This is a genomic window from Lacrimispora sphenoides (genome assembly GCF_900105215.1).
GTDB lineage: Bacteria > Bacillota > Clostridia > Lachnospirales > Lachnospiraceae > Lacrimispora > Lacrimispora sphenoides_A.
In genome coordinates this window covers 1,440,815-1,671,500 of sequence record NZ_FOIP01000002.1, presented here as the reverse complement: position 1 = coordinate 1,671,500, position 230,686 = coordinate 1,440,815, and the positions used below count along the sequence as shown (strand labels likewise).

General features: G+C 43.4%; 204 protein-coding genes (2 of these 204 cut by a window edge). 184 read left to right on the top strand and 20 right to left on the bottom strand.

Going from position 1 to position 230,686, the window contains the following annotated elements; genetic code table 11:
• The 6 genes in view from BMW45_RS24470 to BMW45_RS24445 are tightly spaced (at most 38 nt apart) and all read left to right on the top strand, a layout consistent with a single transcriptional unit that may run on beyond the window.
• Positions 1 to 125, top strand: the 3' portion of a protein-coding gene (locus tag BMW45_RS24470; protein WP_092250097.1) for an XdhC family protein. The gene continues 907 nt to the left of window position 1, outside the view; the window shows 125 of its 1,032 coding nt (coding positions 908-1,032); the start codon falls outside the window, past its left edge; its stop codon occupies positions 123 to 125.
• Entirely contained in the window at positions 125 to 763 is a 639-nt protein-coding gene (locus BMW45_RS24465; protein ID WP_092250093.1) for a nucleoside-triphosphatase, read from the top strand. Before BMW45_RS24470 ends, BMW45_RS24465 begins: the two co-directional genes overlap by 1 nt.
• The gene (locus tag BMW45_RS24460; RefSeq protein ID WP_092250090.1) at positions 738 to 1,754 is read left to right on the top strand and encodes a FecCD family ABC transporter permease; all 1,017 of its coding nucleotides are present in this window, start codon (positions 738 to 740) and stop codon (positions 1,752 to 1,754) included. Before BMW45_RS24465 ends, BMW45_RS24460 begins: the two co-directional genes overlap by 26 nt.
• Positions 1,755 to 1,766: 12 nt before the next feature.
• Positions 1,767 to 2,540 (top strand): ABC transporter ATP-binding protein, encoded by a 774-nt coding sequence (locus tag BMW45_RS24455; RefSeq protein WP_092250086.1) that lies wholly within the window; start codon positions 1,767 to 1,769, stop codon positions 2,538 to 2,540.
• Positions 2,540 to 3,286 carry a Rossmann-like domain-containing protein gene (locus BMW45_RS24450; protein WP_092250083.1) on the top strand — a complete coding sequence of 249 codons (747 nt, stop codon included), beginning with the start codon at positions 2,540 to 2,542 and terminating at the stop codon, positions 3,284 to 3,286. Before BMW45_RS24455 ends, BMW45_RS24450 begins: the two co-directional genes overlap by 1 nt.
• A gap of 38 nt (positions 3,287 to 3,324) precedes the next feature.
• The gene (locus BMW45_RS24445; RefSeq protein WP_092250080.1) at positions 3,325 to 4,461 is read left to right on the top strand and encodes an ABC transporter substrate-binding protein; all 1,137 of its coding nucleotides are present in this window, start codon (positions 3,325 to 3,327) and stop codon (positions 4,459 to 4,461) included.
• A 67-nt stretch (positions 4,462 to 4,528) separates the two neighbouring features.
• On the opposite strand, the gene BMW45_RS24440 is transcribed toward BMW45_RS24445, so the two are convergent.
• Together BMW45_RS24440 and BMW45_RS24435 are read right to left on the bottom strand one after the other, a co-directional pair.
• Positions 4,529 to 6,841, bottom strand: coding sequence for a hydratase (locus BMW45_RS24440; protein ID WP_092250077.1), 2,313 nt, complete (start codon positions 6,839 to 6,841; stop codon positions 4,529 to 4,531).
• A 3-nt stretch (positions 6,842 to 6,844) separates the two neighbouring features.
• The gene (locus tag BMW45_RS24435; protein ID WP_092250074.1) at positions 6,845 to 8,176 is read right to left on the bottom strand and encodes a citrate synthase; all 1,332 of its coding nucleotides are present in this window, start codon (positions 8,174 to 8,176) and stop codon (positions 6,845 to 6,847) included.
• A 492-nt stretch (positions 8,177 to 8,668) separates the two neighbouring features.
• Here BMW45_RS24435 and BMW45_RS24430 point away from each other — a divergent pair, with 492 nt between their 5' ends.
• The 33 genes from BMW45_RS24430 to pgeF all read left to right on the top strand — a co-directional run bounded on the left by BMW45_RS24430 (position 8,669) and on the right by pgeF (position 40,969).
• The gene (locus BMW45_RS24430) at positions 8,669 to 9,334 is read left to right on the top strand and encodes a ClpP family protease (RefSeq protein WP_465220287.1); all 666 of its coding nucleotides are present in this window, start codon (positions 8,669 to 8,671) and stop codon (positions 9,332 to 9,334) included.
• Positions 9,335 to 9,396: 62 nt separating this feature from the next.
• Complete coding sequence (locus tag BMW45_RS24425; RefSeq protein ID WP_092250071.1) at positions 9,397 to 12,075, top strand: FtsK/SpoIIIE family DNA translocase; 2,679 nt, start codon at positions 9,397 to 9,399, stop codon at positions 12,073 to 12,075.
• A 125-nt stretch (positions 12,076 to 12,200) separates the two neighbouring features.
• Positions 12,201 to 13,871, top strand: coding sequence for a formate--tetrahydrofolate ligase (locus tag BMW45_RS24420; RefSeq protein WP_092250068.1), 1,671 nt, complete (start codon positions 12,201 to 12,203; stop codon positions 13,869 to 13,871).
• A gap of 13 nt (positions 13,872 to 13,884) precedes the next feature.
• The gene (locus BMW45_RS24415) at positions 13,885 to 15,360 is read left to right on the top strand and encodes a UDP-N-acetylmuramoyl-L-alanyl-D-glutamate--2,6-diaminopimelate ligase (protein ID WP_092250065.1); all 1,476 of its coding nucleotides are present in this window, start codon (positions 13,885 to 13,887) and stop codon (positions 15,358 to 15,360) included.
• An 88-nt stretch (positions 15,361 to 15,448) separates the two neighbouring features.
• Positions 15,449 to 16,819 (top strand): UDP-N-acetylmuramoyl-tripeptide--D-alanyl-D-alanine ligase, encoded by a 1,371-nt coding sequence (locus tag BMW45_RS24410; RefSeq protein ID WP_092250061.1) that lies wholly within the window; start codon positions 15,449 to 15,451, stop codon positions 16,817 to 16,819.
• Positions 16,820 to 16,892: 73 nt separating this feature from the next.
• On the top strand, positions 16,893 to 19,121 hold the full coding sequence (gene priA, locus BMW45_RS24405; protein ID WP_092250058.1) for a replication restart helicase PriA: 2,229 nt from the start codon (positions 16,893 to 16,895) through the stop codon (positions 19,119 to 19,121).
• Between the two features lie 18 nt (positions 19,122 to 19,139).
• Complete coding sequence (gene def, locus BMW45_RS24400; protein WP_092250055.1) at positions 19,140 to 19,634, top strand: peptide deformylase; 495 nt, start codon at positions 19,140 to 19,142, stop codon at positions 19,632 to 19,634.
• 2 nt (positions 19,635 to 19,636) lie between these two features.
• Entirely contained in the window at positions 19,637 to 20,626 is a 990-nt protein-coding gene (gene fmt / locus BMW45_RS24395; protein WP_092250052.1) for a methionyl-tRNA formyltransferase, read from the top strand.
• A 2-nt stretch (positions 20,627 to 20,628) separates the two neighbouring features.
• Positions 20,629 to 21,345, top strand: a complete 717-nt coding sequence (locus BMW45_RS24390) for a zinc metallopeptidase (protein WP_029701739.1) — start codon at positions 20,629 to 20,631, stop codon at positions 21,343 to 21,345.
• Positions 21,335 to 22,666, top strand: coding sequence for a 16S rRNA (cytosine(967)-C(5))-methyltransferase RsmB (gene rsmB, locus BMW45_RS24385; protein WP_092250049.1), 1,332 nt, complete (start codon positions 21,335 to 21,337; stop codon positions 22,664 to 22,666). The genes BMW45_RS24390 and rsmB overlap by 11 nt, the downstream gene beginning before the upstream one ends.
• A 79-nt stretch (positions 22,667 to 22,745) precedes the next feature.
• Positions 22,746 to 23,798: a dual-specificity RNA methyltransferase RlmN gene (gene rlmN, locus BMW45_RS24380; RefSeq protein ID WP_092250046.1), complete on the top strand. Its 1,053-nt coding sequence runs from the start codon at positions 22,746 to 22,748 to the stop codon at positions 23,796 to 23,798.
• 106 nt (positions 23,799 to 23,904) lie between these two features.
• The gene (locus BMW45_RS24375; protein WP_092250043.1) at positions 23,905 to 24,651 is read left to right on the top strand and encodes a Stp1/IreP family PP2C-type Ser/Thr phosphatase; all 747 of its coding nucleotides are present in this window, start codon (positions 23,905 to 23,907) and stop codon (positions 24,649 to 24,651) included.
• Complete coding sequence (pknB, locus tag BMW45_RS24370) at positions 24,648 to 26,807, top strand: Stk1 family PASTA domain-containing Ser/Thr kinase (RefSeq protein ID WP_092250041.1); 2,160 nt, start codon at positions 24,648 to 24,650, stop codon at positions 26,805 to 26,807. The genes BMW45_RS24375 and pknB overlap by 4 nt, the downstream gene beginning before the upstream one ends.
• 10 nt (positions 26,808 to 26,817) lie before the next feature.
• Positions 26,818 to 27,696, top strand: coding sequence for a ribosome small subunit-dependent GTPase A (rsgA, locus tag BMW45_RS24365; protein WP_092250038.1), 879 nt, complete (start codon positions 26,818 to 26,820; stop codon positions 27,694 to 27,696).
• 1 nt (position 27,697) lies between these two features.
• The gene (gene rpe / locus BMW45_RS24360) at positions 27,698 to 28,360 is read left to right on the top strand and encodes a ribulose-phosphate 3-epimerase (RefSeq protein WP_092250035.1); all 663 of its coding nucleotides are present in this window, start codon (positions 27,698 to 27,700) and stop codon (positions 28,358 to 28,360) included.
• Between the two features lie 38 nt (positions 28,361 to 28,398).
• Positions 28,399 to 29,019 (top strand): thiamine diphosphokinase, encoded by a 621-nt coding sequence (locus BMW45_RS24355; RefSeq protein WP_092251176.1) that lies wholly within the window; start codon positions 28,399 to 28,401, stop codon positions 29,017 to 29,019.
• 96 nt (positions 29,020 to 29,115) lie between these two features.
• Positions 29,116 to 29,703, top strand: a complete 588-nt coding sequence (locus BMW45_RS24350; RefSeq protein ID WP_092250032.1) for an ECF transporter S component — start codon at positions 29,116 to 29,118, stop codon at positions 29,701 to 29,703.
• A gap of 8 nt (positions 29,704 to 29,711) precedes the next feature.
• Positions 29,712 to 30,548 carry a pyridoxamine kinase gene (locus tag BMW45_RS24345; protein ID WP_025233215.1) on the top strand — a complete coding sequence of 279 codons (837 nt, stop codon included), beginning with the start codon at positions 29,712 to 29,714 and terminating at the stop codon, positions 30,546 to 30,548.
• A 134-nt stretch (positions 30,549 to 30,682) separates the two neighbouring features.
• Positions 30,683 to 31,972: a serine--tRNA ligase gene (gene serS / locus BMW45_RS24340; RefSeq protein ID WP_025233214.1), complete on the top strand. Its 1,290-nt coding sequence runs from the start codon at positions 30,683 to 30,685 to the stop codon at positions 31,970 to 31,972.
• Positions 31,973 to 32,158: 186 nt separating this feature from the next.
• Positions 32,159 to 32,524 carry a VOC family protein gene (locus BMW45_RS24335; RefSeq protein WP_025233213.1) on the top strand — a complete coding sequence of 122 codons (366 nt, stop codon included), beginning with the start codon at positions 32,159 to 32,161 and terminating at the stop codon, positions 32,522 to 32,524.
• Between the two features lie 9 nt (positions 32,525 to 32,533).
• Positions 32,534 to 33,211 carry an alpha/beta fold hydrolase gene (locus BMW45_RS24330; RefSeq protein WP_092250030.1) on the top strand — a complete coding sequence of 226 codons (678 nt, stop codon included), beginning with the start codon at positions 32,534 to 32,536 and terminating at the stop codon, positions 33,209 to 33,211.
• A gap of 87 nt (positions 33,212 to 33,298) precedes the next feature.
• Positions 33,299 to 33,649: a YlxM family DNA-binding protein gene (gene ylxM, locus BMW45_RS24325; RefSeq protein WP_092250027.1), complete on the top strand. Its 351-nt coding sequence runs from the start codon at positions 33,299 to 33,301 to the stop codon at positions 33,647 to 33,649.
• Between the two features lie 11 nt (positions 33,650 to 33,660).
• The gene (gene ffh, locus BMW45_RS24320) at positions 33,661 to 35,010 is read left to right on the top strand and encodes a signal recognition particle protein (protein ID WP_092250024.1); all 1,350 of its coding nucleotides are present in this window, start codon (positions 33,661 to 33,663) and stop codon (positions 35,008 to 35,010) included.
• An 86-nt stretch (positions 35,011 to 35,096) separates the two neighbouring features.
• Entirely contained in the window at positions 35,097 to 35,339 is a 243-nt protein-coding gene (gene rpsP, locus BMW45_RS24315; protein WP_013272775.1) for a 30S ribosomal protein S16, read from the top strand.
• A 15-nt stretch (positions 35,340 to 35,354) separates the two neighbouring features.
• Positions 35,355 to 35,582 (top strand): KH domain-containing protein, encoded by a 228-nt coding sequence (locus BMW45_RS24310; RefSeq protein WP_025233209.1) that lies wholly within the window; start codon positions 35,355 to 35,357, stop codon positions 35,580 to 35,582.
• A gap of 157 nt (positions 35,583 to 35,739) precedes the next feature.
• Complete coding sequence (gene rimM / locus BMW45_RS24305) at positions 35,740 to 36,249, top strand: ribosome maturation factor RimM (RefSeq protein WP_092250021.1); 510 nt, start codon at positions 35,740 to 35,742, stop codon at positions 36,247 to 36,249.
• A gap of 22 nt (positions 36,250 to 36,271) precedes the next feature.
• On the top strand, positions 36,272 to 37,018 hold the full coding sequence (gene trmD, locus BMW45_RS24300; RefSeq protein WP_029701737.1) for a tRNA (guanosine(37)-N1)-methyltransferase TrmD: 747 nt from the start codon (positions 36,272 to 36,274) through the stop codon (positions 37,016 to 37,018).
• A 139-nt stretch (positions 37,019 to 37,157) separates the two neighbouring features.
• On the top strand, positions 37,158 to 37,505 hold the full coding sequence (gene rplS / locus BMW45_RS24295) for a 50S ribosomal protein L19 (protein WP_025233207.1): 348 nt from the start codon (positions 37,158 to 37,160) through the stop codon (positions 37,503 to 37,505).
• Positions 37,506 to 37,613: 108 nt separating this feature from the next.
• On the top strand, positions 37,614 to 38,165 hold the full coding sequence (lepB, locus tag BMW45_RS24290; RefSeq protein WP_092250018.1) for a signal peptidase I: 552 nt from the start codon (positions 37,614 to 37,616) through the stop codon (positions 38,163 to 38,165).
• Positions 38,166 to 38,174: 9 nt separating this feature from the next.
• A complete protein-coding gene (gene ylqF / locus BMW45_RS24285; RefSeq protein ID WP_092250015.1) occupies positions 38,175 to 39,017 on the top strand; it encodes a ribosome biogenesis GTPase YlqF in 843 nt (280 codons plus the stop codon).
• Between the two features lie 81 nt (positions 39,018 to 39,098).
• A complete protein-coding gene (locus BMW45_RS24280; protein WP_092251175.1) occupies positions 39,099 to 39,749 on the top strand; it encodes a ribonuclease HII in 651 nt (216 codons plus the stop codon).
• The gene (locus BMW45_RS24275; protein ID WP_092250012.1) at positions 39,746 to 40,090 is read left to right on the top strand and encodes a YraN family protein; all 345 of its coding nucleotides are present in this window, start codon (positions 39,746 to 39,748) and stop codon (positions 40,088 to 40,090) included. The genes BMW45_RS24280 and BMW45_RS24275 overlap by 4 nt, the downstream gene beginning before the upstream one ends.
• A 12-nt stretch (positions 40,091 to 40,102) precedes the next feature.
• The gene (gene pgeF, locus BMW45_RS24270; protein WP_092250009.1) at positions 40,103 to 40,969 is read left to right on the top strand and encodes a peptidoglycan editing factor PgeF; all 867 of its coding nucleotides are present in this window, start codon (positions 40,103 to 40,105) and stop codon (positions 40,967 to 40,969) included.
• Between the two features lie 131 nt (positions 40,970 to 41,100).
• On the opposite strand, the gene BMW45_RS24265 is transcribed toward pgeF, so the two are convergent.
• Entirely contained in the window at positions 41,101 to 42,279 is a 1,179-nt protein-coding gene (locus BMW45_RS24265; RefSeq protein ID WP_025233201.1) for a ribose-phosphate pyrophosphokinase, read from the bottom strand.
• 201 nt (positions 42,280 to 42,480) lie between these two features.
• Here BMW45_RS24265 and BMW45_RS24260 point away from each other — a divergent pair, with 201 nt between their 5' ends.
• From BMW45_RS24260 to BMW45_RS24125, 29 genes are all read left to right on the top strand, one after another.
• A complete protein-coding gene (locus tag BMW45_RS24260; protein WP_092250006.1) occupies positions 42,481 to 43,854 on the top strand; it encodes a DUF512 domain-containing protein in 1,374 nt (457 codons plus the stop codon).
• A gap of 191 nt (positions 43,855 to 44,045) precedes the next feature.
• A complete protein-coding gene (gene der / locus BMW45_RS24255; protein ID WP_092250003.1) occupies positions 44,046 to 45,371 on the top strand; it encodes a ribosome biogenesis GTPase Der in 1,326 nt (441 codons plus the stop codon).
• A gap of 4 nt (positions 45,372 to 45,375) precedes the next feature.
• Complete coding sequence (gene plsY / locus BMW45_RS24250) at positions 45,376 to 46,017, top strand: glycerol-3-phosphate 1-O-acyltransferase PlsY (RefSeq protein WP_025233198.1); 642 nt, start codon at positions 45,376 to 45,378, stop codon at positions 46,015 to 46,017.
• Positions 46,018 to 46,032: 15 nt separating this feature from the next.
• Positions 46,033 to 47,040, top strand: a complete 1,008-nt coding sequence (locus BMW45_RS24245) for an NAD(P)H-dependent glycerol-3-phosphate dehydrogenase (protein WP_092250000.1) — start codon at positions 46,033 to 46,035, stop codon at positions 47,038 to 47,040.
• A gap of 252 nt (positions 47,041 to 47,292) precedes the next feature.
• Entirely contained in the window at positions 47,293 to 48,510 is a 1,218-nt protein-coding gene (locus BMW45_RS24240) for an ABC transporter substrate-binding protein (protein ID WP_092249997.1), read from the top strand.
• Between the two features lie 100 nt (positions 48,511 to 48,610).
• Entirely contained in the window at positions 48,611 to 49,492 is an 882-nt protein-coding gene (locus BMW45_RS24235; protein WP_025233195.1) for a branched-chain amino acid ABC transporter permease, read from the top strand.
• A gap of 9 nt (positions 49,493 to 49,501) precedes the next feature.
• Positions 49,502 to 50,578, top strand: coding sequence for a branched-chain amino acid ABC transporter permease (locus BMW45_RS24230; RefSeq protein ID WP_092249994.1), 1,077 nt, complete (start codon positions 49,502 to 49,504; stop codon positions 50,576 to 50,578).
• A 2-nt stretch (positions 50,579 to 50,580) separates the two neighbouring features.
• Positions 50,581 to 51,339 carry an ABC transporter ATP-binding protein gene (locus BMW45_RS24225; protein ID WP_025233193.1) on the top strand — a complete coding sequence of 253 codons (759 nt, stop codon included), beginning with the start codon at positions 50,581 to 50,583 and terminating at the stop codon, positions 51,337 to 51,339.
• A gap of 13 nt (positions 51,340 to 51,352) precedes the next feature.
• Entirely contained in the window at positions 51,353 to 52,063 is a 711-nt protein-coding gene (locus BMW45_RS24220) for an ABC transporter ATP-binding protein (protein WP_092249991.1), read from the top strand.
• 192 nt (positions 52,064 to 52,255) lie between these two features.
• Positions 52,256 to 53,731 carry a stage IV sporulation protein A gene (spoIVA, locus tag BMW45_RS24215; protein ID WP_025233191.1) on the top strand — a complete coding sequence of 492 codons (1,476 nt, stop codon included), beginning with the start codon at positions 52,256 to 52,258 and terminating at the stop codon, positions 53,729 to 53,731.
• Positions 53,732 to 53,774: 43 nt separating this feature from the next.
• Positions 53,775 to 55,376: an MBL fold metallo-hydrolase RNA specificity domain-containing protein gene (locus BMW45_RS24210; RefSeq protein WP_025233190.1), complete on the top strand. Its 1,602-nt coding sequence runs from the start codon at positions 53,775 to 53,777 to the stop codon at positions 55,374 to 55,376.
• Positions 55,377 to 55,391: 15 nt separating this feature from the next.
• Positions 55,392 to 55,868, top strand: a complete 477-nt coding sequence (gene rnhA / locus BMW45_RS24205; RefSeq protein WP_025233189.1) for a ribonuclease HI — start codon at positions 55,392 to 55,394, stop codon at positions 55,866 to 55,868.
• A gap of 130 nt (positions 55,869 to 55,998) precedes the next feature.
• Entirely contained in the window at positions 55,999 to 56,862 is an 864-nt protein-coding gene (locus BMW45_RS24200; protein ID WP_092249988.1) for a lysozyme inhibitor LprI family protein, read from the top strand.
• A gap of 132 nt (positions 56,863 to 56,994) precedes the next feature.
• Entirely contained in the window at positions 56,995 to 57,144 is a 150-nt protein-coding gene (locus tag BMW45_RS28145) for a hypothetical protein (protein ID WP_166433184.1), read from the top strand.
• Positions 57,145 to 57,195: 51 nt separating this feature from the next.
• The gene (alaS, locus tag BMW45_RS24195; protein ID WP_242883319.1) at positions 57,196 to 59,802 is read left to right on the top strand and encodes an alanine--tRNA ligase; all 2,607 of its coding nucleotides are present in this window, start codon (positions 57,196 to 57,198) and stop codon (positions 59,800 to 59,802) included.
• Positions 59,803 to 59,940: 138 nt separating this feature from the next.
• A complete protein-coding gene (gene rpsU / locus BMW45_RS24190; protein WP_008975787.1) occupies positions 59,941 to 60,117 on the top strand; it encodes a 30S ribosomal protein S21 in 177 nt (58 codons plus the stop codon).
• A 158-nt stretch (positions 60,118 to 60,275) separates the two neighbouring features.
• Positions 60,276 to 60,542: a YabP/YqfC family sporulation protein gene (locus tag BMW45_RS24185; protein WP_092249982.1), complete on the top strand. Its 267-nt coding sequence runs from the start codon at positions 60,276 to 60,278 to the stop codon at positions 60,540 to 60,542.
• A 24-nt stretch (positions 60,543 to 60,566) separates the two neighbouring features.
• Positions 60,567 to 61,811 (top strand): sporulation protein YqfD, encoded by a 1,245-nt coding sequence (gene yqfD, locus BMW45_RS24180; RefSeq protein ID WP_092249979.1) that lies wholly within the window; start codon positions 60,567 to 60,569, stop codon positions 61,809 to 61,811.
• Positions 61,798 to 62,814 (top strand): PhoH family protein, encoded by a 1,017-nt coding sequence (locus BMW45_RS24175; RefSeq protein ID WP_025233184.1) that lies wholly within the window; start codon positions 61,798 to 61,800, stop codon positions 62,812 to 62,814. Before yqfD ends, BMW45_RS24175 begins: the two co-directional genes overlap by 14 nt.
• On the top strand, positions 62,804 to 63,301 hold the full coding sequence (gene ybeY, locus BMW45_RS24170; protein WP_025233183.1) for an rRNA maturation RNase YbeY: 498 nt from the start codon (positions 62,804 to 62,806) through the stop codon (positions 63,299 to 63,301). The genes BMW45_RS24175 and ybeY overlap by 11 nt, the downstream gene beginning before the upstream one ends.
• Positions 63,298 to 64,449: a DUF3048 domain-containing protein gene (locus BMW45_RS24165; RefSeq protein ID WP_092249976.1), complete on the top strand. Its 1,152-nt coding sequence runs from the start codon at positions 63,298 to 63,300 to the stop codon at positions 64,447 to 64,449. The genes ybeY and BMW45_RS24165 overlap by 4 nt, the downstream gene beginning before the upstream one ends.
• Positions 64,436 to 66,109 (top strand): putative polysaccharide biosynthesis protein, encoded by a 1,674-nt coding sequence (locus tag BMW45_RS24160; protein ID WP_092249973.1) that lies wholly within the window; start codon positions 64,436 to 64,438, stop codon positions 66,107 to 66,109. The genes BMW45_RS24165 and BMW45_RS24160 overlap by 14 nt, the downstream gene beginning before the upstream one ends.
• 54 nt (positions 66,110 to 66,163) lie before the next feature.
• Positions 66,164 to 66,550 carry a hypothetical protein gene (locus BMW45_RS24155; RefSeq protein WP_025233180.1) on the top strand — a complete coding sequence of 129 codons (387 nt, stop codon included), beginning with the start codon at positions 66,164 to 66,166 and terminating at the stop codon, positions 66,548 to 66,550.
• Positions 66,551 to 66,616: 66 nt separating this feature from the next.
• Positions 66,617 to 67,849, top strand: coding sequence for a BaiN/RdsA family NAD(P)/FAD-dependent oxidoreductase (locus BMW45_RS24150; protein ID WP_092249970.1), 1,233 nt, complete (start codon positions 66,617 to 66,619; stop codon positions 67,847 to 67,849).
• Positions 67,850 to 67,857: 8 nt separating this feature from the next.
• A complete protein-coding gene (locus BMW45_RS24145) occupies positions 67,858 to 69,453 on the top strand; it encodes an NAD(P)/FAD-dependent oxidoreductase (protein ID WP_092249967.1) in 1,596 nt (531 codons plus the stop codon).
• A 70-nt stretch (positions 69,454 to 69,523) separates the two neighbouring features.
• Complete coding sequence (gene proB / locus BMW45_RS24140) at positions 69,524 to 70,387, top strand: glutamate 5-kinase (RefSeq protein ID WP_025233177.1); 864 nt, start codon at positions 69,524 to 69,526, stop codon at positions 70,385 to 70,387.
• Between the two features lie 10 nt (positions 70,388 to 70,397).
• Complete coding sequence (locus BMW45_RS24135; protein ID WP_054790714.1) at positions 70,398 to 70,619, top strand: DUF896 domain-containing protein; 222 nt, start codon at positions 70,398 to 70,400, stop codon at positions 70,617 to 70,619.
• Positions 70,597 to 71,178, top strand: a complete 582-nt coding sequence (locus BMW45_RS24130; RefSeq protein ID WP_092249964.1) for a 5-formyltetrahydrofolate cyclo-ligase — start codon at positions 70,597 to 70,599, stop codon at positions 71,176 to 71,178. Before BMW45_RS24135 ends, BMW45_RS24130 begins: the two co-directional genes overlap by 23 nt.
• Before the next feature lie 35 nt (positions 71,179 to 71,213).
• A complete protein-coding gene (locus tag BMW45_RS24125; RefSeq protein WP_092249961.1) occupies positions 71,214 to 72,458 on the top strand; it encodes a glutamate-5-semialdehyde dehydrogenase in 1,245 nt (414 codons plus the stop codon).
• Positions 72,459 to 72,560: 102 nt separating this feature from the next.
• Here the strand turns inward: BMW45_RS24125 and BMW45_RS24120 are convergent, their stop codons facing one another.
• Positions 72,561 to 73,274 carry a GntR family transcriptional regulator gene (locus tag BMW45_RS24120; protein ID WP_092249958.1) on the bottom strand — a complete coding sequence of 238 codons (714 nt, stop codon included), beginning with the start codon at positions 73,272 to 73,274 and terminating at the stop codon, positions 72,561 to 72,563.
• Positions 73,275 to 73,521: 247 nt separating this feature from the next.
• Here BMW45_RS24120 and BMW45_RS24115 point away from each other — a divergent pair, with 247 nt between their 5' ends.
• The 43 genes from BMW45_RS24115 to BMW45_RS23895 all read left to right on the top strand — a co-directional run bounded on the left by BMW45_RS24115 (position 73,522) and on the right by BMW45_RS23895 (position 118,475).
• Positions 73,522 to 74,886, top strand: coding sequence for a sulfatase family protein (locus BMW45_RS24115; RefSeq protein WP_207649147.1), 1,365 nt, complete (start codon positions 73,522 to 73,524; stop codon positions 74,884 to 74,886).
• 13 nt (positions 74,887 to 74,899) lie between these two features.
• A complete protein-coding gene (locus BMW45_RS24110; RefSeq protein ID WP_092249952.1) occupies positions 74,900 to 75,325 on the top strand; it encodes a PTS sugar transporter subunit IIA domain-containing protein in 426 nt (141 codons plus the stop codon).
• 18 nt (positions 75,326 to 75,343) lie between these two features.
• Complete coding sequence (locus BMW45_RS24105; RefSeq protein WP_025233170.1) at positions 75,344 to 76,150, top strand: PTS mannose/fructose/sorbose/N-acetylgalactosamine transporter subunit IIC; 807 nt, start codon at positions 75,344 to 75,346, stop codon at positions 76,148 to 76,150.
• Positions 76,140 to 76,976, top strand: coding sequence for a PTS system mannose/fructose/sorbose family transporter subunit IID (locus tag BMW45_RS24100; protein ID WP_092249950.1), 837 nt, complete (start codon positions 76,140 to 76,142; stop codon positions 76,974 to 76,976). The genes BMW45_RS24105 and BMW45_RS24100 overlap by 11 nt, the downstream gene beginning before the upstream one ends.
• 43 nt (positions 76,977 to 77,019) lie before the next feature.
• Positions 77,020 to 78,459, top strand: coding sequence for a sulfatase-like hydrolase/transferase (locus BMW45_RS24095; protein WP_166433466.1), 1,440 nt, complete (start codon positions 77,020 to 77,022; stop codon positions 78,457 to 78,459).
• A 13-nt stretch (positions 78,460 to 78,472) separates the two neighbouring features.
• On the top strand, positions 78,473 to 80,011 hold the full coding sequence (locus BMW45_RS24090; RefSeq protein ID WP_207649145.1) for a PHP domain-containing protein: 1,539 nt from the start codon (positions 78,473 to 78,475) through the stop codon (positions 80,009 to 80,011).
• Positions 80,012 to 80,028: 17 nt separating this feature from the next.
• Positions 80,029 to 80,514, top strand: coding sequence for a PTS sugar transporter subunit IIB (locus BMW45_RS24085; RefSeq protein ID WP_242883219.1), 486 nt, complete (start codon positions 80,029 to 80,031; stop codon positions 80,512 to 80,514).
• Between the two features lie 165 nt (positions 80,515 to 80,679).
• Positions 80,680 to 81,486: a motility protein A gene (locus BMW45_RS24080; protein WP_025233165.1), complete on the top strand. Its 807-nt coding sequence runs from the start codon at positions 80,680 to 80,682 to the stop codon at positions 81,484 to 81,486.
• 18 nt (positions 81,487 to 81,504) lie between these two features.
• On the top strand, positions 81,505 to 82,200 hold the full coding sequence (locus tag BMW45_RS24075) for an OmpA/MotB family protein (protein ID WP_092249944.1): 696 nt from the start codon (positions 81,505 to 81,507) through the stop codon (positions 82,198 to 82,200).
• 360 nt (positions 82,201 to 82,560) lie between these two features.
• Positions 82,561 to 84,066, top strand: coding sequence for a ribosomal protection-like ABC-F family protein (abc-f, locus tag BMW45_RS24070; RefSeq protein WP_092249941.1), 1,506 nt, complete (start codon positions 82,561 to 82,563; stop codon positions 84,064 to 84,066).
• 272 nt (positions 84,067 to 84,338) lie between these two features.
• Positions 84,339 to 85,787, top strand: a complete 1,449-nt coding sequence (miaB, locus tag BMW45_RS24060; RefSeq protein ID WP_092249935.1) for a tRNA (N6-isopentenyl adenosine(37)-C2)-methylthiotransferase MiaB — start codon at positions 84,339 to 84,341, stop codon at positions 85,785 to 85,787.
• A gap of 26 nt (positions 85,788 to 85,813) precedes the next feature.
• Complete coding sequence (mutS, locus tag BMW45_RS24055; protein WP_092249932.1) at positions 85,814 to 88,468, top strand: DNA mismatch repair protein MutS; 2,655 nt, start codon at positions 85,814 to 85,816, stop codon at positions 88,466 to 88,468.
• Positions 88,469 to 88,537: 69 nt separating this feature from the next.
• Positions 88,538 to 90,457: a DNA mismatch repair endonuclease MutL gene (gene mutL, locus BMW45_RS24050; RefSeq protein ID WP_092249929.1), complete on the top strand. Its 1,920-nt coding sequence runs from the start codon at positions 88,538 to 88,540 to the stop codon at positions 90,455 to 90,457.
• On the top strand, positions 90,454 to 91,419 hold the full coding sequence (miaA, locus tag BMW45_RS24045) for a tRNA (adenosine(37)-N6)-dimethylallyltransferase MiaA (protein ID WP_207649144.1): 966 nt from the start codon (positions 90,454 to 90,456) through the stop codon (positions 91,417 to 91,419). Before mutL ends, miaA begins: the two co-directional genes overlap by 4 nt.
• Positions 91,410 to 92,690, top strand: a complete 1,281-nt coding sequence (locus BMW45_RS24040) for a methionine gamma-lyase family protein (RefSeq protein WP_092249923.1) — start codon at positions 91,410 to 91,412, stop codon at positions 92,688 to 92,690. The genes miaA and BMW45_RS24040 overlap by 10 nt, the downstream gene beginning before the upstream one ends.
• 168 nt (positions 92,691 to 92,858) lie before the next feature.
• Positions 92,859 to 93,110 (top strand): DUF4321 domain-containing protein, encoded by a 252-nt coding sequence (locus BMW45_RS24035; protein ID WP_025233156.1) that lies wholly within the window; start codon positions 92,859 to 92,861, stop codon positions 93,108 to 93,110.
• A gap of 125 nt (positions 93,111 to 93,235) precedes the next feature.
• Entirely contained in the window at positions 93,236 to 93,931 is a 696-nt protein-coding gene (gene radC, locus BMW45_RS24030) for a RadC family protein (protein ID WP_092249920.1), read from the top strand.
• Positions 93,932 to 94,852 carry a rod shape-determining protein MreC gene (gene mreC / locus BMW45_RS24025; RefSeq protein ID WP_092249917.1) on the top strand — a complete coding sequence of 307 codons (921 nt, stop codon included), beginning with the start codon at positions 93,932 to 93,934 and terminating at the stop codon, positions 94,850 to 94,852.
• Between the two features lie 67 nt (positions 94,853 to 94,919).
• A complete protein-coding gene (gene mreD / locus BMW45_RS24020; RefSeq protein ID WP_025233153.1) occupies positions 94,920 to 95,438 on the top strand; it encodes a rod shape-determining protein MreD in 519 nt (172 codons plus the stop codon).
• Positions 95,431 to 98,295: a penicillin-binding transpeptidase domain-containing protein gene (locus BMW45_RS24015; protein ID WP_092249914.1), complete on the top strand. Its 2,865-nt coding sequence runs from the start codon at positions 95,431 to 95,433 to the stop codon at positions 98,293 to 98,295. Before mreD ends, BMW45_RS24015 begins: the two co-directional genes overlap by 8 nt.
• Positions 98,296 to 98,315: 20 nt before the next feature.
• Positions 98,316 to 98,981 carry a septum site-determining protein MinC gene (locus BMW45_RS24010; protein WP_025233151.1) on the top strand — a complete coding sequence of 222 codons (666 nt, stop codon included), beginning with the start codon at positions 98,316 to 98,318 and terminating at the stop codon, positions 98,979 to 98,981.
• A gap of 43 nt (positions 98,982 to 99,024) precedes the next feature.
• Positions 99,025 to 99,816, top strand: coding sequence for a septum site-determining protein MinD (minD, locus tag BMW45_RS24005; protein ID WP_092249911.1), 792 nt, complete (start codon positions 99,025 to 99,027; stop codon positions 99,814 to 99,816).
• A gap of 11 nt (positions 99,817 to 99,827) precedes the next feature.
• Positions 99,828 to 100,106 carry a cell division topological specificity factor MinE gene (gene minE, locus BMW45_RS24000; protein WP_025233149.1) on the top strand — a complete coding sequence of 93 codons (279 nt, stop codon included), beginning with the start codon at positions 99,828 to 99,830 and terminating at the stop codon, positions 100,104 to 100,106.
• Between the two features lie 2 nt (positions 100,107 to 100,108).
• Positions 100,109 to 101,233, top strand: a complete 1,125-nt coding sequence (locus BMW45_RS23995) for an FtsW/RodA/SpoVE family cell cycle protein (RefSeq protein WP_092249908.1) — start codon at positions 100,109 to 100,111, stop codon at positions 101,231 to 101,233.
• Positions 101,234 to 101,250: 17 nt separating this feature from the next.
• Positions 101,251 to 101,646, top strand: coding sequence for a methylglyoxal synthase (gene mgsA / locus BMW45_RS23990; RefSeq protein WP_025233147.1), 396 nt, complete (start codon positions 101,251 to 101,253; stop codon positions 101,644 to 101,646).
• A gap of 14 nt (positions 101,647 to 101,660) precedes the next feature.
• A complete protein-coding gene (locus tag BMW45_RS23985) occupies positions 101,661 to 102,629 on the top strand; it encodes a D-alanyl-D-alanine carboxypeptidase family protein (protein ID WP_092249905.1) in 969 nt (322 codons plus the stop codon).
• Between the two features lie 89 nt (positions 102,630 to 102,718).
• Complete coding sequence (locus tag BMW45_RS23980) at positions 102,719 to 103,138, top strand: hypothetical protein (protein WP_025233145.1); 420 nt, start codon at positions 102,719 to 102,721, stop codon at positions 103,136 to 103,138.
• A gap of 252 nt (positions 103,139 to 103,390) precedes the next feature.
• Entirely contained in the window at positions 103,391 to 104,728 is a 1,338-nt protein-coding gene (locus tag BMW45_RS23975) for a biotin/lipoyl attachment domain-containing protein (RefSeq protein WP_242883317.1), read from the top strand.
• A 12-nt stretch (positions 104,729 to 104,740) separates the two neighbouring features.
• Positions 104,741 to 105,436 carry a YggS family pyridoxal phosphate-dependent enzyme gene (locus BMW45_RS23970; protein WP_092249899.1) on the top strand — a complete coding sequence of 232 codons (696 nt, stop codon included), beginning with the start codon at positions 104,741 to 104,743 and terminating at the stop codon, positions 105,434 to 105,436.
• A gap of 130 nt (positions 105,437 to 105,566) precedes the next feature.
• On the top strand, positions 105,567 to 106,085 hold the full coding sequence (locus BMW45_RS23965) for a cell division protein SepF (protein ID WP_025233142.1): 519 nt from the start codon (positions 105,567 to 105,569) through the stop codon (positions 106,083 to 106,085).
• A 270-nt stretch (positions 106,086 to 106,355) separates the two neighbouring features.
• Positions 106,356 to 107,444: a 3-dehydroquinate synthase gene (gene aroB / locus BMW45_RS23955; RefSeq protein WP_092249893.1), complete on the top strand. Its 1,089-nt coding sequence runs from the start codon at positions 106,356 to 106,358 to the stop codon at positions 107,442 to 107,444.
• A gap of 10 nt (positions 107,445 to 107,454) precedes the next feature.
• Positions 107,455 to 107,973: a signal peptidase II gene (lspA, locus tag BMW45_RS23950; protein ID WP_092249890.1), complete on the top strand. Its 519-nt coding sequence runs from the start codon at positions 107,455 to 107,457 to the stop codon at positions 107,971 to 107,973.
• Positions 107,970 to 108,884, top strand: a complete 915-nt coding sequence (locus BMW45_RS23945; protein ID WP_092249887.1) for an RluA family pseudouridine synthase — start codon at positions 107,970 to 107,972, stop codon at positions 108,882 to 108,884. The genes lspA and BMW45_RS23945 overlap by 4 nt, the downstream gene beginning before the upstream one ends.
• A gap of 114 nt (positions 108,885 to 108,998) precedes the next feature.
• Positions 108,999 to 109,640 (top strand): cytidylate kinase-like family protein, encoded by a 642-nt coding sequence (locus BMW45_RS23940; protein WP_029701730.1) that lies wholly within the window; start codon positions 108,999 to 109,001, stop codon positions 109,638 to 109,640.
• Positions 109,641 to 109,858: 218 nt separating this feature from the next.
• The gene (gene yhfZ / locus BMW45_RS23935; RefSeq protein ID WP_092249884.1) at positions 109,859 to 110,794 is read left to right on the top strand and encodes a GntR family transcriptional regulator YhfZ; all 936 of its coding nucleotides are present in this window, start codon (positions 109,859 to 109,861) and stop codon (positions 110,792 to 110,794) included.
• 60 nt (positions 110,795 to 110,854) lie between these two features.
• On the top strand, positions 110,855 to 111,214 hold the full coding sequence (locus BMW45_RS23930) for a PRD domain-containing protein (protein ID WP_092249881.1): 360 nt from the start codon (positions 110,855 to 110,857) through the stop codon (positions 111,212 to 111,214).
• 64 nt (positions 111,215 to 111,278) lie between these two features.
• Positions 111,279 to 111,650: a DUF2620 domain-containing protein gene (locus BMW45_RS23925; RefSeq protein ID WP_025233135.1), complete on the top strand. Its 372-nt coding sequence runs from the start codon at positions 111,279 to 111,281 to the stop codon at positions 111,648 to 111,650.
• Between the two features lie 2 nt (positions 111,651 to 111,652).
• Positions 111,653 to 112,963 carry a YhfT family protein gene (locus BMW45_RS23920; RefSeq protein ID WP_092249878.1) on the top strand — a complete coding sequence of 437 codons (1,311 nt, stop codon included), beginning with the start codon at positions 111,653 to 111,655 and terminating at the stop codon, positions 112,961 to 112,963.
• Between the two features lie 12 nt (positions 112,964 to 112,975).
• Entirely contained in the window at positions 112,976 to 113,959 is a 984-nt protein-coding gene (locus BMW45_RS23915) for an amidase family protein (protein ID WP_092249875.1), read from the top strand.
• Between the two features lie 169 nt (positions 113,960 to 114,128).
• On the top strand, positions 114,129 to 114,998 hold the full coding sequence (locus tag BMW45_RS23910; protein ID WP_092249872.1) for a phosphotriesterase family protein: 870 nt from the start codon (positions 114,129 to 114,131) through the stop codon (positions 114,996 to 114,998).
• A gap of 13 nt (positions 114,999 to 115,011) precedes the next feature.
• A complete protein-coding gene (locus tag BMW45_RS23905; protein ID WP_092249869.1) occupies positions 115,012 to 116,106 on the top strand; it encodes an aminotransferase class V-fold PLP-dependent enzyme in 1,095 nt (364 codons plus the stop codon).
• Positions 116,107 to 117,264: an alanine racemase gene (locus BMW45_RS23900; protein WP_092249866.1), complete on the top strand. Its 1,158-nt coding sequence runs from the start codon at positions 116,107 to 116,109 to the stop codon at positions 117,262 to 117,264.
• Positions 117,261 to 118,475, top strand: coding sequence for a phosphopentomutase (locus BMW45_RS23895; protein ID WP_092249863.1), 1,215 nt, complete (start codon positions 117,261 to 117,263; stop codon positions 118,473 to 118,475). The genes BMW45_RS23900 and BMW45_RS23895 overlap by 4 nt, the downstream gene beginning before the upstream one ends.
• 111 nt (positions 118,476 to 118,586) lie before the next feature.
• Here the strand turns inward: BMW45_RS23895 and glmS are convergent, their stop codons facing one another.
• Positions 118,587 to 120,404 carry a glutamine--fructose-6-phosphate transaminase (isomerizing) gene (glmS, locus tag BMW45_RS23890; RefSeq protein ID WP_092249860.1) on the bottom strand — a complete coding sequence of 606 codons (1,818 nt, stop codon included), beginning with the start codon at positions 120,402 to 120,404 and terminating at the stop codon, positions 118,587 to 118,589.
• Between the two features lie 470 nt (positions 120,405 to 120,874).
• Here glmS and BMW45_RS23885 point away from each other — a divergent pair, with 470 nt between their 5' ends.
• The 6 genes from BMW45_RS23885 (at position 120,875) to BMW45_RS23860 (ending at position 126,846) form a co-directional block, all read left to right on the top strand.
• Entirely contained in the window at positions 120,875 to 121,975 is a 1,101-nt protein-coding gene (locus BMW45_RS23885) for an ABC transporter ATP-binding protein (protein WP_092249858.1), read from the top strand.
• 11 nt (positions 121,976 to 121,986) lie between these two features.
• Positions 121,987 to 122,853 carry a carbohydrate ABC transporter permease gene (locus tag BMW45_RS23880; RefSeq protein WP_092249856.1) on the top strand — a complete coding sequence of 289 codons (867 nt, stop codon included), beginning with the start codon at positions 121,987 to 121,989 and terminating at the stop codon, positions 122,851 to 122,853.
• Positions 122,853 to 123,761, top strand: a complete 909-nt coding sequence (locus BMW45_RS23875; protein WP_092249853.1) for a carbohydrate ABC transporter permease — start codon at positions 122,853 to 122,855, stop codon at positions 123,759 to 123,761. The genes BMW45_RS23880 and BMW45_RS23875 overlap by 1 nt, the downstream gene beginning before the upstream one ends.
• Before the next feature lie 75 nt (positions 123,762 to 123,836).
• Positions 123,837 to 125,231, top strand: coding sequence for an ABC transporter substrate-binding protein (locus BMW45_RS23870; RefSeq protein WP_092249850.1), 1,395 nt, complete (start codon positions 123,837 to 123,839; stop codon positions 125,229 to 125,231).
• A gap of 21 nt (positions 125,232 to 125,252) precedes the next feature.
• The gene (locus tag BMW45_RS23865; RefSeq protein ID WP_092249847.1) at positions 125,253 to 126,011 is read left to right on the top strand and encodes a glycerophosphodiester phosphodiesterase; all 759 of its coding nucleotides are present in this window, start codon (positions 125,253 to 125,255) and stop codon (positions 126,009 to 126,011) included.
• Positions 125,989 to 126,846, top strand: a complete 858-nt coding sequence (locus BMW45_RS23860) for a Cof-type HAD-IIB family hydrolase (protein WP_092249844.1) — start codon at positions 125,989 to 125,991, stop codon at positions 126,844 to 126,846. Before BMW45_RS23865 ends, BMW45_RS23860 begins: the two co-directional genes overlap by 23 nt.
• Positions 126,847 to 126,971: 125 nt before the next feature.
• On the opposite strand, the gene BMW45_RS29205 is transcribed toward BMW45_RS23860, so the two are convergent.
• Positions 126,972 to 127,106 carry a hypothetical protein gene (locus tag BMW45_RS29205; protein WP_416388668.1) on the bottom strand — a complete coding sequence of 45 codons (135 nt, stop codon included), beginning with the start codon at positions 127,104 to 127,106 and terminating at the stop codon, positions 126,972 to 126,974.
• Between the two features lie 163 nt (positions 127,107 to 127,269).
• Between BMW45_RS29205 and BMW45_RS23855 the strand changes: the two genes are divergently transcribed.
• Positions 127,270 to 128,832, top strand: a complete 1,563-nt coding sequence (locus BMW45_RS23855; protein ID WP_092249841.1) for an LCP family protein — start codon at positions 127,270 to 127,272, stop codon at positions 128,830 to 128,832.
• A 19-nt stretch (positions 128,833 to 128,851) separates the two neighbouring features.
• Positions 128,852 to 129,385 (top strand): dCTP deaminase, encoded by a 534-nt coding sequence (gene dcd / locus BMW45_RS23850; RefSeq protein ID WP_092249838.1) that lies wholly within the window; start codon positions 128,852 to 128,854, stop codon positions 129,383 to 129,385.
• A 59-nt stretch (positions 129,386 to 129,444) separates the two neighbouring features.
• On the opposite strand, the gene BMW45_RS23845 is transcribed toward dcd, so the two are convergent.
• Positions 129,445 to 130,467, bottom strand: coding sequence for an AI-2E family transporter (locus tag BMW45_RS23845; protein WP_092249836.1), 1,023 nt, complete (start codon positions 130,465 to 130,467; stop codon positions 129,445 to 129,447).
• Between the two features lie 257 nt (positions 130,468 to 130,724).
• Between BMW45_RS23845 and BMW45_RS23840 the strand changes: the two genes are divergently transcribed.
• On the top strand, positions 130,725 to 131,969 hold the full coding sequence (locus BMW45_RS23840) for an MFS transporter (RefSeq protein WP_092249833.1): 1,245 nt from the start codon (positions 130,725 to 130,727) through the stop codon (positions 131,967 to 131,969).
• A gap of 98 nt (positions 131,970 to 132,067) precedes the next feature.
• Positions 132,068 to 132,370, top strand: a complete 303-nt coding sequence (locus tag BMW45_RS23835; RefSeq protein WP_092251172.1) for an ArsR/SmtB family transcription factor — start codon at positions 132,068 to 132,070, stop codon at positions 132,368 to 132,370.
• A 183-nt stretch (positions 132,371 to 132,553) separates the two neighbouring features.
• On the opposite strand, the gene eam is transcribed toward BMW45_RS23835, so the two are convergent.
• A complete protein-coding gene (eam, locus tag BMW45_RS23830; protein ID WP_092249830.1) occupies positions 132,554 to 133,816 on the bottom strand; it encodes a glutamate 2,3-aminomutase in 1,263 nt (420 codons plus the stop codon).
• Positions 133,817 to 134,461: 645 nt separating this feature from the next.
• Here eam and BMW45_RS23825 point away from each other — a divergent pair.
• The 12 genes from BMW45_RS23825 to BMW45_RS23770 all read left to right on the top strand — a co-directional run bounded on the left by BMW45_RS23825 (position 134,462) and on the right by BMW45_RS23770 (position 154,770).
• Entirely contained in the window at positions 134,462 to 140,203 is a 5,742-nt protein-coding gene (locus BMW45_RS23825) for a polysaccharide lyase family 8 super-sandwich domain-containing protein (protein WP_092249827.1), read from the top strand.
• 199 nt (positions 140,204 to 140,402) lie between these two features.
• Positions 140,403 to 141,629 carry a Zn-dependent hydrolase gene (locus BMW45_RS23820; protein WP_092249824.1) on the top strand — a complete coding sequence of 409 codons (1,227 nt, stop codon included), beginning with the start codon at positions 140,403 to 140,405 and terminating at the stop codon, positions 141,627 to 141,629.
• 20 nt (positions 141,630 to 141,649) lie between these two features.
• Entirely contained in the window at positions 141,650 to 142,399 is a 750-nt protein-coding gene (locus BMW45_RS23815) for a GNAT family N-acetyltransferase (protein ID WP_092249821.1), read from the top strand.
• Positions 142,400 to 142,475: 76 nt separating this feature from the next.
• Entirely contained in the window at positions 142,476 to 142,835 is a 360-nt protein-coding gene (locus tag BMW45_RS23810) for a molecular chaperone Hsp90 (protein WP_092251171.1), read from the top strand.
• A 300-nt stretch (positions 142,836 to 143,135) separates the two neighbouring features.
• Complete coding sequence (locus tag BMW45_RS23805) at positions 143,136 to 144,071, top strand: ABC transporter permease (RefSeq protein WP_092249818.1); 936 nt, start codon at positions 143,136 to 143,138, stop codon at positions 144,069 to 144,071.
• Positions 144,072 to 144,089: 18 nt separating this feature from the next.
• Entirely contained in the window at positions 144,090 to 144,992 is a 903-nt protein-coding gene (locus BMW45_RS23800) for a carbohydrate ABC transporter permease (protein WP_092249815.1), read from the top strand.
• A 71-nt stretch (positions 144,993 to 145,063) separates the two neighbouring features.
• Positions 145,064 to 146,659, top strand: a complete 1,596-nt coding sequence (locus BMW45_RS23795; RefSeq protein WP_166433465.1) for an extracellular solute-binding protein — start codon at positions 145,064 to 145,066, stop codon at positions 146,657 to 146,659.
• 76 nt (positions 146,660 to 146,735) lie between these two features.
• Entirely contained in the window at positions 146,736 to 147,788 is a 1,053-nt protein-coding gene (locus BMW45_RS23790) for an oligogalacturonate lyase family protein (protein ID WP_092249809.1), read from the top strand.
• A 14-nt stretch (positions 147,789 to 147,802) separates the two neighbouring features.
• The gene (locus BMW45_RS23785) at positions 147,803 to 150,985 is read left to right on the top strand and encodes an alpha-mannosidase (RefSeq protein ID WP_242883218.1); all 3,183 of its coding nucleotides are present in this window, start codon (positions 147,803 to 147,805) and stop codon (positions 150,983 to 150,985) included.
• A 32-nt stretch (positions 150,986 to 151,017) separates the two neighbouring features.
• The gene (locus BMW45_RS23780; RefSeq protein WP_166433464.1) at positions 151,018 to 152,034 is read left to right on the top strand and encodes a glycoside hydrolase family 88/105 protein; all 1,017 of its coding nucleotides are present in this window, start codon (positions 151,018 to 151,020) and stop codon (positions 152,032 to 152,034) included.
• Between the two features lie 4 nt (positions 152,035 to 152,038).
• On the top strand, positions 152,039 to 152,926 hold the full coding sequence (locus tag BMW45_RS23775; RefSeq protein WP_092249804.1) for an AraC family transcriptional regulator: 888 nt from the start codon (positions 152,039 to 152,041) through the stop codon (positions 152,924 to 152,926).
• 44 nt (positions 152,927 to 152,970) lie between these two features.
• Positions 152,971 to 154,770, top strand: coding sequence for a hypothetical protein (locus tag BMW45_RS23770; RefSeq protein WP_092249801.1), 1,800 nt, complete (start codon positions 152,971 to 152,973; stop codon positions 154,768 to 154,770).
• A 141-nt stretch (positions 154,771 to 154,911) separates the two neighbouring features.
• Here BMW45_RS23770 and BMW45_RS23765 read toward each other — a convergent pair whose 3' ends face one another.
• Together BMW45_RS23765 and BMW45_RS23760 are read right to left on the bottom strand one after the other, a co-directional pair.
• The gene (locus BMW45_RS23765; protein WP_166433463.1) at positions 154,912 to 156,408 is read right to left on the bottom strand and encodes a response regulator transcription factor; all 1,497 of its coding nucleotides are present in this window, start codon (positions 156,406 to 156,408) and stop codon (positions 154,912 to 154,914) included.
• Position 156,409: 1 nt separating this feature from the next.
• Positions 156,410 to 158,149, bottom strand: coding sequence for a cache domain-containing sensor histidine kinase (locus BMW45_RS23760; RefSeq protein WP_092249795.1), 1,740 nt, complete (start codon positions 158,147 to 158,149; stop codon positions 156,410 to 156,412).
• A 218-nt stretch (positions 158,150 to 158,367) separates the two neighbouring features.
• On the opposite strand from BMW45_RS23760, the gene BMW45_RS23755 reads away from it, so the two are divergent.
• From BMW45_RS23755 to BMW45_RS23675, 17 genes are all read left to right on the top strand, one after another.
• The gene (locus BMW45_RS23755) at positions 158,368 to 159,651 is read left to right on the top strand and encodes an ABC transporter substrate-binding protein (protein WP_166433462.1); all 1,284 of its coding nucleotides are present in this window, start codon (positions 158,368 to 158,370) and stop codon (positions 159,649 to 159,651) included.
• A 159-nt stretch (positions 159,652 to 159,810) separates the two neighbouring features.
• Positions 159,811 to 161,841 carry a heparinase II/III family protein gene (locus tag BMW45_RS23750; RefSeq protein WP_092249789.1) on the top strand — a complete coding sequence of 677 codons (2,031 nt, stop codon included), beginning with the start codon at positions 159,811 to 159,813 and terminating at the stop codon, positions 161,839 to 161,841.
• 46 nt (positions 161,842 to 161,887) lie between these two features.
• On the top strand, positions 161,888 to 163,006 hold the full coding sequence (locus BMW45_RS23745; protein ID WP_092249786.1) for a glycoside hydrolase family 88 protein: 1,119 nt from the start codon (positions 161,888 to 161,890) through the stop codon (positions 163,004 to 163,006).
• Between the two features lie 127 nt (positions 163,007 to 163,133).
• Positions 163,134 to 164,486: an ABC transporter substrate-binding protein gene (locus BMW45_RS23740; RefSeq protein WP_092249783.1), complete on the top strand. Its 1,353-nt coding sequence runs from the start codon at positions 163,134 to 163,136 to the stop codon at positions 164,484 to 164,486.
• A gap of 89 nt (positions 164,487 to 164,575) precedes the next feature.
• Entirely contained in the window at positions 164,576 to 165,481 is a 906-nt protein-coding gene (locus tag BMW45_RS23735; RefSeq protein WP_092249780.1) for a carbohydrate ABC transporter permease, read from the top strand.
• Positions 165,482 to 165,495: 14 nt separating this feature from the next.
• Positions 165,496 to 166,353, top strand: a complete 858-nt coding sequence (locus BMW45_RS23730) for a carbohydrate ABC transporter permease (protein WP_092249778.1) — start codon at positions 165,496 to 165,498, stop codon at positions 166,351 to 166,353.
• A gap of 16 nt (positions 166,354 to 166,369) precedes the next feature.
• Positions 166,370 to 169,354, top strand: a complete 2,985-nt coding sequence (locus tag BMW45_RS23725) for a glycosyl hydrolase family 95 catalytic domain-containing protein (protein ID WP_092249775.1) — start codon at positions 166,370 to 166,372, stop codon at positions 169,352 to 169,354.
• A gap of 414 nt (positions 169,355 to 169,768) precedes the next feature.
• Complete coding sequence (locus tag BMW45_RS23720) at positions 169,769 to 170,773, top strand: LacI family DNA-binding transcriptional regulator (protein ID WP_242883217.1); 1,005 nt, start codon at positions 169,769 to 169,771, stop codon at positions 170,771 to 170,773.
• Entirely contained in the window at positions 170,763 to 171,602 is an 840-nt protein-coding gene (locus tag BMW45_RS23715; protein ID WP_092249772.1) for a carbohydrate ABC transporter permease, read from the top strand. Before BMW45_RS23720 ends, BMW45_RS23715 begins: the two co-directional genes overlap by 11 nt.
• A 120-nt stretch (positions 171,603 to 171,722) precedes the next feature.
• On the top strand, positions 171,723 to 173,048 hold the full coding sequence (locus BMW45_RS23710; protein ID WP_092249769.1) for an ABC transporter substrate-binding protein: 1,326 nt from the start codon (positions 171,723 to 171,725) through the stop codon (positions 173,046 to 173,048).
• A gap of 284 nt (positions 173,049 to 173,332) precedes the next feature.
• A complete protein-coding gene (locus BMW45_RS23705; RefSeq protein ID WP_242883216.1) occupies positions 173,333 to 173,986 on the top strand; it encodes a carbohydrate ABC transporter permease in 654 nt (217 codons plus the stop codon).
• Positions 173,987 to 174,008: 22 nt separating this feature from the next.
• Positions 174,009 to 175,376, top strand: coding sequence for a family 4 glycosyl hydrolase (locus tag BMW45_RS23700; RefSeq protein ID WP_092249766.1), 1,368 nt, complete (start codon positions 174,009 to 174,011; stop codon positions 175,374 to 175,376).
• A gap of 25 nt (positions 175,377 to 175,401) precedes the next feature.
• Positions 175,402 to 176,289: a carbohydrate kinase family protein gene (locus tag BMW45_RS23695; RefSeq protein ID WP_242883215.1), complete on the top strand. Its 888-nt coding sequence runs from the start codon at positions 175,402 to 175,404 to the stop codon at positions 176,287 to 176,289.
• 539 nt (positions 176,290 to 176,828) lie between these two features.
• Positions 176,829 to 178,361 carry an ABC-F family ATP-binding cassette domain-containing protein gene (locus BMW45_RS23690; RefSeq protein WP_092249760.1) on the top strand — a complete coding sequence of 511 codons (1,533 nt, stop codon included), beginning with the start codon at positions 176,829 to 176,831 and terminating at the stop codon, positions 178,359 to 178,361.
• Positions 178,362 to 178,578: 217 nt separating this feature from the next.
• The gene (locus tag BMW45_RS23685) at positions 178,579 to 179,871 is read left to right on the top strand and encodes a glycoside hydrolase family 125 protein (protein WP_092249757.1); all 1,293 of its coding nucleotides are present in this window, start codon (positions 178,579 to 178,581) and stop codon (positions 179,869 to 179,871) included.
• A gap of 48 nt (positions 179,872 to 179,919) precedes the next feature.
• Positions 179,920 to 181,698 carry a sensor histidine kinase gene (locus tag BMW45_RS23680; RefSeq protein WP_092249754.1) on the top strand — a complete coding sequence of 593 codons (1,779 nt, stop codon included), beginning with the start codon at positions 179,920 to 179,922 and terminating at the stop codon, positions 181,696 to 181,698.
• On the top strand, positions 181,688 to 183,298 hold the full coding sequence (locus tag BMW45_RS23675; protein ID WP_092249751.1) for a response regulator: 1,611 nt from the start codon (positions 181,688 to 181,690) through the stop codon (positions 183,296 to 183,298). Before BMW45_RS23680 ends, BMW45_RS23675 begins: the two co-directional genes overlap by 11 nt.
• 172 nt (positions 183,299 to 183,470) lie before the next feature.
• Here the strand turns inward: BMW45_RS23675 and BMW45_RS23670 are convergent, their stop codons facing one another.
• On the bottom strand, positions 183,471 to 184,379 hold the full coding sequence (locus BMW45_RS23670) for a CehA/McbA family metallohydrolase (RefSeq protein WP_092249748.1): 909 nt from the start codon (positions 184,377 to 184,379) through the stop codon (positions 183,471 to 183,473).
• A 15-nt stretch (positions 184,380 to 184,394) separates the two neighbouring features.
• Entirely contained in the window at positions 184,395 to 184,865 is a 471-nt protein-coding gene (locus BMW45_RS23665) for a DUF6669 family protein (RefSeq protein ID WP_092249745.1), read from the bottom strand.
• A gap of 207 nt (positions 184,866 to 185,072) precedes the next feature.
• Here BMW45_RS23665 and BMW45_RS23660 point away from each other — a divergent pair, with 207 nt between their 5' ends.
• The 26 genes from BMW45_RS23660 to BMW45_RS23535 all read left to right on the top strand — a co-directional run bounded on the left by BMW45_RS23660 (position 185,073) and on the right by BMW45_RS23535 (position 211,458).
• Complete coding sequence (locus BMW45_RS23660; RefSeq protein ID WP_092249742.1) at positions 185,073 to 185,984, top strand: PHP domain-containing protein; 912 nt, start codon at positions 185,073 to 185,075, stop codon at positions 185,982 to 185,984.
• Positions 185,985 to 185,994: 10 nt separating this feature from the next.
• The gene (locus BMW45_RS23655; RefSeq protein WP_166433461.1) at positions 185,995 to 186,774 is read left to right on the top strand and encodes an endonuclease/exonuclease/phosphatase family protein; all 780 of its coding nucleotides are present in this window, start codon (positions 185,995 to 185,997) and stop codon (positions 186,772 to 186,774) included.
• Between the two features lie 30 nt (positions 186,775 to 186,804).
• Positions 186,805 to 187,731, top strand: a complete 927-nt coding sequence (locus tag BMW45_RS23650) for an ABC transporter permease (protein ID WP_092249736.1) — start codon at positions 186,805 to 186,807, stop codon at positions 187,729 to 187,731.
• Between the two features lie 37 nt (positions 187,732 to 187,768).
• A complete protein-coding gene (locus tag BMW45_RS23645; protein WP_092249733.1) occupies positions 187,769 to 189,517 on the top strand; it encodes an extracellular solute-binding protein in 1,749 nt (582 codons plus the stop codon).
• A 107-nt stretch (positions 189,518 to 189,624) separates the two neighbouring features.
• On the top strand, positions 189,625 to 190,524 hold the full coding sequence (locus BMW45_RS23640) for a carbohydrate ABC transporter permease (RefSeq protein WP_092249728.1): 900 nt from the start codon (positions 189,625 to 189,627) through the stop codon (positions 190,522 to 190,524).
• 18 nt (positions 190,525 to 190,542) lie between these two features.
• Complete coding sequence (locus BMW45_RS23635; RefSeq protein ID WP_092249725.1) at positions 190,543 to 191,472, top strand: carbohydrate kinase family protein; 930 nt, start codon at positions 190,543 to 190,545, stop codon at positions 191,470 to 191,472.
• Positions 191,473 to 191,510: 38 nt separating this feature from the next.
• On the top strand, positions 191,511 to 192,875 hold the full coding sequence (locus BMW45_RS23630) for a family 4 glycosyl hydrolase (RefSeq protein WP_092249722.1): 1,365 nt from the start codon (positions 191,511 to 191,513) through the stop codon (positions 192,873 to 192,875).
• Positions 192,865 to 196,032, top strand: a complete 3,168-nt coding sequence (locus tag BMW45_RS23625) for an alpha-mannosidase (protein ID WP_092249719.1) — start codon at positions 192,865 to 192,867, stop codon at positions 196,030 to 196,032. The genes BMW45_RS23630 and BMW45_RS23625 overlap by 11 nt, the downstream gene beginning before the upstream one ends.
• Positions 196,013 to 197,590: a pullulanase X25 domain-containing protein gene (locus BMW45_RS23620; protein ID WP_092249716.1), complete on the top strand. Its 1,578-nt coding sequence runs from the start codon at positions 196,013 to 196,015 to the stop codon at positions 197,588 to 197,590. Before BMW45_RS23625 ends, BMW45_RS23620 begins: the two co-directional genes overlap by 20 nt.
• A gap of 479 nt (positions 197,591 to 198,069) precedes the next feature.
• Positions 198,070 to 198,741: a response regulator transcription factor gene (locus BMW45_RS23615; protein WP_025233083.1), complete on the top strand. Its 672-nt coding sequence runs from the start codon at positions 198,070 to 198,072 to the stop codon at positions 198,739 to 198,741.
• Positions 198,738 to 199,817, top strand: a complete 1,080-nt coding sequence (locus BMW45_RS23610) for a HAMP domain-containing sensor histidine kinase (RefSeq protein ID WP_092249713.1) — start codon at positions 198,738 to 198,740, stop codon at positions 199,815 to 199,817. The genes BMW45_RS23615 and BMW45_RS23610 overlap by 4 nt, the downstream gene beginning before the upstream one ends.
• A gap of 52 nt (positions 199,818 to 199,869) precedes the next feature.
• Positions 199,870 to 200,403 carry a hypothetical protein gene (locus BMW45_RS23605; protein WP_092249710.1) on the top strand — a complete coding sequence of 178 codons (534 nt, stop codon included), beginning with the start codon at positions 199,870 to 199,872 and terminating at the stop codon, positions 200,401 to 200,403.
• 16 nt (positions 200,404 to 200,419) lie between these two features.
• Positions 200,420 to 201,325 carry a cation efflux transmembrane domain-containing protein gene (locus tag BMW45_RS23600; RefSeq protein WP_166433460.1) on the top strand — a complete coding sequence of 302 codons (906 nt, stop codon included), beginning with the start codon at positions 200,420 to 200,422 and terminating at the stop codon, positions 201,323 to 201,325.
• Positions 201,326 to 201,860: 535 nt separating this feature from the next.
• On the top strand, positions 201,861 to 202,229 hold the full coding sequence (locus BMW45_RS23595; protein ID WP_092249704.1) for a hypothetical protein: 369 nt from the start codon (positions 201,861 to 201,863) through the stop codon (positions 202,227 to 202,229).
• Positions 202,230 to 202,436: 207 nt separating this feature from the next.
• Entirely contained in the window at positions 202,437 to 202,703 is a 267-nt protein-coding gene (locus BMW45_RS23590) for a hypothetical protein (protein ID WP_092249700.1), read from the top strand.
• Positions 202,704 to 203,175: 472 nt separating this feature from the next.
• Positions 203,176 to 204,060: a methionyl-tRNA formyltransferase gene (fmt, locus tag BMW45_RS23585; protein ID WP_092249697.1), complete on the top strand. Its 885-nt coding sequence runs from the start codon at positions 203,176 to 203,178 to the stop codon at positions 204,058 to 204,060.
• A gap of 708 nt (positions 204,061 to 204,768) precedes the next feature.
• Positions 204,769 to 204,960, top strand: a complete 192-nt coding sequence (locus BMW45_RS23580) for a YwbE family protein (protein WP_054737711.1) — start codon at positions 204,769 to 204,771, stop codon at positions 204,958 to 204,960.
• Positions 204,961 to 205,141: 181 nt separating this feature from the next.
• On the top strand, positions 205,142 to 205,300 hold the full coding sequence (locus tag BMW45_RS23575) for an AAA family ATPase (RefSeq protein ID WP_092249694.1): 159 nt from the start codon (positions 205,142 to 205,144) through the stop codon (positions 205,298 to 205,300).
• A 6-nt stretch (positions 205,301 to 205,306) separates the two neighbouring features.
• Positions 205,307 to 206,311 carry an aldo/keto reductase gene (locus tag BMW45_RS23570; RefSeq protein WP_092249691.1) on the top strand — a complete coding sequence of 335 codons (1,005 nt, stop codon included), beginning with the start codon at positions 205,307 to 205,309 and terminating at the stop codon, positions 206,309 to 206,311.
• Positions 206,312 to 206,504: 193 nt separating this feature from the next.
• Positions 206,505 to 207,374 (top strand): SDR family oxidoreductase, encoded by an 870-nt coding sequence (locus BMW45_RS23565; protein WP_092249688.1) that lies wholly within the window; start codon positions 206,505 to 206,507, stop codon positions 207,372 to 207,374.
• A gap of 692 nt (positions 207,375 to 208,066) precedes the next feature.
• The gene (locus BMW45_RS23555; protein WP_092249685.1) at positions 208,067 to 208,270 is read left to right on the top strand and encodes a hypothetical protein; all 204 of its coding nucleotides are present in this window, start codon (positions 208,067 to 208,069) and stop codon (positions 208,268 to 208,270) included.
• Positions 208,271 to 208,407: 137 nt separating this feature from the next.
• Entirely contained in the window at positions 208,408 to 209,049 is a 642-nt protein-coding gene (locus tag BMW45_RS23550) for a DJ-1/PfpI family protein (RefSeq protein ID WP_092249682.1), read from the top strand.
• Positions 209,050 to 209,530: 481 nt separating this feature from the next.
• The gene (locus BMW45_RS28140; protein ID WP_166433459.1) at positions 209,531 to 209,701 is read left to right on the top strand and encodes a hypothetical protein; all 171 of its coding nucleotides are present in this window, start codon (positions 209,531 to 209,533) and stop codon (positions 209,699 to 209,701) included.
• A gap of 20 nt (positions 209,702 to 209,721) precedes the next feature.
• Positions 209,722 to 210,171, top strand: a complete 450-nt coding sequence (locus BMW45_RS23545) for a hypothetical protein (RefSeq protein WP_092249680.1) — start codon at positions 209,722 to 209,724, stop codon at positions 210,169 to 210,171.
• A 9-nt stretch (positions 210,172 to 210,180) separates the two neighbouring features.
• Positions 210,181 to 210,627, top strand: a complete 447-nt coding sequence (locus tag BMW45_RS23540; protein ID WP_092249678.1) for a DUF6194 family protein — start codon at positions 210,181 to 210,183, stop codon at positions 210,625 to 210,627.
• 87 nt (positions 210,628 to 210,714) lie between these two features.
• Positions 210,715 to 211,458 (top strand): class I SAM-dependent methyltransferase, encoded by a 744-nt coding sequence (locus tag BMW45_RS23535; protein WP_092249676.1) that lies wholly within the window; start codon positions 210,715 to 210,717, stop codon positions 211,456 to 211,458.
• Positions 211,459 to 211,830: 372 nt separating this feature from the next.
• Here the strand turns inward: BMW45_RS23535 and BMW45_RS23530 are convergent, their stop codons facing one another.
• Positions 211,831 to 212,403: a TetR/AcrR family transcriptional regulator gene (locus BMW45_RS23530; protein ID WP_025233076.1), complete on the bottom strand. Its 573-nt coding sequence runs from the start codon at positions 212,401 to 212,403 to the stop codon at positions 211,831 to 211,833.
• Positions 212,404 to 212,574: 171 nt separating this feature from the next.
• Between BMW45_RS23530 and BMW45_RS23525 the strand changes: the two genes are divergently transcribed.
• From BMW45_RS23525 to BMW45_RS23495, 7 genes are all read left to right on the top strand, one after another.
• Positions 212,575 to 213,651, top strand: a complete 1,077-nt coding sequence (locus BMW45_RS23525; RefSeq protein WP_092249674.1) for an oxidoreductase — start codon at positions 212,575 to 212,577, stop codon at positions 213,649 to 213,651.
• 185 nt (positions 213,652 to 213,836) lie between these two features.
• The gene (locus BMW45_RS23520; protein WP_092249672.1) at positions 213,837 to 215,219 is read left to right on the top strand and encodes an MATE family efflux transporter; all 1,383 of its coding nucleotides are present in this window, start codon (positions 213,837 to 213,839) and stop codon (positions 215,217 to 215,219) included.
• Positions 215,220 to 215,416: 197 nt separating this feature from the next.
• Complete coding sequence (locus BMW45_RS23515; RefSeq protein WP_092249670.1) at positions 215,417 to 216,655, top strand: hypothetical protein; 1,239 nt, start codon at positions 215,417 to 215,419, stop codon at positions 216,653 to 216,655.
• A 12-nt stretch (positions 216,656 to 216,667) separates the two neighbouring features.
• Entirely contained in the window at positions 216,668 to 217,354 is a 687-nt protein-coding gene (locus tag BMW45_RS23510) for a response regulator transcription factor (RefSeq protein WP_092249668.1), read from the top strand.
• 4 nt (positions 217,355 to 217,358) lie between these two features.
• Positions 217,359 to 218,732, top strand: a complete 1,374-nt coding sequence (locus BMW45_RS23505; protein ID WP_092249666.1) for a HAMP domain-containing sensor histidine kinase — start codon at positions 217,359 to 217,361, stop codon at positions 218,730 to 218,732.
• A gap of 217 nt (positions 218,733 to 218,949) precedes the next feature.
• Complete coding sequence (locus BMW45_RS23500; RefSeq protein WP_092249664.1) at positions 218,950 to 219,219, top strand: phospholipase D-like domain-containing protein; 270 nt, start codon at positions 218,950 to 218,952, stop codon at positions 219,217 to 219,219.
• A gap of 927 nt (positions 219,220 to 220,146) precedes the next feature.
• Positions 220,147 to 221,205, top strand: a complete 1,059-nt coding sequence (locus BMW45_RS23495; protein WP_092249662.1) for a tyrosine-type recombinase/integrase — start codon at positions 220,147 to 220,149, stop codon at positions 221,203 to 221,205.
• An 838-nt stretch (positions 221,206 to 222,043) separates the two neighbouring features.
• On the opposite strand, the gene BMW45_RS23490 is transcribed toward BMW45_RS23495, so the two are convergent.
• From BMW45_RS23490 to BMW45_RS23470, 4 genes are all read right to left on the bottom strand, one after another.
• Positions 222,044 to 222,640 carry a 50S ribosomal protein L25 gene (locus BMW45_RS23490; RefSeq protein WP_092249659.1) on the bottom strand — a complete coding sequence of 199 codons (597 nt, stop codon included), beginning with the start codon at positions 222,638 to 222,640 and terminating at the stop codon, positions 222,044 to 222,046.
• A 1,171-nt stretch (positions 222,641 to 223,811) separates the two neighbouring features.
• On the bottom strand, positions 223,812 to 224,360 hold the full coding sequence (locus BMW45_RS23480; protein ID WP_242883315.1) for a hypothetical protein: 549 nt from the start codon (positions 224,358 to 224,360) through the stop codon (positions 223,812 to 223,814).
• Between the two features lie 41 nt (positions 224,361 to 224,401).
• On the bottom strand, positions 224,402 to 224,728 hold the full coding sequence (locus tag BMW45_RS23475; protein WP_092249656.1) for a DUF4274 domain-containing protein: 327 nt from the start codon (positions 224,726 to 224,728) through the stop codon (positions 224,402 to 224,404).
• 106 nt (positions 224,729 to 224,834) lie between these two features.
• A complete protein-coding gene (locus tag BMW45_RS23470; protein WP_092249654.1) occupies positions 224,835 to 226,130 on the bottom strand; it encodes a hypothetical protein in 1,296 nt (431 codons plus the stop codon).
• A 242-nt stretch (positions 226,131 to 226,372) separates the two neighbouring features.
• On the opposite strand from BMW45_RS23470, the gene BMW45_RS23465 reads away from it, so the two are divergent.
• Positions 226,373 to 227,320 carry an alpha/beta hydrolase family protein gene (locus tag BMW45_RS23465; RefSeq protein ID WP_092249651.1) on the top strand — a complete coding sequence of 316 codons (948 nt, stop codon included), beginning with the start codon at positions 226,373 to 226,375 and terminating at the stop codon, positions 227,318 to 227,320.
• Positions 227,321 to 227,384: 64 nt separating this feature from the next.
• On the opposite strand, the gene BMW45_RS23460 is transcribed toward BMW45_RS23465, so the two are convergent.
• The 3 genes from BMW45_RS23460 to BMW45_RS23450 all read right to left on the bottom strand — a co-directional run.
• On the bottom strand, positions 227,385 to 227,963 hold the full coding sequence (locus tag BMW45_RS23460) for a GNAT family N-acetyltransferase (RefSeq protein WP_092249648.1): 579 nt from the start codon (positions 227,961 to 227,963) through the stop codon (positions 227,385 to 227,387).
• A 336-nt stretch (positions 227,964 to 228,299) separates the two neighbouring features.
• A complete protein-coding gene (locus tag BMW45_RS23455; protein ID WP_092249645.1) occupies positions 228,300 to 230,249 on the bottom strand; it encodes a GTP-binding protein in 1,950 nt (649 codons plus the stop codon).
• Between the two features lie 150 nt (positions 230,250 to 230,399).
• On the bottom strand, positions 230,400 to 230,686 hold the 3' portion of the coding sequence (locus tag BMW45_RS23450; protein ID WP_092249642.1) for a LysM peptidoglycan-binding domain-containing protein. It continues 22 nt past the right edge of the window; only the last 287 of its 309 coding nucleotides appear in the window; its start codon lies off the right edge, out of view — the gene reads right to left on this strand; its stop codon occupies positions 230,400 to 230,402.

The window sequence follows — 230,686 nt, the reverse complement described above, 5'->3', positions numbered from 1 at the left end:
AAATCGACAGCTGTCACAGCCCCATCGGCTTAGAAATCTACGCAGAAACACCCGCTGAAATTGCCATCAGCGTGGCAGGAGAATTAATTGCTATAAGGGTCCTGCGGGAAGGGCGAAAAAAATAATGGGGAGATTCTTATTTCTAAAAGGTGATTCCGGAGAAGGAAAGACAACCCTGCTTTTTGAATGCTTAAAGCCTTGGTACCCAAAGGTTGGAGGATTTTATTCCCAACGTTTGCTAAATGAAGATGGGATGACCATGGGATTTCGTATGGTTCCGGCAGAGGAAGAATGGATTCCGGCAACAGCCTATAAAAAAGGAATGACAAATATTTTTATTGAGCGGACTGAACATGGATTTCAAAAAAATCTTCAGTTCTTTAAAACCGATGGGATAAAAATTCTGCGTTCTTCCGCTCATAAAGAACTCTTCCTTTTGGATGAAATAGGAGGGATAGAACTTTTTGTACCGGAATTTATGGAAGAGGTTCTTGGCTGCATTGATAGCCAGGTGCCCTGCATCGGAGTTTTAAAAAGCCATAAAAACCTTGAGGCCATGAGAACCAGAGTTCCCACAGAGCCGGACCCGGACAAGTTTCTTCGGGATTTGGAAGAAAAGCTTGTAAAACGGTCAAGTGGACGAATTCTTACGTTTGAACGCAAAAAAAGAGAATACATTCAGACGGAAATTATGGAATTTTTGAGAGAATGTACGGAAAAGGAAGGAAAGGAAACCCATGGTAGAAAGGGACTGGATCTATAAAAGACGTTTAGGAATCATCGTGCTCTTATTTATTGTCTGTTTTTTTGGCTCCTTTTTGCTTGGACGGTACCCGGTATACCCGGACACGCTCTTAAAGATCCTTCTCTCGTCGATTTTTCCTATAAAATCCACTTGGCCGGCCCAGGCAGAGACGGTTGTTTTCCAGGTCCGCCTGCCAAGAGTTTTTATGGCTGCATTAATTGGGGGAGGATTGTCCTGTGCAGGCGCCGCTTATCAGGGGATCTTTAAAAATCCCATGGTATCACCGGATGTTCTTGGTGCATCTTCTGGTGCGGGATTAGGTGCTGCTCTGGGATTGTTTTTTTCATTCGGTTATAACGGAGTAACAATAAACGCCTTTCTTTTTGGTCTTGGCGCAGTAGGGATTGTCTGCCTTATCAGCAGCCGGGTAAAGTATAATCCTGTGCTGGGACTGGTGTTGTCCGGCATGATGGTGAGCTCTCTTGCTTCCGCAGCGGTCTCTTTTTTAAAACTGGTGGCGGATCCGACCAACACCCTTCCTGTCATTACCTATTGGCTTATGGGAAGCCTGGCATCCATCCGGCAAAAAGACGTTATATTTGCTGCACCATGGATCCTCATAGGAATCCTTCCAATTTACCTTCTTCGGTGGCGGATCAATGTTTTAAGTCTTGGGGAAGATGAAGCGAAGAGCATGGGGATCAATGCTAAGAAGCTCCGTTTTATCATTGTAGTCAGCGCAACTTTAATTACCTCAGCAGCAGTTTCAGTAAGCGGACATATCGGCTGGGTAGGGCTGGTAATCCCGCATTTTGCCAGAATGCTGGTAGGAAGCGACTACCGCAGGCTATTGCCGGCCTCACTGCTTATGGGCGGCAGCTTTCTGCTGATCGTGGATAATTTTGCAAGGCTTTTGGCCACCAGTGAGATCCCCATCGGAATTTTGACTGCATTTATTGGTGCTCCGTTCTTTTTATATCTTATTTTGCGGGAAGGAAACCGGTTATAAAGGAGGGGAAGTATGGAGCTGACAGTAAAAGATCTGGAATTCGGATATCATTGTTTTCCGGTATTAAAGGGGATCAATTTTTCATTCAATAAAGGAGAACTGGTCTGCGTCCTTGGAAAAAACGGTGCAGGCAAGAGCACGCTTTTTCGGTGCATGTTAGGTCTGCTAAAGGGGTATCATGGAGAGATTCTGATCGATGGAACAGAACGCCGGCACTTCTCAGAACGGGAATTGGCCGGAAGGATAGCCTACATACCCCAGAACCATGATACTGCATTCTCTTTTTCGGTTCTGGAAATGGTGTTAATGGGAACGACGGCCTCGCTGCCCCGCTTTGCAAGTCCGGGACAGAAAGAAAAAGAAAGGGCATTGAATGCTCTGAAGCTTTTAAAGATTGCCGGTCTAAAGGACCGTATATTTGGGCAGATCAGCGGCGGCGAACAGCAGCTTGTACTGATTGCAAGAGCCATCGCCCAGGAGGCAAAAATACTGGTTATGGATGAACCATGTTCCAGCTTGGATTATGGCAACCAGATCCGGGTTATGGAGGAATTGCGGACCCTGTCAGAAAAGGGATATTTAATTGTACAATCCACCCATAATCCGGAGCATGTGTTTTATTTTGCCCATAAGGCGCTGGTGATGATGGAGGGAAAGATAGCGGCTTTCGGCGAGCCGGACAAGATCCTTACAAAAGAACTTTTGGAAGGCGTATACCAGGTGCCTATTGAGATCTATGAGGATTTAAAAAGCGGAAAAAAGGTGTGTATGCCTGGGAGAAGGTGATGGATATGTGGGAAATGTATGACCGTCTGATAGATCCAATACCAGATGATGTAAAGATAGAAGATTATTTTGTAGGAATCCAGTGGACTTCAGTGACTGTCTGCGGATATACCGGTGCGGCTGCGACAAATCCGCTTCAGACCATTAGGAGGACTGAAAAAAATATACTGGATATGTCATGGAAGGAAGCGGCTGGGCTGATAAAATCATGGAATTTTACCGAAGCAAGCATCGGTGCGGCAGCGGTAAATGCCTATTATAATCAACCGGACCGGATCAGCAGGCTGGAAAAGGAAGGTGCAATCAGACAGCTGTCAAAGGAAGATGCTTTTGTGGCCTATCGAGAGGATATCAAAGGAAAAAAGGTGGCGACCATCGGACATTTCTGCTTTGCAGAGGAATTTTTAAAAGAAGCAAAATCCTGCGTAATCCTGGAGCGCAATCCAATGGGAGGCGATTATCCGGACAGTGCCTGTGAATATATACTTTCAGACAGAGACTATGTTTTTATCACTGGATTTACACTGGTAAATAAAACCCTTCCAAGACTTTTAGAGCTGTCGCGGAATGCCAAAGTTATATTAGTGGGACCCAGTGTGGCTCTCGCTCCTGATCTTTTTAACTTTGGCGTGTGGGAGTTAGCGGGTACTCTTATTACGGACAAAAAGCTTACAGAGGAATTAGTGAAAAAAGGTGAGCACAAGGCGGTAATCCGTTCCGGATTGCCGGTAAGGCTTTCTAAATAATAAATATTGCCGCAAAAGCGGCGGAATAGGGGGATCATATGAAAAAAATGAGAAAAAGTCTGGTACTGGCTGCATTCCTTGCTGCTGCAGTACTGGCAAATGGCTGCCAAAAAGGAAGCGGTAAGGAGGTTCCTGCCAGTCAGGCAGAGTCAACTGCATCTGCAAAAACAGAAACGCAGGCAGAAACAGAAAAAGCGGGTGAAGCAGGGGCGCGATCAGACGCCAGAGTGTTCACGGATTCAGCAGGAAGGGAAGTTACACTGCCAAAGGAAATAAAAAAGATTGCTCCTTCCGGGCCTTTGGCACAGATCGTGCTTTACACTCTTTGTCCGGATAAGCTGTCAGGACTTGCTTCTGATTTTTCCGAAGGTGCAAAGCAGTACATTGCCGAAAAATATTGGTCACTTCCTAAATTCGGCCAGTTTTATGGGAAGAATGCAAATCTAAACATGGAGGCTCTAATTGCAGAAAGTCCTGATGTAATCATTGATATCGGAGAAGCGAAAAAAAGCGTAAAAGAGGATATGGATGCCCTTCAGGAGCAGCTAAATATGCCAGTCATCTTTATAGAGGCAGATTTAGATACCATGAGTTCTGCTTATGAGAAGCTAGGAGAGCTTACCGGAGATACCGATCAGGCAAAGAAACTGGCGGACGATTGCAATAACATACTGAAAAAGTCTGAAACAGCCAGGGAACAGCTGTCAGAAAAGAAATCGGTTTATTTCGCTGTTGGAGATGATGGACTTCACACCAATGCAGAGGGTTCCATTCATGCCCGGGTTATCGAGCAGATAGGAGCGGAGAATGCAGCTAAAGTTGAAATGGTATCAAGCGGCGGTGGAAGCGAAGTATCCTTTGAACAGCTTCTTCTATGGCAGCCGGATGTAATCATCGCAGATTCTGAAGCCCTGTACCAAACCATAACAACAGATAAGGTATGGGGAGAATTAAATGCTGTAAAAGAGGGGAAGGTTTATCAGATACCTTCCGTTCCATATAGCTTTATGAGCAGTCCGCCTTCAGTGAACCGGATGATCGGGATTTTGTGGCTGGGCAATCTTGTATATCCCGAACAATATAGCGCTGATATAAAACAAGAAGTAAAGGATTTCTATGAACTGTTTTATCATGTGACTCTTGATGATACACAGGCAGAAAAAATCTTAAAATAAAAAACATAACCCCCGGATTGGAATCTGGCTTTTATACCAGTTCCATGTCCGGGGGTATTATTTTATATTACTGCTGTTGGTTTTTGTTTCTATTATAATTAATCAGACATCCAGCTTTTACGATTTCCCGCTCTTCCGGGGTCATATCAGCAATGTGCAGTTCTATCTCATGAATCGGATTTCCTTCTTCGTTTTTCACAACGTAAGCTGGAATGTGGTTCATATCTCCGTCAAGAGCTTTGCGGATTCCAGGTACATAGATAAAATCCCCTACTTCAAAATCCGGCTCTGCCTCAAGCAGGAAGGGAAGCATTCCCCAGTTCATAACATTGGAGCGGTAGCGTTTGGTCGCATACTCTTTTGCAATATTAGCTAAGCCGCCCAGCACTCGCTGGCAGCTGGCTGCCTGTTCACGGGCAGAACCATCACCTGGCTTTACTGCGTAAATCATACTTCCAATCTCTGTTTCCCTTACATTCAGTTCCGGCTGGTTTAAGTAAGCGGCCAGGACCTTAAATGCAGATTCCAGTGACCGGTCAGCCTCTAAGGGACAGGCACCGGCTTTCCTTACCCGCTCCAGCTCATTTACTTTCTTTGAGCGTTCCACGTATTCCGGATCGCGGCGGGACAAGGTAAATTCCGCAAGTCCGAGTGGGTTGGAACGGTAGGAAGAGGTTTCTCCGGAAGGGATCAGTTCATCGGTGGTAGTGACCGGATCCATGATCTTTGAACATACCCGTAATATGATGTTATCCGTTAAGGCACTCATAGCCGGCCAGTCCTTAATATTAGGACCATAAATCAGGGATACCTCAGGCTGAGCTTTTCCGAATCCCTGATACACCCGTCTCTCATAGGAAGATGGATCGAATTCATAGGCAGGAACCTGGTAATCCTCTCCATAGCCTTCCGCAGATGTGAGATAGCCGCCGTTTGCCGCTGTTGCAGCAATGGAGCGGGCATCCATGAGGGCGACACAGGAAATCTGTCCGCTGCCTGGTTTGGAGCCTTCCCGGTTGGGGAAGTTTCTTGTGGTGTGGCGGATGCTTAAGGAGTTGTTGGAAGGTGTATCCCCTGCACCAAAGCATGGGCCGCAGAAGGCCGTCCGGACAGTTGCACCGGCTGCCATCAGTTCCGAGATGGCTCCCTTTTTCACCAGATCCATATAAACTGGCTGGGAGGAGGGGTATACAGATAAATTAAAGATGTCATTACCGCAGTTTTTACCGGTCAGAATATTAGCCGCAGCCATAACGTTGGAGTAATTGCCTCCGGCGCATCCTGCAATCACTCCCTGCTGAACCATCAGCTTTCCGTCCACGATCTTATCTGTTAAGGAAAGGTTTGCTTTGGAACTTCCCACAATGCGCTCTGCTTCTTGTTCCACAGTGCGGAGAATGTCTCCAAGGTTATTATTTAATTCGTCAATCTCATAGGTATTGCTTGGGTGGAAGGGCAGTGCAATCATAGGCTTAATGGTGCTTAAGTCCACATAAACCACTCCGTCGTAATAAGCAACTTCTCCAGGATTCAATTCTTTGTAGGCATCTCCCCGGCCATGAAGGTCCAGATAGGCTTTTGTATCCTCATCGGTTCTCCAGATAGAGGAAAGGCAGGTGGTTTCCGTTGTCATAACATCCACACCGTTCCGATAGTCCGTATCCATAGAAGAAACACCGGGTCCTACGAATTCCATGATTTTGTTCTTTACATAGCCGCTTTTAAAGACCGCCCCGATAATGGCCAGGGCCACATCGTGAGGGCCAACGGATGGAGCAGGGCTTCCGGTAAGATAAATGGCCACAACGCCGGGATAAGCCACATCATAGGTATCACAAAGAAGCTGCTTTACCAGTTCCCCGCCGCCTTCTCCGATGGCCATGGTTCCCAAGGCACCATAGCGGGTATGGCTGTCAGATCCGAGGATCATGCGTCCGCAGCCGGCCATCATTTCCCGCATGTACTGATGGATGACCGCAATATGAGGCGGAACAAAGATCCCGCCGTATTTTTTAGCAGCGGAAAGTCCGAATACGTGATCATCCTCGTTAATGGTACCGCCAACTGCGCATAAAGAGTTATGACAGTTAGTCATAATGTATGGAATAGGAAATTCTTTAAGCCCTGATGCACGGGCAGTCTGGATAATTCCTACAAATGTAATGTCGTGGGAGGCCATGGAGTCAAAACGGAGCTTCAAATGATCCATATGATCCGAAGTGTTGTGATTCTTTAAAATGGAATAGGCGATGGTACCCTTTTTTGCCTCAGCCTGATCTGCAGCTTTTCCTGTAAGGGCAGTAATTTTTTCTGCTTCCTGATCCGGAATCAGTTCCGTTCCATGTACAAGATAAGCTCCGCCGTCATACAATTTTACCATATGCTATCGTTCCTCTCTTTTTTTGTAGGAAATAGTTTCTCCTACGTATTTTGTCGCTGGACGCATGATTCTTCCGTCGTACAGCTTGTTTTCGATATTGTGTGCCAGCCAGCCTGCCATACGGGAGCAGACAAACAAAGGCGTATACATATCTTCCGGTATCTGTAACATATTATAAGCGAAACCACTGTAGAAGTCTACATTGTTTGACAGGGTTTTTCCGTTGCCCGCTAGGCATGCTTTGGCAACCTTTTCAAATTTTGTCAGGAACTCATATTCATCTTCCCTGTTTTTCTGTTTGGCAAGCTTTTCACAGCAGACCTTTAATAAATCCGCCCTTGGATCGGAAACTGTATAAACTGCATGACCAAGTCCGTATACAAGACCGGAATTGTCATAGAAATCTTTTGCGAGGATCTTCTGGATCACTCCCTTCATCTGGGCTTCGGTCGCCTTAAGACCGATTTCCTTTTCAATGGCCTTGATCATTTCACTGCAGCATATATTGGCGCCGCCGTGCTTTGGTCCTTTTAAGGAGCCGATGGAAGCGGAGATGGCAGAATAGATATCGGTTCCTGTGGAAGATATGACTACATTGGTAAAGGTGGAGTTGTTTCCGCCGCCATGGTCTGCGTGGATCATCAGCATCACATCCAGCAGATTCGCTTCCTGCTCAGTAAAGACCCCATCACGACGCAGCATGTAGAGAATATTTTCTGCCATGGAATATTCCGGCTTTGGATAATGTATGATCAGACTGTCCCTTTCATAATAATGAACCTTGCTCTGGTATGCATAGACGGAGAGAGAGGGAAGCTTTGCCATGATGTTGATTCCCTTTAAAAGTGTCTCATAGGGATCTACATTATCTGGCTCCTCATCATAATCGTATAGAGCCAGGATGCTCTGCTGAAGGCTGTTCATCAAATTGCGGGAAGGTGTGCGGAGCATATTCTTTTCTAAAAACTCATCAGGGAGATGGTAGTTCTGGCTAAGGGTGGATGTGAACTCTCTTAATTCCTTCTTTGAGGGGAGATAGCCAAAAAGGAGTAAAAATGAAGTCTCTTCAAAACCGTAACGTTCATTATTCTTTCCGTTTACCAGGTCGCCGATTTCAATACCGCGGTAATATAGCTTACCGGGAACGCTGACCTTTTTTCCGTCTTCGATTTCATAGCCTACTACGTCAGATACGCGGGTCAAGCCAACCCGTACTCCGGTGCCGTCTTCGTTGCGGAGCCCTTTTTTTACATTGTGTTCCTTAAATAAATTGTTTGGAATATCCGTGAAATTAGAGGATTTGCCAAAGGTCTGAGCGATAAAAAAGTTGTTCATGAGACGATCTCTCCTTTTTTTTAGTTTAGCCACAGCCAAAAAGTCAGGTATCTGTTTATAGAAAAGCAGCGCAAAAGGATTACTCCGGCGCTGCCTTCATTGGCAAGAATGTGACTTAATTTATGTTGTTTGGTAGTTTACCATGTGGAAGTATCAAAGTCAATAACTTGTTATAATCACAATTAAAATATTGTAATTGCGTAAGGTTGAAGACTGGCATTGATAGGAAGCATATTTTTATGGTTTTCTCCACATCATATGGAAATACCCCATGAATATTCCATTGCAGCATGTAAAGAGACAGATTCTGCCTGGAACGCGTGGGTTAGAGTGAAAAGTGAAACTACCAAATTAACAGTGAAACAGGAGGTTTTTAAGGTGAGAGAGTATCAGCATAGTAATGGGAATAACGAAGATCCGGAGGAAAGACAGAATCGTCCTGACGGCAATGAGCGCAAGGAAAACCTTGATGAAAAAAAGACAGAAAAGGATATAGAACAAAAAGAGGATGAAAAGCTGGAAGAATATGGCCAGATGACCCTGGATGATAATGCGAACAAGCGGAAAATCCATCTGATCTCCATTATCGGAGAGGTGGAAGGCCATGAGAATTTATCTGGCAATAGCAAAGCTACAAAATACGATCACATCCTCCCGAAACTGGCCGAGATTGAAGATGATGATTCCGTGGAAGGGCTTTTGGTTCTATTAAATACCTCCGGCGGTGACGTGGATGCAGGCCTCGCGATAGCGGAGATGATCGCTTCCTTAAGCATCCCAACAGTATCCCTGGTTCTTGGAGGAAGCCATTCCATAGGAGTTCCCTTAGCAGTCTGCACGGATTATTCCTTTATCGTACCCACTGGAACCATGATGGTTCATCCCGTAAGAATGACTGGAATGGTGATTGGCGCCTCCCAGACTTATGAATATTTTGAAATGATCCAGGACCGGATCTTAAGCTTTGTTTCCACCCACGCAGAGATCGCCTACGACCAGTTAAAACGTCTTATGCTGAATACGGAAATGCTTACCAGAGACTTAGGAACCGTGCTGGTTGGCGAAGAAACGGTAAAAGAAGGACTGATTAATGAAGTGGGCGGTATCAAGGATGCTCTAAAAAAATTATATGAACTGATGGAAACTGCTTCCTGTTAATCGTTGCAATTCTCCCGATTTTTTTGTATACTGTTACCAACGGATAGAAGGGGGTAGTTATTGTGCCTGAGACAACGAAGAAACGTACAACAGCAAAAAAAGGGAAAAACGGGAGAACAAGAAATACCGCCGCCAAAAAAAATGTGATTTTACCGGAACCGGAATTTATCCATTCAGAAGTCGTGATCATTATGTCATTTTTGGCTGCGGCCATTCTGTTTTTTAGCAACTTTCATTTATGCGGCGTGGTCGGGGATTTTCTGCGGAGCTTACAGTTAGGCATATTCGGAAGTGTGGGGTATGTCGCGCCTGTGCTGCTGTTTGCAGGAACAGCATTTTACATCTCCAACCAGGGAAATCCCAGGGCTGCTTTTAAACTGGCGTCTTTTATTCTGGCGCTGGTTTCTTTGTGTGGATTTTTACATCTCCTTTTTGGAGCAAAGGCCGGCGAGGGAATAGGACTTGCCGATATTTATTTTGAGGCTTCCGTAAGCGGAAGAGGAGGCGGCATTATAGGCGGCCTTCTGGCTGGAGGGCTTGCCTCCATAATCGGCGTAGTGGGAGCCTATCTGGTGATAGGAGTCCTTCTTGTCATATCTTTAGTCTGCATTACGGAAAAATCGTTTGTAGATATTGTGAAAAAAGGAAGCGGAAAAGCATACCGCCATGCCAGGGAAAATATGGACATGCACATGGAAGTCCATGCAATGCGCCAGGAAGCCCGCAAACAGCTTTTGGAAGAGAAAAAGCTTCGGGGAGTCAATTTAGAGGCCACGAAGTTAGAAGAAGCCCAGGAAGAAAGCTATGTGGAAGAGCAGGTTGAGGAAGCTCCTGACAATCTTGCAGATGATATTATGATCCAGGCGAAACGGCTGTCTGCCGTTACTGCTGTGGAAGAAGACGAACTCAATCCTGCTGATATTTTCCGGGGCAGTTTTTCACCTGTACTGGAAGATGATGAGGATAGTGTTCCCTTTGCCCCCGATGTGGAAGGGACACCGTTTGCTGAGGCCCTGGAAGAACCTTCCATATATATGAAGAAAGAGATCAAAACCTTAAAGGAATTGGAGTTTGTGGAAGAGGATTTCTATCCTGAGGAAGGGAATGATACCTTTGCCATTCCTGAGGAGCCAAAACAGGTGGTTACCGCTTCCGGCAAGGTAATAGAAACAGATACAGAAGCTCTTCAGAAAAAACTGGAAAAGAAACGGGAAGAGGCAGCAAAGGAAGACGGGGGTAGTGTCAGCCTTGAAATCAAGCAAAAACAGGAGATTGTGAAACAGGAATATAAGTTTCCGCCTCTCTCCCTGCTTAAAAAAGGAAAATCAGCGGTATTTTCCGACCGGGAATACAAAGATACTGCCATCAAGCTTCAGCGGACCCTTCAGAATTTCGGGGTCGGGGTTACTGTTACCAATATAAGCTGCGGACCCTCCGTTACCAGGTATGAACTTCATCCGGAGCAGGGGGTAAAGGTCAGTAAGATCGTAAGCCTGGCAGATGACATTAAATTGAGCCTGGCAGCCGCTGATATTCGAATTGAAGCTCCTATCCCGGGAAAATCGGCGGTGGGTATCGAGGTGCCCAATAAAGAAAATCAAATGGTATACTTACGGGATATTCTGGAGGCAGACGGCTTCCAGAAACATTCCTCTAAAATTGCCTTTGCGGTGGGAAAAGACATCGGCGGCCAGGTGGTTGTCACGGACATTGCAAAGATGCCTCACCTTTTGATCGCCGGAGCCACTGGTTCTGGTAAATCTGTCTGCATCAACACCTTGATAATGAGCATCATTTTTAAGGCGGACCCGGAGGATGTAAAACTGATCATGGTAGACCCAAAGGTGGTGGAATTGAGTGTTTATAATGGAATTCCCCATTTACTGCTCCCTGTGGTCACTGATCCCAAGAAGGCTTCCGGAGCCCTAAACTGGGCGGTGGCGGAGATGACGGACCGTTATAATAAGTTCGCTCAGTATAATGTCAGGGAAATTAAGGGATATAATAAAAAGGTTGAGAGTATAAAAGATATTGAGGATGAAGATAAGCCCAAAAAGATGCCTCAGATCGTCATCATTATCGACGAGCTTGCGGATCTGATGATGGTAGCTCCGGGAGAAGTGGAAGATTCCATCTGTCGTCTGGCTCAGCTTGCCAGAGCTGCGGGTATCCATCTTGTCATCGCCACCCAGCGCCCGTCGGTAAATGTCATAACAGGTCTCATTAAGGCCAATGTTCCATCCCGGGTAGCGTTTGCGGTTTCTTCCGGCGTGGATTCCAGAACCATTATTGATATGAACGGTGCGGAAAAGCTTCTTGGAAAAGGCGATATGCTCTTTTACCCGGCGGGATATCCGAAACCAATGCGTGTTCAGGGCGCCTTTGTATCGGATTCCGAAGTTTCCAAGGTTGTGGATTTCTTAACCGAACAGGGGATGACTGCAGACTACAACCCGGAAGTAGAAAGCATGATCGCTTCTGCGCCTGCAGGAGGAGAGATTAAGGGTGGTGGAAATGACAGGGATGAATATTTTGTTCAGGCCGGTAAATTTATCATTGAAAAGGATAAAGCCTCCATTGGTATGCTTCAGAGAATGTTTAAAATCGGCTTTAACCGGGCTGCCCGTATCATGGACCAGCTTGCAGAAGCCGGAGTAGTAGGAGAAGAGGAAGGCACCAAGCCCCGCAAGGTACTGATGAGCCTGGAGGAATTCGATGAAATACTTTCCCAGGGTTATTAATATGGCTTATCTGAACTTGCAAAGCAAGTGAAGATAAAAGGCGTTGTTTTTCAGCGCCATCCATCCGATTATCGGAAATACCGATAATATAGAACGTGTTATATACATAGAAGGAGGATTGGAGAATGAAAACAGATATTGAAATCGCACAGGAGGCAAAAATGCTTCCTATTAAAGACGTGGCTGCATCCTATGGGATCAGTGAGGATGAGCTGGAGCTTTACGGAAAGTATAAGGCGAAGCTGACTGATGAATTGTGGGAGCGGGTAAAGGATCGTCCGGACGGCAAACTGGTTCTGGTAACCGCCATCAATCCTACTCCGGCAGGAGAAGGGAAAACCACCACTACCGTAGGTCTAGGTCAGGCATTGGGGAAAATGGAAAAAAAGGCGATCATCGCCCTCAGAGAACCTTCCCTTGGACCATGCTTTGGAATTAAGGGCGGCGCGGCAGGCGGCGGATATGCCCAGGTAGTTCCCATGGAAGACTTAAATCTTCATTTTACCGGTGATTTTCATGCCATAACCTCAGCCAATAACCTGCTTGCAGCTCTGTTAGATAATCATATCCATCAGGGGAATGCTTTGGGAATCGATACCCGTCAGATTCTTTGGAAGCGCTGCCTGGACATGAATGACCGTGCCCTAAGAAACGTTGTGGTCGGCCTTGGTTCCAAAGCAGAAGGATTTGTGAGAGAGGATCACTTTGTAATTACGGTTGCATCGGAAATCATGGCTATCCTTTGCCTTTCAAATGATATGGAAGATTTAAAAGATCGGCTGGGAAGAATCATTGTAGCATATAATTATGCTGGAGAGCCTGTGACCGCCTCCCAGTTAAACGCAGTAGGCGCTTTGGCGGCTTTATTAAAGGATGCGTTAAAGCCCAATCTGATCCAGACGCTGGAGCATACCGGTGCCATCATTCACGGCGGGCCCTTTGCAAACATTGCTCATGGCTGCAACAGTGTACGTGCAACAAAGACCGCCTTAAAGCTGGCTGATGTTGTTGTGACAGAGGCAGGGTTCGGTGCGGATCTAGGCGCGGAAAAATTCCTGGACATCAAATGCAGGAAAGCCGGATTAAAGCCTGATGCCATTGTACTGGTGGCAACGGTGAGAGCCTTAAAATACAACGGCGGAGTGCCCAAGGACCAGTTAAAGGAAGAAAACCTTGCTGCCCTTGAAAAAGGGATTGTCAATCTGGAGAAGCACATTGAAAATATGATGAAATACGGCGTCCCGGTCATTGTTACCCTCAATTCCTTTATCACAGACACAGAGGCAGAACATCAGTTTGTAAAACGGTTTTGTGAGGAGAGAGGCTGTGAATTCGCCTTATCCCAGGTGTGGGAAAAAGGAGGAGAGGGCGGCATAGAGCTGGCCGAAAAAGTCCTTTATACCCTGGAAAATAAAGAAAGCAATTTTGCACCCATTTATCCTGATGAAATGGGGCTGGAAAATAAGATTGCCACAATTGCAAAGGAAATCTATGGCGCAGCTGGGGTGACCTATGCTCCTGCAGCTTTAAAAGCCATAAGAAAATTTGAAGAAATGGGATTTGGCAGCCTTCCTGTATGTATGGCAAAGACACAGTATTCTTTATCCGATGACCAGACAAAGCTTGGGAGACCGGAAGGCTTTGACATTAATGTACGGGATGCTTATGTATCTGCCGGAGCCGGATTTGTAGTCATTCTGACCGGAGCCATTATGACAATGCCAGGTCTTCCAAAGAAGCCGGCCGCAGATAATATTGACGTAAATGAAGATGGAGTAATCACCGGATTATTCTGATTTGGAGGTTTTAATGAAGTTTATAGAATGGCTAAAGGACTTAAAATATGAAGTATTGCAGGGTAGCCTGGATGTCGATGCAGAGGATGTCATTTATGACTCCAGAAAGGCTCGAAAGGGTGTTGTATTTGTCTGCATGAAGGGAACGAGAACCGACTCCCATGAATTTATCCCTGAGGTGGTGGACGCCGGGGTTAAGATCCTTGTAGTAGAACAAAAGACAAAGATCCCGGATGGCGTAACTGCCATTCTCGTACATAATGCCAGAGAGGCGCTGGCTTTACTTTCAGCTGCTAGGTTTGGCTATCCGGCGGAAAAGATGGTGACCATTGGAGTGACCGGAACCAAGGGAAAAACCACAACCACGCACATGATCAAGACTGTTCTGGAAGCCTGCGGGAAAAAAGTGGGAATGATCGGAACCACAGGTATTGTCATCGGTCAGGAAGTAACGCCTACGATGAATACAACTCCCGAGTCCTATGAACTTCACCAGGCCTTCAGCCGTATGGTGGAGGCTGGCTGTGAATATATGGTGATGGAGGTTTCCTCCCAGGCCTTTAAGATGCACCGAGTAGACGGGATCTGTTTTGATTACGGACTGTTTACCAACCTTTCTCCTGATCATATCGGGCCGGATGAGCACAAGGATTTTGAGGAATATCTTTTTTACAAATCCCGGATCTTTTGCTGCTCTAAAGTGGGCATCATGAACGGCGATGACGAGCATTGGGATGAAGTGGTAAAGGATGCCTCCTGTAAACTCTATTCTTTCTCCATGGATAAAAATGGAACGGACTTTAAAGCAGAAGACATCCGATACATCGCCCAACCGGAATTTGTGGGACTGGAATTTGACATCAAAGGGACCTGCGAGCTTTCTGTCCGGGTGAATATTCCGGGACGCTTTAACGTTGCCAATGCATTGGCTGCAGTCAGCGTTTTAAGCTTTTTAGGGCTTCCGAAAGAGAATATCTGCCATGGGCTGGAACATTTAAACGTGAACGGGCGTATGGAAATCGTATATGCCTCTGAGAAATGCACGGTAATCGTAGATTATGCTCATAATGCAGTCAGTATGGAAAGCCTGCTTTCAACCCTAAGGGATTACCATCCAACGCGTCTTGTCTGCGTCTTTGGCTGCGGAGGAAACCGTTCCAAGGACCGGCGTATTACCATGGGTGACAGCGCGGGACGTCTGGCAGATTTTACGATTATCACTGCGGATAACTCCAGATACGAAAAAACGGAAGATATCATTGCGGACATTCGCGGAAGTCTTGAAAAGACCGGAGGAAAATTCATAGAAATTCCGGACCGCAGGGAAGCGATCCGCTACAGCATCATACATGCCGAACCGGGTGATATGATTGCCATTATAGGAAAGGGGCATGAGGATTACCAGGAGATGAACGGAGTCCGCCATCATTTTTCAGACCGGGAAGAGGTCTTAAAAGCGGTGGATGCCCAGCTTTTAGAGGAAGTTTAAAAGGAAGGCACAACGATAAATAAAATGCCGGAAGCCGTAGGGAAGTGCGGCTTTCGGCATTTCCACGGTAGATGGAATGGAGGAAGCAATGGTAAATATGACAGTAAAGGAAATACTTTCAGCTACAGGAGGAAGGCTTCTTTGCGGAAACGAGAATACAGTCTTAGAGCACATCAGTATTGATTCCAGATCAATGAAGGGGAATGATCTGTTTGTCCCTATCATTGGAGAAAAGCAAGATGCTCACCGTTTTATCGGGCAGGCCTTTGACAATGGAGCAACAGCGACGCTTACCAGCGAGCATGACGCCATGGACTTGGTGAAACCCTGGATCCGGGTTGAAGATACAAAAGTGGCTCTTCAGGCCATTGGGAGCTATTACAGGGACCGTTTAAAACTTCCTCTTGTTGGAATTACGGGAAGCGTAGGAAAGACCACTACAAGGGAAATGGTCGCTTGCGCCCTGTCTGCCCGTTATTGCGTTTATAAAACCCCAGGAAACCACAACAGTCAGGTGGGGGTACCCATTACCTTATCGGAGATTACAGCCGAGGATGAAATCGGAGTCATTGAACTGGGAATGAGTGAGCCGGGAGAGCTGACCGTCATTGCCAGGATCGCAAAAATCCAGATGGCTGTGATTACCAATATTGGAGTAACCCATATCGAGCAGTTGGGATCCCAAGAAAATATTTACAGGGAAAAAATGACCATCCAAGATGGCCTTATGGATGGTGGAATCCTGTTCTTAAATGGGGATGACCCGCTTTTAAAAACAACAAAGGCAAAAGAAGGCTGTAAGACCATCTATTACGGAACAGGGGAAAATTGTGATTACAGAGCTCTGGATGTCCATTTGGAGGAGGGCTTTCCGGCCTTTACTGCAGTTTTTGGCCAGAAGAAAGTTCCTATACGGCTGGCGGTTATGGGAAGCCATAACGTGTTAAATGCCATGGTGTCTCTTGCAGTAGCTTCTGAGTGCGGCATTCCTATGGAAGAAGCCGCAAAATGCCTTCAGGAATTCACCGGCTTTAAAAACCGTCAGCAGATCTATCATGTGGCAGGTATGACCATCATCGATGATACCTATAACGCCAGCCCGGTTTCCATGAAAGCAGGTCTGGAGGTTTTGGGTTCTATAACAAAGGCGGAACGAAGGATCGCAGTATTGGCTGATATGAAGGAGCTGGGAGAAAAATCCCCAGAATACCATTATGAAATCGGAGAATACATTGCAGAACAACCGGTATATGAGGTGGTGACTTTAGGAGAATTGGCAGGGGAGATTGCCAGAGCGGTGAAGGAACACGCTCCTCATATTACGGTTAAAGAATTTATGGAACCTGAGCTGCTGGTATCTTATTTAAATAAGGAGTTAAAGGAAGGGGACTGCGTGCTGTTTAAGGGCTCCAACAGCATGAATCTCGGCCCTGTGGCAGAGAAATTTTACCGGCCTTGACAGCCTTCAAAAGCTCATGCCGCATAAGGCGTACCTTTATGCCCAAAAAGCATGGGCAGAAAAGAGGAAAACAATGACGGAACGATATGCCCGGATTATTATTGATATTTCCCATGAAAAAGTTGACAGAACCTTTGATTACCGGATTCCGGCCGGGCTTCTTGATGAAGTGGCTGTGGGGTCCCTGGTTTTGATTCCTTTTGGAAAAGGAAATTCCATGCGGAAAGGGTATGTGGTAGGCATTGCCGCCCATGCGGATTATGATCCGGATAAAATTAAGGAAATAGCAGGGATCGTAACTGATGGTGTATCAGCGGAATCCCTGCTCATTTCCCTGGCATGGTGGCTGAAAGAACGGTATGGCTCAACCATGAACCAGGCATTAAAAACGGTACTTCCGGTAAAGCAAAAGGTAAAACCAAAGGAAAAAAAGGTGCTTAAAAGCCTTTTAGATCATTCACAACTTATCAATGCTTTAGAGGAAGCGGAAAAAAAGAAATATAAGGCCAGAGCACGACTCTTTCAGGCGCTTATGGAAAATCCTGTCATCCCATACGAAATTGCAGTCAACCAGATGAACCTTTCTGCTGCCACCTTAAAGCCAGTGATAGAAAAAGGTTACGTAAGCCTTGATCGTGAAGAGGTTTACAGAAATCCTGTTAAAACAGAGGCAAAAGAAAGAAGTAAAGTGGTTTTAAATGAGGAACAGCAGGCCATTGTAGACAGCTTTTGCCTGGATTATTCCCAATCGTTAAGAAAGACCTATCTGATCCATGGCATTACGGGAAGCGGAAAGACGGAAGTATACATGGAACTGATCCATAGAGTCATAGAGGATGGGAAGCAGGTGATCGTTCTCATTCCGGAGATTGCCCTGACCTACCAGACCGTCCTGCGGTTCTACGGAAGATTTGGAAACCGGGTGTCCATCATCAATTCAAGATTGTCAGCAGGGGAACGGTATGATCAGTTTGAACGGGCAAGAAACGGAGATATTGATATTATGATCGGTCCCCGTTCGGCCCTGTTTACTCCCTTTTCACGTCTGGGGCTGATTCTGATAGACGAAGAGCATGAGGGGGCTTACAAAAGTGAGGTATCTCCAAGATACCATGCCAGAGAGGTGGCTGAGAAAAGAGCCTCCATGCAGGGGGCATCTTTGGTTTTAGGGTCAGCGACTCCATCCCTGGAAGCTTATACAAAAGCCCTTCATGAGGAATACCGGCTTTTCCGCCTGACGGAACGGGCCAAAAAAAACAGCCGTCTGGCGGCGGTATCCGTGGTGGATTTAAGGCAGGAGCTAAAAGAAGGCAATAAATCCATTTTCAGCAGGAATTTACAGGCACTGATCGAGGATCGGCTGGAGAAGCGGGAGCAGGCCATGCTGTTTATCAACAGGCGCGGTTATGCAAATTTCGTTTCCTGCCGTTCCTGCGGCGAAGCCATTCGCTGCCCTCACTGTGACGTGACCCTGACTCTTCATAATAACAGCCGTCTTGTCTGTCATTATTGCGGTTATTCCATATCCATGCCAGACCGCTGTCCTGCATGCAGTTCTCCTTACATTGCCAATTTCGGAGTGGGAACCCAGAAGATAGAGCAAATGACAAAAAAGATGTTCCCAGCTGCCAGAGTCCTGCGAATGGATCTGGACACCACTTCCAAAAAGGGAGGACATGAGGAGATACTCACCGCTTTTTCTGAGGGAGAGGCTGACATCCTTATCGGAACTCAGATGATCGTAAAGGGGCATGATTTCCCTAATGTAACTCTGGTAGGGGTGCTGGCGGCAGACCTGTCTTTGAATACCCCGGACTACCGTTCTGCAGAACGGACCTTCCAGCTCTTAACCCAGGCGGCAGGAAGAGCCGGACGGGATTCCAGAAACGGTGACGTGGTCATTCAGACCTATAGTCCAGAGCATTATAGTATTGTAACTGCCGCAAATCAGGATTATGAGGCGTTTTACCAACAGGAAATGGCATATCGGCGCCTGATGAAATACCCTCCGGCAAGCGGTCTTTTAACCGTTCAGTTTTCCTCCAGACAGGAAGACTGTTTAAAAGAAGCAGCGGCTTTAACAGCCGGTTTTATTGACCCCCTTGCGGAACAGGAAGCAGTACAGGTCATCGGCCCGGTAGATGCGAGCGTTTACAAAATTAATGATATCTATAGAAAAATTTTATACTTGAAACAGGAAAAATATGATATACTAATAAAAATCAGGGATCAAATCGATGTTTTTTCAGAAAACCATCGGCAGTTGTTTGATCAGGTGATGATTCAATATGATTTTTCATAAATGAGAGGATAAAAGAAAATGGCAATTAGAAAGATTAGAACCATTGGAGATGAAATTTTAAGAAAGCACTGCAAACCTGTAAAAGAGATTACACCAAGGATTTCCGAGTTGATCGTAGATATGTTTGAAACCATGTATGAATCAAATGGAGTTGGCCTTGCAGCTTCCCAGGTGGGAATTTTAAAACAGATCGTAGTTATAGATGTAGATGATGGCAACCAGTATGTACTTATTAATCCGGACATCGTGGAGACAAGAGGAAGTCAGACCGGGCCGGAAGGCTGCCTTAGCGTTCCCGGAAAATCCGGAACGGTTACCAGGCCCGATTACGTAAGGGTAAAAGCTTTTGATGCTTCCATGGAGTCGTTCGAACTGGAAGGAGAAGGATTTTTAGCTCGTGCAATCTGTCATGAATGCGACCATTTAAACGGCGATTTATACGTAGACAAAGTGGAAGGCGAGCTGGAGGATGTCTCCCTGGATGAGGATGAAGAAGGAGAGGTTGAAGAATAATTATGCGTATCATATTTATGGGAACACCTGATTTTTCCGTTCCCGCTCTTGAGGCTATAAAAGAGGCCGGACATGAGATCCTTGCGGTTGTTACCCAGCCGGATAAACCCAAGGGAAGAGGGAAGGAAGTCCAGATGACTCCGGTAAAGGAGAAGGCGTTGGAATACCAACTCCCTGTTTACCAGCCGGTCAAAGCCAGGGATCCGGAATTTGTCAAAATTCTTTCAGATCTGGCACCGGAGCTGATCTTAGTGATCGCTTTCGGACAGCTCCTGCCAAAGTCCATACTGGATATTCCCAAATATGGTTGTGTGAATATCCACGCTTCTCTGCTCCCTAAGTACCGGGGTGCATCTCCCTTACAATATGCGGTCATTAACGGGGAAAAGGAAAGCGGTGTCACAACCATGATGATGGCTGAGGCTCTGGATACCGGAGATATGCTGGACCAGGAAGCCACTTCTTTGGATGAAAAAGAAACTTTCGGCAGCCTTCATGATAAACTAAGCAGGATGGGAGGCAGGCTTATTTTAAAAACCATAGACAAACTGGAAGATGGAACTGCCATCCGTATCCCCCAGGATGATTCCAAGGCCTGCTATGTGGGCATGATAAAAAAGTCTATGGGAGATATTGACTGGTCTATGGATGCTGTATCCATTGAGCGCCTGATTCGTGGATTAAACCCATGGCCCAGCGCCTATACAGTCTGGAATGGAAAAGTTATGAAACTATGGGAAACAGAAGTAGTGGATAAGGAGTATGAAGGGGCTTATGGCCAGGTGGCAGAGGTTAGCCGGGATTTGCTGGTCATAAAAACCGGAAAAGGCGGCTTATCCATCCGTAAACTTCAGCTGCAAGGGAAAAAGTGCATGGATATTGACGCGTTTCTACGCGGATATCCCATTGCAAAAGGCACCGTTTTGGAGCGGCTTGCAGACATACCTAAAAGCACGGAAAACGTGGGCAAGAAAGAAGAAAGGGGAGTCTGATTATGTATTATGGCGGAATGATGGGATATTATTGGGATCCGACCTGGATCCTGGTCATCATCGGAGCAGTTCTGTCCATGGTGGCATCTGCAAGGGTGAACAGCACATTTAATAAATATTCAAAAGTAAGAAGCATGTCCGGAATGACAGGGGCAGAAGCAGCAAAGCGTCTTTTAAATTCCCAGGGCATTTATGATGTTCAGGTAAGGTCTGTAGGCGGGCAGCTTACGGATCATTATGATCCCAGAACCAAAACTGTTAATCTGTCTGACTCTGTTTATGGTTCCACATCAGTGGCGGCAATCGGTGTCGCAGCACACGAATGCGGACATGTGATGCAGGACAACACAGGTTATATTCCTCTGAAACTCCGGGCAGCCATTGTGCCGGCAGCCAATATTGGCTCCAAGGCAGCACTGCCTCTTATTATTCTTGGGGTAATAATAGGGGGAATGGGTTCTCCCTTAGTGAACATCGGTCTGATCCTGTTTTCTCTGGCGGTAATTTTCCAGCTGATAACCCTGCCTGTGGAATTCAATGCCTCCAGCCGGGCGGTCACTCTTTTGGGCCAGGTAGGAATTTTAGGTGACCAGGAATTAGGTTATACCAGAAAGGTGCTTGGTGCGGCAGCCCTTACCTATGTGGCAGCACTTGCTGCAACCGTACTTCAGCTTTTAAGGCTGGTTATCTTGTTTGGAGGAAGAAGGAATGATGACTAAAGAGACAGACAGCAGGGAAATCTCACTGGATATCCTGTTAGAGATTCTGGAGCGGGGTGGCTACAGCCATATCATCCTGCACCAGGCTCTAAATAAGTATCAGTATCTGGATAAATCGGAACGGGCCTTCATTTCCAGAATCGTAGAGGGGTCTGTAGAATACCTGCTTCAGATCGATTATATCATTGATTCCTTTTCCAATACAAAAGTTTCAAAAATGAAACCGGTAATACGCACTATTTTGCGCATGTCAGTCTATCAGCTTCTTTATATGGACCGTGTTCCCGATTCTGCCGTATGCAACGAAGCAGTGAAACTTGCCGTGAAACGGAAATTTACGGGATTAAAGGGATTTGTCAATGGAGTGCTTAGGAATATTTCCAGAAATAAAGAGGGATTCAACTGGCCCGATGATTCTGTCCGTTATTCTATGCCGGCATGGATCGTATCCATGTGGGAAGAAACCTATGGCAGGGAAACAGCAGTCACCATGATGGAATCCTTTTTAAAAAATAAAAAAACTATCGTCCGCTGCAATTTTGCAAAAGCTTCAAAAGAAGAAATCCTTCAGAGCCTTAAAAAGCAGGGGACAGAAGTAAGTGAGTCCGGAATCTCAGAAGCAGTGCTTTGCATTGAAAAATATGATTATCTGGAAGGTCTGGAAGCATTCCAAAAGGGATATATCCAGGTTCAGGATCTAAGTTCCAGTTTTGTAGGTGAGATCGCTGATCCTCAAAAGGGAGATTACGTCATTGACGTCTGCGGCGCACCGGGAGGAAAGAGCATTCATATAGCAGATAAGCTTGACGGGACGGGTATGGTGGAGGTCCGGGACCTAAGCCTCTTAAAGATAAATATGGTCGAAGAAAATTTGAAACGATGCGGATTTTTAAATATCCGCACAAAAATCCAGGATGCACTTGTGGCTGACCCGGATTCAGTAGAAAAGGCGGATATCGTCATTGCCGATCTGCCTTGTTCCGGACTTGGGATCATTGGACGAAAGCCGGACATCAAATACCGCATGACGCCGGAAGCCCTGGAATCTTTGGCTGTGCTCCAGCGGAATATCCTGTCGGTTGTCCAGGCATATGTAAAACCGGGCGGACGCCTGATTTTCAGTACATGTACCATAAATCGAAAAGAAAATGAAGAAAATGCCCGGTGGTTTCTTGAGCATTTTCCTTTTGACTGCATAAGTCTGGAGGGAAAACTTGGAGAAGGGCTGGATTCAGCCGCCGCAAACCGGGAGTTTATACAGCTTTTGCCGGGAATCCATCCCTGTGACGGATTTTTTATTGCGGCATTTCAAAAAAGGTAGAGCACAGGCATACCTTTACACCCGGTAAAGCGGGGTGGGCCCTGCCCAAAGAGCATGGGCAGAATAGAGGAAATGGATAATGGATAAAATAGATATAAAATCTCTGGATATGGAACACCTGACATCCTATATGGTATCCATTGGAGAAAAGCCCTTCCGTGCAAAACAGCTTTATGAATGGATGCACCAGAAGCTGGCTTCTGATTTTAATGAAATGACAAATCTACCCAATGCACTGAAGGAAAAGCTTGTGCAGCTGACAGAATTTACCTGCCTTACAGTTGTTGAGGAAAAGATTTCGAAAATAGACGAAACAAGAAAATACTTATTTGCCCTTTCCGATGGAAATGTGATTGAAAGTGTTTTGATGAAATACAAGCATGGGAATTCTGTCTGCATTTCATCCCAGGTGGGCTGCCGCATGGGCTGCCGGTTCTGCGCTTCCACGCTTGACGGATTGGAAAGAAATTTAACCCCTTCTGAAATGCTTGATCAGATATGCCGGATCCAGAGAATTACCGGGGAACGGGTTTCCAATGTGGTTGTCATGGGTTCCGGAGAACCTTTAGACAATTATGATAATCTGGTTCAATTCATTCGCCTTCTTACTGATGAAAACGGACTGAATATCAGCCAGCGCAACATAACGGTATCCACCTGCGGCATCGTTCCTGGAATTCTTCGACTGGCGGAAGAGGATCTGCAGATTACCCTGGCATTGTCTCTTCATGCACCAAACGATGAGGTGAGAAAAACCCTGATGCCCGTTGCCAATCGATTCCCTCTAAAGGATGTGCTGGATGCCTGCCAAACGTATTTTGATAAAACCGGGAGAAGGCTTACTTTTGAATACAGCCTGGTGAGCGGTGTCAACGACAATTTAAAGGAAGCATCCGCCCTGTCGGCTCTTTTAAAGGGCCAGCATGGGCATGTAAATTTGATTCCGGTAAATCCTATTAAGGAGCGCAATTACGTACAGTCAGACCGGAAGGCAATAGAAGCCTTTAAAAATCTTCTTGAAAAAAACGGAATAAATGTTACTATAAGAAGAGAAATGGGACGAGATATTAACGGTGCCTGCGGACAGCTGAGGAAAAGCTTTTTAAATCAGGAGACAAATACTCCTCAGTAAACGACAGGGTATTTGACCTTTGAAGCATTCGCCGGATAAAGGAATGCAGGAATTCCCGCATCTGGCACGTTGCTTACAGAAATAAAGAGGAAGTGAGAATGAAACGATGAAGGCTTGCGCTATGACGGACACCGGAAGAGTCCGTACGGCCAATCAGGATTATGTCTATGCCCAGGCAGAGCCTTTGGGCACACTGCCCAATCTTTTTTTAGTTGCAGACGGCATGGGCGGCCATCAGGCCGGAGATTATGCCTCCAGATATATTGCCGAAAGTCTGGTGGCACACTTAAAACAGGCGGATTCGTCTGGTATTGTTCCGCTTCTTCGGGAGGAAATCATGAAGGTCAACGGAATGCTTTATCAGGAATCCATGAAAAGTACAGAGTTAAACGGTATGGGAACCACCTTGGTGACGGCAGTGATCGAAGATACTACCATGTATGTGGCTAATGTTGGAGACAGCCGTCTGTATCTGGTTAATAATAATCGGCTGCAACAGATTACAAAGGACCATTCCTACGTGGAAGAACTGGTGTCTTTAGGCAAATTGGAACGGGGAAGCCGGGATTATCAGGAAAAAAAGAATATTATAACAAGAGCGGTTGGTACAGAGGATAAGCTGGAGGTTGATTTTTTTGAAGTCAGTCTGGAACCTGGAGATTATGTGCTCATGTGTTCCGATGGACTCAGCAATATGGTTGAGGACGCTGAGATAGAAGAAATTATATGCTCAGAACTGGAACTGCAGGAAAAGGCAGAAAAGTTGATTACAATAGCCAATGATAATGGCGGGAAAGACAATATAGCTGTTGTTTTAATTGATCCGCAAATTGGCAGGGAGGTAAGCTTATGATCTTAAGACCGGGGACATTTTTACAGGACAGATATGAAATATTGGATCAGATCGGTTCCGGCGGGATGTCAGATGTATATAAGGCCCTGTGCCATAAATTAAACCGCCCTGTAGCCATAAAAGTCTTAAAAGAAGAATTCAGTTCAGACAGCGGTTTTGTCAGCAAGTTTAAAATGGAGGCCCAGGCGGCTGCACGCCTTTCCCATCCCAACATCGTAAACATCTATGATGTAGTAGATGAAGGGGATCTCCATTACATTGTCATGGAACTGATTGAAGGAATCACGTTAAAAAATTATATTAATAAAAAAGGCTGTCTTGATGTGAAAGAGGCCATCGGTGTTGCAATTTCCGTTGCACAGGGAATCGCAGCTGCTCATGAACAAGGGATCATACATCGGGATATCAAGCCTCAGAATATCATTATAGCCAGGGATGGAAAAGTGAAGGTGGCTGACTTTGGAATCGCACGGGCCGCCTCTTCCCAGACCTTAAGTGCGACCGCAGTGGGCTCTGTCCATTACATATCTCCGGAACAGGCAAGAGGCGGTTACAGCGATGTGAGAAGCGATGTTTATTCCCTGGGAATCACCATGTACGAAATGGTGGCCGGCAGAGTTCCGTTTCAGGGCGATAATACAGTGACTGTTGCCCTGGCCCATTTGGAAGACCCTATCACACCGCCAAGCTATTATAATGAGAACATTCCGGTAGGGATTGAAAATATTATTTTAAAATGTACCGAAAAGAAACCAGAGTACCGCTATGGCAGCATGCAAGAGGTCATATCCGACTTACGGAAGGCACTTGTCAATCCTGACGGAGATTTTGTACAGTACAATTCCCAGGTGGATGATTCCCAGACGGTTATTATAGGAAAACCGGAGCTGGAACAGATTCGTTCCGGCCGGAAGATCCAGGCAGATCCTATTGCCAACCGGAATGGAAACAGAAATCAGGAGCAGCGCACGGAACGCCGTCCGGAAAAAAATGCGGGCGGACAGCCAGGAAACGGCAGAGCCAGAAAACAGGATTCAGAGGATGACATCAATCCTAAAATCGAAAGGCTTCTGACTGCGGCAGGTGTTGTTGTTGCCATTCTCATTGTGATCGTACTGGTCATTGTGTTCTCTAAAGTAGGAGGTTTATTCCGTTCTGGTTCTCCCAAGGAAACCGAATCAACTGCGGAGATTTCTACGGAAGAAACCTTAAGTGATAAAAAAGTAAAAATGACCAGCGTTGTGGGATTGGCTACGGATATTGCAGAGCAGAAGTTAAAGGATAACGGCGGCCTATATATGAAAGTAAGCGATTACGTATTTGATGACAACGTAGACAAAGGGGATATTGTATCCCAGGACCCGACAGAGGGTACGGTAATTGATAAGTATTCTGCTGTCTATGTGGTGGTCAGCAAGGGACCGGAGCACGAAACCATTGATTTAACAACGCTTGGTCTGGAGAAGATGGATGGCGCTACCGCCAAGGCAGCACTGGAGGGCAAAGGTCTGAAAGTCAATGAGGAACAGAAAAACAGCGATACCGTAGCAGCAGGATATGTAATCAGTTACAGCCCTGATAAGGCAAAAGAAGGAGAAACCGTGACTCTGGTTATAAGCAGCGGTCCGGCTCTTGTCAATCCGGTCACTGTTCCGGACATCACCGGCCAGACCCAGGAGGTAGCCGTGGAAATGTTAGCTGACGTGGGACTGGTTCAGGGAACGGTTACGGAAGCAGCTTCTGAGACAGTTGCCCGCGGCAATGTCATCAGTCAGTCCTTAACCGCTGACAGCCAGGTAGAGTCGGGAACTGCTGTGAATTATGTTATCAGCAGCGGAACTGCCCAGCAGGCCAAAGTCAAATATCTGGCTTCCATTGATAAGTCTTATCCACTGCAGAACATTATCGGACCAGGCTCCGGCAGCACCCAGCTTACTTTAAAGATACAGCTGAGGCAGTCGGTGAATGGGAGAGACGAAATCAGAGAGCTAATGGGACCTGTTACCATGGCTGGCGACCAGTTGCTTCCCGTATCATTTAAAAATATAGAAGGCGCTTACGGCGTTAGTGGCGGGAACGTAGAGATCGTAAATGTAGAGACCGGCGATGTGATTAATTCTTATTACATCACATTTATACCGGTACCACAATCGTAAGGAACAATATATGACAGGAAAAATTTTGAAAGGAATTGCAGGCTTTTACTATGTGCACGGCACGGACGAAAACATCTATGAATGCAAAGCAAAGGGTGTTTTCCGCAATATAAACGTGAAACCTTTGGTTGGAGATGATGTGGAATTTTCTGTTCTGGACAGTATAGAACTGAAAGGAAACATCGAACAAATCCTGCCAAGGAAAAACACTCTGGTTCGTCCGGCTGTAGCCAATGTGGATCAGGCGCTGGTGTTGTTTGCCATTACCCATCCGGAACCCAACTTAAATCTGCTGGATCGTTTTCTGGTTATGATGGAAGTTCAGGAGGTTCCTGTAAATATCTGTTTTAATAAAACTGATTTGTCAGGCAGTGAAGAAAAGCAGGCTCTTTTAGAAATTTATGAGGCAGCTGGCTATCCTGTGTATTTTGCCAGTACCTATGATGATCAGGGAATTGAGGAGATCAGAGATCTGGTGCGTGGGAAAACCACGGTTCTGGCAGGACCTTCCGGAGTGGGAAAGTCCTCCTTAACGAACCTTCTTTATCCTCAGGCTGAGATGGAGACCGCAAATATCAGCGAGAAAATCCAGAGAGGAAAGCATACCACCAGGCATTCGGAGATTTTTGGCATCGGACGGGATACGTACCTTATGGATACGCCGGGTTTTAGTTCCATGTACTTGGAAGACTTAGAGTGCAGTCAACTGAAGGATTATTTCCCGGAGTTTGAACCCTATGAGGACGAGTGTCGGTTTCTGGGCTGTGTGCACATAGGTGAAAAAACCTGCGGCATAAAGGATGCGGTAGAAGAAGGAAAAATAAACCGGGGCCGATATGAAAATTACCGGCTTTTATATCAGGATCTAAAAGAGAAAAGGAGATATTAATATGCTTAAACTTGCCCCTTCCATATTAGCGGCAGACTTTAAAATTCTTGGACAGCAGGTAGCTGAAGTGTCGGAGGCAGGAGCCCAGTACATTCATTTAGATGTGATGGATGGTGCATTTGTACCCAGCATTTCATTTGGGATGCCGGTCATCGGAAGCCTGCGGAGCTGTACGGACCGCATATTCGATGTTCACATGATGGTTGAGGAACCTGGAAGATATATCAATGATTTCAAAGAAGCGGGAGCTGATCTCATCTGTGTCCATGCGGAGGCCTGCACCCATTTAGACCGTACCATAAATCAAATCAAGGAAGCTGGCCTAAAGGCCGGAGTGGCCCTTAATCCGGCAACTTCCTTATCAGTCCTGGATTTCATTCTTCCGGAAGTGGACATGGTTTTAATCATGACGGTAAACCCGGGCTTTGGCGGACAAAAGTTCATTCCGTATACCCTGGATAAGGTTAAGGCCTTAAGGCGCATCTGCAGGGAGCGGAATTTAGAGACAGATATCCAGGTTGACGGAGGCGTGACCTGTGAAAATGTTAGAGAACTAATTGAGGCAGGTGCTAATGTATTTGTGGCTGGTTCCGCTGTATTTAAAGGTAATGCGGCAGACAATACAAAAGCATTCTTAAAAATATTTGAGGAATATGAAGGGTGAAAGAAGAAACTACAGGTTTGATCGTTACCGGGGGAACCATGGATTATGGATTTGCCGGCAGATTCTTAGAAAACAGAAAGTTTGATAAAATCATCGCAGTAGACGGGGGACTTGCAGCTCTTTCCAGGCTACAGTTAAAACCGGATGCCATTGTTGGAGATTTTGACACGGTGGCAGAAGATGTCCTGTCCGAATATAAAAACAGTTCAGATAATATCACCTGGGAAATTCATAAACCGGAAAAGGATGAAACCGATACAGAACTTGCCATAAATACTGCCATAGGGCTTGGCTGTTCAAAGCTGGTCCTGCTGGGGGCAACAGGAGGAAGGATGGACCATTTTATCGGTAATCTTCATCTTCTTTATGCCTGCCTGAAAAAGGGTGTGGAAGCAGCCATTGTTGATGAAAAAAACTGGATCACAGTGATTGAAAAGGGAAGATCCTTTCAGGCTGAAACATTATGGGGGAAATATATTTCCTTCCTTCCCCTGTGCAATGAAGTGAAGAAAATCACATTGACCGGCTTCAAATATCCTCTTTATGAAAAGGACATTGACTTAGGAACCAGCCTGTGTATAAGCAATGAGCTGACAGGTGAAGAGGGCTCGATTGAATTCGCGTCCGGAACCCTGATTTGTATCCAATCTCATGACTAAACTGGTATGGTTTAATATATCGAAACTGGATATTTATATCACTCCACTTGCGTGCTAAGATAAAGAACAACAAGAGCAGCAAGGGAGGAATTACCAATGAGTAAAACAGACAACAGGATATATAAAACCGCACTGACAGGACTGTTTGCCGCTATGTCCTATGTAGTATTTACATTCCTGCAATTTAAGATCACACTTCCGGGAGGGGATGCCACTTCCATTCACTTGGGGAATGCGGTCTGCGTTTTGGGAGCACTTCTATTAGGTGGGCTGTACGGCGGCTTAGGCGGCGCTATCGGCATGACCATCGGAGACCTTTTTGATCCGGTTTATGTGGTATATGCGCCAAAGACCTTTCTATTAAAACTGTGCATCGGCCTTATCACCGGATTTCTGGCCCATAGAATCGGAAAGATCAATGAATCCTCTGACAAAAAGCATATACTGACCTGGACCATCACGGCAGTGGCAGGAGGACTATTGTTCAATGTGATCTTTGACCCCCTGGTCGGTTATTTTTACAAGCTTCTGATTCTGGGGAAACCGGCGGCAGATCTGGCACTGGCATGGAACGTTGCATCTACTTCTATTAATGCAATCACCTCCGCCATTGTTTCCGTCCTCATCTACATGCCTCTTAGAAATGCCCTGATCAGGTCCGGTTTATTTACAAAAATTTGTTAGGAGCTCTTATGACATCAGAAAAACATCAGAAAAAAATTGCTGTTATTCAAGATCTGTCGGGATATGGCCGCTGTTCTCTCACAGTGGCTCTTCCTATTCTTTCAGCCTTAAAGGTACAGTGCTGTCCGGTTCCAACTTCCATACTATCGAACCATACCGGATTTTCCACCTACTTTTTTGATGATTATACGGAGAAAATGCCTTTATATATTGAACAGTGGAAGGAACTGGATCTGTCCTTTGACGGGATTTACAGCGGATTTTTAGGTTCCGAGGAACAGATTGAAATTGTTATTGGCATGATTAAGGATTTTAGCACACCGGAAACTAAGGTTTTGGTGGATCCCATTATGGGAGATCACGGAAAAGCCTATCAGACCTATACGGAACGGATGTGCAGCCGCATGAAGGAACTGGTGGGCTATGGTGATATTGTGACCCCCAATCTGACAGAGGCCTGTATCCTGACCGGAAGACAATACCGGCCGTCAGGCTGGAAGCGTTCAGAGCTTCTTGCTATGGCTGCTGAGATATGGGATATGGGACCGGATTCCGTAGTGATCACTGGCGTAAGGGAAGGCAACTATGTGACCAATGTAGTGGCGGAGAAGGACCGGGAACCCCACTTTTTGCGTTCTCTTCATGTCGGCAGTGAACGGCCGGGAACAGGAGATGTATTCTCCAGCATCCTTGCAGCCCAAACCGTGAAAGGGATTCCATTAACAGAAGCAGTGAAAAAAGCGGCCAGTTTTGTAAAGGCCAGTATAATAAAATCCGATGAGCTGCATGTCCCGATAAAAAACGGAGTGTGCTTTGAAGAAATCCTTTCTTTGCTGATTCGGTGATAAGAATAAGACGAAGGATGGGGAATTTTAGGAAAGGGGCTTTTCTTTGCCCTTTTTTTGTAGTATAATCAACGGCAGACTATCATGCGGACAACTTTCGCAGAGAATATTGAGGAAAAACCAGGAGGAATACCATGTTAGATTTAAAGTTTGTAAGAGAAAATCCTGAAATTGTAAAGGAGAATATTAAAAATAAATTCCAGGATAGCAAGCTGCCGTTAGTTGATGAGGTGATTGAACTTGATGAGCAGAACCGTACAGCAAAGCAGGAAGGTGATGCTTTAAGAGCTGAACGCAACAAACTTTCCAAACAGATCGGCGCCTTGATGGGACAGGGAAAAAAGGAAGAAGCAGAGGAAATGAAGAAGAAAGTGACCGATGCTTCCGAACATCTGGCTCAGTTGGAAGAAAAGGAACGTGAGCTGGAAGAAAAAATCAAAAAGATCATGATGACCATTCCGAATATCATTGATCCCAGCGTCCCCATCGGTAAGGATGACAGCGAAAATGTAGAGGTAGAGCGTTACGGCGAGCCTGTTGTTCCTGAGTTTGAGATTCCTTATCACACAGAAATCATGGAAAGCTTTGACGGCATTGACCTTGACAGTGCAAGAAAAGTGGCCGGCAATGGCTTTTATTACCTGATGGGCGATATTGCAAGGCTTCATTCTTCCGTACTTTCCTATGCAAGAGATTTCATGATAAACCGTGGCTTCACCTATTGCATTCCGCCCTTCATGATCCGCAGTGAAGTGGTTACCGGCGTTATGAGCTTTGCAGAGATGGATGCTATGATGTACAAGATCGAAGGAGAGGATTTATATCTGATCGGTACCAGCGAACATTCCATGATTGGAAAATTCATTGATACCATCCTTCCGGAAGAGAAGCTTCCTCAGACCTTAACCAGTTATTCTCCCTGCTTCCGTAAGGAGAAAGGTGCCCATGGCTTGGAAGAACGCGGAGTGTACCGGATCCATCAGTTTGAAAAGCAGGAAATGATCGTTGTCTGCAAGCCGGAAGAAAGCATGGATTGGTATGATAAATTATGGCAGAATACAGTTGACTTATTCCGTTCCCTGGATATCCCGGTAAGAACTCTGGAATGCTGTTCCGGAGATTTGGCGGATTTAAAGGTGAAATCAGTGGATGTGGAGGCCTGGTCCCCAAGACAGAAAAAGTATTTTGAAGTGGGAAGCTGCTCTAATTTAGGCGATGCCCAGGCAAGAAGACTTAAAATCCGTGTTTCTGGAGACGAAGGAAGAAAGTATTTTGCCCATACGTTAAACAACACCGTAGCTGCTCCTCCAAGAATGCTGATCGCTTTCCTGGAGAACAACTTACAGGCAGATGGAACCGTGAAGATTCCGGAAGCTTTACAGCCCTATATGGGAGGCACGAAAGCACTTATGCCGAAAAAATAAGGATTATAATAAGGTCCGGCTTTTTCTGAAAGGCCGGACCTTTTAACATTTCCTGCATAAGTTATTCGGTTGCAGTTGACAAGAGGGATCATACGTATGGTATGATGGATAGGACGAAAGACTGGTGCGTATCCAATAAAAGAGGAAACGCAGCCGATACGAAAAATGAAAAGGAGTGACAGCGGTATGATTACATTTAACCATTTTAATTTTAATGTACTTGATCTGGAAAAGAGCTTAAAATTCTATAAGGATGCACTGGGACTTAACCCTGTGCGTGAAAAAACAGCATCTGACGGTTCCTTTAAACTGATATATTTAGGTGATGGAAAAAGTGATTTTACCCTGGAACTGACTTACTTAACAGAACGAAAAGAGCCTTATAACCTGGGAGAATGTGAATTTCATCTGGCATTCAAAACGGATGAATATGAGAGCTTCTATCAAAAGCATAAGGAAATGGGTGTTATCTGTTATGAAAACCCTGCCATGGGCATTTACTTCATCAGTGATCCTGACGGCTATTGGATCGAGATTGTTCCAACCAGATAAGGAGAAGCCGTGTATATTGAAGTAAATGGAGTCACGTTATATTATGAGGTGTCAGGAAACGGCCCGGCGATCCTTCTTGTCCATGGAAATGGAGAAGATCGTAGTATTTTTAATGAAACAGCGGAGCTTTTAAGAGAAAATTATACCGTTTATGCCCTGGATTCCAGAGATCATGGAAAAAGTTCCAGAGTGAAAACACTGGGGTATGAGGCAATGGCGGAAGACGTGGCTGAATTTGTCAGGAAGCTGAAGCTTGAAAAACCCTGTTACTGTGGATTCAGCGACGGCGGGATCATCGGGATTCTTGCAGCCGTCCGGTATCCGGAGCTTTTTTCAAAGCTGGTGTTATGTGGTGCCAATGCTTATCCTCATGGTTTAAAATGGTACTGGCTTAAACTATTCGCTCTGTTGGAAGCCATAAATCATGATCCAAAGCTTTTAATGATGCTGAAAGAACCCCAGATAACGGTCAAAGAGCTGGAGAGCATTCCTGTTCCGGTCCTTCTTTTGGCAGGTGAACGAGATATGGTCCGTGAATCCCATACCCGATATCTTGCCTCAAAAATTAAAAGAAGCTGCCTTAAGATCCTTCCCGGAGAAGGACATGGCAGTTATATCGTACACAGCAGGAAACTTTATTATTTCATGAAGAAATTTCTTGAACGACCAATTCCGAGAGAAGAATAAATGTCATTCAGTTAAATAAATCAGGGGTGTAAAGAAAAAACACTTGACACCTTATAAAAAATATTGTATGATATCCCAGGTGATGATATGGAGAGGATTGCAAGACAGGTCTTATTATATGATTTCTACGGCGCTCTTTTAACAGAGCATCAGAGGCATATCTACGAAGATGTGGTTTTTTACGACCTTTCTTTAAGTGAGATAGCAGAAGAACAGGGAATCAGCCGTCAGGGTGTCCATGACCTCATTAAACGGTGCAATAGGATCCTGGAAGATTATGAAGAAAAACTTCATCTGGTAAAAAAGTTTGAGCAGACAAAAAAACTGGCCAGAGAGATCCAGAGTTTGACAAAAGAGTTTGCCGGTACGAACGATATGAATCTGATCCATCGCATTGAGGAGATATCGGGTGAAATCATCGAGCTGGAAGCTCATTAGGAGGGCGTTAGATGGCTTTTGAGAGCTTATCCGATAAATTACAGAATGTATTTAAGAGCTTAAGAGGCAAAGGACGTTTGTCCGAAGCCGATGTGAAAACAGCCCTTAAAGAAGTGAAGATGGCTTTACTGGAAGCCGATGTAAGCTTTAAGGTTGTTAAACAGTTTATAAGCGCTGTACAGGAGCGGGCAATTGGACAGGATGTCCAGAATAGTCTGACTCCCGGACAGATGGTAATAAAGATTGTAAATGAAGAACTGGTAAAGCTGATGGGATCTGAGACGACTGAAATTTCGTTAAAGCCTGCCAGCGATATGACCATCATCCTGATGGCAGGTCTTCAGGGTGCCGGTAAAACGACAACCACTGCCAAGATTGCCGGAAAGCTTAAGGCAAAGGGCAGGAAGCCGCTTCTCGTTGCTTGTGACGTTTACCGTCCGGCTGCCATCAAGCAGCTGCAGATCAATGGGGAAAAGCAGGGCGTTCCCGTTTTCTCCATGGGAGAAAACCATAAACCGGCAGATATTGCTAAGGCCGCTGTTGCTTATGCGGCAAAGAATGACCAGAATGTGATCATTCTGGATACGGCAGGCCGTCTTCATATTGATGAAGACATGATGAACGAGCTGATTGAAATTAAAGATGCGGTAGATGTTCATCAGACGATATTAGTAGTAGATGCCATGACAGGACAAGATGCGGTAAATGTAGCAGGAATGTTCAACGACAAAATTGGCATTGACGGCGTTATCATTACCAAGCTGGACGGTGATACCAGGGGCGGTGCAGCCCTCTCGATCCGTGCAGTAACCGGCAAACCGGTTCTTTATGTAGGTATGGGAGAAAAACTTTCCGATTTGGAGCAGTTTTATCCAGACCGTATGGCTTCCAGAATTCTTGGTATGGGCGATATCCTTTCCCTTATTGAAAAGGCCGAATCCCAGGTTGATGAAGAGAAAGCAAAAGAGTTGTCTCAAAAGCTCCGCAAGGCAGAATTTGATTACAATGACTTTCTGGACCAGATGAACCAGGTAAAGAAAATGGGCGGCATGGCAAGTATATTAAGCATGATGCCAGGCATGGGCCAGATGAAGGATATGGATTTTGATGAAAAAGCCATGGACCGGGTGGAAGCGATCATCCTTTCCATGACAAACAAAGAACGGTTGAATCCTGAGCTTATGAAAAATGCTTCCAGAAAGCAGCGTGTAGCAAAGGGTGCGGGCGTGGATATCACAGAAGTAAACCGCATAGTCAAGCAGTTTGATCAGATGAAGAAGATGATGAAACAGCTTCCCGGCATGATGGGCGGCGGAAAGCGTCACGGCGGTTTGTTCGGCAAGATGAAGTTACCGTTTTAGTTTATTCTTTTACGTTAGCAAAGCAGATTTCTGCGTTCGCTATAAATTAGTTTCAGAATCCAAGATTTAAGGAGGTGAATTTCAAAATGGCAGTAAAAATGAGATTAAAAAGAATGGGTCAGAAAAAGGCTCCTTTCTATAGAATTGTAGTTGCAGATTCCAGATCTCCAAGAGATGGCAGATTCATCGAAGAGGTTGGTTACTATGATCCTACCACAGAACCAAGCGTAATCAAGTTTAACGAAGAGAACGCAAAGAAGTGGTTAACTGCAGGTGCTCAGCCAACTGAAGTTGTAAGCAAGCTTTTAAAGATCGCCGGTATCCAGTAGTGAGAGGTGAAGCATATGAAGGAATTAGTAGAAGTAATTGCAAGAGCACTGGTTGATAACCCGGATCAGGTTGTTGTTACTGAAACCGTTAAAGACGATGAGATAATCCTTGAACTTACGGTTGCACCTTCCGACATGGGTAAGGTAATTGGCAAGCAGGGCAGGATCGCTAAAGCTATCCGCTCTGTTGTAAAAGCAGCAGCTTCCAAAGAAGACAAAAAGGTTACTGTAGAAATCCAGTAACCGTAAAAGACCGCCGGCCTGTCGGGACGACGGTCCTTTTGGTATTATTTTCTTTGTGCAAATGCTTAAAATAAGCCGGATAGTAATATCCGGTTTCTTTGATATGGTTCGATGAGCAAAGTGAAGCAGATTTCCTTTGCATAATATGGAGAGACAGATGGATAATTTGTTAAGAGTTGGCGTAATTTCATCCACTCACGGGGTGAGAGGAGAAGTGAAGGTTTATCCAACCACAGACGATGTAAATCGTTTTAAAAGTCTAAAGAATGTAATTCTGGATACAGGCCGGGAGCATATGGATCTGGAAATCCAGGGAGTAAAGTTTTTTAAGAATATGGTGATCCTTAAGTTTAAAGGATATGATTCCATTGATGACATTGAAAAATATAAAGGAAAAGATCTGCTCATAACCAGGGACCAGGCGGTAGAGCTGGGACCGGATGAAAATTTCATTTTTGACTTAATTGGACTTCGCGTAGTCACTGAGGATGGACAAGAGTTTGGAACCCTGACCGATGTGATCAAGACCGGAGCCAATGATGTTTATGAAGTAAAGACGGCAGAAGGGAAGGAAGTCCTGCTTCCGGCAATCAAGGAATGCGTGTTAAATGTGGATTTAACAGAAGGAACTGTTACCGTTCACATCATGGATGGACTTCTGGATTAAGATAGAGGAGTGGAAATAGACAATGAATTATCACATATTAACCCTGTTTCCTGAGATGGTCCTAAACGGCCTCCACACCAGCATTATCGGGAGAGCGGCGGAAAAGGGCCTGCTCTCTATTGAAGCCATAGATATCCGGGAATATTCAACGGACAAGCACCGCCATGTGGATGATTATCCCTATGGAGGCGGAGCCGGAATGGTCATGCAGCCGATGCCTATTTGCGAGGCCTATGATGATTTGTGTGAGAAGATTGGGAAAAAGCCCCGGGTTATCTACATGACTCCCCAGGGGAGGGTTTTTAACCAGAGAATTGCGGAGGAGCTGGCAAAGGAAGAAGACCTTGTTTTCCTATGCGGCCATTATGAAGGAATTGATGAGAGAGCTTTGGAACTTGTTGCCACGGATTATCTTTCCATCGGTGATTATGTGCTGACAGGAGGAGAGCTTCCGGCCATGGTTATGATTGACTGCATTTCCCGGCTGATCCCAGGGGTTTTAAACAACGATACCTCTGCAGAATTTGAATCCTTCCACGACAATCTTCTGGAATATCCCCAGTATACCAGGCCGGAAGAGTATAGGGGACTCCGGGTTCCTGATATCCTTTTATCCGGTCATCATAAAAATATTGATACCTGGAGAAGGGAACAATCCATTAAACGGACCCTGGAACGTAGGCCGGATCTTTTGGCGGATGCCAGCCTGTCTAAAAAAGAAGCAGAATATTTAAAAAAGCTTGAAAATGAGCAGGAAAAACGGGAATAATTTAAGGAAGAAAGGACTTGCAATCCAAGTTTCTTTATGATAAAATGAAAAACGTTGTGATGAAAAGGCGATGGTCCTCTGTTACGGATTTTAAAATGAAGTATTAAGAACATCAAATAATATCAAGGAGGTTCACACAATGAACGAAATTATTAAGAATATTGAAGCAGCACAGTTAAAGCAGGAAGTTCCTCAGTTCAACGTTGGCGATACCGTTAAGGTATACAACAAGATCAAAGAGGGTGCCCGCGAAAGAATCCAGATTTTTGAAGGAACCGTTATTAAAAGACAGAACGGCGGCGCCAGAGAGACATTTACCGTAAGAAAGAATTCTAACGGCATCGGCGTTGAAAAGACCTGGCCATTACATTCCCCTTCTGTAGACAACATTGAAGTTGTAAGAAGAGGTAAAGTAAGAAGAGCAAAACTTTACTACTTAAGAGACAGAGTTGGTAAGGCTGCTAAGGTCAAAGAATCAGTTAAATAATTCCGGATCAGGTGAGGGGGACAATGCAAATTGTCCCTTTCTTGACATGAGTTACTTAATGAAGATAAGCGAAGCGAACTTCCTTATAATAGATGGGGGGTTTCATACATGGATTTTTATCACAGTGAAGATAATAATAAACTCCGGCAAATAGTCAACTGGGTCGTTGATATTGTAGTAGTGATTGCCTTAGCATGGTTTCTGGTCTATGCTTATGGAACACAGATCGTGATTGCAGGGCACTCCATGCTTCCTCTTCTCGCTTCGGATGATGTGGTTTTAATGGACCGGTTGGCTTATGATTTTGGAAACCCGGATCGGTTTGATGTTGTGGTATTTCAAAGAGAAGATCAGAAAATGAATGTAAAGAGGGTCATCGGCCTGCCAGGGGAAACCGTGCATATAAAAAACGATGAAATCTTTGTTGACGGCGAAAAGCTGAAAGAGCCGTCCGGCTCTGGCCGTATTTCACTTTCCGGACTCGCGGAAAAGCCGGTCAAGCTTGGGAGTGATGAATATTTTCTGCTGGGTGATAACAGAGACAGTAGCGAGGACAGCCGTTTTGCAAATATCGGAAATGTAAGCAGAGGCCAGATCCAGGGCAAGGTATGGTTCCGGATGATGCCTTTTATAAAAATGGAACTAATTCGTTCAAAGTAGAGGAATGTTATGAATATACAATGGTATCCAGGTCATATGACCAAAGCCAAAAGAGCTATGAAGGAAGATATCAAATTAATTGATTTGATAATAGAACTGGTGGACGCGAGAGTACCCTTAAGCAGCCGGAATCCTGATATTGATGAATTAGGAGCCGGAAAGGCACGTATCGTTCTGCTTAATAAATCCGATCTTGCGGATGAACGCTGCAACAGTGCCTGGGAGTCATATTTTGAAGCCAAGGGCTGCTACGTTGTCAAGGTGAATTCCAAGAGCGGGGCAGGATTAAAGCAGATTAACGGTGTTGTTCAGGAGGCATGCAAGGAGAAAATAGAACGTGACCGCAGAAGAGGGATTTTAAACCGTCCGGTGAGAGCTATGGTGGTGGGAATTCCCAATGTGGGAAAGTCTACCTTTATCAATTCATTTGCGGGAAAAGCATGCACAAAAACAGGAAACAGACCGGGAGTGACGAAAGGGAATCAGTGGATCAGGCTTAATAAGAGCCTAGAGCTTCTTGATACCCCCGGTATTTTGTGGCCGAAATTTGAGGATCAGCAGGTGGGAATCAGGCTTGCTCTCATTGGATCTGTCAATGATGAGATATTGAATAAGGATGAACTGGCAATGGAGCTCATCCGTTTCCTGACAAAAAAATATCCCAGAGTTCTTTCTGAAAGATATGGAATAGAAACAGAAGATGCCCTGGAGGCATTAATGCAGGTGGCACAGGCCAGGGCCTGTCTTGCAAAAGGCGGTGAACTGGACCTGGTGAAGGCTTCGAATCTTTTAATTGACGATTTCAGAAGCGGAAAGCTGGGTCGTATGACTCTGGAACTTCCTGCGCAATAACCAGAATTTAATGAAAGGGTTTTGCTTTTTGGAAAAAGAGCAGGACCCTGTTTTTCAATCAAAAAATGGGAGCTTAAAGAAATGAGAAAATTAACAGAAGAAAAGCTTCAGGCGGAACAGGAGCGCCTGGAGATAATGAAAGAGTTTGAACGCCAGTATGAGGATCATATCCTGGTCTGCGGAATCGATGAGGCTGGACGCGGACCTCTGGCAGGACCAGTGGTAGCTGGTGCGGTGATTCTGCCCAGGGCTTGCGAAATTCTTTTTTTAAATGATTCAAAAAAACTGTCAGAGAAACGGCGGGAAGCCCTTTTTGAAGAAATCCAGGAAAAAGCCTCCGCTTTTGCAGTTGGAGTGGTCGGAGCAGACCGGATCGATGAAATAAATATCCTGCAGGCTACCTATGAAGCTATGAGGCTTGCCATAGGCAAATTGGGAGTAGAACCGGAAGTTTTATTAAATGATGCAGTTACGATCCCGGGAGTTACCGCTTCCCAGGTTCCTATTGTCAAGGGAGATTCAAAGAGCGTGTCAATTGCCGCTGCAAGCATTATGGCAAAAGTGACCAGGGATCATATGATGGAAGAATATGACAAATTGTTTCCGGAATATGGTTTTGCAAAGCATAAGGGATATGGGACGGCCGTTCATATTAATGCCCTAAAGGAATTTGGTCCCTGTCCCATTCACAGACGCAGCTTTATTAAGAATTTTGTGGGAGGTTGTCTTTGAAGAACAATCGGGAGATTGGAAGTGAGTTTGAAGATGCGGCTGCCGCATATCTGGAAAGTAAAGGATATGTTATATTAGAACGGAATTTTGGAGACCGTAAGGGAGAAATCGATATTATCGCAAAGGATGGAAAGGAACTCGTCTTTATTGAGGTAAAGTACCGGCGGAATCTGGAAAAAGGAGATCCGGCGGAAGCAGTCCATTTTTTGAAGCAGAGGAAAATAAGGGATGCTGCCAAAAGATATTTGTACCGGTGCCATCTGGGGGAGGACATTCCCTGCCGGTTTGATGTGGTGGCAATCCTTGGACAGGAAATCCGGCTGATTAAAGACGCATTTTAAACAAAGGGTGTGATGGAAGATATGTGGAAGCGTAAAGCTATTGATATTGGAATGGATTATAAGACAGTGGAAAAGGTACCTTATTTGTCCTTTCCTATTTTAGAAAGAACTGGGTTAGTGAAGCAGGGATTTTCAACGAAACTGGGAGGCGTGAGCCAGGGAAAGTATGCTACTATGAATTTTACATTTACCCGGGGAGATAATCGGTCCCATGTTATGGAAAACTACCGTAGGATGGGAAAGGCTCTGGGAGTTGATATGGAGCGGATGGTTTTGTCCTATCAGACCCATACAACCAATGTCCGGCTGGTAACGGAAGAGGATGCAGGGAAAGGAATCGTAAAGGAACGGGATTATGAAGATGTGGATGGATTGATCACCAATGTTCCTGGAATTACTCTGGTTACCTTTTATGCAGATTGCGTGCCCCTTTATTTTCTGGATCCAATTCATCAGGCCATAGGGCTTAGCCACTCCGGCTGGAGGGGAACTGTGAAACGCATGGGGGAAGTTACGGTCAAAAAAATGGAGGAAGCCTTTGGAACGAAGGCAGAGGATGTGATCGCCTGCATTGGCCCCAGCATCTGCAAGGAATGTTATGAGGTAGGAGGCGAAGTGGCCCAGGAGTTTATGAAAGGTTTCGATAAGAAGTATTGGAGCGATATATTATCTGAAAAGAAAGATGGAAAATATATGCTGGATCTTTGGCGGGCGAATGAAATTGTACTGCTGGAATCAGGGATAAAGCAGGAAAACATCCAGGTTACGGATATCTGTACCCATTGTAATTCAGATCTTTTATTTTCCCACCGGACGACCGGGAATGAGAGAGGGAATCTGGCGGCATTTTTAGGGATTGTTGAAAAAAACAATGGGTAATGATACGCTTATTTTTTATAATTCATAAGTTCAAAAAAAGTGAGATGCTGCAAAATAGCAGCATCTCACTTTTTTGTTAAAACGAAGAGGAACCTTACACCCTTTTGCGTTTGTAAGGGCAGGGCATATTCTTACGCCCGATACTTTTTTAACAAATTCTGGATCTTCTCTGTAGAAGAAAGGGCAGTACTTATGGGCACATCATGATTTAAAGAATTTACAATTGCCGCAATGTATTTACTGATGTCTGCTTCTACATACCATTCCCTTCCCAGCAAATCCATGGGACGGTAATTTAAATTTGTAGTAACGACGCAGTCTATGTATCCACGACTGTAATATTCGTCAAATTTAGCCAGTCCGTTGGTGAAGAGGCCAAAGGTACAGCAAACGATTACCTTATCTGCTTTCCGCTCTTTTAATTCCTTTGCTGTATCCAGCATGCTCTCCCCGGAGGAGATCATATCGTCTACGATTAACACTGTCTTACCTTCTACGGAGGCACCTAAGAATTCATGGGCGACAATAGGGTTCCGCCCATCAATCACTTTGGAGTAATCCCGTCTCTTATAAAACATACCCATGTCCACGCTTAAGTTGTTTGCAAGGTATACGGCACGGTCCATGGCACCCTCATCCGGACTGATTACCATTAAATGCTCTTTATCAATCTTTAAATCCGGACACTTCCTCAATACTGCCTTGACAAACTGGTAAGTGGGCATGAAATTGTCAAATCCATTTAATGGGATGGCATTTTGGACTCTGGGATCGTGAGCGTCAAAGGTAATGATGTTGCTGACTCCCATGTGAACCAGTTCTTCCAAAGCCATGGCGCAGTCTAAAGATTCCCTTTTGGTTCTCTTATGCTGGCGGCTCTCGTATAAAAACGGCATAATAACACATACCCTATGGGCTGTTGCGCTGCAGGCGCCAATGATTCTTTTTAAATCCTGAAAATGATCATCAGGAGACATGTGGTTGGTATAACCATTGACGGTATAGGTTATGCTGTTATTGGTGACGTCTGCCATCACAAATACGTCCGTGCCCCGGACAGATTCCCTGATAATGCCTTTCGCTTCTCCGCTTCCAAAACGCGGGCATTCGCATTTGAGAAGATAGGAGTCCACATCATATCCGCGATAGTGAAGATCAGCTTTTCGGCGTATCAGCTCCTGGATATCATTTCTGCGGAAACCTACGATGTGGTCGTTTACTTTCCCGGCCAATTCCCGGCAGCTTTCCAGCGCTGCAATCTTTAAGGAAGCAACAGGTAGCTGGTCGTTAAATACATAATCATTTGCCATGACAAAGATTCCTCCATAATAAATCAACAGCCAGTCGTAAGACTGCCTGCTTTTAATCTTACACCCTTTTATACCATTGAATGACAGAATGCGTCAATAGCTTCGGTCGTATTTCCAGGAAAAAAACAAAAAAGGCTTCCTTTACAAAGAGTGACAATCTTGTTATGATATATGGGACAGCTACAGAAAGGTAAAATTAAGATGAGCAAAAGAGGACATATCATAAAAGAAGTTGATTCCGGCTCCATAGCAGATCAGCTGGAACTGGAGCCAGGGGATACGGTCCTGTCCATAGATGGTCATGAACTGGAAGACATTTTTGATTATGAGTATTACATTAACAGCGAGTCCATTCTCATGACCGTGAAAAAGAAAGACGGGGAAGAATGGGAACTGGAAATAGAAAACCAATACGAGGATCTGGGGATTACTTTTGAAAACGGACTCATGAGTGAATACAGATCCTGCCGGAATAAATGCATTTTCTGCTTTATAGACCAGATGCCCCCTGGAATGAGAGAGACCCTGTATTTTAAGGATGACGATTCCAGGCTTTCCTTTTTACAGGGAAACTACGTGACACTGACTAACATGAGCGATCATGACATTGACCGTATCATAAAGTTTAAACTGGCACCGATCAACATTTCCGTTCACACCACCAATCCTGCTTTAAGGTGTGAGATGCTTCACAACCGGTTTGCAGGCCAAGCCCTGGATAAAATCAGGAGGCTGTATGAGGCAGGGATCCCCATGAACGGTCAGATTGTGCTGTGCAAGGGCGTCAATGACGGAAAGGAGCTGGAGAGGACCATAGAGGATTTATCAGAATACCTCCCATATATGGAGAGCGTATCCGCAGTTCCTGTTGGAATGTCAAAATACCGGGATGGCCTTTATCCTTTACAACCCTTTACGACTGAGGATGCAAAAGAGATCGTGGAGATCATCGGACGATGGCAGAAAAAGCTTTATAAAACCCATGGAACCCATTTCATACATGCCAGTGACGAGCTTTATATCCTGGCAGGGCTGCCTTTTCCGGAAGAGAGCCGTTACGACGGATATATTCAGCTGGAAAACGGCGTAGGCATGCTGAGGCTTTTAGATGAGGAGATTAAGGCTGCTCTGGAAACCATGGAAGATGACCATAAGTCTGAAGAGATCTCAATCGCAACAGGCAGGCTTGCTGCCCCTTATATTGAAAGACATGTAAAACTGGTACAGGAAAAATTTCCCGGGCGGATCATTCACGTTTACCCTATTACCAATGTCTTTTTCGGGGAGCAAATCACAGTGGCAGGCCTAATCACCGGCCAGGATTTAATCGGACAGCTTAAGGGACAGGCACTGGGCAGACGGTTGTTGCTTCCGGAATGCATGTTCCGAAGCGGAGAAGAGGTATTTCTTGATGACCTGACCCGTCAGGATGTACAAAATGCTTTACAAGTACAGGTAGATATTGTAAAATCAAGCGGTCAGGATTTTGTACAGGCAGTTCTTATGCCGGTAGAAGAGAATGAAGCTTCTTATGAAGGGTATGAATTAAACAACCTTACGGGCATACCCTCATAACCGGAACATCCGGCAGAAAAGGGGAAATACCCTGCGGGTATCCCTTAATGCACGGAAAACGTGGTCGAGAGGAAGAAACACCATGCGGGCATACCTTTATGTACCAAAAGCATGGGCGGAATAGACAAATACCCTACGGGTATACCTTTATGTCCAAAAAGCATGGACAACAAGAAGAAAGGAAATAACATATGAGTAAACCAGTAGTTGCCATCGTAGGCCGCCCCAATGTGGGAAAGTCTACGTTGTTTAATGTTTTAGCCGGTGATACCATTTCTATTGTAAAGGACACACCAGGCGTTACCAGGGACCGGATCTATGCAGACTGTACCTGGCTGGATATGAATTTTACCCTGATTGATACAGGGGGTATTGAGCCGGACAGCAGCGACATCATCCTGTCCCAGATGAGGGAACAGGCGGAGATCGCCATTGCCACCGCAGATGTCATCATCTTTATCGTGGATGTACGTCAGGGACTTGTGGACTCTGATTCCAAGGTCGCTGACATGCTTCGTAAATCCAAAAAGCCCATCGTTCTTGCTGTCAATAAAGTGGACAGCTTCCAGAAGTTCGGGAATGATGTATATGAGTTCTATAACTTAGGAATCGGGGATCCGGTCCCTGTTTCTGCTGCTTCCAGACTGGGCCTTGGAGAGCTTCTTGATGAGGTGGCAAAGCATTTTGGCACCTTTGATACAGAGGAAGAAGAGGATGACAGGCCGAGAATTGCAATTGTAGGAAAGCCAAACGTCGGCAAATCTTCTATTATAAATCAGCTCCTGGGAGAAAACCGGGTCATTGTTTCCAATATTGCAGGTACTACTAGGGATGCGGTGGATACGGAGATCGTTCATAATGGCACGGAATATGTGTTCATTGATACGGCAGGTCTGAGACGGAAGAGTAAGATCAAAGAGGAACTGGAGCGCTACAGCATCATCCGTACCGTTACGGCAGTTGAACGGGCCGATGTGGTGGTAGTGGTCATTGACGCGGAAGAAGGCGTAACTGAACAGGATGCAAAAATTGCAGGTATTGCCCATGAGCGTGGAAAGGGCATCATTGTTGCGGTCAACAAATGGGATGCCATTGAAAAGAACGATAAGACCATCTATGAATATACAAACAAGATCAAGAATACTTTGTCCTTTATGCCTTATGCAGAATACTTATTTATCTCTGCAAAAACCGGCCAAAGGATGAATAAGCTGTTCGAGGTGATTGATATGGTTCGGGAGAACCAGACTCTTCGGGTTGCCACCGGAGTTCTAAATGAAATCATGTCAGAAGCCGTGGCGCTTCAGCAGCCCCCGTCCGATAAGGGCAAACGATTAAGACTCTATTATATCACCCAGGTTGCTGTAAAGCCTCCGACTTTTGTAATCTTTGTAAACGATAAGGAATTGACTCACTTTTCCTATACCAGGTATTTAGAGAATAAGATCCGGGAAGCATTCGGTTTTAAAGGAACCTCCCTTAAGTTTATATACAGAGAAAGAAGCGGAAAGGAATAATCGTATGGAGCGAATCATCTGTCTTATTGCAGGTTATTTATTCGGACTCATACAGTCCGGTTATTTTTACGGAAAGGCTCATAAAATTGACATCCGCAACCACGGAAGCGGTAATTCCGGCACGACCAACGCCCTAAGGGTTATGGGGCCAAAGGCCGGAGCAGTGGTCTTTTTAGGTGATTTCTTAAAGTCATTGCTGCCTTGCTTAATGATCCGTGTCCTGTTCCGGTCCCAGCCGGAGATGATTTATCTTCTGATATTGTATACTGGTTTTGGCGTAATCCTGGGCCATAATTACCCGTTCTATCTTAATTTCAAAGGCGGCAAGGGCATTGCTGCCACAGCCGGACTGATTGTAGCTACTGATTTAAGAATGATGCTTTTATGCCTGGTGGCATTTGTTTTGATCGTTGCTGTTACAAGATATGTTTCTCTTGGTTCTCTGGTAGTCGCAACAATTTTTCTAATATGGCTGTTCCTCTTTGGAATGATGGGTGCGTATGGTCTTGATCAAAGATTATTGCCTGAATTCTACATAGTGACAGCACTGATAAGTGGTCAGGCGTTCTGGCGCCACCGGGCGAATATCGGACGCCTTGTCCGCGGCAGAGAGAATAAAATTTCCTTTGGATCAGGAAAAAAATAACATGAGGTGAAGAAAATGGCTAAAATCGGAGTGATCGGATCTGGGAGCTGGGGAATAGCGCTTGCAGCTCTTCTATATAATAATGGGCATGAGGTGGCCGTCTGGTCTGCTCTTCCTGAGGAAATTTCGGAGATGAGATCGACCCACAGGCATCATACCCTGCCGGATCTGGTGCTGACTGAGAATATGACTTTTACGGAAGACTTAGAAGAAGCTATGACAGGGAGGGATCTTCTTGTTACGGCAGTTCCTTCCGTTTATGTCCGTTCAACGGCAAGAAAGATGAATTCATTTTGCAGATATGGCCAGGTAGTGGTCAATGTTGCAAAGGGAATTGAAGAATCCTCTCTTATGACCCTCTCCGAAATATTGGAAGAAGAGCTTCCCATGGCAGATGTGGCAGTCCTTTCCGGACCAAGTCATGCGGAAGAGGTGAGCAAAAACCTTCCCACCACCTGCGTGGCAGGTGCCCGTACCAGAAAGACAGCAGAATACATTCAGGGAATTTTCATGAGTGAGGTTTTCCGGGTTTACACAAGTCCTGACATCCTGGGAATCGAGCTTGGAGGCTCCATCAAAAATGTCATCGCCCTTGCTGCCGGCATCGCAGATGGACTTGGCTATGGTGATAACACAAAAGCAGCTCTGATCACAAGGGGCATTGCCGAAATATCAAGGCTTGGCACGGAAATGGGCGGTAAATTTCAGACCTTTTGCGGCTTATCCGGAATCGGGGATCTGATCGTAACCTGTGCAAGTATGCACAGCCGGAACCGGAGAGCCGGAATCCTGATTGGCCAGGGAAAGACCATGGAGGAAGCCACAAAGGAAGTGAAGATGGTGGTAGAAGGTATTTATTCTGCCAAAGCCGCTCTGGCTCTGTCGGAAAAATACGGCGTTTCCATGCCGATTGTGGAGCAGGTAAATGCAGTTTTATTTAATAATAAACCAGCCTCCGAAGCTGTTAAAGATTTAATGCTTAGGGATAAGACTATTGAAAGTTCTGATCTGCCATGGGATTAATGGAGAAACATTCCTTATGTGCAGGCAGGAAAAAAGAAACATGTCGATTTTTTTATAATTAAATTAAAATCAGTTGACTTTTTTTAAAAGCCATTTTATTATAAAGACTATGTATACGTCAACGAAGTTCGATCAGCCCCTGGCTCATCGAACGGAAGATTTGCTGGATTCTGGTGTGCATTGCCTGCCTTTATCAAGTAAATATTACCAACGAAACGTATATATAAAACGTTTTATGAGGAGGAATGGATTATGAAAAAATCTATGAAGAAGTTACTGAGCCTTGTCATGGCAGTTGCTTTGGCAGCATCTTTAACTGCCTGCGGAAGCGGCAAGACTTCAGAAACCACCGCCGGGGAAAAAGCGGCATCGGGAGAGTCCTCGGAAGCAGCAAAGGCTTCTGGAGAAGGTTCCTTTAAAATCGGTGGTATCGGACCGATCACTGGAAGCACAGCGATTTACGGACAGGCTGTTATGCGCGGTGCGGAATTAGCCATTGACGAGATTAACGCTAACGGCGGAATCAATGGAACTCAGATTGAGTACAGCTTCCAGGATGATGAAAATGATACGGAAAAAGCAGTAAATGCGTACAATACCTTAAAGGATTGGGGTATGCAGATGTTAGTCGGTACTGTTACCTCCGCTCCCTGTATCGCAGTAGGTGCGGAATCCAGTAATGATAACATTTTTCAGCTCACTCCTTCCGGTTCTGCAGTAGACTGTGCTAAATTTGACAACCAGTTCCGTGTATGCTTCTCTGATCCAAACCAGGGAGCAGCTTCCGCACAGTACATTGGTGAGAACAAACTGGCTACCAAGGTCGCTATTATTTATGACAGCTCCGATGTTTATTCATCCGGTATCCATGATAAATTCCTCTCTGAAGCAGCAAACCAGGGAATTGAAATTGTGTCTGATGAGGCATTTACCGCAGACAACAATACCAACTTCTCCGTACAGCTTCAGAAGGCACAGGATTCAGGCGCTGAGCTTGTATTCCTTCCGATTTACTATTCCCAGGCTGCCTTAATCCTTGCACAGGCAAAGCAGATGGAATACGAGCCACAGTTCTTTGGCTGTGACGGACTTGACGGACTTTTAACCGTAGAAAATTTTGATACTTCCTTAGCTGAAAACGTAATGCTTCTGACACCATTTGCTGCTGATGCAAAGGATGAACTTACCCAGAAGTTTGTTACTACATTCAAAGAGAAGTACGGCGAAACACCAAACCAGTTTGCTGCCGATGGTTATGATGCGGTTTACGCCATCAAGGCTGCTGCTGAAAAGGCTGCAATTACAGCAGACATGGATGCTTCTGCAATCTGCGATGCGTTAAAGACATCTATGACAGAAGTTTCTGTAAACGGCTTAACAGGCGAGAACATGAAGTGGTCCAAAGACGGAGAACCGGATAAGGCACCAAAAGCAGTTAAGATCGTAAATGGTGTTTACACAGCGATGTAATTACTGAATTTCATTCATTTGGTAAATGACCCAATAGAGGGTCGTCCAGAGGACGACTCTCTTCTTTTAAAATAAACAACGAATGAGGTGCGATGGTATGATGAGTTTCATATCCTATTTTATTAATGGCTTAAGTCTGGGCAGTGTTTATGCGATCATTGCCTTGGGTTATACCATGGTATATGGCATTGCCAAGATGCTTAACTTTGCTCATGGCGATGTAATTATGATCGGAGGATACGTGGTGTTCACAGTTGTCAGCACAATGGGCTTAGGTCCGGTTGCCGGCATACTTCTTGCAGTGATCCTATGCACGGTTCTTGGCGTTGTCATTGAGGGGGTCGCTTACCGTCCTCTCCGTATGGCAAGCCCTCTTGCGGTTCTGATCACGGCAATCGGTGTGAGCTACCTGCTCCAAAACATCGCACTGCTCGTTTTTGGCTCTAATCCGAAATCCTTTACTTCTGTCGTGACAGTTCCGGCCCTTAAGCTTGCACAGGGAAAGCTGATCATTTCCGGTGAGACCATTGTAACGATCATCAGCTGTATCATCATTATGATCGGTCTGACGATGTTTATCAGAAAGACAAGAGCAGGACAGGCCATGCTTGCCGTATCGGAAGATAAGGGAGCCGCCCAGCTCATGGGAATTAATGTGGACGGAACCATTGCCCTTACTTTTGCCATTGGCTCTGCTCTGGCTGCTGTGGCCGGTGCGCTTCTTTGTTCCGCTTATCCGACTCTTACCCCCTATACCGGCTCCATGCCAGGCATTAAGGCATTCGTGGCTGCCGTATTTGGCGGGATCGGCTCCATTCCGGGAGCGTTAATCGGCGGACTCTTACTGGGTGTGATTGAAAACTTAAGCAAGGCTTATATTTCTTCCCAGCTTTCCGATGCCATCGTATTTGGAGTCCTTATTGTCGTTCTTCTTGTAAAGCCAACCGGAATCCTGGGTAAGAAGATCAACGAGAAAGTATAGGTGGACGATATGGAAAAAAGTATGAAGATAAATTTTCGTCTGAATAAGACATTAAAAAGCAATATAATAACCTTTGGGCTGGTGATCGCCGCCTATATTATCGTACAGCTTTTGGTAAACGCAGGCCAGGTGAGCAACCTGATGAAGGGTCTTTTGGTACCTCTGTGCATTTATACCATTATGGCAGTATCCTTGAACTTAACCGTAGGCATCCTTGGAGAACTGAGTCTGGGTCATGCAGGTTTCATGTGTGTGGGAGCCTTTTCCAGTGCCTTGTTTTCCATTTCCATGCTGGAAACCATTCCAAACGCGGGAATCCGTTTCTTTTTCGCTATTTTAATTGGTGCTTTCTCGGCAGCACTGGCTGGTATTGTGGTTGGAATTCCGGTTTTAAGGCTTCGGGGCGATTATTTGGCTATTGTAACCCTGGCATTTGGAGAAATCATTAAAAATGTGATAAATGTGGTTTACATTGGAAAAGATGCTGACGGGCTTCACTTTTCCTTAAAAAACGCAGGAGCTCTCAATATGGCAAAAGAGGGGACAGTAATCATTAACGGTGCCCAGGGAATTACAGGAACGCCTAAAAATTCTACCTTTACCATAGGGGTTATCCTTATTTTGATCACGCTGGTAATTGTTCTGAATTTAATTCATTCCAGATCCGGCCGGGCTATCATGTCTGTACGTGATAACCGCATTGCGGCGGAATCCATTGGTATTAACATTACAAAATACAAATTAATGGCCTTTTCCATTTCTGCCTCCCTGGCAGGCGTGGCCGGTGTTCTGTATTCCCATAACCTTTCTGCACTTACTGCGACGCAGAAGAATTTTGGCTATAACCAGTCCATCATGATTCTTGTATTTGTGGTTCTCGGAGGAATCGGTAATATCCGTGGTTCCATGATCGCTGCAGTTCTCTTAACTCTGCTTCCGGAGCTTTTGAGAGGTTTAAATACCTACCGGATGCTGATTTACGCCATCATCCTGATTGTCATGATGATTTTTAACTGGAGTCCTAAATTAATTGATCTCAGGAAACGGTATTTCCATAAGAACAGGGCAGAAAAGGAGAGGGCATAACCATGGCTTTACTGGAAATCAAGAATCTTGGAATATCCTTTGGCGGACTGCGCGCCGTAGATAATTTCAGCATCAACATTGAAAAAGGACAGCTTTATGGTCTTATCGGCCCAAACGGTGCCGGTAAAACCACGATCTTTAACCTTTTAACTGGTGTTTATAAACCTAATACAGGCACTATTTTCTTGGACGGAGAAAACATAACAGGGAAAAAGACAGTGGATATCAACAGGGCCGGAATCGCAAGAACCTTTCAGAATATCCGTCTGTTTAAGGAATTAACGGTTCTTGATAATGTTAAGACCGGTCTTCACAACGCCTATTCCTATGGGACGGTAACAGGAATTCTCCGCCTGCCTAAGTACTTTAAGGTGGAAAAAGAGATGGATCAGCGGGCCATAGAGCTTTTAAAAGTATTTGGCCTTGATGAAGAAAAGGATATCCTCGCTTCCAACCTTCCATACGGAAAACAAAGGAAGCTGGAGATCGCCCGTGCCCTTGCCACAGGTCCTAAGCTTTTGCTTTTGGATGAGCCGGCAGCCGGTATGAATCCCAATGAAACCACAGAGCTTATGGATACCATACGCTTTGTACGGGATAATTTTGATATGACCATTCTGCTCATTGAACACGATATGAAGCTTGTTTCCGGCATTTGCGAAAGACTGACCGTACTGAATTTCGGCCAGGTGCTTACCCAGGGAAAAACGGCGGATGTGCTCAATGATCCGGAAGTTATCAAGGCATATCTGGGAGAATAAGGAGGCTTAAGGAATGGCACTACTTGAAGTAAAAGACTTAGAAGTATATTATGGCGTCATCAAGGCGCTTAAGAATATTTCCTTTGAAGTAAACGAGGGTGAGATCGTAGCCCTGATCGGCGCCAACGGCGCTGGAAAAACCACGACCCTTCATACCATAACCGGTCTTTTAAAGGCGACCTCCGGTACCATCCAGTTTGATGGCCAGGATATCACAAGAATCCGGGGCGATAAAATTGTGGGCATGGGTATGGCTCATGTACCGGAAGGACGGCGGGTGTTTGCAGCTTTGAGTGTTTATGAAAATTTAAAGCTGGGCGCTTATACAAGACGGGATAAAAATGAGATAGAAGAAACCCTGCAGATGATCTACAAACGTTTCCCAAGGCTTCTGGAGAGAAAGAACCAGCCTGCGGGAACTTTAAGCGGCGGAGAGCAGCAGATGTTAGCCATGGGACGTGCACTGATGAGCCATCCAAAGGTGATTGTGCTTGACGAGCCCTCCATGGGCCTTTCCCCGATTTACGTGAATGAGATTTTTGATATTATTCAGGAAGTAAACAAGTCAGGAACAACGGTATTGTTGGTGGAGCAAAACGCAAAAAAGGCTTTGTCCATTGCAAACCGTGCTTATGTTCTGGAAACAGGGGCCATAGTGTTAAGCGGCAATGCCCATGAACTGATGAATAATGATTCGGTAAAGAAGGCATATTTAAGCGAATAATCATGTGGATTTCGCAGAATACCAGATTTTTAAAGGATGGCAAAAGAAGTGTAAAAGCTGCTTTGCCATCCTTAATTTATTCCTTTTTCACCAGTCCAAATGCGATTATAAAAGAGAAGCGGCGTGAAAAATAAAAGGGAATAATCCTTTCTCCCATGCATATAGTATAACAGCACAGAAGGGGGAATCTTTATGGACAATTATAACGTATACAATGATATCAAAGCCCGAACCAACGGAGAAATCTACATTGGAGTTGTGGGGCCGGTAAGAACAGGAAAGTCGACTTTTATCAAGCGTTTTATGGAATTAATGGTTCTGCCGGGCATGGAGGATGAACACCAGAAAACTCAGACAAGGGACGAACTGCCCCAGAGTGCGGCAGGAAAAACCATCATGACCACAGAACCAAAATTCATCCCCAAAGAAGCGGCAACCATCCGTTTGGGAGATGAGATCGAAACAAAAGTCCGCTTGATCGACTGTGTAGGCTTTATGGTAGACGGTGCTGCCGGTCACATTGAAAATGATGAAGAGCGGCTTGTGAAAACACCCTGGTTTGATTACGAGATCCCTTTTACAAAAGCGGCAGAAATCGGAACCAGAAAGGTCATTAATGACCATTCTACCATTGGCGTAGTCATAACCACAGACGGTTCCATCGGCGAACTGAAGCGTCCCAACTACATAGCTGCAGAAGAGCGTACCGTACAGGAATTAAAAAACCTTGGGAAACCATTTATTATTCTGCTCAATTCTGCAAGGCCGTATTCTGAGGAAACAGCGGCTCTTTCAAAGGATATAAGCCAGAAATACGGGGTAACGGTCATGCCCATTAACTGTGAACAGTTAAAGAAGGATGACGTAAATAACATCCTTGAACGGGTATTAAAGGAATTCCCTGTAACAGAAATGGATTTCTTCATTCCTAAATGGCTTGAGATCCTCCCTGCTACCCACTGGCTGAAAGCCCAGGTAATCCAGGCTGCAAAAGATATGGTAAAAAAAGTATCCCACATGAAGGACGTATCATCAGACTTATTTGACGGATCAACAGAAAGCGTCCGGTCCATTAAGATCCAGAACTTAAATATGGCCGACGGCAGCGTATCCGTTGCAATGGATGTGGATGACAGTTATTATTATCAGATTTTAAGCGACTATGTAGGGCTTCCGATAGAGGGAGAATACCAGTTGATGCAAACCTTAAGCGAGCTTGCAAAGATGAAGGCAGAATACGAAAAGGTTAATCAGGCCATGAGCCAGGTTCGTTTCAAAGGTTATGGAATCGTAACTCCGGAACGGTCCGAAATTATACTGGATGAACCGGAAGTCATTAAGCACGGTAATAAATACGGAGTAAAAATGCGGGCAGAAGCACCTTCCATCAATTTAATCAAAGCCCATATCCAGACGGAGATCGCTCCTATTGTCGGAAGCGAACAGCAGGCAGAAGATCTGATCGCTTACATTAAAGAAAATGCAAGAGATAGCGAAGATGGAATATGGAACACCAATATCTTTGGAAAATCCATTGAACAGATCGTGGAAGACGGCATTCAGCAAAAAGTTTCCCAGCTTACGGAAGACTGTCAAATAAAACTTCAGGACACCCTCCAAAAAATAATTAACGATAGTAATGGCGGTATGATTTGCATTATTATCTAAATTAATGGTATAATACAAAAAACAGGTACAACAGGAGGGCTTTATGAAATTAATGTTCATCGGCGCAGCCCGCGAGGTAACCGGGAGCTGTCATTATCTGGAAGCTGCCGGTTTTAAAATCCTTGTGGACTGCGGTATGGAGCAGGGGATTGATAAATTTGTAAATGTGGATCTGCCAGTCAGCTATGCGGAAATTGATTATGTTCTTTTGACCCATGCCCATATCGATCACGCAGGAATGCTTCCTTTTATCTATGCAAGAGGGTTCCGGGGACGGGTGATCTCCACCGTGGCAACCGCCGATCTTTGCGGAATTATGCTGAAGGACAGCGCCCATATTCAGGAGTCTGAAACAGAATGGAAGAACAGAAAAGCCAGGCGGGCTGGCCTCCCGGAAGAAGAACCCCTGTACGGAATCAATGATGCCATGGGCGTATTGGAGCTGTTTCATTCCTACAATTACAACGAAAAGGTGGAACTGGAGGATGGCTTTACTATCCGCTTTATAGACGTAGGCCATCTTCTTGGTTCCGCCTCTGTTGAAATCTGGATCACAGAAGGCGGAATCTCTAAAAAAATCGTATTTTCCGGTGATATCGGCAACAAGAACAAGCCCTTAATCCGTGACCCTCACTACATAAAAGAGGCGGATTATGTGGTTATGGAATGCACCTACGGAGACCGGCTTCACGGTGTGATACCGGATCATGTTTCCATTCTTGCAGGCATTGTCCAAAAGACCCTTGACAGTGGTGGAAACGTGGTAATACCCGCATTTGCAGTGGGAAGGACCCAGGAGCTCCTTTATATGTTCCGCCGAATCAAAGCAGAGAAGCTGGTCACCGGTCATGATGGGTTTGAGGTTTATGTCGACAGCCCTCTGGCAGTGGAAGCAACCCAAATTTTTAAAGATAATCTGGTAGACTGCTATGATGAAGAAACAAAGGAACTGGTCATGAAAGGTATCAACCCCATATCCTTTCCAGGCCTGAAGCTGTCGGTTACCAGTGAAGAATCCAAGAACATTAATTTTAATTCAAAACCAAAAGTAATCATTTCAGCGGCGGGCATGTGTGATGCAGGCCGTATCCGCCATCACTTAAAGCATAATTTATGGAGACGGTCTTGTACGATCGTTTTCACCGGATACCAGTCCATAGGAACCTTGGGAAGGAGCCTGATTGAAGGCTGCAGTGAAGTAAGGCTGTTTGGCGAAACCATTCAGGTGGAAGCCCATATAGAACAGATGGAGGGAATGAGTTCCCACGCAGATATGGAAGGATTGATTGCCTGGTTGAACGCTTTTGAAGAAAAACCGCGACAAGTATTTCTGGTACACGGTGATGATCTGGTTTGCAGCTCCTTTGAGCAGCTCCTTGAGAAGGATTACGGATACAGGGTAAAGGCCCCTCACTCCGGTTCTGTTTATGATCTTTCCCTTGGGAGATGGCTGGATGAGACAGAGGGTGTTGCAGTTGTCAAAGGACCGGAAATCTCAAAAAAACCAGTGGGTGTTTATGGAAGGCTTTTTGCTGCCGGCGAAAGGCTTTTGCAGGTTATCCGTCATAACGAAGGCGGAGCCAATAAAGATCTTGCCAAATTTGCGGATCAAATTAATTCTTTATGTGATAAATGGGATAGATAAGGAGAACAAAAGAAAGTGACGAAAGTACAATTATTTACCGACGGAGCTGCAAGAGGAAACCCTGACGGGCCAGGAGGCTATGGCGCGGTTTTGCAATTTACTGATTCCAAAGGGCAGCTCCACGAAAAAACCATGTCAGGTGGATATGTAAAAACCACCAACAACCGTATGGAACTTATGGCGGCCATTGCAGGTCTGGAAGCGTTAACCAGGCCATGTCAGGTAGAACTATACTCTGATTCCAAATATGTGACAGACGCATTTAATCAGCATTGGATTGAGAATTGGGTAAAAAACAACTGGAAGAGGGGCAAAAGCGGCCCTGTAAAGAACATTGACCTATGGGAAAGGCTGTTAAAGGCCATAGAACCTCATCAGGTGACTTTTCACTGGGTAAAGGGACATGCCGGCCACCCTCAGAATGAGAGGTGTGACGTGCTGGCCACAAGCGCTGCAGATGGAGATGATCTGCAGGTCGACGAAGGGATATGATATGGCAAGCATTGGAAAATGCCAAAAACTTACATATCTCTTACAATGTCTTACTAATTGCGAATTCCTATTTTCTTTCTTTTTTATTTGTGCTATGTTATTTTCATCAAATAGGTTAGGATGATATTTCATGAATAAAAATAGAGGAATTTGGATTGTAATTGGAAGCATTCTGGTCATCGGGATCCTCATAACCCTTGCCACATCCACGTTTATAAAAAGCAAGGAAAATGTTTCGGATCCTTTGGGAATCACTGGGCTTTCAAACTCCGAAATTCCGGATGACCAAGCAGAGGCAAAAGGCTATGGCGGAACGCCGGAATTGTTTTCAGCGGATATGGCGGCTCCCCAGGAAGCGCCTGCTTCTGCAGCGGAATCAAAGATGAGAAAAGCCGGTCCGGCAGCCGCCCCAAATGCTGAAACCGCAGCGGAAAACAGATCCCAGCCGGCAGATGCCGAGCTTCGGATGAAAAGTGCTGCAGTTTCTGACCAGGCAGAACCGGTTCCCCAGGCAGAGGAAAACTCTAACGAGGCTTCCATAGAGGAAACTGTAATCTCTCCCATAAGTCCGGATTTAAAAAGCCGGCAGGCGAATGCAGCCGCTCCTGCGGAGGGGGCAGCCTATTATCAAAAGCATTTGCTGGAACTGGATGCCCAGATCAAAAAGATGCGGGAGGAATCAGGAGATTCAAATACCTATTCCATGAAAGTCCTGGTAGATAAGGAATTTAAGCTGTGGAACAGGGAACAGAATGCGATTTATACCGCTATTATAGAAGGGTTGACTGACGAAGATAAGGAAACCCTTGAAACCTCACAGCAGGCATGGATCAAAAGCAGGGATGCAAAGGCAGAAGAGGCCGCAAAAAAATACAGCGGCGGAAGCCTGGAAGAGGTTGAGTACACTGCTTCCTTGGCAGAGTCCACTAGGGCGCGGGCCTATGATTTGGTAACAGAATACATGGATGTCCTCTCTTTAAAAGAGGAACAGTAAAAAGTACGGTATTTACCGTACTTTTTTATTTTGAATGAAAAAATTTCCATAGCAACATCTTGATAAATAAAATTCCATATGATAGGATAGTAAAATGAGTGATACTATATGAATTTTCGGGAGGAAAAAAATATGACAGCTATATTTGCAAGTTTATTGGAGACCGCAATAAAATTTCTGTTCTTCCTGTTTCTTGCATGGGGCGGTATCGTATGCGGCAAGAAATACAGAGATCATAAAGATGCCGTAAACAGCGGCAATGCGACGAAAGAGACAAAATAGCAAACGGAGGACAGTAACGTGAAAAACTACGGTGTGAATGAACTGAGGAGAATGTTCCTTGAATTTTTTGAGAGTAAGGGACATCTGGCGATGAAAAGCTTCTCCCTGGTTCCACATAATGATAACAGCTTGTTGTTAATCAACTCGGGCATGGCTCCCCTTAAGCCATATTTTACAGGCCAGGAAATCCCGCCAAGAAAAAGGGTGACTACCTGTCAGAAGTGTATCCGGACAGGAGATATTGAGAACGTTGGCAAGACAGCCCGCCACGGCACATTCTTTGAGATGCTGGGAAACTTTTCCTTTGGGGATTATTTTAAGGATGAGGCGATTCACTGGTCATGGGAATTTTTGACCCAGGTAGTCGGCCTTGACCCGGACAGGCTGTATCCCTCCGTATATCTGGAAGACGATGAGGCCTTCGAAATCTGGAATAAGAAAATCGGCATTGCGCCCGAGCGTATTTTCCGTTTTGGAAAGGCAGACAATTTCTGGGAGCACGGCGCAGGTCCCTGCGGCCCCTGTTCTGAGATTTACTACGACAGGGGAGAGAAGTACGGCTGCGGCAAGCCAGACTGTACCGTTGGCTGTGAATGCGACCGTTATATGGAAGTGTGGAATAATGTATTCACACAGTTTGAAAATGACGGCCATGGAAATTATGAGGAATTACAGCAGAAGAACATTGATACCGGCATGGGACTGGAACGTCTGGCCGTAGTTGTTCAGGATGTAGATTCCATTTTTGATGTGGATACCATTAAAGCTCTTTTAAACCGTGTGGCTGAACTGGCCCGGACAGAATACAAGAAGGATCCTGATGTGGATGTATCCCTTCGGCTGATCACAGATCACGTCCGGTCCTGTACCTTTATGATATCCGATGGCATCATGCCCTCCAATGAGGGACGGGGCTATGTTCTCCGCCGCCTCTTAAGAAGAGCAGCCCGCCATGGAAGACTTCTGGGAATCGAAGGAAAGTTCCTTGCAGACTTGTCCGCCACCGTGATTGACTTATCTAAGGATGGATATCCGGAGCTGGAAGAAAAGAAAGCTATGATTCTAAAAGTTCTGACCCAGGAGGAAGACAAGTTTAACAAGACCATTGACCAGGGCCTTGCAATACTTGGCGAGCTGGAAGAGGAGATGATAAAAGAGAAGATCACTATCCTTTCCGGTGAGAATGCTTTCAAATTATATGATACCTACGGATTCCCTCTGGATCTGACTCTGGAGATTCTGGAAGAAAAGAATTTCAGTGTGGATGAAGACGGCTTTAAGGCTGCTATGCAAAAGCAGAGGGAAACAGCCAGAAATGCCAGAAAAACCACCAATTACATGGGGGCTGATGTCACTGTCTACCAGTCCATTGATCCTGCCATTACAACGGAGTTTATCGGCTATGATAAGCTGGTTTGTGATTCCAAAATCCTTGTTCTCACTTCGGAAACAGACTTAGTGGAGGCGCTTACCGACGGAGAGACCGGAACCATTGTGACGGAACAGACCGTATTTTACGGAACCATGGGAGGCCAGCAGGGCGATGTAGGCAGAATCGTAAGTGATATGGGCGAATTTAAGGTGGAAGATACCATCCATTTACAGGGTGGAAAAGTGGGCCATGTGGGCAGAATGATAAAGGGAATGCTGCAGACCGGAGATGTGGTTACCTTAAAGGTTTGTGAAAATAACCGCCAGAATACGGGGAAAAACCACAGTGCAACCCATCTTCTCCAGAAAGCCTTAAGAGCAGTTCTGGGCAATCATGTAGAGCAGGCCGGTTCCTTAGTTGACGGAGACAGGCTGCGTTTCGACTTTACTCATTTCTCAGCCATGACACTTAAGGAAATCCAACAGGTGGAAACTCTGGTAAATGAGAAAATCAAGGAATCTCTTCCTGTAAAAACGGAAATCATGTCTTTAGAGGAAGCCAAAAAATCAGGTGCTATGGCACTGTTTGGGGAAAAATACGGCGATTCGGTCCGCGTTGTGAAAATGGGAGACTTTTCCACAGAGCTTTGCGGCGGCACCCATATTAACAATACGGGAGTCATTGGCTCTTTTAAGATCCTGTCTGAAACCGGTATCGCAGCCGGAGTCCGGAGAATCGAAGCCCTGACCGGAGACGGCCTGATGCATTATTATCAGGAAACAGAAAAAGAGCTTCTTGAAGCAGCAAAGATTGTCAAGACAACACCATCATCCCTGACGGAAAAACTACAGTCCCTTTTAGAAGAAATAAAAGCCCTGCATTCTGAGAATGAAAAGTTAAAAAGCAAACTTGCAAAAGACTCTCTTGGAAATGTAATGGATCAGGTGAAAGAGATTAAGGGAGTTAAGGTTCTTGCCACAAAGGTGCTTGATGTGGATATGAATGGACTCCGCAATCTGGGCGACCAGCTGAAAGATAAAATAGGAGATGGAGTCATTGTAATCGCCTCTGTTCAGGATGATAAAGTAAATCTGATGGCTACTGTGACGGAAGACGCACAGAAAAAGGGAGCTCATGCAGGCAACTTGATCAAAGCCATTGCTTCCTTAGTCGGAGGCGGCGGGGGCGGTCGTCCGAATATGGCTCAGGCAGGCGGAAAGAATCCGGCAGGAGTGGATGCATGCCTTGAAAAAGTTGCGGAAATTGTTGCAGAACAGCTGAATTAATCAGGGAAACATTAAGAAAGATATAAAGTTTTTCTTGACGAATGGCAAAATTATGCTATAATCATATCAGTGCTATAAAATACCCAAACAGTTGTATTATGCACAAGTACACAACTGGAGGGAGGTTAGGTGTGAGCTATGTCAAATGTTATCGTTAAAGACAACGAGACCTTAGATAGTGCTTTACGCAGATTCAAAAGAAACTGTGCAAAAGCAGGTATCCAGCAGGAAATTCGTAAGAGAGAGCATTACGAGAAACCAAGCGTTAGACGCAAGAAAAAGTCTGAAGCTGCAAGAAAACGTAAATATAACTAATAGTTAAAAGATGAGCCCCTGGTCCCATTCTATGTGACCAGGGGTTTTTTCGACTTTTAATGCCGTAGAATGTTCCGCATCTTTTTTGCATATAGTATAAAGGGGTTAAATCCCCAAATCGATTTGCAAAAATAAAAGAGAGGGGCAGAAAAGGGATTATGTTTGAGGAATCAAAGGAAAAAGCAGCTTCCGCCTTAAAACTCCCGAAGGACGTGGTTATGGGAGAAGTGCTTGTATCTTTTCTTGGACGTCATAGCGTTGTAATAGAAAATTACCGAAGCATTATCCTGTATACAGACTGTTCCATCAAACTTCAGGCAAAAAACTGTCGGGTGATCATTGGCGGTAGCAGGCTGATGATTGAATACTACACCAATGAGGAGATGAAAATCAACGGTTATATAAAATCCCTGGAATTTGAATAAAAAGGGTACTGGAGGTGAAATAAAATGCTTGCATGGCTGAATCATTATTTATTCGGTTATCTTTCTATAGAAATGACCGGTTTTTCCCCGGAACGTTTTCTTAACATGTGCAACGTACATGAAATTGAATTGTGGAAAGTCGTAAATTGCGGACATTCCTATCAGCTTTTCATGACGGTACAAGGGTTCCGTAAAGTGAAGCCCCTTGTGCGTAAATCGAAGGTCAGACTTAGGATTTTAAAAAAGTTTGGACTTCCTTTTTTTTTACATCGGAACAAAAAACGGAAACTATATGCAGCCGGGTTCATCAGCTTTTTTTTGATCCTCTATTCCCTTTCCCTGTTTATCTGGGATATTGAATTTGACGGGAACCGGATGTATACATACGACACTCTTTTAAAATTCTGCGAATCGGAAGAAATCCGATATGGCATGAAAAAATCAAAAATTGATTGTGATGTCCTGGAAGAATCTTTTCGAACCAAGTTTCCTGAAATAACCTGGGTATCGGCAAGGGTATCAGGAACCCGCCTTTTGGTTAAAATAAAAGAAAATGAAGTGTTGTCGGAGATTCCTGCAAAAGATGAAACTCCCTGTGACATCATAGCGGAAAAAGGCGGTGTAATCACCTCCATGATCGTTCGCAGCGGCGTTCCAATGGCAGCCATAGGTGATACGGTAGAAGAAGGACAGATACTGGTCAGCGGCGCCCTTCCCATTATCGACGACAGCGAAACAGTGATAAACACCCACTTTATACGCTCTGATGCGGATATAACAGCCAGGACAGAATATCATTTTACCAGACAGATGCCTCTTTTTCGGAAAATCGACGTAGAAACAGGGAAAGAGAGGAATGGATACTACATGAAGGCTTTCCGCTTTTCCTTCATGCTTATCCGTCCCCGGCCAGAGGGAACTTCCTGGAAAAGGACCATGGAAGAAGAGCAGCTTCATTTATTCCAGAATTTTTATCTTCCCATTTACTTTGGCAAAATAACAGGGAAAGAGTATATATCCTACGAGCGCCCCTATACAGAAGAAGAGAAAAAACTGCTGTCTGAGGATATCAACGAAAGGTACAAAAAAAATTTAATAGAAAAAGGGGTACAAATTCTGGAAAATCATGTTAAAATACTAGATAATGAATCTTTATGCCAGGTTGCCATAGATTTCGTGGTAGAGGAGCCTTTAGGAAGGCGGGAGGCGTTGAAGATACAAAGATCAGAGGAACCGGAGGAGACAAATCATTCAAATGAGCGTAATTGAGACAATCATAGACATTCCAGCTGAACACGAAAAAAATGTATGCGGACAGTTTGACAGCTATCTAAAGAAAATAGAACGGACCCTGCATGTTACCATGATTGGACGCGATGGCGCCCTTAAGATCATTGGATCAGAGCAAATGGTGCAGAAAGCAAAGAGTGTATTTAGTAATCTGATTGAGCTTTCCAAACGGGGAAATTCCATCACAGAACAAAATGTAGATTATGCCCTTTCTTTGTCATTTTCTGAAAGCGACAGTCAGATTTTAGAAATCGACAAGGACATTATCTGCAGAACCATAACGGGAAGGCCGGTAAAGCCAAAAACCCTCGGACAAAAGCAGTATGTGGACCAGATCAGAAAGAAGATGATCGTATTCGGAATCGGTCCTGCAGGAACCGGAAAAACCTATCTTGCCATGGCCATGGCAATCCAGGCTTTTAAAAACGGAGAGGTAAACCGGATCATTCTGACCAGACCTGCTATTGAAGCAGGAGAAAAGCTGGGATTTCTCCCGGGAGATTTACAAAGCAAAATAGATCCTTACTTAAGGCCTTTATATGATGCACTCTATCAGATTATGGGAGCAGAGAGCTATCTTCACAATGCGGAGAAAGGCCTGATAGAAGTAGCACCTCTGGCTTATATGAGAGGCCGTACTCTGGACAATGCCTATATTATTCTTGACGAAGCCCAGAACACCACTCCGGCCCAAATGAAGATGTTCCTCACCAGAATCGGCTTTGGATCAAAGGTAATTGTAACTGGTGACTTAACGCAAAAAGATCTTCCTACTGGAAGTTTATCAGGACTTGATACGGCCATGAAAATATTAAAGAGAATTGACGACATCGGTTTCTGCCATCTAACCAGCAGTGACGTGGTTCGTCATCCTCTGGTGCAGAAAATCGTACAGGCTTACGACGATTATGAGTCGAAGAAAAAGCCAGTGGAACGAAAGACAAAAGCCATTGGCGGCAGAAAGGCGCGTTATGACGATTAATATTGAATATGAGGCCGAAAAAAAGCTGGATATCCCATACGAAGATATCATTACAAGGGTAGTGGAAGATTCACTGGATTATGAAGACTGCCCATATGAGGCAGAGGTCAATGTCCTCATTACCGACAATGAGGATATCCGCCAGATCAATAACGAATATCGGAAGATAGACAACCCTACAGATGTTCTTTCCTTTCCCATGATTGAATATGAAAGGCCTTCGGATTTTGAACATTTAGAAGAAGCGGCGGACGACTGCTTTCATCCGGAAACAGGGGAGCTGTTACTGGGAGATATAGTCATATCTATCGATAAGGTGGAAGAACAAGCTGAAAAATACGGCCATTCCCAAACAAGGGAGCTTGCCTTTTTAGTCGCTCACAGCATGCTTCATCTATGCGGATATGATCACATGGAAGAGGATGAACGGGAGATCATGGAAAGGAAGCAAGAGGAAATCTTACGCCGGGGAGGATATACGAGATGATGAAAAAGGTATGGTTGGGATTCGCTGGCGTCATGCTGTCTGCCGCTTTTTTATCCGGCTGCGGTAAAAAATATGAAAAGGTATGGATTCCGGATCAATCGGTGGAAACCGACCAGGCGGAAACAAAAGAAATTAAAATAAACAGCAGTGAGTCAGCAGACGATGGGACAGAAGCGAATTCCGGTGAATACTATACCTTTGAAGAACGTACCGAAAAAGATGGTAAGATACGCAGCTACCTTACGGGGGAGATGGTGGATTCCGCTATCGGAAACCGGAGGCCGGTGGCAGTGATGATGAGCAATGACAAAGAAGCTCTTCCTCAATACGGAATCAACCGTGCCGGAGTGGTCTATGAAGCACCGGCAGAAGGTGGAATGAATCGTTACATGGCTATTTTGGAAAATTATGATGATCTGGACCGGATCGGCTCCGTCAGGAGCTGCCGCACCTATTATACATATTTTGCCCGCGAGTTTAATGCGATCTATGCTCATTACGGGCAGAGCACCTTTGCAAAGCCTTATCTGGCCAATGTGGATAACATCAACGGGCTTGACGTCATCGGTACGGTGGCATATTTCCGTACCAAAGACCGGAAAACTCCCCACAATGCATATACCAGCGGAGAAAGGTTAAACAAATCCATCCTTCAGTTGGGATACTCAGAAAGCTACGACCCGTCCTACCGCGGTCATTACCGTTTTGCGAAAGATGGCAGGAAGGTGACCCTTGAAGGAGCAAATGGCGTGGGCGATGCCTATAAGGTCTATCCAGGCTATGTGCTCAACAAGCCGTGGTTTGAGTACCATGAAGAGGACGGGCTTTATTACCGGTTTCAGTACGGGGCTCCCCACAAGGGAAATGAAGGCCAGATCAAGGTTAAGAATATCCTCCTTCAGTACTGTCCTTCCGCCCATTATGCAACGACAGAATATTTAAACATCAACGTACAGGATGACTCTTATGGCTGTTACGTGACAGAAGGCCGTTCCATCCCCATTAAATGGAGCAAAGACGGAGAATTCGGCCCAACACATTATTACGACATGGAGAATAACGAGATTATCCTGAACCAGGGAAAAACCTGGGTATGCATTATTTCCGCACAGGATTCTCCCAATGTAAAGTTATATGGAAAAGAATAGGACAAGTAAAAAACATGTAAAAAGGGGATCTTCCAATTTCCTGATCCAGGGAGTTATCCTTGCGGTGGCAGGCATCATCGTACGGATCATTGGAATGTTTTACCGCATCCCTTTGGCGGATATTTTAGGGAATGAAGGAAATGGATATTATAGCTCTGCCTATTCCATTTATTCCCTCCTTTTGATTGTATCATCTTACAGCCTGCCTACGGCAGTATCAAAGATGATTGCCACAAGGCTGGCGAGAAAGGAGTACTGCAATTCCATAAGGGTGTTAAAGGTTTCCCTGTTTTACGGTACGGTTGTAGGAGGGCTGGGAGCTGCTGTGCTTTGGTTTGGAGCGGATCTGTTTGCCAGCCATTTTTTAAAGATGCCTTACACCTTTTATGCCTTAAAGACACTGGCCCCCACCATTTGGGTGATTGCCTATCTGGGCGTATTTCGGGGTTATTTCCAGGGGATTGGGACCATGCTTCCAACAGCCATATCCCAGGTACTTGAACAGATCGTCAATGCAGTTATTAGTGTATACGCAGCTTCCAGGCTGTTTCAGGCAGGGCTTAAGTCCAATCTGGTTCACGGATCAACGGAATACTCCTTTGCTCTTGGAGCAGCGGGAGGAACTATTGGTACGGGAGCAGGTGCTGTGGCTGCCCTGCTGTTTCTCCTGTTTATTTTACTCAGCTACAGGCCAATCATGAGAAAACAGGCAAGAAGGGACAGGACAAGGCGTCGGGAATCCTATGGAGAACTTTCCGGCGTTCTTTTCATGACAGTCTTTCCCATTGTTTTAAGCAGCGTGGCTTATAACATCAGTACAGTGATTGACAACAGCATCTATGGAAACGGCATGACGGCTATGGGCATGGGCGCTTCGGAAATTGCTTCCAACTGGGGAGTAATCGGGAAGTACCAGCTTCTCTTTAACATCCCGGTGGCAATTGCCAATTCCCTTGCCTCCGCCCTCATCCCATCCCTTTCAAGAGCAATGGCAGAAGGTCAGAGGGGACAGTTAAAAAGCAAGGTTTCCATGGTGATTCGTTTTTCCATGCTCATCGCCATACCGGCTACGGTCGGCCTTACTGTACTGGCAGGACCTATCTGCAACCTGTTATTCAGCAGGAATGATAACTCGTCTCTTATTAAGATGATGATGTATGGATCTGTGGCAGTCGTGTTTTTCTCACTTTCCACAGTAACCAATGGAGTATTACAGGGGATCAACCGGATGCAGACCCCTTTAAAGAATGCGATCATTTCCCTGATCCTTCATGTAATCATCCTGTGTATCATGCTTTTCGGATTCCGGATGGGAATCTACAGCGTGGTTTTTTCCAACATCCTATTTGCCCTTACCATGTGTATCTTAAACGGAGCCGCAATCGGTCGATTTTTAAACTACAGACAGGAAATCAAGAAAACATTTATTATTCCCATCCTTGCATCGGGAGTTATGGGAGCGGCTGCTTACGGCACCTATTTCCTTGTGCATCTGACCTTAAAGCGCAATGTATTCAGTGTTCTTGCCGCTATAGCGATAGCTGTGGTAGTTTATGGAATTCTTCTTTTAAAACTGCGCTGTGTAGATGAAGCAGAGCTTTTAAGCGTTCCCGGAGGGAAGAAGCTGGTGCGCATTGCAAGAAAATTCCATCTTTTGTGATTAAAACCCAGGAAGAAGGCAGATACTATACTTACATGAAGGAGGTATCAACTCATGAAGAAGTATATGTTCTGCTTTCTTTTGTTCGTAGCGGCATCCGCCATCTGCTTAGGAATTGGATTTGCCATTACAAAGGACAGCGTAAGGCCTGAGGAGGCTCTGCCGGGGGCAACCATAGAAACAGAAACTGTAACGGAAGCGCAGATTGTGATAAACCAGGAAGAGGTTGAACCCGTAAATGCGAAAGGCAAAGAAAAATTTTATCTTGTCTCAGAGGACGGTTATCTTCTCGTCCTCTATCAGGATAAAACAACCATCTGCCTTTATACCCATATGCCCGTCACTGACTTTCCCGAGGAAGAGCGGGGGAAATTAATGGATGGCATATGGTTTTCTTCCATGATCGAGGTATTTAATTACCTGGAATCCTATACAAGCTAAAGAAATACTTGAAATGAAGAGGCAAACTGGATACAATAAGTCTGTCTGAGGATACAGGAGGATTTTATGAAACAACAGGTAATCATCGTAGGAGCAGGAGCTTCCGGTCTGGCAGCGGCTATCCAGGCAGCCAGACAGGGTGCTTCTGTTACCGTTTTAGAACATACAGCCAAACCGGGGAAAAAACTTCTTTCCACCGGAAATGGAAAATGCAATTTAACCAATCGAATGACCCCTGATGGCGCTTACCGGGGAGGTCAGCAGGAGTTTATTAAAAAAGTGCTGGATCGCATAACGGTGGAACAGACGCTGGAATTTTTTGAGGACCTGGGTCTTGTACTTACAGACCGGAATGGATATGTCTATCCCAACACCGGACAAGCTGTCTCCGTTTTAGAAGCTCTTATTTTTGAGCTTAACTATCTGGGCGTTTCCATCATCACTGACTGTCAGGTTGAGGAGATAAGGAAGGATTTAACCCTTATTACTTCTAAAGGAAAGAAAAAGGCAGATGCCATCATTTTAGCGGCAGGTTCCATGGCGGCACCAAAAACAGGATCCGATGGAAGCGGTTATCAGCTGGCAAGGGCTTTGGGGCACCGCATTGTTAAGCCGCTGCCTGCTTTGGTACAGCTAAAGTGCAGGGAAAAGTGGTACAAACAGGCAGCCGGTGTCAGGACAGAGGCTTCTGTGACGCTTAAAATAGATGGAAAAACTACAGCAGAAGACCGCGGGGAACTTCAGTTCACGGATTATGGAATCTCCGGCATTCCGGTTTTCCAGATCAGCCGTTTTGCTGCCAGGGGGATCGATACAGGCCGGCAGGTGACGGCAGAGCTGGATTTATTACCTTCCATGGATTTTAACAGTACCAGACAGCTTCTTTCGGAAAGGGCAAAGCGCTTTCGTTATCGGCCGGCGGAAGAATTTTTAAATGGCGTATTAAATCACAAGCTTGCCCGGATTCTTTTAAAGGAAGCCGGGATCCCAGAGAAAGGCTTTGTTAAAGATATCACAACCCTGCAGATTAAAGAGCTGACCTCTGCTTTAAAGGGACTTAAAACAGAAATCCTTGCCACTAATTCCTTTGATCAGGCTCAGGTGTGCAGCGGAGGCATTGATACCAGGGATGTGGACCCTAATACCATGGAGTCAAAACTAATGAACGGACTTTACCTGGCTGGGGAAATTCTTGACGTGGACGGCATCTGCGGAGGTTATAACCTTCAGTGGGCGTGGTCTTGCGGCATACTGGCAGGTACTAGTGCAGGAAAGGCTGTCCTTCGGGGACAGGAATGAGGAACGTAATGATCAGAATTAATCAATTAAAGCTGCCGGTGGATCACACAGAAGAGGCCTTATGGGCGAAGGCAGCAAAAACACTAAAAATTCCGGTAAAGGAAATCCACTCCATTCAAATAATCAAACAGTCTGTTGATGCAAGAAAAAAAGAGGAAATCTATTTTACTTACAGCATCGATGTGGAAACTACAAAAGAAGAGTCTGTGATACATAAAGCAAAAAGCGGTGATATTGGAATATCAGAGAAAAAAGAATATTCCTTTCCAAAGCCGGGTACCGAACGAATGACCAGCCGGCCGGTTATCATCGGTGCCGGACCGGCCGGACTTTTTTGCGGACTCATGCTGGCAAGACACGGATACCATCCCCTTCTTCTGGAACGAGGAGAGTCCGTGGAAAAGCGCAGGGAGGCAGTGGACTTATTCTGGAATGGCGGGACATTAAAACCGGATTGTAATGTACAGTTTGGAGAGGGAGGCGCAGGCACTTTTTCCGATGGAAAGCTTAATACCCTTGTGAAAGATCCTCTTATGAGGAACCGGAAGGTGTTGGAGCTTTTCGTGGAATTTGGAGCTGATCCCTCTATTCTCTATGTAAATAAGCCTCATATCGGCACCGATGTTTTAAGCGGCATCGTGAAAGGAATGAGGGAGGAGATCATAAATCTTGGAGGAGAGGTCCGTTTTAACAGCCGTGTGACCGATTTTATCGTAAAAGACGGTAGGATGCAGGGAGTAGTGGTCGATGAAAAGGAAGAGATTCCAACAGAAATTCTTGTGCTTGCTATCGGACACAGCGCCAGGGACACGTTTGAAGTCCTGAATAAAAAAGGCATTCCAATGGAAGCAAAGGCTTTTGCTGTGGGTTTAAGAATCCAGCATCCACAGGAAAGCATAAACCGTTCGCAGTATGGAACTGGAAACCATCCTATACTGGGTGCGGCAGATTACAAGCTGACCCATCAGTGCACAAACGGAAGAGGTGTATATACATTCTGTATGTGTCCCGGAGGATATGTAGTCAATGCCTCCTCAGAGGAGCACAGGCTTGCAGTAAATGGTATGAGCTATCACAAGAGGGATGGCGTAAATGCCAACAGTGCTCTGATTGTTACCGTAACACCAGAGGATTTTGGCGGAGCAACTCCCCTTGCCGGAATCGCTTATCAAAGACGGCTGGAAGAAGCAGCCTTTTTATGCAGCAGCGGGAAAATTCCAGTCCAGCTTTACGGAGATTTTAAAAAGAATCAGCCATCAAAGGCATTTGGCGATGTAGAACCGGCCTTTAAAGGTTTATATGATTTTGCCAACATGAGAGACTTTCTTCCTGAATACTTATCAGAATCCCTGATCCAGGGAGTGGAAGCCTTTGAACGACGGATTCACGGTTTTTCCAGGCAGGACGCCATCCTGTCTGGTGTGGAAAGCAGAACCTCTTCACCGGTACGCATTCCAAGAGGCGAAACCTTTGAATGCAGTATCAACGGAATCTATCCATGCGGAGAGGGCGCCGGCTATGCTGGAGGGATCACTTCTGCTGCAATGGACGGCTTAAAAGTGGCGGAAGCCATTGCTTCCAGATTTGACAGGTTTTCTATATAAATTGACGAAATCACAAAAATGATGTAAGATATGAAACAAAAAGAAATACAGAAAGCAGATGATAATGAAGATGAACGCCACAGAACGAGAGAAACTAAAGGATAAAAAAAGGATTGTGATAAAGATCGGATCCTCATCCTTAACCCATGCCTACACAGGGGATTTGAATCTGATGAAAATTGAAAAGCTGGTTCGGGTAATCAGCGATTTAAAAGGACAGGGAAAGCAGGTGGTTTTAGTTTCCTCCGGCGCAATTGCAGCAGGACGTCAGGCTCTTGGGTACCATACCAGACCTGTTACCATATCAGAAAAACAGGCATTCGCCGCCGTGGGCCAGGCCAGGCTCATGATGGTGTACCAAAAGCTGTTTGCTGAATATAATCAAATAGCGGCACAAGTTCTTTTAACCAAAAATACTATGGTTAATGACAGCAGCCGTTATAATGCCCAGAACACCTTTGACGAACTTTTAAAACTTGGGACCATCCCCATTGTCAATGAGAACGATACCGTATCCACCTCTGAAATTCCTCTGGTAGATAATTTTGGCGATAATGACCGGCTTTCCGCCATTGTTGCCGCATTGATCGGGGCAGATCTTTTGATATTATTATCAGATATTGACGGTCTTTATTCCGATGATCCCAGACAAAACCCGAAGGCGGAATTTATCGGCTTGGTAAAGGAAATCACGCCTAAGCTGCTTGATATGGGAAAATCCACTTCCGGAAGCGATGTGGGTACCGGAGGCATGGCTGCAAAGCTTGCGGCCGCCCGTATTGCTACGGACAGCGGTTCTGATATGGTCATTGCAAACGGTGACCAGGTGGAGGTCATTGAGCAGATCGTAACAGGCGAAGAAAAAGGAACCCTGTTCCTGGCCCATCCAAACCATGACTTTGACTTAATGGACTATATTAATCACGAATATTAAGGAGAACCCTATGAATCAGGATAAGATCGACAGAATCAATACACTTTATCATAAATCAAAAGCAACAGGATTATCGGAAGAAGAACAGGCGGAGCAGGCTGCTTTACGAAGAGAGTATATCGAATCCATCCGCAATAGTTTACGGGGAAATTTAAACAACATTTCCATTCAGGAGGAAGACGGATCCGTAACGGATTTGGGTAAAAAGTATGGAAAAGTTGGAGAAGAATGATATCAGGCGATTGATTAAGGAGCAGCGAAAGACCTTGGAAACGGTTACCGAGAGTCTATGGAACGATGCCATCTGCGAGCAGCTTTTAAGCCTTGATGATATCCTTCGGGCATATTGTGTATACTGTTATGTATCCTTTCGCCAGGAGGCAGGTACCTGGAAGTTTATGGAAGCATTATTAAAACAGGGAAAATACATAGCAGTACCAAAGGTCGTTGGAAGGGATCTTGAATTTTATTCCATTTCCGGAAAAGCAGATTTAGAAGAAGGCGTCATGGGTATTATGGAGCCCAAACCAACCTGCTTAAAAATCCATGATCCGGAAGCACCTGTGATTGTTCCGGGAGTTGCTTTTGATAAGTCGGGAAACCGGCTCGGATACGGCGGCGGATATTATGACCGGTTCTTCGAACGAGAACCAAACCATCCCCGCATTGCCATAGCCTACGGCTTCCAGGTTTTTGACCATATTCCTACGGAACCACATGACAAACGCATGGACAGGATTATCATTCCCTTTACACCCGATAGAGCGGGGTGGGCCCTGCCCAAAGTTTAAGGGCAATCATAAGGAAAAGATTGGAGGAACCTTTTATGACGATTACTGAAATCGGAAAAAAAGCAAAAGAAACAGCCGGAATTATAGGGATCCATGGCTCAGCAAGAAAGAATGAAGGCTTAAAGGCAGCAGCAGCAGCCCTGCTGGAAGGAGAAGCGGAAATCCTCGCCGCAAACCAGGAGGATGTAATAAAAGCTGCTGCTTCCGGAATGAACGCCGGACTGATTGACCGCCTGGAACTGACTCCTGCAAGAATCGAAGCCATGGCTGACGGACTTTTATCCGTGGCTGCGCTGGATGACCCGGTGGGAGAAGTACTTTCCATGAAGATACGCCCCAATGGCATGACCATCGGCCAGAAGCGCGTTCCTTTGGGCGTTGTAGGTATTATATATGAAGCCAGGCCCAACGTGACCGCCGATGCCTTTGGACTCTGCTTTAAATCAGGAAATGCCGTGATCTTAAAGGGCGGAAGCGATGCTTTGGAATCCAATATGGCCATAGTTAAATGGATCCGTACCGGACTTAGGAATGCAGGCCTTCCGGAGGATGCCATTCAGCTCATCACTGATACTGACAGAGAAGTAACAAAGGAATTCATGCGTCTTAGGGAATATGTGGATGTATTGATCCCAAGAGGAGGCGCTGGATTAATAAAAACTGTTGTGGATAACAGTACCATTCCGGTCATTGAAACAGGAACCGGAAACTGCCATATTTTTGTCGATGAATCCGCTGATTTTGATATGGCCCTAGATATTATATTTAATGCAAAGACCCAGAGGATCGGAGTGTGCAATGCCTGCGAATCCCTGGTCATCCACAGAACAATTGCCCCTCAGTTCCTGCCTTTATTAAATGAGCGGCTCGCTCAGAAATCGGTAGAGATCCGGGCGGATGAAGAAGCCTGTACCATGGCAGAGGGATTTGTCCCTGCAACCGAGGAGGATTGGGGCAGTGAATACCTGGACTATATTTTGTCCTTAAAGATTGTTGGCTCTGTGGATGAAGCGATTTCCCACATTAATCGTTATAACACCAAGCATTCTGAAGCCATCATTACATCAAATTATAATAACGCTCAGAAGTTTTTAAATGAGATCGATGCAGCAGCCGTTTATGTCAATGCATCCACACGCTTTACGGATGGATATGAATTCGGCTTTGGCGCTGAGATCGGGATCAGTACCCAAAAACTACATGCAAGAGGTCCTATGGGGCTTAAAGAACTGACGACCACCAAATATATCATATATGGGGATGGCCAGGTACGTCCGTAACCTGGGCTGTCTTTAATAAAAATAGCTGTGAGAAAGAATTTTCTTTCTCACAGCTATTTTATTGGAGAATCTTCAGTTCTCTTATGGAAGGGCTTCTTTCAGTCAGCTTTTGACGTATGTTAACTGGTATTTCGGTGAGTTAAGCGTTAATTCTGTATAATCCATGATCTGATTATTGGTCAAATAAGTAGTATTGGCAACTCTCAGAATAGGAGTATCCAAAGAAATTCCAAACATTTCTGCAATACTTTTTGAAGGATGAAGGGGGGTTACCGTATGGTCGCTGTATGCGATTTTCATTCCCTTTACCTTTTCAAAGTACTGATATTTAGACTGCTGCAGTACCTGCATAGAGATATCGGGATATAACCGGCTGGACATATAGGTTGTTTCAAACTGAAAAATTTCATCGTTTGCATACCGGATTCTTTCGATAAAATAAATAGGCTCTCCTGTCTCAATCTTTAAGATGGAAGCAATATTTGAAGGAGCTTTCTGAATCATAAAGGTGGGAACTTCTGTCCGGACGGAAATCCCCTGTTCACACATTACTTCTGAAAATCCCTGGATGGAACTGGGGTTTAATGTAACAGAAGGGTGGCACACAAATGTACCTACTCCGGCAACTCTTGTCAAAAGACCCTTTGCAACCAGATTATCTGTGGCTTTTCTGACGGTCACCCTTGACACATGATAGGTGTTAGAAAGCTCCAGCTCTGTGGGTATAAGATCGTCTTTCTTGTAATAACCTAAATTTATTTTCTGAAGCAAGTCATTTTCAATCTGTTTATATTGTGCAATTCTTTTTTCTGCCATAATTATCACCTCATTTTCTTAAAAAACCAGTTATTTAATTGTATTATACTTTGAAATAAATGACAATACATATTTGAATTAATATGTAAACTACGCAGCATATTAATAATGGTTGCTGCATAATCCATGATAATACAATTGAGCTAAATGTATTGACATTGCTGTGCAGTTGTAGTATATTATGTACAGAAATGATAATACATATTAAACAGAGATAAATACATTTTAACAGCAGGAGGTGCAATTAGTGAAAAATGTATTGTATATTCATACCCATGATTCCGGGCGGGTATTAAGTCCCTATGGTTATAAGGTTCCCACACCGAATATGGAATCCTTTTCCAGGACAGCAGCCGTGTTTCGGAATGCTTACTGTGCAGGTCCGACCTGTTCACCCAGCCGGGCAGCAATGTTGACAAGTACGTATCCGCATCAGAATGGCATGTTAGGTCTTGCCCAGAGAGGCTTTACCATGGATTACAGCAAACATCTGGTTCATTATCTGAACGGGAATGGCTACTATACCGCTCTTTGCGGAATTCAGCATGAAGCAGGCTGGTATCTGGAACGGAAACTGGGAGCGGCCGAGATTGGCTATCAGGAAGAACTGACCACAGATAATTCCGGATATTCTCAAGAAGAGCTGGTGGACTGGGATAAGGAAAATGCAAGTAAGGTCTGCGGGTGGCTGAAAAATTATAACAAAGAACAACCCTTTTTCCTTTCTTACGGAATGTATGCAACCCATCGGCGGTTTCCTGATAAGATTGATGAAGATATTGCCCCTGAATATGCCCTTCCCCCTTATCCGATTCCAGACACCAGGGAAACCCGTAACGATTTTGCAGGTTACCTGATGAGCGTCAAATGCGCAGATACCTGTTTTGGCCAGGTGATTACCTGCTTAAAAGAAGAGGGGTTGTGGGAAAATACTATTATACTCTTTACAACAGATCACGGTTTGCCAAATCCCTTTTCAAAATGTACTTTGTTTGACAGCGGGATCGGTGTGAATCTGATGATTCGTTCACCGGGAGCTTTGGCGAATGGAACCGTTGCAGACAGTCTGGTTTCCCATATGGATGTATTTCCTACGCTTTGTGAGCTCCTTAAACTGGAGAAACCGGAATACCTGGAAGGAAAATCACTGGTTCCTCTGCTGACAGGGGAGAAAGAGGAAATCAGGTCCGATGTCTTTGCCGAAATCAATTTCCACACTTCCTATGAGCCGGCACGTTGTGTACGCACGAAGCGTTACAAATATATCCGCTATTATGATACAACCTATTTGAAGATTAACCAGTCAAACATCGATGAATCTATGACAAAAGATTATTTTCTGAAGCAGGATCTGGAAGGCCAGACAAAGTACGAAGAAGCTCTTTACGATCTTCTTTATGACCCGGGAGAACGCAATAATCTGGCACATAACGGGGAATACGCTTCGGTTTTGAAAGAAATGAGCCAGAGATTACTGGTTTATCAAGAAGAGACAGGAGATCCGATTCTGAAAGGTGAAATTACAATAAAACCAGAATGGAAAATAAACAGAAAGGAGTGTAAGACCGCAAGTTCAAAAAATCCAGAAGATTATGTCAGCTTTGGAAAATGAAAGGAGGAAAAGGATGATAGGTATGATTGTAACCGGCCATGGCAGTTATGCCACTGGGATCACAAGCGGACTGAAACTGCTGGCTGGAGAGCCGGAGAATTATGAACCGGTGGATTTCCAGGAGGATGATTCTCTGGATATTCTAACCGGAAAATTAGCGGCAGCGGCCAAAAGACTTTCCCAGTGCACCGGAATTTTGATTTATGCGGATTTGACCGGTGGATCCCCGTTTAACGTCTCCGTTCGTATGAAAATGGAACGGTCTGGCAAAATAGCGGTAATCGGCGGAGCAAACCTTCCGGCAGTACTGGAAGGGTATATGTCAAGAGGTTCTGTTGACAGTGTTTCTGAAATTGCCGCAGAGAGCTTGACAGCGGGTAAAAATGCAATGGTACAGTTTGAAGAATCTGCTGTCGCGGAAGGGGATTACGAAGAATAATAAATGGAGGAATAAGGTATGACTTTTTTACAAGCTTTACTGATTGGAATATTTGCCTATCTTGGAAGTAAGCGTACACCATGGTTTTTTGGGGTAACCGGAGGGTGGAATATGATTGGGCGTCCTCTTGTAGCCGGCTTGATTGTTGGCGTGATCTTAGGGGATGTAAGAGGGGGCGTCATTGCAGGCGCCATGGTTCAGGCATTATTTATCGGACAGATCACGCCCGGAGGTGCTATGCCGGCGGATGTGAACTGGGCAGCCTATATTGGGATACCGTTGGCACTGGCGGCCGGAGGTACCGGAGAACAGGCAGTGGCCTTATCGGTTCCTCTCAGCATGCTGGGACTTGGACTATTTAATTTTATTATGACGATCAATGCATATTTTCCTCATATGGGAGATCTCGCCGCAGAAAAAGGAGATGGGGCCGGAATTCACCGCGCTACTTATCTGGCAGCCGTTCCAAGCTTTATTCTCCGGGCAGGCTCTGCCATGCTGATCTGTTATCTTGGAACACCCCTGGCAGAATTCCTGATCACCAGTATGCCACAGGGAATCCTGCACTTTTTTGAGGTAGCCGGAAAGATGCTCCCAGCCATTGGATTTGCCATGCTGCTTAAGCAGTCCCTTTCAAAGAAATGGATGCTTGTATTGTTCCTGATGGGCTGGATCCTGATCGGCTCTACCAATATGTCTGTTACTGCGCTGGCTGTATTTGCAACTGCAATTGCATTTATCTTTGTTATGGCCCAGGGCGGAACACAAGCGGCCGTACCGGCTCCGGTACAAAGCACAGAGGAGGATGGCTGTTATGAAGAATAAAAGAGAAAACTCATTACTTAACAAAAAGGATATTAACAAGGCTGCCTGGTCTTACATTTTCTTTATACAGGCAACCCAGAATTTTGAACGTATGATGGGACTTGCCTTTTGTCATGTGCTGGAACCGATTTTAAAGAAACTCTATAAAAATGATTCCGGTGAATACAAAAAATCCCTTCAGCGCCATATGCAGTTTTTTAACACAGAGCCTCAGCTTGGTGCCCTGATTCCCGGCATTACCATTGCCATGGAGGAAGCCCGTGCCATGGGAGAAGATGTCAGCGAAGAGCTGATTGTTAATACCAAAAATGCGCTTATGGGGCCTTTTGCCGGAATTGGAGACTCTATGTTAATCGGTACCTACAGTCCGATTCTGTTAAGTATTGCCATGAGCATGTGCATTAGTGATGGAAATCCCGTTGGTCCCTTGTTCTTTTGCGCGGTATGGCTTACCAGTGTGGTTGGCCTGCAGTGGTATCTGTTTCATAAAGGATATGATATGGGAATCGGTGCGGCAAACCTGTTTTTCACCAATCGTTCCCTTGCAGATAAAATCACTACCGGACTCACCATGATGGGTTTGATCGTAATAGGGGGAGTTGCTGCAACAACTGTAAAAGCGAATGTGGTTTACCAGTTTGTCAGCGGTGAAATGTCTCTTTCTTTACAGGAACAGATTTTTGATAAGATAATGCCTGGGATACTTCCCCTTTTGCTTACTCTGGCAGTGTGGTATCTGATGGATAAGAAGAAGTGGTCCGCCACAAAGATTATTCTCGGCATCGTTGCATTTACGGCTGTTATGGTATTTTTAGGGATCATGTAAATGCAGGATGACCAGAAGCGGCCGAACCAGAGGAGATTTTCTTATGAAGGATATGGTTTTAATAATGTCAGACCAGCATGGCTGGGATTACACAGGATTTTCAGAGGAACGGATTGATACGCCGGGTCTTAAAAAGATTGCAGAGGAAGGTCTGCTGTTTGAACGCTGCTATTGCAATTCGCCCCTTTGTGTTCCCTCGCGCATGTCATTTCTAACTGGAAAATTACCCTCACAACTAGGGATTTTTAATAATGATGCCGCTCTTGGCGGGGATGTGCCCACCATTGCCCATGAGATGGGACATCTGGGATACCAGACCGTTCTGGCCGGCCGGATGCATTTTAAAGGGGAAGACCAGAAGCATGGTTTTGATGAACGGTATTGCGGAGATATTACCTCTCAATTCTGGGGAACCGGAGGAAAAAAACGCCTGGATTTTGGTATGTATGCCGGAACCACGAACAGGAAAAACTGCCTGGATGCAGTTGGAGGGGGGATTTCCCCGGTTATGCTTTATGACGAAATGGTTTTCCGCTCAGCCATGGATTTTCTTGAGGATTGGGGAAAGAAGAAAAATAGAAGACCGCTGTTTCTGGTGATTGGATTCTATGGCCCTCATTTTCCTTTTACCTGCAAAAATGAGGATTACCTTAAGTACCAAAGCCGCTTTACTATAGAGGAATGTGAGAAAGAGGCAAGGATCCCTTCTTCTTCTGCTTATCATGAATTCCAGCAGGAATGTGCACCAGAGCATATGAGAAACTGCAAGGCCGCTTATTGCGGCCTGGTGGAACAGTTAGACCGGTATGTAGGGGAATTATATAATAAAATCAAGACGGTCGAAGCCGGACGGGAATATCTCTTTCTCTACACCTCTGATCACGGAGAACAGCTTGGAAAACGGAAACTGTTCGGAAAGCAGACCATGTATGAAGCTGCGGTCCGCATACCTCTTCTGGCATCAGGCACAGGGATAGCTCCGGGTATTTCAAAAGAGCCTGCAGGGCTTTTGGATGTATCCCGCACACTTTTGGAAGAAACAGGAAGGAATGAAAATTACTCCTGGCATCAGGGAAAGAGGCTTGATTTCAGTGGTTCCCGGAGTGAAAAATCCAGACTCGTTAGAATTCAGCAGATGGTGGGAAGTGATGACAGCCCGCAGTTCATAGAAGCAGTGGTTCTGGGACAATACAAACTAGTTAAGTCAGAAAATGAAACCATATGTCTATATGACTTACAGGAAGATCCCGATGAAGAACATGATCTGTCAATGACGAGGGAGGGCTTATTAAAAAAGCTTATGAAACAGATAGAAGAAAGCGGCGGCTTCCTGAGTAAACTTAAGGTTCAGTATCTAACTGACCGGGAGAGGGAAGCCAGAGATGGGCAGCGGCGGTTAAAAGCATGGGGGCAGGTGAAAAAGCCGGAAGAGTGGGCAACCATGAAAATAGATAAAAATACACTCATAAATCCAAGAGAATAGTTGGGAGGACTCCATGAAATACAATAAGTTTTGGACAGATATGCATAGTAATATTCACCATGAGCAAATGAATGAGCTCCCGGTGTGGTATGATCATATAAAAAAACAGATGGATTTCTGGCCTGTGGCTTATTATCCGTTTTACATGCGGCCCACACCGTCAGGGCTTGGGGTCGAAGACCGGTACGATGATGAAGCAGTTGCCAGGGACTGGGAATTATTAAGAAGCTTTACCGAGGAAGCCAACAGACAGGGATATCCAATGTTCATGGGTTATGAATGGCAGGGTGCCGGGCTGGATGGAGATCATAATGTGTTTTTCCTTCACAATAACGGAAAGCAGGAGCATCCGATGCGCTACCAGGACCTGGCCGCCGCCTATGAGGGGCAGGAGGTCATTGGAATCCCTCACCATCTGGCATACCAGCCTGGCTCCAGAGGTAAGAATTGGGACACCCATAACGAAACCTTTTCTCCTATCGCAGAAATTTACTCCAGCCACGGCTCCAGTGAAAATGACGATGGGCCTCTGTCTATGGACCGCCATGTCCATATGGGGCCGCGGACAGGAGAGACGAACTATGAGAAAGGCCTTGAACGAGGGTATAAAATCGGCATCATTGCTGCAGGTGATAACCACAGTATTCCCGCTGTTTTTGAAAATGGAAGCATGTGTGTGCTTGCAGAGGAAGGTACAAAGGAATCCATCTGGGAAGGACTGACAAGGCGGAGAACCTACGGGGTATCCCGGAGCAGGATTGAAGTTGACTATTATGTGAACTCAGCACCAATGGGATCTGAAATTGAAGCAGGCAAAGAAGTTGAATTAGAATTTCAGATAAAAGGGACCGGAGCGGTAGACAGGGTGGAGATTTTAAGAGATAATGTCTTAGAGGAAATGGTTGTGCATTCAGGCACATGGGAACGGGAGGAGCAGGTTGGATTGATCCGGTTCAAATTCCGTCTGGAGCTTGGCTGGGGACCGGATACCAGGGTCTACCATAACCACCTAAGGAAAGACTGGGAAGGACGCCTGGAAACGGACGGAAAACTGCTTTCTGCACAACCATGCTGGAATCACTATGGTCAGGAAATTGTTCAGGATGATGACAAGAGCTGCAGTTTTACCATGACTACATATCAGTCTCCGGCTTCCGGTAAATGGATGGGGTCGGAAAAGGCTGCAACAGAGGGTTTTATCTTTGAAGTGGAAGCGGATGTGGACAGCGTTCTGCGCCTGCTCGTCAATGGAAAGGAATATCTCCTTCCAGTGAGAGAATTACTTAACAGCTCCCAGGTTATGGCACTTTGGGATGAAGTGAACTGCCTGACTAAGGAAAACTGGGGTGAGATCACACATTACCGGAATGATCCATGGTGGCACAATGCCTATAAAATCCGCATTGGCAAGGCATATCCTGAAAGCTCCTATAAACTTACCGGGAAAAGAAAGATCCGGATGGAGCAAAGCGGAAATTTACGGCTTCGCATCTGGCAGAAAAATGGAGATGCCGCCTGGACCTCACCTGTGTTTATAACCGTAAAAGAATAAGGAAAGGGGACTATTTAATGATGGAGATTGTAAATGTCCGGATTGATGACCGTCTGATTCATGGACAGGTAGCTACTGTCTGGAGCCAGGTTACAGGAGCAACCAGGATTATGGTGGTTGATGATCAGGTTGTAAAGGATACAATCAATAAGGAGGCTCTTAAGCTGGCATGCCCGAAGCAGTGCAAGCTTTCAATTCTTACCGTAGAAAAGGCTGCCGCTAATCTGTGCGCTGAAAAATACGAAGGGGAAAGGGTCTTCCTGGTTGCCAAAAGCCCAAAAACCTTATGCAGGCTTTACGATGCGGGCTTCCACATGGATCAGGTAAATGTGGGAAATATGGGAGGAAAGCAGAACACCCGAATGTTAAAGAAAGCCGTAAGTGTATCAGAAGAAGATATTGCGGATTTTCTGTATCTGGCGCAACAGGGAGTTGCAATTACGGCCCAGATGGTTCCGGCCGATGAGGCACTGGATTTCATTAAACTAATCAATGAGCGGTAAAATGCAAACGTAACAGATACGTCTATCCTAGGTCATTGCAGCATTATCATACAAAAATCCATAACTAAATCTCATTGTAATATTAGCATTTTTTTAGCATCAGAATTTTATTATTATATGATAGAATTATGATGTTACAAATAATAGTTACAAAGGAGAAAAGTTATGGATTTTTCACTGCTTATTGGTATCATAATCGGAGTCGGTGCTCTTTTAACAGGTTTTGTTTTGGAAAAAGGTGCCATATACTCTCTGTTCCTTTTAAGCCCTTTCATCATCGTGGTAGGAGGAACCTTTGGCGCTGTCATTGCATCTTATTCCCTCAATGACATAGCAATGGCTTTGCGGGCCATGTTTCGAAGTTTTAAGCACCCCCATTCCGCCAGTATGGAAAAAATGATTGCCAAGATATCAATGATTGCGACCCGATACCGGACGGAAGGAGTCACTTGCCTGGAAAATATAAGCAGGGATCCGGAACTGAATCAGGAGGAATATCTGCTTCTTAAGGAAGGCCTGGTTCTTATACAGGAAATGAAGACACCGGAATCCATCCAGTACACCCTGGAATCTGATATCAGAGCCTATGTTCAGCAAAAAAGCATTGAGGCAAGTGTATTTGAGGCCGCTGCGGGATTTTCTCCTACCATGGGAGTTATCGGTACCGTTATGGGACTGATCATGGTACTTGCTTCCGGTTTTGAGGATCCTTCAGAGCTTGCAGGTTCCATCGGTACTGCGTTTGTGGCAACCCTTTACGGTGTGTGTTTCGCCAATCTCATTTACATGCCAATTGCGAACAAATTAAAAACACAGCTTAAGAGAAAGCATATCCAAAAAGAAATGATCGTGGACGGAGTATGCATGATTGCCAGCGGTAATACCTCCCGAAATATTGAAAATGAACTCGCCCTTTATTTCCAGGCTTTTTCAGATGGAGCCAAACGGTACAAACAGGGTATTGAAAACTAAAATTGGGAGGAACAAAGGATGCGCAGAAGAATCCTGGAAACAGAAGGAGAAAAAGACAATTCGGAGCGCTGGCTTCTTACATATTCTGATATGATTACATTGCTTTTGGCTTTATTTATCATCCTGTACGGCATGAGTTCGGTTGATACGATGAAGCTAAAAGAGATGTCCAGTGGTCTGGAGAAGGTTTTAAACCATACAGGCCAGGCGGATAGTTCTGCCATGGGAGATAATATTTCCGTTTCTGCAGATAATCTGGACAATGTCTATCTGGCTTTGAAAGCTTATATTGCAGAGCGTGACCTGGGGAATATGATCGATGTATCTTCCAGCGGTTCCGCTGTAAGCATACATTTAAAAGATGCTATGCTGTTCAAACCGGATACAGCAATCCTGCTTCCGGACAGCAAGCCGGTCATTCAGGAAATCAGCAGCAGTCTTGAGGCCATATACGGTGACATCAACCACATTACGATTACAGGCAATACGGCGGATTTGGGCCACCATGATACGGCCAATGAGGCGGATTCCTGGCAGCTGTCCGTAGACCGGGCAGTTGCGGTTTTAAACCAGATGACCGCTATGGGACTGGAACCGTCTAAAATGTCCATTGAGGGGAATTCTCATTACAATCCCATTGCCACCAATGATACGGAAGATGGAAGAGCAAAAAACCGCCGGGTAGAAATTACCATTACGGGACGGGCTAATTAGAGAAGAATCGCACATACTATGAAAAACCTCCCGTATTCCGATGATTATTATTTGACATTATTATCTATTTATGATAGACTACGGGCAAATGAAACGAAATGAGGTGAAAGGATGAAATAATAATTCTTGCTAAGGTAACTGTATGACGAGAAGGAAAAGAGACATTGTCTTTTTTTTGTCATGCCTGTTTTTGCAAGAATATTATTTCATTCTCATACCCTTTTTATGTCATAAAGACATGAATTAAGCAGAATATTAGCCCTATGGGCTTGTTTTGATGCGAACGGCTGTGAGAGAATGAATTCTTGCAGTCGTTTTTTGTGCGGAAATATTATTTCCTGCCTGATTGGAGGAATCTCTATGTCATTAATACAAGTCACTGATTTGTCATTCACCTATGAAGGAAGCCCAGATCCCGTCTTTGAACATGTTTCCTTTCAGATTGACACGGATTGGAAGCTGGGCTTTACAGGTAGAAACGGGAGAGGAAAAACCACCTTTTTAAATCTTCTGATGAACCGTTTTAAATACACAGGAACTATTATTTCAAATGTCATGTTTGACTATTTCCCTTTTCCTGTGCCGGATGAAGAATGGAACACTATGGAAATTCTGGATTCCCTCCTTGGGGAATATTTATTCTGGGAGCTTAAAAGAGAGCTTTCCAGACTAAAAGTTTCTGAGGATGTACTATACCGGCCTTTTTACACACTTTCAAATGGGGAGAGGACTAAGGTCCTTTTAGCAGCCCTGTTTTTAAGAGAAGGTCACTTTCTGCTGATCGATGAACCGACTAACCACTTAGACCGGGAGGCCAGGGAACTGGTAAGCCAGTATTTAAACAGCAAAAAGGGATTTATCCTGGTATCTCATGACCGAAAATTCCTGGATGCATCCGTGGATCATATTCTATCCATAAACAAAACAAATATTGAAGTTCAGAAAGGCAATTTCACCTCCTGGTATGAGAACAAGCAAATGCAGGATCAGTATGAACGGTCCGAAAATAACCGGTTAAAAAAGGACATCCGTCATCTGGAAGCAGCCGCAAGGCAGTCAGGCGAATGGGCGGATCAGGTGGAGTCAATAAAGATCGGGAAAAAGTCCATAGGCCGTGAGAAGTCCATTGATACACGGGCCTATATAGGCGAAAAGTCCAGGCGGATGCAGATGCGCAGAAAGAGTCTGGAACTCAGGCAGGACCGTGCCATTGAGGATAAAAAAGGGCTTTTGAAAAATATAGAAGAGGCAGAAGATCTCAAGCTTTATCCATTAAAATACCGCTCATCCAGAATTCTTTCATTAAAGGATGTTGTTCCTTTCTATGAAGGACCTGTCTGCGGGCCCGTCAGCTTTACACTGGAACAGGGACAGAGAATATCCCTGCAGGGGAAAAATGGCTGCGGAAAATCCTGTATACTAAAGCTGATCGTCGGCAGGGAACTGACGGGAGACAATATTTCCTTTGAAGGGTATAAGGAAATACCAAATGGTCTTAAAATATCCTATATATCCCAGGATACTTCATTTTTAAAAGGGAGCCTGACAGAATACTCCAGGGAAAGCGGTATTGAAGACTCTCTGTTTAAGACGCTTCTTCGCAAGCTGGACTTTTCCAGAGAACAGCTGGAAATACCCATGGAATCCTATAGCGAAGGGCAGAAGAAAAAGGTTCTCATTGCCCGCAGCCTCAGTGAGCAGGCCCATCTGTATATCTGGGATGAACCTCTTAATTTCATTGATGTATATTCCAGGATCCAGATCGAGAATTTAATCCTTAAGTTCCAGCCGACCATGTTGCTTGTGGAGCACGACGATGCATTTACCGGGAAGGTGGCTACCCGTGTGGTGAAACTGATGGATTGATGACTATATACCTTTTGGCGGCCGGGACATCATTGTGATGGCCGCCATGACATGGGCTATGCCAAAAGGGCTCATTGTTGCGGGACCAGTAAGCGATCACACCCTGTCCTTTTTTGCCGCATTCCCCTGCAAAAGAAAGCAATTGAAATTAATCAGGCAGATTACTGCCCACATGAAGGATGTTTCCACCGGAAAAGCCGATTTTGTTATTTGCAATAAAAAATATTTATGATATAATGGGAAAACCGAATAAAAATTAAGAGGTTATACAAATGGATTATATAAATATGACTTATGAGGAAACCCTCAGCCAGGCACCAAAGGAAGAGCCAGCAAGACAGTACTACTTTATAGAGCGTTACCGGGATATTCTGGATAAATTAAAGGAAACATCAGGAAAAGAACAATTTACTTTTCACATCGCTACCTTCGGCTGTCAGATGAATTCCAGAGATTCCGAAAAGCTTCAGGGAATTTTAGAAGCAATCGGCTTTGTGGAAACCGACACGGAAGAAGCAGACTTTGTTCTATATAATACTTGTACGGTCAGAGAAAATGCCAATGACAGAGTTTATGGACGTCTTGGATATTTAAACAGTTTAAAAAAGAAAAATCCTCACATGATGATCGCTCTTTGCGGCTGCATGATGCAGGAAGAAAAAGTAGTTGCCAAGATTAAAAAGAGCTACCGCTTTGTGGATATTATATTCGGCACTCACAACATTTTTAAACTGGCTGAGCTAATGTATGAACGCCTGGAAGAAAAAAAGATGGTTGTAGACATCTGGGAAGGAACGGACCGGATTGTGGAGGATCTCCCTACGGACCGGAAGTACCCTTTTAAATCCGGCGTTAATATTATGTTTGGCTGCAACAATTTCTGCAGCTACTGCATCGTACCCTATGTGCGCGGCAGGGAGCGAAGCCGCAGCCCAAAAGACATTCTGGAAGAGGTAAAACAGCTTGTAGATGACGGCGTTGTGGAGATCATGCTTTTGGGACAGAATGTTAACTCCTATGGAAAAAACCTGGAAACACCCGTAAGCTTTGCAGCGCTTATGACCCAGATCGATCAGGTAGAAGGCCTGGAGCGGATTCGTTTTATGACTTCCCATCCGAAGGATTTGTCAGACGATCTGATCGAAGCTATGAAAAATTCAAAAAAGGTTTGCACCCATCTTCACCTGCCTCTTCAGTCAGGCAGCAGCCGTATTTTAAAGGTCATGAACCGGAAATACACCAAGGAACAGTATCTGGAGCTTGTAGAAAAAATCCGGACAGCCATGCCGGATATTTCGCTGACCACAGATATCATTGTAGGTTTCCCCGGAGAGACGGAAGAGGATTTTAACGAAACCCTCGAAGTGGTGAAAAAGGTGCGTTTTGACAGTGCCTTTACCTTTATCTACTCCAAACGTACCGGTACACCTGCGGCCAATATGGAAGAGCAGGTACCGGAAGATGTGGTAAAGAACCGCTTTGACCGTCTGCTGGCTGAAGTCCAGAAAATCTCTTCCGAGGTCTGCGGAAGAGAGGAACACACCGTTCAGAAGGTACTGGCGGAAGAGGTGAATGATCATGAGGAAGGTCTTTTAACCGGCCGTTTGAGCAATAACACTACTGTTCATTTTAAAGGGGATTCTTCTCTTATTGGAAAAATCGTGGACGTATATCTGGATGAATCCAGAGGATTTTACTACATGGGAACTTTAAGACCATAAACAGAAGAAAAAGGAAGTGAAAGAGCATGGCTGGACTGTCACCAATGATGACCCATTACATGGAAACAAAGAAGGAGTACCCGGACTGTATCCTGTTTTACAGGCTGGGGGACTTTTATGAAATGTTTTTTGATGATGCGGTTACCGTATCAAGAGAACTGGAAATCACCTTAACCGGAAAAGAATGCGGACTGGAGGAACGGGCGCCTATGTGCGGCGTTCCTTATCATGCCGTTGATACATATTTAAACCGTCTTGTCCAGAAAGGCTTTAAAGTTGCCATCGCCGAGCAGATGGAAGACCCCAGGCTTGCCAAGGGACTGGTAAAGCGGGAGGTTATCCGTGTGGTAACACCTGGAACCATCACAAGTGCGCAGGCTCTTGATGAAACAAAAAATAACTACCTGATGGGAATCGTCTATATCGGCGAAGCCTTTGGGGTCGCAGTAGCGGATATCAGCACCGGCGATTTTCTTGTAACAGAGGTAGAGTCGGAGCGGGAGCTTATGGATGAGATCAATAAGTTTACTCCCTCTGAAATCATCTGTAACGAAGCATTTTATGTTTCGGGAGTGGATGTAGAAGAAATAAAGAACCGTCACCAAGCGGTTATTTCATCTCTGGATCATCATTTCTTTTCCGATGAAGTCTGCCGGAAAATTCTAAAAGAACACTTCAAGGTAGGCGCACTCACAGGACTCGGGCTGGAAGATTATGACACCGGAGTCATAGCTGCCGGTGCAGTTATGGAGTACATGTACGAGACCCAGAAAAACAGCCTTTCCCATATAACAACCATTACCCCTTATTCCACCGGGCAATTCATGATTATTGACACTTCTACCAGGCGGAATCTGGAGCTTTTGGAGACCTTAAGGGAGAAGCAGAAGCGTGGAAGCCTTCTCTGGGTTCTGGACCGGACGAAAACAGCCATGGGCGCCAGAATGCTGCGCACCTACATAGAGCAGCCTTTAATCCATAAATCAGAGATCATAAAACGCCAGAATGCCATTGAAGAGCTGAATATGAATTTCATATCTAGGGAAGAGATCTGTGAATATTTAAACCCGATTTATGACCTGGAACGTTTAATCGGACGAATCAGTTATAAGACAGCTAATCCCAGAGATATGATCGCATTTAAAAGCTCCTTAGAGATGCTTCCGCACATCAAGAATCTTTTAGCGGAATTCACCAGTGATATGCTCACGGACTTGTGGGGGGAACTGGATCCCTTGGAGGATGTCAGGGAACTGATTGACCGTGCCATTATCGACGATCCGCCTGTCACCTTAAGAGACGGCGGTATTATTAAGGACGGCTTTCATGAAGAAGCCGACAAGCTGAGAAGTGCCAAAACAGAGGGTAAGAACTGGCTTGCTGATTTGGAATTGCGGGAAAAAGAAAAAACAGGAATTAAAAACCTGAAGGTAAAATTTAATAAGGTATTCGGCTATTATTTTGAAGTGACCAATTCCTTTAAGGATCTTGTACCCGATTACTTTATTCGTAAACAGACTCTTGCCAATGCTGAGCGCTACACCACCGACGAGTTAAAGGAACTTGAAAATGTGATACTGGGAGCTGAGGACAAGCTGTTTTCTCTGGAATACAGTTTATTTTGTCAGGTCCGGGATTCGGTGGCAGACCAGGTTCTCCGGATTCAAAAGACTGCCAGGGCCATAGCAGGAATCGATGTCCTGGCCTCCTTATCCTCAGTAGCCACAAGGAATAACTATGTAAAGCCTCAGGTTAATGAAAAGGGACTGATTGACATTAAAAACGGACGCCATCCGGTAGTGGAAAAAATGATGCGGGATGATCTGTTTGTTTCCAATGATACCTATTTAGACAACGGGAAAAACCGGGTTTCCATCATCACCGGCCCAAACATGGCAGGAAAGTCTACCTACATGCGCCAGACTGCGTTAATTGTCCTGATGGCCCAGATTGGAAGCTTTGTTCCTGCAGAGGAAGCAAGCATAGGAGTTTGTGACCGGATTTTCACCCGTGTAGGTGCCTCCGATGATCTGGCTTCCGGCCAGAGTACTTTCATGGTGGAGATGACGGAGGTAGCCAATATCCTTCGGAACGCTACGAAAAACAGCCTGATTGTCTTAGATGAAATCGGCCGCGGTACCAGTACCTTTGACGGACTCAGCATTGCCTGGGCCGTGGTAGAGCACATCAGCAATCCGAAAATCCTGGGAGCAAAAACCCTGTTTGCGACCCACTATCATGAGCTGACCGAGCTGGAAGGAACCATGAGCGGGGTAAATAATTACTGCATCGCAGTAAAAGAACAGGGCGATGACATTGTTTTCTTAAGAAAGATCATAAAGGGCGGGGCCGATAAGAGCTACGGCATACAGGTAGCTAAGCTGGCCGGCGTCCCTGACACTGTCATTGCCAGGGCCAAAGAGCTGCTGGAAGAATTAAGAGATGCGGACATCACAGCCAAAGCCAGGGAAATTGCCGAAATCAACTCTAATATTACCCAGAGAAAGGCTGTTCCAAAGCCCGACGAGGTGGATTTACAGCAGATGTCCATCTTTGATACCGTAAAGGATGATGATATCATTAAGGAATTGGGCGATATAGAGCTGGGCAACATGACTCCCATTGACGCGCTCAATACCCTGTACCGTCTGCAGACAAAACTAAAGAACCGCTGGCAGTAGGATAACACCCTGCGGGCATACCTTTATGCCCCAAAAGCGTGGGCGAACAAGTGGAAAGGAGCAGGTGCCATGCCGAATATAACTGTACTGGATCAGAATACTATCAACAAAATAGCGGCAGGAGAGGTCATCGAACGTCCGGCCTCCGTTGTTAAGGAGCTCTTGGAAAACGCCATTGATGCTAAATCCACCGCAGTTACCGTGGAGATCAAAGAAGGGGGAACCTCCTTTATCCGGGTGACCGACAATGGCTGCGGGATTCCCAAAGAGGAAGTACCTCTGGCATTTCTGCGTCATTCTACAAGCAAGATCAAATCCGTAGAGGATCTGTTTACCATTTCCTCTCTTGGATTCCGGGGAGAAGCTCTTGCAAGCATCGCCGCTGTCTCTCAGGTAGAGCTGATTACTAAGACCAGCGTTGGGCTTACCGGTACCAGATTTCAGATTGAGGGTGGTGAAGAACGGTCCCTGGAAGAGATCGGAGCGCCTGAAGGAACCACCTTTATCGCCAGAAACTTATTTTACAATACTCCGGCCAGGAAGAAGTTTTTAAAAACTCCATCCACGGAAGGTGCACATGTGGCTGAGCTGGTGGAAAAGCTGGCTCTGTCTCATCCGGAAGTATCCATCCGCTTTATCCAGAACAACCAGAACAAGCTTCACACCTCCGGAAACCACAATTTAAAGGATATTGTATACACAGTATTTGGCCGGGAAATCGCATCTAACCTTTTGGAGGTTACGGTGAATAAGCCTCAGGTTTCCATTCATGGCTACATCGGAAAACCGGTGATCGCCAGAGGCAACCGGAATTACGAAAACTATTTCATCAATGGCAGGTACATAAAAAGCAGCATTATTTCCAGGGCTATAGAAGAAGCCTACCGGCCATTTATGATGCAGCATAAATATCCCTTTACCATGCTTCATTTCTCCATTGAATCAGAGATGCTTGATGTAAATGTCCATCCCACCAAGATGGAGCTTCGGTTCCGGGATGGGGAAATGGTCTATCACATGGTGTATCAGGCAGTATCAAGCGCTTTGGCCCACAAAGAACTGATCCCTGAGGTGGAGTTAGAGAAAAAGGAAGAGGTAAAGCAAAACCTTTCTGAAAAAAGACATGAGCCCAGCCCAGAGCCTTTTGAAAGACGCAGGCTTATGGCTATGGAGCAGCAGGCTGCTACAGAAGAAAAGAAAGATACGGCCTATGCTTTTCCTAAAAGATTAACTTCGCCCCAGCCTTCCTTTGTAAAAGAAAGGGATGATCTGGCGGATAACTGGCTAAAGTCTCAGGCCCCAGCCATAGAAAAACTGCCGGAAGCTCCATCAAGTAATGAGGTTCCCAAGGGGGAAAAGGGACCGGAACAGCTGGATTTGTTTGATGGAAAACTTCTGGAACCAAAGGCCCGGTCCATGCACAAGCTCATTGGACAGCTGTTTGATACTTACTGGCTGGTTGAATTTAATGAACAGCTTTTTATTATTGACCAACATGCTGCCCATGAAAAGGTTTTATATGAAAAAACCATGGGAACACTTAAGACGATGGAATATATTTCCCAACTGGTAAGTCCTCCCATTATCCTGACTTTAAACCAGAATGAAGAAATTTTATTAAAACGCCACTTAAAATATTTTACAGATATGGGATTTGAAATCGAACCCTTTGGCGGCAAGGAATATGCGGTCAGAGGAGTTCCTGCTAATCTTTTTTCCATTGCCAAAAAAGAACTTCTGATTGAGATGATCGATGGGTTGTCAGAGGATGGCTCTTCCCATAACCCGGATATGATTTATGAACGGGTCGCATCCTTATCCTGCAAGGCAGCGGTTAAAGGAGGACATCGCTTATCAGCAGCGGAAGCCAACGAGCTTATTGACCAGCTTTTAAGCCTGGAAAATCCCTATGCCTGCCCTCACGGAAGGCCAACAATCATTTCCATGAGCAAATATGAGTTAGAAAAGAAATTTAAGAGGATCGTGTGATGAGACCGCTGATTATTATTACCGGGCCGACGGCAGTGGGAAAGACCACTTTGTCGGTCCGTCTTGCGAAGGCAATCGGGGGAGAAATTATAAGTGCTGATTCCATGCAGGTATACCGCCATATGGATATCGGTTCAGCAAAGATCAAAAAGGAAGAAATGGACGGGGTTCCTCATTACCTGATCGATGTCCTTGATCCGGAAGAGGAATTTAATGTGACAGTTTTTCAGAAAATGGCGAAAGAGGCCGTGGAAGAGATTTATTCCCATGGTCATATTCCCATTGTGGTCGGCGGAACCGGTTTTTATATCCAGGCCCTTCTTTATGATATTGATTTTACGGAAAATGGAGAAGACACCTCCATACGTATGGAACTGGAAAAATTGGGCAAGGAGAGGGGAGCAGAGTTTCTCCATAACCTTCTTCGGGACATTGACCCGGATTCCGCGGACGAGATCCATGAAAATAATATGAAACGGGTAATCCGGGCAATTGAATATTACCGGCAGACCGGTGAACGGATCTCTGAGCACAACAAACGGGAAAGACAAAAGAAATCTCCTTATGATTTCCTCTATTATGTAGTAAATACAGACCGGCCCCGGCTTTATGAACGAATTGACCAGCGTGTGGACTTAATGCTAGAGCAGGGGCTTGTGGAAGAGGTTATGCACTTAAAGGATATGGGCTTAACCAGGGACATGGTTTCTATGCAGGGCCTTGGGTATAAGGAAATCCTGGATTATTTACAGGGGATATATACACTGGAAGAGGCCATTTATATTTTAAAGCGCGACACCAGGCATTTTGCAAAACGACAGATCACCTGGTTTAAACGGGAACGTGATGTAAGATGGCTAGATCTTCCGGATTTTAACAATGACCTGGATCAGGTGCTTATAAAAATGTTGCAGGACATAAATGAGATGTACGAATTGGAGATTAATAAACAATGGAAATAAATGAAATGTACGAAAGCCTGGGAATCAGCAGACAGGTAATGGATTTCGGGAAAGAAATCGAAGAGGCTTTAATGGAACGTTTTAAAGAAATCGATGAAACGGCCGAATATAATCAGATGAAGGTCATTAAGGCCATGCAGGATAACCGGGTCAGTGACATCCATTTTGCGGCAACCACTGGCTATGGCTACAACGACTTGGGCCGTGATACTTTGGAAGCAGTTTATGCCAGCGTATTCCATACGGAAAGCGCTCTCGTAAGACCGAACCTGATCAGCGGAACCCATGCCCTCACCGTTGCCCTTTCCGGGAATCTCCGTCCAGGAGATGAACTTCTCTCACCGGTGGGAAAGCCCTATGATACCCTGGAAGAAGTGATCGGCATCAGGGACAGTGCAGGCTCTTTAAAGGAATACGGAGTCGTATACCGACAGGTGGACCTTCTTGACGATGGAACCTTTGACTACGAAGCCATAGGAAAAGCTGTGAATGAAAAAACAAAGCTGGTTACTATCCAGCGTTCCAAAGGATACGATACCCGCCCTACCTTTTCCGTTTCCCAGATCGGGGAGCTGATCTCCTTCGTAAAAAAGATAAAGCCGGATGTGATCTGTATGGTTGACAACTGCTACGGGGAATTCGTTGAAAGAATTGAACCGTCAGACGTGGGAGCCGATATGGTGGTAGGCTCTCTCATAAAGAATCCAGGAGGAGGCATTGCCCCCATCGGCGGCTACATTGCGGGAAGGGAAGACTGCATTGACCGTGCTTCCTACCGGCTGACAGCACCTGGTCTTGGAAAGGAAGTCGGGGCCACTCTGGGCCTTAACCAGTCATTTTTTCAGGGATTGTTTTTATCTCCTACCGTAGTGGCTGGGGCTTTAAAAGGCGCTGTATTCGCTGCCAATGTCTATGAAAAGCTGGGCTTTTCCGTAGTACCTGACGGTTCCCAGTCCCGCCATGATATCATTCAGGCCGTTACCTTTGGGAAGCCGGAAGGAGTCATTGCCTTCTGCCAGGGGATTCAGGCGGCTGCCCCTGTTGACAGCTTTGTCACACCGGAACCTTGGGATATGCCGGGGTATGATGCCCCTGTCATCATGGCAGCCGGTGCGTTTGTACAAGGTTCATCCATTGAGCTGAGCGCAGATGGTCCTATCAAACCGCCTTATGCGGTTTACTTCCAGGGAGGTCTTACCTGGTTCCACGCAAAGCTGGGAATCTTAATGTCGGTACAAAAGCTCTTGGAGGCCGGTCTGATCCGTTTTTAATAAATAAATTTTTATCAATCGTGCTTAGGGGCCAATGAAAGAATAAGTTCTTGCATTTTCCCTTGAAGGCAAATTATAAAAAACGGTATACACAACTGCAAAACTATGTTAGAATGATTTGATAGGTATGGACAATCCTGTCATAAAACAAAAGGGGTAGCAAAGCAGATGAAATACAAAAACTGCTGGGTACTGCTTCTTCTTATGCTGGCCGGCGTAGTTCTCGGAGGCTTTGTCGGAGATCTGACCCGGGGAATTTCCTGGCTGTCCTGGCTGAACGCGGGACAATCCTTTGGATTTGATACCCCGCTGATCGTCAATCTAGGCATTCTGGTAATTACCTTTGGCATTAACATTAAAATTACCATGGCTGGCATTATAGGAGTGGCAGCAGCCCTCATTACATATCGGTTAATTTGAACGCATGCATTCATGCCCGATGAAGCGGGGCACGCTGTGATCAAGGAGCGAAGTGATTGCCAATATCCGCTCTGCCATACATATGTCCTTTTTAACGTGCCTGGAGAGTAACGGTCAGGAGGCATATGAAACGAATAACGATGAAAGACATTCCTGCGGATGAACGGCCCTATGAAAAGTGTTTAAAGGAAGGTCCGGAAGGCTTAAGCGATGCGGAGCTTTTATCTATTATCATCCGCACGGGTTCCAGGGAGAATAATTCCCTGACTCTGGCACAGAAGATACTGGCCTTAAATTATCCCAAAGAGGGTATTTTAGGGCTTTTGCATCTTTCAATGCCGGAACTTATGCAGGTTAAGGGAATCGGGACCGTAAAGGGCGCCCAGCTTTTATGCGTGGGAGAGCTTTCCAGACGTATCTGGAAAAGAACCGCCCGCTCCGATGGGGTGTTATTCCGTAATCCCCTTGATATTGTTAATTACTTTGTGGAGGACATGCGCCATAAAGAACAGGAGCTGGTTTATATCGTTCTCCTGAATACAAAAGGAGCCCTGATAAGGGACATTTTGATCTCTCAGGGAACAGTGAACACATCCGCTGTTTCTCCCAGGGAGATTTTCATTGAGGCTATGAAATATCATGCCGTAAGTCTGGTACTGGTTCATAACCATCCAAGCGGAGATCCGTCTCCCAGCAGGGAAGATTTAAACTTTACCCGCCGGGTAAGGGAAGCAGGAGATCTGGTTGGCATCCGGTTATTGGACCACATTATCATAGGAGATAATTCCTATATCAGTTTGAAGGAACGGGGAATTTTATAGATGGAATCAAAGCGCAGCAAATATGTTCTTATTGCCTTAACAGTATTCTGTGTCCTGTTAATCGGGTTGACCTCCATTCATGACGAATGGCTTACGCCCCTTAGGACCGGGGTAGGATATTTTCTGATTCCGGTGCAATCGGGTGTCAATGCGGTTGGTTCGGCCATTTATGATGAAATTATTGATTATACAAAGCTTCATGACGCACTGAATGAAAATAAAGAGATGAAAGAAATCATCACACAGCTGACCGAGGAAAACACCAGACTTCAGGCGGAAGAATTTGAGTTAAAACGGCTTCGCCAGCTTTACAGCCTGGATCAGGATTATGGTCAGTATACAAAGGTGGGAGCCAGGGTCATTGCCAATGACTCGAGCAACTGGTTCCAGATATTCCGAATCGACAAAGGCTCAAAGGATGGGATTGCCCCGGATATGAATGTTGTGGCAGGAGGCGGTCTGGTAGGCATTGTCACGGATGTGGGAGCGAATTATGCAACCGTCCGTTCCATTATTGATGATTCCAGCCGTGTGAGCGGCATGGCCATGCAGTCCGGAAACAGCTGTATCGTTGCCGGCGACTTGACCCTGTTTAAAGAGGGAAGGCTCCGGATCACCAACGTGTTAAAGGAAAGCGATGTAAAAGACGGAGATAAGATCGTAACATCCAACATCAGCTCCGTATTCCTGCCCGGAATCCTGGTTGGTTATGCCTCCGGCATTACCAATGATACCAATAACGTTACCAAATCAGGGTATTTAATTCCGGCAGCAAAGTTTGACAGCCTGCAGGAGGTTCTGGTTATCACAAAACTGAAAGCTGATATGATGAAGGAAGAAGCTTCTCAGGAGGAAACCGCTCCCCAGGAGACGAATTCCTCTGAAACAGAAACCGAAACAGCAGAAAGTGCTTCTCAATAAGAGGTAACACCCTGCGGGTATACCTTTATGTCCAAAAAGCATGGACAGGAAAGAGGAAAGGAGTAACATGAGACGGATACTTTTTAATGTGCTGATGATAATTCTTGCATTTACGATTCAAAATTGCCTTTTTCCGTTGCTGCCGTTCTTATCGGCTTCTCCCAACCTGCTCTTAATCCTCACCTTTTCCTTTGGCTTCATGCATGGAAAAGAGGCCGGGATGTATTACGGGCTTTTGGCCGGGCTTCTCATGGATTTATTTTACAGCGGGCCTTTTGGCTTTTACACCCTGATTTTTGTCCATGTAGGCTATATCAACGGAATCTGTACCAAATATTATTATGAAGATTACATTACGCTGCCCTTGATCCTAAGTGTACTGAACGAATTGGCTTACAATCTGTATATTTATGTTTTCCGGTTCCTGATTCGTCAGAAAATCAGAGTTGGGTATTATTTTATCAATTTGATGCTTCCGGAAATCATTTTTACCGTTGTAACGACCCTGCTTCTTTATCGGGTATTCCTGATTTTGAACCGGCACTTGGAAGAGATAGGAAAAAGAGGAGATTCGGCAATTGTTTAGTGATTTGTTTGACATTATAAAGGAATTTTTGAAAAAAACCATATCATCACGGCTTTTTATACTTGGAATCATTTGCTTTTTCATGTATGCCGGATTAATTAATAAACTTTTTAACATGCAGATCGTTAATGGAGAAGAAGCCCTTAACGAATACATGCAGCTTACGGAGCAGACCATTACAACCGCCGGAACAAGAGGTAATATCTATGATCGGAACGGCAAAGTCCTGGCTTATAACAAGCTGGCTTATTCCGTTACGGTACAGGATACCGGCGTGTACAAGAATGCAGCCGCCAGAAATAACATGTATTTAAGGCTGGTACAGATTCTTGAAAAGCACGAGGAGACCATACAGGGAAAATTTGAAGTCGCTATTGATTCCAACGGTGACATCGTATACACTTCCTCCTCCGAGTCCTCCAGAAAACGCTTTCTGCGGGACTATTATGGTCTGAAAAAGGTGGAAGACTTAGATGATGAAAAAGGCGCCTATCCCTCTAATTTAAGTGCAAGGGAGCTGTTTGAGAAGGCCTGCAAGGACAATGGCCTTACAGATATGAAAGATCAGAATGGTAAGCCTGTTACCCTGACAGACCAGGAAGCCCTTGATATTATCAATATCAAATACGCCCTTCGTCTCATGTCCTACCGCAAATATGAAGCCACTACGGTTGCCAGTCAGGTATCCGATGAAACCGTAGCGGATATTTTGGAACATATCGGTGAAATGCAGGGAGTAAATGTGGAGGAAACAACAATCCGCGCTTATAACGACAGCATTTCCTTAGCTCCGGTCATTGGCTATACCGGAAAGGTCCCAGAGGACCAGTTAGAGGGCCTTCAAAAGAGGAAAGACGACTACGACATTAATGACATCGTAGGACGGGCTGGAATTGAATATACCATGGAGCACGATCTTCAGGGGACAAAAGGGAAAAAAACGATTTACAAGGACAGTGTAGGACGAGTACGGGAAACAAAAGATGAAACCGATGCTTCCGCAGGAAACGATGTGTATCTGACCCTGGATGCGGATCTTCAGAAGGGCATTTACCATCTGATTGAACAATCGTTAGCCGGAGTTCTCATTAAGACCATTGTAAATGGTGATTTCAATACAAGCGGCTCCACAGATGGCTCCAATATGAAGATACCTGTTAAGGATGCCTATTACCAGCTGATCAACAACAATGTCCTTTCCCTGAAGGAAATGGAAGAGGAGGACGCCTCTGAAACCGAAAAAAACATATACCGGAAATATATGTCTTCCCAACAGCAGATCTTTACCAATTTAAACAATGAGCTGATGAGCGCCCACGCCACACCAATGAAGGATCTTTCAGAAGACTTAAAAGCCTATATGTTTTATATATATACTTATCTTTCCGGTCCTACCGTGGGTATTATTAAGGAAGATGCCATTGATACCTCCAGCGGGGAATATCAGGCATGGAAAGCGGATGAAATCAGTTTAAGAGACTATCTGTATTATGGAATCGCAAATGGCTGGGTGGACACCACCAAGCTGGGAACCGGTTCCAAATATTCAAATGCGGATGACACCTTTGAAGCCCTTGTGGCTTATGCTCTGGACAAGCTTAAAGATGACCGGAACTTTACGAAAAAAATATACCGGTATCTGATTAATGACGATGTCATTACAGGGCAGGAGCTATGCCTTGCTTTATATGATCAGGGAGTTTTAATAGACAACGGTCAGGATGCGGCAGATTTAAGGGCAACAGGTGATGCTTACTCCTTCCTGATTAAAAAGCTGTCATCCCTGGAGATCACTCCAGCCCAGCTGGCATTATCCCCCTGTAATGCAGGAGTAGTGGTTACAAACGATAAAACAGGAGAAGTGCTTGCTCTGGTATCCTATCCTGGATATGACAACAACAGGATTGGTGACGGAACCTATTTCAGCCAGCTGCAGGCAGACATGTCCCTTCCGTTATACAACAATGCGACCCAGACAAGAAAAGCGCCTGGTTCCACCTTTAAACCCATTACTGCGGTAGCAGCTCTGGAAGAGCATGTCGTCACAATGGATGAAACCATTACCTGTACCGGTATTTATACGGATGTAGAACCGCCCATTAAGTGCTGGATTTATCCGGGCCAACATGGTCCTCTGAACATTGTGGGAGGAATTGGAAATTCCTGTAACTATCTCTTTGCTGATCTGGGGCACCGCTTGTCAATGGATGCAAACGGAGTATATTCTCCTGACCAGGGACTTGAAGTTTTGCGGAAATATGCAACCATGTTTGGACTGGATCATAAGTCCGGGGTAGAGATCGCAGAGCTTGATCCACAGATTTCAAAGGATGCGCCAGAGCGTTCTGCCATGGGACAGGGAAGCCATGCTTACACCAATGTCCAGCTATCCAGATACGTGTCTGCCATCGCAAACCGGGGAACTGTATTTGAACTCAGCTTATTGGATAAAACAACCGATTCTGAAGGTAATCTGATACAAGATTATACCCCTAAGATTTCTTCTCATATTGACGCGGCGGCTTCAACGTGGGATACTGTACAACAGGGGATGAGAGAAGTGATTGCAAACGGTTCAAGTAAAAGGTTATTTACCGACCTTGAAGTGGAAATTGCCGCTAAAACCGGTACTGCACAGGAGGCCCGCAACAAGCCCAATCACGCATTCTTTATTTCTTATGCGCCATATGACAATCCGGAAATCTGTGTAACCGTGAATATTCCGTATGGCTATTCATCATCCAACGCCGCCAATATTGCGAAGAACGTCTATAAGTATTATTACGGCTATACGGACTTAGAATCCATTATAAATGCCGGTGCCCTGGATGCAGCGAAGGTCAACATTCGCGATTAACTAGGATAAGAGGTGATATGATGCATAATACCGTAGTAATTAAAAGCAACAGAGCAGGTATGACTGTCATCCTGGACCCAGACACCCCCTTCCCTCAGCTTCTATCTGATATTGGGAAAAAATTCGGGGATCATGCGAAATTCTGGGGATCCGCACAAATGACCCTGACCCTGGAAGGGCGGGAACTGAATTCCGAGGAAGAGTTCGCAATCATCAACCAGATCACGGAAAACTCCAATGTGGAGATCATCTGCCTGGTTGATACGGATATAAACCGTATGGAGCGCTGCGAAAAAGCACTGAACGAGAAACTCATGGAGTTGTCCTGCCAGACAGGGCAGTTCTTCAAAGGCAATCTACAAAGCGGAGAGACTTTGGAATCCGAAGCCAGCATTGTGATCATCGGTGATGTATACAAAGGTGCAAAGGTTTTGGCAAAAGGCAATGTGATCGTTCTTGGAAAACTTTCCGGAACGGTATGTGCAGGTGTAGCAGGCAATCGGGGAGCGCTCATTACTGCCCTGGATATGGCTCCAATCCAGCTGCGCATCGCAGATTGTACCTCAGGCCTTGACGGAAGAGGAAAGCGCCTGGGAAGAGGTCCTATGAAGGCTTATATGGAAAATAACAAGGTCATAATTAAACCAATGAAAAAAAGTGTGGAAATATTCCAAAAACTAAGGTAGAATATAAAAAGGAAGTTATCCCTAAAAATCAGGAGGATATGGTATGAGCGAAATTATCGTAATCACTTCTGGAAAAGGCGGGGTAGGCAAGACAACAACCTCTGCCAATGTTGGTACCGGACTTGCAATTCTGGGTAAAAAAGTGGTCCTGATCGATACAGATATAGGACTTCGGAACCTGGATGTTGTTATGGGTCTGGAAAACCGCATTGTCTACAATTTAGTAGACGTGGTAGAGGGCAACTGCCGTATGAAACAGGCCCTGATAAAAGACAAAAGATACCCGAACTTATTTTTACTTCCTTCAGCCCAGACCAGGGACAAGACAGCAGTCACTCCCGAACAAATGGTGAAAATGGTTGATGATTTAAGAGAAGAGTTTGATTACATCCTGCTGGATTGCCCTGCAGGAATTGAACAAGGCTTTCAAAACGCCATTGCAGGCGCTGACAGAGCCATTGTTGTTACCACTCCGGAAGTTTCTGCAATCCGGGATGCAGACCGGATCATCGGGCTTTTAGATGCCGCTGACATGGGAGCCATTGAACTCATCGTAAACCGGATCCGTGCGGATATGGTGAAAAGGGGAGACATGATGTCTCTGGACGATGTCATGGACATCCTTGCCGTTGATATTATCGGCGCTGTGCCGGATGACGAGGACATCGTTATTTCCACAAACCAGGGAGAACCTCTCGTTGGTATGGGAACCCCGGCCGGACAGGCCTATATGGATATCTGCAGGCGGATTACCGGGGAAAACGTACCGCTTCAGAACCCAGTAGTACGTGAAGGCCTGTTCTTTAAACTCTCCCATCTCTTAAAGAGAGCATAGGAGGGTGTGATATGAGCCTGCTTCCTGTATTCCGCAAGAAGAATTCAGGAGAAATTGCAAGAAATCGTCTGAAACTTTTGCTGGTTGCGGACAAGGCAGATTGTTCTCCTGAGATCATGCAGATGATAAAAGACGATATGGTCCGTGTTGTTTCAAGATACATGGATATAGATTCCGACAGAATAGAGATACAGATGAAGAAGCTTAAACAGCCGGATTGCGAACGCTTTATTCCGGTTCTTTATGCAAACATCCCTATTCGCGACGTACCTGATAAGGGGATATACTAATTATGTTTTCTGATTACAATTTTAAATACTATAATTACCGGTTAGTTTTGTACATGCTGTCGCTGTCCGTTATCGGGATTCTTGTGGTGGCCAGCGCCTCCAACCAGGATTCCAGTACAGTGACAAAACAGATTATCGGCGTAATGGTGGGATTTGCCCTGGCTATTGGGCTTTCCATCATAGACTATCATAGAATTATCAAGCTTTATGCTCTGATTTATGCGGGCTGCATTATTTTGCTAGAAGCTGTTCTTGTTATGGGACATACGGCTGGAGGCGCCACCAGATGGATCAATATTCCTGGTATTGGACGGATACAGCCGTCTGAATTCGTAAAGATCGGTTTAATTGTGTTCTTTTCCTGGTATTGGAACAAATACCAGGAAAGGTTAAACACGCCGATTATGATAGGGCTGGCCGCTTTGCTTGCGGCCATACCCATCGGTCTTATTTTTGCAGAGCCGAATTTATCCACCAGCCTTGTGGTTTCCATTATTATCCTGTGTATGGTATTTTCCGCAGGAATCAGTTACCGCTGGATCGGGGGCGTCCTTGCCGTTGCAATACCGGCAGGAGCGCTTTTCATATTTCTGCTGACCAAAGGATTGATCCCTTTTATACACGATTATCAAGCGCGGCGGATCCTTGCATGGATTTATCCCCATGCGGAGCAGTATGCGGAGAATCTGTATCAGCAAAAAAATTCAATTATGGCAATCAGTTCCGGACAGCTTCAAGGGAAAGGACTTTTTAATACAACCATTGCATCGGTGAAAGATGGAAACTTCTTATCAGCCGGGGAAACCGACTTTATTTTCGCCATTATCGGCGAAGAAATGGGATTTCGAGGCAGCGTTATCGTCATTGTTCTTATTGGTTTGGTTGTATTTGAATGCCTTTATTTGGCATCCAAGACCAAAGATATGTCAGGAAAACTGATTTGTACCGGCATGGCAGCCTTGATCGGCTTCCAGGCCTTTGCCAATATCGCCGTGGCAACGCAGATATTTCCCAATACAGGCCTTCCTCTCCCCTTTATCAGCTCGGGAGTCAGTTCGCTCATCAGCATCTTTATGGGTATGGGACTGGTGCTAAATGTTGGACTGCAGCGCAAAATCGGTAATTAATAAGGAGGTATATCGTCATGAATATAGGACTAGTTGCACACGATTCAAAGAAAAAACTTATGCAGAACTTCTGCATTGCCTACAGGGGAATTTTAAGTAAACACATGTTATATGCTACCGGAACCACCGGACGTCTGATCGAAGAGGTGACAAACTTAAATGTTCATAAATATCTGGCCGGACACCTGGGCGGGGAGCAGCAGTTGGGATCCCAGATTGAACACAATGAGATCGATCTGGTTATCTTTTTAAGGGATCCCCTTACACCCAAGTCCCATGAACCGGATATCGTAAACATCATGAGCACCTGTGATATGCACAACATTCCTCTTGCAACCAATCTGGCTACCGCAGAGCTTTTGATCAAGTCTCTGGAGCGCGGTGACATGGAATGGCGTGAGATGTATAAATAGCAGAGGTAGATTCCGTGAAAAAAAGAGTTTTTGTAAAATCAGGCTGCATTGCCTTATGTACCGTATTTCTGACAGGCTGCGCGGGTCTGAAGGGCCTGGACAATCCTTATGTGTATTCGGAAAGAACCGCCCTTTACCAGTCCAGTGCAGTATCTGGCAGAGCAGAACCCTTTGCTCATGATCTCTGTATCGTTTCAGAGGATCCTTCCAGCCAGGACAAAGCGGTCACTGCCGAAGCTGCCGCAGTCTTTGACTTAACGGATAAGAAAGTTCTGTTTGCAAAGAATCCTTTTGAGCGTTTGTATCCTGCAAGCATCACAAAAACCATGACAGCTCTTATTGCCTTAAAATACGGAAATTTAACAGATGAAGTCACGGTGACCAAAGATGCTGTCATTACGGAAGCCGGGGCTACTTTATGTGGGATAAAGCCAGGAGACAAGCTGACTATGGAACAGCTTTTATATGGTCTTATGCTCCCATCCGGAAATGATGCCGGGGCTGCCATTGCAACCCATATGGCCGGAGGGATAGACCAGTTTGCACAGATGATGAATGATGAAGCGTTGAAGGTTGGAGCTACAGGCACTCATTTCCTTAATCCTCACGGTTTAAGCGATGATAATCACTACACCACAGCTTATGACCTGTATTTAATCTTTAATGAAGCTTTAAAGTATCCCGAATTTCGCAAGATCGTTGGTACAACTGAGTACACCACCACCTATCAGGATGGAGCGGGAAAACCAGTAAATGCAACCTGGAAAGGCACCAACTGGTATATGACAGGAGAGCGCCAGATGCCGGAAGGACTTACCGTCCTGGGCGGAAAAACAGGTACGACGAAGGCGGCCGGAAGCTGCCTGATCATGGGAAGCTCGGATTCCTCTAAGCGGGAATATATTACCGTTGTTTTAAAGGCACCGAATCATGCAGGCCTTTACGATAATATGACAAATATATTGAATAAAATTGTAGAATAGTCATTGCCTTTCTTATGGATTTGTACTATAATTATATTAATCCGAATAGACTTTTTATACAAATTATATAACGCAAGGAGGAGATTGCTATGGTGCAGATAATAGCAGGAAAAAAGGGTAAGGGGAAAACAAAACATCTGTTAGACAGAGCCAATTCTATTGTTAAAGAATCAACAGGTTCTATTGCCTACCTGGACAAAAGTTCCAAGCACATGTACGAATTAAGCAACAAGATCCGCCTCATTAATGTCAATGAGTATCCGATTACATCAAGCGAAGGATTTATAGGTTTTATCTGTGGTATTATATCTCAAGATCATGATTTAGAGATGATGTTCTTTGATAGCTTTTTAAAGCTGGCCTGCCTTGAAGGGGAAGATATATCTGAAACCATTGCAACTTTGGAAAAAATCGGTGAAAAGTATCACGTAACCTTTGTTCTCAGTGTTTCCATAGATGCGGAGAATATGCCTGAGAATGCCAGGGCTAATGTGGTTGTTTCATTATAATCATACATGAAGATAAGGGGGCTGCACGGCAGTCCCCTTTGTTTTGCTTGAATTTTTTGGTATTTCCTTTTATAATACTAAAAGAAACGCCCTAAGGCATACCTTTATGCCCAGAGTTCATGGGCAGTAATAAGGAAAGGAGGCGTCAGGTTGGCTAAACAAAAGGCAGCGCAGCCATTAAAACGGGCTGCACATCCAAAGAAGAATAAAAAAATCATCCGGTACCGACGGCCTCTGAATATTAATGTTGGCATGATCATCTTTGCGTTGATCTTTGTTTATATGGTGTTCAGTGTATTCGCCTATGTTCGTAGAGATAAGATACAGTTTTATGAAGTACAAGAAGGCAGCATCGTCAATAATAAAAATTACACAGGAATTATCCTCCGGCAGGAAGAAGTAAAAAATGCAGACCGTTCCGGCTATGTCAATTACTACGTAAGGGAAGGAAAACGGGCTTCGAACGGCACCCGGGTCTATTCCATTGATGAGACAGGAAATCTCACTTCATTTCTGGCGGAAAATTCAGAGGATAAAATTACACTGACCCCGGAAAATCTTGCTGAGCTGAAAAAACAGCTGACCACATTCAGCCTTACTTATGACAATGACCAGTTTCGATCTGTATATGATGCCAAATACGCTTTAGAGGCCGAAGTCATGGAATATATGAATTTTAATGCTTTGGACAACCTTGGAGCCCAGATGGATCAGGCAGGTATTAATTTTGAGCAGGTAAAAGCAGACCGGGCAGGCATCGTCTCCTATGGAGTGGATTCTTATGAAGGACTTCAGCCATCGGGAGTTTCAGAAGCCGTGTTTAACCGCAGCAACTATACGAAAACCTTTACAAAATCAGGAAACCTTATAGAAAAGGGCTCGCCAGTTTATAAAGTCATTACTTCCGATTTATGGTCGATTGTGTTCCCAATGGCGGAAGAAGATGCCAAATCTTATGGAGACAAAACAAACCTTACCGTAGAATTTTCCGGACGGGATTTAAAAGCTTCTGGTAGCTTTTCCGTGTTTTCCGGAACAGATGGAAAATCTTTTGGGAAATTGGACTTTGATAAATATATGGTTCAATTTGCATCCGACCGGTACGTTGATTTTGAAATCGTGTCCGACCGGGTAGATGGATTAAAGATTCCCGTAACATCTGTTACAAAAAAAGATTTTTACCTGGTCCCTATGGACTACGTTACCCAGGGCGGAGACAGCCAGTCCACCGGTTTCAACAAAGAAGTGTATTCCGGGTCCGGGACCTCAGTCGTTTTTGTCCCTACCGAGATTTACTATTCCGAAGGGGATAATTACTATATCGAAATGGGAACGGAAGACGGCTTTAAAGCCGGAGATTATATTGTAAAGCCTAATTCCACGGAACGTTATCAAATTGGGACAAGCGCTTCCCTTCAGGGCGTCTATAATATAAACAAAGGGTACGCTGTCTTTAAACAGATTGATGTGCAGGCTTCCAATGATGAATATTACACAGTGAAAAAGAACATGACCTATGGATTGGCGGTATATGATCATATCGTTCTCAATGCAGAAACTGTAAATGAAGGGGAATTAATTTATCGATAAGAGGTGATTGATTTGGTTAGGGAAAATCTGAAAGAAGTAAATAACCGGATATTAGCCGCCTGTAAGAGGGCAGAAAGAAATCCGGAAGAAGTAACACTGATAGCAGTAAGCAAAACAAAACCCGCTGTCATGATATCAGAAGCATATTCTGCCGGTGTCCGGGATTTTGGAGAAAATAAAGTGCAGGAACTTTGTGAAAAGCACCTTACCCTTCCGGAAGATATCCGCTGGCATATGATTGGACATTTGCAGAGAAACAAAGTCAAGCAGGTTATTGACAAAACTGTGCTGATCCACAGCGTAGACTCTATCCGCCTGGCGGAGCAGATCGAAGAAGAAGCTGCCAGAAAAAACTTAATTGTGGACATCCTTTTGGAAGTGAATGTGGCAGAAGAGGAAAGCAAATATGGGTTTAAATTGGGGGAGACGGAAAGCGCGATTCGTAGAATCGCCAGCCTTCCCCATGTAAAGATAAAAGGTCTTATGACTATTGCACCTTTTGTAGAAAAATCTGAGGAAAATCGTCCCGTTTTTAAAAAATTAAGACAATTTTATGTTGACATGCAAAGCAAAAACGTTGATAATGTTAGTATGAATATGCTCTCAATGGGTATGACCGGAGACTATGAGATTGCCATAGAAGAAGGTGCTACTCTGGTAAGAGTCGGTACCGGAATTTTCGGTACAAGATATTATATGAACACTTAATGATTGAAGGAGATGCGAAGTAAAGTTTACCCGCACGATTGGGCATGAATTAAGTGAGAATATATGCCTGGGCCCTGGAAAGATTTTTTCTCACTCAGGAACCATGGTATAAGATTGGAGAGAATAAAGTATGAGCATTTTAGGCAAACTGATGGATAGCATGCGCTTAAACGATACAGATGATGACGATTACTATTTAGATGACGACTACGAGGATGAAAGCGATAAACCTGCTAAGAGAACCCTTTTCTCAAAAAAGAACGAAGAGGATTACTACGAGGAAGAGGACGACTTTGATCAAAAGCCTCGTTTCCTATCCCGGTCCCCTAAAGTAGTGCCCATGAAGCAGTCCCGCATTATGGAGGTATCTATGGTGAAACCAACCTCCATTGAAGATGCTAAGGAAATTTGCGATCATATGCTGGCCGGAAAGGCTGTTGTCCTCAATATGGAAGGCATCCATACAGAAGTCGCCCAGAGAATCATCGACTTTACCTCAGGCGCCACTTACTCCATGAATGGTAATTTACAGAAAATATCAAATTACATATTCATAGCGACCCCGGAATCCGTAGAGCTCTCCGGTGATTTTCAAGATCTGTTAAATAATGGAAGCCTGGATATGGGCGGAATGAATTTACGCCTATAACAGATGTTCCGTACAAGACATCATACATTTCTTTGAATGGTACAAGCAGACGATTTTCCACATCACACGTTTCCTCAAATCGTTGCAGCATTGCAATGCAGGAAACGGGACGGAAGATTGTTTGCTTTCTTCCATGATATAGGAGAAAAATAATACAGCAGTAAAACGTCCTGCGGGCACCCGGATGTCAAAAAACATGGACAGAAAAGAGGAACGCCCTGCAGCATACCTGGATGTTCAAAAAACTGGAGCAGAAAAGAGGAAAATACCATGGGATATAGAATTCCGGTACACATGAACGGTGCCTTCATTTATGAGATTGTCATGGAAACTGGGTTTGACGGACTAAAAGAAGAACTGATAAAGCTGAACCTGGGAGAACGCAAGGTTTGTATTGTCACGGATTCCAATGTGGCACCTCTTTACCTTGAGGAAGTAGAATCGATTGTTTCTGCCTGCTGCAAAAAAGCAGAACATTTTATTTTCCCTGCCGGAGAAGAAAACAAAAATCTGGATACCGTCAGGAACTTATATGAAGCCCTTATTGTAAAACAATTTGACCGCCATGACTATCTGCTTGCTTTGGGCGGAGGAGTTGTGGGAGATTTATGCGGTTTTGGGGCGGCCACCTATCTGCGGGGAATATCCTTTATTCAGGTGCCTACAACCCTGCTGTCCCAAGTTGACTCCAGCATCGGCGGAAAGACCGGAGTTGATTTTGATTCCTACAAAAATATGGTAGGGGCCTTCCATATGCCGAAGCTGGTATATTCGAGTACCGCCACCTTAAAAACTCTTTCAGAAGAACAATTTTCCTCAGGAATGGGAGAGGTTATCAAGCATGGACTGATCAAAGATGCTTCCTATTACCAATGGCTTATGGAGCATGCCGCTGAAATCCATAGCAGGGATTTAGCAGTGTTAAGCGAAATGGTTCTTGTGAGCAACCAGATCAAGCGGGATGTGGTGGAAAAGGATCCAACAGAACAGGGAGAGCGCGCTCTATTAAATCTGGGACATACCCTGGGACATGCCATTGAAAAGCTTTCAGAATTTCGGCTTGTCCACGGTCACTGCGTAGGACTTGGCTGCATCGCTGCCATGGCGATTTCCATCAATAGAGGAATGATCCGTTCAGAAGAACTTCCAAGACTTTTAACAGTTATGGAGAAATTTGGCATGCCTGTTTCTGTAAGCGGGCTTTCTGTTGAAACTATTGTTCTCACAACAAAAAGTGATAAAAAAATGGATTCCGGCACCATCCGGTTTATCCTGTTAGAACAGATTGGTAAAGCCTTTACCTGCAAGACTGTCACTGATACGGAAATGGCAGAAGCGCTTCGCCATATCTTAACTTAAGGAGATTTTCATGAATCAAAAAACAAAACTGATCATTGGGATGATCATCGGCTTCTTTCTTTCCATTGGCCTGGATCAATGGACAAAGCTTCTTGTTGTTAAGCATCTCATGAACCGTCCTCCCTTCGTCATCTGGAATGGAGTATTTGAACTTTATTATTCCGAAAACCGGGGAGCAGCATTTGGAATGCTTCAGGGGAAACAGGCGTTTTTCCTGCTGGTTGCCTTGTTAGTGCTTTCAGTTGCGGCTTTTGCGGTCAGCCGTATGCCTGCCGACAGAAAATACCTGCCGCTGCACCTAATTGCCATGTTTCTTTCGGCAGGAGCGGTGGGAAATATGATCGACCGCTTTTTAAGAGGCTATGTGGTAGACTTTTTATATTTTAAGCTGATCGATTTTCCGATTTTTAATGTTGCGGATTGTTACGTTACGGTTTCCATGTTCGTCTTCATGCTCCTGTTTCTGTTTTATTACAAAGAGGAGGACTTATCTTGTCTTTCCTTTCATAAAAAGGAGGAGCTGGGTTGAGTCAAGAGTTTGTTGTCGCTCCTGAGGAAGCCGGTGTCCGGATCGACCGGTATTTATCCGGCCAATGCCAGGACATTTCCCGTTCCTATCTTCAGAAGCTTTTAAAGGAACAATCCGTGCTGGTTGAAGAAAAACCGGTAAAAAGCAATTATAAAGTAAATGCAGGGGACCGGATTTCCCTGACCCTTCCTGAAATAAGGGAACCGGAAATCATGCCGGAGGAAATCCCCCTTGATATTGTCTATGAGGATAAGGATATCATTCTCATTAATAAACCAAAGGGGATGGTAGTCCATCCCGCCGCAGGTCATTACAGCGGAACCCTGGTCAATGGACTGATGTCTCATTGCCGCAGCGAGTTATCCGGAATAAACGGAGTTATGCGCCCTGGTATCGTCCATCGGATCGATATGGATACCACCGGGGTTCTTATTGTATGTAAAAATGACATGGCCCACAGTTCTATTTCTGAACAGCTGAAGGAACATTCTATTACAAGAAAATATGCTGCAATCGTACACGGAGTCCTAAAGGATGACGAGGGGACGATCAACGCCCCCATTGGCCGTCATCCCATAGACCGGAAAAAAATGAGCATCAATGAGAAAAATGGAAGAGAAGCGGTAACCCATTACCGGGTCCTTGAGCGGTTTCGGCAGTTTACCTATATTGAATGCCAGCTTGAAACGGGCCGAACCCATCAGATCCGCGTCCATATGGCAAGCATAGGCCATCCTCTTTTAGGAGATTCTGTCTATGGTCCCGCAAAGTGCCCATTCCGTCTTACCGGACAGACGCTTCATGCCGGTGTATTGGGAATCATCCATCCCAGAACCGGTGAATATATGGAATTTACAGCGCCTCTTCCCGACTATTTTGAAGAACTATTGAGAAAACTGCGGTTAACTTAACAGGCTAACCATAAGACACCTTCTTAGAAAACAGTTAAATTGAAATATAAATCTAGATTTTTCAGAAATTTTAAGGTATAATATAACTATAAGATACCGGAAGGAGCTGTCTATATGAGTGGAAATTTAGTAATTGCAATTGGAAGACAATGTGGAAGTTCTGGAAAAATCATCGGACAGAAATTGGCAGAAGAACTGGGCATTAAATGCTATGACAAGGAGCTTTTGGCACTTGCAGCAAAAAACAGTGGGTTATGTGAAGAATTATTTAAGACCCATGATGAAAAGCCAACCAACAGTTTTCTGTACTCCCTTGTGATGGATACATATTCCATGGGATTCACGACCTCTGGTTACATGGATATGCCAATTAATCATAAGATCTTTTTAGCACAGTTTGATACCATCAAACAGCTGGCGGATGAAGAATCCTGTGTAATCGTTGGAAGATGCGCCGATTATGCTCTGACGGATTATCCCAACCTTGTTTCCGTGTTCATTACTGCCGATGAAGAAGACAAGGTTAAATCCTTAAAAGAACTTTATCATGTTGATGATACCAAAGCCAAGGATATTATGGTCAAAACGGACAAAAAGCGTTCCAGCTATTATAATTACTATTCCAATAAGAAATGGGGAGATGTAAGGAGCTACGATTTATGCATTAATCGAAGCTCCGTAGGGATAGATGGAACCGTTAAGCTGATCCACAATTTTGTTGATGCAAAAATGGAATGTAATAAGGCGAACCGTTAATGGATTAATCTCCTTTTGTAGCAGATGTATTATTATTGAATCGAATAAAGGCGGACATTTCTATGATACAACGGAAATGCCCGTCTTTTTTGTTCGTTGATTTGTGTTTTCTGTACATAAAATAAAAATATGAAAAATAATATTGTTGACATTGCACATATCATATGATATTGTTTGAATATACAAAATAATGTAAATTGGTAAAAGCGAGTGAACTCATGAAAAACAATTGTTTAGAAGCAGGAAACCTATATCAAAAAATAGGTCTGGTAAAAAATCTGTTGGCGTTGGATTTAATGTCCCGGAATGCAGGAGACCGGATTCTGCCGATCTCAGAGTATCAGGATAAATTCGGGGTATCCAGGGGGACCATTCAGAACGCATTTGCCTGTTTAAAAGAGTGCAATGCTGTGTCATTGGAGAATCATGGGCATCAGGGAACCTGCATCAAAGAGATTGATTACAAGAAGCTGCAGGAAAACTGTATGCGCAAAGATATTCTAGGGATCATGCCCCTTCCTTATTCCGTGACTTATGAAGGTTTCGCCACTGCCATGTATACCCAGTTTGCACCGCTTAACTTTAATATGGCTTACGCCAGAGGTGCAGTAGGACGTATTGATCTGGTGGAATCAGGAACCTACCAGTTTGCTATCTGCTCCCAGTATGCGGCGGAACAATCCATAAGAGAAGGAAAGCAGATTGAAGCGGCAATTAATTTTGGGCCGGGCAGCTTTCTTTCCAGGCATGTGCTTCTTTTAGGGGATTCCAAATATGAAAGCATTCAGGATGGCATGCGGGTAGCATATGACAGCAGCTCCATTGACCAGAGCTGCATTACTAAAAATATTATACACGGCAAAAAGGTTACTCTGGTCCCAATCCGGACCCAGCAGACCGTAGGCGCCTTGATGGATGGTATCATAGATGCAGGTGTATGGAACTATGATGATATTCTGGAGCATAAGTACAAATCGCTGAACGTAGTTTTCTTAGACGAATCCGATTATAACAACCTGTTTTCAACAGCTGTAATGGTTATAAGAAAGGAGGATGAATATCTAAAGGCACTGTTAGAAAAGTATGTCAGTGTACCGAAGGTTGTGGAGATCATCCGGGAGGTAAGGGAGAAAAAAAGAGAACCATATTTTTAAAAGTTGTCTTTTTTGAAGCAAAGTACAAAATAATGTATATTGAAACTGGGAGGGAATCCAATGGATTTAAGAGATATGTTAAACCAGCGTCTGGACATTCTGGAGGATAATCATGTGATTTGCAAAAAGGTTGCGGATTATTCCAGAAAAGCAGTGGAACGGATCCTGGAAGAAAAACCTGACACAGAGGAAGATAAGGCGGCAATGTTCATTACCCATCTGGCCATGGCAGGACAAAGAGTTTTAGACGGGGTTGTGGAACACCCTCTGGATAATACGCTCCTCGATGGAATAAAAAAGGAGCCGGTTTACCAAAGAGCGGAAGTGTTAAAAGAGGAACTGTTAAAGGAAACAGATATCCAGTTCCCGGAAGCAGAACGGAATTTCCTGACTGTTCATCTATGCAATCTGCTTTCATAATAAGGTATCAGGACCTAATGGTCTTTTTAAGAAATGATACAAGGATAAAAGGAGGATAGAAGCAATGAAGATTGTGGTTGGTGGTCAGATTGACAAGGAAGAAATTGCCAGACTGGTATCCCTGCAGATGAACGGCCGGGCAGAAATCGAGATCAAGGGGGATCTGGATGCTGCACTGGGCGTGAAAAACGGAAAGTATGATTATTATGTAGGTGCCTGTAATACTGGCGGCGGCGGAGCGCTGGCTATGGCTATGGCCATGCTGGGTTCCGGGCTCTGTTCTACGATTTCCATGCCTGGAATGATAAAGAGCGGAGATTTTATCAGGGAAGAGGTACAAAAGGGGAAAAAAGCATTTGGATTTACAGCACAGCACAAAGAAGAGGTCCTTCCGGTTTTGCTTCAGGCAATCATTGAGAAAGAGGAGGTTTCATAGGTATGAAATACATAGTTATTGCATTAATCGGGGCGCTGGCTTCCGTTTTATCCAATCAGGGGATTGCAGTATTTAATGACGGTTTCCGGCCAATTGTAGGGCAGTATTTTAACGGCGAGATTAACCGAAAAGAATTGGCGGCCATGAGCTTTGCCATCAGTTTCGGCCTGGTCATTGGTTTTGGTATACCGACCTCCATTGCAGCAAGCATTATTTTGATCCACTGCCTGCTGTTAACTACTGATATCATCGGATCTTTCTGTAATAACAGCAGGAACGGGATGATCCTTTCCGCTGCCATTGGAGCCGCTTACGGCCTGGCGATTCTGGCCGGTCTTGAGTTTGTTGTAAAACTGTTCAGCTATATGCCATATAACTTCACCAGTGACTTAGGAAGCGTTTCCGGCTATATAACAGTTGCATTTGCCATATTCCCGGCAGTGGGCATCGCTTATCAGCACGGCTTTAAAAAAGGATTGACCGCCGCAATTGTAACCTTACTTGTATATTTCCTTGTAAAAAAATTCGGTACCTTTCCTATTGGGGCAGGCAAGGTTTCTTTAAATGCAGAAGGTATGGCAATGCTTGCAGGTATGATTATGATGATCGTTTATGCTGCTCAGCAGAAAGGAACGGAGCATACCAATGAAGGGCTGACCAAGGGCTTTGAGGGCAACATTTTACGAATTCGTAAAAACTGGCTGTTGTTGGCTGTTATGGGCGGTCTGATCGCATCCGGAACCAGCCTTGCCATTATCGCCGGCGATCCCGCTTCCCTTGCCCTTTTAGCCAACCAGGAATACAGCAACGCCGGATTAACCGCACTTGCAAGAGCCATTGGTTTCATACCTCTGGTATTTACTACAGCCATTGTGACAGGTGTGTACGGTGCGGCTGGCTGTACCTTTGTATTTGTAGTCGGACTGTTCCTCCATGGAAACCCGCTTTTTGCCTTTGTACTCGGATTTGCAGTCATGGTGGCAGAGATTTTCCTGATCAACATTTTTGCAAAATATATGGATAAATTCCCAGGAGTCAAAGATATGGGAGAGTATGTGAGAACATCCATGAACAAGGTTCTGGAAATTTCTTTGCTTGCAGGCGGTATCGTTGCTGCTGAAAAAATGGCTGTTTCCTCTTCCGGGTACACTGGAATCGGAGCACTGTTTGTAATCGGGGCCTTCCTGTTAAATAAGAAAGCGAAAAAACCGATTGTTGACCTTGCGGTTGGTCCTGTGGCCTGTATCGTTTTCGGAGTGCTGCTGAACCTGCTTCTCATAATCGGTCTCATTGCAGTCCCGGTGGCGAAGTAGCTGGGAATTGATATGGAAAGACTTGAAACATATGCAAAGAAAACATTTTTGGCACTTAAAAATCCTTATTGCACTGTAAACCAGGTAAATCCCTGCGTCATTGACCTGGTTGCTCCAACTCAGAAAAAACATGGATTTGCCTGGTATACCGGTATCAAGGATACTCCGGTCATTCCCGGGAAACTAAAAGAACGTCTTAATGAAAATGGCTTTTTATTTCATACCGCCGATAAAATGGCTTTAGGCGGAAGAGCGGTGGATTTACAGCTTATCAATCCCATTACAGGAAAATGGATGACCGGCTCCAGCAGCGGTACGGCCCTCAATGTATTCTATGGAATCAATGATGCCGGAATCGGAACAGACGGCGGCGGCAGTGTACTGGCACCTGCCGCTGCGCTCAATCTTTATGGATTTATCTCTCCGTTAATCGAGCAGGATCATATGAGGCAGCATTCCAAAGCTTCCACTGATGGAATCATATTTTCCCCCAGCATTGGCGCCATTACCAGAGATTTAAAGACCCTGGAACAGGTTTTGGACCCATTGCTTGGAATAAGCCTGACAGAGGATTCCGATGATAAGAATACCGATTGGGAATGGAAAGAGGTACCAAACGATGGCCAGCCGGATATTTATGGGGGCCGGAAACCTTTGATCCAATACTTAAACGGAATCATAAGGCCGGGAACCATCCTGATCTCAAGGGAAGGACCAGTGGATGTAAATGACATGGGAGACAGCATTTACGGCCATTTTGATAAGGAAACAGAAAAATGCCAGGCTCTTTCAGGAAAAGGTCTGATGCGGGTGGTCAATATGTGTGGAAAATCCGCACTGACCGTTCCTTCCAGTGAATTGGGGCGCTGTATCGTTCTGATCTGTGAAAGTAAAAAGGAGGACATTGAAGCAATGTTCCGAAAGGCAAGATTGCTGGTCTGTAAAAGATCCCAGCTGATCGAGCGGTACTTTATGAATCTTGATATGTATTTCTAGTGGAGAAACGACGGGCCAAATGTGAGAGTAACTTCCCCCTTTGTCCCTTGAAGGCAAAGGTTAAAAGAAAAACGTCTTACAACCTTGAGTTTATGAACAGCGTGCCCCGCTTTACCGGGTATCAACTGGATATGCAGGCATATCCCCTTGAATCATTAGGAGACAAAACATGGAAAAAGGTTATACTTTGATGCATGAACACATTACCATAGACTTATCCGGGGTAAAAAAAGACCAGGATTGCCGTCTGGACTGTTTTGAGGAATCGAAAAGCGAGCTTCGCTGTTTGTATCAGCTAGGAGTCAGGCGCATTCTGGATGTGACGAATATGGGGATGGGAAGGAATCCGGAATACGTGAGCCGTATGGAAAAAGCCACCGGCATCCGGATCCTGCAGTCGACCGGTTTTTATAAAGAGCCGTTTCTTCCGGATTTTGTGTATTCCATGTCGGAAACAGAACTTGCCAAGCTGGCAGAGAAGGAATTGACGGAAGGAATAGGGGATTCCGGCATCAAAGCTAGGGTCATAGGAGAGTTTGGAACCAGCAAAAGCACCATGACGGATATGGAAAAAAAGGTGTTTCATTCCATGGCTTTGGCAGCGGTGCGCACCGGTTCCGTAGTAACTACCCATACAACCCTTGGAACAATGGCTTTGGAACAGGCCATATATTTAAAAAATGCCGGGATACGGCCGGAAAAGATTATTATCGGCCATTTAGACCTTTCCCAGGACACAGATTACATTCTTTCTGTTCTGAAGGAAGGCGTCAATATCGGATTCGATACTGTAGGAAAAAATAATTACTGTCCAGACCGGTTCCGTGCAGAAACATTAAAGCGAATCGCAAGAGAAGGTTACCTGGGGCAGGTGGTTTTATCTATGGATATTACCAGAAAATCTCATTTAAAGGCATGGGGAGGTTTGGGTTATGCTTATCTGTTTGAAACCTTTCTTCCCATGCTTCGGGATTATGGATTATCCGAGGAACAAATCGATATGCTGCTGATTAATAATCCGGACCGGATTTTGAAATAAGGAGGAAGATAAAATGCAGACCTATCCGTTATCCAGCATCTCAGTAGAGGAGGCCGCCAGACTGCAGTTTAAAGTAATTGATTGTATCACAAAATCATTCAGCGGCCGCGAGATTTTAAATCGTGGAGATTTAGGGGTTGTTCCGGGGCTTAATAAGCCGTTAACCACACAAAAAACGGAACGGGTGATTGCGGATCTGTTTGATGGGGAAGCTTGTATCCTGGTAAGAGGAGCCGGAAGCGGAGCTATAAGAATGGGACTCCACAGCATATTAAAACCAGCTGAAAAAATCCTGGTACACAAGGCGCCTGTTTACAGCACGACTGCCACATCTCTGGAAATGTTATACATTCCGACTGTAGAGGCCGATTATAATGATCCGGACGATATTCGCCGGGTGATAAAAGAAAACAATGATATTAAAGGCGCTCTCATCCAATACACAAGGCAAAAGCCGGATGACAGTTATGACATAGCCCAGGTAATAGAAACAATTAAGGAATGCATTGATATTCCCATATTAACCGATGATAACTATGCCGCCATGAAAGTGAGCCGGATCGGCATCCAGTGCGGCGCGGACCTTTCCTGTTTTTCCTCATTTAAGCTGTTGGGCCCGGAAGGCGTAGGCATTATCGTAGGAAAGGCATGTTATATTGAAAAGTTAGTGAAAGAAAGTTATTCCGGAGGCATGCAGGTTCAGGGCCATGAAGCCCTGGATGTACTCCACGGCCTTGTCTATGCGCCTGTGGCCCTGGCCATCCAGGCCCAGGTAAATGAGGCATGTGTAAAACGGCTGAACGCAGGTGAGATTCCTCAGGTAAAACAGGCATTTCTGGCAAATGCCCAGTCAAAAGTACTTTTGGTTGAGTTTTATGAGAACATTGCAGAAAAAGTACTTAGGGAAGCCGAAAAGCTGGGAGCAGCACCGAATCCAGTGGGAGCAGAATCGAAATATGAGCTGGTTCCCATGTTTTACCGGGTATCCGGTACCTTCCGGAGTGCGGATTCCACGCTGGAAAGCCGTATGATCCGAATCAACCCGATGCGGTCCGGGGCGGATACCATTATGCACATTATAAAAGAAGCTGTAGAAAGAGTGATATAAATGTTTTTAGAGCAGACCTTAAAACGAAACCCGGAACTGATCAAAGCCTCCTTTGAGCTTCATCAGAGCGGACTGATCCAACCGGATTCTTATGTGATAGACGTGGATACCTTTCTGGATAATGCTTCTTTCATGTTAAGAGAAGCAAAGGAGAAGAAGATCCGGTTGTTCTTCATGCTGAAGCAGGCCGGAAGAAATCCCTATCTGGCAAGGAAACTGGTAGAACTGGGCTACGAAGGGGCCGTTGTAGTGGATTATAAAGAAGCTAAAGTTATGATGGATCACCAGATCCCGATCGCAAACGTCGGGCATTTGGTACAGATTCCTACTGCCCAGGTGGAGGAGATCGTAGCATACCATCCTCAGATGATCACGGTATATTCCGAAGAAAAAATCAGTCAGATCCATCAGGCGGCAAAGAAACTGGGGCTTTCCCAGGAGATCATTCTCCGTGTTACTAACGATTCGGATATGATCTATTCAGGACAGACTGCAGGGTTTCATATTGATGCATTAAAAGATCTGGTAGAACGGGTCAAAACGCAGTATCCCTGTGTAAGAATTGCAGGTGTCACTTCTTTCCCCTGCTTTTTATATGAAGAAACCGCCCATGACCTGATCCCTACCAATAACGTGGATACCGTAATACATGCAGCTAATATTTTAAAGGAGTGTGGAGTTCCGGTAACCATCGTCAATACGCCTTCTGGCACCTGTACCTACGCTCTAAGTAAGATCAAAGAAATGGGAGGAAACTGTGCCGAACCGGGCCATGGCCTGACCGGTACAACTCCAATACATGCATACCATATGCTGGAGGAAATCCCGTGTGTTACTTATGTAAGTGAGATATCCCATAATTTTAAAGGGCAGGCTTATTGTTTCGGCGGCGGCTATTACCGGCGTTCCCACGTAAAGTCTGCTCTGGTTGGGACCTCTTTTGATAGTAATACAAAAATGGGTGTTATTCCACCTTCCGATGAAAGCATTGATTACCATTTCGGCCTGACGAATGAAGGGACGGTAGGAGATACTGTGGTCATGGCATTCCGTTATCAGATCTTTGTCACCCGGTCGGATGTGGTGCTGATTGAAGGATTGAAAAAGAAAAAACCGCAAATTGTTGGAATATATGACAGCATGGGGAAAAAGTTATGAAAAAAAGATTGATTGTCATCGTTTTGGATGGATTCGGCATTGGAGCCATGGAAGATGCACGTCTTGCCAGGCCGGGAGATGAAAAGGCTAATACCCTTAGGAGCATTCTGAAAGACTACCCTGATTTAAAACTCCCGGCACTGGAAAAACTGGGGCTCATGAATGCCTACGGAGAGGAAAGTGCCTCCATGAAATTCTCACCTGAAGCCAATTCCGGAAGCTGCGAGCTCATGCATTTTGGAGCAGATACGTTTATGGGCCATCAGGAAATTATGGGAACACTTCCGAAGAAACCAGAAGTCCATCCCTTTCAGGAGAAAGCAGATACAGTAAAAGCACACCTGGAGGCAAATGGACATCAGGTACAGGTCATAGAACGGCAGGGGCTGCGCTATTTACTGGTAGACCAGTACGTAACCGTAGCAGATAATCTGGAAGCGGATTTAGGGATGTGTTACAATGTAACGGCTCCATTGGATCTGATCTCCTTTGAAGAGGAGTATGCCATAGCCAAAAAGGTAAGGGAAGTAGTAACCGTAGGCCGCGTGATTGTGTTTGGCGGAACCGGAAATACCATGGAAGACCTCTGGAATGCCGAAGAGGTGAAAGAAGGCCGCTTCATCGGTATTGCGTCTGCAAAATCCAAGTCCTACGACCATGGCTACCAGTGCAGACACTTAGGCTATGGAGTGGATCAAAATGTACAGGCCCCCACGATTCTCACAAAAGCAGGGTATGACTGTACTCTGATTGGAAAAGTTGCGGACATTGTATCCAATGACAGAGGGCTGAGCATATCCTGCGTACCAACACAGGAAGTGATGGACCTTACCTTTCGGGAAACAGTAGCCATGAATCAGGGCTTTTTATGCACCAATGTGCAGGAAACAGACTTAGCCGGACATTCCCAGTCCACCATGGTTTATAAAAAGATCTTAGAAATCGCAGACCAGGGAATCAGCAGGCTTTTACCGGAGCTGACTTCTCAGGACATTCTGGTGATCATGGCCGACCATGGAAATGATCCCAATATCGGTCACAGTAAGCATACCAGGGAGTGCGTCCCCCTTCTCGTTTATAAAGAAGGAATAACAGGAAGAAGGCTGGGAAGGAGAAAAACTCTGTCTGATATTGGCGCAACCGTATGTGATTATTTTGGAACAGACGCTCCGCAAAACGGTGAATCCTTTCTGTCGGTTCTTAAAAATTGATGGGAAAGAATTTAACTTTATCAAGTTGTAAATACAGATTGACTACGTAAAAGAAACATGAAGGATACGGCTAAAGCCGCACCCCTCATGTTTTTTTCTTTTCCTATGAGATTACTCAACCGTCACAGACTTTGCCAGATTCCTAGGCTGATCCACATCCAGATCCTTTCCTACAGAAGCATAATAAGCAATAAGCTGAAGCACAACTGCGATTGGAAATACCGTGAACCGGTCGCCGATCTCCGGAATATTGATCTGAACATCAGCAATCCCAGGCTCAATCTTTGATTTCTCCTTTGTTAATAAAATCACAAACGCACCTCTTGCTTTTACCTCCCGGATATTGGAGATGGTTTTTGAAAAAATCTTCTCCTGTGTTGCAATGGCTATAACCGGAACCTGATCTGTTATAAGAGCGATAGTCCCGTGTTTTAATTCCCCCGCAGCATAGGCTTCCGCATGAATATAGGAAATTTCTTTTAATTTCAAAGCCCCTTCCAATGAGAAGGCGTAGTCAAGGCCACGCCCGATAAAAAAGGCGTCCGGCTTATTGATTAAGTGTGTTACTAAAGCCTTTACCTCATCCTTTTTTTCAATCATAGCCTCCATGGCCGGTATGGCATCAAGCAGCTTTTTTATAAAGTCCTCGGCTTCCTCATGGTCATAATTTCCCCGGACAAAGGCCATCCGGCAGCATACCATATAAAGGGCTGCAAGTTGAACAGAATATGCTTTTGTGCTGGCAACCGCGATTTCCGGGCCTGCATGAGTATATAGAACATAATCGCTTTCCCTGGCAATGGTAGAGCCTTTTACATTGACCACAGAAAGAGTAGCAGCACCGCAGGCCTTCGCCAGCCGCAAAGCCGCCAGGGTATCAATGGTCTCCCCTGACTGGGATATGATGATGACCAGAGTATTACGATCAATGAGCGGATCTTCATATAGGAATTCAGAAGCAATGGAAACTGTAACAGGGATCCGAAGAAGCGGCTCCATAAGAGCCCTTGCCACCATCCCTGCGTGCATGGCAGTACCGCAGGCCACGATATGAACCTGAGAACACTGTTTCAGCACTGTATCCGGTATGCCGTCATCGCCAAAGTCCGGCAGCCCCTTAACCAGGCGCGGCAATATGGTGTTCTTTAGGGCCGCCGGCTGTTCGTGGATCTCTTTCAGCATAAAATGGGGGAATCCGTTCTTCATGGCTGCATCCATGTTCCAGTTTACCTCCATCAGCTCCGGTACTTCTTCCTGCTGTTCCAGGTTATAGAGATGTACCTTATAAGAGGTGAGTTTTACAATTTGATTCTCAGGAACTACAAAATACTGCCTGGTATATGGAATGAGGGCAGTTAAATCCGAAGCTACAAAAGAACCGGATCTTGTATAGGCTACCACCAGGGGGCTGATGTTACGGATTGCAAAGATATCACCGGGATGATCCTCAAACATCACGCAAAAGCTGTAAGACCCTTTTAAATAAGCAGTAAATTTTGAAATAGCTTCCACCGGATCTCCCTGATAAATGCTCTCCAGAACCCAGGCAGCCACCTCGCTGTCTGTTTCAGAGCGGAGTTTTCCCTCCAGATGAAAATCCAGAGTGAGCTGATGATAATTTTCTATAATGCCGTTATGAACCAGAGTAATCCGCCCGGCCTGATGGGGATGGGTATTCTGGGTCGTTACACCTCCGTGGGTTGCCCATCTGGTATGTCCAAGACCACAATGGGATACCTCTGTGATTCCTTTGCATTCTTCCTTTAAATTAGATACTTTTCCTATATGTCTGATCAGACGGGTATGAGAATTCTCCATAAAAAGAGCAATACCTGCGCTGTCATACCCCCGGTATTCCAGTTGGGACAATCCATCAAGCAATATTCTTTTAGAGTCTAATGGTCCTGTATATCCAATAATTCCACACATAATTTCACAATCTCCTTAAGTTTTCATTTTATGTCTGCACTCGTCCTTAAAAATGGCAAACAAAAAACAGGCCGTCTGGCTTCAAATTTTAAAAACGGCAGCTTTTTATTACATTCTGTTTTAATTCCCCGGTTCCAACGCGTTTGTTTTGCAGTTACCTGCATATTTCACGTAAGATACACGCCCGGAGGGGCATGGAAGGGCATCCGCCGAATATTCGATAACCCTTCACCTCGTCAACCCTTGATGCCATTTTTCCATGGAAAAATGTTCACGATCGCATCAACTGGTGCATGGCGCTTAGCTTTGCTATTGTTATTTATGCCTCCTTCATAAATCTAGTTTATTATAGCCTGTGATCGTTTGTGCGTCAATACTATGATTTACATTCATTTTACGAAAAACTTCTTTTTCATTTTACATCATTTCTATAAAATGAATTTTAGATATACAGAAAGGAATCGTGATCTATGGCAAGTTTGTCTTTTGTAAATGTGTGCAAAACCTATAAAAACGGCCTCACCGTTGTAAAGGATTTTAATCTTGATATTAAAGACAGGGAATTTTTGATCCTGGTCGGACCATCCGGCTGCGGGAAGTCTACGACACTTCGCATGATAGCAGGGCTTGAAGAAATTTCTTCCGGTGAGTTGTGGATAGACGGACAGCTTATGAATATGACAAGCCCCCAAAGCAGGGACTTATCCATGGTATTCCAGTCTTACGCTCTTTATCCCCACTTAACGGTCTACCAGAATATGGCCTTCGGCTTAAAAGTACATAAAGTCCCGAAGGAAGAAATAGAGAAACGAGTCGGCCGCGCAGCGGAAATCCTTCATATCAGCCACTTGCTTGACCGGAAGCCTTCTGCCTTATCTGGAGGGCAGAAACAGCGGGTTGCCATCGGAAGCGTTATTGTCCGCCAGCCTAAGGCATATCTGATGGACGAACCTCTATCCAATCTGGATGCAAAGCTGCGGGCACAGATGCGTGTAGAGCTTGCTAAAATTCACAGGGAACTGGGTGCAACCATCATTTACGTTACCCATGACCAGGTGGAGGCAATGACCCTTGGCACCAGGATCGTAGTCATGAACAGCGGGGTGATCCAGCAGGCTGCAGCTCCAAATGACATTTACCAGAATCCGGTCAATAAATTTGTGGCAGGCTTTATCGGTTCCCCCTCCATGAACTTCCTGCCTGTCTGGGTAGAGCGGAGAGAAGAGAAGATCTGCCTGGAATTTGGCAATAACAAACTCTTTGCCAATGAAATCTGCGCAAAGCGGCTGGTGGAAGGCGGTTATGTGGGAAGGCGTGTGTACCTGGGGATCCGGCCTGAAGATTTCCATGAAGAAGGACCAGAAGAGCAGAAGCTTCTTATGGATGTGGATATGAAAGAAGTCCTTGGGGCGGAAATACTTTTCCATGGCCGAATTAGCAGGGAGGAGATATGTGTACGGTTAAGTCCCAATGTTAAAGCAGAATCCGGCGACCGTTTACCGGTTTATGCGGATATGGACCGAATCAAGCTGTTCGATATGGATACAGAGCAAAATATTTTATACGTTTAAGGAGCCTTCTTATGAACCTAAGAACAATTGTAAAGAAAGCAGGGCCTTATGCCTATATGGTCCCGGCAATGGCAGTATTTGCTGTATTCCTGTTTTTCCCGTTTTTCAAAACGATATATTTAAGTCTATATAAAACCAATAAAATGGGCCAGGCCAAGCTTTTTGTAGGTCTTTTAAACTATACGGACCTTTTAAATTCCCCGTCTTTTTTCAACAGCCTTCTGGTAACCGCAGTATTTGTCATAATTGTCGTATTAGTGAGCATGCTTTTAGGGCTCGTTGCCGCAGTTCTTTGCAGCAAAACCTTTCCCGGGATCCGGATCTTCAGCACTGCTTACGCACTTCCAATGGCCATTGCTTCCAGTTCCGCTGCCATGATATTTAAAATCATGCTTCATCCTTCCATCGGAATTGTTAATAAGATCCTGGGATTCCATATCAACTGGATCAGTGATCCCAAGTATGCCCTGGTCTGTGTCGCCCTGCTGACCGCCTGGCTGAACAGCGGAATCAACTTTCTTTATTTCAGCGCCGGGCTCAGCAACATTGATGAGACCATTTATGAAAGAGCCTCTGTGGATGGAGCAAATGCCGTTCAGAGATTTTTCTTCCTGACACTCCCTGGCTTAAGCCCTATCATGTTTTACACCCTGGTGGTCAATATCATTCAGGCATTCCAGTCCTTTGGCCAGGTCAAGGTCCTGACTCAGGGCGGGCCCGGAGAATCTACCAATTTGATCGTTTACTCCATTTACCGTGATGCCTTTTTTAACTACCGCTTCGGGAGCGCAGCCGCTCAGTCCGTGCTGTTGTTCCTAATCATCATGATCCTCACCTTATGCATGTTCCGCTTAGAAAAGAAGGGGGTAAGCTATTGATGGAATCCATTATCACCGCAGCCTCCAAAGATATGAACCGGGAGGAGCTGGAAAAACTGAAACAGTCTGCCAATCAGAAGGCCCTTTTCCGCAGAAGGGCGGGTAAGCTGGCTCTTGTAATCATAAACCTGGCCGTGTCCGTCTTTGTTTTGCTTCCGCTCTTGTATGCGGTGAGCATTGCATTCATGCCTTCCAGTGAACTGTTCACAACTGATATGAACTTAATCCCAGGGAATCCGACCCTTGAGAACTTTCGTCAAGCCATGGTTAAAATCCCTTTAAACCGGTTTATTGTCAATTCCTTTTTTGTGGCAGGCTGTATCACATTCGGACAGATCTTATCCTGTTCCCTGGCGGCATTTTCTTTTTCCTTTCTGGACTTTAAGGGAAAAAATCTGCTGTTCATGATTGTCATGGCAACCATGATGATCCCGGGAGAGGCCACCATCATCTCTAATTATTTGACCGTAAGCGGGTTACAATGGCTTGACAGCTATAAGGTGCTAATTATTCCTTATCTTACCTCAGCCATGGGCATTTTTCTATTCCGGCAGTTTTATAAATCTTTTCCTGTATCCTTATATGAGTCAGCAAGAATTGACGGTTGTTCCAACTTAAGATTTATTTACAGCATCCTGATTCCTCTTACCAAATCAGCAATTGGGGCCATGGCAGTCTATACCTTTATCAATGCCTGGAACATGTATATGTGGCCTCTACTTGTTACCGGCTCTGACCGCATGAGAACGGTTCAGATTGGAATCGGCATGCTGGACAGCGTGGACTCCCAGTCCATTTCCATGATGATCGCAGGTGTTGTCATGATCATCATTCCATCTATCTCTGTTTTCATTGCAGGGCAGAGACAGTTGATCCGTGGTATGTTCTCAGGAGCAGTCAAAGGCTGACCTGGTTCAGACGTCCGGCGAGCCCACCAGGCAAATCGGACTTCAATATAAAAAATAAAATTTGGAGGAAAGAAGATGAAGAAAAGAGCACTTGCCATGAGTATGGCAGTCATGATGGCAGCAGGAGCATTGTCCGGCTGCGCCAGGCAGACAGGAACAGAAACGAGCAGCGCCGATTCGACCGCTGTGGAAGCTCAGACGACTGCCGCCCAGACTGCTGAAAGCTCTGGCAGCCCGGCAAGCACCACCATAACCTTCTGGCATTCTATGGGGGGTGTAAACGGAGAAGCCATCGATACTCTAGTAACGAAATTCAATAAGGAAAACACTTCCGGCATTACCGTAGAAGCTCAGTATCAAGGCAGCTATGACGATGCTATCAACAAGCTGAAAAGTGCTCAGATCGGCAATATGGGCGCTGATCTGGTCCAGATTTATGACATCGGTACCCGTTTCATGATCGATTCCGGCTGGGTCATTCCCATGCAGGAGCTGATTAATGAGGACCATTGGGATTTAACTCAGGTAGAACCAAACATTGCAGCTTATTACACCGTAAATGGAAGTTTGTATTCCATGCCTTTTAATTCCTCTACCCCGATTCTCTATTATAATAAAGACATCTTTACGAAAGCCGGCATCACGGAAATTCCTGACAGCCTTCCGGGAATTGAAAAAGTCGGCGATGATCTTATTGGAAAGGGCGGAGCAGGAGAGGTAATATCCTTAGGTATTTATGGCTGGTTCTTTGAGCAGTTCACCTGCAAGCAGCAGGCTCAGTACGCCGACAATGGAAACGGAAGAGAAGAAGCGGCAACGGCTGTAGATTTCGATAAAAACGGAGCCGGTGTCAAGACCTTAGCAGCATGGAAGGACTTATCGGATAAGGGCTATGCTCCTAATGTCGGACGTGGCGGTGATGCAGGGCTTGCTGACTTCAGTGCAGGCAAAGCGGCTATGACTCTGGGCTCCACCGCATCTTTAAAACAGATATTAAATGATGTGAATGGCAAATTCGAAGTAGGAACTGCATATTTTCCAAAGGTGAGCGACGATGATAAAGGCGGCGTTTCCATTGGCGGAGGTTCTTTATGGGCACTAAATAATGAGGATCCGGCAAAGCAGCAGGCTGTATGGGAATTTGTGAAATTCCTTGTTTCCCCGGAAAGTCAGGCCTACTGGAATTCCCAGACCGGTTATTTTCCTGTTACGGTTGCCGCTCACAATGAAGCTGTGTTCAAAGATAATATTGCACAATACCCTCAGTTTAAAACAGCCATTGATCAGCTTCATGATTCCACCCCTCAGTCCGCCGGAGCGCTTCTCAGTGTATTCCCTGAAGCAAGGCAGATCGTGGAGACAGAGATCGAGAACATGATCAACAACAAGGGGACCCCGGAAGATGCAGTTGGTAAGATGGCAGAAAGCATTAATAAGTCCATTGAAGACTATAATCTTATTAACAATTAAATTCAGAGAGGATATTGACAGATGAGAACAAAAGTTTGGGCTCACAGAGGCGCTTCCGCTTATGCGCCGGAAAATACACTGGAGGCTTTTGAACTGGCCATCAGGCAGAATGCAGACGGAATTGAACTGGATATACAGATGACAAAGGATGGAAAACTGGCTGTAATACACGATGAGACCATTGACCGCACCTGTGATGGCACCGGTTATGTAAAAGATTTCACCATGGAAGAACTTAAAAGGTTTCGCTGCAGCAAAATCCAGCCGGAATTTGGCACCTCAGTCATTCCTGAACTGATCGAAGTATTGGAGCTTGTAAAGCCTTTTGATCTCACTGTTAATATTGAGCTGAAGACAGGAGTCTTCCGCTACAAAGGAATTGAGAAGGAAGCATTAGCACAGGTGAAAAAAGCTGGGTTGGAGGAACGGGTCATCTATTCCTCCTTCCATCACCCCAGCATTGTGAAGGTGAAGAAATTAAATCCCAAAGCATTAACCGGACTTCTTTTTTCAGATGGTTTCATTAACGTTCCAGGATACGCAAAATTAATAGGGGCAGATGCACTTCATCCGTCTCTCAACCACCTCCGGTCTAAAAAACTGATTAAGGAAGCAGGAAAAAAGAAGCTTCCTCTTCATGTCTGGACCGTGAATGATAAAAACATGATGGAATACCTTGCAGAGCAGGAAATTGAAGCAATCATAACCAATTACCCTGATATTGCAAAAGAAATTGTAAACAAGAAAGGAAAATCACATGATACGATTAGTAGCATCTGACATGGATGGAACTCTTTTAAACCGATATGGAAAGGTTTCCTCCTTAAATATTGCCGCCATTGAGGCTCTTAAGCGGAAGAACATCGGTTTTGTTGTCTGCACCGGCAGAAACTTTGCCGATGCCTACAGCCCCCTAAAGGAAGCTGGAATTTCCTGTGATATTATCTGTATGAACGGTGCGGCCGTTTTTGACAGTTATGGAAGACAGCTGCGAAAACAACCGCTGTTAAAAGGCCAGGTAAGCCGCATTCTTGATATTTGCCGGCCGTTTTCAGTTCTTTATGATTTTATGACAGAAGAGGGAAGTTACACCACCTCCTCCATGGAAGATTTTCGGAAAAGCTTTGAGGATAAGATTTTTCTTCCCATGGTTTCCGATGAGCATACCTATGAGACCATTGTAAAACGGTTTCAATTTACAACAGAAGTAGTGCTGCTTGGATCTTCATGGGAGATATATAAAATGTCTGTTGTCCATGAAAACCCGGAGGTCTTAATGCAGATTCGCTGCGCTCTGGAAAAAGAAGAAGGAATCTCAGTTGCTTCATCAGCCCCCTCCAATCTGGAACTGACTCACATAGGTGCGCAAAAGGGATCTGTCCTGATGGAATATGCGGCAAGCGCCAACATCCATTCCAGGGAAATCCTTGCCATTGGAGACAGTGAAAATGACCTTTCCATGCTCAGCCTTCCTCTTGGATATGCCATAGCCATGGGCAATGCCTCGGAAGTGATAAAGCGCAGCGCACGACTCATAACCAGAAATAATGATGAAGATGGGGTTGCTGTCGCCATAGATTCTTTGATCCTTTCGGAAGCAGCCACAAATTATTGATTCTTTTACCAATCTTAAATATATCAAATCTTATTCTCTTTCTTTTAGTCCCCAGATTACAGGTACAAATAAACCTGGCTGCGTTACGGCCATTGGCCGTAGTTCAACCAGGCAAAACTGTTTTGTCAAATGTTGTAAATCCCCTCACGAACACCCTGCTTAACAACCTCAGCCAAAACCGGTGCAGTTGCTTTTATTGTTTCAACAATACTTTTCAGGAGCAGTTGAGCATTAGATGGCTGGTGCAGTTCTTCTATCATCCATCATAATTTTTTTATAGTGGTCAAGGTAACTATTTTGTGTTACAATAAATAGCTGATTGACTGATAAAATTAAGAGAAAAGCAAGATATCATAGGCATATTTCTGATAGAATAGATGGGATCTGCCAAAGAAAATATTGGAAAGGATTGATTACTCGATCATGGATTATGAGGATGAATTAGACCGTATGCGGGACCGCAAAAGCCGGGAGGGCAGTAAAAGGACGAGGAGCGCAGATAAAACTCCTCCGACAGAGAAAAAACGCCAGCCGCAGACGGTAAGAGGAGATAGAACCTATTATAGTACAGGTGACGGAAGAAACCCGCGTGTACGATATAATGGACCGCAAAACGGCGCCAAACATAAAGCGAATAAAAAACGGAAACGAAAACACAAGCAGCGAGTCATATTAATGGAGCTTGTAATTTTGGCGCTGGTACTGTTTGGCGTATTTTTTCTGTTCAAACAGCGCACCCATCAGAAAGGTTATTGGACCATTGCCGTTTTTGGCGTTGATTCCCGGGACGGAAAGCTTGAAAAGGGAGCTCTGTCCGATGTGGAGATGATCTGCAATATCGATAAGGCTACCGGTGAGATAAAACTGGTATCGGTTTTCAGGGATACATATTTAAAGATTGACAGCAAAGGAACCTATCACAAGATTAATGAGGCCTATTTTAAAGGCGGCCATAAACAGGCAGTGGATGCTCTAAATGAGAATCTGGATCTTAACATTGACGATTATGCTACCTTTAACTGGAAAGCTGTTGCTGATGCCATTAACATTCTGGGCGGGGTCGATTTGGAAATTACAGATTCAGAATTCGCCTATATCAATGGTTTTATTACGGAAACTGTTAATTCCACCGGAATCGGCTCTTATCAGTTAAAAAAAGCAGGAATGAACCATTTAGATGGCGTACAAGCTGTGGCCTATTCCAGACTCCGTCTCATGGATACGGATTTTAACCGGACTGAGCGCCAGCGCAAGGTGATAAGTCTTGCAATGGAAAAAGCGAAAAATGCTGATTTTGGAACATTAAGCACCCTGGTTTCTACCGTATTCCCGCAGGTATCTACCAGCGTTGGCATGAATGATGTTCTGTCCATAGCCAAAGGAATCAATAAATATCACATAGGAGAAACAAACGGTTTCCCATTTTCACGCACTACCATGAAGATCGGCAGAATGGATTGTGTTATCCCTACCACATTAGAGAGTAACGTCAGCCAGCTTCACCAGTTTCTTTATAATAAGGCTGATTATTCGCCATCATCAACGGTGAAAAAGATCAGCGACAAGATCGCCCAGGAAAGCGGCATGAAAGATCCTGGAAAGAATGCTCCATCCGGCGGAAGTTCAGGAAGCAAGAAAAAAGATACTTCGTCATCAAAAGATACCGCTCCTGCACAAACGGAAGCTGCCACTGAAGAAAGTGTGAAAGAGACCACTGCAGAAAGCACGAAAGAAGTGATTCCGGAAACAACCGAGCAGGAGAGGACGGAAGTTCCCACCAACGATGACGGAAGCCTGATTGGGCCTGGGGCCAATATAAAGGAAACAAAGGAAGAGAAGAAACCGGAGAAAGAAACGGAAAAGGAAACGAAGCCGGAAAAGGAAACGAAGCCGGAAAAAGAAACAAAGCCGGAAAAAGAAACCGAAGAAAATCCGGGAGTACAGGAAGGTCCGGGATCTGGCGGAGAGATCGGTCCTGGAGTATAAGGAGAAAGGAAATTATTTTATGATTTTATCTGATAAAACAATTCTTCGGATGCTAGAGGATAAAACGCTGACGATATCACCAATGGAAAAGCACCAGATCCAGCCTGCCAGCGTAGACATCAGACTTGGGAATACATTTTGTGTCGTAGAGGATTCAAGCAATGGGATTATTTCCTTAAATGATGAAATTCGATATAAAACCATTGAAACGGATCGGTATTTGCTTCTGCCCGGACAGTTTGTACTTGCTACCACCATGGAATATTTCTCTTTGCCAGATAATCTGACGGCCTTTGTGGAAGGCCGCAGTTCCTTGGGAAGGCTGGGGCTGTTTATTCAAAATGCAGGCTGGGTGGATCCGGGATTTAAAGGTGAAATCACATTAGAACTTTTTAACGCAAACAGATGTGCGATCGAGCTATGTGCAGGCCGCCGTGTAGGACAGCTTGTTTTTGCACAATTAGATGATCATGCTTTAAATCCGTACAACGGAAAATATCAGGGTCAAAAGGGTGCAACGGCTTCTAAAGTTTTTATGGATATGGATTTGTAACGAAAAAGGAGACCAAGGCCAGCCGAACTTATCGGCGGCCTTGATCTCTTTTTTACTTTCTAGCGATTATTTATCCCTACTTTAATATCTAAAATATCCAGGAAAAACATGAACAGCGGAATGCCAAAAAGCAGACCCCAGACTCCAATATAATGTTCGCTCACCATTAGAATAATAAATACCAAAAATACGGGAATCTTTGTTTTTGCAGACATTAATTTAGGGTTCAACACATAGGTTTCCAAAGAATGAAGAACAGCAATCATCACAATAACTTCAACGATTTTTATGGCGCCTCCAATGTTAAATGCGATAATTGTAAGGGGAATCATGGATATGATCACCCCGGCAACAGGAATCAGTCCCAGTATAAAAATCATGGCTCCAAGCCCCAATGTCTGCGGAAATCCCATAATTGTCAGGGCCAGCACAGACAGAAAAGAGTTAATGCATGCAATAACAATCTGCAATTCTATTACTTTACCGAAAGAATTTAAAAACTTTTTCCCATAGAACTTAAAGTATTCATACAGAAAGGAAACTTTGCTCTGTTCCATGTGTCCAAAAAACGTAACGATTTCGTCCTTCTCCAGTAAGAAAAGAAAGCTTATCAAGAATGACATTAACAAATTGATACTAAAAGTACCTGCAGTAGCAACAAACCCCAAAAGATGGTTTTCCGCTAACCGGATATAAGCGTCGATCTGATCCTCTGGAATGATATTCATCAGATTAATGTCGAATTTTGACTGAACCTGGCTCAAATCAAAGGTTGAAATCAAACCGATGATATCAAATAGCTGCTGGGTAACCTTTGGAATATAGACAATACCGGATATCGTGAAAAACAACACAATTATAATGTACATAAAAATAGTAATCAGTTTACGGCTGATTTTCATACGGGAATTTACTTTATCATAAATAAATTTTTGAAGCTGACCCAAAATAAATGTAACTATAAAAATAAGTAAAAGCTGATTCAACATGCCTCGAAAGAAATACATAAACAAAACCAGCAATACGATACTTAAGATCTTTTTTACAAGTGTATTATTGATAATTCCATCAAACTTTTCCATTCTGTTTACCTTTCTAACCTAAAAACATGTATTTATAAATTATGTGCTATTTATGTCGAATTTAGGCCTGTGTTCCAATTATAGTATAAGAATAAAACTTTGAAAATACCTGGACACAAATTTTAAAATCTATAATGACTTCTTAACAGCACCATGGTGTTAAAATCTTATTTATAACATATAACAGTTTTATATATTGACATTTATCGATATGAAACTTATAATGTTTTCTTAGCTACTAAATTTGGGGGAATATTATGAATGTATCTATAACAAATTGGAAACGAAATTTTTATACTATATGGGCAGGCCAGGCATTTTCTCAATTTTCAAGTTCTGTCCTTCAGTTTGCGATTGTATGGCATTTGACAGATAAAACCGGTTCCGCTTTGGTTTTATCTGCCGCAATGATGATGGGATTCCTGCCGCAAGGAATCTTAGGCCCTTTCATAGGTGTGTTCATTGACCGTTATAATAGAAAGATGATTATGGCAGTCTCAGATTTATTCATTGCTGCGGCCAGTTTTATCATGGTTATTGCGGGGAAGATGGGCGTTTTATCCACAGAACTGATTTTATTGGTTTTGCTGATTCGTTCCATAGGATCTGCTTTTCATACGCCTTGCCTTCAGGCAGTGACGCCTCAGATTGTACCGGAAGATCAACTGACACGTTGTTCCGGATACTCACAGGCATTAGAATCTGTTTCTCAATTATTTAGCCCTGCGTTAGCGGCAGTTCTCTATCAGTCATGGAGCTTAAGCAGTATCATCTTCCTTGATGTTATTGGAGCAATAATTGCAGTATTCATGCTTGTGATATCAGTAATCCCGGAATTAAATCATAATGAAAGCAAAGGGAAGATACATATTATAGAAGAGGCAAAGGAAGGTTTTAAAATACTTCGTACCAAAAAAGGAATGCTGGGCCTGGTTTTAATAGGCACTCTTTACACTTTAGCAATGATGCCGACCAGTGCATTATTTCCGCTGATGAGTATGTCATATTTTCATGGTACCAGCACAAATGCAAGTGTTACTGAAATTGTATTTTCCATTGGGCTGCTGATTGGCTCTTTGATATTGGGCAGATGGGGAGGAACTAAAAATAGAATTTATACCATAATCGGTTCTTTTCTGTTAATGAGTTTTAGCCTGTTTGTCTCTGGGTTCTTGCCGCGTGACGGTTTTTTAATATTTGCAATATGCTCCTGGTTAATGGGAATATCCGGCCCATTTTATTGGGGAATGTATACACCATTGCTGCAAAGCAACTTTGAAGCGAAGTATTTAGGGCGGATAATATCATTATCTAGCAGTATCCGCTTAATAAGCGGCCCAATAGGACTTTCTGTTTCCGGAGTTTTTGCAGAGAAATATGGGGTGGAGAAGTGGTTTCTGATTGCAGGAGCACTGGTTTTATTTGCCTCATTTTTATGTCTGGCCATACCTTCCATAAGAAATTGTGATGCAAAACTAAATGATAATAAGATAGAAGATTAAATACAGCTGTTAGATTAGAATCATATAAAAATATTGACAAATTTAAATAGGAGTATATAATGACATCAAATTGATATATATGAATGTGTGGAGTGATTATGGATAAACACAAGAAAACTGCTAAAATCTTCAAAGCGTTCTGTGATGAACAAAGACTTGCAATATTAGAGTTATTACAAGACGGAGAAAAGTGCGCCTGCGAATTGCTGGAAAAACTGGATATTACCCAGTCAACCTTGTCCCACCATATGAAAATTCTTTGTGAGTCCGGGATAGTAGTAGGGCGTAAAGATGGGAAATGGATGCATTATTCAATCAGTGAGTCCGGGATAGAACATGTGAAAAAGCTTATAAATGATATAACATTGGTAATCCCCAATGAGCCAAATAATTGTTGTTAAATATATCACCTAATTTTAAAACGAAAAAGCATAGATTGAATGCCGAACAAGAAACTAACAAACACGTCATCTTGTCCGGTATTCAATCTATGCTTTTCCTATAATCATTCCGCATAGGATTATTAACAGTATGGCAGGAAATTCATCAGGCTTTGAAATCTTGCCTGACATATATCAGTTCACTCAGGATTCAAGATAATTCCGGATATCCTTTGTTTCATGGTCTTCGTATTTAACGATATTTCCTTCCCAGGTTCTTAATTGAACATAGCCTGGTCCCCGGGATACAATGTAATTGGGAAAGATAGGCGTTTTTCCCAATCCCTTGGGAGCATTTACTATAAATGTGGGGATCGCCATACCCGAAGTGTAGCCTCGTAAGTATTCCATGATCTCTATACCGTCTTCAATGGAGGTATTAAAATGAGCGGTTCCCTGAACATGTTTTGCATGAAAGATGTAATAAGGCCTTACCCTGCATTTGAGCAGCTCATGGTTGAGCAACCGCATGATGTACTTATCATTATTGATTCCATTCAGCAATACGGCCTGGTTTCCCAGAACGATCCCGGAATCAGCCAGTTTTTCACAAGCCGCTTTTGATTCTTTCGTAATTTCTATGGGATGATTGAAATGCGTGTTTATATAGATCGGATGATATTTTTTCAGCATGGAACATAATTGATCTGTGATCCTTTGAGGCATGGTTACCAGGCTTCTGGTTCCCAGGCGGATGTAATCAACATGAGGGATCTCTTTCAGCTGCTTTATTATCCACTCAAGGTACTCATCAGAAAGACACAGGGCATCTCCGCCGGTGATTAATACATCCCTGATTTCTTCATTTTCCCTTATATAATCAATGGACTCCAGGATCATGCTGCGGGATCGATGAGCATCTTCCTCCCCGATATTCCTTCTTCTCTGACAGTGCCTGCAGTACATGGCACATTCATTGGTCACATTAATAATTAACCGGTCTGGATATCGTCTTGTAATGCAGCCTGCCGGATTTGTAAATTCTTCCCCCATGGGATCAAGATCCATGCAGGTATCCTCCAATTCTTTATAGGTTGGAATTGATAATAACCGTATAGGATCATATCTATCATCTGGATCTGCCAGGCTTAAATAATAGGGAGAAACCGCCCATCTGAATTTTTTCTCAACCTTTTTAATGCGCATTTTTTCTGTTTCGCTTAAGAAAATGATTTTACTTAAAGTTTCAACATCCGTTATTCTATGAGTTAACTGCCATTGGTAATCATTCCAATTTTCTTCTGTGGCATCCAGTACCTCTAATATTCTGGTTTTCCTCTTAATAAATTCTTTCTCTAAATCCATCCCTTTTGGAATTCTCTTGCGTGCCTCTAAAAAATCTTCGATCCGCCCCTTTAATTCTTCTGCTCTTTCAATTGATACCTGTTGTTTTTTGCTTATTCCCATATAATTTCTCCTTACATATATTATTCACTCCGTAAAAAACTAACTTCCTATGGAGATTTTTGCATCGAAAAACGAAAGCTTCTTTCCTTTTACGAAACAATCAGCGGCATGTTTAAATTTTACTTAATTGTATTTCTGCGGGATGATTGGATACTACATGTGGTTTTTCCGCCAGGCAGCTTAAAAAGGCTTTTGCTTGTTGGAAAATGAAACGTTATTGGTATTCATAAATTTAAGATATGATGATGGATTATAATGTCAGATTAGGTAAAGCAACAACTCAATTATACCAGTAAAGTTGTTGCTTCGTCAACCGTATGAATAAACCAATTCCATAAAACTCAAGATTATATTTCATTTTTATAATGTATTCAAATAATAAATTAGATTTTTATACAGTTACCTTTTCCGCAAATAATACATCTTTTACAAAAATATTATAAAATTAAATTTATAATTATTAAAAACATTAAAATATTACAATTATTTTTAAAATAGTTCATTTATTATAGTAAAAAAATTCCATATAATTAAATAAATTTTTATATTATATCTCTGACTGTTTTTATGGTAAAGGTGGGACAACTTACCAATAGGTTCAAGATCACTAATATAATTATTTTAATAAAAAAGGAGGAATTTTGTGTGAAGCAAAAGATTAGGAACCAGTGGAAGCGGGTGACAAGCATGTGTCTGGCAATGCAGATGGTCATGACAGTTCCAGCTGCCGGACAGACATTACCAGTAATATCCGGATCAGAATTATTAAACACACGGCATTATGCTGCGTCCATTAATCCTACAGTGGGAGGGGGAAGTCTGTCACTATCTAAATACAGTGATACGACTTTGGCATGGAATACCATGAATGAAGAACTGATACCAGGAACAACCATGTTCTGGGAAGGGGGAAACCAATTTCGAGGGGGTGAAATTACAACAGAACTGTCAATGAAGTCACTTTCGGAAACTTACGGTGTACAAGGAGTAAAGCTGGGTAATGAGGTTCATGGCGTTAAATCATGGTTTTTATTCGGTGACGAAATCCTTTGTGCCGGAGCAGGCCTCAAGGCTCAAACAGGAAGCAGCGGGCAGCTCATAACCGTTGTAGATAATATTCCGGTTTTAAAAGATACAAAGCTGGCATTGACAAATCCCAACAACGGATACCGGAATGTACTGTCAGCAAGTACAAATGAGTGGAGTTCCCTCATTAATACACCGACGAAAGGGAGCCATCAGAGAAACTGGCTAAACGCGTCTGACTTGGATAACAAAACGGACCTGCAATGGTCTTATGTATTTGGAGACGGGGAGACAGGATCCACCCTGACTAAATCTAACGTATATTATCGGCTAAACACGAAAGGGTCTGATAAGCCTCAGTTAGCCGAGTTTTTTATTGCTCCTGGAGAGACCTACCAGTATACCATGGTTGCGGGGAAAACAACCGCTGATTATCCAAATGCAAGTCTGTACAGAACTGATGCAAGGCTACTAATTAATACACCTCAGATACAGGCTGCTTCCAGTATTACAGAAGGGCTTGTATCTGTAAACAAGTGGTCTTCCGACAGCATCAGACTGGATAATCAGGTAGTGCCCTTAACTATGAATGAGAGTATGTCACTTACCATAAAAAAAGATCCTTCTAATGGTAATATAACGCTAAATATAGCAAAGCCTGAGAATCAAACCGATGATTATCTGGAGGTAACACTGGAAACCCGGGGAAAAGGCATATTAACAAATTCAAACCAAAAGGCATTGGCAGATTCCTCTTTTGGCTCTAATATTTTCCTTAAATTCGATGCTTCCGAAATGGGATCTGAGCCAGTGGTTCTGACGATTGAAGGAAAGGCAGCTGAAGCAATAACAGGAGATGAGATTGTGTTGGTAAGAGGAGAAGACGGACGGATTGAAAAACCGGCTGAATTATCCGGCAGCATTCGTTGGGAAGTTAAAATACCAAAGCCCGACGGAAATTATGTACGCAATGCAGGAAGTAGTAAGATTAAGAGAGAGTTGTTAGAAGGCGAAACAGATGGAACAAGAAAAGCCGGAGATGCTGATGGAAGTCACATCGCTTCTGTTAAAAAGCTTTCCGGTGAAGACGCATTGCTGACAGCAAACGAAAAAGGAAATGTCACTGTACTGGCAACTGATGAAAACGGAAAACAAAAAAAGTGGAATGTAACAGTCCTATATGAAGATCCGGCAAATCTACCCCAGACAGAACCGGAAGATTACGAGACAATCCGCAAACGGTGGAAAGATTCTCTCATCGGAAATGATTTAACTGAACTTGATGGAGGCAGAGTGATCCTTGACGACATTCAGGCCCAGGCAAAAACTGCATGGGAAGCGTATGCTTATAAAGGACAGGATTCCTGTGCCGGAATCCCCTGGCTTAAGGATGAAGGAGCTGAGGGTAACCCGGAGATTCCCTATGAGAATGATGCGGTAGAGTTTCGTCCGGCTTTTAAAAAGGTGCTGGCAATGGCAAAGGCATATGCAGCAAAGGGGAACCTTTATTACCAAAATGATGAGCTGATAAAGGACATAAAACAGATCATGAACTATCTGTGTTCCCAATGTTACTCACCAAAGACCCAGACAGATAACTGGTGGACGTGGGAAATCGGCGTTCCCAAAGACCTTATTCCAATACTGGTCCTTATATATGACCAGCTGACAGAGGAAGAAATCAGCCTTTATACCGAGGGACTTTATTTCTTTCAGCCGGATCCATATCATGAAGGCATCATTGGAACCGGAAGCACCCATGCTCAGGGATACCGGACGGCACAGGGAGCCAATATCATTGACTGTTCCAGGACCGCCTTGGGACTGGGAATTATCAGAGAAGATAATGAACTTGTTTACATGGCTCAAAAAGCTTCTTCGGAGACATTTATAATCCAGAGCTTAAAAGACAGTACCAAAATTGCGGATCAGGGCTACACCAGCGGTTTCTATGCAGATGGTTCTTATCTTGACCATTCCCATGTGCCATATTTAGGGTCCTACGGAATTGAGTTCCTGAAAGGCGGGGCAGGAATGCCGCCTCTATTTGCCGGAACACCTTGGGAATATCCCAGAGAAGTGCAGGAAAACTTGGAGTTCTATTTGAAAGAAGGGTTTTTGAATGGAATGTATGATGGTCTGATGCTGGATTCTCTGAAAGGACGTTCTGTATCAAGACCTGCCGGCAGTAACCGGGATTCAGGAAGAGAAGCAATGATTCTAATGATCCAGCTTATGGATTCCGTTTCTCCTGAAGTACAGGAAGAATTAAAAAGTTCATTAAAAGCCTGGATGGAGATTGATCCCGGATTTATAAAAATCTTAAGCGGAGCAGAGTATATATCGATAAAAGAAAAGGCCCTGGAAATTCAGGGAGATGATTCTATTACCTCATCCATTGCTCCGATACATAAAAATCTGCCTCTCATGGACCGGGCCATTCACCGGACAGACAAGTTCCTGATGGCTCTATCCATGTATTCAGAACGTATTCAGAATACGGAAATCATGAATCATGAAAACCGTTATGGCTGGCATCAGGGAAGCGGTATGACCTACTTATACAATCAGGATACCATGCAGTATACAGAAAATTTCTGGAACACTGTAAATCCCCTCCGGTTGGCGGGAACTACTCTCGTTTCCAAGAATATCGGTAACGGTCAGCCGGACAGCTCAGGCTTTGCCCAAGGCGGAGATTTCCGTTCAAGGGAATCCTGGGTCGGAGGCAGCAGCATAGAAAATGACGGAATAAACGGAATGTCTTTAACAGGAGAAGTTCGGGTCAAAGAGGGAGAAGGTTCTCCTGCCGTGATGTATTCCCCTAATCTGTCTACTAAGAAATCCTGGTTTATGCTTGGGGAACAGATCGTATGTCTTGGAGCCGGCATATCTAATTCCGGAGAAGTATATCCGGTGGAAAGCATTATTGAAAACAGGCGTTTAAGACAGGATGGCGACAATGCGCTGATCATCAACGGAGAGCCAAAAGATCTTATGACTGAGTCCGCATCCTTAGAAGATATTGTAGACGGAAAAGTGGATGTGTCAGGAACTACGCTTTCTGATGTTTCATGGGCTCATTTGGAAGGGAATACGGACGGAAGCGATATCGGTTATTATTTCCCTGCCGGTTCTCAAACCATATCGGTAAGAAAAGCAAGGAATGCCGGAAACTGGTCAATGGTTGGAACATCAAATGGAAAAGCGGAAGAGAACTATCTGGAAATGTGGTTTGACCATGGAAAGAATCCTGAAGATGCCACATACGAGTATGTTCTTCTTCCAGGAATGACCGCTGAAGAAACCGAACAGTATTCCAGGGAACCACAAATCACGGTCTTGGCAAACACTTCACAGATGCAGGCTGTTTACGACAGATCCGAAAATATACTTGGAGCCAATGTATGGACAGATGCTGCTTCAAAAATTGGTGACTTCTCCATAAAAGGTGCTTCATCTTTCATGGCAAAAGAAGATGAGAATGGAATTCTAACTGTCTCAGCCTCTGATCCTACGATGAAAAATACAGGTACTATTGTAATCGAAATAAATAAACCTGTGACAGAAATTCTATCATCAGACGAGAACGTAAAGGCAGAGCTGACAGAATACGGAGCAAAGCTTACCATTCAGGCAAAAGGAACCAACGGCTCCAATTCTTATGCAACAATGCAGCTGGCGGCTTCCCTGTATCCGCAGGCCGTTACTCTTGCTCCCGGACAAAGTATGACCTTTGCAGTCAATGATTACACCAATGATGCAGGGAATATTACCTGGAAGGTCACAGGAGATAAGTCTTTAGAATCAGGTACCGGCATCGATGAAGGGGGCTTTCTTGATATTGATGATTTTGAAGAGAGCAGCCGGTTAAACGTGACTGCTGAACTGGAAAATGGGATAAAGCTTCAGGCCTTTGTATCTTTGGGTGGAAAAGTGGGACCAGAATTACCGAAAAACATTCAAAAAGTCCAGTCTCTTATTGAAGATGCAGTAAAAGAGGCGATAAGCAACGATGATTACAGTGATTACAAGGTACAAAAAGCCATCAGGTCAGCAGTCAATGCCTTAACTGCCGTTTCGAATGAGGAATTGGCAACGTATTTAATGGATCAATTGATCGCATTAGAAGAACTGTATAAGGCTGCGATGGCTGCAAATGACTGCATGATAGACAGCAGAGTGGATTCCACTGAAACAGAAATTACTGGTATTCAGATTGCAGGGGCTGCGTTAAGCATACCCATTAAAATCACAGGAAACAGTGCAACTCCTTCCAGTGCAGTAAGAGCGACTGCCTCCAATGCAAGCAAGGCATCTCCCTCAACCGCTTTCTGGATCTTTGAAGATGAGGAAGATGATCAGGAAATCCGTACTGCAATTATGTCGGTCACAGACGGCAATGTATCGGAAACAGAAGAAGAATTCCGAAAATCCTTCGGGCTTCAGCTTCAGCTGGAGGATAAGTATGGAAATAGAAAGCCTATATCGTTAAATGCTCCGGTGAAAGTGTGGATGGACATTCCTGATCAGGGAAAGGACAGCAGTTCCATTACTGCGACATTTAAGGGGTCAGGTGGAGAAACCAGACAATTACCCATTTATTGGAATCACAAAACAGATAAAATATCATTTGTGTTAACGGATAACGGAACAGTGACCTTAATAATTAACAGTACCACAGGAGAAGAAGAACACTTTCAAGTGTCCATAGATGACAGTCTGGAAGGAGGCAGCATTACTGCCAATCTCTCTGAAGGAAAAAAGGGAACAAAAGTAATTGTAAAGACGGTTCCTGATATTGGATATCGTTTAAAACGTCTATCTGTTAACGGAAAGACAGTGTCTCCGGACAAAAACGGAAAATATGAGTTTCCGCTCCTGCAGGATACCTATATTACAGGTGAATTCCGGAAAACTAATCTGGACGGAGAGGGAAGCCAGGACAGAGATAGAAACTCTGAATCGAACATAGGTTCTGTCTGGAAAAAAGTGAACGGAAAGTGGTACTATTTCAATGATAAGAGCAATATGGCAACAGGCTGGCTTCTGGTCGATGGAAAATGGTATTGGCTGAGCTCAGATGGAGCCATGCAGACAGGTTGGGTCTTTGATCAGATGGACGGTTCCTGGTATTATCTGGATTCATCCGGAGTCATGGCAGAAGGCTGGAATTGCATAGATGGGAAATGGTATTATTTAACCACACAAGCAGAAGGTTCATCCGGCTGGGCACTGAATCAGGAGAAATGGGAATATAAAAAGCCAGAAGGTTACTCACGCCCGCGTGGATCGTTATACATGAATGGTGAGACTCCAGATGGCTGGCTGGTTGACAATAATGGAGTATGGAATCAATAATTAATTAAATCAATGGATGCTGCTTTGCTAACGAATGTTAGTTACGCAGCATCCATTTTTGTATCCAGTTCTTACTGGAAAGGATTACGTAGAAAAATTATAAAGTCATTGGACTAAGACTATGCAATTATGGTATACTTAACCAATGATATGAATAAAAAACGACAGCATGTGTGATACATAAAAGGAGGTATGTAACATGATTCAGTGCAATTTTGAAAGAATGGAAGATAAGATTAAGACCTTCAGCAGGTTTGGAGATACAGGAAAGGGTGGGATTACCAGATTTTCCTTATCAGATGAAGCCTTAGCCGCAAGAAAAGAATTCGTGAAACGCATGGAGGCAATCGGTGCTTCCATTGTAACCGACGATATGGCAAATATATATGCAACCATTGCCGGAACAGAAGATTTACCTGCCATTGTATCAGGTTCCCATATGGATTCCGTACGCCAGGGCGGCAATTATGATGGGATTCTCGGTGTCCTAACAGCAATGGAGGTGGCAGAAACCATTGTAAAGGAAAAAATACCTCACAGGCATCCGATTACGGTTATAGTATGGACCAATGAAGAAGGTGCCAGGTTTGAACCGGCAATGATGTCTTCCGGTGTTGTTTGTGGAAAATTTAACAAGGAAACCATGCTGGCCTCGCAGGCAAAAGACATTCCAGGGTATACGTTCGGAGAGGCTTTGGATAAAAGCGGATTTAAAGGAAAGGAAGAAAACCGGCTGGATCCGTCCAAAACAAAGGCTTTGGTGGAACTTCACATTGAACAGGGCCCGGTATTAGAAGCAGAAGGGATCGATATAGGAGTGGTAGAAGGCGTCTGCGGTATGATCAATTACGAATTTACCTTTACCGGACAGGCTGGCCATGCAGGAACAACACCTATGAAATACCGTAAGGATGCCCTTTATGCTGCAGTCAAAACCATTCAATATCTCCATGATGAGCTGGACCAGTTAGATGGCAAGCTGGTTTATACCACGGGAAAGTTTTCTGCCCATCCGAATATTCACACCATAATACCGGATGAAGTGAAATTCACCCTGGATGCGAGACATCAGGATTCCGCAGTGATCAAGCAGGTACTTGAAGTTATCAAAAAAATTCCAAGCGTTGTGGAGCAATGCGAAGTGAGTTATGAGGAAGCATGGGCACGTAAGACCGTGAGCTTTACTACCGAACTGGTTGACTATGTGGAATTAAGTGCACAGGAATGCGGCTATTCCAATCGTAGAATATACAGCGGCCCTGGTCATGATGCGCAGTTTGCTATAGATTTGGTTCCCACCACCATGATATTCGTGCCAAGTGTGGGAGGGCATAGCCATTGTGAGATAGAATATACTCCGGTAGAAAGCTGTTTAAAAGGGGCGAATATACTTTTAAATACGATATTGCATGTTGATAAGAATTAGATCGTAAAGCGAGGGCGCATATGAATACTGATTTTGTAAACTTAACAACAGAAAATCTTGCCAATGAGCATTTATGCTGCATTATCCGCAGTAAAAAGCCCCATCAAGGCATTGACGCAAAGCGGAAATGGCTTTCAGAGCGATTAAATGAAGGTCATGTCTTTAGAAAGTCAAATGCAAAGGCCACAGTTTTTATAGAATATGCTCCTCTTGAAACTGCTTGGGTTCCCATAACTGGCGACAACTATTATTATGTGTATTGCTTATGGGTATCTGGCAGTGCCAAAGGACAAGGGTATGGGAAATCGCTGATGGAATATTGCTTGTCTGATGCGAAAGAAAAGGGAAAATCCGGCGTTTGTATGCTTGGAGCAAATAAGCAAAAAGCCTGGCTTTCTGACCAATCATTTGCAAAGAAGTTTGGTTTTGAGGTTGTTGATACTACCGATCATGGATATGAATTGCTTGCACTCTCTTTTGACGGAACAATGCCAAAGTTTGCACAACAGGTTAAAAACCAAGAAATCGAAAGCAAAGAACTAACAATTTATTATGATATGCAATGTCCCTATGTCTGTCAAAACATTGAGATGATAAAAAAACATTGTGATACAAATGACATTCCTGTATCCTTAATTCAAGTGGATACGCTGCAAAAAGCAAAGGAATTGCCTTGTGTTTTCAATAACTGGGGTGTGTTTTATAAAGGGAATTTTGAGACAGTGAATTTGTTAGATGCCGCATACTTAGAGAGAATACTCAAAAAATGAACAACCAACTTTGAATTGCAAAGGTAAAGGAACTATGGTAAAATATAGAAAAATTCAAAGAAAGAAGGCATACAATATGGACAAGGATATATTAAATTATGTTGTTGAAAAAACAAACGAATTAGTAAGTGCTCCATCATGTAGCAGTGAGGCAAAAGAAGCAGCTCAGAATTGGTTGGCCGCTATTGGAACTGATAGGGAAGCCGCAGAAACCAAAAAATATATTGATGAGCTTGAGGCAGATATAATGCCTATTGACAGTTTAATCGGCTTTGCAGAATCTGATGCTGGAATTCAGGTTTTTGGTGCGGACACTGCGAAGCATATCGCGGCACATGCAATTGAAATCAAGTCTGCCGGAGAGAAATATTGTGATTGCCCGGCTTGTGCTGCTGTAGCAGCGATTCTTGATAAGAAAGATATCCTTCTTAAATAAGAAAATAAAATTAAAAATCAGTACACATTACAGAGCATCAATCAGAAATGATTGGTGCCCTTTTTTATTGAAAACAAAGGGATTAAAGGTAGGATGATATAGTCACTTTGTATATGAGTTTCAATAAAAAATCCCAGTCAGTTGGATAGTTTGACCAAAATGGGTATATACGCATACTTTATGGCGATATAAGCAGATACAAATATGCGTATATTAGCTATAATGATTCCATAAGGCAATAACAAATCTGATAAAAAGAACAAAATAAAGAATAAAAAGAAAGGAGAAATATACATATTGATGAAAAACACATCAAAAAAAGAGAGCAAAAGGCCATTAATCAAGGATATTCGACGGGATAAATGGCTGTATATTTTTTTGACCCCAATTATGGCCTATTTTGTCATTTTTAAGTATCTTCCCATGCTCGGAACAATTATGGCGTTCCAAAACTTTAAATTTTCCACCGGATTTTTTGAAAGTGAATGGGTCGGTCTTGAACATTTCAAGCGATTATTTACAGGCAAGAATTTCTATATGATTTTGAGAAATACTTTGCTGCTGAATGCAGGAAGCGTTTTGTTCGGGTTTCCGGTGCCCATTATCCTGGCAATATTCTTAAATGAGGTGAAGGGCAGGACCTTTAAGAAGGTGACCCAGAGCATCATGTATCTGCCTCACTTCATGTCCTGGGTGGTACTGGGAGGAATCTTAATTGGACTTCTCTCACCCAGTTCTGGCATTATCAATCATATACTGAAAAATGTATTTGGAATCCAGCCTATCTACTTCATGGGCAGCAGGTTCTGGTGGCCCATTACCTTCATCATCTCCGGTATCTGGCAGGGAGCCGGATGGGGAACCATCATTTATCTGGCAGCCATCACCGGAATCGACCCACAGCTTTATGAGGCGGCCCGCATAGACGGTGCAGGCAAGTTGAAACAGATCCGTTATGTGACCCTCCCCTGCTTAAAGAGCACCATCGTAGTCATGCTGATCTTACGGATGGGCTCCATGATGGATGTAGGATTTGAACAGGTATACGTCATGATGAACCCTGCGGTCCGCGATGTATCGGAGGTAATCAGCACTTATGTGTACCGGGTCGGTATCGAAGGCGCCCAGTACAGTTATACAACAGCAATCGGTCTGTTCCAGTCGGCGGTAAGCTGCATCTTAGTATACACCACCAACCGGATATCAAAGAAAATCAACGGCGAAGGCTTATGGTAGAGGAGAGGAGGTATTGTAATGGCAAAACAGGTTAAAAAAGCAGTTAAAGTTAAGAAGTCCCTGGAAGAAAGGATATTCCTGGCGGTGGTCTATGTGGTCCTGACCTTATTTACCATCTGTGCGTTGTATCCCTTCCTCTATGTATTGGCCGTATCCTTCAGTTCCAGCCGGGCTGTGGGAGCCGGAGAAGTAGTGCTGTGGCCGGTGGAATTCAATGTGGAGGCTTATAACCAGCTGCTGCTGGACGGGCAGATTTTTGCATCCATGAAGAATACCATCCTGCTTACGGTAGTAGGGACATTCCTGAACCTTGTGACTACCACATTAGCAGCGTATTCCCTTTCCAAAAGAAACTTAAGGGGGCGGAAGATATTTGTAGGAATGATCGTATTCACCATGCTGTTTTCCGGCGGCATGATTCCTAATTTCGTACTGATTAAATCGTTGAAACTGATGAATACCTATACAGGGTTGTGGTTGATGGGATTAATCAGCACTTATAACCTGATCGTAATGAAGACATTTTTTGAGGGTGTACCCGAAAGTTTATCGGAAGCGGCAGCCATTGACGGCGCCAATGAGCCTACGATCTTATGCCGGGTGATCCTTCCGGTATCCAAACCGGTGATTGCAACAATGGTGCTTTTCTATGCCGTGGGTTGGTGGAATAATTATTTCAATCCCATGCTGTACCTAAGCTCTACCACCAAATTCCCTATGATGGTGAAATTAAAGCAGATGCTGGATACGGCTAAGATGATTGAAGTCAGCAGCAGTGAAGGATTGGTTCAGTCCACAGTAGCTGCGGAAACCTTTAAAGCGGCATCTATCATGGTGGTTACCCTGCCAATCATCTGTGTGTATCCATTTCTTCAAAAGTATTTTGTAAAGGGAGCCATGATAGGTTCGGTCAAGGGTTAGGTTTTAAAGGAGAATCATGCGTCCAAATAAAACAAAAATAAATGCCGCAGATGCGGCGGATGGGAGAAGCTATGAATAAAAAATTAACAGCTTTGGCACTGGCGGTTACAATGGCAGCAGGAGCGGCAATGGCTGGCTGCTCTGGCGGTGGCAGCGCCACAACAGGAGGGACCGGGGCCGCAGGAGGCAAAACCACGAAGCAGGCCGAAGGCTCAGGGAAAAAGGAGATTTCCATCTCGATTTTGGAACGAGGCCAATGTCCCGCAGAAGAAGGTACCATGGAAGACAACCGATGGGTGAACTGGATCAATGAGAACAGCCCGGTAAAGGTAAACTGGATACCGGTGCCCCGTACCGAGTCCGTAGCAAAGATCAACGCTTTGTTTGCCAGTGATTCTGCTCCGGATCTGGTGTGGGAATTCGGTAAGACATTTATGGACAGCCTGATCCAGCAAGGCGTCATCCAGCCCGTGGATGAGTACATAGAGCAATACAGCACAGAATATAAGGCATATCTGGAAAAACATCCGGAGCTGGTCCCTTATCTGACTGGAGATGACGGCAAGATGTATGCAATGACATCAGCCAGGACGCCTTTAGGCGTGGCTAACCACGGCATCTGGATCCGCCAGGACTGGCTGGACAATTTAGGGCTTCAGACACCGACCACCACGAATGAACTGTATGATGTGGCTTATAAATTCACAAAGAATGACCCGGATAAAAATGGGGTGGATGATACCTTCGGGCTTTCCTTTAATTACAACTTCCTTTCCATTATGAAGACCCTGTTCGGGCAGCCGGACGGGAATATGGAAGTCATTGATGGCCAGCTTAAAGATTGGGTAGGTACGGACGAATATGCACAGTGTTTTGACATGTTGAAGAAGATGTACAACGAAGGCATCATTGATCCGGAATACATCACCGATACCAACTTTGAGCGTCAGCGTGAACTGGTGGTTACAGGTAAGGCCGGTATCTGGTTGTCTGGTTACAACATGGAGTCTGAGTGGAGGGAGCTGAAAAAGAATGTTCCGGAAGCCGTGTTCATCCCTCTGGAACCTGTTGCAGGACCGGAAGGAAAGGGAGGACTTTACCAGGAACCGCCTGCAAATAAAATAATCTGCATGAACCGCAATGCAAAAGATCCGGAAGCATGTTTGGAATTCATCGACTGGATGCTTAAGGAAGGCTGGAAAGGCCCTACTTACGGTACGGAAGGCGTACATTATAAAATGGTAGACGGCATTCCTCAGAAGATCGACGTGGAAAAGAATAAGAGAGAACTGAACTATGCGACGGAATACGCCATTGTATCAGGTGAAGTTATTGACGATATCGGCAAATACATCGAAATCACCAGTGCACAGGACGAACTGTCCCAGGAATATGCCAAACTGCGCACCCTTGGGCTTGATACGGCTACGAAGAATAAGTTCAGAAGGGATATCCCATATCTGCCGGCATCCGAGCTGTCCAGCAAATATAACAGCGATTTCTTCTCTATCCAGAATTCCATTGAAGCTAAGATGATAAGCGATCCCAGCTATTCCGTTGCAGAAGGTATTACCGAAATCGAGAGCGAGAAAAAAGGCCTGGGATTTGACGATGTGATGAAAGAACGCCAAGAATGGTACGAGAAAAATAAAGATTTGTTCAAATAATTACGATCAGCTAACAGGAAATGCCAGTGGCTGTTGCAGTCGCTGGCATTTCCTGTGTATAAGAGGAGGTAAACCTATGGCAGATTTTAGAATGAAACGATGCGATACCTTTGGGACGGAATACAGGACCTTAAATGAAGAAGGGAAGAATGTTGCCCACTGCTATGTGACGTCCAATTGCTGGGATGGGAACCAGGCGGTAGTGACAGCCAGGCTGCCCAGCCTAAAAGACAGCAGTTGTTCCTATGTGTGGACGAATCTGGAGTCAGGAGAAGAGAGGCTGCTTTGTGAAGGCGGGGTCGGGACGGATTTTACGGTGAGGAACGGAAAATTATATCATGTAGAGGGGGACCGGTATCTGGCAACGGAAATCAGCACGGGAACCACATCAATATTATGGGAGGCGCCGTATCCTCTGGTCGGACCCATTTCCATAACCAATGACGGACAGTTCGGGGCGGCTTGCTGGAAATACGAGGACGGCAGCTATTCCATTGGCAGGATAAACTTACTGACAGGGAGCCATGAGGAGTTTCACCGCCAATCATTCCCGCCGCCCTTTAACGAAATATCCCACTGTATGCCAAGCCCTGTGGATCCGAACCACATGTTCTTCTGTCATGAAGGCCATTGCTGTTATATCACCAACCGCCTTTGGATGACGGACGTAATAAACGGCAAGACAGAGAATATCTTCCGGCAGCGCCTGGATCAGGACGGGAACAATGGGGAATGCTGCGGCCATGAGATGTGGAGTCCTGATGGAAAAGGTTTATATTTTGTTAAATACATATCTGCGACCATAGAACCAAGAGGAGTATGGTATATCGACAGGGAGACACATAAGACCCGCTCAGTGGCTTCCGGAGGCAAGTACTGGCATGTAGGCGTATCGCCTGACGGGAATCGGCTGGCTGCCGATACCCAGGTCCCCGGAAAATTCAGCGATGTGGTCTTAATTGACCAGGCCATGGAGATGGAAATTCCCCTGGTCAGGGCGGAAACCAATTGGGTCCATCCCTGCCACCCCCATCCGGTATTCAGCCCCGATGGGAAGAAGCTATGCTTCACCATGTTAAACGAAGCCGGAAATACCTGTGTTGCCATTGTGGATTTACCTGAAAAGTAAAAGAGAAATGAGAGATGAATCATATGATATTTTCATTGGAAAAGTTTGAAAAGAGGATGGTCGAATTGGAGTGGAGGCGCTACTGTGGGCTGGAGCCCATTACGCCTATGGAATCCATGGAAGCCACAGGGTGTGAAGATGTGCCTTATACGGAGCTTCCGAATGAATTCACGGGTACGGATATGCAGCTTTGTGATTTCTTTGTGGGACGGGACCGTTATCTGTGGCTGAGAAAGAAGCTGGTGCTTCCCAGGGCGATGGCTGGATATAAAGTGACAGGCCTGTTTGACTTTGGAGTTACAGGGGGCGGTGGCAACAGCGGCTTTGAGTCCCTGCTTTACGTCAATGGGAAGCCTTATCAGGGAATGGATTCCAATCATCAGGATGTGGCTCTGCAAGAATTTGCCGGCCAGGAAGCTGAACTGACTTTCCTATTATGGACAGGGTTAGAAGGCGGCGGGAAGAAAAAGACATTTTACCATCAGATGCTAAAGGCCCATGTGGGATACTTACATGAAGCGGCGGATAAGTTCTATTATTACTTAAAAGCGGTCTGCCAGGAGCTGCAGTACCTGACAGAAACAGATGGGAATAAATATATTCTGACGGACGCCATGGAAGAAGCCTTAAAGCTGATCAATTGGGATGAGGATAAGCTTCACGCAACCATCGTTGATGCTTTGGAACTGTTTGAAAAGCGGATTGACGCATCCGGTTGGAAATCGCCAGTAACCGTCAATTGCATCGGCCACACCCATATTGATGTAGCGTGGCTATGGCGGTTAAAACATACCAGGGAGAAATCCATGCGATCCTTTGCGACGGCCCTGCGTTTGATGAAAGAATATGATGAGTTCGTTTTCTTACAGACCCAACCCCAGCTTTATCAATATTTGAAACATGATTGTCCGGAACTTTATGAGGAAATTAAGCAGCGGGTAAAGGATGGGAAGTGGGAAGCAGAGGGCGGCATGTGGCTGGAAGCGGATTGCAACATCACATCAGGGGAATCCCTGGTACGCCAGATACTTTACGGTACGGAATTCTTCCGGAAGGAATTCGGAGTGGAATGCCGCTATCTGTGGCTGCCGGATGTATTTGGTTACAGCTGGGCGCTGCCTCAGATCTTGAAACAGTGCAATATCAAAACATTCATGACCACAAAAATCAGCTGGAACCAGTTCAACAGCATCCCCAATGACTTATTTACCTGGAGGGGCATCGATGGAAGCGAGATCCTGACTTATTTTGTGGATACACCTGAGGAGAACCAGGATTTTTCCGACCGTTTTTCTACATACAATGGGATGTTAAATCCCAGGGCCATCATAGGAAGCTGGACGAAATTCAAGAATAAGGATATTTCGAATCAGACGCTGGTGTCTTATGGTTATGGAGACGGAGGCGGCGGTGTGAACCGGGAGATGCTGGAGCTTTTACGGGTCATGAGCCGCCTGCCGGGACTTCCTGCTGTGAAGCCGGTAAAAGCCGGGCAATTCTTTGAGGAAATCCATAAGGATGCAGAAGCGGCAGGAGATAAGCTGGCGCTGTGGGACGGTGAATTATACTTAGAATACCACAGAGGCACTTATACCTCACAGGCAAGTAGCAAGAAGCGAAACCGCAAGCTGGAAAATAAAGCCCAGGAGGCCGAATGGCTCAGCGCGCTGGCCAGTCTTTGGGGCAGAGCCTCGGGAAAGGACAAATTAAAGGAGGCATGGGAAATCATCCTGAGGAATCAGTTCCATGATATCATTCCCGGCTCCTCCATCCGGGAAGTGTATCAGGATTCCATGAAAGAATACGATCTTGCGGACAGTCTGCTGAATCAGTTGAAGGAAGACGCCTGGGAAATGCTTGGCGAAAGAACGGAAAGTTCCCTTGAGGATAGCTGGTATACAGTATATCACGGCGGCGCCTATGACCAAAGGGGACTGGTGTTCATCAGTACGGAGAAAGACATCAGCTTTAATGATGAGCGTGGAAACCGGTTGGAGGCGCAGAAAACAGAAGGTGGTTATCTGGTGGATGTGCTGGTTCCTGCCCGCAGTTCGGTAGCTGTCCGGGGCTGCGGATATGGGGAAACTGAGGAATCTGAGTCTATATCCTCCTGCTGTGGTGGAGAGGCTGGAGATCCCGAAACCGCGCCGTTCTGCTGGGATGAAAGAACTGGAAGGCTGGAAACGCCATACTACACGATCTGCTGGAATGAAGATGGGCAGTTGTGCCGCATTTATGATAAAGAAAATGACAGAGAGGTATTGGCAGACGGCGAATCAGGCAATGTGCTGGAAATCTATGAAGACAGGCCGCTTAATCATGATGCCTGGGATGTGGACATTTATTATACTCAAAAAAAGGAAATTATGGAATGTACCAGGCCTGCAGAAGTGATAGAGGCAGGAGCGCTTAGAGCTGTGGTACGGTTCGCTTATCATTATAACCAGTCGGATGTGGTCCAGGATATGATTGTGTACCGGGACAGCAGAAGAATTGACTTTATGAGTGAAGTGGAGTGGCAGGAAGACCACAGGCTGTTAAAAACTTCCTTCCCGGTTAATGTGCGAAGTACCAAAGCGTCCTATGATATCCAGTTCGGCCATGTGGAACGCACAACCCATTTTAACACCAGCTGGGACATGGCCAGGTTCGAGGTGGCGGCCCATAAGTGGGCGGACTTCTCCGAAACCGGCTACGGTGTGGCGTTGATGAATGACTGCAAATACGGCTACAGCATCAAGGACCATATGATGAAACTTTCCCTGCTGAAAAGCGCAAAACATCCGGATGCCCAAGCGGATATGGGGCATCACAGCTTCACCTATTCCCTCCTTCCTCATAAGGGAAGTCTGCAGGAAGGCCGTGTCATTGAAGAAAGTACTGCTTTGAACCAACCGCTGGAATGCAGAGGAGGGAACTCCGTAATCTGCGGCAGGCAAATATTTACCTGTAACACCAATGCGGTACAAATGGATGTAGTAAAACCGGCAGAAGACGACAGAGGATTGATCCTGCGTATCCACGAATGCCATGGAAGTACGGCGGACGCAGTGATCACTTCGGATTTCCATATTACAGGTTATGAAGAGTGCAATCTTCTGGAACAGCCTCTCGGTATCAAAGGCCAGGGAGCGGAGATCCGATGCCGTATGAAACCGTTTCAGATACGGACCTTCAGAATAAGTTTAGAAAAATAATAAATAAGAAATCGTATTGGAAGGAGCACATTTTGCAGTTAATAGAGAAAATCACAGACAGAGTTGTACATGGCAGTGACAAGGAATGGGCCATGAACATCCATTCTTTTGATTGGGTGCCCGGAGTAGGGTTGTACGGTATTTGGAAAGCGTGGGAGGTTACCGGAAAGGATGAGTATTTGGATTTCCTGACTGATTGGGCTGGTAAGCATCTGGAGGATGCTTACCGGCAGAAGACCGTGAATTCTACGGCTCCTATGATTGCAATACTGGAATTGTATAAGAAGAGTAGTAAGGAAGCATATCGGAAGGTGTGTCAGGATATGGCGGAATACGTCTTAAAAGAAGCACCGTTAACCATTGACGGAGGTTTGGAGCATACGGTGACAGAGAATGCCAGCTTCGATAATCAGATGTGGGCGGATACGTTATTTATGGTATGCATCTTCATGGCCAGGTTCGGGAGACTGACCGGTAACAGAAGTTATACGGAATTTGCTTCGGACCAGTTGGTCCTCCATTACCGTTATCTGTGGGACGAGGAAACGGGGCTGTTCTATCATGGCTGGGACGGCACCAGCAGGACCCATTTGAGCAGCATCCATTGGGGACGGGCTAACGCCTGGATCATATACAGTACCGTAGAAATTCTCAATGAGGTGGGGAAATTCGAAGAAAGAGATGATGTAATCCGTAAGCTGCAGCGTCATGCCTCCTCTCTTACACGTTTGCAGAGAAACAATGGATTGTTCGGCTCCATATTAGATGACCCCACATCTTACGATGAGCTTTCTGCTTCTGCCGGAATCGCCTGTGGGATCAAAAGGGGCATCCGGTTCGGGTATGTGGACGGCAGCCTGGAGAATGCTGCCCGGCGGGTATATCAGGTGCTGCCTCATTACGTAGATGAGACAGGGACGGTTCAGGGGGTGTCTGGCGGGACGCCCATTATGAAAACAGCTAAGGAATACCGGGACATACCAGTAATACCTACTTTGTACGGGCAGGCCCTTACCTGCCTGGCATTGGCTGAATTTGAACAGGAGTGATAAAATGGAGCGAAAGGAAGTATATGCTGTCCAGGAATTATATCAGGATAACCTGATGGTGACCCATACTGTCTGCGGTGCCCATGAGTATGATATGAAAAACCTGCATTTTCATGACGGATTTGAGATTTGGTTCACACTGACGGACAACAGCGGATTCTACTTTGAAAATTGTTCCTATACGCTGAACCGGGGCGGTCTAGTGCTGGTCAATAACAGCGAGCTGCACCGAACCACCGCTCCGCCCGACGGAATCTTTGACCGCTATATCATATCCTTTGTGCCTGACTATATTGCAATGTTCAATACCGGTGAGGAGGACCTATTCCATGCATTTATAAACCGGCCCCAGGGAGTGGCCCATTATGTACAGCTGACAGAAACACAGACAGAGGAATTCCTGGATACCATTTCCCGTTTGGACCGTTATATTAAGGACAGCCGGTATGGGACGGAACTGCTTAAGAAACTGACCCTGACGGAACTGGTGACCTTGTGCAGCGGGTATTTCAAAGGTTCCGTCCACTATCAGGAGGAGCAATCCTCGGAACGTTTAAATCCGATTTTGCAATATATTAAAAACAACATAAACAAGGATCTGACGCTGGATACGCTGACGGCTAAGTTTTTCATCAGCAAGACCCATCTGATCAGACTATTTAAAGCCGTAACCGGGATGGCGCCCAATGAGTATATCATCATGACGCGCGTGATGAAGGCCAGGACCTATCTTTCGGAAGGGATGCCCATATTGAAAATCTGTGAGCTGGTGGGGTATGCCGATGAATCCCATTTTATCAGGACCTTTAAGCGGATCATGGGAATTACTCCGAAGCAGTACAGCAAACTCAGAAGAAAGATTTTTGATACGAAACCAAATGGAAACCAATAAAAGCAAGAACACGGAACCATTCTTTTGGAGAAAGGGAATGTACGATGATTGAATTTTTAAATCCTCAGGAAAAACAATTAAATGACAGGATCATGGGCAGGATGGATAAAAAATATGACAGGGAAGAGGCAATGATCACCCAGTGGCGCGGCAAACACGGATATCACAGTACACTGGTAAACCAAATGGTACATCCGACCTACGATTCCCTGAGTTATGCATATGAACGGATGAACCGGGGAACAGAAGAGAATTTTGAAGAGGCAATAAGAATCCTGCACCGGGTGGTACCTCTTCAGGATACCAATTCCGTTCATGATACCTATGGAATATGGCCGTATTTTATGGAGGAGACACTGGAGCAGATGGCTCCGCCGGATTGGAACTGGGCGGATTTCTGTGGTAAAAAGCTGCTGCAGATGCTCATCGATTACAGGGAACATATCCCGGCCGATTTAGCGGAGATGATGCACCAGGCAATCATACATAGCTGTAACTCTATCATCCAACGGAATATGGGTCCACACTATACCAATATTTCCATTATGGGAACCCTTGTGACCATGGTAGCCGGAGAGCAGTTCGGAGAAGATTCCCTGGTGGAATACGCGAAAAGAAGGCTGGATGGCTTGTATGCGTTTAACATCGGCCACGGGGCATTCCAGGAATACAACAGCCCTTCTTATACCTGGGTGGTCATCGATGATCTGGCCTCCATGATTCCTTATATCAAAGATAAAGAGGCTGTTAAGAAGCTGGAAGATATCAGCGGCCTGGCCTGGAAATGCATCGCAGACCATTTCCACTATAAAACCAAACAGTGGGCAGGTCCCCATGCACGGTTTTACGGAATGCTGGAAGATACCCAGCTGCTGATGCGGATCCAGAGGGCCCTTAGCTATCAGATATCCCTGGTGCCTCTTGATGAAGAAGGCCTTGATGAAAAGCTTCCCATAGGTTTTTTCAGTTCCAAGAGCGTGTGCCCAACCTGCTATGAGCAGTATTTTATCAATCCAACCAAAGAAAACCAGGTGGATGCGGTATTCATCCACGGCGAGAAACCGTGGGAGAGCGAAATCGCAGTCTGCTACCAGAATGAAAACTTTAACCTGGGCACTTTTTATAAGTCCAATTTCTGGAACCAGAAGCGCAACCATATCAGCTACTACGGCACGGAAGAAAAGCCTGTTTATTGCAGCATCAAATGCCTCCACGACTTTTACGATTATTCCTCAGGCCTTATCGTTACCTCTCAGGACAAAACCAGGGCGGTGTCAGTTACCGGCTTCGGAACCAACGGAGGGGACACACACTGCAATCTGGACATGGTAAAAGACGCAACCATCAAAGCCTCTGACTTAAGATTCCGATTCGAAATCGGCGGGGCAACAGACCAGGTAAACGCAGTGAAAACAGGAGACAATGTTTTCGATATTGAGATTGCAGACGCCTGCATACGCATCACATTCCCGTATGCAGAATTCGGAGACAACCATGTGGAACTTCAAATCACCAAAGAAGCAGAGCACGTCAACGAAACCGGCGGCCATAAAGACATCGGATCTGCCGTCTGCATTGACGCAATTCTATACCACGGAGAGGAAACCGACATCTGCTTTACAGATCTGACTGGTTGCTGCTGCGCCATCACATTTGAAATCATACCGAAAGGCGGCCAATTTGCAGAGCCCGCCACGGCATCCATAATCAACGGCCAATTGGTAGTGGAACAAGCCGGACTAAAAGCCGAAGGTCCACAGAAAGCATGTACCATGGAAGCGTTCAAGGAACTGGCAAAAGCATACAGAGATAGGAAAGAATATCAAGAAATCTATCTGAGATAACATGGAAAAACGCAGGAAATATAACATGACTGATAGAATCCAATGATTGAACGGGTGATAGGAAGGCACAGAGAACGATTGGCCATCATACACCCGTTCAACGCATTTATATCAGTAACTTTGAAAAAGGTCCTTGAAGCTTTATAGCCTTTGCTCACAGGCCCGCATCTCCGAAGGTGCAATTCCTGTGACCTTTTTAAATACTTTACTAAAATAGTACACGTCGTTAAATCCGAGGGATTCGGATATTTTTCGTAATGATAGATCTGGAAACTGAATCATAAGCTCTTTGGCTTTCTCTATTTTTAATCTTGTAAAGTATTCAATTGGGCTGGTACCTTTATATTTCTTAAAGACTCTGCACAAATACACTTTTGAAAGCCCCATTTCTTCTTCCAGGGTTTGAAGAGAAACATTGGAAGATAAATTGTTTTTAAAATAAGCAAGAATTGTTTCGACAAGGTCTTCGCCTGTTTTTGTTTCTGGTTCGTAGTTCATAAACATTTCAATTAGAAAATAGCAAAAATTATCCGCGAATTCTGAGTTGTTTGCGGAAAAAGAAATAATATTCTCAAGAAAATAGAGACTGTTATAATCAAATTCCTTTTTCAGCAAAAACTTTTGTTTGAGAGAGTTAAGTATAAATATAAGATCATTTCTTTCGTCAATATAGTGCCGCTGCTTCTGGGACCAGGACTGGAACAATCGCCTGATGTTGGAGAGCAGGAGGTCTGGTTGTTTTTGTTGGATGAGAAGCGCATATAAGTCTACGATATCGCCTAAAGTTTCTGCAGGAGCATTTTGCCGTGGAAGGCCCGCGTACACGCCAGTTTGGCCAAGAACAATATTTGCTATGGCGCCGTTGTAGCATTGGCGTACAGCTGCGGCCATCGCTTGTTTCTTCGTTACGGTATGAAAGACAGTAATATATTCTTGAGACACTTCCTGGAGGTTTTTTACAAATTGCTGCAAGGTAGCCTCCAGCATTTGGGCCTCGATATCCGAATAATTTAATATCATAACTTTTTCATTAGAAAAGAATCCATCAAAGCAGTGGATGAATTGCTTTGAATTGCGTTTAGGAAAAAGCCGCTCCATTTCATTGTTTGGAATATACCGTACATTGGGATGGATCATTGTTTCTACAGTGCTTAAAGGGTTGGAAATGATAATATAAATCAGAAAGAACGTATCCTGTCCCATGGTTGCTTCAAACGAAAGGGAATCATCTCCGACGAAAAATGAAATAATATTTTTACGCCGCCGTTTCACACGTTTTTTACAGCTGGCCAGACAGCGCCTCAGTTCTTCTAAATCAACTGGCTTCAATAAATAATCTGCGACTCCCAGACGGACCGCCTGCTGTGCGTAATCAAATTCCTGATAACCGCTTATGATTACGGGAAGGGCAGTACATCCGGCTTTCTTTAATTTATCAATCAGGGACAGTCCATCCATATCTGGCATACGGATGTCTGTTATTACAATATCGGGAGAGACATCCGGGAGCTGTTCCAGTGCGGAAACGCCATTGTCTGCAGTCCCGACAATTTCGTAATCCTCATTCAAATCAAGAATTTTTTGCTGCAGAACCTTAAGTGCATAAACTTCATCTTCTGCAAGAAAAATTGTGGTCATGTCACACCTCCGTAATGACTGTAATTTCAATGTATCCTCCGGAAGTATCCGGGTTGTTTCCAATATCAATAGAGAAAGAATCTCCATAAAGGATGCGAAACCGTATATAAATATTAGTAAGACCAAGATTTCCAATCTTCGTATTGACCACATCACCATGATCTACTAAAGTGGCGTCGCCTTCCTGGAACTGGCGGTAAATCATTGGTATGGCATCATTTGAAAAGCCGCTGCCATTATCCCTTACGATCAAGTGCCAGCCATTAGAAACCGGTTCAATCATTACCTCTATTTTCAGTTCATGGACTTGAGAGCTGAATCCATGCTTTACCGCATTTTCCACTAAAGGCTGAATTGTAAATTTGGGAAGGACGACCAATAGGAGGGAAGGATGGGCATGTATGCAGATGTTCAATTTTCCTTCGTGCCTTTTTTCTATCAAAGAAATATAATTATTTAAATGACTCAGTTCATCCTGAATCGTATATTCTCTCTTGGAGTAATCTGAGATATAACGCAGCATTTGTGAAAAACAAATGCAAAGGTTGGAAACCTCTTTATCTCCATTCATATAACTCACTGATTCAATCATGGAAATAGTGTTATAAAGGGTATGGGGGTTCATCTGTGCCTGTAAAGCCAGATAAGCTGCACGCTCCTCATTGGCGCAGGACTGAATATTTCTGGCAATAGCTTCTTTTAATTGATCGAACATGGTACGGAATGCCAGATTGATTTTGTTGATTTCTACAATGTTTGAAGTGGTATTCAGCGTAACATTCATATTGTCAAAGGATACCTGCCCGATTGCCTCGCTTAAGTCGGTGAGGGGGGCGGCCAAACGTCTTGTAACGATGCGGATTGTCAACAGGGATAATATGGCAAGGAGAAGGAAGATACTGCCGGTTAATACGATGATTTCCAGTCCATAGGGTACAAATTCTGATATAGGACAGTAAACGGCTGTAATCCAGCCGGAATATTTGGAAATATGATACGAAACCTGATTTTGCCCGAAGCGGAGGGAACCTGACTGCGCTCCTGTGCTGCATATGGTATCATACATATCAGCCAGCTTGGAATCAGCCTCTCCGGAAACTGCCGGATATATGAATGTGCCATCCTGAGAAAGAATAAGCACAGAACCGGAGGCCTCCGTAAGCTTGCAGTAATTTTCTAATTGGGAATAGAGATTTTGCACCTCAATGAATCCATAATTCTGTCTTCCATCGGTTATAGTCCTTGCCACAGAGTATACCAGCTGATGTTCCCCATCGAAGGTATCGCGGTGAGGAGGAATGAATACCTTTTTCCCGTTTGCGCTTAATACCTCTTCCCTCCATGGGTAAGAGAGAGCAGCCGCCTTGATCAAATCAGGATTTTCACCAGTTTTTGCAAGCGTATAATACGAAGAATCATTGAAAGCTATAATTCGGTAAGTGGAAAAAAGAGGGGCATCGAGAGCCACAAAATTTTCTACCACCTGATCACTGTAATTCATTAAGTCAGCAGCGGAATCAGAGCTTTTCATGATCTTCATAAACGATTTGTCAAAAAGCAGACCATTAATGATACGGTCCATCTCTTTTAAGGAGGCTTCTGTCTGTTCCTGTACTTTTAAAGAAAGCTGTGACTGTATCTGAACGTTTCGGTGATACTGTTCCCGATAGAGAATGAATAAAGAAATGGCAAAAAAAACAGTCAGGATCAGCAATAAAGTCGCAGAATAGGTTAGAAACATTTTTCTTATATAGTTTTGATCTTTTTTTATTTGAAAACACCACCTTTATCTGTGAAAAGTGTAACATAAGGTTTGGTGGAAAGCAATATTTTGGAGGTGCTTTCCGGGGCGGTTTAAGATATTACATCATTAGGTTTATGATTTTCTTTTGCGGCCTGTGTTAAATTGCATTATAATAACAGTAAGGCAATATGAAGGGAAAGAGGGGAAGGGCAAAAATGAAGATCAGATTCATGGGGGTTCTTACTGTTTTGCTGGTCTGTTTGGTTCTGGTGGGGTGTGTGGGTGAAAAGCACGTAAAAACAAATGATGAGGTAGCGAACGAGCCGGTTGTACTTACGTTTATGATGCCTCAGTCACACGATAAGGACTTTTTACAGGGGTTATTGAAGGAATACGAAAAAGAAAATCCCGGTTGCCGGATCGAGGTACAGAGAATTCCGGATAATCAATGGATTGACCTTGTGAAGTCAAAGGCAGCGGTGGGAGAAATGCCGGATATGATACGAATCGACCGAGGCCTGCTGGAGGAGGTCGGTACGGATCATTTTGTAGAATTTGGTGAGAAAGAATCATGGTATGGCCGGATTATAGAAGAGCAAAAGATCAATAAGGAAATAGAAGGCCATTTATTTGGTCTGCCGATTGGTTCTGTAAGCAGTGTCGGCATTATCTATAATTCTGAAATTTTTGAACGGTTGAATCTTTCCATTCCTCACAACATGGAAGAGTTCCGGACAGCCTGTGAACGTATTAAAGAAGAAGGGCTGATTCCGTTGTATACATCTGATAAAGATTCTTGGACGACACCGCTGTTTTTCAGTTGCATGGCAGTTCAATTGACAGAGAATCATCTGTGGGAACGTTTGCTGAATAATCAGGTTAAATGGTCTGAGGTTCCTGAATTTGAAACCATGCTTGGTGAAATCGCGGATCTTTATAAAGCCGGGTATACGAATCCGGATTCCCTGGAAGCTACTTATGAAGGGGCGGTAGATGCATTTGCATCCGGTAAAACGGCCATGTATACATCCGGTCAATTCTTTATTCAGGATGTGATAAAGAAGAATCCGGAAAGGGAAGTAATGATGATGCCGGTACCATACGATAATAAGGATCTTCTAGCCGTGCTCAGCGGACCGGGGATGTTTGCCGTATCAAAAGACTCTGAACATATTGAGGAGGCAAGACATTTTTTAGAATGGTTTTCCACGCCGGAACATATGGATGTATTTAATAAAGGCTGGAGTCATATGCCGGTATTTAAGGATCAGAAGATGGTTTTAAACAGCTGGCAGCAATATCTATATGATAATTACATTTCGAAGAATAAAACAGTATCAGAGATTAGTGAAGTATTAAGTGGGATTAATAAGAATGAATTCTGGAACAACCAGCGCGAGATGTTAGCAGGGCGAATGACAGCCAGACAGGTATTAGAAGAATGGGATCGTGATTTTGCTGAACAGATGAAATTTAAAGGAAAGACAGGCTGGCAGTAATCGTTTATGGAAAGAGGGTGGCTCAAGACATTTGAGCCGCCCTTTTTGTGTAAAAATGGAGGTTTGTGATTTTACATTATTCCAGTGCAGGATATTACATTTTGAATTTTTAATTTTGCGATATACTGAACCTGATAAAAGGGAAAGGAGAGCCATTATTTGGAAAACAGGAAGAAGGAAGAATTCTATCGCAGGATTCGTCCCATTTTTGGGATAGAAGAAAAGAGAAAAGCAGCGGCATACTGTATGGAAAACTGGCCGGAAGAAACAGCGCATGTAATAAAGACGGCTAAAGAAGCATGCTGCAATACGTTTTTATTTGACTTTCCATGGGATATGGAAAGAACCTATGAGCCGGTGAACTTTGTGAAAGAAATTAACTGGAACCTGATCCCGTTTGGGGACAGAGAGTTTTTGTGGCAGTTTAACAGGCACCGTTTTCTTCTCTGCCTGGGTCAGGCTTACCATCTTACCGGTAAAGAGCAATACGCCTTCCATTACGTCAGGCTTATGAGGGACTGGATGGAAAGAGTGGAACCGGGAGAATCCATTGATTTAGGGCCATGGCGTACACTGGAGACAGGAATTCGTGCAGAAAACTGGTTAAGATCGCTGGCATTGATGGAAGAAAGTGAATCCATTAGTGACGGGTTTATAGAAGAAGTGGAGCTATGTCTCGGAACGCATGGGGAACGTCTGCTGGAACATTTTAAAGAGCACAAATACATCAGCAATTGGGGGGTTTTAGAAAGTAGCGGATTGCTTCTGCTTTCCCTCATCATGCCCGAGGGAAATGAAAAGAAAAAGGAATATGAGAGGGCCGCCCTAAAACGCCTGGAGCAGGCGGCAGCGATCCAGGTTCTTACAGATGGCACCCAGTGGGAACAATCCCCTATGTACCATAATGAGGTTTATCATTGCTTTTTAAATGCGTATTATTATGGAACGCGCGGGAGACTTGTTTTGCCTGAGATCATAGGGGAAACTGTCAGGAAAATGGCGTATGTCAACGGGATCTGGATAAAACCGGATCATACTCAGTTTGCGCAGGGAGACAGCGATGCTTCAGATTTAAGGGACCAGATAACGGCGGGTGCGATTGTCTTAAAGGACCCTGTCCTTAAATTCTGGGGCTATGAAAAAGCGGATTATGAGAGCGCCTGGCAGTTTGGAATGGGTGAATGTGAAACCTATGAAGCTATGAAGAAGAAAGAACCCTCCTTTATGTCGGCGGAGCTGCCGTTTAGCGGGAATTATTATCTTCGCAGCGGCTGGGGGGAAGATGACAATCTTCTCCATTTTCATTGCGGAGAGACCGGAGGTGGACATGGCCATGCCGATAAGCTTCATGTGGATTTGGTTATAAACGGTGAGGATGTTCTGGTGGATTCGGGAAGATATACATACGTAGACGGACCTGACCGGTTTGCATTCAAAGAGCCTGAGGGACATAATGTATCTCTGGTGGACGGAGAACTGTTCAGCCGTTGTGAAACATCCTGGATTTACAAGGAGCTTTGCACATGCTTAAAGCAGCAGTATTACGAAGGACATTTCGGAGCTTATGTTGAAGGCAGCCATATGGGATACCTTGACCGAGGCGTGCTGGTGAACCGGAAGATCATCTGGATTAAACCGGATGTATATATTCTGGTGGATGATTTTTATGGCACAGGAAGGCATACCTTTAAAAGCCTGTATCACTTTTCAAGGTCCGGAGAGGTAAGCTGTGGAGAGAATAGACTCTTGTTTGAGGGAAATAAAACAAAAGCCTTCATCCAGTTCCCCCACAAAGACGAAACGCTGGAACTTTATGTAACGGAACAGTCCTGTCATTACAATGAAAAGTCAGAGAATAAAACCTGCAAGGCAGTCAGTACTGCAGAAGGCTTTTACAGCAGGATTGCTGTGATAAACGGAGGTCCGAAAGAAACGGCAGAGCCTGCCCAGGTGGAAATCCTTGGGTTATGGTCCGTGATTCACGAAAAGACGCTGGATCTGAAGGATGCGGAGGCTCTAAAGATTCTGGCAGATGGAAAAGAGTATATTATATTTTTAGCTCATAGGGAAGTATTGACTCCTACCGATATTTTACGGTATGAAAATTGCCTCGGCTATGGGAAAGCGGTACTTTTTGACCGGTCCGAGGAAAAGGAACAAGTGGTTACCGGCGAAATTCTGGCCTGGTAGCGGTAAACAGTTAATATAATATCGAATTTTAGCAGAGGAATTATATATGAACAGGGATAAAGCAGCAATGGCTTTTCAGAATGCCATGGAAATTACAATGAGACATCAAAACAAGTTTTTAAAGGGATTTCCGGCTCCGGCAAGCGAACATAACTGGTATCCGGTTATTGAAAATAATGACTGGACCGCAGGCTTTTACACGGGGATGTTATGGATGTTTTTTGAGGAAGGGAAAAACGGAAGCTTTCTGGCAGCAGCGAAAAGACAGATAAAAAGCTTCCGAAGCAGAATCGAAGAGCGGGTCGTGGTGGACCACCATGATATGGGATTTATTTATATGCCTTCCTGTGTGGCTGCCTGGAAGCTGACAAGAGACTCCTTTGCCAGAGAGACGGCTCTGCTGGCAGCAGATAACTTAAAGGCCAGATTTCAGGAAAAAGGGAATTTTATTCAGGCATGGGGGCAGCTAGATGATCCGGAAGAATACCGGTTGATTATTGACTGCCTGCTGAACCTTCCGCTTCTCTATTGGGCATCTGAGGAAACAAATGACATGTCTTATCAGGAAGCTGCGCTCAAACATTTAGAAACAGCGCGCAGGGTATTGGTTCGTGATGACCATTCCACGTATCATACCTATTATTTTGACCCGGAGACGGGAGAACCGGCGTATGGGGCCACCAAGCAGGGATATGCAGATGATTCGGCGTGGTCCAGAGGACAGGCGTGGGGCGTTTACGGGCTGGCACTGAATTATTCAAACTGCAGAAAGTCGGAAATCGTGACACAGTGGAAGGGTGTGACGGATTATTTCCTTTCTCATCTGCCGGAAGATCTGGCTGCCTACTGGGATTTTTATTTTATGTCCGGTGGCGAGCCAAGGGACAGCTCTGCGTCAGCGATTGCGGTTTGCGGGATCCTGGAGGCATACAAACAGGGAATGTGTGACGAGAGTTATAAAGAGAAGGCAGAGGAAATACTGGAAAGTCTGATTGACCATTATGCGGCCCGCCCGGAAGATGATGGGAACGGTCTTTTGAAACATTCTACTTACGGCCGTCTTTTAGAAGAGGGAATTGACGAATACTGCCTCTGGGGAGATTATTTTTATGTGGAGGCATTGATGAGAGTGATGAATCCCGACTGGGAGCCTTACTGGTTATAAAAAGCCCGGTTTATTATTTTGCATTCATACAGGTTACGATCTGACATTTTTTTTTGGTATACAATTTTTTATAATAAGTTTACAAGGCAGACAACGCTCTGTCTAAGTACATAATGGAGGTATTTAAATGAAAAGGGTAAATAAGGTATTGGCGGCAGCATTAGCAGCAAGTATGGTTTTATCAGGCTGTGGAGCCGGTACATCCAAAACAGCAGAAAGCAGCCCTTCTGAAGAAAGCAAGGGAGCAGAAAGTGTGGCAGCAGAGACCATAGAGCAGGGGTCCAAAGAACTGGAAGGTACGTTGGTGTACTGGTCAATGTGGAATGATACGGAGCCTCAGGGAGAGGTATGGCAGGAAATCGTTGATGGTTTTATGAAAAAGTATCCAAAGGTTAAAGTAACCGTTCAGTGGTGCGGACGTGATAATAAGAAAATTTTAAAGCCTGCAATGGAAGGTAATGAGACAATTGATATATTTGAATATCCTTTTGAAATTGATTTAAATGAATATGTTCTTGATCTGTCTCCCTATGTGGATAAGGTGTATGATACCACAGACGGAAAACCTTTTAAGGATACCTTGATTCCCAGCCTTTTGATTACACCGGGAACCATGACCGGACGGACGGATATTCTTCCGGCAGTAGGCTATAAGCCATGGATGTCTTTGTTCATGTACAACCGGGCCATCTTTGAAGAGGCCGGCGTAACAGCGGAGCCAAAGACCTGGGAAGATTTAGATGCGTCCTGCGCAAAGATCAAGGAAGCCGGATATGTTCCGATCACCTTTGACGATGCTTATGCTTCCTGGCTTCCCGGCATGTATCTTGCCAGGGAAAAAGGCCAGGACTGGGTACAGGAACTTGTAAAGGATACCACTGGCGAGATGTGGAAGGATGAAGCGGTGGTCAATATGGCCAAGGCATTTGAGGATTTTGCAAAGAAGGGTTATTTTGATGCCAATGTAAGCGGCAATAAATGGCCGGCAGGGCAGGTGGATTTTGGAAACGGAAAGGTTGCCATGTACTATAATCTGACCGGTCTGCCTACCGAGGTTGCGGATATCGCCGGACCTGATTTCCAGTGGGGCGGCTTTTCTTATCCTGATGTAACGGACGGCGCAGGACGCTGCGGCAAAGAGGATCCCACTGGTTGTACGCTGCTGGCTGTAAACAAAAACACTGCGGATCCGGAGCTGGCCATGGAATTCGTGGCATACGCCTTAAGCAAGGAAAATGATGCTAAAATGGTGGAGCGTGCGGGAACCACACCTGCAACCGTGGATACTCAGTGGCCGCCGGCTCTGGCAAACATGAAAGATGCTTTGGAATTCGTAGAGGTACCGCTTAAATCGGGCGGGGATATTGCATCCAATCCGGATTTGTCCCCTACAATATCTGAAAACTTTATCAAACTGGCAGCAGGACAGATTACCGCAGATGAGTTTGTTACCAATATGGCGGCAGCAGCAAAGCGGTAGATGCACATGCGGCAGCATCTTAAGAAGTATGGAAGAGGGCGGCGCTCTCTTCCATATTATATGCCAAAAAATGGAAGGAGAAGGTGAATATGAAAAGCAAAAAATGGTTTGTCGTGCGTTTTCTGGCTCCGGCAATGCTATGCCTGTTGGCTATTTTTCTCTATCCTGCACTGAGAACGATTCTGATGAGCTTCAACAAGGTGGGCTTTGTGACGGACAACATGAAGGATTGGGAATTCATCGGATTTGCCAATTACACCAAGCTGATGGGAAGTCCTCTGTTCAGAAGGTCCCTGTGGAATATCTTGAAGATCTGGATAGGAGGGGGAGTGGTCATACTGAGCCTTTCCATGCTGTTTTCTGTCATCATTACCTCCCGAATCAAGGGAAAAAAATTCTGGAAGGCCATGCTCTACCTTCCCCATATTATCAGTTCAGTGGCACTGGTTACCATGTGGATGCAGTATGCATACCACAATCAGTATGGGCTGTTCAAGCGACTGTTTGAGCTGATTCACTGGAATTCCATGGCACAGTTTCAGTGGACTGCACCGGAGAATCTTTTTCTGGCAATGATGATTGCCTACAGTTATGCGGGAGTAGGATTTTATATGCTGATTATGGTGGCAGGAATCGATGGGGTTTCTGAGGATTACTATGAGGCTTCCCAGATAGAAGGAGCAGGAATCTGGCAGCAGTTTTGTTATATCACCCTTCCGATGTTAAAGGATATCATTAAGAGGTGTATCGTTCTGTATTCGGCTTCGGCTGCCGGCTTCTTCGTATACTCCACGTTGTTCTCCTTTAATACGGAAAATGCAACGGTCACCCCAATGGTATATATGTATGAAGTGGTGTTCGGTACAGGAGTCGGCTCCAGCAGTGCAGAACTAAACGTGGGCGCAGGTGCTGCTGCAGGCGTGCTGATCATGCTTGTGGTACTTATTGTAAATGCCGTACTGAACCGTATCATCCCTTCAGAAGATGGACAGTGAGGAGGAAATAGAAAATGAATCGCTTTGGAAAGAGAGAAGTACGATGTAAGAAACAACTTCGTTTTATCCCCGGTTATCTTCTTCTGGGAATATGGCTCGCATTTACAGTGGCTATGATCGGTTGGATTATCCTGGCCTCCTTAAGCACAACAAAGGAGATCTTTGGAAATCAAATATTATCCAGTGGACTGCATTGGGAGAATTATGCCAATGTGCTTCGGAAGCACAAGATGTCGGTATACTTTGCAAACAGCATCATATACAGTCTGAGCGGCTGCATAGGGATCATTCTGATTGCAGCTCCGGCTGCTTATGTGCTTTCCCGTATTTCGTTTCAGGGAAAAAGTGTCATTAACAATGTGTTTGTCATTGCCATGTCTATCCCTTCTGTCATGCTGGTGATGCCTCTTTTTAAAATGGCAACCTCCATTGGTCTGATTGGCTCCCGCTGGACTCTAATTATTCTCTATATCTGCATCAATGTGCCCTTTGGCGTATTTTTCCTTATTGGTTTTTTCATGTCATTGCCAAAGGCACTGGAGGAAGCTGCAGAAATTGACGGTTGTACGCCAGACCAAGCATTCTGGAAAGTTATGTTCCCACTGGCCCAGCCAGGTATCATCACCTTAACGATATTTAACTTCATCAATATCTGGAACGAATATTTTATGGCTCTGATTTTTGCCAATAAAACAGGGCTTCGTACGGTTTCCACAGGACTCCAGGCAATTGTTCAGTCTATGAAATACTCCGGAGACTGGGCCGGTCTGTTTGCCGGTGTCGTTATTGTATTTCTGCCGACATTTATCCTGTATCTGTTTCTATCAAATAAGATAATGGCAGGAATAACAGGCGGGGCTGTCAAAGAATAAAGAGAGGGAGAGTACTATGCATCAGGTTGTATTTCGGAATGTGCCAAATGACTGGCATAATGCGCTGCCGGTTGGAAACGGTAAAATGGGTGCCATGATATTTTTTCGGGACCACGAGCTGCATATCGCGTTGAACCACTATGACTGTTATTATCATATTTTGCCGAAAAAAACAAAGGATGACCGGAAAGATCAGGAGAAAAGTACCTTTGATGATCCTGCCAGGATGCTGCGGACATATGAGGAGTTACGCCAGGTAGTTTTGGAAGAAAGGACAACGGAGGATTACGGAAGGGCTCACTATCTTAAAATCCTTCACCCGGAACAGACAGGAAAAAGACCTGCATACAAAGGCTCCAGCTATCCCATGGCAGGTGAAATCGTATTATACCTGGATGAAAACGTAGATACCAGCACCTCCTGTCTGCGGCTGGCAATTGAAGAGGGAAAGGTATATTTTTGCACAGGAAAGAACGGAAAAACGGCAGAAGCAAAAATATTTGTCCCAAAGACAAAGGATGGCGTGATCATAGATATGAAGCAATCTGCAGATGGATTGTGGAAGGAGGCATCTATGACCACTCCCTCGAAACGGGGGCAGGGGGCTTATCACGTGGCCACAGAGGTCACTGAACATATTATATGCTTTCGAACTTCTTTTCAGCAGGATAAAACGACTGCTAAAGAGGAGGAAGTTACACCGTTTATCCAGGAAGCGATTTTATACCTGCCGGAGTCCGGAAATTTTGGGGAAGGAAAAGAAAGCCTGTGTTTTCCCGAAGAAGCGAAGCAATTTACGGCATTTGCAGCGGTTATGCCGGGAAATGGCATGGCTGTAAAGCAGGGAAGCTATCTGGAATGCGGACAAAAGGATCTGGAACGTACCCACGATAACGCATGGAACCAGTTCTGGACCAGTTCTGTGAAGCTGCCGGATTATTTCCTTGAGACGCTTTGGCATCTGCATGTCTATATGATGGAATGTTCCTGCGGGAGAGGAAGTGCTTATCCGGAGCAGGCGTGCGGATTAAGCGGTCTATGGGATATCCGCAGACCTAATATGTGGGGAAGTATGTGGTATTGGGATGCCAATATACAGACTGCCTTTTATGGAACCTATTCTTCCGGTCACCCTGAGCTGTTAAAGATATTCTGCGACGGATACCTGGCATATGAAGAGGAGATCCGGGAATATACGAAAAAGGTCTATGGGACAGAGGGCTGGGCCCTTGATTATCCCCATACCCTGTACCACTGTATCCAGCCCTGGTGTACCCAGTTCTTATGGCTATATTATCAGTATAGCGGCGATATGGAGTTTCTGGAGAAAAAGGCTTATCCTGTTATGCGGGAACAAATACGTTTCTTTGAATGGCTGGCGAAAAGAGATGAGAATGGTATTTTTCACTTGGAACTGGATATTTGTCCGGAGCAGGGAACCATTGGCTGTGATACCGTAATTACGATCGCCTGTGTAAAGAAGCTTCTTATCATGGCGGTAGAAGCTGCTGGTATTTTAAACAGACCGGAAAGTGAAGCTGCCGGAATGAGAGATATTCTTTTTAACCTTCCGGAATACAGTCTCACCTCGGTTGGAAGGAGATGGAAGGATTCCCCAAAGGTGAATGACAACCTGTTTATGAGACATCCTTCTGTACTTATGCCTGTATTTCCTGCCGGTGAGGTTACCTGGGAAAGCGATAAGATGGTACGGGAAAAAGCGGAAGAAACCTTAAAATATGCAGTAGAGCATACGGAAATCGGAACCTTTGGCCCCGGCTGGCTGGCCATGGCGGCGGCGAATTTAAAGAAAGGTACATCTGCACAGCGGATATTATATGAAAAGCTGCTGGACTACGAGCTGCATTCCAATGGCTTAGGATATGAGGAATCAGAGAGGTTCATCAATTACTGTCACATTACAAAGCTGGCACATGAACTGCCACCCATGATGGAGGTGTCAGGATGCATTGTGAATACGGTTAATTTGATGCTTCTCCAGGCAAAAGAGGCAATCCATATATTTCCTGCCATTCCCGATGGCGATGATAGGTTCATGGAAAAAATCGTACAATACAGGGAGGATGATGAGGAAGTGGCCGGGGAATATCCAGACTGGAAAGAGGTGGAGTTTACCGGACTTCTGGCTCCCGGAGGTTTTATAGTATCGGCACAAAGGCGGAAAGGAAAGACCACCTATGTCTGCGTGGAAAGCACCAGGGATAATTGCCTGAAGCTTCAAGTACCGGGTGAACTGAGTAACAGCGGAAAGCCTTATCTAATACAAAGGCAGATGAAACAGGGTGAACAGATTGAGTTTGGGAAGAAATCCCAGCAGCCGATTTTAGCACTTCCGGAAGTATTCATCCATAAAGCGGCACGGACCCACAGGAGAATATTCATTGGAGAAAATGAGGATACCGGCTTTTATAAGGCTGTGGATTCATTTACCTGCGCCTATGGTTTTGCGAATGACAACCGCTGCATGTCCACACCATACATTTTTGATTTTGGGAGAACGGATATCATAAAGAATTATGATCCTGTTTATCACAGACAGTCTTATCTAAACGGGCAGGCCCTGGTTTATGCAGCCGGACCTCAGTCTGTTGGAATTCAGGCATACAGCGATGATCTGGGGTATGGTTTTCTAAATCCCCGGGGGATCGCTATAAAGGACAGAGGGCGGCCGGATGATTTAAGACGAGATTTTCTGGAAGGCTCGGAACAGACAGAGTTTTTATTGGAACTGCCCAAAGGAAAATATGATTTTCTGGTCATTTCCGGAGATGAAGTGGAAGATTCCCTGACCACAGTAAGCCTTCCGGGGCAGGGAACCAGGATGGTTGGGGCCATTATTAAAGCAGGACGATATCAATGCAGAATTCTTCCTTATATCCAGCAAAGGGATGGGGATGCTTTCATCCGTCTGGAAACAGGCAATGGCATGAAGTGGAAATTGAATGCTATATTTGTTAACAAGGAGTATGCTTTTTTATAAAAAGGGATTGGGGTCGCAGAGGCCTATAGTATTCCGAAGGAGTCATTCCGGTCAAATGCTTGAATTGCCTGAAAAAATGAAATATTCTAAAGTTTTATAACATATGGGTTCAGAGAGTTTTGTTGTTGAATTTTAAAAATGACAAAACTATGAAAACGACAAAATCAAATGATTGAGTTTTGTCGTTTTTTTATGCTCTTTTGACGCCCTTTTCGGAAATTTTATAACAGAAAATCTATGAAACAAATGAAACAATCATGAAACAAATGTAAAACTTATGACTATATTGACAAAGATATTTTATTACATTATGATCAAATCGTTAATAATGATATAATTATTAGTTTAAAAATGAAAAATATAGTAATTATATATAACTATTGTTTCTGAAACAAATTGAAAGAGGTGAAAGTAATGCCATTGACAGTTAGAGAAATTGCAAAAATTGCAGGTGTTTCTCCAGCTACTGTTTCAAGATATTTTTCTGGTAGTGGCGTTGTGAGTAAAGATGCGGCCAGAAAAATAGAACATGCTTCCAAAGAGCTGGGGTATACACCAAGATTTAAAAAGTGCAAAGATAATGGCGTCATAGCTGTTTTGATTCCTAATTTACAACTAGGCTTTTATGGAGAAGTGTTAAAAGAATTGATAGAAGAAATTCCAAAATATAATTACAGAATCGTATTTATACCAACCATACCGGACAGTGAACACTATAAGATATTCTTTAAGGAAATGAACATTGTAGGCGTGATATATTTTGATGAATTCATTGATCTGGATATTATTAACTACATCGCTTCCAAGAAAATTAAAACTGTGATGTTTGCCGGGGGATCTCTTGACAGCAGGTCAGAAATGGTTCATATCAATGATATTGCAGCCGCCTATGAAGGAACTAAATATTTAATTAGTCTGGGGCATGAAAAGATAATAATTCTATCAGATTTTTTGAAAAATATCGGATCTTCTTTTCAAAGGTTTACTGGTTGTAAACGCGCACTTGATGAGATAGGAGTTGACTTAAATGAAAATGAAATGTTAGGATGCGGCACTGTTACTTATGAAACTGGTTATCGGTTAACAAAACAATTCTTAGACAAGAAAACAGACTTTACCGCTATTTTTGCTTTTAGTGATGAGATGGCAATGGGAGGAATATCTGCTTTGCATGATTTTGGGCTTAAGGTACCGGAAGATGTATCGGTTTTGGGGTTTGATGATATTGCCATGGCAAGCAGATTCATACCAAGATTAACCACGATACATCAGCCAATCATAGAATTTGTTACGAAAACCTTAGAGGCTTTTCAGGATTTAGACAATGTAAATGATAAAGTAGAGATTACACTGCCATATAAGATTATAAAGCGTGACACATGCACTGTAAATAAGGGAGTAAATATATATGAAAAATAAAAGAATAGGGGCATTAGTATCTGAGATATTAAGACTGATTTATCTGATATTCTTTGTGTTTATCTCAATTGGACCATTATTATGGATTATAATGTCTTCATTTAAGACGAACAAAGAAATTTTATCATCTGCATTCGCATTACCTACAAACTTTAGTCTGGCAGGTTATAATGCAGCACTTAAACTGGCTCCTATCTTTAAGTTTTACAATAACAGTTTATTGATTTCCATGGCTAGTACAATTCTAAATATACTTGTAGTATCAATGGCAGCATATATTTTGGCAAGATGTCGGTTTAAAGGGAAAACATTTTTAACATTATTGCTTTCCTCCTCGTTATTAATACCTACTTCCTCCTTATTAATGCCAATCTATATCATTATGACAAAGATTGGTCTGTATGATACGAAAACAGGACTAATCATTGTATATGCAGCATTAGGGCTTCCCTCCTCGCTGTTTATTATAAAGAGTTATTTCCAGAGTATACCGGTAGAATTGGAAGAAGCAGCTTATTTAGACGGAGCGGGTTTTGCAAAAACTTACTTTTTAATTGTATTTCCAATTGCTAAATCGGGATTGGCAACTGCAGCAATACTCCAATTCTTAACTTCATGGAATGAATTCATGTTCGCATTAATCTTAACAAAAAGTACTTTGGCAAGAACATTACCATTAGCACTCAATTATTTTACATCTCAGTTTTCATTTAATTACACGGCGATGTTTGCAGCGTTAGCCATGGTGATCATTCCTAGTATATTAATTTATACACTGCTGCAGGAACAAGTGACAGATAGTATGGTAGCCGGTTCAATTAAAGGTTAGGCTGAAAAAATCACTTTGATTTAGTGATCCGCTTGTTTACAAAAGTAACATCATACAGTTAAATGGGGCTTTGGCACGATGGTGTCTCAAATATAATGTATCAATGAAAGGGGATTTATTATGAAGAAAGATCTTAGGAAAGTAGTAGGGGTACTATTAATCGGGGTTATGGCCATAGGTATGTTGTCAGGATGTGGGGCAAAAAACAATGAAACTGGAAACAAATCTAGTACCGGCAATACACAGGTATCGGATAGCGGTAACGAATCTGGTAAGATAATTGAAATTAATTTTCCTACCTCCTGGGTTGGAGTAAGTTCAAGTACAGAATGGTTCAATGATCGTTTAAGCGCATTTAATGAACAATATTCGGATAAATACAAGGTTGTAGTAGAAGAGATTGCCGGTGATCAGGCTTATGTGGATAAATTAAAAGTTTTATACTCCTCCAAATCCTTACCGGATGTCATTAGTACAGGTGGTTACAACCTAATTGATTCTATGAAAGATCAGCTGGTTGACTTAACGCCTTTTGTGGACGATCAATGGAAAAACTCTACCAGTGAAGTATGCTGGGATGTAAATTCAAGAGACGGACATATCTACGGAATTCCGTATTCCAGACAGGTGATTGGATATTTCTATAACAAAGAGCTTTTTGAAAAAGCGGGAATCAAAGAACCAGCAAAAACCTGGGATGAATTCTTTGGGCAGTGTGATAAATTATTGGCAGCAGGTATTGCGCCGGTATCAATGGATACTGCCGATTCCGGCTGGCTGACTTCATTATTGTTGGGTGCCATGATTGCTTCTAATGACGAAGGCGAAAAGTTTATGAATACGTCACTTCCTAAAAACTATAATACTCAGGAATTCATAGATGCAGCCGGAATGATTCAAAAATTGTTCCAGAAATATACAACTCAGGATGCAATTGGCGGAAAATATGAGAATGGTGCAAGTAACTTCTTTATGGAACAGACAGCAATGATAGCAAATGGACCTTGGATGGTTAGCGATTTCTATGATACAGCCATGGTAGAAGAAGGCTTTGCTGATAAGATAGGAACAGCAATGTTCCCGGGAGATGTAATGTATAACAGTGGAAAGATTGGTTTTAATATTGCATCTAAATCAGAAGATCAATTAAAAGCTTCTCTTGAATTTGTTAAATTTATGACATCTGCAGAAAGCCAACAAAAAATGTTGGAAATGACAGGAGAAATTCCGGCTGAGAATCATGTAACTTCCGATACCATTTATCCACTTGTAAATGATGTTGTAGAAAATAGTAACCAGGCAGCTAGAAATATCAATGATTTTCAAAGTTTATGGTATGCCAACGTGGTTGATGAGATAAGCATTCAATATCCACTGCTTGCCCAAGGACAAATAACTCCGGAAGAATTTGCAACCGCTTTAACCAAAACAGCAGAGAAAAATTAATTGACAATATCAACTCTTTCCTCTGCCTTTACCGGCAGGGGAGAGAAGAATAGAGGTGACAGAGATTGCGCGTTAAAAAAAGAATGATGGTATGTTTCTTATTACCTTGTATCCTGTTATTTTCTTTAATTTATCTAATACCCATGGGAATTGTATTTGTAACCTCATTTTTTGAGTGGAAATCTGGGGGAGTTTTTCATTTTGTTGGTCTTCGTAATTATATTGAGGCCTTTGTAAATGACACTAGAATGCATCAGGCATTAAAAAATACTGGAATATGGGCTTTGCTTCAATCAACTGTCCACGTAGGAATCGGTACCATTACTGCATTTATCCTATCCCGTAAAATAAAAGGCTGGAAGATCTTTCGAACTATATTCATGATACCCAATGTAATTTCAGCAGCTGCCTTAGGTGTTATCTTTTTAAATGTCTTTAATCCCAAATACGGACTGCTTAATTCCATGATCAGTAATATAACCGGTAATGAATTTTCTAAAAATTGGTACTTTGATCAGAACTCAGCATTTCTTACCGTGACCTGGAGCTGGTTGCTGTATGCAGGTCTGGTTATGATACTTGTTCTGGCAGGTGTCATGTCTGTTCCTGATGAAGTAATGGAGGCAGCGAAAATAGACGGGGCTTCCGGTTTACAAATTGATTTTAAAATAAGGCTGCCACTGGTACGGACAATTCTTGGAACTTGTGTAATTATATCTGCAACCAGTATGTTAAGAGAATTTGAATTAATTTATCTAACTACCAACGGCGGACCTGGCGATACTACCCTTAATCTGCCTCTATATCTATATAAAACATCTTTGACAGATAATAATTATGGATATGCCAATATGATGGGAGTTTTATTGATTATCTTAGGTATCTTTGCTGTTTTTGCAATTAATAAATTGTTCCGTATGAGTGAGTCTGATTATTAATAAAAAAGATAGGAGAATAAGAATGAAGATTACAGTAATAGGTGGGGGAGGGGTTCGCTCAATGTTTCTTGCAAAGAGCCTGTCCCAAAATGCGAAAAGATTAGGGATCACTGATCTTGTATTCATGGATAATAATGAGAAAAAATTAAATATTTATGGAAAGATGGCAAGAGAAGTTGCAAAAAAAATTGATCCTTCTCTTATATTTGCTCTCACAACCGATCCTGTCAAAGCAGTAACTGATGCCGACTATGCCATTACTACCATACGTGTTGGAGAAGATGACATGAGAGTTAAAGATGAAAGAATAGCCCTTTACCATAATTTGTTAGGGCAGGAGACAACAGGTGCGGCAGGTTTCTCTTTTGCAATGCGTTCCGTTCCTGCTTTGGTAAAATACTGTGAGCTAATAAAAGAACATGCAAAAAAAGAAGTAAAAGTGTTTAATTTCACCAATCCTGCAGGAGTAGTTTCCCAGACATTAAGGGATATGGGATTTGATTTTACTTATGGAATCTGTGATGCACCTAGCGGTTTGCTGCATTCCTTTGCCAAACTGTACGGTGTCAGTCAGGATGAAATAACAGGAGAATGTTATGGACTTAATCATCTTTCCTTCTTTAAAAGCATTCAGTTAAATGGGAAAGAGATTATGACAGATTTGCTGGAAGATGACCGTGTTTATGAGTCTACTGATATGCGCTTTTTTGATAAAGAATTAGCTTTGCATTTGGGGTGTATCTTAAATGAATATTTATATTACTTTTACTACCGTGAGGAAGCCATAGCCAATATTCTTGCAGCAAAAGTAACCCGAGGTGAAGTAATTAAAGAAATTAATCTACATATGACAGAAGAATTATCTAAGATGGATATAGAAGGTGACTTTGAAAATTGTTTAAAAGTTTATGAACAATGGTATGACAGAAGAGAGAGCGCTTATATGGCAAATGAAACGGGGATTAAAAGCCATAAACCTCCTTTTAAGTTTGATATTAACGAGAAAGATAATGGTGGCTATGCTGGGGTCGCTTTAAAATACATTGAAGCAGAATTATCTGGAGAGCCAAAAGATATGATTCTTTGCGTTCCCAACAACGGGGCTATTGAAGGATTAAAGGATACGGATGTGGTTGAAATCAGCTGTACCATTACCAGAAATGGTTATATTCCTCACAAAATTGAAGAACCGGGTGAACTTCAAATGGAGCTGATAAGAAGAGTAAAGTCTTATGAAAGACTGGCTTCTTCAGCCATTCGAAACCGGGATAAAAAGGAAGCAGTGGATTGTCTCATGCTGCATCCGCTGGTGAATTCTTATTCCCTGGCCAGGGTCTTAATGGAGCAATACCTAAGTATCAATACAGAATATATTAAGGGGTGGAAGTAGAATGGAGCACGTATCAGGAGTCGGAATGGTTAATGTGGATATCCTTTATTCAGGAATTGAGAGAATTCCCAATGAAGGGGAAGAAATATATTCCAAGGGATTTGATATTCAGTTAGGTGGGGGAATTCCGGCAACTATGATTAACCTAGCACGCCTTGGAGTTCCTACTGAGCTATGTACTTTCTTAGGAGATGATATGTTTTCCAATTATGCAAAAGCCCAGTTAGAACACTATAATACATCATATCATAATATTTACAATGGAAACGGTATGCCCCTGGCCATAACCTCTATCATCACAACACAAAGGGATCGTACCTTTATCTCTTATCGTAATCACTTTACACTTAATAAAGAAGATCAGGATAGGATATACGATAAATTAAAAGGCGCAAAAATAGCAGATATGCAACTGGGGTATTTAGAAGTATATAAGCGGTTAAAAGAGGATGGAACAATACTGGTTTTTGATGTGGGCTGGGAAGACGGAATGTCTTTAGACAAATATTCAGAGTATCTTAAGCTTGCAGATTACTTTACGCCAAATCAGAAAGAAGCGTTAGAGATTACGAAAACAAAGAATTTGCAGGATGCCGCGGATAAACTAAAAGAATATTTTGATCAGGTTATTATCAAACTTGACAAGAACGGTTGTATGCTTGTAGAAGGTGATATTACACATATCATTCCGCCGTTAGAGAATATTAAAGCGGTAGATGCTACAGGAGCAGGAGATGCATTTTTAAGCGGTTTCATTTATGGTTTATATCATGACTATGACATGAAAGATGCCATACTGTTTGGTAATATTACCGGCGGATTATGTGTAGAAGGGATTGGTTGTTTAACACGCTATGTAAATGAGACGGAATTATTAGAGATAGCAGAAAAACATCGTAAAAATATTAGGTGATAAAAGATAGAAAGGTGGACAATTTATTTGATAGTCCTGGAAAAACCTAAATGATTCGGTTGTGAGCAGGTTAGATTGCGGTCTTGCAAAATATTAGCTTGACTTTCATGTTTTCAACAGACCGAGATTTGACAGCACCAAAATGCTGTGATATAATGATGGCGTTTCAGTAAAGGAGAGAATACTATGAACTTCTATTTGACCAATCAACTTGTTAAGAAACTCAACTCTGTACAATTCATGCCGATGAAACATTGTACAGAGTATAGCGTATAGATGACGCATTAAGATTTCATCGGAAAGCAGGGCAATATTCATACTGATACAATTGGTATGCTATTGCTTCTTTCCGTGTGTAAATTTAGCGTATAAAAGGCTATGGGCAATGTTTTGTCCGTAGCCTTTTGCTTTTAAAATATCGGTTTTTATAGAACTGAGAGGCAGAAGGCAGATACACTTATGTGTATTGTCTTCTGCCTTTTTGCATTTTTACACATGGCTGCTGATTTAATAACTGAAATGAAAGGACTTTGATTAACATGAGCTTACTAGAAATTAACGGATTATCACATTCTTTTGGAGATAATCTACTTTACAAAAATGCGGAATTAACCATCAACAAAGGCGAACATATTGGTATCGTTGGACAGAACGGAACTGGAAAAAGCACTTTGATTAAAATTTGCACCGAGCAGGTAATGCCGGACGCCGGACGAATTATCTGGCAGTCCAATATCTCTGTCGGTTATCTCGGCCAGTATGCGGAAATAGACCATAGCTTAACTATGAAAGAATTTTTGAAGTCAGCCTTTTCAAGACTATATGAGATTGAACATGAAATGGGCGCATTATATGAGATGGCCGCAAACGGCGATTTGAGATACTTGGAACGAGCAGCTAAACTTCAGGAAGAACTTGAAAGACATGATTTTTATTCGATCGATACACATATCGAACAAGTGGCAAACGGATTGGGATTGCTTGCAATTGGTCTTGCCCGTCCGATCGAGCAAATGAGCGGAGGCCAGCGTGCAAAGGTGATTTTAGCAAAATTACTTCTGGAAAAACCAGATGTTCTTTTGCTTGATGAACCTACAAACTTTTTGGATAAAGAACACATTTCATGGCTTGCCGATTATTTATCAAGATTGGACAATGCTTTTATGATAGTGTCACATGACTTTGCCTTTTTAGATAAAATCACAAATCGTATTTGTGATATAGACAATGATACCATTACAAAATATTATGGCGCTTATTCTGAGTTTTTGAAAAAGAAAACTCTGCTGCGGGAAGATTATATTAGGCAATATTCAACACAACAAAAGGAAATCAAAAAGACAGAGGAGTTTATAAGAAAAAATATTGCCGGACGAAAATCAAAAATGGCAAGAGGCCGCCAGAAGCAGCTTGATCGCATGGATAAAATGGAAGCCTTAGCACAAAAGGAAATAAAGCCATATTTTTATTTTCCAGAATTACCTTTGACGAATACAGAGCATTTAGCAGTTAAACACTTAGCAATTGGCTACCATTACCCTGTATTATCTGATATTGATTTTAACATAAAAGGCGGGCAAAAGGTAGTGATTACCGGGTTTAACGGAATAGGAAAGTCAACGCTATTAAAAACTCTGGTTGGGCAAATTCCGTCCTTGCAGGGTTTATATAAATACTCTGAGCAAGTAACTATTGGATATTTTGAACAGGATCTCTCATGGCCTGATGAAGCAAGAACACCCATTCAGATTGTTTCAGATTCCTATCCGAATCTGGTAATAAAAGACGTTAGAAAAAAATTAGCCAGATGTGGTATTTCGAGCAAGCACGCGATGCAATCAATCGGGACATTAAGCGGAGGAGAACAGGCAAAAGTGAAAATGTGTCTATTGACATTAACACCATGCAATTTTCTGATTGTGGACGAACCGACAAATCATTTAGACGTTCAGGCAAAAGACTCCTTAAAAACAGCCTTGATGGAATTTCCGGGGACCGTTTTACTGGTTTCACATGAAGAAGCATTTTATCAGGATTGGGCACAAAGGGTCATTGATATAGAGAAACGGTAAAAACATTCTGAATCTCCTAATCTGCCCGGCAGCAGAAAAGAAATAAAGCTGCAGGGCAGATAGTTTTCTGCGCTTTTATACTATTCACTTTTAACTCACACCAATTTGTATCCAGAAATGAAAAAAACAACTCAGCACTGGAACGTACATATTGGCTCTAGCCAACATATCGCCCCATCTGGTATAATAAAATCACTAATAGAAAGGACGTGAACAGATGCAAAAAATGTTAGAAAAAACACCGGATATTCTATTGTCAAGGGGCGCGAAGCTGGAGGATGAATATAAAAAGGTATATCCCGAACTGGCACCCTTAGTAAAACAATGCTTCTTAAATACGATGGATACCACTGTAAAAAGACTGGATGATGAAAGCTTTTTTGTAATCACCGGGGATATTCCGGCTATGTGGCTGCGTGATTCAGCGGCGCAGGTAAAACCCTATATAAAATATGCCGGTAAGGACAGGGAGCTGTGTCAGATTATAAAAGGCATTATTCGAAAGCAGGCGGAGATGGTCTGTATCGATCCTTATGCGAATGCGTTTAATGAGAGCGCCAACGGTTCGGGACATAAAGATGATACAAAGTTAAATGACTCTGTATGGGAAAGAAAATATGAAGTGGATTCCTTATGTGCCCCTGTTTATCTTTCCTGGCAGTTTTGGAAAGAGACAGGAGAGACGGATATCTTTGATGAGAAGTATTTAGAGATGCTTCACAATATTTTAAAAGTATTTACTACGGAACAGCACCATGAGACATCTGAGTACTTTTTCCGAAGAAGTGACTGCGTGGAAACCGATACACTTCCTATGGAGGGAAAAGGGAATCCAGTCGTCTATACAGGGATGACCTGGTCTGGATTTCGCCCTTCGGATGACCGGTGTGTCTATGGGTATCTGATTCCTTCAAATATGATGGCAGTGACCGCGCTTACCTATGCAGAGGAAATATGCAGAACGGTTTATCAGAATGAGGAACTGGCCAGGAGCTGCCAAAAGCTCTCGGCGGAAATCAGAGAGGGTATAGAGAGATACGGAGTTGTCCATCACGAAAAGTACGGTGATATTTATGCTTATGAAACAGACGGTATGGGACATCATATTCTGATGGATGACGCAAATTCCCCCAGCCTTCTGGCGATTCCTTATCTGGGCTACAAAGATGCTTCGGATGAGATTTACCGGAATACCCGCAGATTCATCCTGTCAGAGGACAATCCTTATTTTTATACCGGTACATACGCCAGGGGCATTGGAAGCCCGCATACACCAAAAGGCTTTATCTGGCACATCGGATTAACGATGCAGGCACTTACTTCCGCTGACAGGGATGAGATACTGGAATGTCTTAAAATGATAGCGGCTACCCATGCCGGTCTAAACTATATGCATGAGTCCTTTAACCCAGAGAGCCCGGAAGAGTTTACCAGGGACTGGTTTGCCTGGGCTAATTCAATATTTGCAGAACTGCTGGATCAATTATCAATTCAAGGGTTCTGGTTCTGAACAATTATGGATGAATAATAATTATCTGCACCGGGAGGAAAACCTGGAATGAAATTGGAATGGATACATTCGAAGCCTATATTTATGCAGCTGGTTGTTTTTTCTCTCCTGATCAGCCTGATACCGATATTGATTGTCGGTACTTTCTTGTTCAGAATGCTGGAAAATATGGTGATAAGTGAGATGGAAGACTACCATGCCCAAATCACTTCCCAGTATACGAAAAATATTGAGGAAAAGCTGGAACAATACCAGAAGAGTTTAAGATTTATTTCCAACAATACGATGATATTAAGCACGTTGGCAGATAAAAGTCAAAACCCTTATGTCAGGGGAGAGATTATCAGCGAAGAGGTGACAAAATCCCTGCTGTTGGAAAAAAACAGCGAAATCAGAAACTGTATGGTTTACTCCATGGTTAAAGAGAATCCTGTATATGGAAACAGGGCTTCTATGATAGAAGAGGCCGGCAGGGAAATATGGTATCCGAAAGAACAATCGGTAGATGAGGGATGGTTTTCATACTTTGTCCTGGGGGATAAAGAGCCTCTTTTATCCATAGTGAAAAAAGTAGAAAAACTGGACACGGATAGTCTGACCAGAACACAGCTGGGAATTGTAAAACTGGATGTTTACATGACAAAATTGTTTGCACCGGCCGCTTTAAGCCATGACAGCAATGCAGCCTATGATGTAATTGCATATAGCGGGGATTCGGAGATACTATATTCCACTAATGCAGATACTGCTCCGGTTTTGCAGGCATATTTAAAGAACCATGACAAAGAAAACCCAAAGAGCGGTTCCATTCAGGAAATCAACACCTATGTGGTCGAGCAGAAAGACTTAGACAGCTACGGGATGAAGCTTTTGTTCCTTTTTAACAATAAGGAAATACTGGAAAGAAGAGCTGAAATCCAGTGGCTGGTGCTCCCGCTAATAGGAGTTCTGATCCTGATCATCATCGGCTGTTCGTATGTGTACAGCAGAGGTTTTTCCTCCCGGATTGCCCTTCTGCTTCAGAAGTTCCGCACAGCAGAAACCGGAGATCTGACCATACAGGCTCCTATTAAAGGAAAAGATGAGATTGCAGAACTGGATCACCAGTTTGATCATATGCTGCTTAAGCTGGATCAGCTGATCAAAAAGAATTATATCCAACAGCTGGAAAATAAGGAAAACCAGCTTTTGAATCTGCAGCTGCAGATTAATCCTCATTTTCTATATAATACCTTGGAGACAATCAGTTCTATTGCAGCAGTGAAGCAGGTATTCGTGGTGTGTGATATGTGTCAGAGGCTGGGGGAGATTTTCCGGTACAGCCTGGGAAAGGATTATGGTGAGATCGTAACACTGGAACAGGAGCTGGCCCATATTAAGAACTATATTTTTATTCAAAAAATCAGGTATGGAAATCGTTTTGAGGTTTTCTACAATATTGAGGTGGATGACCAGAAGTATTACCTTCCCAGGTTTATCTTGCAGCCAATTGTGGAAAATGCGATTGTTCATGGTTTGGGTGAACTGACCAGTACAGGAACTTTTGAAATCTCCGCTTATGAAAAAGATGATATGCTCTGTATTTGTATTGAGGATGACGGCGTGGGCATGGACAGTCAGGGCGTGGAAGCGTTAAGCGCATATATTAACAGCACCGAACCGGATAAAAAGAAGAATAAAAGCATAGGAATCAAGAATGTAAACCAGAGGATTAAATTGTTCTGTGGGGAGCAGTATGGAATAATCATAAAAAGTCATCCGTATCAGGGCAGCCGGTTTACACTTCGTCTTCCTGTAGTCAAAGGAGGTGAGGCGGATGAGACATAATTTACTGATTGTAGATGATGAAGAATTAATACGCCAGGGATTGCGGGCACGGCTGGAGTATCTGAAAATTGATACTTATGAAATATTTGAAGCAGCAAACGGCATGGCAGCCTTGGAGGCTGTAGAAAATCATCCGATTGATATTGTGATTACGGATATAAGGATGCCGGACATGGATGGGCTCACCCTGATTCATGAAATAAAAAAGCTTCAAAAAGACATGCAGTTTGTAGTCTTGAGCGGGTATGCAGAGTTTTCTTATGCAGAAACTGCAATTCGCCTGGGAGTAAAAGCTTATCTGTTGAAGCCTCTGTCCAATGAAGAACTCAAAAAGACGTTTAATAAGCTATATCAGGATATGGAACGGGATTCCAAAATCAGAAATGCCATGTGGAGGCAGTCGAGAATGGACCGGGAAAAGCAGGAATACCTTCAGGAAAAGGCAATCAACGCACTGCTTTTTGACACCTCAGCTGAAACCATGGATTATAAGGTTTTAAGCGAAGTCTGCGAAATAGAAGCCGGTGACTGCGGCAGAGATGTGTTTATGATGCTGTCTGTTATTCATATCAGTGGGGAAACCTATGACAATATGAAGTTTCGCCGGATGGATTGTGATTTAATACGGTTTTCTGTTCGAAATGTTCTCCTTGAACTGGAATCTTCCTGCGGAAAACAGATTGTGAACAGCCTTTCTGACAATAATCAATTGTATGCAATCTTTTTTATGGAGGACGAAAGGAAACTGAGGAATGAAGTGGAGCGTATTTTCCTTGAGATGAGGTCTGTTCTGGAAAAGAGGATGAATATTTATCTGACATTAGGGGTGAGCAGATACACGCTTTTACTCGGAAGAAAATCAGCTTCAGAAGCACTTGGAGCTTTGAAACAGAGAATCATTTATGGAGATTCCAATCTATACTTCTATGAAGATACCGGGATATTCAGCGAACAGAAATTTCCGGTTTCTCAGATTCATCTGCTGGATTCCTATTTGGAGAAAAATGAAATTCATAAGATAAAGAATCTTTTGCAGGAAATTTTTTCGGAAGAACTGATGCGTAAGTATGGGACGCCTTATTTAAGAATTATGTGGGTGCGGATTTTAAACGTAATTCTTAAACATTATGATAAGAAAAGAAAGGCCTCCAGCATGGAAAAATTGTTGATGAGTTTTAATCTGCCGGATCAGATTCAGTCGGCTTCTGAAATCCAACAGCGTATTACCGATATCATTATGGAGTGTGTCCGTGCAGAAGCTGTGAACGACATGAATGCCAGGAGCAAAATCCAGATGGCGGTCCGGTATATTCAGGAACATTACAGTGAAGATATCGCAATTAATGATTTAGCAATGAGCTATGGTATGAGTCCAAATTATTTTTCGTCTATATTTAAAGCGGAGACCTCACAGTCTGCTGTGAATTATATTACGGAACTAAAAGTCAAAAAGGCACAGGAACTGCTTGAGAATTCGGAACTCAGCGTGGTGGATATCGCAAAGCGGACCGGATATGAAGACAGTCAGTATTTTTTCCGTGTATTCAAAAAACACACAGGTATGACTCCTCTTGGTTATCGGGAACAAAACAGGATGTAAAAAGGGAAACACCGTCAAATTTTGTAGAATCTCTACTAAAAAACGGTGTTTTTTCTATTATATCAACTGTATCAGGCTTTCTCAATTCCATTGCGTACCTTTAAACTGCAGTTTTAACCTCTACCATAGGAGTAACTCTATCTTCGTTAGCGATATGCGCCTGGCCCCATAGTCATAAGTAAATCACCGGACTTACACACACCAGGTTTTCTAAAATAACTTCTTTTTCATAAAGTTTTGGAATAATTATGGGATCCTTTCCGAATTCAGTTACCGGAATCCGGTCATACACATGGCAGGTTAAGGTGGCTGAACCAGATTTCAGAGTGATGATATAATCTTCCGGCAGGGCAGGAGTGTATCCCGTTTTTTTTGTCTGGTAAAGAGTAAAATGAATCATGCCATTCTCCCTATGGATTTCCAGCAAAGGACCTTTGCATACCCAGGTTTTTTGCGTATGTATGGCATCTGCCAGTTCCTGGCTTACGTCACCGTCTTTTTTACCCTGAATATAGGTGGCGTAATGTCCGGAAAAAGAGCCGTTGCCATGCAGGTCCATGCCGCAGGTGGCAGATAGCTTTTCGCCGGAAAGCACCAGAGATTCCCAGAGCATCACAGCCTTTTCATTTACCTCATGAAGGGGTTCGGGATTATTGAAAATCTCGATAAAATCACAACAGGAATAGTCAGTAACAGTCATTACAAACCGGCACCCCTGGGCAAAAGGCCAGCCATAGGAAAAAGGATGTGCGATACCTACCAGTGCACCTTTGGCGCGGGCAGCCAAAAAGAGCAGCTCCGGTTTGTGTTTGTTGATGTTCTCCCAGGGTACATACTCCTTTAAGTTCAGGCAGAGAATGTGCCCATAGTAGGTTGTATATTCCATGCCCGAAATAAAAGATATGGGCAGGTGCGTTTCTTCCAGAATTGCCTGGATTTTTTTATGTCCGGATATGGTATTGTGATCGGTGAGAGCAAAAGCATCTACTTGATCATCTGCCATAAGCTCCGTCAGTTCACGGCAGGTGCAGGAAGCATCCGATTCGTTGGTATGATTGTGTAGTTCCAGTCTTTTATACATGTCAGGTTCCTCCTATTATCGTACCCGCACAGTCAAGGTGTAATCCGTGTTGTCAAGGAGCACGGAAAAAGCCAGAATTGTAACCTTTAAAACGCCTTCAATGGAAGCCTGCGGTATGCAGCCTTCTGTGGCTTCTTCGGGAGTAAAGTGCATATGCCTGGTGGTCAGTTGCCGGTGGATGCAACCGATGAATTCATCGTTTAACATTGCCAGGGTATGAATCTCAGTTTTCATCTGGCCATAGATGGCATCCTCAAGTTCTTCCGGGGAAGATAAGGTTAAATCATAGGCTTCTTTACAGTAATCAAGCAGCCTTTGTTTCAATCCCGGCGTTATATCTTCGGGAGAAAAGTGCCTGGGCCCGAAAGAAAATTCGATATCCAGTTCTTCATAGGTTTCTTCCAGACAGACGGTATAGGAAATCTGCCCGACAAAATCTTTTGACAGTTTTCCCTGGACCTGATAGACAGTTTTCATTTCAACCATAGTCGTATATCTCCATTTATATTTTTTGTTAATTCCAGTCAAGAATAAGCAATCATTTTGGGAATGTCAAGCATCGGAGAACAATCGTAGAAATATCCAGTTTTTTTGAAAGTTGTGTGCATTATGAGAAAAACAATGTTTTGATATACTACATATATTGGAAGACAATCAAGAGGCCCAGGAGAAGGGCCGGAAAGGAAGCTTTATTTGGAAAAGAGAACTCTGTATAAAGAGGGAAGCTATAAAAAAGGGAACCTCCATACCCATTCTACCTGGTCTGATGGGGTGAATACGCCAGAGGAAGTGGCGGAACATTACCGCGGCAAAGGGTATGATTTTCTGGCGATCACGGATCACTGGGTGTATGGAATCCATCCTGAGCTTTGCAGGGAAGATTTTCTGGTATTCCCGGGCACAGAACTGGATATAGAACTTCCTGCGAGAAAGGATCATCATCTGGTTGGACTGGGCTTGCCGGAAACCAATAAAATCCCGGAAGGTTATACGTTTCTGGAGGAGCGAAAGCGAAATGCCTTAAGTACCCCCGAGAGGATCATAGAATATTTTGGGCAGAAGGGAAATGTCACATTATATGCACATCCGTACTGGTCGAAAGTGGACTCTGTTGATATCAAGTATCTGCAAGGCATGATAGGAATGGAAATCTATAATCATGGATCAGAATTTGAAACAAATAACGGCAGCTCGGAAACGTACTTTGACCATTTTCTCTTCGTGAGAAACAGGATTAACTGCTTTGCTACAGATGATGCACATGATCTGGAAGAACATAGTCTGGGCGGTTTTGTTATGGTTAAAACCAGGGGATTTACTCACAGAGGGATCATGGAGGCATTGAAAGATGGCAGCTTTTTCGCGTCCAGCGGTCCTCTGATTGAGGACTTTTATGTAAAAGATCAACAGGCAGTGGTAACCTGTGCAGCCTGTCAGGGCATCTATTTTCAGACACCTCACCGGGGCGGCCATCTGCACAGTGATGCAGAAAACTTAACAGAGGGGAAGTTTGAACTGAAAGGCGACGAGGAGTATGTACGTGTGACGCTTAAGGATTCCCATGGGAAAAAGGCGTGGAGTCAGCCTGTATGGCTCTGGTTATAGGGGGCCTAAGATGCTGAAACTCGTAACATTCAATATAAGATGTGATTACGATCAGGATAATGGCAATAGTTTCCGATATCGAAAATCACTGATCCTGAAACAAATACAAAAGGAGAAACCGGATCTGATCTGTTTTCAGGAGGTGCTTCCTCATGTGGCAGTATGGTTAAAGGATGTATTAGAGGATTATTATGTAGTCGGATGCGGGAGAAGTGAAACGCTGGAGGACGAACAGGTGGCTGTGGCATACAAAAAGAAGCGGCTGAATCTGATCTCCATGGAAACCTTTTGGCTTTCTTTACAGCCTTACCTGCCTGCCAGCAGATATGAAGAACAGTCAATCTGTCCCCGGGTATGCACTGAAACGTTGTTTGAAGATCTGGAGGAAAGACAGGTGTTCCGTCTTTTAAATCTTCATCTGGACCATCAGGGAGTGCAGGCAAGAATTCTTGGACTAAGGCAGGTACTTGAAAAGGCGGAGGAAGCAAAGCTGTTTCACGAAGCGCCTGTAATTCTGGCAGGTGATTTTAATGCAGAGCCGGATGGCGTAGAGTTTCTTGAGATAAAGCAGCGTCCGGAGTATCGGAATATCACAGATGGGATTGGAATTACTTATCACGGCTTTGAACCGGAAGATGAACCGGAGCGTATAGACTATATTTTTATCAGAAACTTAAAAGGTGAAAGCACCGGTCTTAGATGCCGGTCCGTGAATAAATGGGAGGAGAGGAAAGATGGCGTGTGGCTGTCGGACCATTATCCTGTCTGCGCTTTGCTGGAATGGATTTAAAGAAAAGCCATCAAAAAGGGGGAATATTTTATGCAATATGAGCCACCAAAACAGCCGCTGGGAAAAAGGCTGTTTCGATACTGGCCGCTGTATGTGATGCTTCTGCCTTGTATTGTTTACTACATATTGATTTGCTATGTACCTATGGCAGGCTTGGTACTGGCCTTTAAGGATTATTCATTTAAGAAAGGAATCTGGGGAAGCCCATGGGTGGGGCTTAGGTACTTTAAGACGTTCTTTTCCAGCTATGACGCTCCAAGGCTGGTAAAAAACACGTTAACCGTGGGTGTGATTAAATGTATTCTGGAATTTCCGTTTGCCATAGTTCTGGCACTGATGTTAAATGAGCTTCGCAGCATGAAGTTCAAGAAGGTTACACAGACGGTTACATATCTGCCTCACTTTCTATCTTCGATTATTATCGTTACGATGCTGCAGAGAATTCTGGCGCCCAATACAGGTGTGCTGAATCAGGCGATTTCAGCATTGGGAGGAGATGGAAGTACGTTTTTCCTGATGGATGCAAAATATTTTTTCCGCATTCTGTTTTCTATGGATTTGTGGAGGAATATCGGTTGGGATTCCATCATCTATCTTGCGGCAATCAGTTCGGTGGATACTTCTCTGTACGAAGCGTCAGAAATGGATGGCTGCGGCAAGTTAAAAAAGATGTGGCATATTACACTGCCAAGTATACGAGGAACCATAGGCCTTCTGTTCATCATGGGAGTGGGAGGACTGCTTTCCTCCGGTGTAGAGCAAGTCTGGCTTCTGCGCACGCCTGGTAACATGTCACTGGCAGATACTCTCGATGTCTTTGTACTTCGGACCGGTATTCAGGGCGGACAGTTTGGTTATGCGACTGCAATTGGCTTGATACAGGGATTTGTAGGTCTTGTATTGGTCGTAGTATGCAATAAACTCAGTAAGAAGGTTACTGAGGTCGGACTTTGGTAATGTTTTTATATTAATAAATTTAAGGGAGGTATTAAACATGAAAAGGGAAACCTTAAAACATTGGCTGGCAGTGTCTATGGCCGGAGCCATGGCTTTGACCACGCTGGCAGGATGCAGCAGCCAGGGTAACAGCAGCAGTACTGCAAAGAGCGAAGGAAGCAGCACAGATTCTTCCAATAAGCCAGATACCTGGATTGCAGACCGTACCATTACGGTTCAAGCCTATGTGGATGATATCGGGAATACGCTTCCGGATGATATTAACAACACGGAAACAATGAAGAAGATTACGGAGCTGACGGGCATTAAACTGGATGTCCGATATACACCCGGAGACAGTGACTCAAAAGTAATGGCTTCCCAATTTGCATCAGGAACCATCCCAGATGTGATTGTCAGCTATCTGGATGACTCCACAAGAAAGGAATTCCCACTGCTGTATAAGGCTGCCAAGGATGGCATGTTTGCAGATGTTTCCGATTATATGAAGAACAGTAAGGTCTATTCCAAATATTATGAAGATGGTTACCTTCCGCAGGATACCCATGATAATATTGTGTTCAGAAAAAATCTGGACGGTGTCTATATGTGGCAGATGAATATCGACGAGATTGACCGTTCTCTGGAATACAATGCGGAGGAAGAGTATGTGGGCGGTATGTACATCCAGTCTGCCATTGCTGAGGCACTTGGTATTGATCCGAGAACAATTAATACACAGGACGACTTTTATAACCTGCTGGTTAAGATTAAAGAAGGCGGCTTTAAGGATGATAACGGCAATGATGTATATCCATTGGGGCCGAAATACTGGGGTGGTTCTGCAGATCCCCTGAAATTCATCACCGCCGGATATCATTGGGGTGTCAGTGATAATTATAATCTGGATACAGATGGAAAAGTAAAACATATTGCTGAAACAGATTATGCCTATGACCAGATTAACTTTGTAAGAAAACTTCTTAACGAAGGACTTATGAATCCTGAGTTCTTTACCATGGATTCCACCCGTGCAGAAGAAGTTTCCAGAAACCACAGCTCGGCAATCATGGCAGATGTTCATAACTATGAAGAAATCGTATATGGAAGTGATGACTGGGTACCACTTGGCCCGTTGAATGATATTCAGGGAGACAACAAGGAAGTGGTACACGGAAAGTCTCACCGTGGATGTATGGCAATCTCTGCAAATGCTGAGAATCCGGAAGAGATCTTCAAATTCTTTGACTGGCTGTCCACAAAGGAAGGACAGATCATCGCCCAGTATGGTGCTGAGGGAGTATCCTATGACATGGTAGACGGCTATCCGCGGCTAAAGGATGAGGTTGTCAAAAAGTTGAATGATGGCGATACCGATTATCTGATTAATACCGTTGGTTCAGGCCTTGGCGGTTCAGGAAATTACTTTTTTGAATTTGTTCTGACCAATAAAAACAACATTGATAACTTTGGGGAGCCACGTCCCGGTGCATCCGCAGGTGAGTCCGCTTTCGCAAGAAGTGTAACGATTGCCAGGGATTATCCGGTGGAAAAGAAACTGGTTCCGGGGCTTGATGCCACGGCTTACTTATCAGCAGATGAACTGGCGGATGTTAAGATGCAGATGGAGCTTCTGGACTGGAAGGAAACCTTCATACAGGCATGCTTCGCAAAATCAGATGATGAGGTAAAATCCATTATTGAGTCCTTCCGTGCACAGCTTAAAGCAGCAGGTGTGGAAAGATTTGAAAATCATGTGAAAAAAGTTTACGATGAAAATCCGGAATCAGTAACATTTTATAAATAAGATATGGAGGGGCGCAAAATGCAAAAATTCAATAAGATGCGGCTTATGTCTTGTAAGAAGAATTCATTTTGCGGCCCCCGAAGAAAGAGGGAAGGATTGGGCAGAGAATGAAAAAAATTTTAAAGACAAACCCAATGGACCTGACAATGCAGATATTGATTTATATTATAATCATTGCACTTTGTCTGATTATTCTGCTCCCGTGTTTAAATGTACTGGCTCTTTCTTTTAATGATGGAAAGGATGCCGCCCGGGGCGGTATCTGGTTCTGGCCAAGAGAATTTACATTAAACAATTTTAAAGAGGTATTTAAAGACGGAAGCATCATGAATGCATATAGCATCACTTTGGCGAGAACAGGAATCGGAACTTTTTTAAGTCTGATGGTCACTACGATGGCAGGCTTTGTACTGAAACAGTATGATCTTCCCGGACGTAAGCCCATCACGATTCTGATTACCTTTACCATGTTGTTTGGCGGCGGTATGATTCCTACTTATATCCAGTATAAGAATTTGCATTTGCTGAACTCTTTCTGGGTATACGTAATTCCCAGTCTGGTGAGTGTAACGTACCTTATAATGGTGAGAAGCTTCTTTGAGGGGATACCGGACAGTCTGGAAGAGTCGGCAAAACTTGATGGTTGCGGTTATTTTCAGATTTATACAAAAATCATGCTTCCTTTAAGTAAGCCGGTAATTGCTGTGGTGGGACTTTATACGGCGGTGAATCACTGGAACGATTGGTTTGCCGGAGCATTCTATATGAGTAATACGAAGTTATGGCCGGTTCAGACCGTATTGCAGCAGATGCTGACGAAAGCCATGAGTTCTCAGCGTGAGGTTACTTCCGTGGCGCAGGCACTTGCCCATAACACGGCATCCGTAACTTCGGATTCATTAAAAATGGCAGCAGTTGTGGTAACAACAGTACCGATTCTCTGTGTTTATCCTTTTATTCAGAAATATTTTGCCCAAGGCGCTATGATTGGCGCGGTCAAAGGGTGAGTATCCCAAGGAGTGAGTATGAACGAAAAAAGATGGGATTTGTACGTTTACGGTGATGTAAATATTGATATTGTAATACCTGGTGTAGAAAAGTTCCCTGAGCCGGGACAGGAGAATGAGATTCCGGTTATGGAGACTTTTGTAGGCGGCGGAGGCGCCCTGTTTGCACTGGGTGTGGGTAAACTGGGGCTGCATCCGGTGTTCCAGGGGGAGGTGGGGGATGATTTCTATGGAACGTTCATCCGAAAGATATTTCGGGAAAATAATATAGACGATTCCCTTCTCCGAACAAGCCAAACACAAAAGACAGGAATTTCTTTAAGCTTTACAAACGAGAAAGACAGGTCTTTTTTAACCTTTCGCGGAACGAATGAAAGAATTAATATTGATACCGTGGATGTAGAGAAGATAAATGATGCTTCTCATATTCATGTGACAGGATATGCGGGTTCGGCAAACCACGATTCTTATCTAAGATTCCTCCGGCGAATTAAAGAGGAGACACAGGCTACGGTTTCTTTTGACTTAGGCTGGGATTCCACAGGGGAATGGAAACGGGAGATTTATCAGCTGTTTCCATATATTGACGTACTGTTTATGAACGAAACAGAAGCCCAGCATTACGGACGGAAAGATGATGCCAGAGAGGCCGCGCTGGATTTTGCAGCGTATTGCGGACTGGCAGTGATTAAAATGGGAAAACAGGGTTCCATTGCCGTAAAAGGGAAAGATATTTATGAGGCAGCAGCTTATACGGTGGAGACAATAGATACCACCGGAGCCGGAGATTCCTTTAATGCGGGATTTCTGTATGGATTTTTAAAAGGAAAATCACCAGAGGATTCTCTGCGGTGCGGGAATGGCTGCGGTGCTTTGTCAGTAACTGCACTTGGAGGAAACACAGGGTTTCCCACAGAGAGCAGGCTTATGGAGTTTATACAGACTTAGGAGTTTATACAGACATATAAAGAAAGGAGGATGGCAAAATGAAGATTGCAGTGATTGGAGGAGCGGGCGTACGTACCGTTATTTTTATAAATGGTCTTTTAAAACATTATAAAAATCTAAATATCGATGAAGTTGTTCTCTATGACATCCAGGAGGAAAAGCAGAAAATTATTGAAAAGCTCTGTAAGCATGTGGTAAATCGTGAACAGAAAGATTTGAAGGTATGGGCTGTATCCGATCCGGTGGAGGCTATAAGGGGGGCAGACTTTATTGTAACGACCCTTCGTGTGGGGGGAGATTCAGCCCGGGTAATCGATGAGACAGTCGCACTGGACCTGGGAGTTATTGGTCAGGAAACCACTGGAGCAGGGGGATTTTCCATGGCTGTGCGAACAATCCCGGTGTTGTTGAAATACTGCGAGATGATAAAAAGACACGCACCTGAGGCGTGGATTTTTAATTTTACGAATCCCTCGGGTCTGGTAACTCAGGCGATGCATAGTGCCGGATATTCCAGGATCATCGGAATCTGTGATGCTCCAAGCAGCACAAAATACCGCATGGCAAAGGCACTGGGAGTGACGGAAGATGAGCTTTACGTGGAGTTTTTCGGATTGAATCATCTCTCCTGGATTCGTAGCGTAAAAAAGAAAGGGAAAGAAATCCTGCCGGAGCTTCTGTCTGATGACGGATTTTTAAAGCATATACAGGAATTTTCAATTTTTGATCCGGAACTGCTGCGTTCGATTGGATTCCTTCCCAATGAATACCTATATTATTACTACCATAGGGAAAAGGCACTTGAAAATATAAAAATATCGGGAGCAACCAGAGGAAAGACGATTGAAGCCGTCAATATCAGGATGATGGAGGAGCTGCAAGCCATGGATATGGATGGGGATCCGGAAGGAGCGCTGCAGGTTTTCCTTTATTATTTGCAGCTCAGGGAAAACTCCTACATGAGCATCGAAACCGGTCTTGAAAAGCGGCCGCTGATTGAAAAGGGACAGCTTGAGGTTCCTGAGGGCATGGGATATGCCGGTGTTATGCTGGACTGCATCGAGGGAATGCAGAGGGAAGAGGGAAAGTATCTTGTGCTTTCCATCGAAAATAACGGAAGCATTCCGGGGCTTGAAGATCAGGACGTGATTGAAACCACCTGTCTGGTATCCAAGGATGGTATTTGTCCGGTTAAGATCGAAGAGGTGCCGGAAGACTGTTATTTATTGATCCGCCTGATTAAGAGGTATGAGAAACTTACGATTGAAGCTGTGAAAACACAATCAAGAGAAACTGCCATAAGAGCGCTGACGCTGCATCCTCTGGTAAATTCCTATTCATTGGCAAAGCAGCTGGTGGATAGATACGATGAAGCGTATGGAGGAATGAAAAATGCCATTTGATTTTCACAATCGGGACAGAATTAAAAATATCATAGAAGAGCTGGAAAGCCTTAGATATAGAGACAGAAAAGACCTGGAAGGGTTGTTATTATGGGAGGATCATGGGACAATAAGCAACCGAATTCCCCAAGGGGCAGGACAGCCGGTGGAAACCGGTTTTTGCTGGAAGGGATGGGATCGTTATAACTGGCTGACTGCTGACGTAGAAATTCCCCAGGAATGGAAAGCTAAAGAGGTACTGGGACTGTTTGACTTCGGTGCCCGGACCGGAACAGGAAATAACGGGGATTTCGAGAGTTTACTGTACTTAAACGGAAAGCCTTATCAGGCAGTGGATGGAAATCACCATGAAGTGTTTTTGGAGCCGGCAGTAAATGGCTATTCCCAGGAGCTGAAATTTCGTCTGTGGTCGGGACTAAGCGGCGGCGGAATTCCTGAGGAAAAGATGATGGAAATCCGCCGGGCGCAGATAGGAATTCTTGATCATCCCACAGATGATCTGTATTATCTTGCAAAGGCGGCACTTGAGACTTATGACTTGCTGCCGGTGGGAAATGAGTATAAAGAATGGATCTTAAATATTCTGGTCCATACTTTTACCAAGATTAACTTTACAGAGCCCGGTAGTGAAGAATTTTATGAGACTGTGAAAAGGGCCTGGCAGTTTCTTGACTCAAAGATGGATGGCAGGGGAAAGCCGGACGTGAACGTAAGTCTGATCGGACATACGCACATCGATGTGGCCTGGCTGTGGCGGCTGCGCCATACAAGAGAAAAGGCTGCACGCTCATTTTCTACCGTGAACCGGCTTATGGAGAAGTATCCTGAATATCGGTTTCTTCAGACACAGGCACAGTTATACGAGTTTATCAAGGAAGATTATCCTGATATCTATACATATATTCAAAAGCGTGTGAAAGAGGGAAGATGGGAACCCTCCGGAGCCATGTGGGTGGAGTGTGACTGCAACTTAGCTTCCGGAGAATCTATCATTCGTCAGATTCTTATTGGAAAAAATTTCTTCAGAGAGGAATTCAGTTATGAAAGCGAATACTTATGGCTCCCGGATGTGTTCGGATACTCCTGGGCACTGCCCCAGATTTTAAAAAAATCGGGGATAGATACATTTATGACCACAAAAATAAGCTGGAACGACACCAATCGTCTGCCTTATGATACCTTCCGCTGGAAAGGAATGGACGGAACTGAAGTGACGGCCCATTTTATCACAACAACAGATCCGGGAGAGGACTACTATACCTATAACGGCAATACCAGTCCGGACGCCATAAAGGGTGTGTGGGAGCAATATAAAAATAAGGATACCAATAAAGATCTGCTGATTTCCTTTGGATTCGGTGATGGGGGAGGCGGCCCTACCAGAACCCAGATAAAACAGGCAGAAGCCGCTGGCAAGATTCCCGGTCTGCCCCATGTAAAGATGGAGATGCCTACGGAATATTTCCGCCGTCTAAACCGAACATTGAAAGAAAATCCTATGGCTGGCTATATTCCCGTGTGGGATGGCGAATTGTATCTGGAGTTTCACCGGGGGACCTATACTTCTCAGGCCTACAATAAGAAGATGAACCGGAGAATGGAATATCTTCTTCGTGATACAGAGATACTTTCGGTACTGGCCAGGGTAACTGCGGGAGTACCTTATGATTATAATAATCTTTTAAAAGCGTGGAAAATTGTGCTGTGTCATCAGTTCCACGATATTCTTCCAGGCTCAGCTATTAAAGAAGTGTATGAGGACAGCCATGTGGAATACGGCCGGGCCCTGCAGCTGATAAAGGAAACCATGGAAGCGGTGAATCAGGCGCTTTATGCACCGGAAGCAGGATGTTATACGGTGTTCAATAACTCGAACTGGGTGAGAAGCGGGGCAGCTCTTTTCCGTATGACCGATACAGAGCTTTCTCATTATAAAGGGTATATGGTGATAGATGAAGACGGTCAGGAAGTAAAAGCAGTCTGGAAAGAAAACGGGGTGCTTATATGGATTTTCCAGATACAGCCATTCTCATTTTCCACGTTCCGCCTGGTGACCAATAAGGCCGGGCATACCAATGCGGAGCTTTCAGATTCTAAGGTAGGAGCATCTCAGATTGAAACGCCATTTTACACGATTTCGTGGAATGAGAAGGGTCAGTTGAACCGTATCTACGATAAAAAAGCGGAGCGGGAAGTTCTTCCGGAAGGGAAATGCGCCAACGTACTTCAGATGTTTGAAGACAAACCCAGATGTTTTGACGCCTGGGAACTGGAGCCTACCATTGACTTAAAAAGAGAGACAGTGGAGAACTGCATTGAAGTCAATACCAGAAAACACAGTCTGGGCTGGGAAGTGGAGTTTACCTGGCTGTATCATAAATCCCGAATTTGGCAGACGGTGTGCCTGTATGAAGAAAGTCCGCGGATTGATTTTAAGACGATCGTAGACTGGCAAGAGCGTCAGAAGTTGTTAAAGGCCAGCTTTCCCGTGGATGTACGTGCGGTAGATGCCCGGTTTGATATTCAAAATGGAAATATCCGCAGGCCGATTACCAGAAATACGACCTGGGAAGCTGCTAAGTTTGAGGTGGCAGCTCACAAATGGGTGGATATCTGGGAAACCGGCTATGGAATGGCCGTGTTGAATGACTGCAAGTATGGCCACGATGTGAAAGAGGATACCATCCGCCTGACTCTTTTAAAATCGGCAGTGGATCCTGATTATACGGCAGACCTTGGAACTCATGAATTTACGTATGCTATTCTGCCTCATGATAAGGAATGGTATGAGGCGGGCATTGAGCAGCAGGCATTTGATTTAAATAATCCGCTGACCGGAAAGCCGGGTCAAAACAGACTGGGAAGTGAGAGCTGGATTTCATTTAATCAGGAGAATCTGGTTGTGGATGCGCTGAAACGCGAAGAAAACGGAGAACGCATCATACTACGCTTCCATGAGTTTGAGGGCAGAAGATGCGATGTGAAAATCAGCAGCAGACTGCCGGTGGTACAATGGTGTGAGTGTAATCTGATGGAAGAGGAGACAACGTTTAACCCAGGAGAGATTCAAGTACAGCTGAAGCCTTATGAAATAAAGACTTTGTTGCTGGAACTGGAATTAAGAAAGGAAACGATAGATGGATTTTGTATTTTATGAAACGATATCAAGGGAAGTGTTGGAGAACTATCTGTCCCGCTGCGTAACTGCAGCAGGATTATTCGAAAGCAAAACCCTTACAGATGATCTGCGCGTTATCAAAGAGATGGGCGTAAAATTTCTGGGAAGGGCATCCGGTATTTGGTATATGCCAATGGAGGACGAAGAGCATTTTCGTCTTTCCAGAGAACTGGCGGATAAAGTCCATACTGTAGATCCTGAGATTATTCTTCAGGCCTGCGTGTTTGAGTGGATTGTGGAGCGGATGGAGGATATCAGGATACCGGACTATGTATTCAAAGCTTTTGGGATGAAGCCGGAAGAGAGAACCTTTCGGATGCAGGAGGCATTGTTTACGGATGAATCATCTGGTTATATAAGCCGCAGAGAAGATCCGTCTAAAAATGGAGGTATCCCGGATCTGTCCCGCCAGGAAGCGCAGATGTGGTTATATTACCGTGCAACCAGATATATTGACTGTGGGTATGAAGCTTTGCATATGGGACAGGTGCACCTATACACAGCTCATGATCCGGGTATGGAAAAGACAGCGCGGCTTTTTGCAATGATACGGGAATATGCCAGATTGCATGGGAGACGGCACAAGGTGCTTCTGGATGCCCATACCCATGGCGTAAATATCCGTGGAAAGCTGCTGTTTGACTATCACGCAATGCCTTTTACCAGAGTTCCACTTCTGGAAGTACCCGGAGAGAAGCTGGTGTTGGTGAGAGAGGGTTACAGTGAAGGGGGAGAAAATCCCAATGGATGGTCTGCAGACACTATGCCTTATTTGATGGAGTATGATAATTGGGGCGGATTAGTGGTGGAAGACCGGGATTCCTATTCAAGAGAAGAGCTGGCATGGAGGGATTGGTGGGGATATGATCAGATTGCCTGGTTTGCCAATCAGTCAGAAGAGAGCCGAAATCACTTTCTGGAGTATACTTACAAATGGACAGAGATTAATAATCTCAATGCTTACTTTGAACTGCCATTTCGCCGGATGCTGGGAGATGGGGCGGTCACAGGAATAAGAGCTGACAACGGGGAACCAGACCGTCAGAATTTTTATCAGATAAACCGGAAGAGTTCCAATTGCCCCATGGGATTCAGTCAGGAGGAGACAGCGAAGCGGTTATGGGCCACTGAACATGAATTGAGAAAAAAAGCGGCCAATCCTGAGATGCTCATCCGCTATGGAGCCGGAGAAGTCTATGATGAAACGACCGGAATGAAGCTGCCGGAGAAAATTGTGGTATATGGAAGTTTTCAGCCTCATGTGGGGGCAGTAAAAAATGATTCTAACAGCGAAGTGACCCGGATGTATTACATAGGTGACAACACCTATACATTATCTGTGGTGATACCGTTTGCAGGAACATATGATTATTCGGTAGCGACTTACGGAACGTTGTCAGCTACCTATCAGGAAGACAGATATCCCAGAAGCGGCTCAGGCAATAAGGCGCATTTTACCACGGAGAAAGATAATATGGCTGTGCGTTTTAAATATCGGTTTATTACAAATGAAGTTACAGTAGAGACGTTTGATTGAATTATTGGATTGCTCGTTTGTAAAATGTCTTAAAGGCTCAATGAAAGAATTGTCCTTTGTAATGGGAGAGAAGTTATACGTAGAAAAATATCCATGAGAAGATAGCGGAGAAGATACAGAAAGAGATGATTAGTGATTCTGTATACGAGTAGAAACTGTTGAGAGGCTAGTATTTAATTGAATTTTTGTATTTACAGCCGTCAGGGCGATGTTTTCTCCTTGACGGCTTATTTTATGGAAGAGATGAGAAAAAAGAACAGATAAACATCAGGCAGAATGAAAGTAGAAGAGACAGAAAAATACCCCGGAAAGCATTTTTATCATACTTATCACAGGCAAGCAGCGGTATTTCCTTGCTTAGAAGCCTAAAATATGTGAAAGCTAAAAAAGATTGAAAATCCGTTCAAAAATCTTCAAACTTAAACAATTCTCAAACAATTGGATGTTATAATCAAGAAAAAACCGTAAGGAGAATAGATATGATTAATATTCTGGTAATAGAAGATGACGTAAATTTGAATCGAATTGTCTGTTCTTATTTAAACAACAGCGGATTTCAGGCGAAAGGATGCCTGAAGGCACAGGAAGCTTATGATGCAATGTATAATAACATGTTTGAGCTGATCGTCTCGGACATTATGATGCCGGAGATTGATGGCTTTGAGTTTGCCAGAACGGTTCGGCAAGTGAATAAAACCATCCCGATCCTGTTTATGTCGGCCAAGGATGATTTACCCTCAAAGCAGAAAGGCTTTCAGCTGGGGATTGATGACTATATGGTAAAACCGATTGAATTTGATGAATTGTTACTTCGGATCCGGGCATTGCTGCGAAGAGCCAATATCGAGACGGAACGAAAAATTGCCGTTGGAAACCTGGAGCTGGATGCGGATGCCATGTCGGCTGTCGTTGAAGGTGAAGAGGTCCCTACAACAACCAGGGAGTTCAATATCTTATATAAGCTGCTTTCTTATCCGAATAAGACTTTTTCCCGGGTGCAGCTGATGGACGAATTCTGGGGCGTTGATACAGAAACCAATTTAAGAGCCGTGGATGTGTATATTACCAAGCTGCGGGATAAATTTTCCGTGTGCGATGGGTTTAAAATTGTGACAATTCGTGGATTGGGTTATAAGGCGGTACAGCAATGACACAGCAGACTGCAGGAAAAGAATATAAAGTCAAGCAATCCCTGTTTTCCATGTCATTGTTCTGGAAGATCATGCTGACCGTTCTTCTTGTATCCGGAGTTCACAGCGGCCTTACCGTTTTAATGACCAGAATGGAAATGCAAGGTGGTATTGCAACCACAATTATCATGGCTTACTGGTTCGTGATATCTATCAACTTTACCTTGTTTGTCCGATATCAGATCCGGAAGATTTATGAAGCCCCTATGAAGGAACTGGCGAAGGCTGCTAATGCCGTTGCTCATGGGGATTTCTCGGTCTACCTTCCGGCGAAACATACGGTGGACCAGCTGGACTATCTGGATGTTATGTTCATGGACTTTAATAAAATGGTGGAGGAGTTGGGAAGCATCGAAACACTGAAGACGGATTTCTTTTCCAATGTTTCCCATGAGATCAAGACACCTCTGGCAGTTATTCAAAACTATGCTCAGAGCATACAGAATCCGGATTTACCGGAGGAGGTTAAGCAGGAATATATTAAAACGATCATTCAATCTTCCCGGAAGCTATCCAAGCTAATCACCAACATACTAAAGCTGAATAAACTGGAAAAGCAGAATATCCAGCCGGTAATGGAATCCTATGACCTGTGTAAGCAGCTATGTGAGTGTACATTGCAGTTTGAAGAACTATGGGAAGAGAAGCAGATTGAAATGGATGCAGATCTGGAGGACCGGGCAAACATTGAAGCGGACCCAAGCCTGCTGGAACTGGTATGGAATAATTTATTATCTAATTCGATAAAGTTTACGGAGCCGGGCGGGACAGTGACTCTTCGGCAGACATCAACAAAAGATGAGGTGGTGGTATCGGTTCGTGATACCGGCTGCGGAATGACAAAGGAAACCATCAATCATATCTTTGATAAATTCTATCAGGGGGATACCTCTCATTCTATGGAAGGAAACGGACTCGGCCTGGCACTAGCGTTCCGGGTAGTGGAGCTGGCAGGCGGAACGTTTTTTGTTGAGAGCGAACTAGGGAAAGGATCTGAGTTTACGGTTCGTTTACCAGTCAGCAGAACCAGAAAATAAGGAAATACCCTATGCAAGAGCTCAGGAGAAAGTAGAAGTGAGGTAATCAGGTATGGAGAATATGAGACAGAGAGATTATATAGGATATGAATATAAAGAAGTGGTGGTTGAGAGCGGCCAGATATCTCAGTATCTGGATGGCTATGAGAATTTTGGCTGGTTGCCGATTGAAAACCATCAAATTAAAGAAAAAGGAAATACCATTCTGCGGCTGAAGCGTGACCGGAAAATCATTAACAAGGCAGAACTGACCAGGCTGCAGCAAAATTTTGAGGATTGCATGAAGCAGATCGATGGGATGGAGAAGTCAAAACACCAGACTGCAGTCATGGCAGCACTGACAATCGGATTGATAGGAACTGCTTTTATGGCCGGTGCCACATTTGCGGCAGTTAACCAGCCGCCAATCGTCTGGCTGTGTATCCTGCTGGCAATACCAGGATTTATGGGCTGGATAACACCGTATTTTGTATATAACTTTATGCTAAAGAAACGGAATGGAATGGTGGCACCATTGATCGAAGCAAAGTACGAGGAGATTCATACGGTTTGCGAGAAAGGAAATCATTTGTTGGGGAATGGTTAGCGGAGGGCTTTCTGAAATGGAGAAACAAACGAACAGCAGAAAAAGAATAAGGCTCCCGGCCCTTAAGTGGCCGTTCCGGATTCTGCTTTACTTTTTTACGCTCCTGTTATCAGGCTTTTCCCTGGCGGCGGTATTGTTTCATTCTTTTCACAAGATTATTGAGACTGCTATTTATGTTGCCGCCGGATGCGGGCTGGCACTGTCATGCTGCTATTTGATTCAGGATCTGCGGTATGGAATGAAAGAGAAGATAAAGCCGGGGATTGAATCAAATACGTTTACCTGCCGGGTGGCTTCTGATTACCGGTACCGAACGGTGCTGTTTGTTCATTCATCTTTGGCGGTCAACCTGCTGTTTGCCTTGAGTAACGGAGTGTTTGGGATTGTGCATCGTTCGGTCTGGTTCGGGGCTTTATCCGGATATTATCTGGTTCTCAGTGTAATGCGATTTGTTGCTATCCGGTATGAGAGAAGACATCGCAACACCGAACATGATCAAATGGTGAAGCGAAAAGAACTGTATGCCTTCCGCAACAGCGGTATTCTGTTTATTGTTCTGACTTTTGCTCTTATCGTATCGGTAATCCAGATGGTCTTTTACGAACAGGGTAAGAACTATCCGGGAACATTGATTTTTGCAGTTGCCGCCTACACGTTTTATAAGATAGGCATTGCCGTGTTTCATATGTTTAAGGTAGGGAAAATGAATTCGCCGCTGTTACGTATGATCCACAATATTGGTTATGCAGATGCATTGGTGTCGCTGTTTTCCCTGCAGACAGCGATGTTTGTTTCGTTTGGTGATGGAACGGATACAAGAGCAATGAATCTGCTGACTGGGGGAGTCGTTTGCCTGATGATTTTACTCATGGGGATTTATATGATCCGTTCAGCAGGGAAACAATTGGCTCAAATGGAATAGAATCGGTCTTCCGGCTGGCAGCGGAGGCTTAAAGAGTTCTGGGAATACTCCCAGGGCTCTTTTTTATCAGATAAATAGAATTAACAATACTAAAACATAATTCAGACAAAACAGCAATATCGGTATTGCATAATTAAAACATCAGATAGGGGATAGATAAAAGAAAGTCTCACCTGTTAATTAAAGAAAACACAAAGGAGGATAAAGCATGAAGAAAAAGGCGGTAGCAGTAATTGCAGTGGCTGGAGTGGCAGCAGTCATTGGAATTGTAATCAGAATAAAGTTATTGTAGCAGCAATTGCCGCAGTGGTTGCCGGTGCAGTTGTTTTTTGTGAAAAAGAAATCTGCCCAATCATCTGCCGGTAGATCTGAAACGATTTTGTGGGCTTCGACAAGTGATATCTAATATGGTATATAAAATCAAATTAACAGAATTCAAACAAAACAGAAGCAAATCTCAAATAAAAGAACTTTATAATAAGCATATAACAACGAAACATATAAAAATAATAAATAAAAAATTAGGAGGTTCAGTATGAAAAAGAGTAGTTTTATCGCATTGGTGTTAGGGATCATCAGCAGTTTGTTTTTAGGAATCGGAATGTGTATGGCTATGTTGCCGGAATGGAATGCATTTACACCAGGTGTAGTGATTGGTTGCATCGGTATTATCCTGGCACTGTGTACGGTTGGTGTGTGGCGAAAAATGGAAAACAAAGCTCCCATCAAAATCAGCGGGAAACTCATTGGTATTATTTTATTGGGCATACTCAGTTCACTGACACTTGGAGTCGGAATGTGTTTAGTTATGGTATGGAGTAACATTATGGTCGGTATTTTGGTTGGGCTGGTCGGAGTATTGATGCTGTTATGTTTAATCCCTCTCTGCATCGGCATTAAATAAATGAAAACTGTTTTTACATCATAAACCTGCCGGACAGCTCCAGCAGGTTTTTCTTTTTTACCGGAAGTAGACCGGATGTATCGAATTAACAATACTCAAATAAATTACAAGCAATTTAGCAACATTGGAATGTTACGATTGCTTTAACAGACAAGAACAGGTGTAAAGCCTTAATCTTGCAACTAAAAGCATGAAAAGGAGAAAAATATGAGTAAAAACTATCGGTTAAAAGTTGGAAAAGTGGGACAGAGAGTAGTTGACGCGTATAAGGGCATAGAGGAGGAATTCTGTGATGCCTTCCTGGAGAAAGATGAGAATAGCGAGCAGGGCTATACTCTGAAAACCGGTGCGACAGCAGAGAAGGTGGTCGGGGCCTACCAGAAGATTGAAGATAGTGTGGTTGACGGGTATAAAAAAATCGAAGAAAAATTTGTCGATGCATTTCTTGAAGAAGTGGATTCGGAGGAAAAGTAAGAATACTATCCAATGACTACAAAGGAGAACATGGAATGAAAAAAATTGCATTGGCAATATCCGCAATTATTATGATTGCCGGGATTGCAATTACTACCGTCTGTTTGCCCGATGACAGATTTTAAAGACAGAAGATAGTGGCAGGCTGCTCTTTAACAATACTGAAATAATTTATAAATCTTTCCCAATGCCGAAATTTTTCGGTAAAAAAGAACCAGATTTTTCGCGGTCTGTTCTTATTGAAGTATCAAAATAGGTTTGAGAAAAGGGTATATAACACAATAATATACGAAAGCTATAATCTTAAACGAAACAAAGTCAGAAAAATATTGTAAGCATTTCTTTTTTGTATTATTATTAAGTAGAGTAAAAATGTTAACTGCGCTGACTTTGTAATTTGTCAATGTAGAAGGTAATTTATATTATCACAAGAAGAAGTAGATGAAATGAATAAAGACGAGGACAAAAATATATGAAAGTATTATTTATGGGAACCCCTGAGTTTGCAAAAATTTCGCTCGACTATCTCGTGAAAAATGAATATAATATCGCAGGGGTTGTCACACAGCCGGATAAACCTGCGGGCAGAAAAATGATTTTGACCCCGTCGCCCGTGAAAGAATATGCCTCCGGTGAGAATATTCCCGTTTATCAACCGCAAAGCTTAAAAGGCGAAGAATTTTTTGATTTGTTAAAATCAATTAATCCCGATATAATCGTTGTGGTTGCTTACGGGAAGCTCATACCCAAAAACGTCTTGGATTTTCCGAAGCTTGGCTGCGTAAACGTTCACGGGTCGCTGCTACCGAAATACAGGGGAGCTTCGCCGATAAACGCTGCGATTATTAACGGCGAAAAAATCACGGGGATCACTACTCAGTATATGGAAGAGGGCATAGACACGGGCGATATGATACTTAAAGAATCAATTAAAATCGGCGAAAACGAAACTTATGGAGAGCTTCTCGATAAATTGGCGCAAATCGGCGGCAGATTATTAATTGATACGCTTGAGCAAATACAGGGCGGGACTGCGAAACGAGAAAAACAGCCTGATGACGGCGCGTCTTACGTGGGAAAAATAGATAATACTATGTGCGAAATCGACTGGAATCTGACAACGCAGGAAATACACGATAAAATCAGAGGGCTTTCACCTGTGCCGGCTGCGTTTACTTATTTAAACGGCAGAAAATTAAAGATTTTTAAATCAAGGATCTCGGACGACGGTATTGTGGAGCTGCTGGAAGTGCAAATAGAAGGCGGAAAAAGAATGAACGCAAGGGATTTTGCAAATGGCAGAAAAAATACTGAAAGCGACGACCGCGAGGGAAGATTGTTTAAATTCTCTCGTTAATTTAGAAAAAGATAAAAAATATTCAAATATAGAGTCGCGCGGGGCCGAAGACAGATATAATTTCAATAATAATTTGGATAAGCTGTGTCGCGACGGTATGAAGCAATTAGACAGCGTACAAATTAATTAACCAGTATTTTTTCATTTATAATTGCTCGACATAAATAAGCTAAATTTTCTTAAAAAGCGAATTTCAAAATAGCCGCAGCGATATCAAAGATTTTCTGGGAAAAATATTGAAAAACGACAAAACAAAGTGAAATAGTTTTGTCGTTTTTTCAAGTTACTTAAACCATCTATAGAGATAGAAAAAATGACAATACCTTTCAAAGGTAAAGAGCGTGTTATGAAGTTGTACTCTAGTAAAACAGCGTTACATTTTTAGAATGAATAATTTATAATAATTTGATATAATAGAACCATCTCATAGCAATAATGGGAAGTAAAAAGATATGGTAGTAAACTTATGAAATTTTGGTAAGAAAATATGAAGTCAGCAGGATATGAATTAATTATGATTTCAGCTCAAGTAGGTGAAAATGCACAGCATTTCTATAGAAAAATAGGGTATCATGATTCAGAAGGATTGATTATTAATGTTCCCAATTTTAAGCAGCCTATGGAAATGTTTTTCATAAAGATAATTTAATAAACTTCAATGTGTAGAATAATTTATTATAAACTGACTGATGTAAAACGAGGAGAAAAATGAACGGACAAAATAGAATTGATGTTAAAATAGGTGCAACAGTAAAAATTGTATTGAAATCTGACCAAAGAACCGGAAAACTAACAGAGGGAATCGTTGGAAAAATACTAACAAACAGTAGCTTTCACCCTCATGGTATCAAAGTAATGTTAACGAATGGACAAGTGGGGAGAGTCCAGGAAATATTATGATTTAAGGCACATTATGTTTAAACTAAGAATAGCAATAATGTGCAATTATGTGCAATTCAATGGTAATGTTGTGTTGAAGTATCAAAGGATAACAGACAATATAAAAACATTTTTATGAATACGAAGCAGCTTTGTAGGACGAAAACATGAAAGTATAAAAATAATAGTTGGAGGTGCTTTTTTGAAAATATCAAGACTGATAATTAAGAACTACCGGAATTTAAAGGAAATTGATATTCATTTAAGTGATACTGCGGCTTTAATTGGTGAAAACAACAGCGGTAAGAATAATCTTTTACGAGCAGTAACAAAACCGAAAAATTCCCAACAAAGGAGGTAAGCGGTTATGCAATATGCAAAATTAGGAATCTCAGACTTAACAGTATCTCGCATCTGCATGGGCTGCATGGGATTTGGTGATGCCAATAATGGTCAGCACTCATGGACAATCGACGAGACACATTCCCGTAAAATCATTAAACGGGGATTGGAACTGGGTGTCAATTTTTTTGATACTGCCATTGCATATCAGAGTGGCACCAGTGAGCAGTATCTGGGTCGGGCGTTGCGGGATTTTGTAAAACGGGACGAGGTGGTTGTGGCGACTAAGTTTTTGCCCAGAACACAGGAAGAAATTGTAGCCGGGATTTCTGGTAGGCAGCACATTGAGCGGATGTTGAATAATAGCCTTGCAAATCTCGGTATGGACTATGTGGACTTATATATTTATCACATGTGGGATTATCAGACCCCGCTGTACGAAATTATGGAAGGGCTTAATAATATGCTTAAAGCCGGAAAAGCACGCTATATCGGCATTTCCAACTGCTTTGCCTGGCAGTTGGCAAAGGCTAACGCTTTGGCAGAGAAAGAGGGCTTTGCAAAGTTTGTATCTGAACAGGGACATTACAACCTGATCTTCCGAGAAGAGGAGCGGGAAATGGTCCCTTATTGTCAGGAAGAAAATATTGCTATGACACCCTACAGTACTCTTGCAGGTGGCCGCTTGTCCAAATATATAGGTGAAAGCTCCAGGCGGCTGATAGAGGACAGCTATGCGAGACAAAAATATGGTTCTACTGTGGAACAGGACAATATTATCGTTGAGCGCGTTGCGAAGCTGGCAGAAGAAAGAGGAGTATCTATGACAGAGATTTCCCTAGCATGGCTTTTGCAAAAAGTGACCGCTTCGATAGTAGGTGCAACAAAGCTTCATCACATTGAAGGAGCAGTAAAGGCTGTTGATATTGTTCTGACAAAAGAGGAAACTGCTTATCTGGAGGAGCCCTATATTCCCCACAAGTTGGTAGGAGTTATGGCTCAGAATACAGCGTCCGCTTCTAAAAGATAAGCATGCTACTGGAAACCAGTAGATTCAATTATGATATATTGTAAATGATAAGAAATTATAAAGTCATAAATGAATAGTTGCGAACGAAATTATTCATAGGAATCACTATTATATGCTTATTCGTTTTTCGGGTTTAAAATGTTTTGCCTCTTTATTGCTGATTCAATAGAAATATAGAAGGAGTGATATTATTATGATACTTGTTACAGGAGCAAACGGTAGGACTGGCCGTGCTGTAATCAATGCTTTATTATCGAAAGGAGAGCAGGTCAGGGCTTTTGTTCATAAGGCTGAACAAATTCAGGAAATTAAGTCCTTAGGTACGATAGAAGCGGTTGCGGGAGATATGATGGACCAAAAGGCTGTAAATGATGCCTTTAACGGAGTCCATGCTGTATATCATATTTGCTCCGCTGTAAATCCCTATGAAGTTCAGATAGGTGAAACGGTAATAAAAGCTGCTCATCTGGCCAAAGTTGAGCAATTTGTTTATCATTCCGTATTGCATTCCGTACTTCAGGATATGCCCCATCATCAGAAAAAACTGATGGTTGAGGGACTTTTGGTGAATTCGGGAATACCATATACAATAGTACAGCCAGCGGTTTTAATGCAGAATGTTCTCGATTCCTGGAAGTCACTAAGTGAGAAGGGCATATTTCAGCAAAAGTTTTTTACTTCAGCGGAAACTAGTATGTGTTTGGTTGACTTAGAAGATGTAGCTGAAGCCGCTTCTATTATCCTCACGAATTTATGCCACATAGGTGCCACATATGAAATTTGCGGTCCAGATAACTTATCTCTGGCAAATATGGTAACAGCAATGGAATGCCATTTTGAACGTGAAATCAAAGTAGATACACCTCAGGATGAGGTGTTTGCAGCCCAGTTAAAAAAACTTGGAGCAGGAGACTACCAGGTTAGTACACTGTTAAAGATGTTTCGACATTATAATGAACATGGATTTACTGGCAATTCCAATGTATTAACGTGGATTTTAGGTCGAAAACCAAATGATTTTTCATCTTTTATTCTCAGAACGTTAAGAGGCGAAATGTTATAGCCTAATTACATTAATGAGCTATTCTTTATGAAACACAAAACCGGGGCAACGCTTAAACAGGGGAAATAAAAAGACTGTAAGATATAGGTTAAGAAATGATTAAATATAAGCTTTAGAGAAATATCAGCTTGATAGGCCATTATTCGTCCGAACAAGGCACGTTGAGTGCTGTGTTAGGATTGAACGGGTGAAATGCCTATGAATAGAGGGATGCAGATGATTCGTAAAGCTGATAATTTAGTGTGATCCTTGAGAAGATAATAAAGATATTTAAAATATTGAGTTTTATAGAAGAAGGGGGTTCACGTTATGGCTAAAAACGATATGACGGGTTAATTTCTTTAATTATCGGAGGCAGGTCAGAGGCATTGGATGACTTATGCCTGCATTGGTTTTTGGGGCATCATCTGAAAGAGCGGACATCAAATCAAGCAATCTTTTTACTTGAGGAATTCAATTCATATATATGTCCCTTATTTTCTCCTATCCTACGGGAAATCCATTCAAATAATCGAACCACAGAGTTTGAAGGAAAAACTTGTTGCTGTTGCGTCGGAGCTAATGGAATACTATCAACTTTAATAACTTCACTGACAGCAGATGTCAGTGAAGCTGTTTTATAATGATGATAATCATTAATTACCGATGGACGGTTGGTATCACTTGATGAATAAAATAAGGAGAACTTGCAAATGAATAATATGGTATATCTTTATGTGTTTGACACAATGGCAGACTGGTTGAAAAAGCAATCTTTCGAAAATATACCCTGCCGCCAAGGGACTACCAGCTTCACGCGGCATCATTATCACCGCCACAAGGCATGTGGAATCCATAATCCTGTTGCAGAAGAAAAGCAGTTAATTTTTGACACATACATCAATGATGTACCTTGATTTTTTACCTGAATTCATCATCGCTTAGCTTAGGATAGAATAAAATTCTAATTGATTGCATCGGTGTATGAATGTATAATTTTGTTATAGGAGATATGAATAGTATTATAATATTTAATGTTATCAGGAGGAATTACATGAAAAAAGAAATATTGATGGTTTTGTTACCTTTATTTGCTGACTGGGAGGCCGCCTTTACTTCTGCGACCTTAAATGATCAGATTCAAAATAAGCAATCTGAATATTTTGTAAAAACAGTAGGTCTTACAAAAGAACTCATAAAGTCCATTGGCGGGCTTACGGTATTGCCAGACTATTCCATTGCTGATGTTCCAGATACTTATTCTGCTTTGTTGCTGATTGGAGGTATGAGCTGGTGTACAAAAGATAGAAAGCCAACAGAGATATCCTCAAAATTGGTTCCCCTTGTACAACGTGCCATGGATAAGGATATTCTTGTCGGTGGAATTTGCGATGCCTCCACCTTTCTTGGTGCAAATGGATGGTTGAATGATAAAATACATACAAGTAATACATTGGAAGATTTAAAACGAGTTGCAGGAGAGGCTTACACTAACGAAGCCAACTATATAGAGCAACAAGCTATACAGCACAAAAATGTAGTAACAGCCAACGGGACAGCATATTTAGAATTTACAAAAGAAGTTTTGCTTACTTTAAAAGCCTACCCCAAAGAGGATATTGAAGCACATTATGATTTTTACAAAAGTGGATATTATGAGGCAATAAATGAACATCACATTGCAAAAGGAATATAGGCACAATAATACCAATTATTTTGGGTGATGGGATTACGCTTTTTATAAAATAGAAGAGAATTTTTTTATTTCCTAAAAGGAAATTAAAGGAAATATATTTTTCAAAGGAAAGCTTTACGAACTGGTTGTTTAGTTTTAGATTATTAATGCAGAAGTATTAAAACGGTTCAAGGTTACTTAACTAGAATATGTCTGAAGTAATATTTCAACAAAGAATTCTATGCCATTTACAAAAAAGTTTAGAATGTTGGAGCTGCTTTTTTAGAAATTACCGTACCGCCAAGGGGTTATCAGTTTCAAAGGACATCTTTTTGTCTCCTCAAGGCATACAGAAGTGGTTACGCTTTTAGTTCAAAAATAGATGTAAAATCTGATGTATAAAATCTAGCCGGAGACGGACTAAAGTGGAGTAAATTGTAGAAATTAGTACAAAGAGTTAAAATTGGTTCACAATAAGAAAAAACGATGGAGGATACTGTTGATGAGCAATAGAATTAGCATGATCTATACACTTGTACCACAAAAATCAGAAGAAGTTTATGCCTTTGATAGGATAAGAACTGATGATATAGATGCGTTAGCAGTTTCTATGCTCGAAGCATTTCAGGATACTGTGGATTATTATCATTTCGGACATGGATTTATCGCATAACAGTGAATTATTGTTTGACTATGAAGAAAAAATGGTTAGAAGAACGTTATCAGACATTTACAGATTATGAAAATGATTTAGATGCTATTGAATTACACGAACTATCTCCTGAAGAAATGATAGAAAACAAAGAATTGATTGAAGAAGCAAGATTAGGCTGTTTAGCCGGTATGTTATTATGTTTGAATAGAGAACAACGTATTATTTATATTTTGGGTGAAATATTTTTAGTTCCTCAAGATATAGGTGCTGAGGGCTGGGTTGATACCAAAACAATGAAATTCAACACAAGCTATCTTCAACGAATCTATGAAATTGCACCTATGAAAGATGACACACTAAAAAAGTTGGAAATGTTTGAATATCAGCATTTACAAAGAACACATCCTTTTCAAGAAAAAAACATTGCCATCAAATGTTTTCATCGGTTATTAAAGCATAAAATTGTTGAAGATTTATTTGAATTGTAAGGAGAGATTATGTTATTAGAAGAAATTATACAGTATTGCAAAGAAAATCTTGATGATGTGGTTTTGGTGAATAGTTGGGGTGAAAAAGGTGTTTTTTATAACCCTCAACATAAATTGAAGCGTGGTGTTTATGTTCTCACAATTAAAGAAAAAGATGGTGAGAATGATAAAAGTTCAAATCTCAATCGGGCAAATATTTTTAGAGTAAATTTGGGGATAAGAAAAACAACATTTAAAGAGCTGTTTGGTGAAATTCCAAATCGCCCAGCTGCAGGTGGCATTGTTGATATGGATTATGATTTTACTGAATTAGATAAGATTATTCCTCACCCCGTCTATGCTTGGATGGGTTGGATTAGTGTACTGAATCCATCTGTAAAAACTTTTGAAATACTGAAACCTTTTATCGAAGAAGCCTATACGTTTTCCAAAGAAAAGTTTAGTAAAAGAAAATAAAGATACTATAAAAAGTATAAAGAAGGACATCTACTCATGTGATAGTTTATAGTTATATCTTAAGTACATTTAAGTGGAGGGAGTATTATGATAACACACAATAATCTCGAAGAATATAGAGACCCGATTAATTATGATCTTGAATTTGGTGGTGAAACTGATAAATATAATTTCTATCTTGAACTTGCTAAATTGAACACAGGTGAGGTTTTAGAACTTGCATGTGGCACAGGGTTAACCATGATACATCTAGCGAAATGTGGAATAAAAATTACAGGCGTTGACATTGCACCAGAGATGCTTAAATATGCGCGAATTAAAGCAGAGGGATTACCTGTGACTTTTATTGAAGGTGATGCTAAGATTTTTGAATCTAAAAAACGTTTTTCTATTATATATTTAACAGGAAATGCATTTCAAGCATTTTTGAGCGATGAAGATCAAATTTCACTACTTAAAACGGTTTACAAGCATTTAAAACCAAATGGGATATTTGCATTTGAAACACGTAATCCGATGGGAACTGATTTAACAAACCAAGAGGAAACAAATTGGGAGCAATTTATGGATAAGGACGGAATACTAGTTCAGGTATCTGGAACACAATTTTATGATGCAGAAAATCATATAATGCATTGGGTGACTTTTCGTGATTGGGGATTTAAGAAAACTACTTCCCGAATTGCTTGTCGTTTTACTGATAATGATACTCTTAGATCATTATTAAATAATAATGGTTTTAATATTGAAAATCAATATTCGGATTGGAATAAAACTCCCTTCTCACCTTTAGCACCTACCATTATTAGCGTTTGTAGAAAGTCAGGATAAGTATATTGTATGCAGCAGAAAAATGGCCAAGAAAGAGTACTATATTAAAACAGTGTTACATATTTAGAATGAATAATTTATAAAAGCAAATATAAAAAATACAAGTAACTGCTTCAAAGGTAACGTCATATACAGATTCATAAATATATTTCAATGGAAGAGAAGAGGAAGTGGTAGTTCTTTCAAGGACAAGCTGGCCGGTTTTTAAAAGAAAGGCGCCAGACCCAGAAAGAGGATATGGGACTGACGCCTTTTTGGCTCCGACCGGTCCATATGAGGATGTTCTTACTTTTCCAGAGTACTTCTAGAGGTAACTTCTGGAAGGGCACAAGGACTAGATGGGAAGCTAGTGTTCTATGGGCAGTGAGACTATTATGCCTTAATGCCTGTAAGGACATAGAAAACTACATTTTTTATAAAATCAGAGTCAACTTCGGCACCCGTTACCAGCATTCGATAAAATAGCGGGGCAAAAATCAAATCAATGCTCAGTTCAATATTCATGTCTTTTTTTAGTTCTCCTCTGTCCAATCCGCGCTGTAAAATTTCCCGTGCTTCCAGACGACGTGGTGCGAAATACCGTGTCCGATAGGCGTTTGCCACATCTTGATCAAATTGTCCCTGTGCTATGAGCTCAGTGATTACACGCCCTCTATCTGTTTCCAAAAAATCACTCAGATTGCCAAGCTGTAGTAAAAGATCCTTTTCCACTGATCCCGTATCTGGTGTTTGTATACGCTGCTGTGCCGCCGCAAAAAAGCTATCTGCTACAACAGAAGCCTTGTTTGGCCACCATTTGTAAATTGTAGCCTTACTAACACCAGCTTCTTTTGCAATACTATCCACTGTTACCGACTGAAATCCATCCTCCATTAAAAGCTTATATGCCGCCGCAAGAATAGCTTTTTCAGTTTTTTCACTTCTGGGACGCCCTTTTTCTGCCATTCTATTAACCTCCTCGTATTATAGAGTCATAGCTTTTCTTTACCAATTCTCTGGTATAAGCAATGTTTATTATATAATAGATTTAATAAAAAAACAAGGATTGACAAAACTAAACGTTTAGTTTATTATATAGTAACATCTTAAAACTTGCAATGAAAAGGAGATTTAATTATGAGACAACTTTTTCAACCTCTTACTATTCATAATCTGACCTTAAAAAATCGTATCTCCGTCCCACCCATGGTGGTTTATCACTGGGCGGATGATACCGGCACTGTAACCGATCGACAAACTGAACACTATAGGGAGATGGCTAAGGGCGGGGCAGGCCTTATTATTCAGGAAGGCACCTGCGTGGAACGGACCGGCCGGCTCACAGACACCCAGCTCGGCATTTGGGGAGATGGGCACATTGAGGGGCTTAAAAGAATTACCGATGCCGTTCATCAGTATCACACTCCTATTTTTGTGCAGCTCCATCATGCGGGGGTCTTTGGTTTCATGGAGGATACTGTTTGTCCAAGCGATATCACCTGCACTGTCAAAGGTAAGGAAAAACAGGCCCGTGCGTTGACCATTGAAGAATTGCACCGTATCCAGCACTCTTTTGTTACTGCATCAGAGCGTGCAGTAAAGGCCGGATACGACGGGGTGGAAATTCATGCATGTCACAACTACTTAATTTCTCAGTTTTACAATACTCTTGTCAACAGACGAACCGATGACTACGGCAAGCAACCATCCCTGTTTGTACTGGAGATCATTAACGAAATTCGTCGTCGGGTACCGGAATCATTTGTGATTGGGGTACGTCTGGGGGCATTTGAGCCCACTCTTGCAGACAGCATTGCCCATGCGGTAGAACTTGAAGAAAACGGTGTTGATTTTTTGGATATTTCCTATGGATTTGAACAGAGATCCTATCCTGAAAAGCCCGAAAATTATCCTTTTAGTGACCGCATTTACGCAGCACAGGAAATCAAAAAAAGAGTTTCCATTCCAGTTTTCGCTGTAGGAGGAATCGCATTCGCGGAACAGGCTGAGGAAATTCTGCAAAAAACCGGTGTAGACATGGTCGACATAGGGAGAGGAACTCTGGTAAATCCGAACTGGGCAAACGATGCCAAGTCAGGACGGGATGTGGGTACCTGCCTATACTGCAAAACCTGCATGTGGAGGGTTAATTCCGATAAATGCCCCGGAAGAAAACTCTTTTTTTCCAAAAATACTATTAAAAGTCAAGATTAAGACTTGGTAAATCACTCTAACCATAATGTTGCCGCGTGGGAAACGGCAACATTATGGTTAGAGCCTTTCGTAAATCATCAAGTGGTAGGAGATTAGAACTAATCCACAGTATCTAAAACTAGCATAGCTTATACCATAGAATTGGTAAAGAGAAGCTTTCTATAATACAAGGAGGTTAATTGACAATGAGTAAAAAATATCTGATTCATGATAAACCCTTCAAAGCGCTTTTTATTCTAGCTTTGCCTATTATCATTGGCAATATGTTTCAGCAGTTTTATACCATGGTCGACTCCATGGTGGTTGGCCGTATGGTCGGCGAGGACGCACTGGCCGCTGTCGGTGCGTCATATGCGTTAACAACAGTATTTATTTCAATAGCAATCGGTGGGGGGATCGGCGCTTCAGTTTTGACCAGTCGTTATTTTGGTGCGCGGCAGTATGCGGATATGAAGAGAACAATCCGACTTTCGCTCTTTATCTTTTTGGCACTCAGCATCCTGCTGGGAGTAGTTGGTATTTTAGGCAGTTACAACATTCTAATCTGGCTGCAGACGCCTAGAGATATTTTGGACATGGCGGTGGAATATTTGAATATCTATTTTTATGGATTGCCATTTTTGTTTTTATATAACGTGGTTGCTGCGATGTTTAATGCATTGGGTCGTTCGCGTATCCCGCTGTATTTACTGATTTTTTCGTCGGTTTTAAACATTGGTCTGGACATTTATATGGTCGGACCAATGAATATGGGAATTGCAGGAGCTGCATGGGCCACACTGATTGCACAAGGTATTGCGGCAGTTACATCTTTTCTTTTGTTTTTGAAGGAGATGAATAGCTATGACGAAACCATAGCTAAGGGTAAATCAGCACGTGAGCTACAAAAAATAGCTGCCATTGCCTTACCTTCCATTCTGCAGCAGTCCACCGTATCTATCGGCATGATGCTGGTGCAGTCAGTTGTTAACGGTTTTGGCACTCAAATGTTGGCAGGCTTTTCAGCAGCCATGCGGGTCGAAAGCCTCTGTCTGGTGCCAATGATAAGCATTGGAAATGCAATGTCACCGTTTACCGCGCAGAACCTAGGTGCGGGTAAACATCAGCGAGTGCGGCAGGGCTACCGAGCAGGACTGCTGATGGTAATTCTGTTTGCTTTATTCATTGGTCTACTATTGGAAGGTCTGTATAACCCTATCATTACGCTATTTCTGGGCAGTGAGGGGACTGGTCTTGCGCGGCAGGTGGGAACAAGTTATTTGCAGTTTATGGGCTTTTTCTATGCCCTGCTTGGGTTAAAAATGGCAACAGACGGCGTATTGCGTGGTGCAGGTGATATGAAAATGTTTACTATAGCAAACCTCGCCAATCTGGCCATCCGCGTTATCATAGCTATCACATTGGCTCCGCGCTATGGAATTCAAATGGTGTGGTACGCCGTACCCATAGGTTGGGCGATTAATGATATTCTATCATTTGCACAATACAAAACTGACCAATGGGAGCGTATAGGCAAGGCAAAAAGTAGTGTAGCACATGTTAAAACTTATGAAAGCCAAAATATATAGTTTATTAAATAATGTGAAAATCTCTTCTCACATAAAGCTGTAACTTTTTTGTAACCCATTCATGGAAAAAATCAGTTATAGTAGTATTCGCAACAGCAAAAATCTCCCCCTACCGGTGAATTTTAAACAAAAGAAGGTGGAACCCTATCAGGGATGTCAGCCAGGAATACATATTGAAAGAAAAAGGAGCACAAAAAATGAACAAAAAATATACCACAATGATATCAATTCTAATGGCTGGCACGGTCCTGTTAGCCGGCTGTCAGAAAGCCCCCAGACAAGACAACACCTTGACAAAGCCGATTGATGATGTGGCAGCATTAGGAGAATTTCTTCCTGCCGGAGCAGAACTGCTGACGCCAAAAAAAGCGGAGAAAAAACAGAGCATTTACATGGAAGACCTAAATAAGGATGGGAATCAGAAAGCCTTACTCTTATACAGGGACCCTAATGACAACCGTCAGGTCCATATGATGTTTCTGGTAAAAGAAAACGGAGCCTGGCAGAAAAAAGCGGATATGGAAACCGGATTTATTGATGTTGATACATTTGATCTTGCTGACTTAGACGGCAACGGAACGCAGGAAGTCACCCTAGGCGGCGGATTGTCCGATTCCGGCCATGACAACCAGCTTTATATTTACGAACTGCAAAACGGCACTCTGGAACAGAAAGCGGATCTTTCTTACGATACACTTCAGATCTCTGATTTTAATGATGACCAGATACCTGATCTTATGGTACTATCGAAAAAAGAGAACGAAATGCGGACCGCCGGACTCTATTCCTATGCGGAAGGAAGAATAAATCCCATCTCTGAGATCGAACTGGATCCGGAAGGAACGTTAGAGCATGTTGCCTTAGGAACATTGGCCGATGGAAAGAAAGCATTGTTTGCGGACAGCGGGATAGGCGCACATTCCATGCTGACAGAGATCATTGTTTATGAAAACGGCAATCTAAAAAAGGTAGGCGATCCTTCTGACAGCATTCTTATGAAGACCTATCCGCTCTACAGCAGGGATATCAATGGAGATGGAATCGTAGAGGTTGGAGGAATGTACATCCCAAAAGGTTATGAAGACGCTGCCATGGCAGATATCCCTTTCCTTTACACTTATAAGGATTATTGTTCCGATGGCTCCTTTCAGACAGTAGAGGAACGTTATTCTGACAGCGGCCGCCACTTTTATGTCACCATACCGACAGAACTTCATGAGAATGTAACCATCAAACGGCTGGACAATGGAATCCATCTGATTTCTACCGTAGGAGATAAGGTTTTATTCGAAGTGAAATGGGCGCCAAAGGATGCCGTTCCTGCTAACAGTACTCTTCTTGGAACCACAAAAGACATAGTCTTTTACTCGGAATGGAAGGAAGAGACAAAAATTCCAGCAAGTGCCTTCCATATGATGGAAGAAGAAATAAACTGAGGTAACACGCACATGAAAACAATTTTGGTAGTGGAAGACGAACTGTCAATCCGTAGTTTTGTCTGCCTGAACTTAAAGAAAAAAGAATATCATGTCCTGGAAGCAGAAACCGGTGAGAAAGCACTTATGCTTTTTAAGAGCCAGAAGATCGATGTTGTGATCCTGGATCTTATGCTTCCCGGCATAGACGGATTTACCGTTTGTGAAGAAATAAGAGTCTTGGATCCTGCGTCAGGCATCATCATGCTGACCGCCCGGTCTCAGGATGATGATAAGGTCAAAGGCCTTATCATCGATGCCGATGATTATCTGACAAAACCGTTTCATATGAAGGAATTGGAAGCCAGAATCTTATCTCTGCTACGCCGCCTGGATTATAAGACGGTAAGTGCTGCACCTACAATCCTCCGATCAGGGCCCTTTTCTCTTGACAGCATACGTAACAAATTATCCTGTTCCGGTCTTGAGATCAGGATCACTCCTACGGAAAGCTGTCTGCTTCAATTTTTTATGAACAACAAAAATCAGGAATTTACAAGAGATCAGATCCTTGATGAAGTCTGGGGAACCCATTATTCCGGCGATCCAAAGGTGGTGGATGTAAACATCCGCCGGATCCGCCGAAAAATAGAACCGGATCCATCTTCCCCTAAATATTTATGTACGGAATGGGGTTATGGTTATTTATGGAAGGAGTAAATCCATGAAGCGGAAGGTTGTTCTTTATTTTATGTTTTTGATCGTTCTAACCCTGACACTTGTCATGGTCTTTTTTGGCATTGGGATGAAACGGTACTTTTATCAGGAAATCTCCGATACTGTAAAAAATCATTCAGAAGCTGTTTTACCTGTTTGGACACAGCAGGGGGACTTTACCAGTTTGCAGCTGGCAGAAGAAAGTGATGCCATTATCAAAGCCTATAAAATGGATGACGCAGCCCTTTCCCTGCTGACACGAAACGGACAGATGATCCAGTCCTCCACTGGATATCTGGTAGAAAAAACCGAATCCATTGATCCTGAGGTTCTTCGGTTCCATACGGTTTATCACATAGAAAAACCAGAAAATGGCGGCGAAAAAATCATGGCTGTCTATACGCCTCTTCTATATGAAGGACAGACTGCAGGTGTTTTAAAATACGAGGTATCCCTGACCGATACGGATACCCGAATCTATACACTTTTGTCCTGGGGATTGGTAGTGTGCTTGCTGGTTGCATTTCTCGTATTCCTGGTCAGTTTTCACTTGGGCAATTCCATTGTAAAACCCTTAAAGAGCATTATCATGCTGACAAAACGAATGGCGGAGGGAAATTATAAAGAAAAAATCGAACAATCCTACCCCTATGAAGCAGGGGAACTGGTAGATATGCTTAATTATATGGCAGATGAGATCACAAAGGCAGACCACATGAAAAATGATTTCATCTCTTCCATATCCCATGAGCTACGGACCCCGCTCACCGGAATCAAGGGCTGGGCGGAAACCATGAGAGACCCTGAAGGCCTTACAGAGGACGAAATGAAGTTCGGCCTGAAGATCATAGACGAAGAAACCGAGCGGTTGATCAGCCTAGTGGAAAGCCTGCTTGATTTTTCAAAATACCAGTCTGACCGGATGAGTTTATCCCTCTCTTTTGTTCCATTTGATGAGCTGATAGAAAAAGTGACCTTTGAACTTTTAAAAAAGGCAGAAAAAAAGAATATCCATCTGATCACGGAAACTACTCCAGTTGTCATAGAAGCCGACTGGGATAAGTTAAAGCAGGTGGTATTAAATGTGCTGGACAATGCCATAAAATTTTCGCCAAAAAGCAGCGACATCGTTATCACTCAGACCATGGAAGATCACTGTGTCAGCCTGGTCATACGGGATGCGGGGATCGGAGTAAAAGCAGAGCATTTAAAATATCTCACCCAATCCTTTTACAAAGCGGATAAAAAATCCATGGGAGAAGGTCTGGGACTTGCCATCTCCCGAAAGATCATGACCCTTCATGGGGGGACCCTTTCCATTGAAAGCGAATATGGAAGAGGCACCATCGTAACCCTTAATCTCCCCAGAAAGCAGGGTTAGAACCCATGACTATCGAATATCTTCATTAAGATTATTTTGAAAGAATCTATTAAGCGCTTACTACATGAGTTGATCATTACATCACCATTTTTATCGTCTGGAATCTGCGATTTAATGGATGGGCTTGGGATCACTAAATACATTGAAAAATTACGCTGATTGCGGTACTTGTGAAGCTATTGCGATATGCATGGTATCGACTGGAGCATAAGGATAGATGAAACACTTCATAGCAAGGTGTATATATATAAATCAGGGCGAGCCATGCCAAGCGGCTATTACCTCAGCCAATTTCACTATTAAAGGATTACGTTTGAATCATGAAACCGGGGTCGTTATTGCAGATAAAGAAATCCTTCAAGGAATGGAAGAGTACATAGAAGACATTGCATTAAATGGCAGCACTTGGTTTTTCACCAGTGTAAATGGAATGTCTGCAAAAAGAGAGAACATTATAATAGTAGAATATCTGCAGGGGAGAAGATAAAAATCCTCTTTGCTGTTGATAAGGTAATTGCATACTCAGCAGAGATTATGCAATTGTATCCAAATGAGAAACCGACACTGTGCCCCGAAAGTGGAAGAGTACCAGCTGATTTTTCAGGGGAAAGCAGAAAACTTGGATTAAGATTGAGAATATTAACCCTAAGAAGAATATTAGTGTAGGCAGTCTGCTGGTGATTACAACTGGAAAAAGTGTTAAGGAAGTAATTGATAAATCTCAGTGCTGCTATGCGTATGTTAAAAGTGACAGAAGAGTAATACCATATAATTGTTTTATAAAGAGGTCAAATATTAAGACAAAGCTCCAAAAACACCAAAACAAAGTGATATAGTTTTGTCGTTTTTTTAAGTGCAATATATGCTTAAACCATCTATAGAAATAGAAAAAGCGAAAAAATCCTTCAAGGATATAGATTGTAAAGTGTGATATAACTTGGAAAGGTTTATAATATCATTGGACTGGATAATTCCAATATGGTATACTTGATGAAAAGTATCGAATGGTAAACGACAAAACAGCAGTGATTTTTTTTCGGTTATTATTATTTGCAGAAATGGTAAGATTAATATAGTGATTTCCAACTATTCGCGAAAGTGATTTCCAACTATTCGCGAAAGTCTAGTTTAACGAATAGTTGGAAAAGAAAACAATAGAACTATTAATTACACAATTAATTTTATAACTTAAAGAACTTTACCTCTCATATCCTTGATTACTATTACTTTGATATGCTCCCAATACTTCCCCTCTTATACCAGAGTATGTAAAGTTCTATAAACACCATTACCTAAGAATCAGACTATATATATTAAGTCTGAAAAAGAAAAACTAATTAATGAGGGAAATATAAATGACTGGTCTTTCAAAAATCATTTACAATCCAAATACTTAAAGAAATGAGGCCCAATTATGAGTTCTTCTCTCTCCTACCATCAGCAAAAAGATATTGAAAACGTTAAGCACCTGCGCCAGTTGGTAAAGGAACTTCCAAATTTCTGCGGAGATTTCTTCAGGGGAATTGAACCTCGCACTTCTTCCCGGACCAGGATCGCTTACGCTTATGATCTAAGAGTATTTTTTGACTTTCTAATTAAGGAAAACCCCGTTATCGGCAAACTTCAGGTTCAGGATATTACTTTAGACCACCTGGATTCGCTTCGGGTCGTGGACATTGAAGAATACATGGAATATTTAAAATACCGTTTTAATGATAGAAATCAGGAAGTGACCAACAAAGAGCGAGGAATCATGCGAAAAGTCTCTTCACTGAAAAGCTTCTATAATTATTATTACCGAAATGAACGGCTTCAAACAAATCCCGCTTCTCTGGTGCAGCTTCCAAAGATGCATGAAAAGGATATTATCCGGTTAGATATTGATGAGGTAGCTCTTTTGCTCGATGAAGTTGAAAACGGGGAATCTTTAACAGAAAAGCAAAAAGCTTACCATGCGAAAACCAAGATCCGTGATCTCGCACTATTAACTCTAATGCTGGGAACCGGTATCCGGGTATCGGAGTGTGTTGGTCTGGATGTTGATGATATTGATTTAAAAAATGGCGGGATCCGGATTCATAGAAAAGGAGGAAAAGAAGTCACTGTGTACTTTGGTTCCGAAGTTGAGGATGCCCTTCTTGATTATCTTGACGAACGCAGTTTCGTCATTCCTGAGGAAGGCCATGAAAAAGCACTCTTCCTATCCCTTCAAAAGAAACGGATTGCAGTACGCAGCGTCGAAAATTTGGTAAAAAAATATTCCAAACTCGTAGCACCTTTAAAAAAGATTACCCCACATAAACTGCGCAGCACCTATGGAACAAGCCTGTATAAGGAAACCGGTGACATCTATCTGGTTGCAGACGTTTTGGGACACTCAGATGTTAACACTACGAAAAAACACTATGCTGCTTTGGAGGATGAACGCCGGCGCAGTGCCAGAAATAAGGTGAAGTTGCGGGAAAAAATGTAGCAAAAAACTTATAAACTATCGATAAGTAAAAAAATTTTTGAGGAGTTTTGTTCAAAATGGTTTTTTGACTATTATAAGTAAAAAACCAGAAATTTCTGTTTTATTCAAAAAAGACTACGCCGCTGAAAAGCGGCGTTTTCATTTTGAACAAAATACTTTGCTATCAGAGTATAAGCTCAGCGAACCGATATTCTTTTATAAAGTTTACCATTTCTAAATATATCATTTAATTTCAGCTAGGGCAAATGCCAAATCTTAACCTGCTCAACGCCCTTTTGAATATTTTACTGGTCATACATCCAAAACATCATATATTCTGTCTCCATTCCTTATTCTACTTGGTATATAATAATCTCCTCTGCAATCTGTTTTACATCATCAAGGATAATGGCTTTTAAAACATAAAGTATGCTAATTTTTACATGTTTCCTCTTCTATATTCCCATTCCCCACCAAGTCCATCTCATTTAATGTTATGCCCCCTCCAAGATGAAAACGCAAAACCGGAAAATAGAATCTTTAAAAAGGTGTAAAATTATCTGATGCGAAATTATTCATATATCATAAGCAACTGTATCCCTGGCGGATTCCTTTTTGTCTTTTAGGGAACTTTGAAAGCTTTGGCGAATGGCCTGCGAGCATGTGTCTTATGTAAGAGGACATACACATGCACGTAAGGACCTGATATAAATATAATAGGAAGTTGCTATCTATCTTTTTAATTTTTTTGTTATAAAAAAAGAAAGCATCTAATATCTAAATTAGAGCTTTCTTTTTTCACCTTTATCATCAGGCTCTTATAATATTTTCATACGAAAAGTGAATGCCGTTATTCCTCTTAGCTTTCGCCCTCTTCTTCACCTTCAACTGCTTCACGTATCTTAGAGCCAACAACTGTTATCATTTTTTGTTCCGGATCAATAGTTGAGGTAAGTCCTTCCGGAAGTTTAATATCACTAAATTGAATACTTTCACCAGCCTCCATATTAGAAACATCAATTACTATTTCATCGGGAATATCCTGAGGTAAGCCCTCCAGTAAAATTGAATCTATGGTACTGTTAATCAACAATCTTTTTGACTCAAGAAGTTCTGCTCCGGTAATTTTTATAGCCACTTCTTGTTTGATTTTTTCCGAAAAAGATACCATTTGAAAATCCAAATGAGAGATTTCGTTCTTAACAGGTTCAATGTGTATTTCTTTTGCCATTACGGTATAACTCTGGCCATCAGGAACAACCAGTTTAAAAATGCCATTCCGGCCAAACTCTTTCATTGATCTTCTAAATACATCTTTCTTAACAGCTATTGAGATTGAATCAACACCTTTACCAGCTATGTTTCCCAGTAAATATCCTTCTCTTTTTAACTGATTATTGTCACCCTTTCTGGTACTTTTTCTTAAAACAACGTTCATAACTCCAGTATTTTCCATAGTTATAAGCCTCCTTGATTTATAATTATATTATGGCAATCATCTAAAATCTTATGATTCAATGATGAAAACCTGTTACCTAAATTTCAATGTGATTTAACATAACAAAATATAAATTGTCAAAAGAAAATATACTTCTCATAGAAAATGTATTTTAAATAAGTTATCCTTGAATTAAATTTGAATTTATTTCTTTAATACAAACTTATTTTATTTATTATTTAAAAAATCACATAGAGTTTCAAATAACATATAATTAATAGTATAGTATAAATCTGACAATTGTCAAGTTTTCGATTTGTATAACAGAAATTTTTCCTGATAAAAAGATTAAAAGAATATAAAGGTGCAGTTCGAGAAACTCAAGTTCTTTGCACAATATTAAAAACCATTAACTTATTCTGCAACCAACATCTATATCATCACAGGCTAATCGAGTAGGAGGCGGTGACTAACCGCCGTCCTCTCACAGCACCGTGCTTACCGTTCGGTACATGGCGCTTTCAATAGTTGATGTGCACGGACTGATATACATTGGCTAAATCATAAAAGCTACTATGTATCAGTCTTTCTTTTGTTAAAGCTATATTGACCGCCTTTGTATGAGTCACAGAACAGTTACCTCTCCGGCTAGCCGTTATAAGTACCAAGCCTTTAGACATTCTGAAGCCCTAAAATTATTTTGTACACCTGCTGACAGATAAACCCAAACAACTGGATAATAAAGGTCTGTCTTTTATTGATACAATGCTCCCATGGTCAGAGCAGCTCCCAGAAAAATGCAAAAAACGAAGCGATTAATTTTCAACTGCTAAAATGGCGGAGTTTTTTATGATAGTACTTATGGTCTACCATATAATTCCGGTCACGGATACGGGCATGATATTTGCCGTGGCAGGTAATTTTTGAACCTTATTCTGTATGAATTATTTTATCCATTTATAAATAAAGTCCATTTTTAGCAAAGTGGATACAACCCTGCAGACTACGTATTTACAATAAAATTTCAGGAAATTAATAAAATCTATTTTTTTTACTTATAAACCCAAAAGCACGGAGCGACCGTGCTTTTTTTAGCTACTATACTCATAATACCTAGTATAAACATATTACGAAGCATATTCATAAGCCTACATGTAGAAATGTTCTACTAAGTTGCGGATTGTGCTTATTATAGATATTTATTAATTATTTCATCGCTCCATACATGAGCTTCAATATACCGTTCCGGACCGTATTTCCCATCATCATTCCAATCTTGCGGCAAACCATACTTCTCAATAATTTTTAATATTTCATCATAAGTATAAAGCTTTTTCCTATATTCCTTTCCATCATTAATTGTCTGACTAAATGTCGGCATTGAATCACCGTAAGTAAATGAAATAGTCTTTATATCAAATTTTTCTATTGGAATTTTTATAAAAGCACTATTTTCGTACCAAGTACTTAACCATGGACTATGCTCAATCACCATGTAATGGGGTGATTTCCTATTTATAATGCCTCCTTTATTTTCAAACTCTGACCGGATTATATTCTCACAATTGCGCCTATACTCTACATATTTATCGTGTCTTTTTGCACTTTGAGAATTAGGCTTTGTGATTTTTATCGTATCAAGGATCAATTTAGCTTCATCAATCGGCAGGTCAGACAAATTGACAAAAGGTCCTATCGTTTTATCAAAATAATGATATAAATAAATTTTTTTCACCACCAATAATGTAATTTCCCATCAACAAGTTGGATATTATACATTTATACATCAGTTAAAAATACATCTGGTATATTATTTTTCCTTAGCTGATAACGCTGTACTTTTGATAATGGAATTATATAATGATGCACTGACTTTTTATATTTCGCGTTTTTAATATCATCACAAAGTTTGCCAATAAAGCAAAACCATTCTTCCGTACCTCCAATGTTATGTGTAAATGTTTGAAAGTACCCATCTGCAAGATAAAAGATTTCTAATGCGATTGCTAAATCACAATTAGCATTCGATATGATTTGTTCTGGTAATTCAAACCCCTCATCCCAGTTGTAATTGTCTATCATGCTTTTCATTTGCTCGTATGTCATATTCCCACCTGAAAATCCTCTGACAAGTAATTACTTCACCTAAAATTTAAAATCAAATCTACATTATTCATTATTTTCTTGAACTTATCAATATTGATTTTTTCATTTAATCTAATGGATTTTCAATATTTTCTATTATTTCCCCTTTATCACAATGCTTTAAAAAGAAATAAAATGTTGAATCAATTATATTAATAGTACGTTGAGAAATATCATAATCAAATAATGGCGGCTGGATTTTCTTCGCTGTTTGCAATTTTGCCAAACTACTCAATAGATACCCAATATCACTTGGTCTTATATCAGTACTTCTGTGATGTCGGCTTTTAATTATTTCTTCTATCTTTTTACGTGGCACACCCATTAAAATAGTTGAAAAATCCATACTTAAAATTGCAATAACAAAGTAGTAAGGCAAGAAAAGAGGCTTTTTCTCCTTATCTTTCACATCACTCTGCCCCTTCGCAATATCTTCCAGTGCACGAACATGTCTTGAAGAATAATCATCACATTTTGCTGTAATAGCATGATCAAGAGTCATCTGGTCAACAATATGTTTTCTAAGTCCTTGCTTTTGTAATATACCATTTTCCAAGCATAACAGTTTTAATAGCTCCTGAACAACTCCTATGCTTCCCATCGATTCCTCGCAGAGTCTTAGTAGTATTTCATCTGAAATTTCAATATTAAGCTCTTCTGCTCCCTTTTTTGCCACGCTAATAAATTCTGTGTTATCCCACGGCTCAACCGGTATTTCTGCAATCCTATCTTGTAAATCACCATTAAATTGAATAAGCCTGTTTTTTTCTTTCCATACACCTAAAATTATAAATCTTAATCCCAGTTCTTGAAAAGTGCGCAAATCAAACGCTAATTGTTTTTGAACATCACTAGAAAGATAATGAAAATTTTCAAGAATAACAAATTTATCAGAATTAGTTTGTTTATACAAGTCAAAAATGTCTTGCGGCAGCTCCAGGTTAAACTCTATTGATCGATAATTAAGTTGCTGTTCAGCTGATGCATTAACTTTTGCAGACCCTTCGACCTCCGCAGCTGCTAAAAAAGGTAATTTAGATTTAATTTTTGCTACAGCTCCAATTTCAACATCTCCGCTCTTACTCTTCTGCTTATCGGTTAATATTTCGATACCAAGCTTTCTAAGAATCGATTTATAAATATCTGAAACTTGACTTTTAGGACTGCAGCTGACAGCTAAGCATTCGCCATATGGCAAATATTTACTGACCAAAGCAGTTTTTCCTTGTTTTGATGCACCATAAACTATTATTTGTTTATCCGATCTTAATGCGTTCTCAAATGCCCCATCAACTTCCTGGCGTTCAATATAGCTTAGCACAGGTTTTCTACTGACTCCAAAGACCTCTTCTAGTTTGACCATATGTACTCTTCCCCCGTCATAATATCATATTAAATTTATTATACAATGCATTTTCTGTTTTAACAAACAAAACATAACTGTAACAAAGAAATCGACTGGCTTAAGACATCTAATTATAGGCAAAAGACAGAAAATTATGGACCTTACTATATCTGACTAAAAATCCACCAACCGTAAATGTATAATTAAAGGAATGATCTATTATAATAAACGAATTGAGATTATAATTAGGAGGCAAATAAATGTTTGAGGAGAAAATTGTTATCGGTACTGGAACAAAGTATCCGCTTAACGGAATATTAAGCATACCTGCAGAGACCAATGGATTGTTTCCCACGGTTGTACTGGTACATGGTTCTGGTCAGCTGAACATGGATGAAAAAGTTGGTAATAACTATCCTTTTAAAGACCTTGCGGAAGGCTTAACTAAAAAGGGGATCGCAGTTTTGCGTTATGATAAGAGAACATTCATATATGGCAAAGAAATGAGAAATCACCCTGAATTAACGGTCAAGGAAGAAACTATAGAAGATGCTATCCTCGCCACCGCTCTCTTACGTAATGACTCACGCATTGATTCTGAAAGAATATTTATAATAGGCCATAGTATGGGAGGAATGCTGTCTCCACGTATTGACGCGGAAGGCGGAAATTTTGCCGGACTTATTATTATGGGCGGTACTACAAGAAAACTTGAAGAGGTCATTATAGAACAAAATAATGAGGTTCTAAAATCATTGAATCTTTTTTTGCAAGTAATTGTAAGAAAACAAATAGCAAAATTATCATCCAAATTTGATAACATATATAACATGAGTGATGATGAAGCAAGATCAACATTGGTTTTAGGAAAGTACTTCAGAGCCTACTACTTAAAGGAAATGGGTGAACATCCATTAGTCCATTATCTTGAGTCATTAAACAAGCCGATGCTAATTCTGCAAGGAGATAAAGACTTTCATGTCTCCATAGAAAAAGACTTTAATCAATATAAAGAATTGTTAAAAGAAAAACAAAATGTTACGTTCAAAATATATCATAATCTAAATCATTTGTTTATGCCTTCTATTTACGGAAAAATACAAAAGGCAAAAAAAGAATATAAGGTTGCTCAGCATATTGATGAGCAGGTTATAAATGATATTTCTGACTGGATACTTTCGGCAGTAGTTTCTAATCCTGAAATGTAGCTACTCCTTTTGCATGCTGCATTCGGAGTAGCGGCAAAGATGGTGTAATACTGTTTAAGATTATTTATAAATTTAATAACCAAATAAACTGAGTCTCATGCCTATATTCAGGTTCATTATAATACGCATACTCATCAACCACACTAAGAGTTGCTCCTTGCTTATGATAAAATTTACAGGCAGGAACATTATTGTTCTGACTTTCTATTTTCATCTCTACAAATCCTTGACTGCGACACCAATTTGCAGCCATGTCAAATAATGTTTGACCAACTTTTTGCTGCTTATATGCATCATCCACACGAATATCCCATAATACTGCAAGGTCATCCCTATTCGAAAGCATATTTATGCCTTTTGTACGTGATACAATTGTTGCAGCTCCTATTGGCTTCTCACCATCAAAAGCCATAAAAAAAGCCCAGTTTGAAATATCCCATTGTCTTTCCCAGCGTATTACAGTTTCATCTTCGCCGGTACAAAAGTCTTTTAAATAAGGTTCTATAGGGGTCTCGACAAGATTAAAACCACCTAACCCACGATTAATTTTATCTATTTTATAATAACTGGATACATGAACACGCATAGGAATTAAGTCATATTGTGCGAAATATGTCTTATCCACCTTTTTATATGTAATCATATAATATCTCCTTTGATCTTATTAATTATTTTCACCCTATCCTTCTAATGTTCATTATAACATAGCTTGTTGTTTTTGAAAGATATAAAAAGCTATCAACATATCGAATGTTGACAGCCTGAAGCGGCAAACAATTTATTGCCGCTTTTCTTTATGCAACTTTTATTATGTAGCTGCAACTTTTATTATGTAGCTTTTATTAAGTAGCTTTTATTATGTAGCTTTTCTTTATATAGCTTTTCTTTATATAGCTTTTCTTTATGTAGCTTTTTTTCAGACTTCATAATCTTTATCAACCCATAAACTCAAGCTAAGAATAAAAGTAATAAGCAACAATTACTTAAGAGTATGCATATATTCTTCTGCATGATCCCAATTAACTACAAACGAAGTTCCTTTTTGGCAGAATACGGAACAAGAAGGATTATTAATATCCTCATTTGGGTTATATTGATAATGTTCAATAACCTGGGCTTCATTATGACATCTATCATAATGAGAAAACACCATAGATATACTTCCCTTGCCTCCGGTCATTATCATCAGCTCTTCCCCGTAATTCATAAATGAAGCAACAGGACCCTGACCTCTTATTACAGTTTTTCCTCTTCCATCCGGAACCGGAGCTTCAAACCGGCCGGAATATTTTGTAATGTCGGTTAATACCCTTCCAGTTAGTGGATCCGGAATTAAGATCGTAAAGCTGTAATAGGGCTCCAGAAGTAGATTATGGGCCTTCATAAGACCCTGGCGAATCGCTCGATACACTGCCTCACGGAAATCCCCGCCCTCAGTATGCTTAATATGAGAAATTCCATCAACCAGGATAACCATAATATCCATCAGTTCTGATCCGGTTAAAACTCCTTTATGAATGGTTTCAAACACATGGGTACGTACCAGATTCTGATAATTAATTCCAAGCCTGTCTACATGACATTGACTCTCAAATGTAATCCCCTTCCCTCTCTCACCGGGTTCTAACCTTAATGCTACTTCTGCATAATGGCGAAGAGGTTCAAAATGTCCATATCCTGTTACCGGTTCCTCTACGGTTTCCATATAGATGATCTCTGGCTGCCCAAAGGATATCTTTGTCTGAAATCTTTCTAACACAACCTGTTCCAGAACCTCAAGCTGAATTTTACCCATGATATTCACTTTTAACTGCCGCAAAGACTCTTCCCATACTACACTTAGCCCTGGCTCTTCTTCCTCTAATATGTGAAACATCTGTAAGATTGCCCGGTCGGGTATCTCAGACGAGTACAGAACTCTTGCCTGTAGGGTTGGTTGAAGTGTCGAAACTACCGTATCATAGCACTCCCCAAGCCCCTGGCCTGCCCTGGTAGTCCGAAGCCCGGTGACAGCTACCACATCTCCTGCAGAAGCCGTCTGAAGAGCCGTAAAACGTTCTCCCTGAAATATCCTTATCTGATGAACCTTCTCATCCGTTGATAAGGACTCCCGGACATTGAGAATGCCGCTTAATATCTTCATATACGTCATTCGCTCTCCATGCCCGTCATAACGGATCTTAAACACTCTCCCTCTAAATGGCACTGATAGCGGATAGGAAGTTTCTGTATAACTATAAAAGATATTAAGAAATGCTTCTATCCCCTCTCCGTTTAAAGCGCTGCCGCCAAAACAGGGGAATAGCTTCCGGTTTTTAATCTGAGAAACTACGGCAGGCCTTAAATCTCCAAAAGTAATACTTCCATTGAACCATTTATCCAGTAATGTTTCATCCCATTCAGATACATTCTCAATGAAATCGTCTGTCAGGGCAGTCTCATTTCCCTTCTTAAGGGTAATGCCTTGGAAATCCAGGATATTACCGGAAAAACGTTCTCGAATCTCAGTTAAAACCCTTTCATAAGATGCGGAGATCACATCAAGCTTATTAATGAACAAAAAAACAGGAATATAATAACGCTCCAGCAGGTTCCAGATTGCCTCTGTGTGTCCCTGAATTCCGTCCGTACCGTTAATCATAAGAACTGCATAGTCCATTACCTCCAGGGCCCGTTCCATCTCAGCAGAAAAGTCTGTATGGCCAGGCGTATCAATCAGATAATATGTATTATCGTCATGGGTAAAGCAGGCCATATCCGAAAATATGGTTATTCCCCTCGCCCTTTCGATATCATCATGATCCATACATGCATTTTTAGCATCTACACGGCCCAGAGCCCTGATTACCCCTTCTCTATATAAAACCTGCTCCGAAAAGGTGGTTTTTCCAGCATCTACATGGGCTAATATTCCAAAAGTTATCTTCATAATTATTTTTAATCCTTTGACTATAAGAATAATTCTGAACCTAATAATACCTGTTTAACGCCTCTTTAAGAGACGCCACTTCTATTATTCTAAGATATAATTCCAATAAAATCAATGGATTTAAAAATAGCGGCAGTCTGGTTCTTCTATTTATCTCACTCTTGAATCAGATGCAAAGTATACGACAGTCAGATACTGTCCGCTGTGTATAGTATCTTCTTTTAATCCGTTTATATTCTTTAATTCTTTTACGTATTGGGCAGTGGTCATACCGCTGTTCTCCAGATACGTTCCGGCAATGCTCCATAAGCTGTCTCCTTTTTGGATCTCAATGCTTGTATAATACTTCTCCAATGCCGGAATTTCCGTCTCTCCGGCAAGGGCATTCATTATAGAATTGCCAAAAAAATGAGAACCAAGTAAAACGACCAATGACA

Coding starts and splice junctions, on each gene's coding strand:
- BMW45_RS23495 (WP_092249662.1), top strand. CDS start 220,147: ATGAGTTCTTCTCTCTCCTACCATCAGCAAAAAGATATTGAAAACGTT.
- BMW45_RS23555 (WP_092249685.1), top strand. CDS start 208,067: ATGAATAATATGGTATATCTTTATGTGTTTGACACAATGGCAGACTGG.
- BMW45_RS23865 (WP_092249847.1), top strand. CDS start 125,253: ATGAGAACAAAAGTTTGGGCTCACAGAGGCGCTTCCGCTTATGCGCCG.
- BMW45_RS23570 (WP_092249691.1), top strand. CDS start 205,307: ATGCAATATGCAAAATTAGGAATCTCAGACTTAACAGTATCTCGCATC.
- miaB (WP_092249935.1), top strand. CDS start 84,339: ATGGATTATATAAATATGACTTATGAGGAAACCCTCAGCCAGGCACCA.
- BMW45_RS23595 (WP_092249704.1), top strand. CDS start 201,861: ATGAAAAAGAGTAGTTTTATCGCATTGGTGTTAGGGATCATCAGCAGT.
- lspA (WP_092249890.1), top strand. CDS start 107,455: ATGAATCAAAAAACAAAACTGATCATTGGGATGATCATCGGCTTCTTT.
- BMW45_RS23965 (WP_025233142.1), top strand. CDS start 105,567: ATGAGCATTTTAGGCAAACTGATGGATAGCATGCGCTTAAACGATACA.
- BMW45_RS24145 (WP_092249967.1), top strand. CDS start 67,858: ATGATCAGAATTAATCAATTAAAGCTGCCGGTGGATCACACAGAAGAG.
- plsY (WP_025233198.1), top strand. CDS start 45,376: ATGGAGCGAATCATCTGTCTTATTGCAGGTTATTTATTCGGACTCATA.
- BMW45_RS23505 (WP_092249666.1), top strand. CDS start 217,359: ATGAAGCGGAAGGTTGTTCTTTATTTTATGTTTTTGATCGTTCTAACC.
- BMW45_RS23670 (WP_092249748.1), bottom strand. CDS start 184,379: ATGTATAAAAGACTGGAACTACACAATCATACCAACGAATCGGATGCT.
- BMW45_RS23470 (WP_092249654.1), bottom strand. CDS start 226,130: ATGGTCAAACTAGAAGAGGTCTTTGGAGTCAGTAGAAAACCTGTGCTA.
- BMW45_RS24085 (WP_242883219.1), top strand. CDS start 80,029: ATGATGGAGATTGTAAATGTCCGGATTGATGACCGTCTGATTCATGGA.
- BMW45_RS23810 (WP_092251171.1), top strand. CDS start 142,476: ATGGACAAGGATATATTAAATTATGTTGTTGAAAAAACAAACGAATTA.
- BMW45_RS24445 (WP_092250080.1), top strand. CDS start 3,325: ATGAAAAAAATGAGAAAAAGTCTGGTACTGGCTGCATTCCTTGCTGCT.
- BMW45_RS23465 (WP_092249651.1), top strand. CDS start 226,373: ATGTTTGAGGAGAAAATTGTTATCGGTACTGGAACAAAGTATCCGCTT.
- BMW45_RS23605 (WP_092249710.1), top strand. CDS start 199,870: ATGGAGAATATGAGACAGAGAGATTATATAGGATATGAATATAAAGAA.
- BMW45_RS24280 (WP_092251175.1), top strand. CDS start 39,099: ATGAGAAAATTAACAGAAGAAAAGCTTCAGGCGGAACAGGAGCGCCTG.
- BMW45_RS24450 (WP_092250083.1), top strand. CDS start 2,540: ATGGATATGTGGGAAATGTATGACCGTCTGATAGATCCAATACCAGAT.
- BMW45_RS23980 (WP_025233145.1), top strand. CDS start 102,719: ATGGTGCAGATAATAGCAGGAAAAAAGGGTAAGGGGAAAACAAAACAT.
- BMW45_RS23725 (WP_092249775.1), top strand. CDS start 166,370: ATGCATCAGGTTGTATTTCGGAATGTGCCAAATGACTGGCATAATGCG.
- BMW45_RS23710 (WP_092249769.1), top strand. CDS start 171,723: ATGAAGAAAGATCTTAGGAAAGTAGTAGGGGTACTATTAATCGGGGTT.
- BMW45_RS23845 (WP_092249836.1), bottom strand. CDS start 130,467: ATGGAAAAGTTTGATGGAATTATCAATAATACACTTGTAAAAAAGATC.
- lepB (WP_092250018.1), top strand. CDS start 37,614: ATGGATTTTTATCACAGTGAAGATAATAATAAACTCCGGCAAATAGTC.
- BMW45_RS23870 (WP_092249850.1), top strand. CDS start 123,837: ATGAAGAAAAGAGCACTTGCCATGAGTATGGCAGTCATGATGGCAGCA.
- BMW45_RS24200 (WP_092249988.1), top strand. CDS start 55,999: ATGAATAAAAATAGAGGAATTTGGATTGTAATTGGAAGCATTCTGGTC.
- BMW45_RS24175 (WP_025233184.1), top strand. CDS start 61,798: ATGAGCGTAATTGAGACAATCATAGACATTCCAGCTGAACACGAAAAA.
- BMW45_RS23475 (WP_092249656.1), bottom strand. CDS start 224,728: ATGACATACGAGCAAATGAAAAGCATGATAGACAATTACAACTGGGAT.
- BMW45_RS24130 (WP_092249964.1), top strand. CDS start 70,597: ATGGAAAAGTTGGAGAAGAATGATATCAGGCGATTGATTAAGGAGCAG.
- BMW45_RS23530 (WP_025233076.1), bottom strand. CDS start 212,403: ATGGCAGAAAAAGGGCGTCCCAGAAGTGAAAAAACTGAAAAAGCTATT.
- BMW45_RS23525 (WP_092249674.1), top strand. CDS start 212,575: ATGAGACAACTTTTTCAACCTCTTACTATTCATAATCTGACCTTAAAA.
- BMW45_RS23795 (WP_166433465.1), top strand. CDS start 145,064: ATGAATAAAAAATTAACAGCTTTGGCACTGGCGGTTACAATGGCAGCA.
- BMW45_RS23790 (WP_092249809.1), top strand. CDS start 146,736: ATGGCAGATTTTAGAATGAAACGATGCGATACCTTTGGGACGGAATAC.
- BMW45_RS24120 (WP_092249958.1), bottom strand. CDS start 73,274: ATGGCAGAAAAAAGAATTGCACAATATAAACAGATTGAAAATGACTTG.
- BMW45_RS23900 (WP_092249866.1), top strand. CDS start 116,107: ATGTTTTTAGAGCAGACCTTAAAACGAAACCCGGAACTGATCAAAGCC.
- ylxM (WP_092250027.1), top strand. CDS start 33,299: ATGGAGAGGATTGCAAGACAGGTCTTATTATATGATTTCTACGGCGCT.
- serS (WP_025233214.1), top strand. CDS start 30,683: ATGTTAGATTTAAAGTTTGTAAGAGAAAATCCTGAAATTGTAAAGGAG.
- BMW45_RS23600 (WP_166433460.1), top strand. CDS start 200,420: ATGGAGAAACAAACGAACAGCAGAAAAAGAATAAGGCTCCCGGCCCTT.
- BMW45_RS24345 (WP_025233215.1), top strand. CDS start 29,712: ATGACATCAGAAAAACATCAGAAAAAAATTGCTGTTATTCAAGATCTG.
- BMW45_RS23720 (WP_242883217.1), top strand. CDS start 169,769: ATGCCATTGACAGTTAGAGAAATTGCAAAAATTGCAGGTGTTTCTCCA.
- BMW45_RS23910 (WP_092249872.1), top strand. CDS start 114,129: ATGGAAAAAGGTTATACTTTGATGCATGAACACATTACCATAGACTTA.
- BMW45_RS24090 (WP_207649145.1), top strand. CDS start 78,473: ATGAAATACAATAAGTTTTGGACAGATATGCATAGTAATATTCACCAT.
- mreC (WP_092249917.1), top strand. CDS start 93,932: ATGGAATCAAAGCGCAGCAAATATGTTCTTATTGCCTTAACAGTATTC.
- BMW45_RS23650 (WP_092249736.1), top strand. CDS start 186,805: ATGCAATATGAGCCACCAAAACAGCCGCTGGGAAAAAGGCTGTTTCGA.
- BMW45_RS24335 (WP_025233213.1), top strand. CDS start 32,159: ATGATTACATTTAACCATTTTAATTTTAATGTACTTGATCTGGAAAAG.
- BMW45_RS23775 (WP_092249804.1), top strand. CDS start 152,039: ATGGAGCGAAAGGAAGTATATGCTGTCCAGGAATTATATCAGGATAAC.
- BMW45_RS23885 (WP_092249858.1), top strand. CDS start 120,875: ATGGCAAGTTTGTCTTTTGTAAATGTGTGCAAAACCTATAAAAACGGC.
- BMW45_RS24415 (WP_092250065.1), top strand. CDS start 13,885: ATGAAGTTTATAGAATGGCTAAAGGACTTAAAATATGAAGTATTGCAG.
- radC (WP_092249920.1), top strand. CDS start 93,236: ATGAAACGAATAACGATGAAAGACATTCCTGCGGATGAACGGCCCTAT.
- BMW45_RS24095 (WP_166433466.1), top strand. CDS start 77,020: ATGAAGGATATGGTTTTAATAATGTCAGACCAGCATGGCTGGGATTAC.
- BMW45_RS23840 (WP_092249833.1), top strand. CDS start 130,725: ATGAATGTATCTATAACAAATTGGAAACGAAATTTTTATACTATATGG.
- BMW45_RS23760 (WP_092249795.1), bottom strand. CDS start 158,149: ATGTTTCTAACCTATTCTGCGACTTTATTGCTGATCCTGACTGTTTTT.
- BMW45_RS24265 (WP_025233201.1), bottom strand. CDS start 42,279: ATGGCAAATGATTATGTATTTAACGACCAGCTACCTGTTGCTTCCTTA.
- rlmN (WP_092250046.1), top strand. CDS start 22,746: ATGGATAAAATAGATATAAAATCTCTGGATATGGAACACCTGACATCC.
- BMW45_RS23680 (WP_092249754.1), top strand. CDS start 179,920: ATGAAATTGGAATGGATACATTCGAAGCCTATATTTATGCAGCTGGTT.
- BMW45_RS24355 (WP_092251176.1), top strand. CDS start 28,399: ATGGATTATGGATTTGCCGGCAGATTCTTAGAAAACAGAAAGTTTGAT.
- BMW45_RS23895 (WP_092249863.1), top strand. CDS start 117,261: ATGAAAAAAAGATTGATTGTCATCGTTTTGGATGGATTCGGCATTGGA.
- rpsP (WP_013272775.1), top strand. CDS start 35,097: ATGGCAGTAAAAATGAGATTAAAAAGAATGGGTCAGAAAAAGGCTCCT.
- spoIVA (WP_025233191.1), top strand. CDS start 52,256: ATGGACAATTATAACGTATACAATGATATCAAAGCCCGAACCAACGGA.
- priA (WP_092250058.1), top strand. CDS start 16,893: ATGACGGAACGATATGCCCGGATTATTATTGATATTTCCCATGAAAAA.
- BMW45_RS23925 (WP_025233135.1), top strand. CDS start 111,279: ATGAAGATTGTGGTTGGTGGTCAGATTGACAAGGAAGAAATTGCCAGA.
- BMW45_RS24460 (WP_092250090.1), top strand. CDS start 738: ATGGTAGAAAGGGACTGGATCTATAAAAGACGTTTAGGAATCATCGTG.
- BMW45_RS24410 (WP_092250061.1), top strand. CDS start 15,449: ATGGTAAATATGACAGTAAAGGAAATACTTTCAGCTACAGGAGGAAGG.
- BMW45_RS23685 (WP_092249757.1), top strand. CDS start 178,579: ATGCAAAAAATGTTAGAAAAAACACCGGATATTCTATTGTCAAGGGGC.
- rplS (WP_025233207.1), top strand. CDS start 37,158: ATGAACGAAATTATTAAGAATATTGAAGCAGCACAGTTAAAGCAGGAA.
- pgeF (WP_092250009.1), top strand. CDS start 40,103: ATGGAAGATATGTGGAAGCGTAAAGCTATTGATATTGGAATGGATTAT.
- abc-f (WP_092249941.1), top strand. CDS start 82,561: ATGTCATTAATACAAGTCACTGATTTGTCATTCACCTATGAAGGAAGC.
- BMW45_RS23915 (WP_092249875.1), top strand. CDS start 112,976: ATGGAAAGACTTGAAACATATGCAAAGAAAACATTTTTGGCACTTAAA.
- dcd (WP_092249838.1), top strand. CDS start 128,852: ATGATTTTATCTGATAAAACAATTCTTCGGATGCTAGAGGATAAAACG.
- BMW45_RS23620 (WP_092249716.1), top strand. CDS start 196,013: ATGGATTTTGTATTTTATGAAACGATATCAAGGGAAGTGTTGGAGAAC.
- mgsA (WP_025233147.1), top strand. CDS start 101,251: ATGAATATAGGACTAGTTGCACACGATTCAAAGAAAAAACTTATGCAG.
- BMW45_RS23765 (WP_166433463.1), bottom strand. CDS start 156,408: ATGACCACAATTTTTCTTGCAGAAGATGAAGTTTATGCACTTAAGGTT.
- BMW45_RS24075 (WP_092249944.1), top strand. CDS start 81,505: ATGCGCAGAAGAATCCTGGAAACAGAAGGAGAAAAAGACAATTCGGAG.
- BMW45_RS24150 (WP_092249970.1), top strand. CDS start 66,617: ATGAAACAACAGGTAATCATCGTAGGAGCAGGAGCTTCCGGTCTGGCA.
- BMW45_RS24040 (WP_092249923.1), top strand. CDS start 91,410: ATGGAAATAAATGAAATGTACGAAAGCCTGGGAATCAGCAGACAGGTA.
- BMW45_RS23540 (WP_092249678.1), top strand. CDS start 210,181: ATGTTATTAGAAGAAATTATACAGTATTGCAAAGAAAATCTTGATGAT.
- BMW45_RS24100 (WP_092249950.1), top strand. CDS start 76,140: ATGAAGAATAAAAGAGAAAACTCATTACTTAACAAAAAGGATATTAAC.
- BMW45_RS23920 (WP_092249878.1), top strand. CDS start 111,653: ATGAAATACATAGTTATTGCATTAATCGGGGCGCTGGCTTCCGTTTTA.
- BMW45_RS23735 (WP_092249780.1), top strand. CDS start 164,576: ATGAAAAGCAAAAAATGGTTTGTCGTGCGTTTTCTGGCTCCGGCAATG.
- der (WP_092250003.1), top strand. CDS start 44,046: ATGAGTAAACCAGTAGTTGCCATCGTAGGCCGCCCCAATGTGGGAAAG.
- minD (WP_092249911.1), top strand. CDS start 99,025: ATGAGCGAAATTATCGTAATCACTTCTGGAAAAGGCGGGGTAGGCAAG.
- glmS (WP_092249860.1), bottom strand. CDS start 120,404: ATGTGTGGAATTATTGGATATACAGGACCATTAGACTCTAAAAGAATA.
- BMW45_RS23500 (WP_092249664.1), top strand. CDS start 218,950: ATGAAACACTTCATAGCAAGGTGTATATATATAAATCAGGGCGAGCCA.
- proB (WP_025233177.1), top strand. CDS start 69,524: ATGAACGCCACAGAACGAGAGAAACTAAAGGATAAAAAAAGGATTGTG.
- mreD (WP_025233153.1), top strand. CDS start 94,920: ATGAGACGGATACTTTTTAATGTGCTGATGATAATTCTTGCATTTACG.
- BMW45_RS28145 (WP_166433184.1), top strand. CDS start 56,995: ATGACAGCTATATTTGCAAGTTTATTGGAGACCGCAATAAAATTTCTG.
- yhfZ (WP_092249884.1), top strand. CDS start 109,859: ATGAAAAACAATTGTTTAGAAGCAGGAAACCTATATCAAAAAATAGGT.
- BMW45_RS24105 (WP_025233170.1), top strand. CDS start 75,344: ATGACTTTTTTACAAGCTTTACTGATTGGAATATTTGCCTATCTTGGA.
- rpsU (WP_008975787.1), top strand. CDS start 59,941: ATGTCAAATGTTATCGTTAAAGACAACGAGACCTTAGATAGTGCTTTA.
- BMW45_RS23615 (WP_025233083.1), top strand. CDS start 198,070: ATGATTAATATTCTGGTAATAGAAGATGACGTAAATTTGAATCGAATT.
- ffh (WP_092250024.1), top strand. CDS start 33,661: ATGGCTTTTGAGAGCTTATCCGATAAATTACAGAATGTATTTAAGAGC.
- BMW45_RS23740 (WP_092249783.1), top strand. CDS start 163,134: ATGAAAAGGGTAAATAAGGTATTGGCGGCAGCATTAGCAGCAAGTATG.
- BMW45_RS23770 (WP_092249801.1), top strand. CDS start 152,971: ATGATTGAATTTTTAAATCCTCAGGAAAAACAATTAAATGACAGGATC.
- BMW45_RS23580 (WP_054737711.1), top strand. CDS start 204,769: ATGAACGGACAAAATAGAATTGATGTTAAAATAGGTGCAACAGTAAAA.
- def (WP_092250055.1), top strand. CDS start 19,140: ATGGCAATTAGAAAGATTAGAACCATTGGAGATGAAATTTTAAGAAAG.
- alaS (WP_242883319.1), top strand. CDS start 57,196: ATGTTCCTTGAATTTTTTGAGAGTAAGGGACATCTGGCGATGAAAAGC.
- BMW45_RS23515 (WP_092249670.1), top strand. CDS start 215,417: ATGAACAAAAAATATACCACAATGATATCAATTCTAATGGCTGGCACG.
- BMW45_RS24210 (WP_025233190.1), top strand. CDS start 53,775: ATGAAATTAATGTTCATCGGCGCAGCCCGCGAGGTAACCGGGAGCTGT.
- BMW45_RS23610 (WP_092249713.1), top strand. CDS start 198,738: ATGACACAGCAGACTGCAGGAAAAGAATATAAAGTCAAGCAATCCCTG.
- BMW45_RS24155 (WP_025233180.1), top strand. CDS start 66,164: ATGAAGAAGTATATGTTCTGCTTTCTTTTGTTCGTAGCGGCATCCGCC.
- BMW45_RS23905 (WP_092249869.1), top strand. CDS start 115,012: ATGCAGACCTATCCGTTATCCAGCATCTCAGTAGAGGAGGCCGCCAGA.
- ylqF (WP_092250015.1), top strand. CDS start 38,175: ATGAATATACAATGGTATCCAGGTCATATGACCAAAGCCAAAAGAGCT.
- BMW45_RS23875 (WP_092249853.1), top strand. CDS start 122,853: ATGGAATCCATTATCACCGCAGCCTCCAAAGATATGAACCGGGAGGAG.
- BMW45_RS23880 (WP_092249856.1), top strand. CDS start 121,987: ATGAACCTAAGAACAATTGTAAAGAAAGCAGGGCCTTATGCCTATATG.
- pknB (WP_092250041.1), top strand. CDS start 24,648: ATGATCTTAAGACCGGGGACATTTTTACAGGACAGATATGAAATATTG.
- BMW45_RS23695 (WP_242883215.1), top strand. CDS start 175,402: ATGGTTAATGTGGATATCCTTTATTCAGGAATTGAGAGAATTCCCAAT.
- BMW45_RS23700 (WP_092249766.1), top strand. CDS start 174,009: ATGAAGATTACAGTAATAGGTGGGGGAGGGGTTCGCTCAATGTTTCTT.
- BMW45_RS23675 (WP_092249751.1), top strand. CDS start 181,688: ATGAGACATAATTTACTGATTGTAGATGATGAAGAATTAATACGCCAG.
- BMW45_RS23820 (WP_092249824.1), top strand. CDS start 140,403: ATGATTCAGTGCAATTTTGAAAGAATGGAAGATAAGATTAAGACCTTC.
- minE (WP_025233149.1), top strand. CDS start 99,828: ATGAGCCTGCTTCCTGTATTCCGCAAGAAGAATTCAGGAGAAATTGCA.
- BMW45_RS23805 (WP_092249818.1), top strand. CDS start 143,136: ATGAAAAACACATCAAAAAAAGAGAGCAAAAGGCCATTAATCAAGGAT.
- BMW45_RS24435 (WP_092250074.1), bottom strand. CDS start 8,176: ATGAACAACTTTTTTATCGCTCAGACCTTTGGCAAATCCTCTAATTTC.
- BMW45_RS23855 (WP_092249841.1), top strand. CDS start 127,270: ATGGATTATGAGGATGAATTAGACCGTATGCGGGACCGCAAAAGCCGG.
- BMW45_RS24230 (WP_092249994.1), top strand. CDS start 49,502: ATGGAAAAAAGTATGAAGATAAATTTTCGTCTGAATAAGACATTAAAA.
- BMW45_RS24240 (WP_092249997.1), top strand. CDS start 47,293: ATGAAAAAATCTATGAAGAAGTTACTGAGCCTTGTCATGGCAGTTGCT.
- BMW45_RS24260 (WP_092250006.1), top strand. CDS start 42,481: ATGAGCAAAAGAGGACATATCATAAAAGAAGTTGATTCCGGCTCCATA.
- BMW45_RS23995 (WP_092249908.1), top strand. CDS start 100,109: ATGTTTTCTGATTACAATTTTAAATACTATAATTACCGGTTAGTTTTG.
- mutL (WP_092249929.1), top strand. CDS start 88,538: ATGCCGAATATAACTGTACTGGATCAGAATACTATCAACAAAATAGCG.
- BMW45_RS24080 (WP_025233165.1), top strand. CDS start 80,680: ATGGATTTTTCACTGCTTATTGGTATCATAATCGGAGTCGGTGCTCTT.
- BMW45_RS24375 (WP_092250043.1), top strand. CDS start 23,905: ATGAAGGCTTGCGCTATGACGGACACCGGAAGAGTCCGTACGGCCAAT.
- BMW45_RS24135 (WP_054790714.1), top strand. CDS start 70,398: ATGAATCAGGATAAGATCGACAGAATCAATACACTTTATCATAAATCA.
- BMW45_RS23460 (WP_092249648.1), bottom strand. CDS start 227,963: ATGATTACATATAAAAAGGTGGATAAGACATATTTCGCACAATATGAC.
- BMW45_RS23520 (WP_092249672.1), top strand. CDS start 213,837: ATGAGTAAAAAATATCTGATTCATGATAAACCCTTCAAAGCGCTTTTT.
- BMW45_RS23510 (WP_092249668.1), top strand. CDS start 216,668: ATGAAAACAATTTTGGTAGTGGAAGACGAACTGTCAATCCGTAGTTTT.
- BMW45_RS24350 (WP_092250032.1), top strand. CDS start 29,116: ATGAGTAAAACAGACAACAGGATATATAAAACCGCACTGACAGGACTG.
- yqfD (WP_092249979.1), top strand. CDS start 60,567: ATGCTTGCATGGCTGAATCATTATTTATTCGGTTATCTTTCTATAGAA.
- mutS (WP_092249932.1), top strand. CDS start 85,814: ATGGCTGGACTGTCACCAATGATGACCCATTACATGGAAACAAAGAAG.
- BMW45_RS24160 (WP_092249973.1), top strand. CDS start 64,436: ATGGAAAAGAATAGGACAAGTAAAAAACATGTAAAAAGGGGATCTTCC.
- BMW45_RS23785 (WP_242883218.1), top strand. CDS start 147,803: ATGAATCATATGATATTTTCATTGGAAAAGTTTGAAAAGAGGATGGTC.
- BMW45_RS23550 (WP_092249682.1), top strand. CDS start 208,408: ATGAAAAAAGAAATATTGATGGTTTTGTTACCTTTATTTGCTGACTGG.
- BMW45_RS23545 (WP_092249680.1), top strand. CDS start 209,722: ATGAAGAAAAAATGGTTAGAAGAACGTTATCAGACATTTACAGATTAT.
- BMW45_RS24035 (WP_025233156.1), top strand. CDS start 92,859: ATGAAATACAAAAACTGCTGGGTACTGCTTCTTCTTATGCTGGCCGGC.
- BMW45_RS24310 (WP_025233209.1), top strand. CDS start 35,355: ATGAAGGAATTAGTAGAAGTAATTGCAAGAGCACTGGTTGATAACCCG.
- BMW45_RS23940 (WP_029701730.1), top strand. CDS start 108,999: ATGAGTGGAAATTTAGTAATTGCAATTGGAAGACAATGTGGAAGTTCT.
- BMW45_RS24440 (WP_092250077.1), bottom strand. CDS start 6,841: ATGGTAAAATTGTATGACGGCGGAGCTTATCTTGTACATGGAACGGAA.
- BMW45_RS23490 (WP_092249659.1), bottom strand. CDS start 222,640: ATGGAAAATACTGGAGTTATGAACGTTGTTTTAAGAAAAAGTACCAGA.
- BMW45_RS23665 (WP_092249745.1), bottom strand. CDS start 184,865: ATGGTTGAAATGAAAACTGTCTATCAGGTCCAGGGAAAACTGTCAAAA.
- BMW45_RS24390 (WP_029701739.1), top strand. CDS start 20,629: ATGTATTATGGCGGAATGATGGGATATTATTGGGATCCGACCTGGATC.
- BMW45_RS23975 (WP_242883317.1), top strand. CDS start 103,391: ATGATCATCTTTGCGTTGATCTTTGTTTATATGGTGTTCAGTGTATTC.
- fmt (WP_092249697.1), top strand. CDS start 203,176: ATGAAAGTATTATTTATGGGAACCCCTGAGTTTGCAAAAATTTCGCTC.
- rsgA (WP_092250038.1), top strand. CDS start 26,818: ATGACAGGAAAAATTTTGAAAGGAATTGCAGGCTTTTACTATGTGCAC.
- BMW45_RS24220 (WP_092249991.1), top strand. CDS start 51,353: ATGGCACTACTTGAAGTAAAAGACTTAGAAGTATATTATGGCGTCATC.
- BMW45_RS24125 (WP_092249961.1), top strand. CDS start 71,214: ATGACGATTACTGAAATCGGAAAAAAAGCAAAAGAAACAGCCGGAATT.
- eam (WP_092249830.1), bottom strand. CDS start 133,816: ATGGGAATAAGCAAAAAACAACAGGTATCAATTGAAAGAGCAGAAGAA.
- BMW45_RS23730 (WP_092249778.1), top strand. CDS start 165,496: ATGAATCGCTTTGGAAAGAGAGAAGTACGATGTAAGAAACAACTTCGT.
- BMW45_RS23930 (WP_092249881.1), top strand. CDS start 110,855: ATGGATTTAAGAGATATGTTAAACCAGCGTCTGGACATTCTGGAGGAT.
- aroB (WP_092249893.1), top strand. CDS start 106,356: ATGGGATATAGAATTCCGGTACACATGAACGGTGCCTTCATTTATGAG.
- BMW45_RS24235 (WP_025233195.1), top strand. CDS start 48,611: ATGAGTTTCATATCCTATTTTATTAATGGCTTAAGTCTGGGCAGTGTT.
- BMW45_RS23655 (WP_166433461.1), top strand. CDS start 185,995: ATGCTGAAACTCGTAACATTCAATATAAGATGTGATTACGATCAGGAT.
- BMW45_RS23630 (WP_092249722.1), top strand. CDS start 191,511: ATGAAGATTGCAGTGATTGGAGGAGCGGGCGTACGTACCGTTATTTTT.
- BMW45_RS23745 (WP_092249786.1), top strand. CDS start 161,888: ATGAACAGGGATAAAGCAGCAATGGCTTTTCAGAATGCCATGGAAATT.
- BMW45_RS23565 (WP_092249688.1), top strand. CDS start 206,505: ATGATACTTGTTACAGGAGCAAACGGTAGGACTGGCCGTGCTGTAATC.
- BMW45_RS24465 (WP_092250093.1), top strand. CDS start 125: ATGGGGAGATTCTTATTTCTAAAAGGTGATTCCGGAGAAGGAAAGACA.
- ybeY (WP_025233183.1), top strand. CDS start 62,804: ATGACGATTAATATTGAATATGAGGCCGAAAAAAAGCTGGATATCCCA.
- rsmB (WP_092250049.1), top strand. CDS start 21,335: ATGATGACTAAAGAGACAGACAGCAGGGAAATCTCACTGGATATCCTG.
- BMW45_RS24420 (WP_092250068.1), top strand. CDS start 12,201: ATGAAAACAGATATTGAAATCGCACAGGAGGCAAAAATGCTTCCTATT.
- BMW45_RS23755 (WP_166433462.1), top strand. CDS start 158,368: ATGAAGATCAGATTCATGGGGGTTCTTACTGTTTTGCTGGTCTGTTTG.
- BMW45_RS29205 (WP_416388668.1), bottom strand. CDS start 127,106: ATGATAGAAGAACTGCACCAGCCATCTAATGCTCAACTGCTCCTGAAA.
- rpe (WP_092250035.1), top strand. CDS start 27,698: ATGCTTAAACTTGCCCCTTCCATATTAGCGGCAGACTTTAAAATTCTT.
- BMW45_RS23635 (WP_092249725.1), top strand. CDS start 190,543: ATGAACGAAAAAAGATGGGATTTGTACGTTTACGGTGATGTAAATATT.
- BMW45_RS23715 (WP_092249772.1), top strand. CDS start 170,763: ATGAAAAATAAAAGAATAGGGGCATTAGTATCTGAGATATTAAGACTG.
- BMW45_RS24185 (WP_092249982.1), top strand. CDS start 60,276: ATGTTTGAGGAATCAAAGGAAAAAGCAGCTTCCGCCTTAAAACTCCCG.
- BMW45_RS23535 (WP_092249676.1), top strand. CDS start 210,715: ATGATAACACACAATAATCTCGAAGAATATAGAGACCCGATTAATTAT.
- BMW45_RS23590 (WP_092249700.1), top strand. CDS start 202,437: ATGAGTAAAAACTATCGGTTAAAAGTTGGAAAAGTGGGACAGAGAGTA.
- BMW45_RS23640 (WP_092249728.1), top strand. CDS start 189,625: ATGAAAAAAATTTTAAAGACAAACCCAATGGACCTGACAATGCAGATA.
- BMW45_RS24245 (WP_092250000.1), top strand. CDS start 46,033: ATGGCTAAAATCGGAGTGATCGGATCTGGGAGCTGGGGAATAGCGCTT.
- BMW45_RS23815 (WP_092249821.1), top strand. CDS start 141,650: ATGAATACTGATTTTGTAAACTTAACAACAGAAAATCTTGCCAATGAG.
- BMW45_RS24110 (WP_092249952.1), top strand. CDS start 74,900: ATGATAGGTATGATTGTAACCGGCCATGGCAGTTATGCCACTGGGATC.
- BMW45_RS23455 (WP_092249645.1), bottom strand. CDS start 230,249: ATGAAGATAACTTTTGGAATATTAGCCCATGTAGATGCTGGAAAAACC.
- BMW45_RS28140 (WP_166433459.1), top strand. CDS start 209,531: ATGAGCAATAGAATTAGCATGATCTATACACTTGTACCACAAAAATCA.
- BMW45_RS24010 (WP_025233151.1), top strand. CDS start 98,316: ATGCATAATACCGTAGTAATTAAAAGCAACAGAGCAGGTATGACTGTC.
- trmD (WP_029701737.1), top strand. CDS start 36,272: ATGAATTATCACATATTAACCCTGTTTCCTGAGATGGTCCTAAACGGC.
- BMW45_RS24225 (WP_025233193.1), top strand. CDS start 50,581: ATGGCTTTACTGGAAATCAAGAATCTTGGAATATCCTTTGGCGGACTG.
- BMW45_RS23800 (WP_092249815.1), top strand. CDS start 144,090: ATGGCAAAACAGGTTAAAAAAGCAGTTAAAGTTAAGAAGTCCCTGGAA.
- BMW45_RS23690 (WP_092249760.1), top strand. CDS start 176,829: ATGAGCTTACTAGAAATTAACGGATTATCACATTCTTTTGGAGATAAT.
- fmt (WP_092250052.1), top strand. CDS start 19,637: ATGCGTATCATATTTATGGGAACACCTGATTTTTCCGTTCCCGCTCTT.
- BMW45_RS23835 (WP_092251172.1), top strand. CDS start 132,068: ATGGATAAACACAAGAAAACTGCTAAAATCTTCAAAGCGTTCTGTGAT.
- BMW45_RS23625 (WP_092249719.1), top strand. CDS start 192,865: ATGCCATTTGATTTTCACAATCGGGACAGAATTAAAAATATCATAGAA.
- BMW45_RS23860 (WP_092249844.1), top strand. CDS start 125,989: ATGATACGATTAGTAGCATCTGACATGGATGGAACTCTTTTAAACCGA.
- BMW45_RS24165 (WP_092249976.1), top strand. CDS start 63,298: ATGATGAAAAAGGTATGGTTGGGATTCGCTGGCGTCATGCTGTCTGCC.
- BMW45_RS24455 (WP_092250086.1), top strand. CDS start 1,767: ATGGAGCTGACAGTAAAAGATCTGGAATTCGGATATCATTGTTTTCCG.
- rimM (WP_092250021.1), top strand. CDS start 35,740: ATGGATAATTTGTTAAGAGTTGGCGTAATTTCATCCACTCACGGGGTG.
- BMW45_RS23645 (WP_092249733.1), top strand. CDS start 187,769: ATGAAAAGGGAAACCTTAAAACATTGGCTGGCAGTGTCTATGGCCGGA.